Source organism: Pseudoalteromonas sp. OF5H-5, from assembly GCF_021530695.1.
In the GTDB taxonomy this organism is placed as follows: Bacteria; Pseudomonadota; Gammaproteobacteria; order Enterobacterales; family Alteromonadaceae; genus Pseudoalteromonas.
The window spans coordinates 1-209,084 of the sequence record NZ_JAKGBF010000012.1; the positions used below are offsets into that span (position 1 = coordinate 1).

Sequence of the window (209,084 nt, forward strand, 5' to 3'; positions counted from 1 at the left end):
ATGAGTGGTTAGATATTTATAATTATGAGCGACCTCATGATTCACTTGGTGATATGACACCGGTTGGTTACCTTGAGGCTGCATAGAATTCTACGAAATAGCTGTACTAAATTGGGTGGAGTTACAAGCTCATGGACTCTGAAGTTTGCATTCTTAAAACCAAAAGTAAAAACTTATTCAATAAATACAAATTTTTACCGGTTATTTTTCTATTTTCTTGAGTTGTAAACTTATGGTGCTGTGCACTTACAAAGGCTTCATTAACAGCAATCAGGCACAATTCATCAAGACATCAGGTTTTTTGTGTTTGAACTGTTAATGTCAGTGGTTCTTAAATCACCATTAAGGACAAACCATGAAGTCGAATTTAGCTTTACTCACCCTATTATTTTTAAATCTCAGCGGTTGCTCTATGAATCATGCTGAAGATAAAACCAATGTAAAAGAAAGTATGTATTTTGGTGAGCAGCCACCGGGTTTAGTGCCGAAGATCTTTGAGCCTAAAATAGTTTCACCAAACGGGGAGTTTGAAAGCGGTACATTCACGCCAGATATGCAGTCTTTTTACTTCACCAAAGCGATAGGCGAAGACAAAAAGCGAGGCTTTTTTGTCATCCATAAAGAAAATAATCAGTGGGGAAAGGCGTCAGAAACAGATCTACGTTGGCCGCAGTTTTCTTACGATGGCAGCAAAATGTTCATCGGCAAAATGTATCGAGAGCGCGAAGGGGGTGGTTGGTCAGAGCCTAAAAGCCCAGGTGCGTTCATAAAACATATGGCGCATGGCAGGTCGGTGTCTGCGAGCGGCACTTATTACTTTACCGGATATAAAAAGCGAGGTGTTGTCGGCGCTTTGTATTATTCGCGTCTTATTAACGGGCAGTATGAAGAGCCTATAAAACTAAGAGACGATATGAATCAAGGAGAGTACATAGCAGGTTCTATGATAGCGCCTGACGAATCTTACTTGATTTGGAGTGTGCAACGAGCTGAGGGTTTTGGCCAATCTGATCTCTACATTAGTTTTAAAAAGCAAGATGGCACTTGGTCGAAGGTTATAAACATGGGAGTAACGATTAATACAGAAAAACAAGAAAGCTCTCCTCAATTATCGCCGGATGGAAAATACTTCTTTTTTAATCGGGGTGATTGGCGTGTGAATGGAAGCGGCAAACGTATTTATGAAGGAAAACAGCATTGGGTTGATATTCAACTGATAAAAAACTTAAAACTAAAAAGTGAGTTTACTTAATTATCTTATGTTTACAAACAAAGGCGCGTTTGGCGTCTTTTGACTAATATCTATAGGACACGTAACTGTTCAACTAGTATGCTTATTTACGAGTTACATGGTAAGCAACCAAGCTACAAACTGTTTTGCTTCAACAGCATTGCTAAGGCTTACTTTTCTGAAATCAGCATGATCTTTATAAACAACATTTTGTTTGTTTACAGAGATCGATGAAATCGGTGGGGTGGCTTCTATGTCAGGGGCGGAGCATACTTTGATTACTTATAAGCCAAAGAACACCTGTGCCCTAAATTTGTCGTTCCAGCCAGCTGTTTTCAATTTGCTGCGTTGACTCGGTAAGCCGCATTCACACTGCTTGAGCATATTCATTACAAAGCGCCTGAATAGGGCCATATTTTCCACCGCACCATCGAGACAAATTCTTGATGAATCCTCTTTAAAGGGGGTTATAAAGACACCCATAATTATTTGTCATCAAAGCTGCACTATCCATACACAACCTAATACGATTTGCATTGGCTTAACCGAAAAACGAAAATGATTTCTGTCCAGCAAACAATACTGACAGCCACTACTATTTGCTTACCATGGTTATGGCAGTTTCGACTTAGCTTTGTACAAGGTTGTTCATTATTCGTATCAAAAGCGCTTCTAAAATAAGGTAGTTGTTGGTGTTTGCTCATTTTTCGACACTAAAACTAGTGTATCACGCACGACAAGGGCGCTGTAATTTGCACAGCTTGAGGGGGTATCGCTAAAGGCGTTATTTGGTTAAGCCAGCAAACGTGCACAATTTGCTAGATTTGTGCGCCGTCGTTTTTTAAGGGTTCCACAATAAGCTGTGAGTACTTGTTCTCGACCCACCGCGCCGTGGAAAACCCGAGAAAATTGTGTAGTGAGCTTCATCCAGTTATCAGGTTCGATGTTTAGTCGAGACAGAATAGGTTGAGACTCAAAGATGGCACCGCTTTTGTCGGTGCGAATACATTGACCGGTAAGCTCAACTAATTCTATATAAAACTTGAGTTCAAAAGGCAGCCCTTTTGGCATATGTTTTCGGGGGCTTCCTGCAAACCGTAATAGGCTTTTTGGTTGTTTCCCTTGCCTTGCATGGTCGATACGCTTTTTGATACTGGTAAAGTCAGAGGTTTCAGGTGTTGGGGCTAATTTAGCTCGAATAGGGTTTAAGTCAACGTATGCCATACAAGCGGTTAATGCTGCTTCGTCCAACAAGGGCTGAGATTTAAATCGTCCTTCCCAGAACCGGCCTGTACACTCATCCTCTTTATTTGCTCTACGGGCAATATCCTCGTGAGTACCCGCATAAACCAACTAATATCAGCCAGTCTTTGTCTGTATTTGGTAACATATTCACTGAGTATCAACAGAGGAGCAGCACTGACATCCACAGTTATCTGCTCACCATGGTTATGACAGTTTCGACTTAGCATTGCACAAAATTGTTCATTATTCGTATAAAAAGCGCTTCTAAAATAAGGTAGCTGTTGGTGTTTACGTATTTCTCGACACTAAAACTAGTGTATCGCGCACGGCAACGGGGAATACTGCGCCCTAGGCTATTAATGCGGTAATGGTGTCTGCATGTGCTTGTTCAAATTGAATCTTAAACTAACTACGTGGAGTGTTAAAAAATATTTAAACTTGTTTTGTTTTATTTAAATTTGTTATGTGTTAGGTTTGCAATGCCTTAAATTTCAAGGGCTTTTCTAATAAATGAACTTAATAAATGTATAAAGGAATAATATACAATGAAAGTATTGAACAAAGTTTTTGGTGCAACCGTTTTAGCGTTAGGTGTATCTGCAGGGTCGGCTTCTGCTGCTGAAGTAAAAATCACAGAAGTAGATTATGGTAGTGTGATCATCCAAACTGCTGATGTTGTGTTAAACCACAGCCAAGCAGGCACTTTCTCTATGAATGTGAGCGAAAACCATTTAACTGTAAATGCTCAAGACTCTAATGGACGTAAGTTCCGCTGCGTAATGAATGGCACTGTAAGCTACAGCGATCCTACTATTCTTGAAAGAGTAACGAACATCGCAGCGACAATCTCTGAAGGCGACAGAGTACAATTTGAGGTGCAAAAAAATGTATTACCTCAAGTTTGTCATGTTAAAAAAATGCTAAGCTTCTAAGCTTTGCTATTTCGCAATGGAAAGTGTGCGCACCTTCCATTGCTTTAAGTACTTCTATTTAGCTAGCTTGACTACGCAGTGATAAAAGCTTGGGCAAGATCATGGTGACCATCTCTTTCTAAGCAATCGATAACTTGTTGTTCTACTTGAGTAACTAAGTTACTGCGCTTTAGTTCGATAAAGGCATCGGTAAAACTGTCTTTATATTCTTCCCAACCGCCACAATATGCATTGGCTTCACCGAAAATGGACTTAAATTGATAGGTGATAAGAAAATACTCCCCCGATTCTTGCCATTCTGTTGTGGATTCGTTTACTTGCCGATTTGGATACGTTTGATATAAACCAGTTAAATTATGTGCTTACTATCTGTGCTCGCCACTCCAGTATGGCGGCTGCAGGCAGAGAGTTGTTTAATGTGAGCCGCACCAAAAAGTCACAGGTGAATGACTCCACAAGACTGCAAAAATATCTCGCTAAATTTGGTTTAAGTTGGCGTCAAATACATAGTTAACGCTGAGCGCTTCTATCATTGCTTGTGAAGAAGCGCTTAACTTGTTAAAAGTGCAAATTAAAGCGGTTTGATGGCAATAATATCCACCGCTTTTGCCAACCATCCTTGATACAGTGTAAATACCCGTTTGGTGTAAGCTTGCTGGTGATGAAAATCGAACGCGGCTTGATCGATGAAGCGCTCAACTAAGGTAAGCTGGGTGCGGTTTTCACTTTCATAAAGTTCAAAGCGTAAACATCCGACTTCTGCTCGAGTGGCTGGCAAGATCTCTTGGATTGCGGAAATACAATCTTGATAGTGCTCGGTTTTAGGTGTGATATGGGCGATAAAGTTGACGTTATTGTGGCTGTTGGCCATGGTATTTCTCCATAATGCGTTTAGTAACGGCGGTAACTGGGGCTGATAAAACATAGGCGGCGATGAACGAGGCCGGCCAAGCGTTGGCAAAGGCATGCGCCCATCGCGTAGTAAAGTCCGCCACTAATCCCAAATTGATGTACGTAACCCATCCAGACACCATAAAAGACAGACACAATGACAGCAGTAATGTAAAAATGAGTTTTTGCATGTTTCCTCCTCTGGCTGTTGGTATGATTGTAGGGAATTGCCAGCCGATCAGAATGGCAAAAATGGAAAGCTAAGATTGCGGAGATAGCCATGCTAGATGACTTACGACTCTTTGTTGAGGTAAGCCGCCGAGGAAGTTTTGCCAAGGCGGCAGAAGACCTTGGCATAGGCGCGCCGACCTTATCTAAGCGGATGTTAGCGCTGGAGGAGAAACTCGGTTATCCGCTCTTACTGCGTAGCGCCAGAGGACTTACATTAACTAATCATGGTCAGGCGGTGGTGGATAAAATGGCGGAGTCTTTGCTCGCCTTGCAAGCGCAAAGTGAGGCGCTATCAACACTAGAAGCGTCCACTTTCCACCTGTTATGTCCGCAAAACTTAATGATTGGTCCTTTGTATAATGCGCTGCAATCGTTTCAGGCCCAGCATCCTGAGATCCAATTGCATGTGGAGCCTGCCAATAGTGTGGCCTTACTCAGCCAAAAGCGGTTTGATTTAACCGTCCGAGTTGGGGAGCTGGATGATTCAAGCGTCTATCAAAAGCGGCTGGGGCAAATTGCGGTAAGAGCGGTGGTCGCCAAGGAAATTGCGACTACACAAACCCTGTTTTTGCCCTTTAAAGCATCGCAACTGCCTGCAACTGATGCGTGGCGAGCACTGCTGGCACAGTTTAGTCACGTCTCTTATGTGGGTGATATTACCTTAGTGCGTAAATTGGTAGGCTCGGCTAACGGTGCTGGCGTATTGCCGATGACAGAAATTGCAGCGTTGGCAGCGCAACCTCAAACCGCATTTAGCTATATCGGTGACTGCCAATTTATACGCAGCATCTACGCGCTTTGGCCAAATCAACGAACTCCACCGACTTACACCAGAGATTTTATTGAGTTACTGCAAATGCGGTGTCAGGAGCTTGATTATCTGCAAGGGGCAGTGATAGCTCTGTAAAGAACACCGCACAACCGCATTTATCCTAAGCTCAGATTGCGCTCAAAATGCACGATATCGACATCAGGCTTTAGCTTATAGAGCTGTGCTAAACGTCCGCCTGACTTGACCTTTTCATCCAGTGCTTCAAACATGTTTGAGGCTTCGATGCGTCTTACCAAGCTCTTGCGCTGAATGGGTTTGGCGATAATGGCTTCGATGGCGGTTTTGAGTTGCCCAATGGTAAATTGATCAGGCAAACAATAAACCGGGATCATGGAATATAACGCCTTTTGCTGCAGCCTTGCCTTGGCCTTTTCAATAATATGCTTATGGTCAAAAGCCACAGCAAGATCTGGGATCTCGCTAAGATCCACCCATCTCACATCATCTACCGAGTCTATTTGCGTTGCCACTTGCTGAGGTGAAATCAAGGCGTAATAAACCAAGGTGACACTAAAGCCTCGCGGATCACGGTTGATCCCAGAAAAGGCTTGAAGTTGCTCTAGATATTGTGGGGCAACACTGGTTTTCTCTTTGATCTTACGCAGCGCGCTCATATCCGTGTTGTCATCCAGCTCAACATCAACAAACCCTCCAGGTAATCCCCAGCGGCCTTTGAACGGCGCATGGGGGCGTTTGGTGAGGAGGACTTTTAAGCTACCTTGCCAAATTGTAAATAACACACTGTCTACTGAAAAAAGAGGCGGGTGAAACTGGGATAAATTGTGTTCTGAGCTCATTGATTTTTTAGTTAATGTCTTTTGGACACAATAAACGATTGTTTAGGTTAAAGCAAAACAAAGGTTTCAATGTTAATAAGCGGAGTATATTGTCCCTGTGACTCTATCTTGGCGTTTGATCAAAATTTGTGTTGTTGTGAATTTGTGTCTTTATGACACTATTAATTTTGAGTTGCAAAGGTTGCTATTTTGAGCTTGTAAGTAATGTAAAAGTCCTTTTATTTTAAATGGTTATAGTAGCTGGAAGGGATGGAAGCGGATGTTGTTTTATTATGCGATAGTTAAAAGCGGTATCAGTAGAGGTAAGTATGACGTTCCTTAACGAGTAAGGCTGTGGCATAGTAAAGTCACTTAAATTATTAGCTGAAAGATCACCCTGCAACGTGGCTACAAATATCCCTCGTCATGCGGAGGTGCTGTGGTTATAAAGCGGCTTTAAGAATCTCAGCATTAACTCGTTAAATTAATCTCAACAATGTCTGACCAATATACTGTTTTATATGTAGAAGATGACCCAAGTAGTGCTGAGATATTAAATTTATATCTGGCACAAGCGGATATGCAGGTTGTCCATTTCGATAACGCCCCAGATGCCCACCGAGCCCTACAAAACCTAACATTTCAACTCGCTATTTTAGATGTCATGCTACCCGGTGGTGATGGCCGTGAGTTACTTAAAGAAGCCGTTGCACGCAACATTCCTACCATTATGGTGACCGCCAAAGTGTCTGAAACCGACCGTCTTGAGGGGTTTGAGCTAGGTGCGGACGATTATGTGTGTAAGCCTTATAGCCCACGAGAAGTGATCTCACGAGCAAAGGCACTATGTAAGCGTAGCTATCGCGGTCAGCAGAGTGCCGATTTGTTGTTTGATGGCTTAAGTATCAACCTTGAGAGCAAATCGGTGACGGTAATTCAGCAAACGCCAGCGTTAACGGCGGTGGAGTTCGAGTTATTACTGACCATGGCCAAGCAGCCGCAACAAGTATTTAGCCGCGCGCAATTAATTGAACAAGTATGGGGAAGTGATGCGCCTATTACGGATCGGGCAGTCGATACTCATTTGGCTAACTTGCGTAAAAAACTAGGTGACAGTAAGGCTGAGCCCAAGTTTATCGCCACTCGTTACGGGCAAGGCTATCAATTTATCGCGCGTAAGGTGTCTTCATGAAGCTAAAAACCAAATTTACCTTACTCGTGGCGCTTTGTACCTTTGCGCTACTCGGAAGCTTTTATCAACTATCTAAAAACTCAGCCGAGCGCACTTTTTTAGCATTTAATAAGCAAAGTGCGGTAACGTTTGGTCATTCATTGCTTGATGATGACTTAGTGGAAGAAGCATTGGCTGGCAACACCTTTGCGAGCCCAGAAGCGACGTTAACGTTTTTAGCATCAACCTTTCCTGAGCAGCTGTTTATTTGGCGAGATGCTAACTCAACAGCGGATGTAAAGATCCTCAACCCCGATCTCAGCATAGACTATGAGCAGGTCAAATCCGGTCATCAATTTTCAATTCATCACCCCGGTGTTGCGGCGTTTGTGGTGCAATTTAATGAGGCGCAATATGTGTTATCACCACAGGGTGAGTTGTTTTGGTTGCCTGAGGTATTGCTAGATAGGTCGTTTGAAAAGGAAGCGCTGCAGCAAGCGATGTTGGATGATTTTATGCTTACTTTGGTCATCTTATCGATTATTGCTGCATTACTTGCTTGGTTGGGGTCGTGGTACTTTTTGTCGCCACTTAAACAGCTCAAACGTAGCTTCAAGGCGATAGAGTCGGGCGAGTTAGACACCCGCTTAGCGCTAAAACGCCATGATGAAGTAGGTGAAATCATCAATAGTTTTAATAATCTTGCGGCTTGGCTACAAGGTTTGCATCAGCAGTATAAACAAATGAATTCCGACTTATCTCATGAACTTAGAACACCACTTAACGGCATTCGTTCGCGCTTGGAGGCGATGGAAGACGGTATAGTGCCAATGGATAAGGCTCAGTTAGCGGTGATAACCCAAGACCTTCACAACGTTAACCGTATTATCGACGACCTGTGTTTGTTGTCATTAACCGAGTCAAAGCAGCTGACCTTGTCATCAACACGAGTAAATCTCTCTGAGCTGTTAACATCGACCTTAGTGCGTTACCAAGCACAGGCCGAAGCGCGAGGCGTGAAATTGAACGCAGATATTCTAGAAGATGTGACCGTGACGCTTGATGCCGGAAGAGTCAGACAGATAGTGGTGAACTTATTAGATAATGCCTTTAAATATGGCGCTGATGGTGGCGTTGTGACGTTAAAGCTCAGTTATCAAGATAATGAACTGGTGATTACGGTTGCTGACTGCGGCCAAGGTATGTCGCCTAATCAACTCGAACAGGTGTTTGAGCGCTTTTATCGTGCGCAGGGGTCGCGCCACGATACATCCAGTTTAGGACTCGGCTTGCCAATTTGCCGTCAACTTGCCGAGTTGATGGGGGCGACATTGACCGCGACCAGTACTGAAAATCAAGGCGCAAGCTTTTCACTTCGATTTTCTCGACTAACTTGATAATTGCTTGACAATTGCTCGGCATAGTTAGCTCAACAACGACATCAACAGTTTGAGAGCAAGATTATGAGAGCAATTATTTTATCAGCATTAGCATGTACCACCGTTGGCTGTGGGATCACCGCGTCTACCGCGCCACAATCGCTCACTTTACCGATGAAGTACACCGAGAAAGGTCATGCCTATGTGATGGCAACGCTTAACCATACGGTTACCCATCCTATGATTTTAGACAGTGCTGCGAATGTTGGTATTTTACCGGTTAATCTGAAAGCAGCACTTGCCTTGCCTGAAGACAAGCTAAGCAAAATGGACGTGCAAGGCGCAAGTGGCAGCTCTGAGCTAGTATTGGCAACGATAGACCACACCAGCGTCGGTCACTTAGCAGCAGAGTCGCTTCCTTATGTATTTAAAGATATGACCCGCTTAGATGTGGAAGGCATCTTGCCTGGAATTTTGGGGCATGGATACATGTCGCAATATTGTAATGTGTTTGATTTTAAAAATAATGAGCTGAGTTTGTATCAAGGGGCTTGCCCAAGTAGCGTGACACAGGGCTTGGAGAGTGAAAGTTTTAAAATAGATAACAATTTCATCAAGCTAACTGCAAGTTTTAATGGCGAAGAGGTGGACGCCGTGCTTGATACCGGCGCTCCAACCAACTACATCAACTCACACCTGGCCAATAAACTAACATTAACGCTGGGCGAAGAAGACATCAGCCGAGGGTTAAACGACCAAGCGACCAAAAAGGTGGCCATAGAATCACTGCGTTTTAGCTTAGGTGACAAGGAAATCATCAATACCGAAAGTCACTTATCGGATATGCCTGTGTTTGAGGTGCTTGGATATAAAGATGAGCCGTTTATCCTGCTGGGTTTAAGTAATTTCAACGACGATAAGCTCATTATCGACTACGCTGAGAACAAAATTTACTTTTGATCCCAACGCTGCTGGCTTGACGCTCGACCAGTCAGTAGCTAATTAAATTTCATATTAATTTAGACAGTTATGGTGTTTACTATAGCGAATAGTTATTTGAATGATCATTCAAGTAAAGTTAGTCTAGCATCCAATGAGTAGTTAACCTGAGGTTAGTTAGATCTCAGGTTATACCAATACAAAATGCACCAAGAGGAGCAACTGATGACTGACTTTACAATCCATACCGTAGAATCTGCACCGCAAAAAGGTAAACCATTACTTGAGAAGTCCCAGCAAGCGTTTGGACGTATTCCGAACCTTCATGGTGTAATGGCGGAATCACCAGAGCATCTGCATGGCTATCAAGTGTTACATGAGGCTTTTTTAAATAGCTCGTTCAATAACGATGAAAAAACTGTGGTGTGGCAAGCGATTAATGTAGAACATGAATGTCACTATTGTGTGCCAGCTCACTCTGCCATCGCAAAATCAATGAAAGTGAGTGATGAATTGGTCAAAGCACTGCGCGAGCAAGCACCGCTGGGCGATGAGAAGCTAGAAGTGCTGCGTACCACTACACTTGAAATGCTGCGTGAGCGTGGCAAACTGAGTGATGCACAAACGAAAGCGTTTTTTGCAGCAGGTTATACTAAACAAAATTTGCTGGAAATCATCTTAGCACTAAGTCAAAAAGTGATGAGTAACTACGTGAATCATATCGCACATACTCCACTGGATGATGCATTTAAAACGTTTAAATGATCCAGATAAGTTATCACGCGAATATAAGTTATTGATACGAAATGCCCGATAATGGTTATCGGGCATTGGAAACTGAAAAAAGTGTCTTTAGACGTCCTTTAGCATAGCAGATAAAAACGTCAGGCGCATTTTACAAAGAACTGGTCTAATGACTTAAGCAATTCTCGGTACTAGTGGGTTGTTACCCCTTGTAGTATTCCTTGAACCAACTCACAAGCTCGCTTACACCTTCAGCCACCGATACTTTCGGTTTATAGCCTGTGGCTTCAAATAAATCAGCAGTGTCTGCATATGTACGATAGACATCTCCAGGTTGCATGCCACGGAAATTCTTTTTCGCTTCGATACCTAATTCAGATTCAATGGCTTGTACAAATTCCATCAAGTTAATTGGGTGTCCGTGACCAATGTTATAAACAGCGTAAGGCGCTGAGCTGGAAGCTGGTGAGCCTTGCTCTACAGTCCATTCGCTATTCGCAGATGGCAAAACATCGGCAATCCTAACGACCCCTTCGACTATATCATCAACATGGGTAAAGTCTCGCCACATATCACCATGATTGTTAATGTCGATAGTCTCACCTGAGAGAATCTTCTTGGTGAATATATGCGGTGCCATATCCGGTCGACCCCAGGAGCCATAAACAGTAAAAAAGCGTAAACCGGTGGTGGGAATTTGATACAGATGAGAGTAACTATGCGCCATTAACTCGTTAGATTTCTTAGTTGCTGCGTAAAGCGATATGGGATGATCTACTGAGTCTGAGGTCGAAAAAGGCACTTTCTGGTTGAGACCATAAACAGAGCTTGAAGATGCATAGATAAGATGGCCTACATTAGTTGCTCTGCATCCTTCTAAAATGTTTAAGTGGCCCACCAAGTTTGAGTCGGCGTAAGCATGAGGATTTTCAATCGAATAGCGTACACCGGCTTGAGCAGCTAGATGAATAACGCGGTGAAACTGGTGGCTTTCAAAGAGCGCTAATGTTTGCTCACGATCACTAATATCGAGTTTGATAAACTGAAATAATGGGTGTTCTATACGTGCAAGACGCGCTTCTTTAAGACTAACTTCGTAATAGTCATTGAGGTTATCAATGCCAACAACTCGGTGCCCTTGGTTTGTTAGCTTTTTCACCACTGCACTACCGATAAAGCCAGCCGCACCAGTTACTAAATAGTTCATTGTTGTTCTCCTCAATCAGAACCGAATAGATCCCGAGTGTAAATTTTTTCAGCGACGTCCCTGATCTCATCAACAACTCGGTTGGCAACAACAACATCACTATGTGCTTTGAATTCACCTAAATCACGGTAAACCGTTGAACCAAAAAACTCAGCTTCCTCTAGCACCGGTTCGTAAACTATCACTGTGATGCCTTTCGCTTTGAGGCGTTTCATGATGCCCTGAATAGAGGATGCTCGAAAGTTATCAGATCCTGATTTCATGATTAAACGATAGATCCCCACTGTTTTAGGATTTCGACTTAAGATCGCATCAGAAATAAAGTCTTTTCTTGTGGTATTTGCATCAACAATGGCTCGGATAAGGTTGTTTGGTACATCTTTGTAGTTGGCTAATAGCTGCTTAGTGTCTTTCGGTAAACAGTAGCCACCGTAACCAAAGGATGGATTATTGTAATGCGCGCCGATACGAGGATCTAGCCCCACGCCTTCAATGATTTGTCTGGTGTTTAGGCCATGGATTTCAGCATAAGAATCGAGCTCATTGAAATAGGCAACACGCATTGCTAAATAGGTGTTAGAAAATAGCTTGATAGCTTCGGCTTCGGTTGCATCGGTGAAAAGTACTGCAATATCGCGCTTTTCGGCACCGTTTGCTAATAGTTGGGCAAACTTTTCAGCTCGTTCACTGCGCTCACCAACAATAATGCGAGAGGGGTGAAGGTTGTCATAAAGCGCTTTACCCTCTCTTAAAAACTCTGGTGAAAATATAAGATTACTAGTATCTAGCTGCTCTGAAACCCGAGTTGTATAACCCACAGGGACAGTTGATTTTATCACCATGACTGCTGTAGGGTTAATGGCTTTAACCTCGCGAATCACGCTTTCTACCGTCTGAGTATTAAAGTAGTTAGTTTGAGGATCGTAATCCGTGGGAGTGGCGATAATTACGTAGTCTGCATGTTCATAAGCTATTTGCTTATCTGATGTCGCGATTAGACTCAGCTCCCTCTCTTGTAGAAACTGAGTTACGCAATCATCTTCAATTGGTGACTGGCGCTGGTTAAGCATTGATACTTTGTGCTCATCCACATCAAAAGCGATAACATCATTGTGTTGAGCGAGTAACACAGCATTTGAGATACCTACGTATCCTGCCCCTACTACTGTTATTTTCATAATCTATATCTCTACCTTTTGATATGAGACGGTTGTGACTTTGATTGCCTCAAAAATTTATAACTCAGCATTTTTAAAGAGTGCAATATACTTTTTCGCCGCATTATTTACGCTGAATTCCCAACCTCGAGCTTGCAACGCTTGAGTGTCTCGGTTTTGTTGTAGTTCAGCTATGATCCCGTCAGCAAATGCTTGTGGGTTTTGCATAGGTACAAGTGTACCCAATTGACCATCTTTTAGAATTTCCCGAGGACCTGCAACACAGTCACAGGAAACGACAGGTTTACCTATGGCTAGCGACTCTACCATTGCATTTGGTAGTCCTTCCCACAAAGATGACATTACAAACAGATCTGCTTTACGAATAAATTTATATGGGTTGTCAGTAAAGCCATACAAGTCTACTTTATCTGCGATCCCTAGTGCTTCAATATGGGTCTTTAATTGTTCTTCAAGTTCACCATTTCCTAAAATAAGCAGTTTAAAAGGCTTATCGGGATGCTGTTGTGTTAGTAAAGCGAATGCTTGCAACATCGTACCGTAGTCTTTTTGCACATTTAGGCGACCTGCTGCTACTAACACAATGTTATTGGAATCAAAGAATGGGTGTTCTACATGCTCTTGTGCAAGAGTTAAGAGGTTCTCTGAGACCACTGGATTATATATGGTATGAGCCTTTTTTTGCAGCGCGGAGCTTAGATTTGCAACGGTGATACGTACGTCATCTGACACACAAAGAACTTTATCTGCTTGTGGGTAGAATAGTTTGATAGCCAGTGTTCTTATCTTGTTCTTGAGCCAGCTATAGGCAATAAGCTTTACTGGCACTGCTTGAATAACATACCATCTGCAATCTTTAGGTAAACGTGCTCTGTGTTTTAGTGCTTGAATAAACTGCTGACCCATACAACATACGACAATATCTGGATTTAAAGATATCAGCTGTGCACCTAACTCGCTCTTAAGTTGTTTGCCTGACACGCCACCCAAAGTATGATAAGTGACTTGCTTTGGCACCATGGCTTTATTTTCACCTCCAGGTTGATTGACAATGAGGTGAACATTAAGCGCGTTTTCTGTATCGTTATCTTTGATGCCTTGCAATAAGCGCATAGTACGCCTTTGCACGCCACCACCAAATAAATCATCAAGGTAAAAAACTACGTTCATTTATTCTATTCCTAAAATGGTGTTCTTAAGTTGCGTAGTGGCATGAACAGCAGAAAAGTGACTACGTGCGCAAACACTGATTTGTGTCCTAGTGACAGTCGAATCATGATAGTAATTCGCGATAGCGTTTGGTAGTGCTTCTGGCGAATCAATGAAATTGCCTGTTTGCCCTGCAATAATGGCTTCTTTGGCACCGAATCGGTTGTAGCCAATGGACCAACAACCACAACTACTTGCTTCCATAAACACTAAGCCAAGAGACTCTTGCAAGTTTGAGAGTAAAACAAAGATATCGGCTTGATTATATGTTGTGGCCAACTGGCGATGATTTAAGCGACCGAGAAAGTGAACCTGCTCAGATAGCCCAAGCGTTTTGATGTAACTCTCAAGTTCAGCCCTGAATGGGCCATCACCAACGATATTCCAACGAATAGGTATATCCAATATCTCACGTATTTTTACTATTTGTTGAGCGACCTCTATGTACCCTTTTTCTTTTACAATGCGGCTAGCTGTAACGAGCGTTAAAGGACGGACTACCTCAACTTCCGGCTGCAATTGAAAACACTCGGTGTCGATGCCATTGCGTATTACGACAGTATTCTGCGCAACAAGTGTCTTTATTTTCTCATCAGCTATGCTGTCTAATAATTTTTGCTTCATGTAATCAGACACAGCAATAACTTTTTGTGCCTTGATACACATATTTAGAAAGGTATCTCGGTAGCGTGCATCCTGAATAAGAAATTCAGGTTCTGAACCATGTAAATAGATGATGCAGCGGCTACAACAATAGCCGCGAAAAAGCGTTAACCACAGCTTCTTGTAATACAGGTCATTTATAATGATTACATCTGATAGCAAAGCGCGAAAAGCAAAAAAGAAGCCAGCAACGCGAGCAAAAGGGGATGCAAAGTGTGTCGCGGCAACGCTTTTGGTGATGTTCAACCCCAATGCGCGCAACCCCGTAAATATCGTTTGCGCAACGACGCCTGCGCCACCAAGCATTGGTGGCTGTTCGTGGCTGAGTAAATACACCGTTTTAGGTTTACTCACCATGTGCTCCAATCTCGCGAACAATACCTTGTAGCTGCGTTTTGAGCTCTATAATGTCCTTATCTGCGTATAATCCTAAAAAGTTTTCAATCTTTTTAGAGATAACCCATGGTTGTATCGCCGCGCCTTCTATTTTGCCAAGTATGAGGGAGTGCATTCGACCCGAAAAAACGGTATCAATAACCGATAACTCGCGGCGGTACGCTTCTAGTGGTAACACGCCATCAATCAACCTTACGTCAGCGCTCACTGCACTAGCACTTAATCGCTGATATAAGTCACGGTTACACTGCGCATCAGTATGCGTTGTGGAGGCAAGCACAATAGGAGTACCAGGCGTGTGCATTGCTAATACTTTGTCGTACCAGACCGTGAGATATTCTTGGTAGCTTTCTACCTTTGGCGCTGACACTTCATGACGATAACGTTTAAATACTGCGTAATCTGTCATTCCAACCATGAGTCCCTTGCGGGTTTCTTGACCTACAATCGGCTGTAAGCCGAATGCTAAATCAGGACAAAACTCAGCGTTAGCGGTAAAGTAATTATCTAACTTAACGACAGACTCATGCTCTCTCACACAAATTCGGGTGGTTGTTGTTAAGGCTTTGCTGATCAGCCAAGTTTCACTGCGATGAAAATGCTCGCCGCATCCTACACCCAATAAATATAGTGGGATTTTATTTTTTTTCGCATAACGTGCCCAGGCATACAACGCTGGCGGAAATGCAGCGCCAGATAAAATGAGCTGTCCACCACCAATAATTATGCCATCGTAATTACCGCTGCAGCTTTGTTTTATTCTGCCTTTATGTTTTAGCAACCACATCAGCAGATAAAATGGTTTGAATTTAAATAGAGTTTTACGCAACTTTTGGCTTAATGTTGGAGACACGCTTTCATCAGCATTACTACCTTCGGGGGCAGTATGCGTGGTAGAGTAGGGTTCACTGACATAGTTGCAACCCGCCTCACTCAATAGTGCTTTTAAGCCTTCATTGATAGCATGATCGCCAATATTGTCTGAGCCATTCTCATTAACGAGCAGAAACGTTTTCAATCTATAACCCCTATTAATTCTTTTTTGCTTTCTTGAGCATTTGAAGAGTGTGTTTTCCTGCTTCTAGCTTTAGAAGTAAAGCGAGAGCTAGGTACATGGCGACAGCTACACTGCCGAGTAAAATTAGCTCGACCCAAACATTTAAAGCTAAGTATTGTTGCGCCAACCACACTGATATTCCAGTGAATGCCGCGATAAGTAGACTCGGTATGAAGTCTGAAAGTTGTTCTTTAAGTGGATAATCCACGAGTCGATTAGCAAAGATAACACTCGGAAAGTAAACTAAATATTGGCTGGCTAATTGCCCGAATAGGATTGCGGTTACGCCGTGCTCATAGGTAAAAAATAATGCGATTAGACCCAAGGCTGCTTTGCACAGCTCTAAATACAAAAACCAATCGCTACGACCTTTTACTTTCATAATATTTATATTGATCGAAGCTAAAGGCATAGCCATGCTAGTTAGACACATAATCTGCAAATAGGGTACCGCTGGTAACCATTTCTCAGGGAGTAATGCTTGAAAAATAAGGTTAGATAACGCGCAAAGTGTAATCAGAACAGGAAAGACTAAAAAAGTCATGATAGACATCACACGTTGGTAGCCATTTTTAAGCCGCGCACTATCACTTTGAATAGAAGAAAGTGCAGGGAACGTAACCGTTTGAATTGAAGTTATGAGTTGTGAAACCAATAACTCGCGGATCCGATCCGCAAAAAAATACAACCCAGCAACCGACGCGCTTAAGACTTTTGCGACTACCATAACTGTAAAGTTTTTATAAAAGGTATCTAGGAAACTCGAAAGTAGGATTTTATAGCCATAATTATAGATTTCTTTTAAAGATTCCATCGAAACGCTGAGGGTAGGTCGCCAATCACTTTGCCACCAAAGAAATGCTGCAATTAGGATTGCTGTAATCTGGATCTGGATAATTAACGCCCATACACCAAATCCTAGATAGGCGAGAAAAACCGCGCTGATACCAGATATAAAAACTGCTGGAAAGTTCGCTCGTAAAATCCGATTAAACTGCATTTCACGTGATAGCATTGCCATTTGAACGACATGTAGAGAGTTAAAAATCAAAGACAGAGCGCTCACTCTAATCATCAGTGTGAGTTCCGCGCGCTGGTAAAAGTCGGCGACAAAAGGAGCACTGAAAAATAGTATAGCGACGGCTAAAACAGCGATGGCAATGTTGGCAAAAAATGCAGTATTGGTATCTACCTGAGAGAGATTTTCTTTTCGGATCAATGCAGAGCGAAAGCCCGATTCCATCAATGTTTGACCCAAAGTTAAAAACAATGCCATCATGGCAACCAAGCCATATTCATCAGGTGTTAGGAAGTAAGCCAACACTAAGGTGACTAATACCGTGATCCCTCGTCTTGCAAGTTGCTCAATAAAACTATAAATCACGCTAAAAAGCGTCTTTTTCTCTAACATCTAGTTCGTTTACCAATAGTTCGAAACATACATGAGTCTTTCAGATGTATGCGGTATTCCAAGTGAGTAAAGTTGAGCTACTTAACAGTTCATATGAAGAAGGTTTCTTATTAAGACTATAAAGTAAATATTCGAAACCCAATATTTTATAGTATTCAGCCTCATTACTCCAGCTGCAACATGTTGACGTCGCGCGTTATCGAATCACGGGATCTAAGTGTAATATGTTCCTTAAATAGGAGGAATTCATAAAGTGTATAAGTGTGTATCTGTAGAAAGCTTTAAATATCCCTTTTTGCCACTGCTTTATCAGAAACATAAAATCATAAAAGAAATGGCGCTAGTTTGGGGCAGGCAGAACGAAAGTGGGTTTGGCGTAGGCGTAACAAAACCAACTTGAATCGCATTATATGTCTAGAGGAGAATGAGAGGTAGGCCTCTCATTCGTTAATATCACTCGCTTTCTAATCCTTCAAGCTGTAAGCCTATCTGAGTGCTTAAAACCCCCGCTTGTGTACGCAATTGTGCATTCAAGGTTGTGAGATCTGTTTGTGCGTCTGTGTGTCTGTAGATAGCACGACTACCACGAACATAGCTGAGAACTAGGCTATTATCGCGAGCAAAAGAATGTGCATTGACGAGAGGCAAGTGTTCAACAATGATTTCACCCGTTACTGTGTAGATTTCTCCTGTAGAAGGAGATTGTAGTTTCAATCCCTTAACGAGCGTGGTGTTATCTCCCTCAAGAGAAACAAAAGCGTGGTTATTAATACTTATTTCAGCACCGTGTGGCGCCTCAGTTAATTCTATCAACACATTGTCGGTCGCAAGAGCTTGGCCACTAAGTAGTATGACTGATAAAAAGAGTGCTTTCATAATGGTTCTCCTTAGTTATGACCAATAAAACGAATTTGCCAAGAGGTAAGCTGGCCATCTTGCGCATTATTTCTGTGTACAGCACGAATGTCCGGTGCGCCACTTACTGGATCAAAGATAAAGGTTTCGTCCTCACTTTGTGTATCAATTAACCGAATGGTCCATTGGCCTTGCGCAGGTTCGCCATAGAAGTGATGCGATAGCATTTGCATATCATTAAAGCCGTTGCGTCCAGAAATAGTTCCTGTTCTTGGCGTCATTAATACGCTGCGAGTACCTGATGGAGAAATAAGCTCAATTGCAACGTCACGGGTACTGGTATGCTCACCGGTTACACGGATCTGTACGGCTTCTACGGTGACATCGTTGTCAATTTGTACCGAACTTTCTGCGCCAGCAAGGCTACCGTCAGGAATGGTGACATTAGCATTAACTTGCTGCCAAGGGGTGACAGTGAAATTACCTCTATCTTCATTATAGAAACGAGCCATATTTACTGCAGCATCAACATCAATTGCACCAAAGCCGTAGAAGCCATGGTAGTTATAACCTGCAGCATTGCGCTGCCATGCGGGGATCGCATCATATTGTTGTGCTTCTCCAGCCGCATTATTAAAGGTCAATGTAACGCCAGGATTGTCCGCATCAATTTTACGCGCTGTAGAGGCTAAGATATGTCTCACATCGCGCCAAGTTAATGCCGGGTTTGCTGACATGATAAGTGCAATTGCCCCTGTTGTGTTTGGTGCAGCGGAAGAAGTGCCGTTCATCGTTGCATTATAATCACAATTAGGATCCAGTGGATGGCTTCCATGTAAGGTGTTACGCAGATTGGTCGGGTTGCTTCCCCAGTCACAGCCACTGATGTCCGTAGAGATTATAGCGGGAGTGGTTGAGCCGTACTCACCGCCAGGCGCACTGACAAAGACGCTTGAACCAACCGTAGAGTATGACGAGCGTTTACCGTCAGCATTATAAGCAGACACAACCAAATTCCAATAGCTGGTATCAATACGCTCTAAGTTAACATCTTGCATTGGTAAGCCATGGTTACGATTTGCAAACCATAGATACCCAGGCCCTAAACCACTGGCATTAAAGCTTTGAGCTTGGTAACCATTACCTGCAGATTTTACGAAAATTGCACCGCGGCCGCTGTGACTTGTAGTCGTGATCTCTTCTTGAGCATCTTCATAGGTCTGTAGCCATGGAGAGAAGTCGTAGTTAAATGTTTGCGGTGATGAAAGGGTTCGGCCATAGCTTTGGTTAAATACTCTAGGAAAATCAAAAGAAGCTTTGTTGAAACCATCAGAATACATGCCGTGAGACTGTAACCAATTTTCCATACTTCCGTTTTTAAGATAGTTAAAGCCAACGAGCCCGGCTCTAGGTGCGACACCACGACCGCCAATGCCATTAAATGCACTGGCAGCAATGATACCTGCGACACCTGTACCGTGACCATCGCCGCTGTTGGCTGGTTTTAAATCAGCAGAATTCGTAAGGAAATCCCATGAGCCTGGTTTTACATTGTTTATAAGATCAGGGTGAGTAAGCTCAACACCACCGTCGATGACTGCGGTGGTTACGCCTGTTCCCATAATACCAAGCGCATGAGTAAGGCTAAGGTTTAGATCTTCTCCTGCAACACCACCTCGCTCAGAAAAAGCATTTTGCCCTGTATTTTTCAAATGCCATTGTTGGTTGACAAGGGGATCACCTGGAAATAATGGGTATTCTTGTTGGGCACTAACAGTGCCATGAAGTATGCCTAGCAAAGTAGCTAGATAAGTTATTTTTATTTTCATGGTATCTCAGTTTTTATTGTTTCTTTTACAAGAACAAACTATATACCCTAAAAAGGGACTTAATGTAAATAGTGGGTTATATATGTATTTTTGTTGTTTTTATTTTGTTTGTTATAAGTGGGGCTACTTTGTGCTTACAGGAATTATGGACGGACGCGTTAGAATATAGCTGAGCACTCCGGCTTCGGTTATAGCGACAGACCACACCACCCAAACAGGTGCGCCACTAAAGCTCAGTGCCAGTAAGCCAACACTCATGCCAACCGCCGCGCCAATCTTGCCTTTTATGGGGATCACCTGATGTTGTCGCCATGCAAGCAGACTCGGGCCAAATTTGGGGTGGGTAAGCAGCCAGTTTTCTAACTTAGGAGAAGAGCGGGTAAAGCAAGCAAGGGCAAGAATAAAAAAGATGGTGGTAGGCATAACAGGCAGTGCCATGCCGATAAAGCCGAGACCAACAAAGACGATGCCAGCAACATGCAGCCAAAAACAACGATTGAATAAGGGGATTTTTTTACGCATAGGCATCCTCATATTTCGGGAGTGCTGAACTGGCAGCGCATCATGGTGACCTGAGCCAACATTGTTAACCAGAAGCCAATTATTAAAAGCATATCACAGCGGCTGAAATTCGCGAATTTTCAACTAAGCTAAAGCAAAGAGATTATCAGTCGGACGTCAGTGTTTGAAATAGCGAATCTGATCTCAGGTTAAGTACAGGGAAGTGGTGCGACTGAAACGTTGAGGAGCAAAGTATGCAAGTAAATTTAGAACGTCTAAAGTCTACCTTATTTGCGCTCGCGGAGTTCGGCTATAACCATGAAGATAAGGGAATTTATCGCCAAGGTTTTAGCAATGAGGATTTTGCAGCGCGTAAATGGCTGATGGAATGCGCACAAAGCGAAGGATTTGTGAGTCGTATGGATGGCGCTGGCAATGTGATTATTGAAATGACCTGTCCGGATATCGCAGCGAAACCCGCAGTGATCATCGGCTCCCATCTCGACAGTGTACCAGCAGGTGGCATGTTTGATGGTACTTTGGGCGTCATTGCGGGGTTTGAGTGTATTCGTATTTTAAAAGAGCACAATGTGCAATTGGATAGGCCGATTTGGGTCATCGGTACCAGTGAAGAAGAAGGGCGCTTTGGCGGCATGATCGGGGCACAAGCGCTCACCGGGAAGTTAACGCCTCACCAATTACTCACAAGTCATGATGCGGATGGCTGTATGCTTAGTGATGCCATGCGCGCGCAAGGGTTAGACCCTATGGATGCACTGAATGCGAGGCTAGAACCTGAGCAAATAAATAGTTTTTTTGAATTACATATAGAGCAAGGGCCCGTGCTTGATCAAAAAGGCATTCAAATTGGTGTGGTGGAAGGGATTTCGGGGGTATTTAAATGGATGGTGAAATTAATTGGAAAGGCCGACCACGCAGGCACAGCCCCCATGGAGATGCGCAGCGACGCCTTTATGGGGTTGGCTGACTTTGCCTACCAGTTAGACCGTATTATTGCAGAGGACGGCACAGATACCACGAGGATCACCGTCGGTAAGGCAGAATTAAAGCCGGGTTTTGCACATACGATTGCTGGAGAGGTGGATTTCACCATCGTCGCGCGTGATATGGACGAAACGGTGATGGAGAACCTTGAAATTGCCTGTCGTAAAGCGCTTTCAGCCATCGCTCGAAAACACCATTTAATGTTTGAATACGAGCAGGTGAGTTGGTTGTCTCCAATGAAGTGTACACCTGAGATGGTGGAATTTATTAGTCAACAGGCAGAGACCTTGTCGCTGAATTATCAAATCATGCCAAGTGGTGCTGGTCACGATAGCCAGTTTTTTTCAGAAGTGTGTCCCACGGGGCTGATATTTATTCCATCACTCAACGGCGTTAGCCATGCGCCAGACGAATGGAGTCATTGGCATGATGTTGAAGCTGGGAGTAATTTACTGCTGCAATGTGTTCAAAAAAGAGCAATAAAAACAAAAGAATAAATGTAAGGCTGGGGTGAAATTGGGTGAGGCTTTACTAGACAAATTTGATCCTTGGGCTAGTCTTTGTTACTACTAGAATAATGTGGATAGCAAAACTTGCGGCGAATTCGGACTTGGATAACCGCAGTTAGGGATTATGAGGATGTGGATCGCCCGAGTAGTAACCTTGGTCTTACTTGCTGCGAGCTTTAATGGGCTTGCCGCCTCGCTGAGGGTGAGCGATGAGGTCGTGACTGCTGGGTTTATTACGCTACACATTGAGCGTACAGGTCCCCCTCTACAACAACCAACACAGCTATCCATTCAACATCTTTCGGAACCTTACTCCCTCTCCCTTTCGCTTCAGCCGACTCAACAAGCGGTAACCATTAGTGGCTTGGCTGATGGTGATTATCTCGCAACCTTAGGTAGTCCCTCTGCTAACTCGGCACAAACGTCGGTCTCATTTTCAGTCAAACATCATCAGTTAACGCTGGCGCTTGCGCTGTTTGTACTGGGCTTGTGCTTATTTGTGCTACTTGTAGGGATGATTATGGTGGGTAATAAGCAAACGCACGATAAGGAAAGCGTATGATAAATGCTTCATTGGCGCTCGGTCTTGCCCTAGCGTTTGCTTTGCTATGGGTATTTTTTGGCTGGTGGATTGGCAGGCGCGTGCAGTCACATAATGAATTTGCGCTGGCCGGTAGAAATGTTGGGTTGGCCTTTGCTTGTGCCACTGCGATGGCAACTTGGGTCACCAGTAATACCACTTTAGTTGCGCCACAGCTCACTTATCAGTTTGGTATTTGGGGCATGATAGGCTACGCCTGTGCCGCATTCGGATTGTTGCTATTTGCGCCGCTAAGCCAACGCATCAAAACTTTACTACCCCACGGCTACACCAGTGGCGACTTCATGCGGTTGCGGTTTGGGCGTTTCTCTTGGTGGGTCTTTTTGCTGATCTCTTTCGTGTATGCCATGAGCTGGCTCGTTAGTCTAGGCATGGCCGGTGGCATTTTGCTACACACCCTAAGTGGCTTAGATTATCACCTTGGTATGTCGATTATTCTGCTGATGTGTGTGGTCTACACGCTCTTTGGCGGTCTAAAAGCGGTGATCGCCACGGACTTTCTACAGGCCATTATTATTTTGGCAGGTGTCGTCGGAATTGCCATTGTCGTGGCGATGAATGTTGGGCTTGAACCAATTCACCAAAAACTCAGTAGCGACCACCCCAAGCTACTCGACCTGCTTTTTCCTGCCGCTGTGATGTTTTTATTCAACAATATCTTTTTTGGTTTAGGAGAAATTTTTCACAGCAACGTATGGTGGTCAAGGGCGTTTGCATTTAAAGGTGGGGTGGGCAAAAAGGCGTATTTTATCGCAGGACTACTGTGGCTACCGATCCCCATCGTAACTGGGTTTATTGCGCTGGCAGCGCCGAGTTTAGGTTTGTATCCCGCTAGCGCCGATATGGTGGGACCCTTGGTTGCAAGCCAAGTGCTCGGCTATACCGGCTCGATCATTCTGTTCATTGTGGTGTTCTCAGCGCTAGCATCGAGTTTGGACTCTTTGCTCGCCGCAACGTCAGATCTCATCAATCAAGATATTTACCTGCAATACATCAAACCAAAGGCGAGCGATAGCGAACGCTTAAAAAGTGCTAAGTGGATTATTGTCATCTTAGGTGTAGTAACTTGGCTTTTGTGTTTACCAAAAATCGCCACGCTGGGTGCCTTGTTGAACTTCGCTGGTGCCTTCGTCGCCAGCACCATTTGGCCTATCGTATTTGGTTTGTACTTTGCGCGAATGACGGGAAATAGCGCTGGCTGGGCTATGTTGCTTGGCACGCTATCTGGCTTGATTGGGTATTTTTATATTGGCTTTTATGTCGCCGCATTAGTTTCTTGTGCGGTGTCGTTATTAATTTGTGTGATTGCTTGGCGTTTTAGTCAGCAATCATTCCATTGGCAAGCGTTGGGCACACAAAGCAAAGTGGAGGATGTATGATCTCATTGGGCGCATTTTCTAGTTTAATTTGGCTGGCCATAGTGCTCAGTTGTTTATGTCCAGTTGTCCTTGTCGTTATGTTCCTTATTGATTTTAAAAAGAGGCAGTTATGGTAAGTGCGCAGCAAGTAGAGTTTAATCGAGCGCAGCCGGATGTTTACGGGGATGCACATCCCAAAGCATTACTCAGAGCGATACAAGAAGACGGGGACAGGCTGCATTGTTTGGAGAATAAGCACATTATCAGTGTCGACCACCTTGACCGAGACGTGCTGATCCAGCTATTCCGCCTCGCCGCGAAATATGAAAGTAACCCTGCAAGGTTCAGCTCGCCGCTTAGTGGCAAAATTTTGATCAGTGCGTTTTATGAACCCAGCACTCGCACCCGTCTGTCGTTTGAAAGTGCATGGCACCGCTTGGGGGGCGATATTATGTCGATCACTGATCGCTCCTCAACGGGCATTGCGAAAGGGGAGTCGCTGCAAGATGTCGCCGAGATGTTCAATAATTATGGCGATTGTGTCGTTTTACGTGACACTTCTGTGGAGTCTATTGAAGAGATGATCCACAGCCTACGGATCCCAATTATCAACGCAGGTAATGGCATTGATGAGCACCCAACACAAGCGATGTCTGATCTATACACTATCTTCAAATGGCGGCCGTCGTTATTACTCCCTGACAGCGAAGCCTTTAGTCCTATAAAAATTGGTGTGATTGGCGTGCCGAGTCAAATGCGTACGGTGCGTAGCCTGCTGAAAATGTTTACACATTTTCCGCGCATTGTGGACGAAATATTCCTGCTCTACGACGAGAGTGTCGAGGAAGCGGTGTCGAGCGACCAATTAGCCCAGTTAGAGGAAGCGGGGGTCAAAGTGTCTATCGGCCATGACTTGAACGCCGTTTTACCTGAGCTTGATGTGGTGTATATCAATTCCATTGCATGGGTTGGTGAAAGCTTCGAAACCTATGGAAAGTCGTTTAAATTGAGCGCAGATTCCCCCTTTAAGCCCGATGCGATAGTGCTTCACCCTCTGGCTCGAGGTGAAGAGCTGTGCACCAGTTTAGATGCCACGCCACACAATTGGTATTTTAGTCAGGCACGTGGTGCCGTCTTTTTACGCCAAGCCTTATTGACCTGTATGGTGCAGCGCGCCAGTACTGTGATGGATGTGATTTAGGGAGATATTATGTGCGGAATTGCTGGTATTTTTTCAACGCAAGCGCAAACACAAGTAGATAATCAATTATTAGTAAACATGGCAGCCATTCAACATCATCGTGGCCCCGACGGTTTTGGCTATAAACAAATGGCTGGCGTGGGATTTAGTCACGCCAGACTGTCGATAATCGACCTCGACGAGCAGCGAGGGCGGCAGCCCTTTATTAGTTCTGATAAGCGTCTAATGTTGGCTCACAACGGTGAGTTTTACGATTACGCGCGGATCCGAGCTGAGCTGGTAGCAAAAGGGGCAAGGTTCCAAAGTAAAAGCGACTCAGAAATTGCTATGCACTTATATCAGCAGCTTGGTCTCGATGAGATGCTGACGCATCTGCGCGGTGAGTTCGCGTTTGCGTTGTATGACCAGCAAACCGATACGTTGCACTTAGTTAGAGACCGCTTTGGTATTAAACCTTTGTACTACACTCAAGCAGACGACGAAATTGTGTTTGGCTCAGAACTGAAAGTGCTGTTTGCCAATCCTAAAGTTAAGCGTCGATTCTCAAGTGAAGGTCTATTTCATCAACTGATCCAAGTCATGGTGCCCGGCAGCACGGCGTTTGCGAATGTACATCAAATCAAACCTGGGCATGTTGTTAGCATCACCAGAAGCGAACAAGGTTTTAGCATTGAAGATAGACCTTATTGGGATGTTAACTTTCCAACGGCGCAATCGTATTTAAATAGCAAAGATGAAGAATATTACATTGATGGCGTGCGCAAACAGCTGCTAGAGGCGGTGCAGTTGAGACTCACGGCGGACGTTCCGGTAGGTTGTTACTTAAGTGGTGGCATAGACTCGTGCGCTATTTTGGGTTTGTCTTCAGCTGCGGCACAAGCACCAATTAAGGCCTTTACCATAGGCTTTGATAGTGCTGAGTACGACGAAACGCCGATTGCAAAGCAAATGGCGCAAGCCACCAAGGCCGATCATCATATTATGTCGTTAAGCGGTGACGAGCTATATGGCCATTTCGAGCGAACCTTATGGCATACCGAACGAACTATTTATAACACGCTTGGTGTTGCGAAATACCTGATGAGCCAGCAAGTTAACGAGTCTAATTATAAAGTTGTGATGACCGGAGAAGGCTCCGATGAGCTTTTTGCGGGTTATCCAGCATTTAGAAAAGACCTGTTTTTATATGGTTTAGATGAACTTGATGACACCGAAAAAGCCCAGTGGCAAACCATGCTGGAAGACAGCAATAAGTTGTTTAAGGGGGCTATGCTTTCCCGTGAGCAATACGATAGTGCAGCATTAGATGAGGTGGTTGGTTTCACACCAAGTTGTTTGCAGCCTTGGCTGTCATGCAGTCACTTTGCCCATCAACTCGTTGCCGCCGAACACAGAGAAATACTCACGGGTTATGATGCAGGCAAAGCGATTGCCGAGACTTTAGATGATGCCATGTTGGAGTCTCGCCATCCACTCGATAAAGCCCAGTATGTATGGATTAAAACTATGCTTGAAGGGCAAATATTAACTTGGGGTGGAGATAGGGTCGATATGGCCAATTCGATGGAGGCAAGGCCTGCCTTTTTGGATCATCACCTCGCTGAGTTTGCCTTTACCATTCCCCCGCAATATCGCATTAAAGATCGTAAAGAAAAGTATGTGTTACGTGAAGCGATGAAAGGGCTGCTGCCAGAAGTACTGTATGAACGAGAAAAGTTTGCTTTTATGGCACCACCGGCGCACTCGGATGAGAAAAAATGGGCGGCAATGCGCGTGCTGGCCGATAAATACTTATCTAGACAAGCTGTAGAAGCCGCTGGCTTATTAGACTTTGAAGCGGTAAATGCGCTATTTGAGTTACATGAATCGCCAGACGCAGATGATTCACTCAAAGTGCAACTAGATGCCGTGATCAATCACTTGCTTGGTGTGCAAATACTGCACAAACAATTTATCGCCGCAGACTTACCTCAATTTGCCGCCGCTGAAGCGGAACGCCTTGGTTGGAGGGCAGCCACAAACTAACGTTGGTCTTATTGGTATGACAGAAAACAAGGAAATAAAAAGGCGATGCGCCAACTAGTGCATCGCCTTTTTCATTTAATATCTAAAATTAATCCCAAAGATTAAAAGTAATAACCGAAGTTAATGTTGAAGCGACGCTCGCTTTCGTCACTATCGCCTGCGATTGAACCACCAATAAACGGCTGGTTTTTCGCGTGAACTAAATCAACATAGGTGAAGAATGCACCCGCAGCAAGTGACACACCTGTGACATTCATCCAAGTGTCTTCAGTGTTATCGGATTTGTCGTAAATAATACCGAAGTCGTTATAAAATTGCAGATCGGTAATTGGACCGAACTCAACTGGCAGGTTGTACGCTACATTAAAGTTCGACATGGTGGCTTCTGCTGCGATGGAATCATAAAATGCATAAGCACCTACTGCCATACGGTTTACATCATCAATATCGTAATGGTATTCACCGTGTTGTAACTGTAAGTTCCAAGGGCCTATGTTGCTATTTAAATGTAGTGCCCACGCGTTGTAATCACCTGCTCGGTCATTACCATCGTGAAGGCCACCGGCAAGGCCAGAGACGCCGATTTCAGTTGTGCCACCGTTGTGTTCAATATGGTACGCGTAACGACCTACAAAGGTGTTATATTCGCCGATTGGTTGCGTTGGGTCGTCATAAACGCCATCGCCCGCTTTACGGAAACCTACCACGTCATAAGAGTAGCGATCGCTGCGGTCATCCACGTAACCGTCCACACCACCTAGCTCATCGTTTTTGAAAAAACCAAGATCAAGCTGCCAGTTGTCCGCCACTTTACGTTTAAATACCACCCCCATGTCGTGGTCGTCTTCAAGACCAATATAATAGGTAGTGTTAAAGAACCAGTTGTGTGAATTGTAAGGTGAGTTACCAAAAGGTACTTTAGTCATACCAACCTGAGCTTGCCAATGGTCGGCAAAGTCATAGTCTAGGTAAGCGTATTTTACCGCAGTCATATAGTCGAAAAAGCGGATTTCGGCATTTAAGCCAAAGCCACCGACATTGCCAGAGAAGTTCAACCTGAAAATATCGAAGTCAAAATCGCCACCACGGTTCTTGTTGTCATCGTCATAAGACGTATGGCTGTAGTTTGTTCTGATCGCGCCGCCGACTTTGATGGTCGGTTTTGTTTCAGCTGCTGCAACTTGAGTTTTAGTTTCAGCTTTTGCTTCGGCTTTTTCAGCCTTAGCGACTTTTTCCTGTTGTGCTCGCGCCTGCTCTTTTTGTTCTAGCTGCGTGAGTTTCTTCTGAAGTTCAGCCAATTGGCGCTTTAGCGCGTCAATTTCTGAGTTTTCGGCAAGCACTGAATTAGAGCAAAGTGCTAGACCTAATCCGAGTGAGATGGTTGAAAGTTTTAACATAGTTGTCCCGTTGTTAAATGGTTGAGCGCAAAAACCTCTTACAAATTGTAGACCACCAAAGCTATCCTTGCAGAAAGCAAATAAATTTATGGTCCTTGATTGAATTATCCATAGTAACACTGCGGCCTATCTGACCTCAAAGTTACCCAGCATTTAACCATACCTAAGATGAATGTAAGACGAACAAGTGATCACATTTGTATGTAATTCTTGCCCAATAGCCTATCCCTCACTATATTTTTACTATCTGTGAAATGGTGTTTATTCATGAATATATCGCAAAAATTAAAGCTGTCTTTCGCAACGGCAATCGCGCTTCCTTTGTTAATCATCGCGGGGCTTATTATCAGTCAAACTAGGCAGCAGGGAATAGAGACCTTCTCGGAGCTCAGTGATCGAGAGGCGCTACAGGTTGAGAATGGCATACAGATGTTTTTTGATGAAATTGCAAAAAACGTAGACTATTTGGCAACCCATGCACAAGTCTTGAGCGCGCAGCAAGACGTGAAAACTTATATGGATTCAACCAGCACCACTCGACTTAATTCCAAAGTAGGAAGTAAAACAGAGCAAGCAGCATATTCGTTATTTGAGCACTTTGGTAACACGCACCCCGGCATTGCCTATATTTACATGGGGAATCAGCAAGGTGGTTATATTCAATGGCCTCTAGGTGAAGTGAATGCAAACTACGATCCTAGACAGCGTCCTTGGTATCAAACAGGGCAATCGGGAAATGGTGAGACGATCCGCACTAGCGCCTATTATTGGGCGCCGGATGATATGGTGATTGTGTCGACGGTAAAAGCGGTTACTGCCAATGGTCAAACCGTGGGTGTCCAAGGTATGGATGTGTCACTGCAAGGGCTGACCAAAATCATCCGCAATATCAAATTGGGCGAGACTGGCTATTTAATGCTAGTGGAAGACACTGGAAATGTGCTGGTCGATGCCAAGTTCTCCGAACATAGATTTAAAAAGTTGGCAGACATTGCGAACGGCCGCTATCGTGAATTGGCTCAAAATAAAGATGGGCTATTTGAGCTCGAAATTAACGGGCAAGACTACTTTGCCAACATCTATACAGCACCCAAATTAGGCTGGAAGTTTATTGGTTTAGTTGAAAAAAGTGAGGTAATGGCTGCAGCCAATGCGATGACGCTGACGATATTGATTCTAAGTGCTGTCCTGATCACCGTATTTTTGTTGCTAGCAAGTTATATTTCTAAGTTGATTTCAGCGCCCATTGTAGAAGTGAGTGACGGTTTAACTGAAATTTCGCAAGGCGGTGGTGATTTAACGCAGCGTTTAGACATTAAAGCTCAGGATGAAACAGGCAAACTGGCGACGAGCTTTAATTTGTTTTTAAATCTCATTGCTGAGTTGGTGACGCAAATCAATGAGTGTGCACAGCAAGTTAATGAAACCTCACGACAAACCGCTTCACAATCTGATCAGCTCACGGGCGCTACCAGTCAACAACAGCAAGCGCTTGAAATGGCTGCCACCGCAATTAATGAGATGGCGGCAACCGCAAACGAAGTGGCGGCAAGCTGCGCCAATGCGGCTGAGCTGGCAGGGCAAACTCAGCAAGCATCTGAGCTGGGCCAAAGGGTGATCACAGAGTCTGTCGAGAGCGTCACAACGTTATCTGAAGTGATCAATAAGGCAACCGCAGACATCATGCAGCTCGACACCGAAAGCGAAAATATTATGTCGATACTCAGCGTGATCCGAGGCATAGCGGAGCAAACTAATCTTTTGGCATTAAATGCGGCAATTGAGGCGGCACGGGCAGGTGAGCATGGTCGTGGTTTTGCTGTCGTGGCTGATGAAGTACGCGCGTTGTCACAGCGTACCTCTGAATCGACGGAAGAAATTGCCTCTCAGCTTGATAAGCTTAGAAAAATGACGGAAATGGTGTCGGGAGAAATGAAGCGCAGCCTAACGCGTACGGAGCAAACGGTTGAACTGACAAACTCAGCGCAACAACAATTTAGTGAAATTACCCAAGCGATTGTCAATATTAGCGACCTTAACACGCAAATCGCCACCGCAGCTGAAGAGCAGCAACATGTTGCTGAAGACATTAATCGCAACGTGGTGGAAATTAAAAATGCTGCGGATAGCGTGAGTGATATCGCTGTGAATACCAATCAAAATGGCGTGAGATTACATTCATTGTCGAGCACACTCACAGAGCTGGTGGGCAAATTTAAAGTATAGCTTTAGCCCAATCCTCAAGTTCCATAAATCGTGAGAGCAACGCTCTCACGGTGCTACCGCATTGGTATAATTGAATAACTTTCAAATTGGATGGATAACAGTTTACTCGTAGTATTTAAGTGGTAAGGTAGGCATATCATTGAGTTGACGTAGGAATCACCATGGAATTATCACCTTCAGTTTCAATCGAGCGCACTGAGTCCGGACTAGAGTATATTTGGGTCGACAGTGCATTTTGCCAAGCGAAGATCTTTTTACAGGGCGCGCAACTTACCGAGTTTACACCAGCAGGAAAAGGCAGTTTAATTTGGGTTTCTGAGGCGGAAGATTACCTTGAAGGTAAACCAGTACGCGGTGGTATTCCAATCTGTTGGCCTTGGTTTGGCGTACATAGCAAAGCTGATTGGCCAATTCATGGGGTTGCTCGCAAGCTACTTTGGCGTGCGCACAGCGTTGAAGAAAAAAGCGATGAAATTACCGTTAAACTCACACTACCGATGACCTTAGTTGAAGCGCAATACTGGCCACACACGTCACAATTAGAGGTTGAGTTTGTGTTATCAGACAAGCTTGAAGTGCGACTGACCAATATCAATACTGGTGATGCGCCATTTACGTTAACGCAAGCCTTACATACGTATTTCCCAACGCCAGAAGTCAGTAATACCACGGTAGACGGGTTACAAGGCGCGAAATATATCGAGTTTGATGAAGGTCCATTTGAGCAAACCGAAGTGGTTAGCTTTGCCCGCGAAACCGATATGGTATACACCCAAGCAAGCCCAGTGCAAACCATCAACACGCCTGCGGGCATTATTGAAGTAAAACGTGAAAACTCAACTTCTTGTGTGCTTTGGAACCCATGGATTGAAAAGTCACAGCGTTTAAGCAACTTTAATGATGACGAATACCACAAGATGTTGTGCTTAGAAGCTTGTAACGTAATGGACGATGCCGTGCAACTTGCACCAGGTGAAAGCCATACCTTAAGTACAATCATCCGTTGGTTATAATTTTATATTCGCGGAGCACACTATGCTCCGCTGAAACCCTATAACAATAAAAATTCTCCCTATGGAAAAGCCCACAATACTGGTTATCGACGATAACGCCGAAGTACGCCTCAGCGCCGTATTCTTTTTAGAAGATCAAGGTTTCAATGTAATTGAGGCGGCAACCCTTGAACTTGCCAAGCCACTGCTCACCGCTAAGCAAGTGTCATTAGCCTTGCTCGATATGAACTTCTCCCGAGATACCACCTCAGGCAATGAAGGGCTGGACTTTTTGCGCTGGCTACGTGACTCCAATCTTAATGTGCCTGTGATCTGTATCACCGGTTGGGGAAATGTCGCGTTAGCGGTGTCTGCAATGCAGCTTGGTGCGAGCGACTTTATCGAAAAGCCATGGGACAATCAGCAGCTGCTGCAAGCCGTGCAGCAACAACTCAAAATATCATTAAAGCAAGCGAATATCGTAGCAAAACACAGCGAGCGCGGCGCGTTTCAATGGCGCTCTCAGGCGATGCAATCTTTATATAAGCAGCTTGCTAAAGTAGCAAAAACCGACGCTAGGGTACTACTTACCGGCCCAAGTGGCGCGGGGAAAAGTCATTTAGCTCAGTGGTTACACCAACAATCTAATCGTTCAGCAGGACCTTGGGTTGAGGTGAATATGGGCGCGGTGCCAGAATCATTATTCGAAAGTGAGATGTTTGGTCATAGCAAAGGGGCGTTTACAGATGCAAAGCAGCATCGTGTTGGTCGTTTTGCAATGGCAAAGCAGGGCACATTATTTTTGGATGAAGTTGCGACTATTCCACTTCCTTTACAAGCAAAATTACTGCGGGTGCTGGAAAATGGCAGTTATGAAGTTGTGGGTAGCAGTCAGACGCAACAAGCGGATTGTCGACTTATTTGCGCAACCAACACCAATCTTGACGACTTAGTGAAAGCCGGTGAGTTCCGAGAAGACTTGTTATATCGCATCAATACAATTGTGATTGAAGTGCCGAGGCTCGCCGAGCGGTTTGGCGATATCGTGCCGTTGGCTGAGTATTTTGTCGCTAAATTCTGTGCGCAGTATGGTGAGCCAATTCGTGAACTTAGCCCTGCGGTTAAAGCTGTGTTGATTGAACACAATTGGCCCGGCAATGTGCGTGAGTTAAGTCACGTCATGGAGCGTGCCGTGTTAATGGCGGAAGGCTTGCAGATTGAGCTCAGTGATTGCCAACTACGCTTTACCGCCGCACCTAAAGTGATCAGTGATATGCCAAGCAAGACTTTGCAACAAGTGGAGCAAGAAATGGTGGAGCAAGCGATGCAACGCGCTCAAGGCAATGTCGCAGAAGCCGCTAAAATACTTGGACTCACGGCTTCTTCTCTTTATCGGCGTTTGGAAAAATATGGCCTTAAAACATCTGGCTAGCGTTGAGTGGCGGCTTGGGGCCTACTGTACGCTGTTAACCATTAGCTGTACGGTTTTACTGACTTTGCTGCTTCTGCAATTACAGCTAGAGATAACGTGGGTAGCTGCCGTATCGGTGAGTGTGTTGGGGCTGTTGGGCGGGTTACAAAAAATACTGCTGTCTCACCTTAAACGCATTGCCATGCGTGCTAATTGGCAGCTGGAAGCGATTGCACAAAGTGATTTTACTCAAACTATTAAGCCACATTATACAGCGGGCGTGGTAGCCGAATTTGAACAGCGCTTACTGGCCTTAAGTGCACAGCTACACAGTCAAAAGCGCCGCTATCATAGTCAGCAGTTTATCATTTATCAGCTAATAGACAGCCTTAATACGCCTATTATGATGTTTGACGAAAAACTCAAACTTGCCTATGCCAATTGTGCATTTGAGTCACTTTATCATCGCCCTTGGTTAGAGTGTAAGGGAATAAGCGCGGCTCAGTTTGGGCTGGTGCAACAAGATAATCACTGGCATTTTGCAGATACAGCGCAGCAATCTCGGTGGCAACTACAAAGTAGTGAATTCTTTCAAGAGGGTAAGCAGTTTTCTTTACTTGTCGCACTCGATATTACTAAGGCATTACGTAAAAAGGAGCTGGCTGCTTGGCAACACTTAATCCGAGTAATAAGTCATGAGATCCATAACAGTTTGACGCCCGTCAGCTCCCTAGCGCAAACCTTATTAGCAAGAGCAAAGGACGAAAAAGAGCAGCATGCGCTAAGTGTAATAGGTCAGCGTTGCCAGCATTTACAACAATTTGTGAGCCAATATGCCAAAGTTACGCAAACCCCAAGGCTAGATCGGGAGTCAGTCTCTATCATGCTGTTACTGTCTTCTGTTGCTGCGTTATTTGAGGATACCGACATCCAAGTAAATTGCACTGTGAATACGCTCAATCTCGATAAAGCCTTAATTGAGCAAGTGCTGATTAACTTAGTTAAAAATGCCATTGAGGCCAGTGGTGAAAGTGCCAAGTTGACGCTACATGCTTATTATCAGCAGCAACAAGCGGTGATTGATGTGCAAGACAATGGCCCGGGCTTTGCCAACCTAGATAACATGCTTACTCCTTTCTATTCCACCAAAGAAGGTGGGCAGGGAATAGGTTTAACCTTTAGCCGCACCATTGTAGAGTTACACGATGGACAACTGAGTTGTCACAACACAGACTCAGGAGGATTAATAAAAATCACTTTGCCTTGTTGATAATAATTATCATTAGCATATAATTAAAGTTCCTTCAAAACCTTGGCAAGGAGCTACCATGTTAGTCACTTATCTGCTGGCCAGCGGCTTTATCTTTATGGCGTATAGCTACTCCAAATCATTCAAACCACACGCGCACACTAAGGCAAAGTTGGTGGTGTTATTGAGCGCGGGTTTAATCGCCGCGGCAAAATGGCAGGCGGGGTTGAGTTCAACCGTGGTATTTTTTGTGTTTGCAGTGTCTCTTGCGGTACTTAGCTTGTTTATCACCCTTGCACAGCCACAAAATCACTGAAAAATTACGCGCATTTAGAGCAACTCAGATCTTGCTTGCCCCAAAATAGACGTTTTAAGGTGTAACGTGCGCAAGAAATTGTTACTAAAAAGCACACTTTTTCTTTACATCTCTTGTTAAGCTAGCGCCACCGGATTTATTTAGGAAAGGTAATGCGAGCGCTACTGATAATTTTTGTTGCTTTTACGAGCTTTGGTTTACAGGCTAAGTGGCAAACCATCAAAACCGAAAACTTTAATGTGCATTATCCTCAGGCGCTTCAGCAATGGGCGTATTCTGCAGCAAATGAGCTGGAGGTGGTGCGAGATAAAGTGCTGGCACAACAAGGTAGAGCCTTGAGTGAACGCGCAGATGTGATTATTTACGATCCAGAAAATGCGGCCAATGGCTTTGCATTACCCAGCACAGATAAACCAATGATGGCACTGCAAGCGACGCCGCCTCAAGCTGATTCCGTCATCGCAAATAACACCAGTTGGCAGCAGTTGCTCATTTTGCACGAATATATTCATCTCGTTCATCTATCACAGCCTAGCCGTAATCAATGGCGACAACATCTCAGAGATTGGCACGATATTACCGACTTGCTCGATGCGGTATTACCGCGTTGGGTCAGCGAAGGCTATGCTACCTTGCTGGAGTCTAGATTAACGGGACGAGGACGTTTATACGACAACTACAGTGAGAGCATTGTGCGTTATTACGCGCAGCAAGGTGCATTACCGACCTATAGCGCTTTAGATAATGGCGACAAGTCTTACCTTTCCAATTCCATGGCATACTTAGTAGGCGTACGTTTTCTAGCATGGCTTGAGGATAATTATGGCGCACAGACGTTAGATGCAGTGTGGACAAGAGTGCAGGCGGTGGAATCTCGCAGTTTTGAAACTGCATTTAGTGGTGCTTTTGGAGCGCCGGCCAGTCAGTTATATCGTCGCTTTATTGTTGAATATAGCTATCAGGCCATGCAGCAGGAGCTGGCCTTGGTTCCGACACAGAGTGAGCTTTGGCAGCGGTTCTCATATGCTGCTCGAGATATTGCATTCTCTCCAGATGGCAGTCAGTTTTTGGTGGTAGAGCAAAATCGTAAACGCCAAGTTACACTCAATATCTACGAAAACAAAGAAAATGTAGAAGCCATTGAGCAATTTAATAAGCGCAACGAAGCGATATTAAATGCCGATCCTAAAGATATTGTGGATATCGCACCTGAAGTCTTTCCAAAAAAGCGGCTTGCGCAGCTTGATGCTCACAATTTTGCTGGTATCTATTACCCCCAATGGCTGAATGACAGCCATATTTACTTCGTTGCAAAAACGCCAGCTGCAGACGATACCTTTATCAATGATTTGTTTGTCTGGAAAGTTGGTACTGGAAAGCCGAAGAAACTAACCGAAGGCGCGGGTATTCGTCGCTTTAGTATTGTTGATGCCAATACCATTATTGCGGAGGTGTCTCGTTTGGGTTACTCACAGCTAGTGACCATAGAGTTGGACTCAGGCAAGCAAGCGCCGATCACCACAAGCAAGCTTGGGGATGTCCATGACTTTCCTGTGCTCTCTAATAAAAAGACGACATTGGCCTATGTGCATGTTACTCCTAACAGGCGCTGGCAACTTGTTGTTAAAGATCTTAGCCACGATACAACTAAAATTGTTTATTTACCCAAGTCACATCAATACCTTTCGGGGTTAACTTGGTCTCATGATGATGACAAGCTGTACTTTATTTCTGGAGTCGCAGGCCATTTAGCGGTGATGCGTTATGACGTGGCGAGTAAAATACTTGAGACCTTACCTGCAAGTGCTAAACCGCTTGAGCAAATTATTACTCATTCACAGCAGTTACTGGTGAGCTATGCGACCCCTGAAGGGGTCAAGGTTAACAAAATAGTTGCTCCGGCTTGGCGCACCGTGAGTGTGTTGGAGCAAGTGGATGAAGCTGAGCTAAAAGAGCTGCATCCTCATCAATTACCTGCGGCTAAGATAGATCAAACCGCGCTGCCCAGTTCTGATTATTCGGTGTTCGAACAGTCTTATTCTGTTGCCTTATCCGGTGCATTAAATAGCGCCTCTTTTGATAGTTTGGGCGTGGCATTAAAAGGGCAGGATGTGCTGCGCCAACTTGCTTGGCAGCTTGGAGCCGAGAAAAGTATCAATAATGGCGCGTTGATGGCTGCATTCGCCCAATTCGAATATCGTCATGAAAACTGGAAAACAACGTTTGATGCTGGATATCAAGAGCTAGAAGCGGATAAGCAGTCTCACTCGCTACAAGCAAACACCTCGAATGAACGCAGCTTTAAGCAATTTGCTTTGTCATCTAGCTATCGTTTTGGTGAAGCATTGAATTACCTCGCTCCTGAATTGGGGGTTATTCGTGTGCAACATGGTGAAAAGACATGGAGCGGCGGGCGTTACGGCTTTAACGGTCGAGCAATGTGGGATACGCAGCAGCATGGTGTAGCACTGCAAGTCTCAGCAGCTCAGTGGCTAGGTGAATTAGATGGTTTTGATTATCAGCTGAGCTTGTTTGCTAAAGCATGGCAAATTCCATTCTATGCATCGGTCGATAGCCGCTACAGCAGCGAATTGCCTCTATCTGTGGGCGGTGGAGCGCTTACCAGCACTAGTATTAGTAACAGTTTACACGCTGTCAGCGAACCTATGTTGCCGCATCTATTTGCAACGGGAAGCCGCTATTTAGGCTATGAATTTGCAACTTCATGGCAGCAGGGCAAACCTAAGTTATTTTATAAGCAGCATCAGTTAGATGGAGAAGTGATTGGGCAAAATTACGGTATTAAGATGCGCTTACCTTTGTCTCGAGTGATATTAGATAAGGCCGCTGATTTTGCTCCTGCCGGATTAACCGATCTACAGTTTAGTGCTGGAGTTGGTCGTATAGAGGGGCGTAATATGACCAATGAAAACCGTGTTTGGTTTAGTGTTTGGTATGAGTTGTAGGTAATCGTTGCGGACTGCTATCAAACAATGTGCGAGGCTAGCCCCGCACATTGTTTGATGTGTTATAAAGTGCTGAGATTAATTATGGTTCGCTATAATCTGCAAGCCGGAGTAAGCATTATACCCGCGGATCATCACCCAATAACGACCTGCACCTTCATTTAGGGTACAAGATTCGCTGTTACCATAACGGTAAGGGCGACAAGTCCAATTGCTGGTTGTTGGTTCTGCACCTTTAAGTACGTACATATCAGCATCACCAGTGCCACCACTTGTATTGAATGTAACTGTATTCGTGCCTGCAGGGGTATCGTAATAGAAGAAGGTTTCACTGCCGCTAGCACCAGCAAGCCCTGTTTTGGCTACTCCCTTGATAAGCTTTTGCTCTTCACCTGGCAGCGTCACGGTGACTTGTTGTGTTGTTGACGCAGTGTCACCATTACTATCTGTCACGGTGAGTTCTACGGTATAGCTGCCAGAGTTTGTGAAGCTATATGACGTTTGCGCGCCTGAAGCGGATGCGCCATCACCAAACTGCCAGCTGTGCTGTGTAATAGAACCATTTGGTGAACTAGAGCCTGAACCATCGAAGCTGCAGCTTAGGTCATTACAGCTGTAAGTAAATAATGCAACGGGCAATGGATCGGTAGTGCTGTTATCGCCAACAGGAATTTGGCCACCAAAGTGACTAGAAACCTGAGGCCAAATTAAGCTGATTTTAGCGCCTTTATTGGTACAGCCACCTAAGTGGTGTAGCGCAACAACATTATTGGTTGAGGCTGCAAGTACAGGCGAGCCTGACGAGCCGCCAATAGTGTCGCAGTAATAGCCTATATCTGTACCGGTACCTCGACCATTCGCCGTTGCTTGGTTAACAGAGCACAGTCCATTGGTGTCTTGATCAGACTCAATCGACAGCTCTTTAGGATTACCTGAACCATGTTGAGGAATGTAAATACGCTCGCCTTGCGATGGATTACGCACGTCTAAGCCAAAATAACCAAACGGCTGGGCCTTAGCGAAATCATTGATGGTAAACAGCGTATAATCTAGTGTGTAATCTGTTTTAAGGAAGTCTTTACCTGTGACCTTAACCACAGTTTCGCGCTGGCTGCCGTTACAGCTCGTACTTTGATAGTTAAACCATACCTCAGTATTCGCCAGCTCTGATGCTGATCCCACACAGTGATTATTGGTAAACATACGGTTATCTGCACCAACACGCCAACCCGTACATAAACCACTGCCGTTCATGAGCAGTCTGGCGACTGGACGCGAGCGCTCGAATTCCACCGGGTGCGATTGCGCCCAGCACTGCACGTCTTTGCGTTCCATTGCGCCACAAGTTGACATGGGCGTCACATCGGTCAAGCCCTCAACAGTTGCTTGCCCTTCAGTACCATGATAGTAAAAATCGACTTCGGGTGTTTTGCCTGCATTACCTTGGCCTGGAGTATATTCAATGATGACTTTATCAGCAGAGACTGACATAGCAGAAAACTGTTTAACGCCGTCATCGCCGAGGCTTGGATCAACCGTTGCTGCGCGGAGGTTTGCTTGGGTGTATTCATAGCGCTCGCCACTATCCTCCGAGCGAACAACGAGTTTACCGCCGTTTGCAAGGGTGAGGTTTTTAAAGTGTAATTTGATGTAGCTTGCATCTGGGTGTGAAACTGTTTGCACAATAGTTTGTGTAGACGTTGAAGTGCTTGTAGCACTGTTTTGAGTAATAAGTGGAAGGTTTAGATCGTACTTTTTACCAATCATTGCTTTGCTAGCTTTGCTGGTATATTCCATCATCTGAGCTTCCGTTAGTGGCGCTTGTGCCATCGCGATACCTGATGCTAAACCTAATGCTGTGACAAGAATGTGTCGTTTCATTGTTATTCCTTTTGAGTGTGTGATTATCCAACTTGAGATAAAAAGTTGGGCGTCGTTCAATACCGAACCAAGCCTTGGGTGCACTGTAGAGCACGACCAGTTGGTGGTATGTTTTTTGAACATCCACACACCAAAATAGAAACAATAATTCGTTTTGTAAAGTTTTATATATATTGTTTTAACATAAGTTTTACTTTATTAATTCCATGCCGGCTGATAGTTAGATGTTTTCATGCCGCCGCACTTCTAAGCCTTCTAAAGTGTACTTATTTTTATACGGTTGTATTTGAGCCTTGCCAAGGGGTGGGAAATAGATTCTATAGGTTATGTTGTATTTTTATGTTTAGTTCTTAAAATGCGCGCCTTCAAAAATAAAAACCTTAAAAATCATGATTTTACAAAGTGTTTTTAAGGGTTTTACAGCACTTTAACTTAGCAACAATTTAGACATTTGGAGTTGGCATTGAGCGAATATTTACCGATCGTTTCTTCTTTCGTTTTGGTTTTAAGCTTTGTTCCTTTGATTAGGAAGATCCGTAAAAATCGCAGTGTATCAGGTGTCTCACTGTTAATGATGAGTTTTGGTGTTGCACAAAGCTCTTACTTTATTGCCTACAACATTTTCTTTGAACGTTTTTTTATGGTGCTGCCTTTCGTGATTACTGGCTCTTTAAGCGCACTTATTTTATATTATTTTATTCGCTACAACGCAAGTTCGAAGCAGCGTAATCAATTAGCACTCTTACTTGGTTTGTCGACGCTGCCATTTGGGTTTTTATTGGCAAAGAACATTGAAGCTGCTGCGTTGCTAAATGCGTTAACTTACTTAGGGCTAGTGATGAGCTCAATTCGCGTTATGCCGCAGACCTATAAAACAATTAAAAGCGGTGATGTGTCTAACTTAAGCGCTAGGTATTTCTCACTGCAGTTTTTAGCGGGCGGAATTGGATTGGCAGCTGAACTGAGCTTAGCTCATGTGAGTGTCGCTCACGTGTTGATGTTTGTGATGATTTTACTGACTAATGCCGCACAATTAGGCTGTATTCAGTACTATCGCTCTAAACCCGCTTTAGCGTAGTGATATAAACAGACAAAACAAGGGCTAGCAAATTGCTAGCCCTTAACGTTTTCGCTCATTTCACTCGCGTAATACAAAAATTTTCGAGTTACGCTTCTAACGCTTTTGTGATCATACGATCAATATACGCTTTATGTGCCTTAGTTGCCTGATCGGCACCCCAAGCTGTGCTCTTATCCAAAATACTCTGCAGTTGGAATAGTGCAGCGGCTTTTGCCAAATTGTCGTATTTGCTCGCTTTGCTCAATCCTGCAACATTAATTAAGCGAGAAACGTACTCAATTTGTAGGTTCTGGCTTAAGGTAGTTGCATTCTTATCAGCAACGAAAATAGCGGCAGTCAGGTCGTTCATCACCTCGTTTAGGCTGTATTCGTTACCATAGTACGTAGAGTCGCTGATACGTTGTAATACATTCGCGTGTAGTACTTGGTCTAGTACCGACTTTTGCATGCCAAGTACCATCTTATGGACTTTAGGATCTTCGTTCTTACCATAATGGTTAAAGCCACGGCGCTGCGCTTGCATGTAGTTGTAAAGAGGCTGCATATTTTCAAGCACGGTCGGTGCGAAAACCATTTCCTTAAGCGCGGTCATAGCCGCTTTTTGGCGCGCAAGTGGTACTGGTGTAAATGGTTTTGTTTCACCTTCTGTGCCTACTACGCTGCGCTCAACGTATACACCGCCAATTTGGCGTGAAATCACAGTTGCTTGAGCACGGTATTGACTAAACAGCATATTCGCAGAGGTTAATAACTGTTGGTTAGACTGACCTTCAACACGCGCTTTGTCTTTTAGTTCGGTGAATAAATGGTTGACCAGAGTCATGCGGTCAACCCCGTATGTCACCGGATCGGATGATAAGTCGCCAATCATCACGCGAGGATCAATATGACGCCCCGGCGCACGCATATCGTCGGCATCGTTGCCAAAAGCTAAGCCATGTTCGCCAGAACGAGATAAGATCTTTTCAAGGCGCTGTTGCTCTTGGGTGTCATCGTTAAGTGCTGTGCTGTAACCAAATTCTATCGCCCAATCATCATACGGACCTGGTTTGGTTTGGAAGATATCACCTTGGTCAACGCCTAGAGGGGCAATGTTAGCTGGCGCGTAGTCCATCACAGAGCCGGTTACGATACCTTGTGTTTTTGACTTGTCGTGTACTTCTTTAGGACCCCACAAAATAGAAGACTTCATGTTGTGGTTTAGGCCTAAGGTGTGTCCTACTTCATGAAGAACCAACTGTACTAAGCCCTGTCGTAGCATTTCTTTGCGTTCGATGTCAGCACCTGTTGCAAGGCTTGCCGTCATCAATTGACCTTGCATTTCATGTCCAAGCGAACAGTGTAGTGTATCGCTTGATGCCTCTGCACCATGGCTCATTTGACCTTGTGAGTAGAGTGAGTCATACATCCAGCGGTTACGCATAAATACATACTCTAGCATGATGTCGGAACCAAGAATTTGGCCAGTAAGCGGGTTGGCAGTTGCTGGACCATAGCCGCCAAACGGTGGGCGAGGTGAAGAAGTCCAGCGCAGTACATTGTAGTTGATATCACCCGCATCCCAAGTGGCATCGTCAGGTTGTACTTTTACAACAATGGCATTCTTAAAGCCGATTTTCTCAAACGCACTATTCCATCCTAGTACACCATCACGAACCGTGTCACGCCATTCGACTGGTGTGGTGTTTTCAATCCACCACACGATAGGTTCAACAGGTTCAGAAAGCGCCGCGCTTGGATCTTTCTTCACTAAGTTCCAACGCTTAATAACGTCTTTATACGGCGCCCAATCTGGTGAAGTTTGCACGTCAAACTGATTGGTGAAGTAACCGATACGTGCATCATCGTAGCGAGGTTGGTAGTCATTGTCTGGCAGTGCGACAAAACTATGTTGTACTTTTAGCGAGACAAAACGTGAGTCTGTCACTGCATTTGAACCTGCAACTTTTGGGTTTGGGTTACTAAAGACATAATCAACAACGATATCTAAGTTGTTGCTATATGGACGGTGCTTAACGATTCGAGATTTCTTGTCGTCTAATTTGCCAAGGGCAAAGCGCTTGCTTGCGTTCTTGTCATCTGCACGTTTCCAAGGAGATACTTTATGCAGTGACTCACTTAAAAATAGCTTATTTGCTTTGAATAAAATTTTACCGTCTTCAGCTTTTTCAATTTCGATACTGGCGAGTACGGCTTCACTGATGTTGGCATCGCTCGCGTTCGCAATAGCTGAGTTTTCATCAAAGATAAAACGCGGTGTTTTGCTGATAATATCAATGCGGTTAAAGTGTTTTCTAAACTCAATCAGTTTCGTTTCTCGGTAGTTACCTCGAAAATGGCCGACATCGGTAACGCCATCAACAGTATGCGCGAAGTATAAGAACGGAGTATCAAGTTGCATCTCATTGAGTTGCATTAGGTATTCTCCGCTTTCTTTATCCTGATAAAGCGGAAACAGGCCATCAATACTGGTTTTATTTTTGACTAGTGAAGCGATTGTTTTTTCTTCTTCTTTTTTGTCTTTTTTTGCAAAGCTTGGGGCGCTTGCGAAGGTGAGCGCAAGGGCAATGCTTAATGCCGTTTTCTTCATAATGTTGACTCGAAATTGTAAAAATCTGAGTGTACCCAAAACATCAGAGCCTGTCAGAAACTCAAGGTAAAATGAATGTAACAAAAGATAAACGACATATTGGCAAACAAAGTTAAGATCTCTTTCCAATTCCGAAAAGCTGTGTTCGATTTCGAAATATCAGCCGGTTTTGATATCTGGAATTAAGTTAATTTATTGAAATGGTTATTTATTTTTATTTGGCATGGTTCTCGCTATCAGTCGACAGTCAGTGAGGAGGGGAAATGGATCTAGTCAAACCGGCAAATCCAAGAAAAACCAAACATTACATCGTTGCTGTCTGTTTAATGGTGGTGATAATTGTTTATTTACTGTGGCAACAATGGGCGTCTCATTCTAGTGTGATACGCGCAGAGATACTGGTGGCGGAAGTGAAACAAGGTCCGCTTACTTTATCAGTAGATAGCTTTGGGGAGTTACGTAGTGCTGAGCAGTTTTTATTAAACGCGCAAAGTTCGGCTATCGTTAAAACTATCCACCATAAAGCGGGCGCAATTGTGCACAAAGGTGAAGCGATCGCCGAGCTTGTGAGCCCAGATCTGGCGTTACAGGTTCAACAAGCCAAACAAGCTCTGCGCCAGTCGCGGACAATAAAAGAGCAGTTGCTACTCACTCAACAACGGGAGCTGTTAAACGAACAAACACAGCTGATGCAAAAACAAGGCGCGCTTAAAACCTTAGTATTGCGTCACCGTGCGGAGCAAAACCTTGCACAACAAGGCATTATTTCCGCGCTGAACTTTGCCCAAACTGAAACCAGTTTGAGTACCTTGCAGCATGAAATTAGCATGCTAGAACAGCAAGCTAAACAGTTGCAAGCACTACATGGCTCGGCGCTTATTCTTGCTAACGAGGAAATCAATATTCGTGAACAAGAACTCAATAACTTACTAGAAAAACAACAACAACTGGAGATTAAAGCCAGCACTTCAGGGATCATTGAGCGCATGCCTCTGGCGCTTGGGCAACGAGTCAATGTTGGTGACGAATTAGCATTGATTGGCTCTAACCAGTCGTTGATGGCGGTATTGTCTGTGCCACAATCCCAAGTGCGCTGGGTTGAAACTGGGCAAGACGTGATGGTGAACATGCAGGCCAACAAAGTAAAAGGCAAAGTGCTCCGAGTTGACCCCGTGGTGACAAACAATAGCGTGGAAGTAGAGGTGAGTTTACCAAATACCTTACCGAAGCAGGCGCGAGCGCAGCTGAGTATCTCTGCCAGCATCGCCATTAAGCATCTTGCCAATGCCACCTATGTTCAGCGCCCTGCCAATGCCAAAGACAATCAAACGCAGACCTTATTTGCACTGACTAGTGATGACACCGCAAAGCCGCTAGAAATCACCTTTGGTGCTTCAACGGGGAAATATATTGTTATAGATTCTGGCGTTGAAGCCGGGAAACGATTAATCATTTCTGATCTAGCCTATCTTGCCAGTCTAGATGAGACAATCTTATTAAAGTAGGAATATCAAAATGATAGTGCTTAAAAATATCAATAAAGTGTTCGAAACCGAAGAACTACAAACACACGCACTGAGAAATATTTCACTGGAAATAGCAAAAGGCGATTTTATTTCGATCTCTGGCCCATCAGGATGCGGTAAATCTACTTTGCTATCCATCATCGGTTTAATTGACCAAGCAACAAGTGGTAGCTATACGATTGGTGCTCATGATGTGACAACTCTGACGCTTGATCAGGCCGCTGAGCTTCGCAATGAGCATATTGGGTTTGTCTTTCAGGCTTTTAATCTCATTGATGAAATTTCGGTATTCGATAACGTCGCTTTACCCCTAAAGTATCGTCCTGAGAAGTTGAGTAAGGCTGAAGTAAAGCTCCGAGTCGAGTCTTGTTTACAAAAGGTTGGACTGTCGCATCGCGTTCAACATAAGCCAAATCAGTTATCAGGCGGGCAGCAGCAGCGTGTCGCGATTGCTCGTGCTTTGGTGACCGAACCAAGCATTCTACTGGTGGACGAACCGACGGGTAACTTAGATTCGAAAAGTGGTGATCAGGTGATGCAATTAATCGCTGAATTGCATCAGCAAGGCACCACAGTTTGTATGGTGACGCACGATCCACGTTATGCCGATATGGCTCCAAGGCAGGTGAAATTGTTTGATGGTGAGCTGTTAGGCACAGTCGCTTCTGCTCAACCTGTTAGTCAACGAGCATAGAGAGGGCACCATGCAAGTGTTCAACTTAGACCGTGCAAATATTTACCATGTTAGTGTGGTGACTACGCTGAGCTGCGTATTCGTTGTGATGCTGGTCGCAATGGGGATGTTACATAGCCTGTATTTCTCACCTCTACCATACCCGGATTCAGAACGTATTGTTAAACTTGAATACCCGATGTTTGATGAAAATGGCAACGAGAGCAGCGAAGCCTTTAACTACCCATCATTGATGCATTTATACGAGCATAAACCTGCCGCCATGGAGCAACTGGCGATGGTGCATTATGCCGAGCAATTGCTTACCTCAGACGCAGATGCGCCTCAAGTTGAATCAGCTTATGTCTCGCCCGAGTGGTTTAGTATTTTTGATATGCCGCTTGCGATGGGGCGGGTTATTACCGAACCTGTCGATGAGAGCAGCCCTGTGGCAGTGCTTAGCTTTCAAGCTTGGCAAAGCCACTTTAATGGTGACCCTGATATCTTAAATAAAACGCTGCGTTTGGATGAGCAAGAGTTTACGATTGTCGGGGTGGCTGCTGAGCGGTTTTATGAACCTAACTTAAAAAAGCTCACGCACAACACTGCGGTATGGCTACCTTGGCAATACAACCTAACTTCAGAGGAAGCTAAACCTTACTGGTGGAACCGTTATGCGCTTAACTTGATGGTGGGTAAACTGGCTACAGGGATGGAGCATGAACAAGTCAGCCTCTCGCTTTCCAACGAAATGAACACACTTTGGCGCAGCAAAGTGAGCGACAGTGAGTATTTTGCGAAGTGGCATATTGGCATTCGTGCGGTGTCGCTGAAATCAATTATGCTCGGTAAGTCTCCCTTATTGTTATTTGGAATGTTTGTGGTATCGCTTGGTTTACTTGGTATCGCGCTATTAAATATCAGTAACTTATACCTTGCAAGACTCAGTCAGATCCAGCGCCGGCTGGCAATTCAAGCGGTGGTGGGAGCAAAAATAAGAGATATTGCGCTGATGCAGTGGTTACCGCTGCTAGCACTTTGCTTAGTATCACTCGTGGTTGCAATTGGCGTGTCTTATGTTATCTGCCAGTGGCTACAAAAAGAACTAGTGGGACTGTTGCCGCAAGCGCAGCTGATTTCGTTAACCTGGCAAAGTGTGCTTGCACTGGGATTGGTCGCTTTATTGACGAGTTGCTTATTGTTGTTAGCTGGAATGTCAGCAATTCGCTTTCGTCACTTAACGCACATGCTAAAACAAAGTGGTAAGGGGAATGCCGTTGTTGTGAGTGCGCGAGTGCAACGGATCATGGCGGTGAGTCAGTTAAGTATTTCTATTATCTTGACCTTCTTCTGCTTTAATGTCGGTGTTGCTGCCATATCTCATCTCAACAATGCTTATGCGGTAGATCTCAAGAATAAATACGAAGTCACGTTTTATGCTCCTGACACAATGCCGAGAGACGAATACCGAGAAGTCATGCGTCAAGCCAGTGAAGCCCTAGGGAATACCGCAGAAGTAATCGCGGTGAGTCGAAGCCGTTCACCCATCGGGCAAGGCGTTGGCACTTGGTCATTGCAAGAAGTCGAGACGCTCAAACGAGTGCATCCGGTTGGCCGAGTTGTGGATAGTGGTTATCTTGCGTTTTTTTCTTTGCCGTTACTACAAGGTCAGTTTTTCGATAGTGAAGCGGTGCGCCGCGGTGAGCAGCAGTTAATTATCAATAAAACCTTTGCAGAGCAACTAGGTGGAGAGGAAAAGGCGCTAGGCAAGCGCTTGAGTTTTAACATTACAGACGAAGATGCGGCGTTTGAAATTATTGGTGTCGTTGCTGATTTAGCCGTGCCTGGCGAACCCGTACTGCCCCATGTGTATCGAGCAGTACAAGGAAGTAATACGGTGTTAATTAAGACTCAGCAGCCTGTCACTAAATCCCATTTTGCAGCGCTGCTGATGCAAGTTCATCCAGCATTGAAAATCTTTAGTTTTAAATCACTTACTGCGCAGCGTGAGCAATACCTGTTGACTGATACCTTGGTTACCTATGGAGCACTGTTTATCTTCGCGTTGGCGTTGCTGCTCGTGATTATTGGCCTGTTTGGTGTCTTTCGTTATAGCCAATCACTTAAAGCTTCTTATTACGGTACGAAAATGGTGCTGGGTGCTAAGCATAGCGATCTAACTCAAGAGGATCTTATCACCCACTTTAAGCACATAGGTATTGCGTTAATGATTTCCCTGACCGGGTGTTTATTATTGTCGCCATACTTTCAGCAAACATTTAATGTGGCAGAGTTTTCGATTGCGGCTGTGGGGATAGTGTTAGTGTCGAGCTCGTGTTTGTACTTTTCACTACAACAACTACTGCGCAGGCCACTCAATTCATTAATCAACCCATCTGAATTAGTGAAGGGATAAGCATGACATTATGGCGTAAGCTATTGAGGCGATTGAGGTATAGGCTTAGGCTAAGTCTGATGTTAGTCGTGTTATTGAGCGGCGCTTTCGCCGCTATGATGATGAGTATTGGCTTATCATGGCAAGCTTATCAGTCGCTACCTTATCCGCAAAGCGATAAACTCGTTTGGCTGCAAGGGAATATGTTAGATGAACATGACAAGACGATCATGGAAAATGCTATCTCTACGCCTGTTGCGTGGCAGCTTGCTCAAGATCAGCAATTGTTTGATAAAGCCTCCGCAGTATTGTATAGCCACAGCTTATTACGTGGTTCAGTGGTTGAGCCAAGGATTGAGACAACTTACGTCAGTGATGATTTTTTTTTCGCTCTTTAATATTGCTTTAAAAGAAGGGAGGTGGCTTTCCCAAAGTAATGAGCTTGGTACAGCACCTAACGAAGTCGTTGTGACAGCGTGCTTTGTGCAGCAATATTTTCCTGATGAAAATATTATAGAACAGAGCATTCAACTTGATGACCGTCGTTATATCGTGGTGGGAGTGGCCGCGTGCGATGAGTCCGAACCGCAGTTATATCAATCTAACCGGATGAGTGAGGTATTTTTGCCATTCACACTTATGATGGGTGACCGTATTACGGGTATGGACCACTTGGCGGTAAGAAGCGACTTATTTCTTGTGGGTCGCATAAAACAAGAAAATGCGCAGCTGCAATTAACGCTTTTGCAGGCGCAGTTTCAAACTGCATTTGAGCAAGCTCAATTAGAACAAGGGATATCTGGTCGTGCGACGCTCAGATTTTCGTTGTCACCACTTGCTGATAAATTAAAAGGGCAGCTAAGAACAACGACGCAATGGTTAGCATTTGCAGGCGTTGGGCTGCTTGTCATCACCTTAGTGAATGCATTTTCGCTCTACTTGCTAGACTTTAAAGCCAAACAAAACCAGCTGGCACTGGCGATTGTACTCGGTGCTAAGCGCGGCAATCTACAACTCGAACAGTGGCGTTATATTGCCTTGATTTTTTTGTTTGCGTCATTGCTTGCTATAGGGATAGCGAATGCTGGCGTTTGGCTAATGCAGTTTTGGTCGAAGGAGACCCTAGCCCATGCAGTTTGGCTCAAACTACCTTGGTGGAGCTTTTTATTGGTAGGTGCTTTTGCTCAACTCTGTGCACTGGTGTTTGTAAAACTGGCAATGTCTCAGGTGTCATTTAAGGATATTCGTAGTCAACTAAGTGGCTCAGGGAAGGGGCAGGTCAAACAATTGCCTAAGTCAATGAGTCAAGCCTTACTCGGATTGCAAATCGGTGTGGGCATAGTCACAATGAGTTTTGCATTTTGGCTATTGAGCTATTTTGGCGGGCAGTTGAATACCTCAAGTGGTTTTAACTCAAATAATCTTTATTTTGTTGAGTTACAGCAAAGTAACTACGATCGCAGCTCAGATGCTATTCAAGCAAGATATAATCAAGCTATGATAAACTTGTCGGCGCTTAGACAGCACCCAAGCGTCGAGAGTGCTGCTCTGGCTGGCGTATTACCCCACGAGTTTGTATTTCTGGAGCCGCTAAGCTTAGTTGATGATGGCAGCGACTCAGTCGTCGCTTATTTACAGCTCAGCGGGCCAAATTACTTTATCACCTCAGGCCTAAGGTTTATTGCTGGTGGCGGATTCTCTGAGGATGACCTAGCTATCAATAGTTCAGGGAAAAAAGTGGTGCTCAATCAGCTTTTAGCACAGCGCCTTGGCGTAACAGCAGCAGATATCGGCATGACCATCTACGACAGAAATCAGCGCCCCGTTACCCTTGTGGGTATTGTCGAAAATACCTTTAGCCATACGTCTCAAGCACAAGCCTTAGCTTATCTACCTTTTAATTTTATTAGTGGAAATATTCTGGTGCGAGCCAAAGCAGGAGAGAAATTAGACTTGCATACGGTTACCGCCTTGTACAAACAACAAAACCCAAGCCAATCTATTTTAAAGCTCGTCGATATCAAATCGCGGATGCAGCAACTCAATAAAACAGCCATGCTGAGCTTTTTAGCTGGGCTGGTGATCGCACTGATGATGTTAATACAGGTAGTGGCAGGTATGTATGGTTTGCTCGGCTACCTCGCCATATTGAGTACGCCAGTCTTCTATATCAAGCGTTTAGTCGGTGCTAAGGTACGTGATGTTCTTATTGAGCAGTGTTGGAGTCGGGCTTCTCTCGTGTTAGTCGCAGTTGTTATTGCAGTTTTCTTGTCTTTAGTCGTGGCGAGTACGTTTGGTATTTTGAGTCCACTGCTTGGGATCTATCTGTTGTTCGCTATCGTATTGGTAGGCAGTATAGTTCTAGTGCTTGAGCTTCATCATGTCACTAAGCAGATCTAGGGTGAAAAATGTGACAAAAAGCCGAAAAAACTGTTATATAAATCACAAAAATCGTACTTGAAAAGGCCTTTTTAAATCAATGGCTTTGGTACTTGATTGTTTGAAATAACTTTATAATTTTTGCTGTTTTTCGATAGTTATAAAAAGTTGTTCTAAAGGTGTAACAGATTCTTACAAATGTCACATCCGAGAACGCGCTAAACTTGGTACTATACGGTCAGGAAATTATCAATAGGTACTGTCATGCAAGCTAAAACTTTAAAATGGATTCTACCCTTTACCGTGCTTATAGTGGGTGTTGTCGGATTTATGTTCGTCAATGCCGTTGCTAAGAGTGAACCTGAGAAGCAAGAAGTCGATTCTCGTCCTGTTGTTGAAGTTGAAACTCTCGCTGCGCAAGATCACCAAGTTGTGATCCAAAGCTATGGCGAAGTAAAACCGCTAGAAAGTACACAACTTTCTATTCAAGTATCGGGCGAAGTTGAATACTGGCACCCTAACTTTGTTGAAGGCGGTGTGGTACAAAAAGGCGAAGTGTTACTGCGTATTGAGCAAGATAACTACGAAGCCGCGTTACTACAAGCAGAAGCAGAACTTGCCAGAGCTCAGGCGCAGCTTATCGAAGAGCAAGCACAAGCTGATGTAGCTGCTGATGAAGCAAGAAGATTTCCAAATAAAAAGCATACCGACCTATTTTTACGTAAACCGCAGGTCATGAGTGCCAAAGCCTCAGTAAAATCGGCAAAAGCTGCACTGCAGCGTGCAAAGCGAGACCTAGAAAACTGCGAAGTTATCGCGCCTTATAACGCACTAGTGGTGAAAAAAGACGTTGGTCTTGGCCAGTTCGTTTCTATGGGGAGTTCAGTTGGTACTGTCAATAACATCGAAACGGCGGAAGTGATTATTCCTATCGCGGGTTTTGATTCTGTGTTTTTACCTGAGCGAGTGTCAGGGCTTGCCGCTACGGTTTATCAGCGTGGTGTGAATGCCTTCACTCGTGAAGCTGAGATTGATAGAGATTTAGGTACTGTTGACCAACAAACGCGTATGAACAACCTGGTGGTACGTATCAATGACCCGTATGGTCTCACAACGCGCCAGCCAGCGATAAAATACGGCACGTATGTACAAGTTAGCTTTGCGGGTAAAACGTTAAAACAAATCTATCGTCTACCACAAGATATCGTGAATAATCAGTCGGTTTGGTTACTTAATCAAGATAACCAGCTTGAGCCACGAAAAGTGCAAGTTATCCGCGAAGAGGGTGAGTTCTTCTTAATCGGCGATGGCATCACAAGTCGCGATAAAGTGGTCATGACACCACCTGAATATCCACAAAAAGGCATGGAAGTTAAAGTTGCTGGCACGGACTCCTCATCAAAGCCTAGTAGTCAGCCGGAAAAGCTGTAACAGCAAGGAGCGACCATGAGTGATATAGAAAAAACATCGCAGCGCGGTATTATCGCTTATTTTGCGAATAATACGGTAGCGGCGAACTTGTTGATGGTCTTCATACTGATAATGGGTTTTATCAGTTATATGACTATCCAAAGACAAATGTTTCCAAACTTTGAAATCAATTATGTGACGGTGTCAGCTGTGTATCCTGGCGCGTCTCCTCAAGAAATTGAAGAGGGGATTTTGATCAAAATTGAAGAAGCATTAAAAGACGTTACAGAAATCAAAAAAGGGGTTTACCGTGCCGCTAGAGGCAGCGGTAGTGCGCAACTTGAAATCTATAAAGATGAAGACTTAACGGAAGTAGAAGATAAAATTCGCTCGCGTGTGAATAGTATCGCGACCTTCCCAGCATCCATGGAGCCCGTGCAGGTTCAGCTTATAGAATTTCGTCAAGACGTGGTGAACGTCGCACTGGCTGGTAATCTACCGTTGAATGCACTCAAGCCAATCGCCAAAGAGATCGAAGATGAATTACTCGAAATTCCAACGATTTCATTGGTTGACCGTTCAACCCCAAACTATGAGATTGGTATTGAAGTTGATCCAGATGCTCTGCGCCGTTACAACCTAACGATTAGTGATGTAAGTAGCGCAATTAGACGTTATTCAACCAACATTTCAGCAGGTCAAATCAGAACTGAATCAGGCATCATTGCAGTGCGTGTTGAAAACCAAATGTACCGCGGTAATGAGTTTAGAAACATCCCTGTTAAGGTCGGTGATAACGGCGCCAAAATTTATCTTCAAGATATCGCAGAAATTAAAGATGGCCTGACTGAAGGTGAATATTACTTCCGTTTGAATGGTGAAAATGCGGTATTCCTGTCGGTTAAAGCGACCAAAGACCAAAATATGATCCCAATCGCGAAAGCGGTACATAAATATATCGAAGAGAAAAATGCTAAGTTACCCGCAGGCTTAAGATTAGAACCAATCGTTGATATGACGTACTACCTGAACGCTCGACTCGAGATGATGAAGAGCAATATGTTACAGGGTGCGTTACTCGTCGCAATCATGCTGACTATTTTCCTACGCTTCAAATTAGCGCTCTGGGTAATGATTGGCTTGCCGGTGTGTTTCCTTGGTGCATTCCTATTTATGCCAGCTCTTGGGATCAGTATTAATATCGTATCGCTATTTGCCTTTATTATGGTACTTGGGATCGTGGTGGATGACGCCATTGTCATAGGGGAGTCCGCCTACTCCGAAATTGAACGCAAAGGCCACAGCGTTAAGAATGTGGTGATTGGTGCTAAGCGTGTTGCAACACCAGCAACCTTCGGCGTACTAACAACCATTGCTGTGTTTGCACCTATGTTGTTCTCATCTGGTCCTGAAAGTGCATTCTTTAAGTCAATCTCGGGCGTTATTATTCTGTGCTTGGTATTCAGTTTGATTGAATCCAAATGGATTTTGCCAGCGCATATTGCTCATACTAAGATTAAACCACTGCGTCCAAACAGTCGTCGTGCTGCATTTAACAAGAAGTTCTTCGCATTTGTAAACGGACCATACAGACGCTTTATTCAGCGCTGTGTTGATTGGCGCTGGACCGTATTATTAACTTTTGTGGCGATGCTGGTATTTAGCTTTAGCTTAGTGACTTCGAATTTAGTGCGCTTTATTCCATTCCCGAAAGTGCCAGAGGATTATCCAAAGATCGAAATTACCATGAACGACAATGTCTCGGACGAGCAAACCATTGCGGCAATGCAGTCTATTGAGTTAATGGTGCGTAATGTCGATAAAGAGATTGCCCAAGAGTTCGGTCAAGGTATGGTTAAGGATGTATATTCTTGGAACCAAAGCCGCGCTAAGGGCTCAGTGTTATCGACGTTAGTTGACGAAGAGCTAAGACCATTTACGGCTTTTGAACTTGCACGCCGTTGGCGCGAGGCAATGCCAGAGATCACCGCAGTGAAATCAATCATCGTGTATGACAGTGTTGGCGATCAAAGTGGTGGTGAGGGCGAATTTGGCTATCGCTTGCTAGGTTCTGACATCGAGACCCTCAACGCGGCGGGTAGGCAGCTTATTTCAATGTTGCAGCAGCAACCTGGACTATTTGATATCAGCTCAAGTATTGACCCTGCGAGTAAAGAAATGCAGATCGCGCTTAAGCCAGTGGCTTATGAGCTTGGCTTGCAACTTGCTGATGTTGCGATTCAGGTTGGCAATAGCTTCTACGGTGGCGAAGCACAGCGTGTTATTCGTGATGGCGAAGAAATCAAAGTGATGGTGCGTTATCCTGAACTAGATCGTAAAGCTTTGGCTTCACTTAAGCGTACTATCATCACAACGCCAAAAGGTAAAGAAGTGATGCTAGGCGATGTCGTAGAGTTTACCGAGAAGCCGGGTATCAATTATATTCGTCGTGAAGATGGCTTTAGAACGGTATATGTATACGGTAGCATCGATGAAGAGCTGATTGAGCCAGATGCCGTGGTTAAGAATATCGAAGAAAATATCTTACCAGAGCTACTAAAACAGTTCCCAGGCGTCAAAACTAAGCTAGGTGGTAGTGTGGAAGAGCGTCAAGCGCAAACCAGTGAGCAGATCTTATTCTTTGCCGCTGGTATGTTGATGGTTTATATCCTATTGGCTGTACCGCTGAAGAGTTACGCACAACCGCTTATCGTGATGTCGGTAATTCCGTTTAGCTTAGTGGGCGCGCTATGGGGTCACTTAGTGTTTGGCTTAGATATGAGTACTATGTCTATGTTTGGACTAGTAGCCGCTGCAGGGGTTGTGATCAACGACTCCTTGGTAATGACGGACTATATCAACCAAGCACGTGCTGAGGGCGTTAAGCTTAAAGAGGCGGTTATTGAAGCGGGGTGTGCACGCTTTAGGGCAATCACGCTAACCTCAATCACGACGTTTGCTGGTGTAATGCCAATCATCTTTGAAACGAGTCTACAAGCAAGATTTGTTATTCCGATGGCGGTATCACTTGGGTTTGCAGTGCTATTCGCAACGCTTATCACGCTGGTGTTAGTGCCGGCCCTATACATCATCTTAACGGATATGCAGGGTGCGGGTTCACGCTTAAAAGCGAAGATCAGACGCAAGCCTAAATCTGGCGATAACCAACTAGAGAAAGCAGAAGCTTAGAAACTCTCGTTTACACTCAATAATATAAAGGCCGCGCAGTGATGCTCGGCCTTTTTTGTGTATTAAAAACCTAATCCGTTTCCGAAAAAGGGAAATTAATAATTTCTTGCTATACCTGTTTTGGGTAATTTAATATAATTGCAAAAAATTGTTTAATTGAGGGGTTGTTTTGAAAGTATCACTTATTTCAGGCGCTATTACATTTGCTCTGGGGGTCATCAGTGCATCAGCTAAAGTACAAGCAAGTGATGACGTTGAACGTATTGAAGTTAATGGCTGGAAGCACGAGAGAGAATGCGTAATTAATGTACGTAGTATGAGGCAGGCACGATGTTTCTCGGGGGGCTGGGGTGGCACATCAGGTGGGGTTTCTGGTGGAATGGGAGTAGCAGCTAGCGGCGGTGAGTCGAGCGATGCATCAAAAACAGAGTCAGAACTTGATGAAGCTGCGGTAGACTTAACAGTCGCTGCAAAGTAGCTGCTTAATGCGTTAGAAGAGCTAAGGGCAAGAGCTCGTAAAAATAGTATCCTGGTGAGAAAAATAGAAAAGAAGATTGATGCAATTAACTTATTAATTGCAGCAGGTGGGCAAGGCTTACAAGGCATTGCTCATGCTATAAAGGGGGAAAATGGCGAGGCTATATCTGAAGCACTAACACTTGTTGTCGGAGCGGCGGCTGGAACATCTATTGGAAAAGCCGCAATTTTAGTAAAAAGAGCTTCGCACTCAAAAAAGTTTGCTATAAGGATTGCTGAGATCATAGGTAGTTACCATGTGGGAGCTGCTTTTGAAGAGCATATGGATAATCTTCTGCAACAAGAACTCAATATTCCAAACAATTGGAGCAACCCTCCTCAACATTACGAAGGCCCAGAAACCGTTACAGATATAGTTTGTAGCATGATGAGTGTAGTACATAGACCTGATGAGCCACCTTGCCGAGGCTATAGAAGCCTAGATACTTTAGCTGCGTCAGGGCATTTTATAGTACTTGATCTGGCACAGGATGGAGTAGAGTGGTCACTTAATCCAAACACCAACTCCATTACAGTGGGAAGTGCTGATGCATTATTGATCGTTGATGCAAATCAAAACAATCAGTTAGATAGTGCAAGTGAGATATTATTCAGGCCATTTACAGAGACTCAAGACACTATTTCTCTATTAGATTCAAACCAAGATGCAATACTCGACAAACTTGATAATAATTATCATTACCTTAAGGTTTGGCAAGATGCTAATCACAACGGGGTGATTGATGTTGGTGAAGTCATTGCAGCAGCAGACAAGTCTTTAACGATTTACCTTGATGAAATGAGTGCAGGGAATAGAAATCAGCAAGGACGCATGGATGTTGAGGGGACTGAATATGCTATTTCAGTGATACGTATTGGCTTTAAGCATGAGTAGTTAGTAGATCTGTTCGCTCACAATACTTACTAAAAGTAAGTATTGTGAGCTGATAATATTTCTTATCATTTGTTAAGTAATAAATTTTCTGAGGTTTATCCTATGCAGACAAAAATTACGTTTACAAAACGCTCCGTCTTGCTGCCGCTGCGAGTCGGTATTGTCACCTCTTTCTTCGCTGTGATGGCATATTACGCACTTACGATAGAAGGGTTTCATCCAGATGGTTCATCAACCGCTAGTGTTCGTTTTAAAGGAGATGTTACTCTTTTTTTGATTGGCATTGCGCTTTGTTTTATTGTGTACGATATCTTAAAGGCACCTCGCAAACTAGAAATTGACTTAGAGCAAGGGCGCATTTATTTTTATCCAAAATTTTCCAGCCGTGTGCAAATTATTTTGCTAAAACCAGCCTGTGTGTTAGCGATTTATCGTCATCCTAGACATAAAAATCAATTTGGTTTGGAGTTGTATGATTGCCCAAACGACACAGAACCAAAATTAAGCTGTGCGTGTGAGTGGAAAGCCAGTGACGCTGAAGCTGCGTTGTTTTGGCAAATGGCAAAAGAAAAAAAGAGGGCGGTTGAGCCTGCACCTAAGCCATTCTGGTTGCTAATTTAACGTCTTAATATGCGCTATCCCAATAGAGTTGATTATCAGTGATTAGAAAATAAAGGATAGTATGATTCAGTGCGTTACATTAAAAAAAAGCTTTAGACTTCTACCTTTGCGAATTTTGGCATGCACTATATTTTTTGCATTGGGTACTTATTATGCGATAACGGTTGAGGATGTCGTTTCTGGCAATTCATTGACTGTGGATGCTAGTTTGGTAAGACCAGCAATAATAGTGATGCTACTGCTCACTGCAGGTGTCATTGTTTATGCAATCATTAATCTGGAACACACATTAATCCTCAACTTTGAGAATCGTGAAATTCACATTTATAACTGGCGCTCACCACTGCCGAAAGTGTATAGAATGACGAGCAACAATAAGCTTTGTGTTTATCGCCATCCAAATAAGCAGGATCAATTTGGGGTTGAGCTACTTTCTGTAGAAGATGAAGAAGTTTATCTATATTCGAGTTTTGCCTGTAATTGGCTTGTGCCTAAATCACAAGGAGAGCAATTGTGGCAGGTTGCAAAGTCTCAGGGTGTTGCTGTAGAGGAAACACCAGAAAGCTTTTTAGATGGTTGTTAATTCCTAAATTTGCTGTGATACACTGGCGAAAAATAACGAATTTAGGATGACAACTTGGTGATGGAAAAAACTCAACCGCTAGCCAAAAAGCAGCCGAAATCCTTGCTGCACCATAATCATGAACGTATCGACAACTACTACTGGATGCGTGATGACGAGCGTAAAAATGCTGATGTGTTGGCACACCTCAAAGCAGAGAATGATTACTGTGAAGCGCAAATGGCGCCTCATCAAGCGCTGCAAACCCAGCTGTTTGAAGAAATGAAAGGTCGTATCGTAAAAGACGATAGCTCAGTGCCCGCAAAAGATGGCAACTATTGGTATGTGAGTGAAGTGAGTGGTGATGAGGAGTATGCTAGATATTATCGCGCATCACAAGAAGATTTGTCGGATAAAAAACTTCTTTTAGACATTAATCAGTTAGCCGCTGGCAACGAGTTTTATGACATCGGTGATATTACTGTAAGCCCAGATGAGCAACTGCTTGCCTATAGTGAAGATACCGACGGGCGTCGAATTTACACCATCAAGTTTCTTGATTTAAACACCAATACATTACTGCAAGATGTGCTGTATAACACGGAAGGTCAGGTAATTTGGGCGAACGACAATAAAACTGTATTTTATGTCAAAAAAGACGAGCAAACGTTGCTCGGCTTCCAAGTGTATCGTCATGTGTTGGGAACGCCACAAAGTGATGACATTTTGGTGTTTGAAGAGCAAGATCGCCAATTTTATATGGGATTGGGTAAAAGTCGTGACGAAAGCGCTATTTATATCTATCTTGCTGCGACGGAAACGAGCGATCAGTTAATACTGGATGCAAACGATCCTTGCGGTGAGTTTAGCACTCTTATTCCAAGAGAAATTGGCCATGAATATGGTCTTGAAAAAATGGGAGAGTTCTTTTACATCCTTAGTAATAAGAACGCTAAAAACTTCCGTTTAATGCGTGCAACAGGGGCAACCGTTGGTAATGTCGAGCAATGGGAAGAGTTGGTTGCCCATCGCGACCATGTACTGTTAGAAGGCTTGGAGCTGTTCCATAGTCACTTTGTGCTGACTGAGCGTGAACAAGGGCAGATCCGTTTTGTTGTCCATGATTATCAAGGGCAGAGCTATCACCTTGGATTTGATGATGCTTGTTATTTTGCTACGGTAGGAAATAACCCTGAGCCAAGTTCAAGTAATATTCGTATCCACTACTCGAGTATGACAACTCCCAGCTCAGTGTACGATTGTGATTTAACCACTGGTAAGAAGACGCTGAAAAAGCAACAGCAAGTGTTAGGTGATTTTAAACCTGAATATTATCACTCTGAACGTTTGCATATAACCGTAAGAGATGGCGTTAAAGTCCCTGTATCTTTGGTGTATCGAAAAGATAAGTTTAATCAAGACGGTAGCAATCCACTATTGCAGTATGGCTATGGTTCTTATGGTATTACTATCGACCCTAACTTCTCTAGTCAAATTCTAAGCCTGTTAGATAGAGGGTTTGTATACGCGATTGCGCATATTCGAGGTTCTGAGATGCTTGGTCGTGAATGGTATGAGCAAGGCAAAAAAGCGCATAAGCAAAATACCTTTAACGACTTTATTGATGTTACCAAGGCCTTGGTTGAGCAGGGCTACGGCCATAAAGACAAAGTGTTTGCATCAGGCGGGAGTGCAGGCGGCCTGTTAATGGGTGCAATTGCAAACCAAGCTCCAGAGCTGTATTTAGGGTTAGGCTGCCATGTGCCTTTCTTGGATGTGTTAACTACCATGTTGGATGAGTCAATCCCATTGACAACCAATGAGTATGATGAATGGGGTAATCCGAATAATGAAGCGGACTACCAGAATATTTTAGCGTATTCGCCGTATGACAATATTGAAGCCAAAGCCTATCCAAATATTCTAGTCACCACAGGTCTGCACGACTCGCAAGTGCAGTATTGGGAGCCAATGAAGTGGGTTGCTAAGCTTAGAGAATATAAAACGGATGATAACGTGCTGATCTTTAAAACCGACTTGGAAGCAGGTCACGGTGGTGCCTCAGGCCGATTTAAAAGCTTACATGAAAGAGCACTAGAAATGGCATTCTTTATCAGCTTATTGAATGGTAGGTCGTAGCTCTAACTCGACAACAGCGAGATAAAAGATCGCGAGGTAAACTCGCTCCTACCAGAGGAAAACCTAGGTAGGAGCTGGCTCGCTTGTAGGTCGTAGCTTTTAGCTCGACTTGTACACCCTAGCCTTAATCTTAGTTTAAATATGCTTTAAGCATCCACACCAGCTTCTCTTGCTCTTTGATATAGTCGCTCATTAGCGCAGCTGTCCCTTCATCTTCGGCTTCGCCCGCCTGCGCTAGAATCTCACGCTGCATAGAAATAAGCGTTGTGTAGCCATCAAGCAGGGTTTCTAGTGCTTGCGTACCATTGCTGATCCCTTTTGCTTCTTGAATTTTGCTGGTTTCCAAATAATCAGAAAACGCATGCAATGGGTTGCCTTCAATTGTCAAAATACGCTCTGCGATTTCATCGACTTTCTCAAGTAATAGCGTATAAATTTCTTCAAATTTTAGGTGTAGTTCAAAAAACTCACGACCTTTGATGTTCCAGTGAAAACCACGGGCATTCATATATTGAATTTGGTAGCTGCTTAGTAGCGTATTAAGTGACGTTACTAGCGCTTGGCTCTTTGCTTTGTCTAAACCGATAGAATTAATGTTTGTCATGCGATGCTCCTTGTTGATTCACAGTCAGTATGGCGCAACCTTAGGTGATTGCCCAATGATTAAAATCAAAGTGTTTAATCGGAAAAATCAATTAATAAAATAAAAACATATTAAATATTAATACAATATGACGTTGGGATGAGTGCATTAAAAAACAAGATGAAACCCTAAAAAGCGCTCAACAATAACAAGGTGACATGAGTACTCGTTGGGAATAAAGCTTGCCAACTTTTCCCAAAATATAACCAGAGCGCGTAGTTTTTGATCTAAGACAAGCGTTTAATCTCGTTCGTCTTTTGGCGGTTTTAAACTTGATTTAGGTCAAAATATCACCGCATCATAAGCGCATAATCATTTCATCAAGACACAAAAAACGCGGTGTCTACTACTGGAGGAAATGAGTATGAAAGGCAAAACAAAATCAGAACATAAAATGGAACTCGTCGTCGTTGTTATCGCTTTAGTGGCTTTTGTTGTTGGGCTCGTAGGTCACTTAGCTGGCGCAAGCATCGCAAACTCAGATACCTTTGGCTATATTGCAGCGCCAGTGCCGTTATTAGTTGGCTTGATCGCAGTGATTGCTTACAAAGTAGCTGCAAGCGCAGAGCACTAAGGCCTCCCTAACAGCTCGCAGATATAGTCCATTACCGCACGGGAATATATTAAGCTGGTATGGCTGAGATGAAATACTTTGTGCTCGGCCATGCCACTGAGCTTGGTTTCTTCTAACAGCACTGTGCCATCCGACTGGCTACCTTTTTGTAGCAGTGGCATTAGTCCAATGGGTAAGTCACCGGCAATACTGTAAAGCTTGGCGTCGAAAGGCCAATCTTGATTGTTAGATAATAAAAATTCCACACTGTTTTTTAACAGTAGCTCCAGTCCTTTGTCGTGCATATGCTTGGCAATGGCACTGCCTTTATGTGGTGTCCCCAAGGTCACCACTTTTTTTACTTGCTTGCTCGCGGCAGAACCTCGTTCTAAATATGCTCTTGCAACTAAGCCTCCCATGGAGTGGCAAACGAGGGCGGCGGGGCGATCGCCAACAAAAGTATCAATAGCGGCGCAGATCTCATCAATATCTGGCGTTAATGTGTTATAGCTTAAATTGAGAATACGGTAGCCCGATTTACCTAAGCGAGCGCTAAGCGGCCGCATCACAAAGCCAGACATGTACAAGCCGTGTAGCACCACAATGCTCTCGATTTTGGCGCTCGCGGTAATATTGAGTGGAATAGGAGCGTGGTTCATACCGCCTCTTTAAACTTGAATACTTCTAAGCCTTGCGCGAGTGTACCACCCTCACTTGAATACTTGATGTATAAATCAATCCAAATTAGAAATTATTATTCTAACTAATCAAATTGCCACTCTTGCTTGTAATCGTACCTAAAGCCAATGGAGATGGAGTCCATATCGATTTGGTTGTCGAAGGACTTGTTCAAATACTCCAAGTGCACTCTGAGGGGCGGTGTTGGTAGCCACTCAAGTGTAACATTGTAGCCATCGAAGCTTTGATTAAGCGGATCATGACTGCCGTAACCGTCATCAAAATCAAAATATCCGGTTTTGAGTTTATAGTGTTTTGCGAGTTGATAGGCCAACGAAAGATCAAAGGTGTGGCCTTGTCGAGAATCAAGAGCTTCCACGCGTTGATAGTCTTTGTTCTGATATGCCATTGCAGCGTAAAAGCGGGAGGTAAATTGGTAAGCCAGCGCACCAGACCAAAGTTGGTTTTCGCCAATATGTTGCTCGTTATCGTACACATCGTTTTGTTGATAAGTAATCGCCGCGTGTAAACCTGCGTTATCGTAACTTAACCCTGTGTTGAATAAATCCGTTTGATTATCGCCCTTATCACCATTAAATTGGCCTGCGGCGATAAACGTCATTGGCCCCAATTCGTAGCGGTAAGTGACTAAATTATCAACGAAAAAAATACTCTCTGGATCGTAAGCAAATGGGCTACTGGCGTGATTAAAAATATCAACGTATTCGGCAATAAACAGATACTGTGCAGGCCTTTGTTTGCCAATGCCAAATCGACCATACGGTGTGCCTAGTGCAGTATAAGCACGGCGTGACTTGCCAAAATTTCCTTCATTGGCGAGATCGATGCCCCATTCACCATGAAGTTCGGCCTGCCAGCCCGGCATAAATTCATGAGTTACTTTAATCCCTGCGTGGGATAAGGCGTCACGAACATCCCAGTTACTTGCGTCATCTTGATTGATTACGCCAAATGTCGGGCGTATTGTGGCATAGGTTTTGAGCGTGGTTGAGGGCTCGCTAGGTGGTTTTACCGGGTCACTTTGTGGTGTTGATTTTGCCATTGGAGCTGCGGCCTTTAGTTCGCTATTTTGCGTCATAAACCGAGCTTTAAGCTCAGCTAATTGCCGCTCAAGATTTTCAATGTCGGCCATGGTGACAGGTCGATCGGTTGCCAAAGTTGCTGAAGAAGTCAGTAAACAGGCTAGGCCAATCAGTGCGGTTGAGTTGCTCAAAGTAAAATTCATGGTTTTTACATCGCTCAGTTGCCAATAATCGAATTATAGACAACACTTTTGATATTCGAGCACTTTTTATTCAGGCTGTTGAATATGAAGATCCGCACTAAGTTCTCTGTGACTTCTGCCATAGTGATCTTATTGATCATCACGACGACGACGCTTTCTACTTACTGGTTTGTTAGCGATTCGGTGAAAACCAAAACCCATGCCTATGTAACAGATAGCACGCAATTGCTGGCTGTGAGCATAGAGAATTGGCTGGCTGGTAAAGCAACGCAAATTAATGTGATAAAAAGTCAGTTAGAGCAAAACTTTAGCGATGATAACTTTCAACAAGCACTGAATACACCAGTGTTTAAAAAGGAGTTTCTGCTGGCTTTTGGTACTTTGGCTAATGAGGAAGGGCTCAGGTCGAACAACCCCGCTCGCAAAAATCCTCCAGGCGTCGATTTTAGAGAGCGAGCTTGGTATCAGCTTGGTAAAAACCAAAATAAAACCGTTTATACCAGTCCATATACAGACGCGGCGACAGGTGAATTATTGCTGTCGGTGGTGTCTCCCATCATGGTGAACGGTAATTTTAAAGGGGTAATTGGGGGAGATTTAAGCCTAAAAACCATCGCTAATAGTGTCAATCAGGTTAACTTTGATAACACGGGCTATGCCTTTTTGGTCGACAAGTCTGGTAATGTAATTTCTCATCAACATGCCGAATTTAACGGCAAAAAATTGCAACAGGTATATCCAGCTTTACGCTTAGATAGCGTAGATAAGTTGCAAGAAGTGGATACCAAAGAAGGCAAAAGGTTGTTTTACTTACATTCGCTTGATAACACCTTTGGTACGGACTGGTATTTGGCGGTATTAATCGATAAATCAAAAGCCTACAAAACACTGACTGAAATTACAATAAACTCCCTGATCATTGCTATTTTAGCCGTGGCTATTGGAGTATTCTGCGTACGGACGTTAGCAATTCACTTACTCCAACCATTACGGGATTTGGAATCTGCAATCACCGGCATGGCAAGTGGGGGCGGTGACTTAACTCAGCGCTTAAAAATTGTTAACGAAGATGAGTGCGGCACGGTAGCGCGACAATTTAATTTGTTCTTGGGCTTTTTGCATGGGTTAGTAAGTAATGTAAAAGAACGTGCAGACGACGTGCTGATAAGCAGTGATGCCGCCAAAGAGCTGTCGACGCATTCTTCACAGAAACTTGATCAACAAGTTAGCCTAATTGAAAACCTCGCTACCGCGATGAATGAAATGAGTACTACCTCGACCGAAATCGCAGGTAACGCGCAGCAAGCCGCAAGCTCTATCACCTCTGTAAATGAAAAGACCTCCGAAGGGCAAGAAATATTCTTTAAAGCGCGAAGCCAAATTAATGCTTTGGCTGACGATATTACTGCATCGTACGAGTTGAGTACGCAACTTGCAGAATACAGCCAAAATATTGAGAATATTCTTTCGGTCATCAATGGCATTGCAGAACAAACCAATCTACTGGCACTTAATGCTGCAATTGAAGCCGCACGTGCCGGAGAGCAAGGTCGTGGTTTTGCGGTTGTGGCCGATGAAGTGCGTTCTCTAGCATCAAAAACACAGGAATCCACCACCGAAATTAAGTCCATGATCGACCAGATCCAAGCCTCGTCCATTCAAGTTCAGCAATCTATGGGAAGTAGCCGAGATAAAACCCAGCAATGTGTGTCACAAACCGAGCAAGCGACACATATGCTAGAAGAAATCTCAGAGGCAGTAAAAGAGCTTATGGATCGCAATATTCAAATCGCAACGGCCATAGAAGAGCAAAGTGTGGTGATTGAAGAAATCAATAAAAATACAATACATATCAACGATATTAGTGTCGAAGTCGGCAGCTTTTCTGACAAACAATACAGCGCCAGCGAAGAACTCGCTAAAAACGCCCATGAACAAGAAGCGCTACTGTCTAAGTTTACGTTGTGAGTTCTTGAGTTTGAATAATCCACTCAACTTTTGAGTGGATTATTACTTAATTGTGGCGTTGGTATCCCTACTATAAGTCTTTTCCTATCAATCCATCAGTATTCTGTTCTAATTACATTGTAAAGTTAATTAAATGTTAATTGTTTGGGGTGGGGATGGAGCAAAGCTAGATCCAAGTGTTATTTGAGTAATAACTCAAAAAATAAATTATAATTGACATGTGTTAAAAGTATGATAATGTACCTGTATTGGGTTCTTTAGCAGTAAAGTAATTACAAAATGGTGGTATTTAATGCAACTAGGTCTACGCAAGATCGATCATAATTATAAGAACTTTATTTACAGATATGTATCTTCGAGTTTCTGTGTTAGACAATTAAAAAATATACTACCAATGGAGTTGGTTTTACATGATTATTATAGTTATTCATTAAAAAAAATAAAAATTGAAAATATATTGAGATTGAGAGGGAAGTTCTATAAAACTATTGATTTTGGTTTGAGGGGAAGGGAACTTGAGGAAAGTGAAATTTATTTAATTAATAAAAGCCTCAGTTTAGAGCTTCCAGGCTATAGGACTCATAAGTCATGGGTTGGTAGGAGTGAAAATGATAAAATTTATATACCACCTGCACCCAGTAAAATTAAAAGTTTAATTAACGATACGCTAAAAATATTTAACAAGGAAAGAGTTGGAAATAATTTAACTTGTAACCTTTTTTTATATTTTAGAATTGTAGCTATACACCCATTTATTGACGCGAATGGAAGGACCGCTCGCTCTTTATTTCTAAGCTTAGTCGAAGAAAAGTATAGCTTATATTGTCCTAGACTTCATCTTTCAAAGAAAACTGAAGAAATGTACAACGAACTATGTTTTAAATCTCTTTCATCCTATGAGAGTTTTGCTAACTCTCCAGAGTTAAGAACACTATTAGAAATGGGAAAGGAGTTGACCAATTACTTTAACAATGAAAAGGAATCCTTGGTTTTTAATGTGGTGCGAGATTATAGGGTGACGGATGAAGAAAGGTTTTATAAATTATTTAATGTTCTGGTTGATAAAGGGGTTTTTATAGAAAGTGTAGAGGGAGTAAAAGATGATTTTTATATTAACCTTAAGAAAAAAGGTGTTGTTGAAGTCTTACCAATATTTGGAAGAGTCGGTAACGTTATAATTTCAAAGCATATTTTCAATTACCACAATAAGTTACATGAAAAGTTAATAAAAGGAATGAAATGAATATAAAAAAGAGTTTGATCTTTAGTCTGATAGGGGCTGCTTTATTAAATGTTGATATCGATGCTTACGAACTATCAAATAGTAACTCGCTATCAGTCGGCTTTAAAAGTGCATATGCTATTGAGAGGATACAAGTAAATGGCGTTGCTATTCCGAAGAGCCGATTTCGGCATTCTGTTAGTAATTTAAGTCGTACATTTGAAACTTTGGGTGATCGTTATGGGTACGATAACTCTAGCTCTGAGCAAAGAGAAAAAGAAGCAAGAGCATTTGATCGTGAGGTTAGATGGCTCTGTGGTAATTATGCAGATCAAAAACCAGACTCTTGTGATCCATTGTTAAAACCAACAATATCAGTAGATGGTTGTAGCTCAGAAATAGGTTCTATTGATATACTTAATAGCTGGGATGGAGTTTTTAGAGATAGCTGCAACAGCCATGATAAGTGTTATTCTACTCTTGATTCAGGACAAAAGAATTGTGACGATCAATTTCACGCAGATATGGCTGCGACATGTAAAGTAAAATGGGAAAAGTCTGCGAAGGGAAAAAAAGATATAGAGTTTAATTATAGATGTAATAAAACAGCGACGCTTTTTGCTAGAGGAGTAAAGGGTTTTGGGAAGTCCTATTATAACTCGGCCCAAGAAGAATCTGCATGTTATGAATGGCACGATAATTTACAAATTTGCAAGCCTATAATTCACGAATATTTTAAAAGCTAACTCACGGCCCCTATTTTTGGGGCTATCTAGGAACGAGAAAATGAATCACTTATCAAAAAATATTTTTTTAATAGGTTTATTTTTTTCACCATTCTCCTTTTCTTCTAATTGTAATTACTTTTATTTTGATGGGTTTGGTGGAAATGTTGAGAGGCCCTATGTTTATTACGAAAGGGATTGGTTCAACGATATTGATATTGAGTCAGATGAAGTTGAGATCACAAAATCTTTAGTTGTTGATGCTGTGGTAAAGGTAATATCTGGGGAAGCTAGTCACCACAATATTGTAACTGGGTGGGACTTTAATACTCTAGAATTAGCCTTGATTTATGATGTTGGTGATGATTATGTAGAAAGCTTGGCTGCTTTAGGTTATCGAGTTTCAAAATCATCTCTTACTATCTTGCTGGAGAATAAAGGTGATGAAGAATTTATAGATTTATTGAAAAAATACTATGATGGTAATAAACATGAGTTGTTAATATACATTTCAGGGAGACGTTTTTCTTTGACCAATTACTTGTTGTCGAAGAAGAGGTTTGAATTAATAAAAAAGTTGCAAGATGAATTAAATATTGATGCCAGTTCAAATTCCTTGCGAGGGGATATGGTTAACTTGGATGGTTATAGTATAAATGAAAGGTTGGTGATTTCTGATTTTATAGATTTGCGCGTTTATGGCGAGGTTTTTAACAGAAAGGAATTGCAACGAAAAGATAGATTGAAAAAGATCAAGTTAGCTTTTGATAATTATAAGCATTATAACTTTTATAATAGGTGTAGGTATCAAGATGTAGACTTTACAAAGGCAAAGTTTATAGGTGCAGTAGGGTTTGGTGAGCTTAAAGAAAAAATAAAAGGTCTTGACTTAGATGGTTCGTTAAAGTTATTTCAAGGTCAGCCTATTTATCAAGATTATGTAAGTTATCTTTTTTCAATAGATAATATAGATGATAAGCCGTCAGTATTCTTAGATGATTTTAAGAGAGTCCCTTCTGAAGAGTTGTATGGTTATGTTAATGATCAAGAGCATGCATACTATTCAAGGAATGGGATAAGTGTTAATGAGTTCTATTTTCTACATAGAAATGGGTCTTGGAAAGAGCAAAAACAATTGTTTAACATAACTAGAGTTGCTGGTTATTTGTCAGAAAATAAATGGCTTATCTCTCGCTTGTCAAAAAATAAATTAGATTCCCTAAGTGGTTTATATCTTTATGGTAAGAATTTTAGTTTCTATTATTTACAAGGTGAGACTGATGTAGAGGAATTTAAAAAGGCTGTAACCGTTTTCGGTGCTCCAAAGTCTGAGTTTGGTATCAATATTTTGGAGTGGTACTCGGTAAAGTCGATGCAGAATAAAAAGTATGAAAAAATTAAGAACTACGTTAAAAATAATTATAGTTATGTTGTTAGGATTCAAAAAGAAATAAATTTATGAATGATAAATTTAACCATAACAATATATTAACTTTTCTATTTATTTTCGTTAGCTTGCCACTTTTAGAATTTGTCAATTTAGCCTTTAATGGTACGTACTTTTCATTGTCATCTTTTTTGTACTTATTAATGGTGGACCTAGTCGCAAAGTCAACTCCACTTGCTTTTTCCAAATTGATGTTGAGTTTTAAAGGTATAAGGTTGATTCGTGAAATAGTAAGAAACTACTTGTACGGCAGTATTATGCTGATTTTTAGTATGTATGTTTGGATTATATACTTTTCGGAATCAAACTTGGCAGTTCTTATCTTGGTAACACCTTATGTCATTTTAATTACAGTCCCTGCACTTATTATGAGCTGTATACTCACCCGATGTATTAGAAAAAATCAGAGGGCTGAAGGGCAGCCCTAATGGGGAACATACGTTAGCAAAATGATTGGGTGAATATGGATGAGGCGGCTTTGAATCGTCGTACTAACAAAGCCATTAACCCAATCCTGTCAATTTATAGTAGAATAACCAACTTAGTGATGAGGTACTGCGGCTGTATTAAAAGCGTTTAGTACCCTATGTTGTATCCTTTACTTATCTCTTGCTTCGTACGAATGGCGCGATGGTAGGTGTGAGTTTGGCAAGGTATTCAACATATGAGCTTTTAAAGTTAATTAATACAGGTGGTTATAATGGCAATACAGTGGTTCCCAGGGCATATGAATAAAGCGCGCAATGAGATCAAAGAGATCATGCCGCAGATGGATGTCATTATTGAAGTGCTGGATGCTCGTATTCCATACAGTAGCGAAAACCCGATGGTAGGGCAGTTACGTAGTGACAAGCCTGTTATCAAAATCATGAACAAAGCGGACCTTGCCGATCCTGAACTGACCAAGCAGTGGATGGAGTATTTTGAACGTGAGAGCGGTGTAAAAGCGCTGGCGTTTGGTCATGATAAGGCGAATGAAGTACAGCGTATTAATGCGCTTTGCAAAAAGCTTGCACCTCATAAAGTGGGTCAAGATAAGCAGCTAAAAGCCATGATCATGGGTATTCCAAATGTGGGTAAATCGACACTAATCAATACACTTGCTGGCAGAATTGTTGCAAAAACAGGTAATGAACCAGCGGTAACTAAAGCGCAACAGCGTATTAAGCTTGAAGACGGCATTATGCTTTACGATACGCCGGGTATGTTGTGGCCAAAGGTTGAGAACGAAAACTCGGGCTATCGTTTGGCGGCAACGGGTGCTATTCGCGATACGGCTATCAATTATGAAGAAGTGGCGAGTTACACCGCTGAATATCTGCTAGGTGCATATCCAGAGCTTTTAAAAGCACGTTACAAGCTCGACGAATTACCGGACTGTGACTGGACATTTATCGAGATGGCTGGCCGCAAGCGTGGTTGTGTAAAGGGCGGCAATCAGGTCGATACGCATAAGATGTCGGAGATTTTAATCAACGAGCTGCGCGATGCTGTTATCGGGCAGATCACGATGGAAACGCCGGAAATGCGAGAGTCGGAAGAAGAAATGGTTGCTGAGTTACGAGCACAAGCTGAGGCCAAAAAGGCCGCGCGTGAAGACGAAAAACGTCAGCGCCGCGCAAGAGCGCGTAAGAATCGCCGCTAAGCGGCGAATTTGGTTTGATTCCGGCCTTGTTTGGCACGATAGAGCGCGGCATCGGCGCGCTTTATAAAACCATCTTCTGATTCATCAATATGGTATTGTGCAACGCCAATACTGACAGTCACTTTGACCTCACATTCCGCCTGCTCTAGAGCAACATGGATCTTCTCAGCAATCGCAATTCCTTGCTCTAACGTCGCTTTGGGTAGCAATACCATAAACTCTTCGCCTCCCCAGCGGCACAGCAAACCGTTGTTTTCTATCTGGCGTTTACATACGTTGGAGAAGCATTGCAGCACTCTGTCGCCTACCACATGGCCATGTTGATCGTTCACTTGTTTAAAGTGGTCAATGTCCATCATCAACATCACTACTGGGGTTGATTGGGTACGCGCTCTCGCTAAATGGTGCTGAAGCTGTGGCTCAAAGGCTTGACGATTAAAGGTATCGGTGAGTTTGTCGTACTTCGCCATTTTTTCTAAGCGTTTTTGATAGTGATTAAATGTCAACTGCGCCACGGCTAATATTAATAGGGTGACGAGGCTCCCTACCCATAAATTGGTTGTGAGTATGTCGCTTATTCCACTGGATTTATCTATTGTTTGCTCAACAATTAAATACCAGCCTATAGAGTCCAAATAGCGCGAATGGACAAACTCGGCATGCTCGTCGGTTTCCAACCGAAATTGATATTCGGATTGATTGAGCAGCGCCGTTGCTTGGGTTGGAAAACGATCATGAATACTGGTGCCAGATAGAGTCTGATCGTTAAAAAATAAGAGCCTGCCTTTGTGGTCAATAAAGTACAGTTTGCGTGCGTAGCTGGCTTCGTATTGTTCGATTAAATTATGTAAATCAGCCAATAAGATACCAACCCCAACAACGCCAATTACATCGTTGTTTTGCTTTATTTTATGATTGACGTAAACAGTGGCTTCGTTGTTATCTCTTGGGTCTATATCAACATTGAGCGCATAGTCAGTATCGCTATGCAGGCTTTCTCGGTACCAATCGTTTTGTTTGGCGCGAATGTCTAACTGCTGGGTGTTACCATCAAAGTGGTAATAAGTGAGGCTCTTGTCATCCACTAAAAAGCTCGTTTTTGCGTGATGTAATGCTCGAGTATCTTCTAAGTAGGTGAAAATAAGCGTAGGGTCTTGCTTTGAAGACGTTAGCCAACGTTTAATAAAGACGTTATTTGCCATTTGCTGAGAAACAATAATTGGAGCTTGAAGCCGTTTTTGTATGTCTAAATCAATCAGATGGCTGGTGAGTGGCAGAGCATCATCGCTCACCCCTTTATACAACGATTGTTTAGCATGCTCGATACTTATCCAGCTGGTGAAAATAAACCCTACCAGCAGCAGCAGGCTTAACAACATGTTATAACGGTAGCGTCGAGCGTTCATATTATTGTTATTTTTGGAAAAATAGAATGATACGGATTCTAGTAAAAGAAAACGATTACACGACATTACAGCTGAACAAACGCTGATAGAAAATGTAGGTATAAAAAAAGCCCTGAGCAGGGCTTTTTGATTCATATCTACCGTCACCGATATGAGCAATGTAGCAAGTAAAAAGTGGTTGCCAGTGATACACATCAAGGGGCGTTGTAGCACATCACCGACAACACGATTCAGGGTCGAATCAGCAAGAGTATGTCCTCTTGTTGATATTGATTATCAATTAGATTAGCCGTTAGGTCAATACCTTTTTGAAAATAATTCTCATTAATATTTGTGCGACTGTTTTTCGGTAAGTGCTGAAAATAGATATAAATTTTGGGCATAAAAAAAGCCCTGAGTAGGGCTTTTTACGTTCATATCTACCGTCACCGATATGAGCAATGTAGCAAGTAAATTGTGAGAATAAACTTAGTCAGGTTTAGGGGCGACTGAATTAAGCTCATTCAAGCCATTAACGTTGGCCAGCCGTGTTTCAGGGTCGAGAAACAAACTAGAGTACTAATGCCAATCTCAAGGTAGCGAATACATCAGGTAGACAGGGCTTTACAACTATCAACCTTACTAACTGAGTTAGCGAAACAACACGTTGCCGTCTTGTTGATAGTGATTATCAGTTAGATCTAACAATGAGTCAATACTTTTTTGAAAATAATTCTCATTAATATTAATGTGGCTGTTTTTCTAGGAAATACCGAAGTAAAAATAAATTTTGGGCATAAAAAAAGCCCTGAGCAGGGCTTTTTGATTTCATATCTACCGTCACCGATATGAGCAATGTAGCAAGTAAAAAGTGGAGTTAGCGTCTAAATACGAGGAGCAATGCAAGTGCCTGCTAACGTCCTTGGTAGTTGTGGATACCAGCCTTGTTTCGGGTCAAGAAACTATTGTGATAACAAGTTGAGCCGTCACCCTCGTCTTGTTGATAGTGATTATCAATTAGATTTGCATGGCTGTCAACGCTCTTTTTGAAAATAATTCTTATTTAGATCTAAGTGGTTGGAATTACACCAAATTTAAATTTATTGAGTGTATTGTTTTATTAATGTGATGGTTTTTGGTGTGTTGTATGTCTTATTTCTGCTTATTCTAGGGGGCAAAGTATTATTCTATATTGAGCTATGCAGGCTCACCGTTTCCAGAGCTTCAGAGAAAAGCTAGGTTAATTCACCACCCACATCTTAGATATTTTGATTAACGCAGCGGTCATACTTTCGCTTCACTCGTTATTTATTTCCACACTACTTTGGGTTTTGTGCATATTGCTAATGATTTTTATGCACAAAAAGCGCTTTACTCAACTTAATCAACTTATTTCCGCAATCTATGGTTAATTGAGGGTTAACAATAAGCTCGTACTTGATAGCAGGTTGTAGTCGCTAGTCACAATACGTTTAAGACAAATGAGTACAGAGCAATGAGAACAACAATAATGAAGCCAGTTGTAGCAATGTCACTAATTGCAGTAACTGCTTGCCCCGTTTTGGCACAACAAGATGAAGCACTAGCCAGCAAGGTTGCAAAGCTAGAAGCGCAATTAAAGGAATTACAGTCCAATAAATCACTGAACCTTGAGTTTGGCGGGCGTGTACAACTCGATTTTAACCATTTTAGTGGTGCATACAGCGCCGATAATGAGGGTAATGCCGCCAGCGACTTTTTTCCACGTCGGATCCGCACCTATGTAGAGAGTGATCAAGGCGATTGGGAGCATAAGTTGCTACTCGATTTTGCTGAAGGCGATGCCGAGATAGTCACCGTAAGAGTGCGTTATACCGGCTGGAACAACGGCCCGCGCTTTCAGTTTGGTAAATTAAGAGAAGATATCACCCTGAATGCGCTCACTAGCAGCAAACACATCAATACCATAGAGCGCAGTTCCATCGCTGATACGTTTTCCCCTTACTTTCGTTGGGGCGCATCAGCTTATCAATATTTTAAAGATTCCGGTTTTCGCTATGCGTTAGGGGTATATAAAAACGACGCTTTTGGTGCATCTGGGCGTGACCAAGATGACCGTCTGGCACTTGCCTATTCGGGGCGTTTGACTTGGTCGCAACACACTCCTGGTAAAACCCTGCATTTAGGTGGTTGGGGTTCGTACCGTGATATGGGCGGTGCAACGCTGGGTAATCGCCTTGCTCGCGGTGAAGTACGCGAAGCCAAAGTGCGCCTCGTGGATTATGCTGCAGGCGGTGATGTAGTTGCCCTTGATAGCATGTCACAAGCCGGGTTAGAGCTCGCTTATCAACACAACGCCTTTATGCTTGAGGCCGAATATGCCACACGCAACTTAGATACCCTCGACCCTACTTCTGCTTTAGATGGGGGAGATATTTCGGGTTATCACTTGTCTTTGAGCTATTTCTTGACCGGTGAACACAAACAATATTCCGCAGGCTCTGCGGTGTTTAAGCAGCCTAAAGGGGTAAAAAATGCGTGGGAGTTGGTTGCGCGTATTTCCAGTATGGATGCTGAAAACGCCAACCAAGGCACGCAAGTCGACGCCTACACACTGGGCGGTACCTATTACCATTCCAGCAGCTTAAAGTTCATGGCTAACCTTGTCTATGCGGATGTTTCAGGAGCTGGAAGTACCGTGTTGGTTGGTGACGAAGATTCAGGATTTGGTTTTGCTGCACGCTTGCAGTATCTATTTTAACGGGAGCAGGTTATGAAGTTTGCATTAAAGCATCTCAAGTTAGCAATAGCTGGCGTGGCAATGATGTCTACTCAGGTATTAGCGGATACCCACTTTTTAATTCCCGGTGGTCCAGGTGGTGGCTGGGATACCACGGCTCGAGCTGTGGGCGAAGCGTTAGTGAAATCAGGGCTTGAGTCCAATGCGTCGTTTCAGAATATGTCAGGCGGTGGTGGCGGCCGTGCTATTGCTTATTTGATTGAATCGGGCAATAAAAAAGGCGATATGTTGATGGTTAATTCAACGCCAATCGTGCTGCGCGCGTTGTCGGGTAAGATCCCCTATAGTTATCGTGATTTAACGCCCGTTGCCAGCGTAATTGCTGATTATGGTGCATTCGTGGTGCGTGATGATTCGCCTTTTAAGAGCTGGAAGGAGGTGATTGCTCGTTTAGAAGTAAACCCCGGCTCTGTGACCGTTGCGGGTGGTTCTGCTCGCGGCAGTATGGATCATCTCGTTGCAGCACAAGCAGTAAAAGCGGCTGGCGTTGACGGTCGTAAGTTGCGTTACATTCCTTACGATGCCGGTGGCAAAGCTAAGGCCGGTTTATTGTCTGGCGAGGTGAAGATGCTCTCGACCGGATTAAGTGAAGCGCTCGACATGGCAAAAAGTGGTCAGGCGCGCATTCTTGCTGTTACTGCGCCAGAGTCTATCGCGGACTATCCAGAGATCCCAACCCTGAAGTCTTTAGGCTATGACATGGAATTTGTTAACTGGCGTGGTTTTTTTGCGGCTCCGGATCTCCCTCAAGCAAAACTCGACGAATATACCGTGAGATTACAAAAACTGGTGCAAAGCAAAGAGTGGGAAGCGGTACGCGCACGCAACGGTTGGTTGAATCTATTTAAGCCACAGCACGAGTTTATTGAGGCGCTAGAGGCACAAGAAGCACAGCTGAAAGTGGTGATGGAAGAATTGGGTTTCGTTAGACGCTGATTAAATTAAATAGGTGGTTGCAGTGAGGTTACTGCATCACCTAAAAGTGGGTAATTCACTATGTTAAACCGAGAATTGTTAGGCCCAGTGCTGTTTTTAATTCTGTTTTCACTCTATGCGGTATCTGCTTGGCAAATCCCGATTATGCCTTTTGAAGAGTACGAGGCGGTAAACTCAGCAACTTTGCCTAAGGTATACGCGCTGATTGGCATTGTTGTTTGTCTTTTGTCGATTGCCGCAACACTGTTTAAAGGCGTCCCTGCACCTGATACACGTGAAAAAGCAGAGACTACCTCCAAGGCAACCATAGCCCAATGTGCAGCACTGATTGTATTGATGCTTATCTACAGCAGTGTGCTTGAAAAACTCGGGTTTATTGTTTCGACCATTTTGTTTTTAGGCTGTGGCTTTTTAATTATGGGTGAGCGACGTAAGCAAATTTTGTTATTGGCGTCAGTGCCTGTGGTTATCGTGTTTTGGGCCATTATGACGCAGCTACTGGGGATCTATTTGGTTCCCGGTGAGTTTTGGAGTTAAGCCATGTTAGACGGTATTTTAGTTGGCCTGTCCACGGCCTTTATGTGGCAAAACTTACTGTACGTAATTGTTGGCTGCTTTGTCGGTACTTTTATCGGCATGTTGCCCGGCTTAGGGCCAATCACGGCGATTGCGTTGATGATCCCTATCACTTACAACATCGGTGCCGACTCCGGTATGATCTTAATGGCGGGCGTATATTACGGCGCTATTTTTGGTGGCTCGACTTCCTCTATTTTGATTAACGCTCCCGGTGTAGCTGGTACTGTGGCATCGTCATTTGACGGCTATCCAATGGCAAAACAAGGACATGCGGGTAAGGCTTTAGCTGTTGCCGCTTATGCTTCATTTACTGGGGGAACGATTGGTGCGTTGATGCTCATGATAGCCGCACCACTACTTGCAAAAGTGAGCTTAAGCTTTCAGTCTCCAGACTATGTGATGTTGATGTTTTTGGGCTTGACTGCGATTGCTGCTTTTTCTGCAAAAGGGCAATTTTTAAAAGCCATGATGATGACTGTATTTGGCTTGATATTGTCGACGGTGGGAATAGACCCTTCATCTGGAACTGAGCGTTTTACCTTTGGTCAGGCAGACTTGCTAGACGGCGTAAGCTTTTTGTTGGTCGCAATGGCAACCTTTGCATTGTCTGAGGCGCTGATCAACGTGATCCGTCCAGAAAAAGCTAATCAAGGTTCGAATGATGATGACACCCCCGTTATTGGCTCAACAAAATTATCTGGCGCTGAAGTGAAAGAAATGGCGCCAGTTGTGGGGCGCTCTTCGATTTTAGGATTTATCATTGGCGTATTGCCGGGGGCTGGCGCAACGATTGCGAGTTTTATGGCTTATGCGACAGAGCGAAATTTGGCACCAAAAGCCATTCGTGAGCGTTTTGGGCGTGGTGAAATCCGCGGCTTAGCGGCACCTGAGTCGGCAAACAATGCTGCTTGTACTGGGTCGTTTGTACCCTTGTTAACGCTTGGGATCCCGGGGTCTGGCACCACTGCGATTATGTTAGGGGCGCTGATTGCCTATGGTATTCAGCCGGGTCCTACGTTAATGCAGGACAATCCTACGGTGTTTTGGTCGGTAATTGTAAGCATGTATTTTGGCAACATTGTGCTGCTGATTTTAAATTTGCCACTGATCCCTTATTTTGCAAAGGCTTTGACTCTGCCACGCTCAGTTCTCACGGTGATGATTTTATTCTTTAGCTTGATTGGCGTGTATCTGGTGTCATTTAATACCTTTGATTTGTTTATGATGGTAGGTTTTGCCTTGGTGGCGGTGGTGCTGAGATTATTGAGTTTCCCGATGGCACCTTTGCTCCTTGGGTTTATTCTCGGCGATATGATCGAACGCAATTACCGCCGCGCCATGATGATTTCGGATGGCTCTATTAGCTTTATTTGGGAGAGGCCACTAACTTTAGGCATATTTGCGCTTGCCATGTTAGTGTTGTTGATCCCATTAAAAGAGTACTTCCAGCAACGAAAAGTTGCGCAGTAACCCAGCAGTGAGGAAATACGTGTGTCGCAATCACAAAAATTAGCACGCAGACCAAAACGCTTAGAAACGCGACTGATCACTTGGGTTGTGGGCTTGTGTGTGATCCAAGCATGCTTATTTACCGCGCTGGTGTATCAGGTTATTACGCAAAGCTTACACCAGGAAGTGGGAGAAAAAGCCTTGGCTTTGGCTAAGGCGGTGGCGGTTCGTGAAGATGTTATGACGGCACTCATAGCAGATAGGGATAGCTCACAGATCCAACGCCTCAATACTAATGTTGAGCTGCTGCGCCAGGCAACTGGCGCAGATTTTATCGTCATTGGTGACACCGAAACGCGACGTATCGCCCACCCAGATGAGCAAAAAATTGGTCGCACTATGGTCGGAGGGGATAGCCAAGCCGCACTGTCTGGAGAGAGTTATATCTCGACGGCACAGGGCAGTTTAGGTGAGTCTATTCGGGGAAAAGTGCCTGTGTATTCTCCCGCTGGTGAGGTGATTGGTTTAGTCTCGGTAGGCTTTTTAGTGCAATCCGTCGAGTCGTTGGTGTTGCAGCGCAGCATTGCCGTTTTTGTTGGAGCAGCAGCGGTGTTACTGCTCAGTGTCATTGCCGCAATTTGGATTGGTCGACGTGTCCGCCAAGCCATTTTTGGCCTGCAACCAGATGAAATCGGGCGCTTATTTGCAGAGCAAGAGGCCATACTGAATACCGTACGGACGGGGATTATCGCGCTTGACCCTGATGGCAGCGTGCGTCGTTTGAATCAACGTGCGTGCGAAATTCTCGAAAAGCCTCGCGGCTTGAGTAAGCAAGGTTTGCACCTGAGCGATCTGTTGCCAGAGCATAGCGACTTCTTGTTGCATAATCCCAATCGCCCTTTAGTTGGTTTTGAGCTATTTGTTGCTGACAAGCGTTTGGTGTTATCGCGGTTTGCGCTGCAAGTGCAAGGTCAACACGAAGGTATTTTACTGAGTATGCGACCCTCCGATGAACTAGAGTATGTGTCAAAGCAGCTCACTAAAGTACAGGCTTTTGCAGAACTGTTGAGAGTGCAAACGCACGACTATTCAAACAAGTTAAATACCATTGGCGCGCTTATCCAAATGGCACAATATGACAAAGCGATTGAGCTGATAGGTCAAGAAAGCCAAGGCTCACAAGCGCAAATTGAAAACCTCCTCACCTATATACAAGAGCCAGTGATCGCGGGCTTATTACTCGGTAAATACCATAAAGCGCGAGAGCATAATGTGGCACTAGAGGTGAGTTCCGACAGTGCGCTGTGCGCTATCCATCAAAAAGAGATGTTGGAACGAATAGTTTCAATATTAGGTAATCTCATCGATAATGCCATCGAAGCGGCGAGAACGACGGCACAGTTACGGCCTGCCAAAGTGGTCGTAACAGTGGATGAAACAGTTCAGGATATTATCTTTGATGTTGAAGATAGCGGCACTGGACTGATTGGTAATGTCGAAGAGGCGTTTACGCCGCAGTTTAGTACTAAGTCCGGCGACCAACATGGTGTTGGCTTATATCTCGTAAAAACAAATCTTGATTCCTGCCACGGAACCTTAGAGGTTGGGGAGTCTGAATTACTTGGTGCAAGGATCACGGTCTTTATTCCCAAGCAAGTAAAAGAGCAATAACAATGACTTATTCTGTGGTGATCATCGAAGATGAAGTAGCTGTGGCACAATTATTAGCGCAATACCTAGTGACACCAGCAACACCAAGTAGCGCAAGGCAAGGGCAATATCGGGTGGTGGCCAGTAGCGACAATGTTTCTACCGCGACGGTACTGTTGAGTGCGATACAAGCCGACTTAATTTTATTGGATATTTATCTACCCGATGGTAACGGTCTTGAGTTTTTAAAGATGCTACGCGAGCAAGGCTGTAAAAGCGAAGTGATGCTGATCACCGCAGCAAAAGAAGTGGCGACGCTAGAAAAAGCGATCCGTCTGGGAGTCTGTGATTTTTTAGTTAAACCTCTGATCTTGGAACGGCTCGACCTCGCACTCGCTCGCTTTGAGGCGCGTCAGCAGTGTTTGGATGGTGCCGATGAAGTGACGCAATCTATGGTCGACACCTTATTTGGTAGTGAACAGGCGAGCATACAAAGTACAGCTAGACTACCTAAAGGCGTTGACCCACTTACTTTGGAAAAAATTCGTACGGCATTTCAAAGTCAGCCCAAGCAGGTGTTTACAGCAACCCAAATGGGAGAATTGGTGGGGGTGAGCCGCTCAACCGCGCGGCGCTATTTAGAGTTTTTGGTTAGTATAGAAGAAGTAAAAGCCGACCAAAGCTACGGTAGCATTGGCCGACCAGAGAGAAGCTATCATCTAAATTAAGGGTGTGCCTGTAGTGACTGCCATGGGATCACTGGCGCATCATTGCTGCTAGGGCGAGTGAATTCGCTGAGATAAGGTGTGGGTCCCGTGAAGAAACCGGTGTTACGTAAGTAAAAACGGTTTTGCTCCTCACCACCTTGATAATCCAAACGGGACCCTTTTCTGGCGGTGGCGTCATAAGTGAATTTAGCCTGATTTAACTCAACCCAGTTACCTTGGGTGTCACGCAAAAACTGGCGATTATAAAATGCCTTACGCTCAAACTGTCCAGCTTCGGGTAAAAAGTTTTCCAAAAAGCTATGCGGTCTTGCAACATAGGTGTTGGTTTCAGGGCGGCTAAAGGCTGCGATTAGCTTCCATTGGCCGGTTTCCGGCGCATAAAAATAGCCGCGATATTCAGTATGGCCTTCATAAGTCGTACTGGGCTCGATATTGACTAAAAAGCGATATGTCGTATCTGGCTGCCAGTTATAACGTAAATAGCTTTGTCCTCCAGAACCTTCATTGCCAAATTCACCGACGTAAACGCCGTCGCCTTTAGCGAGTAATTTGATTTTAAGATTGTCAGGAATCGTGCTCGGATCATCCGTTTGATATGGGCTCCAAACCGAAAACAGCACGCGGCGCTCGCTGGGTGAGTTTACCTGAATACCAAAGTAACCTTCGCCAAAACCATTCGCCATAAAATACGAACCTTGTGGATCATAGCCAGATGGCACCGTCACTTCGTTGTAAAACCAGTTATAGTCCTTTTTGTCAGGTACGGTATAGGAAAGGTGTACTGAAGGGCCGCGACGACCCCAGTAAAAGTCTTCTTTGACATAGTTAGGTGCAGGGGTCATGGCCTCGCCATCGAGACTGAGCCCGGTAATGGCGGGGAAGGTACTGTTTCGCCCTTTGGCTAATGTGTCACCGGCTATTTGGACCGTTTGATAGCCAACTTGTGTCACAGCAAAGTCACCGACTTTAACCTTAGTCGGGCTTTGTCTATCGAGGTTAAGCGTCACTTGTTTATTGTTATGCGTTACCAGCAATGTACTTGGTGCACTTGGTTTCTCAAGGTGTAAATAGAGGGTATAGGTGCCAACGTTATTGGCATAAAAATAGTGATTAAATCTAAGCTGCTTATCCTGCCATGGGGCAATTCCTGCTTGAGTTATATATTGCTTGCTAGCGTCAATATCGTTGTTGACCCAAGCGTTGCCGTAACTGCTGATATAAGCCTCTTGCGCTGAGGCAAATAGCGAGGCGCACAGCAGTATCGGTGTCATTATTGTATTCTTCATCTTAAGTTCCTTGAATGGGGCGCGTTGCCCCATGTTGATTAGAAAGAAGTGTTAATGCCTAAACTGATACTGCGGCCGTAACGGCTCAAGTGGCTCACTTGCTCTTGGGTTTTAATGTATGACCATTGACGCTCATTGGTGAGGTTGGTCACGTTTAGGTCAATTCGTGTCTTTGCCGTAAGATTATAGCTGGCACTGAAATCAAACTGACCATAATCCGCTGCCCATTCCGGGCCGCCCCATGCATCTGGATACTTCAGATAATCATCTCGCCAGTTGTAAGCGATACGCGCTTGGTAGTCATCCTTTTCATAATAGATAACCGCATTGTAAGAATGCTCAGACATTCCAGCGAACGGTAGCTCATCTTTTTCGGGGTCGTCGTATTTACTATCCGTAAATGTATAGTTGATTTGCATACCTAGACCATCAAAAGGTGCCGGTAGCAATTCCTCAAACGACTGTTGATAAGCAATTTCGAAACCTTTGATCTCTGCCCCCGCTTCCGAACGTGGAGATACTTGGGTAAATTCCGGACCGTCAACTTCAACGCCGTCTTTTATGAATTTACCCACTTTTATCGTACCGACACGCCCCTGAGCGATAACAGATTTAATGTCTTTGTAATAGGTTGCAAAGGTGAGCGCACCATAATCAGAGAAGTACCACTCTAGTCCCAAATCAAGTTGGTCTGCTCTAAGTGGTTTGATCCCAGGGTTGGCAAGATTAAGCTCAAACTTACTGAAATTAATTGAGCTATATGGGGTTAGAAAATCGATGCTAGGTCTGGTGATAACTTTAGCCGCGCTGGTTCTAAATAACAGTGAGTCTGTTATTTCTAACTTAAAGTTCATGCTAGGCAGTACATCAGTGTAGTCATCTTCTACGTAAGAATCGGAGTAATAATCGGCAATATCCCCTTCTATACGATAGATAATATCGCCATCTTCGTCTTCTTCTACGTTGTATACCAGACTTGGGTAATCAAAAACGTAGCCATCAGAGGTGATCTCGGTTTTGATTGCTCTTACGCCTAGGTTTAGGTTGTAAGGCATTTCCGACAGCTCGCCGACTAGGTTGGTCTCTAAATAAAGTGCAAACGTTGACTCAGAAAGCTCGTAGGAATCTTTAGGGCTCTTGGTGGCTCTAATTTTTTCATCTGCGGCTTGGGCATTGATGGATTGATAAAATGCATAGAGTTTGTCGTAGTCAAAGCTTGCCCACGGCGCAGGATGCATGCCCGGCTCACCATCTAGGAAGTTATCAAAGTTGGCGGGTACAAGTACATCTGCGGGTAGTCTAAATAAGTTAAGACCACCGAGCTTTTCTACGCTTGAGTTATCAAAGCTGTCGTAATCTGAGTTTTTAAAATAAGCTCCACCATTACTGAACATTGATGGGTTATTTGATTTGCTCACGTCTCTGCCTTTAGTTTGCTTACCGTAATGAAAGCCAAACTTGATGTCTTTGACAAATTCCCATTCCGGAATAAATGTTCCTTCTAGTCTTAACTCTTCAACATCACTTATTACTTCCGTGCCATAGTTGTAGCTGTAGTGAGCACCAAAGGGTTGATCGGCATTAAGTGCTGGTGACATGGTCACATCTGGCAGGAGATTGTCGCCTGTTTGATCTATGGTGATAGTATCAACAAAGCCACGCGCCACGATGTAGCGGTTGTCGCCATCATTGATCCGCTCGGCACGCGACTTAGACACGTCAAATTCAAGCGTTAGATCGTTGGTAGCATACCACTTGAAGTTAAGACCGGCCTGCCAAGTGTCGGTATTGCGAGGCTCAGAGACATTTAGTAGCTCAGCCATCGCGCCGTCGACTAACTCAATGTAGTTGACGTTGCCATCTTCATTAAATTTTAATTCACCTACCGCTGGGATCCCCGGTGTCCAAGGTTCATCATAGGTGACGAAAGAGATTTGATATTTTTCACCGTCGGTTTTGTAGCTTGAGTATAAGCTATCAAAGGTGACATCAATATCATTCGTTGGACGCCATTGTAAGGCGAGGCTTGCACCAATGCGCTCACGTTTATCTTGCCAGTTCGAGTAGCGTACATATCCTGGGATCATTGATGGGTGTACTTTCTCGCCCTCATCTAGCTCGCCATTTCGGTTACTGTCAACAGGGACTCGCACGTCAGTATTTTCTTCTGGATCGTAAAACCCTTGTCCTTCATAGGAGTCTTCGCGTTGTGTTCGCTCGGAATAAACAGCGGTAAATAGGGCGCCAAAGGTATTGTCAAAAAAGGTATCACTGATTAGAAAGGAGGCTTGAGGGTTGGTATCTCCGGTACGTTCTTCGTAAATGGCTTTGGCACTTCCGGCGAGGGTAAAGCCATCCATATCTAACGGTCGGCGGGTTTTTATATTGATGACCGAACCAATCCCCCCTTCTTGTGTTTGTGCTTGTGGTGACTTGTATACTTCTAATGCTTGAACCATTTCAGGCGCAATTAAATCGAAGTTAAAGTCACGGCTTGTGTGTTCAGATGCCATTCTACGACCATTGATGGTGGTAACGTTAAAGTCCCCGCCAAGGCCCCGCACTGTGACGTTTTGTCCTTCACCTGCGTTACGGGTAATGGCGATACCTGTCATTCGTTGTAGCGCTTCAGCTAGGTTTTGATCTGGGAACTTGCCAATGTCTTCGGCAACGATGGCATCCATTACGCCGACAGCGTTTTTCTTGAGAAAGAGTGACTCTTTGATACTGGAACGTACGCCACGTACTTCAATTTTCTCGACTTGTTGCTTGGCTTTATCTTGCTCGTCAGATCCGCTGTTTTGTTCTGTTTCCTGTGCGTGCGCGTATTGGGACAGGGCACAGCTCACGGCCAATCCCACAGCACACAGTTTTAGAGTGTGTTTCATCTTGTTGTCCTGTTGAGTGTTGTTATTATTGCGCCCGCTTTATGGGCGCTTATTCAGGCATTGTTAGTACTTGCTATAGATAGCCTATTTAACCTCTGGTTAGTTATGTGACAATGCCTAGTGGTGCTGCAGTGCGCCATGTGCCCCTGGTGAAATCCGGGAAGTCCTTGCTATTACTTCTGTCTGCAACTGAGTCCATTGAAAGAGGGAAGACCGCTGACCAAGCAGCTGCGTCGTAAACATCCTGATCTAGCGGCTCGCCATTACGAAGGCAGTAAATAATGCGCCAGAACATTAAGAAATCCATGCCACCATGGCCGCCATTGCGCTCTGCTTCAGCTCCCATTTTTTGCCAAAGTGGATGGTCATATTTACCGTACCAATCATTCATGTCGTAATCCCACTCGTGAAAGCTCTTACTCCCGCCGTTTTCAAGCGCGATGCGGTTGGGGAATCCTGCAAATACGCCGTTAGTACCTTGAATTAAATTATGGCGGGAGTAAGGGCGTGGGGTAGTGGTATCGTGCTGTACCATAATCGAACGACCTTTGATGGTTTTAATGATGCTGGTGTTCATATCTCCAGCAATATAGCTAAGTTGGTTTCGTTCATGATTTGCTGGAAATTCACGTTTAGCATAGGCTGCACGACCAAGCGCTGGTGAACTCATGGAGGAGATATAGTCGAAGCGATCGCCACGGTTGATATTCATATATTGAGAAACCGGGCCTAGACCATGGGTTGGGTAGAGGTTACCGTTACGTTTGGTATGCCAATGTGTGCGCCATGAGCCAGTTTTATGCTCAATTTCTTTCATTTGCCAACGAAGTTCATGGATATAAGCTGCTTCACCGTGCAGTAACTCACCGAATAGCCCTTGGCGAACCATGTTTAATACCATCAGCTCGTCGCGACCATAGCAAACGTTTTCCAACATCATGCAGTTCTTTTGCGTGCGCTCTGCGGTATTTACCAATTGCCACGCTTCTTCTATGGTTACTGCTGCTGGCACTTCGACCAAAGCGTGTTTGCCACTTTCCATTGTGTCTACCGCCATAGGCGTATGCCATTTCCAAGGCGTAGAGATGATCACAATATCAATGTCATCGCGCGCCAACATGCGGCGATAGTCCATATCACTCTTGCCGTAAGTCGCAGGTTTTGGTAAACCCTTGTCGACAACAATTTTAACGGCTCTATCGACGACTGCTTGGTGCGTATCGCAGATGGCCTTGATCTCGACACCGTCAAGATGGCAAAAGTGCTTTACCGCGCCAACACCACGTTGACCTACACCAATAAAGCCCACTCGCACGACATCCAGTTTCGGTACGACTAGACCTTGAACTGAATTTCCTTGTGGCTTTGGTGTAAGCGGCGTCTTATTATTGTTACTCGCGCAGCCAACCACTGCGCTTGTTGCTGCGATAGCAGCCATTGATTGAAGAAATCGCCGGCGGTTTAGATCACCCATAATAACCTCTTAGTTGTTCACTCTTGTTGTTAAAAACGAAATGTTATTTTTTGGTTATTATTACGGCAGTTTTATTTTGAACGCAAGAAAAATATCTTTCATATTCTTTCGGTTTGTTTTCAATGTGTTTCTAATTTAACTTTAAATCCTTATAAAACAGGTGTTTATGTTTGTTTTTGTTTAAAGTTAAAAAAATAAATTGAAAGCAAGTGAAAGCTGTGTAGACTAAATTCAACCAAAACGAAAGGAGGTGTCATGCTGAACACCATCGAAAGACGCCACGAAATCGTTCAACTCGTTGGTCAAACGGAACGAGTAGAAGTATCTGAGCTGGCAGAACAATTTGGTGTATCAACCGTGACGATCAGAAATGATCTCAATGCCCTGCATGAAAAAGGTTTGTTGGTTCGCTCTCATGGTGGTGCCGTTGCGAGTTCTAGGTTAACCAAAGAGCTCACCATAACGGAAAAGCACGATCATCATCACCAAATGAAAGTCGAGCTTGCAAAGTTGGTGGCGGGCCTTATAGGCAATGATGAGTCTATAATTCTGGACTCTGGAACCACCACTGAAGAGGTTGCGAAGCAACTTACCGCGCATCAACAGCTAGTGGTGATGACCAATGGTCTTAACGTGGCGCAAGCGCTCGTTGCAGCCGATGGCGTTGAAGTGTTGATGACTGGAGGCTCACTGCGTAAAAAGTCGCTGTCGTTTTATGGCAGCCATGCAGAAGATCAGCTAAAGCAATATCACTTTGACCGTCTGGTGCTCGGTGTTGATGGGTTCTCCGTTGATGTTGGTGTAACAACACACTTTGAACCGGAAGCTGCGCTTAACCGCGAGATGTGTAAGGTTGCAAAGCAAGTCATAGTGGTGACGGACTCCAGTAAATTCGATCGTAAAGGTGTACACCGTATTATCGCCTGCGAAGAAATTGACGTTTTGGTAACGGACAGTGGTATTCCAGCTGATGTTCATCAGCAATTGGTTGCCGCCGGAATTGAGGTACATTTAATAACGTCTTAAGAGGTGATCATATGCGGCGTTTTCAAGCCCTAATCGAAGCCAATAAATCAGGGAAAAACTCAGGCATTTATGCCATTTGCTCAGCTCACCCTTGGGTGCTAGAAGCGTCGATAAGATATGCCAAGCAGGAAAATACGCTGCTATTATTTGAAGCCACGGCCAATCAGGTTAATCAATTTGGCGGTTACACCGGGATGCGTCCCGCGGATTTTATTGTCAAAGTCGAAGAGATGGCCGACGAGCTTGGTTTTGATAAGCAGTTACTGATTTTTGGCGGTGATCATTTGGGACCAGTCTGTTGGACGAGTGAAAATAGCCAAGCCGCAATGGCCAAAGCGTGTGACTTAGTCGCTGAATACGTGAAGGCTGGTTTTAAGAAAATTCACTTAGATGCCAGCATGCCCTGTGCTGACGATCCTGACGTGTTAAGCGATGATATTGTAGCTAATCGCGCTGCCTTGTTGTGTCAAACAGCGGAAGCAGCCGCGATTGCGACGTTTGGTCGTAGTGATATTGTTTATGTGATTGGTACTGAAGTTCCCCCTCCTGGTGGCGCTGATGAACAGATTGACAGTCTACAACCGACCAGCCAAGTTGCTGCGCAAGAAACCCTAGCTTGCCATCGTGAACTCTTTGCAAATAAAGGATTAGCGGATGCTTGGCAACGCGTGGTTGCAATGGTGGTGCAGCCGGGTGTCGAGTTTGATAACACCCAAGTTTTTGACTACAAATCGAATGAAGCGAGTGCATTAAAAGATTTTATTCGTACCGTTGACCGTATCGCTTTCGAAGCGCATTCGACAGATTATCAAACTGCAGGCGCTTATCAGTCGTTGGTTGCTGACCACTTTGCCATTTTGAAAGTCGGGCCTGAATTGACCTTTGCGCTGCGCGAAGGATTATTCGCGCTTCACCATATTGAAAAGCAATTACTACCCTATGTTCATAGTCAGTTTGTTGAGGTGGTGGACGAGGTCATGCTGGCAGAGCCTACGAGTTGGCAGCGTTTTTATCACGGCGAGTCACAGCAACTCCGTTTCTTGCGTCAATTTAGCTTTAGCGACCGTATTCGCTATTACTGGCATCAAGACGCGGTGCAAAAGGCGTTAGCAACTATGCTCGAAAACCTAGCGCAGCAGACTTTATCATTGCCGCTTATCAGCCAATATTTTCCAGAGCTATATCAACAAGTACGCCGTGGTGAAATAGAAAGGGACGCCAAAGCGTTGGTGATTGCCAAAATTCAGCGTGTTGTGGCTCGCTATTCAAATGCGTGTTTTGCCATGGAGAAAGCGTCATGAACACTTTGCTAGGACACGAAATTGCGCAATTAAAAACACGAAATGCCTATTGGACAGCAAAAGAGATCACCCAGCAGCCACAGATGTGGCAAGAAACCGCTCAATTAGTCGCGAGCATAAAGCCTAGGCTTTTGGTGGAGTTAGCTCCTTTTCTAGATGACCCAGATACTCAGGTTATTTTGACGGGGGCGGGTACATCCGCTTATATCGGTGACGCTATCGCCACTCATCTTAATGCACACATGCGCCAAAGTGTGCGGGCTGTGAGCACAACTGACTTAGTTGCTGCACCACGACAATACCTAGCGACGGATAAACCTTGTTTATTAGTATCTTTTGCTCGCTCTGGCAACAGTCCAGAAAGTGTGGCGGCCGTAGAGTTGGTAACACAGCTGGTTAGTAACAGCCAGCACCTTTTTATCACCTGCAACCGTGATGGAAAGTTGCATCAAGCAGCGCAGCAGGCAAGCAATGCAACAAGTATATTGCTACCAGAGCCTACGCTTGACCAAAGTTTTGCAATGACGAGTAGCTATTCGTCAATGATGGTTGCAGCGCTACAATTTTTTGCGGCGGATGACGGCTCCGTGGATAAGTTGATCAATGCAGCGCAAAGCATGTTAGCTGCGACAGAGCAGCAAAATATCCGTGCATTTGCACAACAACCATTTGAGCGTTTGGTGTATCTAGGCTCAGGTTGCTTACTGGGATTTGCAAAGGAAGCTGCGCTAAAAATGCTTGAGTTATCGGCAGGCCAAGTAATGAGCGTGAGCGAGTCACCGCTTGGGTTCCGTCATGGTCCAAAATCACTTATCAATAGCAAAACTGTCGTGGTATGTTTTATCTCAAGTGATGGTTATACCAGCTTGTACGATCAGGATTTAGTTGCTGAATTGCAGCGTGACGGTACAGCCATGACGGTGCATTCACTTTGTCCTAAAGTGCCACCACTAGAAGATGTGTGGCAAGGATTACTGTATATGTTGTTTGCACAGCAGTTAAGTTTCTATAAAGCGCTGAATCTCGGTATTTCACCGGACAATCCTTGCCCGTCGGGGGAAGTGAATAGAGTCGTGCAGGGCGTAGTCATTCATCCATTTGGGAGTGAAGTATGATTTATGGAGTGGATGTTGGCGGGAGCAAAATTGAAATTGCGGTGTTTGATGAAAAGCTACAACGCTTAGAGTCTTGGCGTGTGGCGACACCAAAGCACAGTTATGAGGCGTTTTTGGCGCAAATCGTCACTTTGGTGCAGCAAGCCGATGACAAATATGGTTGTAAAGGACAGGTTGGTATTGGTATGCCGGGGATAGTAAATGCGCAGCAGCGCGTGCTATCAGCAAATGTCCCTTGCGCCAATGGCAAAGAAGTTAAGGCTGATCTCGTTGCAAAACTGGTACGGCCCATCGCGGTCGAAAATGACTGCCGTTGCTTTGCGTTATCAGAGGCCAGTCTTGGAGCCGGTAAGCAATATCAAAAGGTCTTTGGGGCAATAATAGGCACCGGTGCTGGAGGCGGGTTTTGCATTGATGGTGCGTTGTATAAAAGTGCCCAAGGGATCGCCGGTGAATATGGCCACCATCCGCTTTCTGCGGTGTTACAGCAAAAATATCACCTGCCTATTTTAGCGTGTGGCTGTGGGTTGCAAGGGTGTTTAGAGCGCTATGTCGCAGGTCCAGGGCTTGCCGGTTTGTATCAACATTTCACTACGCGGAAGCGTTCCTCAGAACAAGTTATCACAGCGATGCGGGCTGGAGAAAGTGAAGCAATCCATGCGTTTAATTGCTATATGGATCTGTTGGGCTCGGCGTTTGCAAATTTAATCAAAGCATATGACCCTGAAGTTATCGTGCTTGGCGGTGGCATGTCGCTTATCGATGAACTTGTAGAGGCGCTCCCAAAAGCCATCGAACCTCATGTATTTTCAGCGGTGTCAGTACCAGATATTGTTAGAGCCAAGCATGGTGATGCAAGTGGTGCATTAGGCGCGGCCCTATTAGGGAGCAAAGTGCATGCTTGAACAGCTTCGTTATATTCGGCCTCGTCGTATCTATACCCCTACCAGCGTCCTTGAAGCGCGCGTTGCGGTAATAAAAGGTGAGCGTTTTCACGCGATTATTCCAGCGGCGGAAGCGCCTGATAATACCGAATGTTATTCTAATTTAGATATGTGGCCTGGGTTAATTGATTTGCATATCCATGGCCGAGAGGGGTGCGATGTTATTGATGGCAAACTCTCCAGTATAGAAACTATTAGCACCTCGTTGCTCAAACATGGCGTCACTGGCTTTTTGGCTACCACGGTGACGACTACGTGGCCACAAACTATTGCAGCGATGAAGGTTATTGGAGCCGCCTATAAGCAAAAGATGCCAGGTGCTCAGGTGCTAGGCGGGTATAGTGAGGGCTTGTTTTTTAGCGAGAAACACAAAGGTGCCCATAACGAAGCTTTCTTTAAGCCGCTAGATGAAGCCTTAATTGATGAAATGATTAGCGCGGCTGATGGTGCGCTTAAAGCGGTGGCACTCGCGCCCGAAAAGGCTAATGGCGTTAAGATGACACAGTACCTAAGTAAACATGGGGTGCGAGTGATGTTAGGTCATTGTGATGCGGATTTTGCGCAAACCAATGCCGCTTTGGCACATGGGGCCTGCGGCGGGGTCCACGTGTTTAACGGCATGCGCGGCATTCATCACCGTGAGCCGGGCTGTGCTGGTGCGTTGTTACTTGATAGCCAAGCTTTGGTGGAAGTGATTGCCGATGGTATTCATTTGCACCCTGCGATTTTACAGTTGATCTACCGCCTAAAAGGTCAGCATAAGGTGGCCTTGATCAGTGATTGTATTAATGCTGGTGGCCTTAAAGATGGTGAATATCAATTGGGTGAAATGCCAGTTGTGGTCAAGGATGGCGTGGCGAAAACTCACAGCGGCAGTTTGGCCGGCAGTACACTAACACTTGAAAAAGCAGTGAAGAATTTAGCAGAATTGGCCAATATTCCGCTTCTAGAAGCCATCAATATGGCAAGTTTAGTACCCGCAACTTATTTAAATATGGACAATGAACTTGGTAGCATTGAAGTGGGTAAAATAGCGCATTTTTCTTTGCTAGATGATGCCTTCCAAGTCCAGCATGCCAACTTGTTCGGAAAGCAGATATTTTAAACAAAAACCCAAGCTCACCGCCCTGAAATTGACAAAATACAACGGAATTTTCTTAAATACAGCGGCCTAGCAGTAAGCGATACGGTAAAAATAGGTCACAAAGTTTCGCATTAGAAACTTTTTCGCGAATTGATTGCATTTTAGACGACTTCAAGGATGATGTTCGCTACAAGAGGTGATATACTCCCGCCGAATAATTTTTCTACTTTAAATAGAGTAAAACAATGGCAGATTTATCGAAATACAGAAACATTGGTATTTTCGCGCACGTTGATGCGGGTAAAACTACCACCACTGAGCGTATTCTAAAGCTTACTGGTAAAATCCACAAAACTGGTGAAGTACACGACGGTGAGTCTACTACTGACTTCATGGAGCAGGAAGCTGAGCGTGGTATTACAATCCAATCAGCAGCGGTAACTTGTGAGTGGAAAGGCCACCGTTTAAACGTTATCGATACTCCTGGACACGTTGACTTCACAGTAGAAGTATACCGTTCACTAAAAGTACTTGATGGTGGTATCGGTGTATTCTGTGGTTCTGGTGGTGTTGAACCACAATCAGAAACTAACTGGCGTTATGCGAACGAATCAGAAGTTGCTCGTTGTATCTTCGTAAACAAACTAGACCGTATGGGTGCAGACTTCTACCGCGTAGTTGATCAAGTTGAGAAAGTACTTGGTGCTAACCCACTAGTGATGACGCTTCCAATTGGTATCGAAGACCAATTCTGTGGTGTTGTAGACGTACTTGAGAAGAAAGCATACGTTTGGGATGACACAGGTCTTCCTGAAAACTACGAAGTACAAGACGTTCCTGCAGACATGGTGGACAAAGTTGAAGAATACCATGAAATGCTAGTTGAGTCTGCTGTTGAGCAAGACGACGACCTAATGGAAGCATACATGGAAGGTGAAGTACCTTCTATCGAACAAATCAAAGCGTGTATCCGTAAAGGTACTCGTGATCTTGCGTTCTTCCCAACTTTCTGTGGTTCAGCGTTCAAAAACAAAGGTATGCAACTTGTACTAGACGCTGTTGTAGATTACCTACCTTCTCCTACAGAAGTTGAGCCTCAGCCACTAACAGATCCTGAAACAGGTGAGCCTACTGGTGAAGTAGCAACTGTTGACGCTGATGCGCCACTTAAAGCGCTTGCGTTCAAAATCATGGACGACCGTTTCGGTGCGCTTACGTTCATCCGTATCTACGCTGGTCGCATGAAGAAAGGTGACACTATCCTTAACTCTGCAACTGGTAAAACAGAGCGTATCGGCCGTATGGTTGAGATGCAAGCGGACGAGCGTACTGAACTTACTGAAGCACAAGCGGGTGACATCATCGCTGTTGTTGGTATGAAGAACGTTCAAACAGGTCACACGCTATGTGATCCTAAGCACGAGTGTACACTTGAAGCGATGATCTTCCCTGATCCAGTAATCTCAATCGCTGTTGCACCTAAAGATAAAGGTGGTAACGAGAAGATGGGTATCGCGATCGGTAAGATGGTTGCAGAAGATCCTTCATTCCAAGTTGAGACTGATGAAGATTCAGGTGAAACTATCCTTAAAGGTATGGGTGAGCTTCACCTAGACATTAAGGTAGATATCCTTAAGCGTACATACGGTGTAGACCTAATCGTTGGTCAGCCTCAGGTTGCTTACCGTGAAACTATCACACAAGAAGTTGAAGATAGCTACACGCATAAGAAACAGTCTGGTGGTTCTGGTCAGTTCGGTAAGATTGACTACCGTATCAAGCCTGGTGAAGTTGGTTCTGGCTTTACATTCAAGTCTACAGTTGTTGGTGGTAACGTTCCTAAGGAATTCTGGCCAGCAGTTGAGAAAGGCTTCAAGTCAATGATGGACGAAGGTGTACTAGCGGGCTTCCCAGTACTAGACGTTGAAGTTGAGCTATTCGACGGTGGTTTCCACGCAGTTGACTCGTCAGCAATCGCGTTCGAAATCGCTGCTAAAGGCGCATTCCGTCAGTCTATCCCTAAAGCGGGTGCACAACTTCTTGAGCCAATCATGAAAGTTGACGTGTTCACGCCAGAAGACAACGTAGGTGACGTAATTGGTGACCTTAACCGTCGTCGCGGTATGATCAAAGACCAAGAAGCTGGCGCAATGGGCGTTCGTATCAAGGGTGAAGTACCACTATCTGAAATGTTCGGATACATCGGTCACCTACGTACTATCACGTCTGGTCGTGGTCAGTTCTCAATGGAATTCTCACACTATGCACCATGTCCAGCAAACGTTGCTGACGCGGTAATCGCAGCTGAGAAAGAGAAAAAAGCAGCTAAGTAATTAACTACTTATTTTGCATAAAAAGGTCGCCTTTGGCGGCCTTTTTTATTTTTAAATTCAATGCATTACTGCGTTAATGCCCTATCTAAAAGTCGTCACGATTATTTCATGTTTTATTAATTTTAAAGTTCTTGCTTTAGGAACATTGGCACTTTATCATTAGCTTTTCTTCAATAAATTGGGTCACGTTATTGCGTCGAGGGCTCAAATTTGATTGTGGTTGGGTAAATAAAGGAGATACTCAATGAGAACCCTAGAGTTGGAAATAAACTGGCTTTTCTACGTGCTTACTTTGTCGTTGATCTGGCTTGGTAATGAGCTGTTTTCTATCTTGGCTATTCCCTCATCATTATTGCAAATAGTTACATTAATTTTACTGTTGTTTACTCTAACAACATTGGCACTATCATTAACTGGAAAGCGTTTTCTTCATATAGATAAAGTGGGAGTTAGCTATAACTTTTTTGGTAAGACTCATTATATCCATGCGGAACATATTCAGGCGATTAGGTTACGCTCCTTAGGTGTTTTAAGTATCCCAGAAGTGTATCTTGATGACGGTCGTATTATTCGCTTCTTTAGTTGGAAAATGAATGGTGATGAGCTTTTAAAAGCAGAAAGCTTGATTAGGTAAGTTGAAGCTGTGCAGGTGAAAATTTCACCTGCTCCAAATAATGACGTTTACTTCTCGTTAAGCCAAATAGCAGCTTGCTTTGCAAAGTAAGTCAAAATACCATCTGCACCAGCACGCTTAAATGCTAGGAGAGACTCCAGTACAACAGGCTTCTCAGCCAACCAGCCGTTATCAATTGCAGCCTTATGCATCGCATATTCACCACTGACTTGATAAGCGAATGTTGGTACTCCAAACTCATCTTTAACGCGTCTGACAACATCTAGATATGGCATACCTGGTTTTACCATCACCATATCAGCACCTTCTTGTAAGTCCAAAGCCACTTCACGTAATGCTTCGTCAGAATTAGCAGGATCCATTTGGTAGGTTTTTTTGTCTGCACCTTTAAGGTTGCCCGCAGAGCCAATCGCGTCGCGGAAAGGGCCATAATAACTCGATGCATACTTGGCAGAGTAGGCCATAATACGAGTATGGATAAAGCCGCACTCTTCAAGTGCTTCACGAACAGCGCCAATTCGGCCATCCATCATATCGGAAGGGGCGACGATATCGGCACCTGCCTCTGCATGCGAAAGCGCTTGTTTGACTAGTACTTCCACGGTTTCTTCATTCATGACATAACCATCTTCATCTAAGATACCGTCTTGACCGTGCACTGTGAATGGGTCTAGTGCAACATCAGTGATCACACCGAGCTCGGGACATGCTGCTTTGATTGCACGGATGGCTTTTTGTGCAATTCCTTCTGGATTGTATGCCTCTTCAGCGAGCAATGTTTTTTGCTCTGCTGGTGTTACCGGGAACAAGGCGACAGCAGGAATACCTAGCTCTACTAATTGTTTGGCTTCCTCAACTAATAGATCAATAGATAAACGCTCAATACCTGGCATAGATGGGATCGCTTCACGTTTAGACTCACCATCAAGCACAAACACTGGATAGATTAAATCGTTAACCGTTAGCGTACTTTCGCTCATTAGACGTCTTGAAAAATCATCGCGGCGCATTCTACGCATACGAGTAAGGGGGAAAAGATCGAGTCCTGATTGAGCCACGTTAGTTCTCCTGGTTAGGTTTGAAAGTAACAACGCGATTACGGCCTTGTTGTTTTGCTTGATACAAGGCTTTGTCTGCATTGTCCGTATAAAGTTGTGGGTTATGCGGATCGCAAACCACAGCGCTGTATATACCAGCGCTAGTAGTCATATTTAATGTGTTTTCCCCAAGTTTGATATTGAGCTCTTGGGTTGCGATTCTTAATCGCTCAGCTACTTCACGTGCGCCATCTTCAGCTGTATTTGGGAGAAGTAAAATGAACTCTTCACCGCCATAACGGAACACTTCGTCATGCGGTCGCCGTAAGTGTGACTTAATTAAATTGGCAAATTCGCAAATAGCCTGATCACCAGCCAAGTGGCCATATTTATCGTTAATTTTTTTGAAGTGATCGATATCAAAAATGACGAGGCTCAGTACTGTCTGCTCCCGTCTTGAGCGTCGTACTTCCATTTGTAAGCGCTTATCGAAGTAACGACGATTTTTCACTTTAGTGAGTGGGTCTTCCATGTTCATCCGTTCTAGTTCTCGATTTTTATCTTCGAGTTCTCGTAACGTGACTTGTAGCTCAAAAGTGCGCTCCTCAATATTGGATTCTAAATCATATTGTGCTTGTTCTTGGAGTTTGAGCTTCTCTTTTAATAAGGCATCTTCAGCTTGGGTATGCGCCAATCGTTGTTGTTGCTTAACCAGTTTTTCGTCTCTTTGAAAAATGTAAAGGCGTACTAGTAAATAGCTGAGTAAAGTCGCTTCTATCGCAAAAATACCAAAGTACCCCAAGTGATTTAAAAAGCTTCCAGACTGAACACCGAGTTCAACTGTAAATGGGTAGCTGATCACAATAAAGTGGCAAAGTGCAATCGCAATTAAGATATTGCGGTTTTTATCGCTAAATCGGGTAAGTATGTAGATAAGTATTAGTGCGATAATAAAACTGATACTTTGAGCTAATAAAAGTGACTGAGAAACTGGCAGAAAAGCGGTTATTACGAACAAACTCACTATGACCGCAATGATTCTTTTACGTGTAAGCAGAGGGTGAGCGAGTAACCTTCTTTCTGCGCAATAACTAGCAGTAGGCAACAGTAGTATACTGAGCAGCAAAGTCATGACACCTTGGCCATACTGCTGGAACCACTGCCAAGTAGAATACAAGTAGCGGTAGCCAAAGCCATAAATATGAGCGTTAAATAGCCAGATTATAGCGATGAATAAAGTTGCGCATAGAAAGTAACTTCTTTTGGTAACAAAATAAAGTGTGGCATTAGTTAAAGCGAGTGCTAATACAAAGCCTGCTAAAATCCCAAAAATAAGATTAAATTTACTCTTAAATTGAAGGTATTCGTTAGGCTCCCAGATAGCAATAGGTGCATTGAACACACCATCATCATTGATTTGCAAATATAAATGGCTTTGCGTTTGTGGCTGTAGCTCAAGTGGAATGACTAACGACTCATATTTAAGTGGTCGTCTTATCAGTGGTAGCGCATCACCCATATCAAGAGTAAATATAGGATGGTTTGGTTTAACATGATAAGCAGTCACCGCATCAATGAGGTTATTGTTTATACTGACTAACACCGGTGTGAGAGCGTTATTCGCGTTGTGTATTGTAATCTTTAACCATAAAAATTTCTCAACAGGCCGGAGGCCTTTTGGAACTTGAATGCTTTCATGCCATTCGGCTGGGGCTGCAAGCAATTTAGCTAAAGAGGCGTCTTCACTCAGTGTATAACTTAACTTTATTTGGTGCTCTACCTTAAATGACTCAGAAATAGTCACAGTAGAAAATGCGGCGGAGCTGAATAACAATAAAAGTAAAGATAACACAATGCGCATTATTGGTTTTACCTCACAAACAATTGTTTAAAATTGGTAGTGGTTGTGGATATAACTTCTGAAATGGGACATTGTTTTAAGCGTGCAATTTGCTCAGCTACATAGGATAAGTACATTGGTTCATTGCGGCGAGATTTAGGTTTTGGGCTAATTGTTCTTGGTAGTAGGTACGGCGCGTCTGTTTCCAAAAGTAAACGGTCAAGAGGTATGTATTGAATGAGCTCTTGCAGCGTTGTGCCTCTACGTTCATCGCAAACCCAGCCTGTGATGCCAATCATTAGTCCGTAATCTAAGTAATGGCGCAGTGCGGTACGGTCACCAGTAAAACAGTGTAGTACTCCTTGAACTTTAACTTCTTGCAGTAGCGCAAATAGCGCATCGTGCGCATCTCTTTCATGTAGATACACTGGGTAGTTAATAGCTTCTGCTAGCTGCAGTTGCGTCAAGCACACGTTTTGTTGTATTGGCCTTGGTGAAAAGTCGCGATTAAAGTCCAAGCCACATTCACCAACAGCAATAGCCTTGTTGCTACTTTTTAAAAGAGTGAGGAGGTCATCGTAGAGCGTGTCAGGTGCATCTTTGGCATCGTGTGGGTGGACACCTGCTGTACAATAAAGTTGGTATTGCTCAGCGAGTGAAATACTTTGCTCGCTGCTTGTTAAATCGCAGCCAATTGCTAGCATAGATTCTATGCCTGCTTCTTTGGCTCTAGTAATTACCTCGGCCAAGTCGGATGAAAATTGCGAGCTGGTGAGGTTTACACCAGCATCGATCATCTTGTCCATTAGTTAACTCGTTTAACTCGCGTTGTGCGGTTTGAACCCGCTTTTTTCATCAAAAATGAGCCGAAAGAAGCACGCTCAATAATTAATGTGTCGCCCTCGTTGGCAAAAAAGGTCTCTGATGAAACTTGTCGCCATACTTGGCCATTGTCTAGAGTGAAGACCATTTTATTACGGCCTTGGGTAGAGGTTTTAACTAGTTTAGCCGTAATTTCTTCGATTTCTTCGCTTGCTGCTTTAACTTTATGCTCTAAGCCAAAACCATCTTCTTTCGACTCTATTTTTTCTACGCTTCGCGCTTCACTTACCTTATTTTTACTTGTGATTGCTTTGCCAGACTGCGCTTCAGTGATTGGTTTATTTGCAATCACATTGTCATAGCACATGAGCCGCTTAAAATCATTCTCAATCAGGGTACAAGCTTGTAGAGCCTGTGTATTGATCGGCTTTGCAGCGCAAAGAGAGGTAAAGCCAACTGCAAACAGTATCATGGTTTTTTTCATTCTTCTGACTCCTGTTGTTGTGGTTTAGTGCTATAAAATCTGGCTAGAATGAGCCCCAACTCAAACAAGAGTAGCATAGGTAGTGCCAATAAAGTTTGAGATAGAACATCAGGGGGGGTTAAAAACATTGCGATGACAAAAGCACCAACGACAACATAAGGCCGTTTCTCTTTTAAACTCGCAGGGGTTGTCATACCACTCCAACATATAAGCATGATGGCAACGGGAATTTCAAAGGCGATGCCAAAAGCAAAAAATAGCTTCAGGATAAAGCCAAGATAACTGCTAATATCTGGTGATAATGTCATCATCTCCGGTCCCACACTGGTAAAAAAACCGAGAATGATAGGCATGACAACAAAGTAGCAAAAGGCAATCCCGCCATAAAATAGTAGTACACTAGAAAGTAATATCGGTATAAGCATCCGCTTTTCATGCTTATATAAGCCTGGTGCGATGAAGCCCCACACTTGATGTAAAATAAATGGCACTGCAGCGAATAACGACACGAATAATGTTAGTTTAAAGGGGGCAAAAAACGGTGCTGTAACATCTGTTGCGATCATTGTTGTATTGCTAGGCAAGCTATTTACTAGCGGCGCCGCAACAAACGCATAGATATCATTGGCGAAATACACCAAGGAAACAAAGATAACGAAAACGCTCATTAACGCTCTCATTAAGCGGTTTCTTAACTCAACAAGGTGAGCTATAAATCCACTCTGGGCTGATTCTGTCATGTAACTTGACTCGTACGAATATAATGTCAATTGGATAAGAGAAAAGGTACTGCTGGATGTCTAAATATCCAAAACTAGAACCCATTCTAACTATCTAACTGGTAGATTGATTAGTCTTTATTTTTATTATTTTCGGTTGATTTATAAGAATGTCTGACTGATTCAGCCGCTTCCTGTAATTCTTGAACGGATTGCTTGAGTTCGGGGGCCAAATCTTGCATTCCCTGTTGTTCCGCTTTCTTTAAATTATTATGTAGCTCGTGAACGCGTAACTCTTCACTTACTTCAGCTTTGACTGAATTAGCGACAGACTTTACCGTTTTTATCCATCTCGCTACGGTGCGGATTGCAACGGGAAGACGTTCAGGGCCAAGTACAATTAGACCGACGATAAGAACGACCACTAACTCCCACATACCCATGTTGAATTACACCTTATCTTTTTCTTTCTCTGATACAGGTTGTGCTTGCTCAGTTGTTGTATTTTTTAACTTTTCTGGCTCAGAGTCGGTCGCAGTTTGCTCATCCGATACCGCCTTTTTAAAGCCTTTAACTGCACCGCCTAAATCACTACCAATACCGCGTAGTTTTTTAGTTCCAAATAACAAAACAATGATGGCTAAAATAATAAGTAATTGCCAAATACTGATCCCACCGAATCCCATAATAACTCCATTGATACTTACTGCTTATGAATAATGATTATACGCCTAGCGAGCAAAAAATCACCCTGTTTTACGCCATGCGCCAATAAATACTAGCACGGCAATAATCGCAAGTAGGCTACTTGCGACAGGTTTGTCAAAAATAAAGCTCAATCCCGATATTATTGCAAAACTACTCGCTGCTAAGCCTAACAACAGCGGCTTTGTAGCAGTATCAGCTTTTTGTGTGACAGGTGGAGGTGGGCGGCGCTTGAGATTTTGATAAATCAAATCTGGCAGTTCAGGCATTTTTTCAGCCCAAAATGGTAAGTTTACATATAGCTTTTTCGCCACCGCGAAAGGGCCTACTTGCTCTTGTACCCAATGCTCTAAAAATGGTTTTGCTGTTTTCCACAGATCTAACTGCGGATAAAGCTGACGCCCTAGACCTTCTACATACAGCAGGGTTTTTTGCAATAATACTAATTGTGGTTGCACTTCCATGTTGAAGCGCCTTGCCGTGTTAAACAAATTCACTAGCACATGGCCAAAAGAGATTTCTGCAAGCGGCTTGTTAAAAATAGGTTCGCATACGGTGCGAATGGCAAACTCAAACTCTTCTACGCAGGTATCTGCAGGAACCCAGCCAGAGTCCACATGAAGCTGTGCCACCTGACGATAATCACGATTAAAAAAGGCGATAAAGTTTTCGGCCAAATACCTTTTATCTTCACGGTTTAAGGTGCCGACTATGCCGCAATCTATGCCAATGTACTTAGGGTTATGAGGATTTTCACGAGCGACAAAAATATTGCCAGGATGCATATCTGCATGGAAAAAACTGTCACGGAAGACCTGTGTGAAAAAGACTTCCACGCCGCGCTCGGCCAGCAATTTCATATTGGTGCCTTGCGCTAACAAGGCTTCGGTGTCTGAAACCGGAATACCGTAGATGCGTTCCATCACCAGCACGTTTTTACGTGAATAATCACTATATACCTCAGGGATATACAGTGAATCTGAGTCTTCAAAGTTGCGTCTGAGTTGAATTGCGTTCGCGCCTTCTCGCATCAAGTCTAGCTCGTCGAGTAAGGTTTTTTTGTATTCCCTAACAACTTCCACTGGGCGCAGACGTTTTCCTTCGCTGAGTAAATTGACAACGATTTTAGCGAAACGCTCCATTAAAGAGAGATCGGCATGGATTTGTTTTTCGATATCGGGACGAATAACTTTGATCACGACATCCTTCAGATCTTCTTTGTGTTGTAGCTTGGCAGCATGCACTTGCGCTATCGAGGCTGAAGCCAGCGGTTTTGATTCAAATTCAGCAAAGTATTCATGAATATCGTCGATTTCTAGCGCTTGTTCAATGAGCTGTTGTGCCATCGCGGGGTCAAATGGTTGAACTTGATCCTGCAAAAATGCAAGTTCTTCGGCAATGTCTGGTGGCAGTAAATCTCGACGGGTCGAAAGCATCTGGCCGAACTTGATCCATACCGGCCCCAATGTTTGTAGCGCCAGGCGCAGACGAGTGCCTATTGGTTTGTCTTTATGTTTGTTGCGCAGCCAAAACAAACTCGCTCGAGCGAGTTTACCATACCAAGGCTGCTTATGCGCAGGGACGATTTCGTCTAAACCATAGGTTAAAAATGTTTTGGTGATCTGATGCAAGCGAAGTAAAGACAACCTAATTTCCTTTGTTCTGCTGAAGTAATGCGCTGAGGCGTTGATTTAAGCTTTCGACTTGATTGTTTAATGTTCTCACTTGCTGCTTAAACTGTTGAAACTCGAGCGGGTGAGGCGCAACCTTCAACTCATCTTGAAATAACCCAGTTAGTGTTGCTTTGGCTACCTGTCCATCTTGCTTTGCGCGATGCGCTAACTTATGAAAGGTATCTACGGCAACTTGTGCGGGCCCATCACCAACATATTTGGCGAGGTGTTCCGCCCAATCAATATCAAGTGTTGCTAATGCATTACTATATAGTTGTGCGAGCGCCAAATCCCCTTCAAGATCGAGCTTATCTTGACGGATAAGCGCAGTGAGTTGGCTTGGATCTTTGAGCTCAAGCAAGGTTGGTAAATCGGCACTAATTGAACAATCGGCTTCGCCATCAAAAGGACATAAAACGTGAATGTTAATGCCTGTGTAAGTAATAGCTAAACAAGTATTTTGATCTCGAATATCAACACTGAGCACTTTGTGTTGGCCTTTACTTAGCACATGCTTTAGCTCAGGTGAGAGTTTAAGACCTTTGTTTAAAGCCGTCTCAAGTACGGCGCCAAGTAATGAAGCTAACACAGCAACTCCTAGAATTTAAAGCCGCGATGAAGGGCGACGATGCCTCCGGTCATATTTTGGTAGTCAGTTTGTTCAAAACCGGCTTCATCCATCATGGATTTTAGCGTTTCTTGATCTGGGTGCATGCGAATAGATTCTGCAAGGTAGCGATAAGACTCACTGTCATTTGCAACTAATTTGCCCATTGCAGGTAATAGTGTAAATGAATACATATCATACAGCTTTGCCAGCGCTTCATTATCTGTCTTTGAAAATTCAAGTACCAGTAAGCGTCCACCTGGCTTTAGTACTCTGTACATTGAGCGCAATGCTTTATCTTTATCAGTTACGTTACGTAAACCAAAGGCAATAGTGATGACATCAAAAGTATTATCGTCAAATGGTAGCATTTCTGCGTTCATTTGAACGTATTCAATATTGCCAACAAGTCCCGAATCGCGTAATTTTTCGCGGCCTACTTTAAGCATTGAGTCGTTAATATCACCTAAAACAACTTGTCCTTTATCACCAACTAATTCGCTAAATCTTGCGGTTAAATCACCCGTACCGCCAGCAAGATCAAGTACTTTGTGACCAGCGCGTACACCTGAGCAGGCAATAGTTTGACGCTTCCACAAACGATGGATACCGAATGACATCAGATCATTCATGATGTCGTATTTTGCAGCTACAGAATGAAATACGTCTGCAACCATAGAGGCTTTTTTGTCGGTCTCGACTGTTTTGTATCCAAAGTGGGTAGTATTGTCTTGTGACTCTTTCATGTGGGTTCCATCATTACTCTGCAACTATGCTTGCTAGTGTACTTGATTGGTAGCCGTAGGTGCAATTTCTTATCCGTATTGTATTGTTGAAAATGCAAACAAAAGAGGATATTGCGGATCAGTGACTAATATAACAGTGTTGGCCGAGAGAATGTGCTTTCTGTGCAGCGTAACCTGCGCGTTTTGCCAACATATTAAAGTCTTGCTCTGGTGCAAGTTGGGCTATCCCAAGGGCCAGAGACACATTAGGTAATGGAATTTTCCCTTTCGCGCTGACAAACTTTAATCGCTCAACACCTTTACGCACTTTTTCCGCGATAACACTCGCGGTATCTAAATCTACATCGGCAAGGATAACCGTGAATTCTTTTTTTCCTGTGCGACCAGGTAAGCCGCTTTCAACGACATAACGTTTGATATTATTGGCGATACGATTAAGCACAACTTCACCCACAACATCACCAAACCGTGTTGAAAACTCGTCAAGGTTATCAACTTGTATAGAAAGCGCACAGACGGATTTTTGCTGCGATTGCCATAGGGACACTTTTTGATGAAGATAGTGACGCTTATAAAGACCCGTTTGTGAGTCTAACAAGTGTTGTTTACGTAAGTCGAGTAGTAACTTTTGATTACGTTCATAATCTAAACGCGATTTTATTAACGCTTGTTTAAATTGTTTGTGCTGTTTTAGCAATAGCTCAGTTTGTTTGGTGAGTGTTGATAGTGCGCGCTTACTCTTTTGAATGTTGTGTTCATCTAAATTATGCACACATTGACTGACTTGTTGGGCAAAGCGAATAACCTGCTTTTGAGAGGTTTCTGCATTTTCGTGTAATTCAGTCACCAAAGAATCAACACCTTCAAGCAATTCAGATTGTGTTTTTTGTCCCTGATTTAGAAACTGATAGTAGAGTTGCTCAATGAATACACAGTCTATTTTTGTGTGCGCTTTGATGGCTTTGTTGATGGCACAGTCGAGATCTTTGTTCGTGGCGCTAATATGGGTATAAGCAACCTGATAATTTAAAGGCGTGGGCGGCAAATGATGTTGCTCTAAAAACAGGCACACCTGTGTCATTTTTTCTTGGGCAACAGCCATGGGATCATGGAACATCATTTCATTTACCACAACAATTAATTATCAAACGTTAATGAACTACCACCAACTCCATCGGTGTAACTCTTGTCCTAATTGCACTAGACCTACATTAATCTGTATCGTCCGAATTTAAAAGTAAAAAATTTGTCTTTGAAATAGAAAATTTACATTTTTTTGTTGAATTGCTGATTTTCTCATCAATTTTTACTAGGTTGAGTAAATTGTATTCGATCTGAGATATTCGTGATTCTGTCGAATTAAGTTGCATCTGTTACGGGACTCTCCTACTTTGACTAGCAGAAAGTTCATTTCACCATAACAAAGCTCAGAGCGATGGATAATCATTATTTTTTGGCTATTTTATCGCGAGCTGAGTAACAACAAAGTATCGAGGAAGTCAGCGTGTTATCACCAAAATTAAAGCTGTGGACTAAGCGTTCAAGCGTCGCCGTTTATTTAACCGTCGCCTTATCAGGTTGTGCTATTACCGGAAGTGACAATAACGCTGAGTTTACTCAAATAGCTGGCAGCGTTATGAAATTTAGAAGTGATAACAATGCCTATGGTCGCAGTGATACAAAAGTAGAGTTTCTGCTACCAAACCTCAGTGCAGAAAAGTTGGCGACCACAAATCAGCAGCGTCTACAGTTCTTGGCTCAGCTCGACAATATCGACACTTCAGCGCTAAGTGAGGAAAATCAAATCAATCTCACTATTTTGCGTGCACAAGTGCAGAATAGCGTCGATGAATATCGTTTTCATAGTCACTATATGCCGCTCACCTCAGAATATGGTTTTCATTCCGGTCTGTCTTTTATGATCTCGAGTCATGATTTTAAAAAACGTGCTGGTTACGAGCTATATTTAGCACGTTTGCAGCAAGTTCCTCGTTATTTCAAGCAAAATATCGACTGGATGAAAGAAGGTATGGCGATTGGTCTGACTCAGCCGAAAGCTGTGCTTGAAGGTTATGAAAGTTCTATCGAAGCCTATATCGTTGATGATGTGACAAAATCTGAGTTTTATGGCCCGTTTACACAAAACCAAGCGGGTTTACCTGATGCTGAATTTAAAGCGCTGCAACAGCGTGCCAAAAAGATTATTCAAGGTGATGTGATCGCTGCATATCAAAATTACCTTAATTTCTTTGTCAATGAGTATCGTCCTGCGGCTAGAACTGAAATTGGAATTTCTTCGACACCAAATGGTGAAGCGTTTTATGCGAATCGTGCTAAATACTACACCACCACGAATATGACGCCAAAAGAGATCCACGAGCTTGGTCTTAAAGAAGTGGCTCGGATCCGTGCAGAAATGGAAAAAATCATTAAAAAAGTAGGCTTTAAGGGATCTTTTGCCGACTTTGTGCAGTTCTTAAGAACCGATCCACAGTTTTATGCTAAAACCCCCGAAGCGTTGCTTAAAGAAGCTGCATATATAGCAAAGAAGATGGATGCCCAGCTACCTAAGCTATTCCATACATTACCAAGAAAGCCATACGGTGTCGCTCCAGTGCCTGCGAGCATTGCACCTAAATATACAACCGGGCGTTACTCTGGTGCACGCAGTGATACTGATGCAGGCTACTATTGGGTAAATACCTACGCTCTGGATAAGCGCCCGTTGTATGTATTAGAAGCATTGACTCTACATGAGGCCGTGCCTGGTCACCATTTGCAGATCTCCTTGAATGCCGAGCTTGATTATCTACCGGAATATCGTCGTAACGAATATATTTCTGCTTTTGGTGAGGGATGGGGGCTATATTCTGAGTTTTTGGGTATCGAAGCCGGGTTTTATCAAGATCCTTACAGTGATTTTGGTCGCTTAACCTACGAGATGTGGCGAGCGGCTCGTTTGGTTGTAGACACTGGCATGCATATGTTTGGTTGGAGCCGCGAGCGAGCGATGAACTTTATGAAAGACAACACTGCATTGTCCTTACATAATGTTAAAACGGAGACTGATCGTTATATCTCTTGGCCGGCTCAAGCGCTGTCATACAAAATTGGTGAACTAACCATTAAGCGGCTACGTCGCAAAGCAGAAAAAGCACTGGGCGATCAGTTTGATATCCGTGAGTTCCACCATCAAATCTTACGTCATGGTTCTGTACCATTGTTTGTGCTTGAAGACCAAATCGACAAATATATTGAAACCACGATGAATCAAGCACGTAAGTAATCGAGATTATCCATTTAATAAAAAAGCCCAAAGTAGTAACCTTGGGCTTTTATCATTTTATTAGCCTAAGCTAGTTTAGTTTACAAAACTAATAATTAGCTGATACACATCATCAGTCGTTCGGCATTTATTGGCATTAATGATGAGCTGTTCACCTAAGTGCAGTGCTCGCTGTTGTACCGCTAAGCGTGCATCTTCATCTTCAATCGCATCTATGTCCGCAACATGTGCGAGACCAATGGTGCGGCGGATCAATTCACACCCACAATAACCAACCGCGTCTTGCAATACCTTAGTGAGGAAGTATTCCGCGTAGCCATCTGCTTGCAATGACAGGTCGCGTGTTTGTGTTTTTGCTAGTTCAAGCCAAGTTACATAGAAGTTAGATAGGGTGGTGGCGATACTATCGAGTAAATACACTTGCATATTTCGACGTTTTGGCAGAGCGTTAATGCGAGCATGTTGGGCACAGTAGTTGAGCAATAAATTGCCGATAAATGAGCCTAAATCAAAGCCAATGGGGCCAAAAAAGCCAAACTCTGGATCGATTAGCTTAGTGTGCTTGGCATCGACGAAAATACTACCAGTATGGATATCACCGTGGAGCAAGGCTTCTGGTGCATTGAGAAACTGGGCTTTGAGCTTTGCCACTTCAACTAATAACGTCTTATTGTTTCTTAGCATTTCCACAGACGATTGCAATGCGGCTGGAAAGTTGTTTCTTTCAGCATCGCGGTATGGGTCGTCGAAGAACAAATCTTCAGTGATTGCGCACAGCTCAGGATTAGTAAACTCGGTGACTAGGGCTTTCTTTTCACTCGGTGTTAAGTAAAAACTTGAGTGATAAAAGCTGGTTTTTGCTAGGTAATTTGCGACGTCTTTGCTGAGTCTTGCAAAGGTGTTCGCTTGGTTTAATTCACCGCGCAAAATGCGTAGATGACCAAGATCTTCCAACACAGTTACCGCAAGCTCTGTATTGTGGTGCAGCACTTTTGCTGTGATATCTGGGCAGATCTCACCATGGCGTTGTAACACACTAGCTTCAATTCTGGCTCTGTCTAACGTCAGTGGCCAGCTCTCACCCACACATCGAGCGTAAGGCAAAGCTTGCTTGACGATGATGCTATTTTCTTGCGTATCTTGCACGCGGAAAACCAAATTCAGATTGCCATCACCAAACTCATAACAAGATAAGGTTGCATCTTTATCAAAGAAGCTTCCTAAATTAGTAATGTAATCAATAACTTTCTCTGCATCAAATTCAATGTAGCTCGACATGTTTCTGCACCTTGTGGATATTTGCTATTAGCATTCTATATTTTTGAATGTTTAGATGTCTATACTTCTTTAGATCTTGATGTAAAATATCATTAGTACACTTTGAAAGAGCGGGATGTCATGAAAACCTTAATTGCACGTAGTCTTAGATTCGAATCGGGCGTGGTACAGGTATTGGATCAATACTTACTGCCACATCAACAGGTGTGGCATGAATGCCGCGACGTTGCGACGATGAGCGAGCTAATTCTGACACTTAAGGTTCGCGGCGCTCCGCTTATTGGTTTAGCGGCAAGTTTGTTAATTGGTTATCTTGCCGAACAGGGAGAAGACAAAAACACAATTGCTCGTTCGATAGATGAACTAGAAGCAACGCGTCCTACAGCGGTGAATTTAATGCACTGCATGGCGAGATTGCGTGAAGCGTTACAAGCGAATGATTGGCAACAACAAGTGATCACAACCGCTGAACAGTTATTTGAAGAAGACACTGCGCTATGCGAGCGTATGGCAAACATAGGTGCAGAGCTTGTGAATGCGGGAGACAATATTCTTACCCACTGCAATACTGGCGCGCTGGCAACGGCAGGTGTAGGCACCGCACTTGGCGTAATTCATCATGCTGCAAAACAACATGGTGACATTCATGTTTGGGTTGATGAAACTAGGCCACTGTTACAAGGTGGTAGGCTCACCGCGTTTGAACTAGATGCATGGCAAATCCCATACACGCTAATCTGTGACAATATGGCTGCGAGTTTAATGGCGGCGGGTAAAGTCGATAAAATCTTTGTGGGGGCAGATAGGATTGCGGCAAACGGTGATTTTGCGAATAAAGTCGGCACTTATAATCTAGCAGTGTTAGCCCATTTCCATAATATTCCTTTTTATGTGGTTGCTCCGATCACAACATTAGATAGCAGCTGTCCAAATGGCGCAGCCATTCCAATTGAACAACGTGCCAAAAGCGAAGTAACTGGTGTCAGTGGCAGCTTTGGTGATTGCCAATGGGCACCCAACAATGCTGAGGTATATAACCCTGCATTCGATGTTACACCAGCGAGTTTGATCACTGGGTGGGTGTTGGATACTGGATTATTTACGGCTGAGGATGTTGCCAAGGGAGAATTTTTACAAAGTTAAACATTTGTAAATTATACAACTACCTAAGTTACTAAACTCTTGTTACAATGTACCCATTAAAGTGATGACTATTTTTAATAATAATGGAGAAGTTATAACAGGATGAAAAAGTTACTTATTTTAATTCTTTCCTTGATGGCGACAGCTGTGTTTGCTCAGCAAGACATACCGTTGGAGGCGTTTAGCAAAGGTAGTGAGTTTTCAAGTGTAAAAATATCACCAAACGGTGAATACCTAGGCTTTATCACTAAAGCTGAAGGAAAAAGTATCTTGGGTTTTCTAGAGCTTGATGGATTTAAGGTTATTCATGCCGTGAGATTCAACGGTAATGCCCAAGTTGGTCGTTATGAGTGGGTTAACGACAACCGTGTAGTACTTGAGAAAGAGTATATCCGAGGGTGGCGAGATCACCCTGAGTATCATGGCGAATTATTTGGTGTAAATGTTGACGGTAGCCGAGGGAGATACTTAGTTGGATATCAAGGTGAAATTCAAACCGGATCACGACTGAAAAAAGCGACACCTCTGTATGGCACTTCCTACATCCTTGACCCTTTGGTCAATGATGAAGATAAAATGCTGATCGTGACTTATCCGTGGTCAGGCTCTAAGGAGCCAGTAACTGTGGTATACGAAGTCAACGTTCATTCAGGTGTTAGACGAAAAGTCTCTATATCTCCGCGTAGGATGGGGCGTTTTTTGACAGATCATCAAGGGGAGGTGAGAGCTGTTGCTTCGACTGATGATAATGGTAACACATCTGTATTTATAAAAAATACAAAAGATAGTGACTGGAAAGAGTTAACACTAGCACAAGATCTTGATGACTATTGGCTACATGGTTTTGATGAATCGGGTAAATTGGCGTATCTATCCGCTGCAAAAGCAGGAGAGCCGCGAGGGGTTTATCAACTGACACTGGAAACTGGCAAGCTCAAGCATTTTTTCCAAGACAAATTAGTTGATCCATCTAAAATATGGCGTGATCCGGTTAATCAAACTCCTTTCGCAATTGAGCTCGATCCGGATTATCCGACGTATGCGTTCGTAGATCAAGATTCAATATGGAGCCAACGACTAAAGTCGCTTATAGCTTCAATACCGGGGAATCAGATCCGCATAGTAAGTGGTACTCGAGATGGCAGCAGAGTTATCGTTTTTGCTGGTAGTGATATTAATCCTGGAAATTACTATCTATTTGATAGCAAAAAAAATCAACTTGGGTTATTAGTCGCAAACCGTAGTTGGATTGATCCTAATAGTATGTCAACGATGGAAGCCATCAGTTTTAAAGGACGTGATGGAATTACTATTCACGGGTACCTCACCACACCACAAGGTAAAGAAAAGAAAAACCTTCCTTTGATTGTTATGCCGCATGGTGGACCTCACGGACCAAGAGATTATTGGCAGTTTGACCCTGAAGTGCAAATGCTCGCGAGCAGAGGTATGGCTGTATTACAAATTAACTTTCGAGGGTCAGGTGGTTATGGAGATGCATTTGAAGAACTTGGCTATAGAAAGTGGGGCAAAGAAATTCAATATGACATCATTGATGGAACCCGTGACTTAATCTCTAAAGGTATCGCTGATAAAAATCGGATTTGTATTATGGGAGCGAGCTTCGGTGGTTATTCGGCACTGCAAAGCGCAATATTAGAACCAGACTTATTCCAATGTGCTGTAGGTGTGGTTGGCGTATATGATTTACCACTGATGTTTGAAGAAGGTGATATTGCTCAGCGTAGTTCAGGGGTCGCATATTTAGAACGTGTACTTGGCACCGATGAAAAGCAGTTAAAGGAATTTTCTCCAAGCTATAATGTCGAGAAGCTTAAGGTTCCAGTCCTTATCGTACATGGTGGTGAGGACCAAAGAGCGCCAATTGAACAAGCGGAATCTTTAATTGATGCACTGAAAAAGGCTGATAAGCCTTATCAGTATTACTTACTTGAAGATGAAGGGCATGGTTTCTATAAACCGGAACATCGTCTGAAATACTTTAAGAAAGTGCTGGCATTCTTAGAAAAGCCCATGCAGTTATAGTAATAAAGTACAATAATAGCCAGCAATTGATGCTGGCTATCATATTTCTCAACTAACACCTTCAATACTTATCTTATTCGAACTGAGCAAAGCTTTTTAAATTCAAGAACAGTTCAAAATCACGCCACATGCTAGGTGAAATCACACATAATCGGTTATGCTTTATCCAAAGCTTAGCCATTCATTATGACAGCTTCAAATGCTCACGATGCAGATTAATTTTCTTGTAATAGAGCGCAATAGGCACTACCGATTATATAAATTAATAAGGGAATCGATGTTTTCACAAACCGTTCAGTTGCAGCCAGTAAACATCTTGCAAATAGTTTTTACAGTGGTTTCGGTGTTAGGAGTGATTTTAGTCTGGAAAATGGATAGATATCGAGGCGTCTTATTTCTTTTCATATATTATTCTATCTTAATGATATTTAATTTATATGAAGAAACACGAGGTCAAGATGGGTATATGGTAACTCCCATTTTTACACTAATTAAAGGGCCAATAGTCTACTTTTTAGTTAGATGGATAATTAATGAAAAGCCTATAGCTTCTAAATTAAAGTTTCTGCATGTGGCACCTGCAATTTTAGCATTACCCTTCACGCAACATGTCCAGCTTATTATTTTGATTGCTACATTTAGTCAAATTACCTACTTAATTGCTTCTTTAAAGCTAATAAAGCGATATCACTCCATATCAATGGCCGTCCGCTCTGACGCACTGTCATTAAAGTTAGATTGGGTTAACAAGATAATTTATGTTTTCTTTATCTTTGCTCTAGTAGATCTTTTAAGGTTAAATTTGCAGCCATTTAACGCCATTGAGATAAAGGCTGGTTGGTATTTTATTGATGTATTGGTGGCGCTGCTTTTGATGTGTTTTCTAGTAGTTAAAACTGCTCATCAACCTGAGCTATTTGATGATATGGTTCCCTATGAAGACTTGAAGGTGAAAGTTTTAGAATGTGAACAACAATCTAACTTAAAATTAGCACAACAATTATGTGAAGATATTACAAAAGTAGTATTAGAAAAAGAGCTTTATAAAAAGCCAAGGTTATCACTAATAGAAGTTGCGAATGAAACAGGTTTTAAGTTGAAAGACGTTTCTTGGTCTATAAATTTTGCCACAGGTTATAACTTTTGTGAATTCATTAACAACATGAGAGTCAATGAAGTTAAGAAACAAATTGTTCTGCCACAAGAATCTCACAAAAGTATCTTAGAAATAGCTTTTGATTCTGGTTTTAACTCAAAATCTGTTTTCTATAGTACATTCAAATCTACGGTAGGAATGACTCCTAGTAAATACCGAAGTTCACAAAAACAGTGAGTTAACCGGTCCTATTTAGTCCCAAATCATGATTTGGGAAGACAGAACTAATTAAAAAACGGATAGTGTTGTAAATTCGATTTGACTACCAAGTGCACCAGCCGTCTCCAATGCTAATTGAAGGCTGCTTCAATGCTAGTCGTAAGATAAACACTATTTTGTAGGTTTTATATGTTCAAAACTATAGCCGTTACACTTTCCTTTGCTTTTTACTCCTTGCTTTTCTCACCTCCAGCATTAGCTGATCATTACACTGTTTTTATCACTAAGAACAACCCCAGAATAGCGAAAGTTAAAGCAGTTCTTTTCCCACATGGTCATGTTATTTCCATGAATGAGCAAAATGTTCATGGTTTGAAAAATGGCTGGGGAGGATTTGTAAGAAACCTCACAGTATTAAATTCAGATGGAGAAACTATTGAGATTTCTGAGGTTGAAAATAGTAAATGGGAACTAATTGGATACGAAAATGGAAAGATTACTTTGTCATATGATGTCGTTTTAGGACACGACACAGTAATTCCTAAGATAAAATTTGGTGATAATGGAGCTGCTTATGCAACAGAAGATGGTGTAATGTGGGCTGGACGTGCTCTATTTATTGCAGGGAAGCCAAGTAAAGAAGTAAATATAAAATTTGAGACCCCCAATTCTTGGGCCATTACTACTCCTTGGGAAAGCGTTAATGATAGTACAACTGAATTCTACGTGGAGGGGACGAGTGATCTGCAAAACTCAGCATTCTTTGCGGGTGAGCATACTCAAGGTTCTTTTAAAGTAGGAAATGTACAACTAAGAACGGCTTTTTCAGGTGAATATACTCGTAAAATGGTTGACGATATAAATCAGAAAGTTGACCAATTTTTTCAATATTACGGAGCTCAATATCAATCACCTTTAAAATCTAGAATGGTTCTTATAGTTTCAGATCGTAATGATGGAGGAGGGGAAGTCATGGGCAAAGCAATATCAATATCGGTAGGTCCAGCTGACAAAAAACTTTTAGATAAAAGTAGCAAAATCCCCTTGGGTATTTCACGGCTAGTTGCTCATGAGCTGTTTCACGGTTTCGCATTCAATCAGTTAGAAGTTGATGATAAAGGTGATAAGTCCGCATTATATGAATGGTTTAATGAGGGGTTTGGAGCTGAGTATGCTTCTCAACTTGCACTATTAAGAATAGGTATAAAAAATGAGTATGAATTTTTAGATGGTATTTTATATAGAATGAAAGAATATGAAGCTGAAGCCGATGGAAAGTTAACTCTGATTAGTGCTGGTGCTGATAAGTCTGATAAATCTACCACTGTTTATTGGGGAGGCATGATTGCAGCTCTTACTCTTGATTTCAAAATCCGAGCCAAAAGTGAAGGGAGACGAAATTTAGATGAGCTGTGGAGATATTTACTACAAAACTATCCAAGAGGTGGAAAAGAGATGAATTTGAATGAGCTATATAAATCAGCAAGTAAATTATATGGAGAATCAATAGCCTTAGAGTTTAAGGATTATGTAACAGTTCCTAATGTTATTCCATTTTATGACGCCGCGAAATTAATGGGGCTGAAATATAATGGTAGGAAACTGCTCAGAGATAGCTTAGCTACTAAAAGTCAGAAATTGTTATGGGAAGAATTTGTTTTAGGGAAAGGAAGTAGTTTATAGATCTAACTTTGTTGAATTTATAATTTTTATTCTTAGTGTGGTGTTGAGATAAGTTGATTTTTAAATGTGTTAGTCCTTTTTAAGTGAAGTAGGTGGCTCGTCATGAATTTAAAATTCTGCTTTTGTGTTTGGTTTTATAAAATTAAGTGAGCGATTATATTTTTATGAAAGAAAGATCGATTTTAGATGTGAAAATCCAACATAACGCGCCAAAAGTAAAGGAGTTTATTGATTTACGATGTATCGTAGGTTGGGAAAAACAAGATACAAAGACAGCTTCAAAAGCATTGGCAAACACCTTGTTTCATGTCGTTGCAAGATTAGATTCAAAGCTTATAGGAATGGGAAGAGTGATTGGTGATGGAGCTATGTTTTATTACATTCAAGACGTAATTGTCGACCCTAAATATCAAAGTATGGGAGTTGGAAATTTATTAATGGAAAAAATTGAGGTGTATTTATCAGAAAATGCAAACGCTGGAGCTACAGTAGGACTTTTTTCCGCAAATGGTAAAGAGACATTCTACAAAAAATATGGATATTTAGAAAGAGATGGTAGTCAGTTAGGTTTTGGTATGTGCAAGTTTTTATAATAAAAGTGTTTTTTATTTGGGGCTTTAATGATGGCTTGTGCAATGTTTGAAACTAAAATATTTAATTTTTTTGGTTTTGTTTTTATTAGCTTTTTTGTTTCAAGTTATTTGTTTGCTGCTGAAATATACCCAGCTGTTACTTGGCTTCATTACAAATCTCCAGAACAGGCTGGCTTTACTTCAGAGCGATTAGATAAAATTAAAAAGTTTTACAATAAGAAGTCCTTCTCAGCGCTTTTAGTAGTTAAAGATGGCGCCATTGCTATAGATTGGGGGGAGAATGACCGAAGGTTTCCTATACATTCGATTAGAAAGAGCTTATTGAGTGCACTATATGGGATTCACTCTAGTTCTATCAACTTTCAAGCAAGCCTTGCAGATCTAAACTGCAATGATAACTCATTGCTGACTGATCAAGAACTATCAGCAAAGGTTTTTGATGTTATATCGTCTCGGTCTGGAGTCTACCTTCCTGCAGCCGCCGAAAATAATGAAATGAGATTAAACAAGCCAGCTAGAGGTAGTTATAAGCCAAGCAAGTATTGGTGGTATAACAATTGGGATTTTAATGTTGCAGGTACTCTGTTTTCGAAAATTACTGGAGAGGAAATTCTTGGGTCAATTGCAACTCAATTGGCAGCCCCTTTACAGATGCAAGATTACCGAGTTACAGACGGATATTATGTAAAGGCTGAGTCTGAACATTCAGCTTTTCAGATTAGGATGTCATCCCGCGACTTAGCTAGGTTTGGTTTATTATATGCTAGAGGTGGGGTTTGGAATGGCAAACAGTTGATTCCTCATGAGTGGATTGTTAAAAGCACTAGCGCTATAAGCAACACGAATATGGGTGATAAATACCCTCCTTATTTCGGCCTTATGTGGTGGGTTGAAGAAGATGGTAGTTTTAGTGCCAGAGGGAATGGAGGGCATACTTTAGCTGTTTACCCTTCTCTAGATATGGTGGTGGTTTTACGTACTGATACATATTTGGAACACACGGTTTCTGCCAAGTCAATTCATAAAATGCTCAGCGGCATTATTTCTATTTCGAAGGGTCAACAGCATTCGAAACCGAGTTTGATTACTGAAACACAACAAGAGGCTGATAAAAAACAGATCCCTGAACTATATCGATTTAATAATGCAAGCATTGCTTTAGATAATGGGCTTTTAGTTAGCATCAACTTCAAGAATGAGACTTTATTTGTTGATTGGGGAACGGGAAAATTTGAACTTAGTTACTTGAATAATAATCGCTTTATTATTTCTGATCTCCATGAGCCACTAGAAATTGAAGTAAATGATGTTGGTGAGCTAATTGACATTAAAACACCTAAGTTGTTTTTTATACAAGCAGCAATAGCTGCTAAATATGATGATTTATTAATCGCGGAAAGCTGGGTTGAAAAAGCCATTAAGATGAACCCTAACTCGCCAATACCTTATGTAAACCTGGCCAAAATACAGATTGAAAGAGGTAATAAAGAAGGTGCAAAAGAAAACCTACAAAAAGCCTTATCTATTGAGGTTAATAACAAGAAAGCAAAAGAGCTTTATCAGAAAATCTTATTAAAGCAGTATTTTTTCCCTGGTTTAATGATTTTGATACTATTTGTATTTTATTTAAGGTTGTATAAAGGTAAGGTGTGATTTTAACTTTGTTTTTATATTTTTAGTTGGTGGTGTGTTAATTTTGATTTTTGTGGTTTCGGGTTGGTTCTCAAGAGATAATTGTGTAAGGTTTTTAAATGAAATATATTGTTGTTTTTATAATGTCATTAATTCTGTCTTGTAATGTTGCTATATCAAATGAGGGATTTTCAAATTACGAAGTGGTAAGTGAAAAGTTTAATTACTACTCAGCTTCACATAACGAAAATAGAGTAATACTAGTTAGTTTGCCTAAAAGTTACGCGTTGGATAAAAAAAGGAAGTACCCTGTCTTATATGTTTTAAATGCAGAGAAAAACCATATATTGGCGACAGAGATTGCAAGCTTCCTTGCATCAAAAAATCAAATTCATGAAATGATTGTGGTTGGTCTGCCTAGTAAGGATAATTACTTTAATGAGAACCTTCCTTTTCTAAACTCAGAGTCATATACCATTTCCGAATTAGCAAAAAAGCACGAAAAATTTATAAGAGATGAAGTCACGCAATTTATAAGTGAAAAGTTCAGGATAAACAATACCAAGTTTATAGCTGGGCACTCAATGGCTGGCCTATTTGTATCATACTTGTTTTTGCAAAACCCTACTGGCTACAATGGACACATTGCAATTAGTCCTGCATTTCACCATGCTAAGCAATTTAGTAAGAAGTTAAAGCTGTACTTCACTAATTCAAGAGTTAATGAGGGAGCAATCTATTTCTCTTTAGGAGGGCTAGAGCACTCTCTAATTACAAAAGAATTTAACCACGTCGTTGATATATTCAAAAGTAATGTCTCGGGTAATTTGTATTGGGGAGCTGAAATTTTGAAATATTCTGATCACAATACAACTAGTTTGAGTGGGATGATTCAGGGTTTGAGTTGGTTATATAATGGACTTTCTCTGACTGAAGAATTTATTTCTGGTCGTTCTTTTGAAGATGTTATATTACATTATGAAAATTTATCAAAAAGAATAGGCTACCCTATTATACCAAGAGAAAACTCTCTCCTAGGAATGGCTTCATTCTGTATGTCTAGAACAAAAGATTACAGTATGGCGAATCTACTTTTGAACCTTTCAAATCACTACTACCCTGATTCTGTTTTGAGTAGGAAATCATTTCATATATATGGGAATTGGATGAAAGGAGGATTGTCAGCTATTTCGAGTTCAACATCTAAAGCTGATGATTTAGATGAATCTATCTTAATATCATTAGCTTACGATCGTTTAAATAGTGATGAAGTAGGAGAAGCTGTTGAGCTGTTAAAGTTTGTTGTTGGCTATTTTCCTAATTCGATAAATGGATTTGATAGTTTGGGTGAAGCATATGAAAAAGGAGGAGAGTATGACTTGGCTAAGCTTGCATATAGAAAAGCGTTGGAGTTGTCTATAGAGGGAGATGACCAAGAATTTATAAACATAGAAAAAAGAAATATTGCGAGAGTTAAAAAACTAAGCGCGAAAGTATTACAGCAAAGTAAGCTATGAAATCGAAACTTAATCAAATGGGAAAAGACGTCGTAGGAATATATGCTAGTGTGATTATTTGGAGAAGCTGACCGTGTTCTGCACTTGGTGCTCATGACTATATGATAACAAGACCCTAAAAAGGTGTTAGATCATTCAGTTTAAGGTAATCAATACACAAACCATAATTGACAGTGTAGTTTAAAGGTGCCTGGGCTTGAACTCAGAGTGTGTTCAACGAGCGGAGAGGCCTGAAATGGTATCAATAACGGCTGGACAACTAAAGATAAACATCGTCTTACAATGTTGATTCAACGGTAATAGGGGTTATACATGATTAAAGGTAGTTTTAAAAGAAAGAGTGTGGAAGATAAAGGAAAATCTAAAATTACCTTTTATTTTTTGTTTGCACTTTCAATTGCTACTTTTCTATTTTTTATGATGCCGAACTACAATAATGGTGATAATTTGTTTCCATTAATTGTAGTGTTTATAGCATATTGTGTAGGTGGGGTAGGTATTTACTTTTATTTTTTTATCCTTCTGGAAGTAGGTTGGAAAAGTAAAGTGTATATAAGTGGGTATTTTTTAATTTTTATATTGATTATTTTAAATTTTATTAATAAGAAAGGGTGAAATATTATGAGTGCTAAAAAAGGTGTTATCTTATTGGCTATAGGAGCTACTATTTTCTTCAGCACGGCACTAGCGCATCTTTCTTGTATTTACTTTGGACCTCAGTGTTATTCATCACAGATGGCTCCTCCCGAGATTATCGAGTCTGCAATGAAAGGGACTCTACTAGCCCCAATCGGAACAACTCTAGTGTCTGCGATATTCATGGTGCTTGGGTTGTATGCATTATCTGGTGCAGGGCTATTGCGCAAACTTCCTTTATCGAGGTTTTGTATTTATCTAATTGCGTTTGTATGCATTATCCGAGGCGTTTTACCTATTCAATTGTATTTTCGCCATACTCAACAAACGCAATGGGGGATTGGTGCATTTAGCTGCAAGTCGTTTTCGTTTATGCACTGTTGAGTGGGCGATTTCAGCCAAATAATGACATCGAATACTATTGTACTATGACTCACTTTTAGCTTGTTTCTATCACCCTATAAAACTCATTGCGTAAACAAGCCTTAACTTGGTATCAGCTCTTATCTTCTGGCGATTACAGAGTACCACCAACAAGCAATTGATGCTTTCTCACCCTTTAATCATGATTGATGGATTTATTATCTGAATTCGCGAGCTATTTCCGTACTCCGAAATGGCTTATAGGCTTAATGCTGTAGGTATAAAACGACATATTCACATTGTTATCGTTATCTAACACTTCACTATTTGTTGTTCCAAAGGCTAAAAATAATTTCATTATATTTATAACTGTTTGACTTTAAAGCTAATAAAAATAAATAAATTCATGATGACTCGATAAGCGACTTAAATTTCTTTGGCTTGTAATCTTGTCGCCAACAACGGGGAACGCTGAACGCTTCTAGCTTTGTTCCATACGAGATAAACGCCAAATTATAAAATAAATGTAAGGATTTTTTATGCTTTTAAACAAAGTTGCAATCGCAGTCATAATGGCCGCAACATTGAACGGTTGTAGTCAATTTCAATCTTCTGATGCGTCAAAGTACGCTGGTGCAACATTAGTGGAACAAAAAAACATTGAGGGCGGTGATATTGGGATCGCTTATCAAAAGTTTGAACTCGATAACGGTTTGATAGTTATTCTTCATGAAGATCATTCAGACCCATTAGTTCATGTAGATGTAACTTACCATGTTGGATCTGCACGTGAAGAAATGGGCAAATCAGGATTTGCACATTTATTTGAGCATATGATGTTCCAGGGATCAAAGCATGTAGCTGACGAAGAGCACTTTAAAATAGTGACGGAAGCAGGTGGTAAGTTAAATGCAACAACCAGTACAGACAGAACAAATTACTTCCAAACAGTGCCAGTAAATCAATTGGAGAAGATGCTTTGGTTAGAAGCGGACCGTATGGGATTCTTTGCTCAAGGTATTACTCAAGAAAAGTTTGAGATACAACGCGCCGCGGTAAAAAATGAGCGCATGATGCGATACGACAACGTCCCTTATGGGCAAGCTTTAGAAAAGCTGCACCAAGCGCTATATGACTATGGTCACCCCTATTCATGGATGCCGATTGGCTATATGTCTGATTTAAATCGTGCGAATTCAAATGATTTGAAAGCTTTTTTTAAACGTTGGTATGGGCCTAATAATGCGACGTTGACTATTGGTGGTGCTGTAACTCCAGATGAGGTTTTACCACTTGTACAGAAGTACTTTGGCTCTATTCCAAAAGGGGAGACTGTTTCAGATGCTGCAAAGCAACCCGGTACATTAGTTGAGTCTCGTTACGTTTCTTATGAAGATAATGTATCACTACCGATGCTTAGAAAAGTGTACTCAACGGTTTATATGGGGCATAAAGATGAAGCTGCGTTAGATGCGATTGGTTATTTTGCAGGGCAAGGTGAAAGCTCAGTGTTATATCGCGAATTGGTTGATACACAAAAAGCGGTAGCGGCATTTGCATGGCATCAATGCTTTGAACTATCTTGTCAAATGGCTTTTGGTGCACTTCCTCATCCGGTGAGTGGTGAGACACTGACTAGCTTAGATAAGCGCATTGATGAGTTAGTTGCAGATTATATTCAAAATAAAATTACCCAAGAAGATGTTGATCTTTTTATCACTAAAAGAGAAGCAGAGATTGTGAGAGCGCTGCAGAGCGTGGAGGGTAAAGTTTCTATGCTGGCTAAATTTGAGACTTTCCATGAGAATCCAGGTTTCCTAACTCAACAGCTTAAAAATGTTAAAGCTTTGAAAGTTGGAGATATAAAACGTGTATTTGAGCAATATGTTGCTAATAAGGCGAATGTTGTATTGAGTATTGTACCAAAAGGAAAGCCAGAACTTATCGCGCAGCAAGACAACTATACGCCGAAGTTTTATGAGCCTAAAGCAACTGAGGAAGTACGAGACGAAGTACAACTTCCCTCGATTACTGATAGTTTTGACCGCAGCATTAAACCGCAGGCAGGTGTTGCAAAAGCAATTACATTGCCAGACTTATGGCAAGTTAAAACTGATAATGGCATAGACGTATTAGGAGCGTTTGATACCGAAACGCCAACCACAACATTGCTACTTCAGATCCCTGCTGGTCGTTTATATGACCCTGAAAATAAAGCAGGGGTCGCACTTTTAACGGTGGAAATGTTGGGTCAAGCTACAACACAGAGTACGCCGTCAGAGCTGGCACAGCAATTGGCAAAATTAGGTGCTGAGATCGCATTCGAAGCGAAGTCTGAATATATTGAGGTTAAGCTATCCACATTAAGTAAGAACTTAACCGCGACACTAGATATCTTGTCAGAAAAGTTGTTACAACCAAAGTTTTCGGAGTCGGACTTCGCGCGAGTTAAAAGCATGGTTTCAGAATATAGTAAATCTGAACGCGATAGCGCAAAATTTCTGGCAGATAGCGCATTATCTCAGGTGATGTATCAAGAAGGAAACTACAGTAAACCTTGGTTGCCGTCTCAAGCAGAGCTTGCGACTATTGAACTTGCAGATGTTAAATCATTTTATGCGCAGCAGATACGTCCACAAGGTAGTAAATTATCAATTGTATCCGATGTTGCACAGTCGAAATTGGTGTCGGCATTAACTAGTGCACTATCACAGTGGCAAGGAAAAGGTGAGCTGGACATGGCGCTTCCTAAATTTGCTCCCCTCGATAGTAATATCGTGTATTTGGTACATAAAGAGAATGCACCTCAGGTCCAGATCCGTGTTGCTCGCCATGCCGCTGCGGAAGATTTAGCTGCGGAGCATTTTAAAAGTCAAATCATGAACTTTGCCTTCTCCGGCAGCTTTAACAGTCGAGTGAATCAAAACCTGCGTGAAAGCAAAGGATATACATATGGTATCGGAGGACACTTCTCTGGATATGGTGATGCCGGTCAGTTTGTCCTCGCTTCAGGCATTAATGCAGCAAACGTTGCTGATGCGCTGACAGAAATCCAACAAGAGCTTAGCAAGATTAGTGAGCACGGATTAACTGATGAAGAAATTCAATTCACAAGAAATTCGATCGCGCAAAGAGATGCGCTGAAATACGAAACACCAGCGGCAAAATTAAACTTCTTTGCGATGATGCATGCCCATAATGTTGATGCTGATATTGTTGATGTCCGAGCTAAAACAATTGAAACAGTTGGCAAAAAAGAGCTTAATCAGCTGGCGAGCAAGTACTTTACTCCAGCCGAGATGACTTATGTTGTAGTTGGTGACACCAACACGCTAAGCAAGCAGCTTGAGGGTAAAGGCTTCACTGTAAAGCAACTGACTATTCAGTAGGTTAGTGTAATCGAAAGGATCCCAACCATGGCGAGCTTATAGAGCTCGCCATTTTTCGTTATAAGCCTATCGGTCGGTAAGCTTTACCTGTTTAGCGGTGATATAACTTTATCTCATTGTGGTATCTCGTGAGGTAAGAAATCAGTAACTTGTCAGCATGAGCATCAAGGTAGTAAATGCTAGATTCGGCATTCACGCTGGCTTTGATATCTAAGATGGTTGTTATTTGTTGATTTGCGTCAAGCTTATATACGTATTGCCGATTATAGAGGTAGATTGCACCATTGGAGGCGGTGATCGTTGGTCTTACTTTTACTTCATTGGTGCGGTTTGCAAGCTCGGATCCGGATATCAAAGGGGTCACTTGAGCCGTTTCTATATTCAGTAACGAAATATTCCGATTACTTGATAAGGTTACTAGGTGATGGTCGTCGTACCAATCAATACTCACGATGTCATCAACCGTAATGATTTTGTTATTTTTGTCATTCAGAAAAGTAACCTCAATAATTTTGTCATCAGTTACCTTGTGAGCCCGCAGTTGAGCAACCTTATTTCCGCCAAGCCGAGTACCACCATTCTGTTCGTTATCGGGCAGAGTTATTAGCACATCAAGAGACTTCCAATCTCTCACTTCAGTTTGTTTGTTGGCGACATGTTTGACGAGAATTTGCTGATTGCTTGGATCTGAGTCGATAATGGAGTAGCCCGAACTTAATGCCGCTATGGGTGAATATCGATGGCTTGAGTCTATATGCATGACCCCGTAAGATTCCACATCTTTGAAAATGGAATCATTGTAGGCAAATTCATTATCCCCAAGGTAAGCCATAATTACTTCGTAAATATTCGGTTTGGCAAAGAGGGTTGATTTACCCGTATTAAGATCGATGACATAGCTGTCATGGTCGTAGCCGTAGGTCGTCATGAGCAATTGGTTTTCTGACATTGGCAAAATGTACGAGGTGGGCTCGACCGCAACTTTTACGGCAGGCAGCTCCGTTAAGCTTTGCATGGAATAGCGTTTGATTTCACTGGTGTTGTGATCAAACCACAGCACACTTTTTTGTTTAGTATTCCAGTTCGCAGCCCATAGCAAATGCGGGAACTCTGCCAATTTTAAGGTCTTTTGCCCTGTTGAAGTGGTCACCAGTAGCTCGACTTTATCACCGATATTACGAGTAAAAATTAGCTGGTGTGACTCAGGGATAATTGCTAAAAGCTGATCCCCAAAACCATGGTTATTCGGTGTTGTGATCCTAGTTTCTTGTTGTTTTTCCATATTATAGCTATAAATCGCACCTAGGTTTGGTACGTCTAAATAGCCTCGTCGACTGTATATCAGATGGTCTTTTCCAAAATCAAACAGTGCGTTAATTAGGCCGCCAGAACAGCGAAAGAGTAACTGGTCATGAGCGCCTGTTTTTGGAGATAACTGGTGGCGGCGGTATTCGCAGATAGGGTTTTCCCCTTCAGATCGGTATAAGTAATAAACCCATGTACTGTCAGCCGACCAACCTAAAATGTTGCTGCCATTCGGCAGGCTAAGTGCTCTTTCATGTTGGGTGGTAAGATCCATGAGCCTCACCTCCCCTAACGCCCCAACTTCATTGGTATCAGCTTTAAAATTATAGGCTAGGTAACGTTGATCCGGTGAGTTATACAGTTTGCCATGATGACCTCGATACCAAGATAGTATTTGATTATGGAAAATCTCAGCGGATGGCTGTGGCTGAGGTGCACTTTTTATCTGGAGAGTTTGCTTTGTGACGAAATATAGCACGGTGATCAAAGCGGCGAGCGCAATTAAGGTGCCACAGAGTATTCGCACTCGGTAAGACTTGCTTGCTTCGCTGTTTCCTGTGGTGTCAGATGTCTTACTAGATAGCTCAATCGGTTCAGGTGCCGGTATCGTGAAACTGTAGCCTTTGCGATAGTGGGTTTTGATCGTTGGTTGAGGTTGCAGATCACAAGCCAACTGCTTTCTTAACTCGAAAATGACTCGGTTAATTGTATTGTCGTCGACAAAGTTAAGTTGCCAAACATGTTCAGCCAGTTCCTGCCGCGTAATGATCCGCTCTTGGTTACCAATGAGATACATAAGTGTTTTAAACAGCAGAGGCTCAAGTTCTTTGCGCTCGTGTTTGTTGTTGATGGTTTGTGTTGCCGTATTAAGTTGCCAACATCCTATATCAATATACTTTGATTGTGTTGCTTCAAGAACCATGAAAATACCAAGTTAGTAATCAAAAAGGCGGATATACAAATTTCGATATTATCAAAGATTTCAAAATAATATTCAGCTGTTATTGCTTATATCATTAGAAATTAATAGTTTCCCATTATTGCATGGTCACAAAACCTTCATTTCAGCTTTAGGGACAAGCTGCTTTACTATAGAGAATTTGAAGTAAGGTAAAGTAGCTAATGAAGGGATGGTTCATTATCGGTGTGGTTGTACTGGCCTTATGCAGCTGCCACTCTATTCACTCGCAAAAAACCTACATCCATATAGTTGCAAGTTGCCCCCCTCAGGTGTTTGAACAATTGTTTATTGATGCGACAGATAGCTTAGTTATATCGTCCTCTGAGGCTGAAATTCCTACCGGCATGCACACTAATACTCTGCTTTTTTCACCGCTGACAATGTCGTGGGATCTTGTGGATAAGCTTTTGTTTGAGTTGAACGACGCGGGATTTAAGTTTCAAGCCGATTTCTTCGGTAAATATAATCACGCTTATCGTGATAACCATATAGGCGTGTATTTTGTTGAAGGTTGTGAGTATTTTATGCGCAAGTGAGATAGATATCGAGTTCACGATGTAATGGGTAAACTATCGACCGTAAAGTGTATAGGTCTTAAGCAATTACCGTTATATTTAAAAAACGATGCTGGTTGCTTTATTTTGGTTAGAGTGTTGCATTTGTGAGTTATACCAATTTGTCTTAATACTTGCTCAATCTGAAGGAGCAAACCTGACGCTAACTATGTTAAAAACTTCTGATTGAGAACAACTAAGTAGAAAAATTTTGCCTTGCTTATATGGATGTAGATACCTTGGAGGCAACAGGACGCGGTAGCCGTGTTATCGACAATGTTTTATCACCTCATAATAGGGTACTTAATTAATCAAGTTGGCCTTAAAGTCGGGATAAATAACTTACTTTGATAATTTTTATTGATATAGCGGTAAGTGGCAGCCTAATAAGTTCTATTAAAAATTTTTTATTTATGTCTTATTCAGTAATGTGAAAGTCTAAGTCGTTAAAGTGTTTGTTAATTCAGTGGGTTGTTATATTTAACTCCATGCTTTGAATTGCTTTATAAAAATTTTAATTTCTAAACCCGATAATCAAGTTCTTACCAATTTGTTATTTGCTCATGATTTTTTGTGGTAAGGTGTTGAAACTAAGTGTTATTTTGTTTTTTTTGAAAGTTTTACTTTCTTCTTTATAAGTGTATTTTTGTGATGGCATCTCTCTATTGTTGAAGACCCACTCAATTATTATAGGTATTGGTGTGTCAAGTTTGATGCTTATAACGCCTATAAAAAGTTAGTCAAATACATACAAACCGTAATAAGGAAATAAAGTGAAAATAAAAACGCTTGTATTAAGCTTAGCAGCGCTTCTAGCTACCCAAAATGTCACTGCCGTAGAAAGAATTGACGTGATAGGTCAAAAGACAGAACGAATGCGGACGCTATATCCGTGGGATGGGGGCAACTCTAGTAGTAGCGCTGGTGTTGGGGGTGGTGGTGGTGGTGGCGGTACAAGCACGACATCAAAACAGAAAACCGATGAAGAAAAAAAGAAGAAATGCTTAGCAGGCATCGACTCTAAAGGAACTTGTGTGGCGGACCGTAAATACACTATTAGTCAATTACATCATGCGTGTATTGGTGCTTCTGGAATATTGGGTATTGCTGTTGGCAGTATGTCTTTAGGTGCAGGTGGGGCGTCAGGTATTGTTGCAGCAGCAGCATGCAACATGGCGAAAGAGGCTGATATGCATACTGTAGGCAGTTATTGTTCAAGCAAAATTGCCAATCAGAAAAAAGCGTGTGCTAGAGCATAGCAAAGGTGATGTATAGGAGCACATTTTGCGCCTATACATCGTTGACGATATATATTAATGCAAGGAGCAAAATATTGAGTAAAAAGTCACTTTTAATTGCAAGCGCTACATTGTTAGCACTGCTCTGCCTTTATTGGACATACCTCGCCTTTGACAACATCGAGGAAAATGTAATAACTCGTGAGCCGTTGCAGTCAAATAACATTGGACAATATCAGCATACAAGCTTGGGAAGTGTTGCAACTCAGCCGGAAGAAACGATCAGTGTGATGTGTAATGACTATGCAAGTGATATTGATGATATGGTAAGCTGGCAAGCTCTAGCTGAGCAGCGTATTCAATATATATTTTCTTCTATGCAGCATCAGGGATTAGGCGAAAACCAGCTAGATTATATTTCAAAAGCTGCGGGCCTAGGTATACTTAGAGGTCGAATGCTAAGGCCTGAATCGAAGTATTACCAATCGGTAGATGCAATCCCTCACTACGCTAATGGTATTTTATCTCAGCGACAGGCTGATATGTTCTGGGCCTACCTTAGAAGTCAAGACATCAAAGGGTTAATAACCGCCTATCAGCAAAATAAAATACAAGCCAGCAAGCGTGTTTCTGTCTACGACACACCTGTGAGTCTCATATTGACGCAACTTCAAGGTGACAATTCCAACGTTATTTCAGAGCTTACCTCGAGCGGTATTTTGGTGACATATCAAGACTTGGTTACAGCCACGCAACTAGGTATCGCTCCAACCCTTATGGCCCAGTTACTCGATGCAAGCGGACTAACACCGAGTGAAGTTTGGTATGACTATGAGTTAGAGCATTATACATCACTAACAAATGTTGCTATTGCTGCAATTAACTCTGAATTAACTACGTTTTGGCTTAAAGAAGGAAGTCCAGCAATTGCTGACCCATTTTCGAATAATGCCCTCGATTTACTCTCACCAGCACCTACAGACAAAGCTGATGAAGTAGAGTCTATCATTCTTTTATTACTAGCAAATGGGGTGCGCCCTTCGAACGAACTTAGTAGTAAGAGGCTTCTTCACTGGCTCTCTGATGGTACTCTCGCGCAATATAAGACCCAGCTTCAACACGTAGAAAATGCAATACCGTCAGAATGGCAAGATGAGATTGAATCGGGTGTCGATAAATTATATCGCGCCGTTTTATCAGACATAGTAGCTCCTGAAAAGTTGTCTAAAGCCCATCCCTGCTTTCACTCTGTCGGGCGAGCAAAAATACAGCTAGTATTTAATCGTGAGCACGCATATGAACAGCTAAATAATGAGCAGTTACAGGCCGTTAATGTTAAAGAGATAAAACAGTCAGCTGAGAGTTTGGTTACTACAGTCACTGAACAGAATACTGATCCAAGCATGATAGTCCGTGTTTTAGGGCAAGAACCTGATTTGCTGAACAAAATGGCAGTAGACCATTATCGTTATGAACAATTAAAAGCTTTGCTGGCGAGACACACCGAACAACAAGCGCAGTTAAGCGATGAAGAAAAAGCAAAGCAAGCCAAGTTACAAGAGGCGATCACAGAAGCCTTTACGCTGGCACAAAAAGGTAATTGGCAGCAAGCTGCAGATCATATGACTGAACAAAATGCGGAAATAGAGCAGCAAGAAATGCTAAACGCTTTATTGACCATGGCCATTTCGACAAATGCCAGTATCGATGAAATAACTAGATTACTTGAAAAAGGGGCACGGCTAGGTCCCCAAACAATATTAAATTTAGTGCGAACGCACAACCTTCCACTAATTAAGGCGCTCGTTAAATATGACTTGGATTTACATTTTGTTGACCCACTAGGTCGCAATGCGTTGCTCTATGCCGTTTTATTACGCACTCCAAAAATCATGACATATTTGCTGAGACATAAGGTTTCAGTCAAGCCAGATCCCTATGGGCTAGATGCCTTAGACTTTGCACTAGAGCAGGTTGAAAATGGGGCAAGTGCCATGGAGTTAGCTGCTGGGAATAATATGAGTTTGAATGACAGCTTTTTCTATATCTCTCAGCTGCTCTACGCGGGAGCCCCTATTGAATCAAGTCACAAACAAAGGGTTGCTGCGTATCAAAATAGCAACCCGATACTATACAAAGAAATTATTTCGGCCTTTCCGAGCTTTAAACTATAGTGTCGTCTTATTTAACCTAAACCAAGCAATAAGCGAATCAAACTTTAAAAGGTATTATTATGGAAAAACAAGAATCGAAATCAATAGAATTAGATGAAATTATTAAGCAATTAGAACAAGCAAATAAGGTTGAACGGAAGAAAAAAATTGAAGTCACAGGGTTTGTTTTCTTGTATCTTGCTCTCTCTGTATTTTTAAACTACTTTCCATACATGTATAAATCTGTGTTATTTGGGTATACAGCGATAACGGTGATGTATTTACTTTTGAAACAGCATCAGCAGCAAACATCAATAAACTTACTCATCAGCGCGCTCAAAGAAATTAAATAATTTTGTATTTTAATCAAATGTCGAGCCGATTAGTTGATAAGGAGGCTTTCTTGCAGTTAGGTACAAAAAGTTAACGCGTTTTAGGGAGAGTATGCGCATTTTAAGGACTTAGTTTTGATAAGTGAAAACGTTCATATCAACGGAAATGTAGATTGAAAGTCAGGCCTCTTCAAGAGTTTACCTATTATGTCAGTGCCATGTTGGTTTACTTGCTGTTGTAATACAAATATTGAAATGAGTCATGAGGTAAAATCTGATGATGGAATTTGGTGTGTATTTTGTTGAAGGTTGTGAGCCTAGCATGAGTAAGCAAGTACTCACAGTGCTTCGTTAATACTGTGAGTATTCAGACTTGGATTAATCAAGTAAGGGAAACTGCTTTGCAATGTCAGAGTCCGTGCTTTTTGCAACCCAACCCTCTTGATTATTGAACAGGCGAATGGCGGTAAATTCTGGATCGCTACCCATATCGAACCAATGAGGCGTATTTTCTGGTACTGAGATTAGGTCACCTTGCTGACATAAAACTTGGTAAACCTTATCGTTTAAGTGTAAGCAGAATAGCCCTTGTCCTTTAACAAAAAAACGTACTTCATCTTCACTATGAGTATGCTCAAAAAGAAACTTTTGTCGCAACTCCGAGGCACTAGGGTTGCCCTTTGCAAGTGAAATCACGTCGACAGTTTGATAGCCGCCTTGCGTCTTTAATCTTTCAATATCGCTCAGGTAGGCATTAATAATGTCGTCTTGTGACATTTCAGCGGTGATATCGGTGCTAGTCTGCCATTGTTCAAAGCGTACGCCTTGCTCTGCGAGCAAAGATGCGATGATGTTTGCGTCTTGCTCTTGTTGTAAAGCTTGGCTTGGATTCTGTACCTGGTAGATAGTCAGTTGACTCATGAAAATGCCCCTTCATCAAAATGGTCAAAGCTTGATATAACTGGATGTTCAGGTGATGTTGCTTGTGCATCTCTAAACAGTTGTAATGTTTGCATGCCAGCGGCCTTTGCCGCGTCTAGCTCGGCAACGATATCGCTTAAAAAGAGTATTTGCTCTGCTTCATACGGTAGGGCTGCAATAATGTTCTGATACGACGAGACTTCCTGCTTGGCACCCACTTTAGTATCAAAGTAGTCGCTAAATAGCGGGCGAATATCACCATAGTCTGAGTGCGCAAAAAGTAGCTGCTGCGCTTTCACTGAACCCGAGGAATACACGTAGAGATTGCGACCATCCGCTTTTTGTTGTGTTAAAAACTGGTAGGCATCTTCGTACAAATGTCCGGTAAAATCGCCGTTTGTATAGCCAAACTGCCAAACGAGACCCTGTAGCTGTTTTAATGGCGTGATTTTTTTATCTGCGGCGATCCACTCAAGTAGTGCGGCAATCACGGTATCAATATCAGCGTTGGCAGTATCCAATTCTGCTCTGACGGCACTAATTTGCTCGGCAACGGCGGTGTCATGCTGATGGTCGCGAATAAATTGCGGTAAATGCGCAGCGGCATACGGGAATAGTATCTCTTTAACAAATGAGATACGGGTAATTGTCCCTTCAATATCTGTTAAAATGACTTTGATCATTGGCGCCCCTCCAATTTGATGCGTTCTAATTCGCAGGCAAATAAAAACTCTAAGCCCTCAATATGACGACGAGTTTCTTGCACTGTGCGGCCCACGGCGTATAACCCGTGACCTCGGATCAATACACCGTGTACAACTGGTGTAGTTTGATGAGATTGCGCCACCCGCTGTGCTAGTCGCTCTATATCCTGATCGTTATCAAAAATAGCAATGGATAGGGTTTCTTCATGGGATTGAATGCCAGACAGTGACTTTTGCATTTCATAACCACGGATCTGAAATTGATCGCCTTGAATAAATCGCGACAACACAGTCGCAGCTACGGAATGCGTGTGTAATATACACTGTGCACCCGCACATAAATCATATAATTTTAGGTGCAATGCGGTTTCGGCTGAAGGCTTGCCACTACCGGCAATGATGGTGCCAGTGGCGTCTAATTCCAGAAATTGTTCTGGTGCTAATTTACCTTTATCAAAGCCGCTGGCCGTGACAACAAAGCCAGAGTCTGTTTTGATAGAGAAATTACCACCAGTCGCGGGAACCCAGCCTTGCTGAGCAACCCAAGCTCCTGCGTCGATAAGCGCGAGTTTTGCGGCTTGTGTGTGCATAGTTAACACCTATAAATTAAATGCGTTTGGACGGCTATACATCTATTTTGAGCAATGATAGCATCCACTCACGATTAGCACCATAAGAAAGAGAGTGTTGCAGTGAAAAGTAAGTTACCTCAGGTTGGAATTAGTATATTTAGCCAAATGACGACATTAGCGAACGAGCATGGTGCGATCAACTTATCGCAAGGCTTTCCGGAGTTTGATGCGCCTGATTACCTCAAATCACAACTGAGCCACTATGTTGGTGAAGGTCAAAACCAGTATTCGCCTTCTGCTGGCGTACCGAGCTTGCAAGCACAAGTTGCGGCATTAATTGAGCGTCGTTATCAGGTGAGGGTTTCAGGACAAGAACAGATCACGGTGACCTCCGGTGCAACGGAAGCACTCTTCGTGGCAATTCAGGCAATAGTATCTGAAGGGGACGAAGTTATTGTATTCGATCCGGCTTATGACTCCTATGAGCCTGCAATTGAACTTGCTGGCGGAAAAGCCGTACATATTGCATTGACCGCGCCACATTACCAAATTGATTGGCAACAAGTCGCAGAGAGTATCAACCCAAATACCCGTGCTATTATCATCAATACACCGCATAACCCGTCAGCTAAAACGCTGAAGCCGTCAGATTTAGAGCAACTAAAACAGCTGCTAAATCAGCATGACTTGTTATTGATCAGTGATGAAGTATACGAGCATATTACCTTTGATGGTTTGCCCCATCTGAGCGCATTAACTGATCCTGCATTGTTTGAGCGTGCGTTTGTGATCTCTAGCTTTGGTAAAACCTTTCATAGTACAGGCTGGAAAATGGGTTACTGTGTGGCGCCAAAGCAAATGACTGTTGAGTTTAGAAAAATCCATCAGTATGTAACGTTCTCAAGTTTCACTCCGGCACAACTTGCATTGACAGATATGCTTGCTGAACACCCTGAGCACGTTGATGAACTGAGTGGGTTTTATCAACAAAAACGCGATGTACTGGTTAAGGCGTTAGCGTCAAGCCGATTTACGCTATTACCAAGTGAAGGGACTTATTTTTTGCTTTTGGATTACAGTGAAATTTCTGATCTTGATGATGTTGCCTTTTGTCGCTATCTGGTGGAAGAGGTAGGGGTGGCGGCAGTGCCACTCAGCGTTTTTTACCAACAAGCACCGGAAGACAAGGTCATTCGATTGTGCTTTGCTAAGGAAAACCAGACATTAGAAGAGGCTGCAAAACGCTTATGTCAACTTTAACCGTTACCCTTGTTCAAACGGATATCCAGTGGCTTTCACCTGAGGCCAACTTTACCCATATTGAACGTTTGCTAGAAAATGTCGAGCCAAGCGATTTAATTTTGCTACCAGAAACATTTGCTACCGGCTTCGCCGTAAAAGAGCCGGATGTTGAGCGCTATGCTGATGCAGCCATCGAGTTTTTACAGCAATATGCTCAGCGCTTTGAAGCTGTTGTAGCGGGCAGCATACTGGTTCCGCAAGGAGATAAAAAGGCTAACCGTATGGTGTGGTGCCAGCCGGATGGAAAGATACTTCATTATGACAAAAGACACTTATTCTGTTTGGGTAATGAAGGCGATTTTGTCGTTGCTGGTGAGCACCGTGAAGTGTTCGAATTAAAAGGCATTAGATTCTTACCGCAGATCTGCTATGACTTACGTTTCCCAGTATTTCAGCGCAATCAGACCGATTATGAGGTTATGGTTAATATTGCAAATTGGCCAGCGGCACGCCGAAATCATTGGGATACCTTACTGGCTGCTCGCGCAATCGAGAATCAGTGCTTTGTGCTTGCGGTAAATCGCGTAGGTGAAGATGGGTATGGCACTGCGCATAATGGTGGTACTAAAGCGATTGACTTCAATGGTAATAGTCTTGTGTCGGCAGTAGATAACCAAGCTGAGGTTATTACCGTAAAGCTAAAACTGAGCGATTTGCAGCAGTATAAAGCTAAATTTCCAGCCCACCTCGATGCGGATAAATTTACATTGGCATAATACACATTGGTACAGGCATAACATGCCCAACTAAAAGGCTTAGTTGGGCATGTTCTAATTCGAAACTCAACTGGCCCTAAGATGCATTATATTGATGCACAAGCAATTCACCTTCTCTACCTGTGGCGCTGTAATCATTTTTTGATAAACGGAAATAGCTCAATTGGGAGCGCATTTCATGGGCTTGCTCGGCCATTTGTCTCGCCGCTGCCATCGTTTCTTCGGTAATTGCAGAGTTTTCTTGAATAAGATCTGTTAGCCTTTGCACCACCAAATCCACTTCTTTAATGGCTTGCTGCTGCATTGAAGTCGACTCATTGATTTTAATGATGTTGTTATTTACATCACTCACGGCTCCAACGATCTGTTGCAGCTTTTCACCGGAACTATTGGCAAGCTCAGTCCCTTGCTCTACCTTTTGATTACTGTTTGAGATAATTTCTTTGATTTGCTTTGCAGAAGCGGCGCTACGCCCTGCCAGCTCTCGTACTTCGTTTGCAACGACAGCAAAGCCACGGCCATTTTCTCCCGCTCGTGCCGCTTCAACGGCAGCATTTAGTGCCAGCAGGTTGGTTTGAAACGCAAGTCCATCAATCACCGATACAATCTCATTAATGTCTTTACTGGCTTTGTTCACTTCAATTATTGCAGCTACGGTTTGGGCAGATAAACTGCCTCCTTCTTTGGCTATGTTTTCTGCGTTTGTTGCTAGTCCTACGGCATCACCAGATTGGTTTGAAACCTTAGTGAGTTCATCTAACATATTACCAGTGCTGGCACTGGCTTCTTCTAAGTTTGCTGCTTGCTCTTCTGTGCGTTGACTGATTTCAGTGTTACTCGCCGCTATTTCTCCGGCACTTTGAGCAACATAATTTGCAGCGGCTTGGATCCCTTCGATTACACTGGTGAGTTTTTTAATTGTGGTATTGGTGTCATTTTGCAAAGACTTAAACACACCAAAATATTCACCATTTACTTGATTACTTAAGTCACCCTGAGCAACGTTGGCCAACACGCTGCTCACTTCGGAGATTGCCCCAGAGACCTGTAAGGTCGAGTCATTTACATTCTCTTTAAGCTGTTGCAGCTGACCTTGTAGTGGCAACTCTATTTTTTGACTAAAGTCTCCTTCGGACATTGCGCCCATTACGCTGCCGAGTTCTTCGATGACCTGATTGAGGTTCTCGACTGAACGGTTGATATCACCTTTGAGATTATCAAGCTGGCCAGACATCGCAGATTGAATGGTGCGGTCGAATCGACCATGGCTAATAGCCATCATCACCGTAGAAATTTCCGAGATAGCAACATCAACGGCCGTCACCGAAGCATTAATGTTATCTTTAAGTTGCGCGAGTTGGCCCGTTGCTACCACATCCACTTGTTGTTTAAAGTCGCCGTTGCTGACGCCAGCCATCACAGTGCCTATTTCTTTCATTACTCTGTCTAGGTTTGCCATGCTGGAGTTGATATCTTGTTTTAAGGTATCTAATTGGCCTGCGAGAGGGGCATCGAGTTGCGCAGAAAAGTCGCCTTGGCGTAGTGCAGACATAATCGTGCTGATACCGTCAATCGCACTGCTAAGGCTGCGTACGGAATTATTTACCGAATCTTTAAGTTGCGCTAATTTTCCTTTAGCGGGCACGGTGACTTGTTCCTTAAAGTTACCTTGCTCAATATTGGTCATCACATGAACAATACCGTTCATAGTCGAATTAATCGATGCCAAAGAATCGTTAATATTATTTTTGAGCTTGTCTAAATCGCCAGACATGGGGGCATTAAGTTTGGTATCGAAGCGACCATTTGCCATATCAATGGAAATTTCGTTGAGCTCAGAAATCGCTCGGCTTAACGTATTAGCACAATGGTTAGTGGCTTCTTTTAAGGTTTCTAGCTCGCCCCGACACGGTACTTTGATGCGGTCGTCAAACTTGCCCGAGGCCATTTGATTCATGACGCGATTAGCCTCTGTGATAGAAAGCTGTAGGGCATCCAGTAGAGAATTAAATGCCTGTGCACTATTGCCTATTTCATCATGACTACGAATGGGCGCTCGCAATGAAAAGTTACCTTCCTGTTCAACTGATTTCATGGTTTCTACCAACTCGTGAACAGGTTTGGTAAGCGTTTTTGAGAACCAGTAGGCGACGATCAGCACTAATACTATAGTGACCGCTAAAATAATCATCAGGTATTGAGAGAGCGAGGTGATAGAAGCAAACGCTTCCGCTTCGTCAATTTCGGCAAGCAGTGCCCAGCGCGTATTAAAGACTTCCACTGGTGTATAGGCAGATAACACGGCTTCGCCGTTGTAGTCTTCAATAACCTGTTGTCCAGATTGATTATTTAATGCTTGAGAGACTGCAAGCGTGGCTACCTTGCCGCGTTCAGGGTATCGAAATGAATTCACCACGGAATGATGTTGTGGATCTAAGAATGAGTCTGAACGCATCAGGCCCTCAGGGCCAACTAGGTAGGTTTCACCACTTTCTCCCAAGCCTTCTCGCTCGGTCATAATGGCATTGATGGCATCAATAGATAGCTGTGCAGCTACAATTGCAATGGTTTGGCCATTCACCACGATAGGTTTGGCAATAAAACTAGCGGGTGCATTATAGGAGGGGAGGTATTGTTTGTAGTCTGCGAAAGCGCTGATTGTTGGATCCGTTGAGTCCTTCAGTTCTTGATAAAGAGAAGCTAGATTACTATTGGCATAAGGACCCGTTTCTAGTGACGTAGCAAAATCAACCTCTTTAAATACGGAATAGACAATATTTCCATTACTTGGGTCAATGATAAAGATATCGTAAAACTCATAAATGTCGGCGATGTTAAGCATATATGGATGGTAACTGCGGTGAGCAAGGTCATAACTATCTAAGTGACCGGTTTCAATAAATTTGTATTTTTCACCAACTGGGTAGGGGTTGCTTGCTAAGTAACGTGCTTGCAGCGCAAGCCCAGACTCTGAAATGTTACCAATTAGCCTTGCCGTGCTCGTATCTTCGGGGTTTTCTTGATTGAATTTAGGTACGAACACTTCATCATAAAATCGAGATAATTTGGCATAGTTAATATCGGCCTGAGCGCTAGGAAAGCTGGTAATAAACTCTTGTGCAATCACAGGAAGTAATGGGTTTGCCGTAAAGGCATCGAGTTTATCCTCAACGGTCTTAAAGTAACGATTAACCGCGCTTTTTTTGATCTCACTAACGGCACCAAGTTGTGAATATACTTGCGCTGTCATGGCATTCGATGCGGTATTAAGTGCGATGGAAATAATTACTATCAACGGCACGAGCGCGACGATTAGAAATGCAAAAATCAGCTTTTTAGTTAAATTAAGAGAGTTAAAAAATTGCGAAAACCCAGACATAACCTAATTCCTTGTTGCTATGGAAGTACCTATAACAGCATAGAACAGTATTGATTAAGATCTAGACAAAAAATAAAAAACCCGGCTATCTAGATAGCCGGGCTTGTAAACTTAACGTTTCACGCTTCAATCGTGCTACGTATTAGTGTTTCCAATGATAGGTATGGGCCTTTTCTTCCATATACTCAGCAGTTGCTGGATGCATTTGGGTTTGTGCGCCATTTTCAAAGAAGAAAGGCTGACGTTTATTGTCATAGTTGCCGATTTCATTCATGGTGGCCGCATCGTAGATACGGCCATTGATCACGGTGTAGGCAACTTTCTCTGAATCACGGATGTTAGACAGCACATCACCATCTATGATGGCAAGATCGGCGAGTTTTCCTTGTTCAATCGTACCAAGGTCACGGTCCATACCTAGATATCTTGCACCGTCGATTGTACCGCTGCGAAGCGCCTGCCAAGGTGTAAATCCACCTTGTGCCATAGACCATAATTCCCAATGTGCAGCTAGACCTTCACGCTGGCCGTGAGCACCAATGTGTACAGTCACACCCTTATCGCGAAGCTGTTTTGCGGTTTTGGCGACATTGATATGGTTATAGTGACGTTCAGGTGCTTTGCTTGGACGAATTGATCTTGGCTTTACCACATACTCAGGAACGAAGCTCATTAAGCGCTCGTTTTCCCACACATTAGTGTGTTGATACCAGTATTCTTCGCCAGAGATACCGCCATAGGCAACAACGAAAGTTGGCGTAAAGCCAACGTTTGTTTGTCCCCACATTTGTTCGATATCAGAGTAAATATTCGGGATAGGTAGGGCATGTTCAACACCGGTATGACCATCGACTATCATGTTCATGTTGTGTTGGAATTTTGAACCACCTTCAGGCACAACCATGATTTCCATGTTCTTCGCCGCTTCCAATACTTGCTGACGTGTCTCACGGCGAGGGTGGTTGTAACTCTTCACTGAAATAGCGCCAGCGTCTTTTAGGCGTTTAACGTGGAACTCTGCGTCTTCAAGGTTACTGATTGGTGTTTTATAACCCGGCGCGTGGCCAGCATATAAAATACGTCCAACAGAATAGGTACGTGGCGCGACCGTTAAACCCGTTCTTTGTAGTTCTGCCATAGAAAATACCTCGGCAGAGTTATTTGATGGATCATGGATAGTCGTTACACCAAAGCTAAGATTAGAATACTGATTCCAGTTTTGCTGTGGCTGTAGGTTATAGCTACCGTAACTGCCATGTGCGTGGGCATCGATAAGGCCTGGGATCACGGTTTTACCGCTAATATCCATTACTTTAGCTGTGCTAGGAACGTCTAGCTCACCTTGCTTACCGACTGCAACGATGCGATTCTCTTTGATTAGGATCACACCATTGTCGATGATTTCTTGTTCGTTCTCAGCGTTACGCATAGTCACTACTTTACCGCCGACTAACGCAATCATACCTTCAGGCTTATCTGCTTTTTGCTCAAAACTCAAGTCGATACCTTCAGCGGTTAGCTCGTCGGTGTTGTCAGATGCACCAGCGACGAAAGCGAAAGTGTCAGTCAGTTTGCGCTGATAAAGTGTGGGACCAAATGCCCAAGTTAGCGCGCTGCTGTCCGCTTTCCAATTTAGGAAATCACCAGAGTACTTTGACACTTGCTTAACTGGGAAAGCTTTCTCACCCTTGTTAATGGATAAGGTTTTACCTGTACTGGTAAAAGGTGCAACAAACGTATTGAAATGCTCGATAAATGCAACATATTGGCCATTTGGAGAGACCTTAAAGTCAAAGACGTAATCACCTTTGAAGTGGCTACGTTCTTCTTGACCATTGAGGTTAACACTTTTTAGTTCGCGATGTGTTTCATCACTCATGGTGGAGAAGTAAATGCGCTCAGAGTCGGCTCCAAAGTGCGGATTGTCGCCGTGTTTAATGATGCGTTTTGCTTCACCGCCGTTGGCATTAACTAGATAAATCCCTGGATGCATTGACCAGTCACCGCTTAGCAAGTAGCCACCAGTTACCTTTTTAAATAGCACGTTTTTGCCATTTGGTGAAAAGCTAGGTGAGATATAGTGACCAGGTTCTTGGGTGATCACTTTACCTTTACCACCGTTTGCAGACACAACACGTATTGCGCCTAAGTCTTTATCACTCCAAGTTGTGTAAACGATAGACTTGCCATCGCGAGAGTAGCTTGGGTAGAACTCAAAGTGGTCGGTTTGCTTAGTGAGGCGTTTTACTTTGCCTGACACAATGTCTTTTACGTAAAGGTAGCCAAGCGCTTGGAATAGTGCAGTTTCACCATCAGGAGAAATTTGAGACCAGCGTGCAAGTTTGACTTTAAAAGTGTCAGGCGCGACATCTACCGCAAAGCGTAGCGCCGGTGTGATTTGTTTTTCAGCGACAACGCGAGTAGGGATGACGTTGACCTCGTGCGATGCGATATTGACGCGGTTGAATACCCCTTTCGCCCAAAAAACGAGGGATTTACCATCCGGCGTGTAAGCAAAAGAAGGTGTGTTACCATGTGCGCCATTGGCTTCTTGTAAATCGCGATCAAGGCCGGCATAAACACGAGTTTCGACGCCAGAGTGTAAATCTTTAATATATAAGGAACCGATCATTTCGTTGCCGTTATCTTCGCGTTTAACAAACGCAATAGATTTACCATCAGGACTGACGGTTGGACGAATAGCACCGCCAGCACCACGGATCACTGTCTCTTCTTCACCGGTTGCTAAATCCCAACTACGAATTTCGAATACAGCGTCGAGCGAGTTTTTGTTATATTCCCAGCGCACGCCAGAGGTCGCATCAACTGAGTAATAGATTTTCTTGCCATCGTGAGAAAAAGCGGGCTCTGCAACGTTCTTTTGCGATTTTGCACCATGTAGACGCTCGCGAACCAACACGCCTTTACCGCCGCTGATGTGATACATACGAATAGAGCCACCTGGAATGGTACGCCCCGTTACTTGACCTTGCTTAACTGCAATGTATTGACCATCAGGCGACCATGCAGGGTTGTGAACAATATTATTCACTTCTTTTGATACCTGACGCAGGTTTTTGCCATCTACGTCCATCACCCACAGGTTATCGCCACCTGCGCGATCGGAGATAAATGCGATGTGCTTGCCATCAGGCGAAAACTTAGGTTGAATGTTCCAGCCCATGTCGGATGTTAAGGCTGTTGCTTTACCACCGCCAATTGGCATGATGTAAAGGTCGCCAAGCATATCAAAGACGATGCTTTTACCATCAGGGCTAACATCTAAGTTACTCCATGTGGTTTCGTTGGTATCGATGGTGATGGTTTGCTTTTCACCTGGTGGGTTGAGCACATCCCAGCCTTTGGTTGACTTCTCTTCTTTTTGCGTGGCTGTAACGGCATCATCAGCGCTGGCTGGCTGAGCCAAACCAATCACAGCAGCACCAATAGCAATGGCTAATGGTGATTTAAAAAATGACATAGATGTTCCCTTAATTTTATAGTTATTGCCCAAGGCGAGCAGTTTGCCTCGGTTAAATTAGCGTTAATGTATATGCTTACTAAGCATGAACAAGTTTTATTATGATGTCGAACAACATGCGTTTAATGACGCTTAACCTATCGCCTCTTTACGAACAAAGTGGAGATATGCAGCGAGACTGTCTTGCCATAGCGTCATGGCTTCTGTGAGTTCATCATGGCAGGATTTGCCATCCAATAAGCGGCGCTCTGCTTTTTTCAAATTTGAACCATAGCGGTTAAACCCGAGTTGTAACGCGGTGCTGGCTTGACGATGAAGCTGTCTAATACATTGATCTTCGTCTTGCTCTAATAGCTGCTGAATATGGATGAGTTTATTACGAGCCGACAACACAAACTCGTTGTAAATCGAAGAGACTTCATCTTCACTAAATCCAGACTTTAGGGCATTTACAGCCGTTTCATCGTATAGGATATCGGGCAACTCGACGCTGACATTGGCTTTTTTGGGAGACTGAGACTCGCTAAGCGCTTGGCGTAATTTTTCTTGCTTTATCGGTTTGCCAACAATATCGCGAATGCCGAGTGCCAAGTATTCTTTTACCTCATCTGGACTGAGGCTAGCAGTAAAGGCTAGGAAAGGGGTTCGTTTGTTTTTATGCTCACAATTTTGTAGCTGCTTTAATACTTCTTGCCCGGAAAGATCGGGTAAGTTCATGTCTAACAACACCACATCGAAATGGTGCTGTATTAGCATCTCGATGGCGCTTTTACCATTGGTTGCCAATTTAACCTTATGCTCATCTTCTGCCATAAACTCAATAGCGATTTTTTGGTTGAGATCCAGGTCTTCTACCAACAGTACTTTCAGACCGGTGATACAGTTATCGTGCTGCGGGCGCTGCTCTACTAAGCTCAGTTCACCAATGTTTAGTAGTAAATCAAAACTGAATGTACTGCCTTTGTTAAGCTCGCTTTGAATATCTAGCTGCGAATTCAGACGGTTGAGTAGGCGACTGGTAATGGCAAGCCCCAAGCCCGTACCACCCTTAACTTTACCTGCACTACTTTGTACGTATGGCTCGGTCAGCTTATTAATATCTTCACTATCAATACCTGGCCCTGAGTCCGTGATACTAAAGCGCACTTTATGCTCAATTTGTTGGTCTTTTAAAATCTCAACTTTGAGCTTTACTTCCCCTTTGTCGGTGAACTTAATGGCATTACCAACAAGGTTAATAAGAATTTGCCTCAGCTTTTGTTGGTCAAAGTAATAGCACACCTGATCGGGCAGTTCGTACACCAGTTCAAAGTGTAGTCTCTTTTGCTCTGCAAGCGGGCTGAGCAATAAGCAAAGGTTTTGTAGCCAACTTCTAAGCTCAACATCCTCTTCGTACAAGGCTTCATCACTTTGCTCCAAACTGGCGTAGTCTAGTACTTTATCAATCAGTAAATTTAGCGACTCTGCAGAGTTTACGATAGCCTCACAGTAGGCCTTGTTGCGACTATCTCTGGTGCGTCCCAATACAAGTTGGGCGCTGCCCAAGATACCGTTAAGCGGAGTTCGTATCTCATGACTGATCGTTGATAAAAACATACCGCGCAGCTCAAGGTCTTGTTGTGCCTTTAATGCAAGTTTATTAAGGTTTTGTTCTCTTTGCTCGTTACATAACAGCGCCATGCCGGTGGCATAAAAAATAGGAGCAAGGACGCCATTGAAGAAAATAGTGATGGTAAACCAGTTCTCTTTGAAAAGCGTGAAATGCGTCACTTCTCCCATTAATAGGGTTCTGCCGGTAAATATCACCAATATAATAAGTAGAATGGTGATATAGACTATGCTGCCGTTAGGGTATTTATTTCGTGCAAAGCGGATAAAGAAATAGAGCAGGAGTGTCGCTTCAACTAAGTGTTGTAAGTCTGAGATAAGGATCCTGTCTCTCAGGCTAGGAGAGAAAATACTGCTGTACATCAACAAGATGAAAAGCCCTGCTGTAACGCCGAGAAACACTTTAAAGGATGGGCCTTTAACCCCTAAAAACTGCCTTATCGCCATACAGTGGATGATGGAGGCCGTGAATAGCAAGGTATTAGCAATGGGAATGGTTTCCCAATTGTCAAAATAGCCGTGTAGTGCAAAGGAAGAAATCGCACAAAGCAAAACCAGAGGGTAAAAAATATAGAGCAGCGTTCCGGGAGTGCTTTTATTCGCTCGCCACGTTAAAAAGGTAAGGAGTGCCATCATTGCCGTCATGACGAGGCTGGTTAGGTAGAGGGTTTTTGGGTCGAGCATTTACCTAAAACTGCTTTTTGTTGCGAAAAAACTTAGCATAGAGGTATTCGTTGAGGCAGTAAAGCCCGTATGAAACAGAAGCTTCGATATCACGATGTCAGCGCTGTCTTCCCCCGCCGACTTGCGTCAGCAGGTTAAAGACATATGAAGCTTAGCGAATTTCGTCAGGAATATTCTGCTGAGCCCATGAAAGGAGTTCGATACGGTTACGACATTTGGTCTTACGAAATGCACTGTACAGATGCGTTTTCACCGTATGTGGACTGATATTTAGCTCTTCAGCGATCTCTTTGTTTTTCGCGCCTTTACTCATTAGCGCGATAATTGCTTTTTCTCGCTTAGTGAGCTTAACAGGTTCGATATCACCTTCGGTTAGTTTATGTAATGCATCCTTATTGAATTGCAACATGCGATTTAACACATTACACATCACGTCACGGCGATACCACAGTTGATCTTCAAGCAACAAACGGATCCCTTTCATTAGCACGTCGGCGTTGTCTGTCGTGTAAAATACACCACGAATACCGCTTAGCAGCGCACGATTGGCAAGCTCCGGGTTTTCATCTAAGTTGAATAGCACGATATCGCATTTAACTTTGAGGTTGACTAGTTGTTCTTTTAATTGACCCCAAGAATCGTTCACTGCGGTTTCGATGAAAAGTAATCGAGTGCCTTCAGGCACATCTGAGATATCAGTTCCGATAGTAACATCCAACCCTTGGGTTTTTAACAAAGGTTGTAACACATTGATACCAATGGTGTTAACCGGTTCTTTATCTAATAACAAAAAAGCACTACTGCTCATTTTTGGACACACTCTAATTTTTCCGATTTCTCAATGCTAACATGGGATTCAGACCTTTTGTATTAGAATTTTTAGTACAAGATAGAGAAATCCGCTATATAACAAAGTGAAATAATAAATCGAAATTATGTACAGAATATGTATTTAAATGTAATTTGTTGAAATAAGTAAGCTTTTAACAATTGCTGTTAATAACTTACTTATTTACATTGCTTAACAGAGAATAATCTAAACTGGTACTTTTTTCGTATTTTGATAAGGCGGCCAGCCCATTTCTTTTCCAGCTAATACATGTAGGTGAAGGTGATAGACAGTTTGACCACCATGATCATTACAGTTCATCACCACGCGATATCCATCTTCCGCAAAGCCGTGCTCTTTCGCTAATTTGGCGGCAACAACATATAAATGACCAACAAGGTGAGCATTTTCTTCCGTTACGTCGTTGATGGTCGCAATTGCTGTTTTAGGAATAACTAAGACGTGAAATGGCGCTTGTGGATTAATGTCTCTAAACGCGAGTGCTTGTTCATCTTCGTAAATGATGTCTGCTGGGATCTCTCGATTAATAATTTTGGTAAAAATAGTTTCTGAACTCATGGTCCTTCCTTATCTGGCATATTGAATTGCTCTAGCATAGCTAACTCTCAAGGAGACTCAATAGATTTAATGCGTTATCCCACTGCACATCAATTAAAAGGGTAGAGATATACGCAGGTATGCAGTAATCTCATGAAAGTAATACCAATTGAATTAATTCTTCAATCAATTTGAAGGGTGAAATATCATATTAGCTTCGTTAAAAATTTCTCATTTAGAACAACTAAATAGCAAAATTTTTGCCTTGCTACTAAAGCTATTTCCCCGCTTCAAAATAGCTCATTTACTTAATACAATTGGTATAAAATGATTTGGTACTCACGAAGGAGTGAATAGATGCGCTTAAAATATACGCTTGCGACCGCTGTTTTACTGTTGTCACCGCTTTCACAGGCTGCGTTGCTAAGTTTTCCTGAAGAAATTATTCCCTTGCAAGTTGATGATAAAACCATTGAACACTCATTCTTCTCCAAAGTACGAGAGCTGGACTTAGCAAAAGGGGAGTATGCGGTCAAAATGCGTTATACCGATTTGTATGAAGTGGGCTATGACGACCACGAAACCATAGAGTCGAAGCCATTTTGGGCAAAAATAAGTATCGATCAAGACGGCGAGTATCAGGTTGAATTTAACCGACCTGACAATGTGGTTGCGGCAAAGGCATTTGCAGATCAGCCGTTGATTATGTTGCAAGCACCCAATGAATCGTTAGCGACAACATTGGTGGTGACGCAAGAAAGACCAAGAGTAGCGACAGCGATAGCAAGTGAGCCATCAACACCCACTGCACCACGTTATTCAACGCCAAGCACTGCCACAAGAGCCGTAACGCCAGCGGCGCCTAAGTCAGCACACCCAGATGTGGTTGGCATGTTGGACTATTGGTGGCATCAAGCAACCCCAGAACAAAAACGGTTGTTTTTAGAAAAAATAAAGGGCAATTAAGCCCTTTATCAATGCGTTGTTAGGTTTTGTTTCATCGTTATAATTTTGCTACGGCAAAAGTTCTTATGGTCAAGCAACCATGACGTGGGTGAATCATCTAAGATTACTTCGGGAGTTAATATAACAAACTCTTTGTGGTGGGAGTTTTCTACCATATTAAGAACGGCTTTGCTCTCCCCTTGCAATGCTTCGATATACATACGACTTTTAAACGTTTCTAAGCGTTCGAATTTGGAGAAAAACGCATAAACTGCAGCGCGCGTATCGGAAATGTCATAGTCGATGAGGTCTTGACATATCTTGATGGATTCTTCTGTTATCTTTTTCTCAGTCAATGAGACTTTTTCAGAGAGCCTAATCAGTTCCTCAGTTTTAGAAATGTTTGGATTGGCGATGAGTTGCTTTGCTAATTTATATGTGATTTTGGCGTGATTAGGGCTCATCTGATCCACTGAAGTTATATGGCCTGAATTGAATATGAGCTCTTCTTTGGTTGGCGCTGGGCTTTCCACTTGAGGTTTGCTGTGAGCGGCTGGCGTGATCAAGGCAAACGAAAGTATGAATGTTCTTAGTCCTATCTGCATATTAAATCTCCTTTTTAAATTAGAAGATAAATATAGCTTTGCGGAGCAAGGAAATAAAATTACTGAGGAGCAAAATATGCTCCTCGGCAGTGCGTTACTTTTCGAAAGCACGCTTCATAAAGTTAGGTGTCGTTAATGCCCCCTTATGAATACTTGTGTTGTAGTGATGAAAACAAGAAAAACAAGTGACACCTATCGCTATTAACACCACAGCTGAGGAGATGAAGTAAAAAAGTATGAAAGCACTTCCATTGCAAGTTAGTGTTGGGTGTCAGCGATTTACAAGATTAGGACACAAATCCTGTTTAATTATTTGCTTATACAGAAAAGATAATGCATTTAACGCTGTCGCTTGTGTTTTAGGCGACACATTACGTTTAAGTACAAGGTAGTCGAGATATTCGACAACCTAGGAAAATAAGCGACACCCATCACTATTAACATCAAAGTTGAGGAAGTGAAGTAAAAAAGCATGTAAACACTCCAATAATTTTGGTCAAAAACGTTTATCGATAGGTTATTTTTTAGCGCTCAAGCGTATCTCTACACTAAAACTGGGTTATCGCGCACGACAACGCGCTGCAAATACAACAGTAAGAAATTCTAGAATTGAGAATGTGAGTTTTGCTAAGCCAACAAGCGCTCGCAGTTTGTTAGGTTTGTCCGTCGTCGTTTTTGCAGTGTTTCGCAGTAAGCGGTTATTGTTCGCTCTCGACCAACGGCACCGTGAAATACCCGAGAAAACTGCGTAGTGAGTTTTATCCAGTTCTCAGGCTCTATATTGAGTCGAGTGAGTATGGGTTGTGACTCAAAAATATAGCCTCGTTTGTCGGCGCGAATACATTGGCCTGTGAGTTCAACCAATTCGATATAAGACTTGAGCTCAAAAGGCAGGCCTTTAGGCATACGTTTTCGTGGGCTGCCAGCAAAACGTAGTAGACTTTTTGGTTGATTACCCCGTTTAGCGTGGTCGATGCGCTTTTTGATGCTGGTGTGGTCTGAGGTTTCAGGCGTTGCGGCGATTTTGGCTCTAATGGGGTTTAAGTCTACGTAAGCGAGACAAGCAGCCAGTGCGGCTTCATCCAGTAATGCTTGGGATTTAAATCTTCCTTCCCAAAATCGACCTGCGCAATTATCTTCTTTATTTGCTCGGCGGGCGATATCTTCGTTGAGTACTCGCATAAACCAGCTAATGTCTGCGAGCCTTTCTCTGTATTTGGCGACATGCTCATTGAGTATCAACTGCTCCGACTCATTGAGTGGCTCACCTTCAGTAAACTTTTGGCTTATCCAATTGCCCTTAAACAACTTGTGCCACCGTATTACAATCGCTTTATCCGACAGGCGCTTAGCTTTTTTATCATCAACATATAAAACAATGTGAGTGTGATTACTCATCACCGCATAAGCACAGACATCAATACAAAACACAGACCCCAACATCAATAGCTTTTCTTCAGCCCAATCACGACGGTGTTCGTATGATTTTCCGGTAAATTTATCTTCACCGCACAGAAACGCACGCCTTACGCAACGGGAGATACAGTGGTAGTATTTGGTGTCGGTTAAACTGATTTGTCTTTTACGGGCAGTTGCCATAGTTTGGTTTCCTCAATCCTTTGAGTGCAGAATTAAAGCGTAGGCGGTATATTTGGAAGGTGCAAATTAGTGGTGGGTGTCAGCGATTTACACCTCAGCGATTTACACCAAAACAAGCTAGAAAATTTTGCTCAAAGGGCTAACAACACCGTTTGCGCCTTGCTGTAAAACATGAGTATATATTTGCGTTGTCTTCACATCGGAATGACCAAGTTGAGCTTGCACGGTTCTAATATCTGCACCACTTTGTAGTAAATGAGTAGCTAATGCATGTCGCAAGCGAAAGTTAGCATTAATAAAGTCACAAGAATCACACACAGGTGAAGTTGAGAAGGCGAAGACAGAAAACGTGACGCTGATACAGCATTGGCCTTGCAGCATTGTCGAGCAGGTATCTTGCGGCTAATTGGCGCATTCAAGTTAGATGCAACAACGACCAAAGTAGACCGAACGAGTTAGCAGCTCGATAGCTGCTCAAAATCAATTAGTTAACCTGCTTAATTGTTCAGGCTAGCTGCCTCTGTACGAGTAAAAAATATAATTGCTTATTAAGGCAAATTTAGGTGTAATGAATACATAATAAGCGCTGAGCAATGCAGGGAAAGCTTACATAACACTAGCTAGGAAAGTGAGAGCCTCCAAAAAGCCTATTTTTTCTAAGTAAGCTATAGCATAAACAACACCAACTCTGTCACACCGAGCAGGTAGCGGCTCAGTCCAACAAGTGATTATGCAACACAAACTGCGTGTCGCATAAATACTAAAATGTTAAGGCTAAGTAACTTCGCGTGCGGTTGTTTTAAGGAAGATTTATGATTAATGAAATTAAAAATTGGTGGAGCTCAGTACCAAAAGCCCAGAAAACGGGCCTGATTGTGTTAGCGGCATTTGTTGCGGCAGCTCTTATCATGAGTTTTGGAGTAATTATTGGCTCATCTCTGGGCAAGGCGCTCTAAAGTTGTTGCCTTTGCAAAAAGATATATTTGAGCAGTTATGGCAAAACGAGCTACCAATGTCGTTGTTAGGTCTGGAACATGTGTCATCAAGCGAGCGAAGTAGTCATAACAAGGTCAGGCACAGCGACGGCTTTTCTGTTGCGGCTTCACCTTCACTACAAAGCCGCGCGTGCTGGCGGCGCTAGCCCATAGAAATTTTTATGCGAAAGTCATCTAATACAGCCGGCGACCGAAAACGTTTTTGTCCAAAAACGAGCTAGAGCGAACGTCTGTTGTTCGCTCATAACTTCAGGTCAGGTGAAATATTAACCGAACCATCAAGGCTGTAGGAGCAGATATGAGCTACTACACTTTAACAATTAAGTTTATGTTTTGATTCGGTCTACTTTTCGAAAGCACGCTTCATAAAGTTAGGTGTTGCTAATGCTCCTTTATGAATACCTGTGTTGTAGTACTCAGTATCAAATGTTGCGTTATCAACATCTTGCTCGCGGAATCCGGCAAACTTTTCATCTTTACGCGCCATCGTTGCTGACCACAGACCGCTTGGGTAGATCGGCTGTGGGAAAGGCAGGGTTTGCAGATCAACAAAGCCTACTTCCAACATTGCATCGCGCATTTCTAGTAGCAACGGCATGTGCATCAGTGGTGATTCACTTTGCTGGATCATGATACCACCAGTGCGAAGCGCTGCTAAACAGCTCTTGTAGAATGCGTGGTTGAATAAACCTTCACCAGGGCCTACAGGATCGGTGCCATCAACGATGATAACGTCGATAGACTCTGCTTCGGCTTCACGCATAAATTTGATGCCATCATCAAACATTACAGTTGCGCGAGGATCGTTATTAGACTCACAAAGCTCAGGGAAGTATTTCAAAGACATTTGCGTCACAACTTCGTCGATATCAATCTGAGTTACTTTTTCAACGCCAGGGTGCTTTAATACTTCACGCAATGTGCCACAGTCGCCGCCGCCAATGATCACAACATTTGTAGGTGCTGGGTGCGAGAATAGCGCCGGGTGACTCATCATTTCGTGATAGAAAAAGTTTTCACGCGTGCTCACCATAGTGCAACCGTCAATGATCATCAGGTTACCAAAATCCGTCGTTTCAAACATTTCTACTTTTTGAAAAGGTGATTGGATTTCGTCTAATTTTTTGTTGACTCTAAGTGAAAAAGCGCTGCCATCGCGGTCGCTAATTTCTGTAAACCAACGGTTTGCTTCTAAGTTTGCCATGATTGTGTTCACACTTGATAAAAATTAAGGCAATTCTGCCAGTGCTTGCGCCTTTGCTCAATCAATTTTAGTCAACATTTTGTACTTTGCCTCATATTAGTTCTAATCAACCATGGCCGATTTATAAGGTTTGTAAGCTAATGAAAACGCAACTTTAGGTCGCATTGACTTGCCTCGCGTATTAGAATGAAGCTTTATAAAGAATTAATTGAGAGCAGCAATGACTTGGGGTCTGCAAACAGCACGTTCTATCTATAACGTTACTCACTGGAGTGACGGCTATTTTGATATCAATGAACAGGGCCAGTTAGTGGCGTTTCCTGATGGTGATCGCACTAAGCCACCAATTCTTCTTTCAGAGTTAACTGAGCAATTTAAAGCGCAGGGGCTAACTTTGCCGGTTTTGGTACGTTTTACCGACATTTTAAAACATCGTGTCGATACCTTGACTCAAGCATTTACTGCCGCACGAACTCAACGTGATTACCAAGGCCAGTACACCTGTGTTTACCCAATAAAAGTGAATCAGCAGCGCTCGGTTGTCAGTAAGTTATTGGCTCACCCGAGCGGTCTTGTTGGTCTTGAAGCCGGTTCTAAGCCTGAGTTGATGGCAATTTTGGGTGTGGCACACCAACCTATTACCATTGTCTGTAACGGCTACAAAGACAGTGAGTTCTTGCGCTTAGCTTGCATTGGTCAAGCGATGGGCCATCAAGTAAACATAGTCGTTGAAAAGCTCTCTGAACTGGATACCTTATTACAGGAAATCGACGATTTAGGCATTGAACCGTCGATTGGTATTCGTATTCGTCTTAATTCAGTTGGTAAGGGCAAGTGGCAAAATACCGGTGGTGAAAAAGGCAAGTTTGGTCTTACTGCTAGCCAAGTGCTGCAAGCGGTTGAGCTACTTAAGTCGCATAATCGTTTGCACTTAATGCAGTTGGTACACTTCCATATCGGCTCGCAAGTTGCCAATATTCGCGATATTCAACGTGCGCTTAAAGAGTGTGCGCGTCACTATGCTGAGCTATACCAACTAGGTGTTCCGCTGCGTATCGTTGATGTTGGCGGTGGCCTCGGAGTGGACTACGAAGGCTCAGGTTCTCGTAGTTCATGCTCTATGAATTATACGGTGGCGGAATACGCGAAAAATGTGGTGCATGCTTTTCATGATATTGCGGAGCTTAATAACATTCCGCATCCGGATATTATTACTGAATCTGGCCGAGCATTAACTGCCCATCACGCGATGCTGATCACGGATGTGATTGACGTAGAAAAAGCGCCAAATCAAGTTGAACCGGTGCAACCACTAGATACCAGCCCATTGGTGTTGCAAGAGTTATGGCATTCGTTGTCACAACTAACCCCTCGCATGGCTTTAGAAACTTATCATGACGCTATGCATTTGTTCAGCGACGCACACGACCAATACGTGCATGGTTTGATCAGCATGCAAGAGTGGGCGCAGCTTGAACAGCTATACTTCACGACACTTCATAAAGTGCGTGAGTGCTTAAATGAGAATGCGAGAGCACACCGAGAAGTACTAGACGACCTCAATGAAAAGCTGGCAGATAAACTGTTTGTGAACTTCTCGTTGTTCCAATCACTGCCGGATGTGTGGGGTATTGACCAGCTATTTCCGGTGATGCCTATCGACAAGCTCAATCAGCCGTTGACGCAAAGAGCGATTATTCAGGACATTACCTGTGATTCGGACGGTCAAATCAACAGTTATGTTGAGGGCGCGGGTATCGAGTCAAGTTTACCCATTCCTGAGTATGTGCCGGGAGAGCAATATCACGTTGCGATGTTCTTGGTGGGAGCCTATCAAGAAATATTGGGTGATTTACATAACTTATTTGGTGACACAGACTCAGTACACGTTGAGCTTTGTGATGAGGGTTATAAACTCACTAATGCCATCAAGGGCGACAGTGTTGAAGATGTACTGCGCTTTGTTCATTATGACAAAGCGGTGTTATCTGAGAACTATGCACAGCAAGTCGCGGCGTTGTCGTTGCCAGAGTCAATTAAAGCTCAGTATTTACAAGAGTTAAACGCCGGACTTGAAGGTTATACTTACTTCGAAGATTGATTTCTAGATAGTGAAATGGAATAAATTATAGCCGACCAACTGGTCGGCTTAATTGTGTGTGATTTTCAAGGTATGATACAGCTCTGCCGTAAAACACGATGAGGGAATGAATGTCGTTTATTCGTAAAGTGATCAGCATCTTGCTGTACGCCGTTAACACTATATTTTGGTTTATACCGATCTTTATTTGTGGCTTGATTAAGCTACTGCCCATCCCACCATTGCAAAAAGCCATGAGCTATATTGCTAAAGCGTGCGCAAGTAACTGGGTCGCGTGTAATTCAGTGAGCCAAAACCTCATTGCGCCGTATACGCTCAATGTTAGCGGATTGGATGAGCTTAAACGCAAAGACTGGTACTTGGTTATTGCCAACCACCAAAGTTGGGTGGATATCTTAGTGTTGCAGCGAGTGCTTCATGGCAAAATCCCGTTTTTGAATTTCTTTTTGAAAAAAGAGCTGCTTTACGTACCCGTGCTAGGTCTTGCTTGGTGGGCGCTCGATTTTCCTTTTATGACGAGAACCAGCAAGTCGCAATTAAAGAAAAACCCTAAATTGCGTGGTAAGGACATAGAAACGACGCGAAAAGCATGCGAAAAGTTTAAAACAATGCCAGTGAGTATTGTAAACTTCGTTGAGGGTACGCGTTACACCGAGTCCAAGCATAGTAAGCAGAAAAGCCCATTCACACACCTGCTTAAACCAAAAGCGGGAGGCATCGCGTTTGTGATGCAAGCCATGGGTGAGCAAATCAGCAAAGTGGTGAATGTCACCATCCATTATCCCGGTGGTGTACCAACTTTTGCAGACTTTATCGCTGGTAAAGTGAAGTCAGTAGATGTTCAGGTGGAAGTAATGCCGGTCAGTGCAAACTTGGTCGGCGACTACACGAATGATCCCGAATTTAGAGTGCGTTTCCAATCCGAATTAAACGCCTTGTGGCAAGCCAAAGACGCACAACTTGTGGAGCTTGCCGATAAAAAGTAGTAGAAGGATGTTGTGATGTTAAAACAAATACTACCTAAGTGGTTTCTCGGGCTATCGGCCAGTGTGTGGCTGCTGGTGAATACCTTTGTTTGTGGTTTATTGGTGCTATTGTTTGGCATCATAAAATTGCTTGTGCCAGTTAAGTTTATCTCTACAGCACTGCACTTTTTTTACGGTATGTGGTGTAAAGGCAATTACCTCGGTTTGCGCATCGCGTGCGACAAAATACAAGTGAGCTTGCCAAAAGAATTACACGCTCAAGGGTGGTATTTATTAATTTCCAATCATCTTAGCTGGCTTGATATCGTTGTGCTTAGCGCCATGGAGGTACTACCTGCACCTAAATTTTTCTTAAAAGATGAATTAAAATACGTGCCTTTCATTGGTACTGGTGCATGGGCGATGGGCATGCCATTTATGAAACGTGCGAGTAAAGCGCAGATCGCCAAAAACCCTAAGCTTAAAGGGATGGATGTAGAGCGTACCAAAGCCAGTTGTCGCAATTTTCGTGATCATCCCACAACGGTAATTAATTTTGTGGAAGGTACTCGTCATACTAAAGCCAAACATGCGCATCAAAATAGTCCGTTTAAGCATCTGCTCAAACCAAAGGCGGGTGGTGTAGCGTTTGCCCTAGAAGTGCTATCTGAGCAACTTGACGGCATGCTCAACGCGACTTTGGCTTATGAGTTAGAGGGTGAACATATTTGCCGTGCATTTACGCTTGGACGCTTGGATGCAATTGATGTAAAAATAGACTACATCGCGATGGAGAAAGTGCCACTTGGTAACTATCAAGCCGATAAAGCTTACCGTGTACAGTTTCAGTCTTTTATGAATGAAGTCTGGCAACGCAAAGATTGCCAACTCGAAGCGCATTGGCTGCATTCGACTGAGCCAAATGACACGCTCAATGAGGAGCTAAAACAGCTATGAAGTTTGATCACCTTCATGATGTCGTTCAACCGTGGTTAAAAGAGCTACCGCAGGGCACTGTGATCAGTGCGTTATTCACCAATGGTGTCGCGGTTGTTGGGTTATTGCTTTTATATTGGGTGATCCGCCGTTTAGTGCTACCCAATGTAGAAAACCTCGCGCGCCATATTTCACCGCGTAAAATTGGTCACCTTTCCCCTCAGTTAAGTAAATTTAGCGGCCGCTTTGCCTTTGTATTGTGTTTACTGGTTTTTTCCGCCTACCACGAGCGTCTATTTGTCGCGCCTGCTTGGGTGTTTATCGTGATGGAAACACTAGTGTACGTTATGTTGGTGGTGTCATCTGGGTTTTTATTTAGCAGTTTAGTCAATTTAGGGAATGGCGTTTATAACCTCTTTCCATTCGCCAAAGAAGTGCCGATCCAAGGGATTATTCAAGTAATTAAGCTACTGATATTTATAGTTTGTTCTATATTGGTGGTCAGTATCTTGGTGGATAAATCACCGACCTATATTCTTTCCGGTTTTGGTGCTATCGCTGCAGTTATTATTTTGGTATTTAAAGATACGATTTTGGGGTTAGTTGCGAGTATTCAAATAGCGGCCAACCGATTGGTAACCACTGGCGACTGGATCCAAGTTGACGCATTTGGTGCAGACGGCGAGGTGATAGATCTGGGGTTAAATACCGTTAGGGTACGTAACTGGGATAACACCGTCACCACCATACCAACTTATATGTTGATCTCTGATTCATTTAAAAACTGGCGTGCCATGCAAGAGTCAGCAGGACGCCGCATCAAACGCGCCATCCATATTGATTTTACTAGCATTGAGCCGTTGCCTGAGCAAAAGCGAGCGTCGCTAACCGAGCAATATCCACTACTGGAAAAACTTGAAGATGTACCAAGCGATATCACCAATTTAGGCTTATTTAGACGCTATGCAGAGGCCTACTTGAAGCAGCATGATGCCATCAATCAAGATTGTTTATGTATGGTCAGGGAACTTGCACCCACACAACATGGCTTGCCTCTAGAGTTTTACTGTTTTAGTCGCGATAAACGCTGGGTGTTTTATGAGCATCTACAAGCCGATATTTTGGACTACATGCTAAGCGTAATGCCAGCATTTGGGTTACGTCCATATCAAAGCGTGAGTGATTACTTTGGCGCACACCGCGTGAAAGTGCGCGCCGGTAGCAAACCAGACGCAACTTCAGAATAATCATCAAGGCCACTCAAGCGTGGCCTACACACTTCCTGCGATAACCCCAAACACCATAAAGGCAATAAGCAACTGCCATATCGCGGGCTTTAGCCATTTTAGTGCTGCAAAGCCTAATACCACCGCGGTGATATCGAGCAAACTATGCACCGCAGAAAGCCAAATTGGTTGATAAAACGCAGCGGCTAAAATTCCCACAACACCTGCATTTAAGGCCGCGCTAATACTTGCAAACCGTGGCAATGCAATAAGTGATTGCCACTGTTGGTTAAATGCCCACATTAACAGTAGGCCCGGCAAGAAAATAGCGAGCGTCGCAATCGCTGCGCCCAAAATGGGATGGGTATTGTCGACAACGGCGCCTAAAAAGCTTGCGATGGTAAACATCGGCCCAGGAATGGCTTGCGCGGCAGCATAAGCCGTTAAGAAGGTTTCTTGCGCGACCCCCTCGACACTGGTTTGTAGCAGCGGCAGCACGACGTGACCACCGCCAAAAACCAAAGCACCTGCCTGATAAAACTCGGCAAATAGTTGATTTGGTAGCGCGGCAAAGGTTAACGCAAATAGGCCAATAAATAGCGCAAATACAGACCAGTTGATTTGGCTTTTTGATTGACTCGGTTTACTTGGCACATTGCTGAATGAGTAAAAGCAACCCGCGATGACAAGCGTCATAAGCACACCCAATTGCGCGCTTAAGTTCGGCAGCATCAACAGCGTGAAGGTGGCGAAAAATGCGACGAATTTGAGTGCTGTGGTTTTACAAAAGCTTTTCGCCATACTCAGTACCGCATCGGCAACGATAACAACAGCAAACAACTTCAACCCATCAATGACATTCAACGCAGTGCCCGAAAGCTGCTCAGCGGTTAATGCCAGCATGATCATGAGCAAAAAAGACGGTAGCGTAAACCCTAAAAAGGCGGCGATCCCTCCTAGTATTCCAGCTTTTTCTAAACCAATCGCGAATCCGACTTGGCTGGACCCCGGTCCTGGCAGTATTTGTGACAGGCTGATCATACTGGCATAGCGCTCGTTACTCAGCCATTTTAAGTTATCGACAAAGTGTTTTTTAAAGAACCCAAGGTGGGCTGCAGGTCCCCCAAAGCTCGTACATCCTAATAACAAAAACTGATAAAATATTTTCAGAAACATAGTGTACCTTGTGATATTGTTAACCTTGTATCCTCACATTTTTATATGACATATTTATGACTTTTGGTGCTGGTGCGCCTCAGTTGGATAAGTATTATGCGAATGACTTTTTTATCGCCCTGTTTACTTTTTTTGTTGGCGAACTTCTCTTGTTTTGCTCAGCAAATTAATGTCGCTGTTGATCACGCGCCACCGTATAGCATTATTGAAGACAATGGTGAAGTGCAAGGTTTAATCTTAGATATATTGGCAACGGTGCAGGCTCAGGCTGGTGTTGATTATCAAATAAATGCCGTTCCCTGTCCTTTCTCTCGCTGTATGCGGATGATAGCGCAAGGTGAGGTAGACGTCATGGGTGGCTTGATCCGTACGCCTCAACGAGAAAAGTTAATCGACTTTGTCGAGCCCGCCTACATGGCGCTGACATCTTCGTTTGTATTCTACGCTAAGCAAGACAGCGATATTCGGGTGGAACAATATACGGATCTTTATACCAAGCGGATTGCGGTGATGCGTGGCGGCGTTTTTTATCCTCGCTTTGATGAAGACCGTCAACTCAATAAAGTCCCTGTGTTTAGTGAGCAAGTGGCGTTTGATTTATTGCTTAGAGGACGTGTTGACCTTGTGATCGCAGTTGAAGACACCGCTGAGGTGGCGATGGAAGTGCTTAGTCAGCCCATTGAAAAGTTGAAAAAAGTCTCCTATCACCACGCTCAGCCGATTTATGGTCATATGGCGATGAGCAAACGCTTCAGCGGCACCGAGCTTGCGCAAACCATTCGTTTAACGATGAAGCAATTGGCTAAGAGAAAGCAGCTTGATGCTGTGGTTGCAAAATATAAACTGCCACCAGTTTCTGAGCATATAAGCGACTTAGTCCCTGCTCACCCTTAAAAAACCAACAAGGCTTCAGCCAGAGTTAATTGTTTATTGCAACAATATAGACAATCAAGTTGAAACGAACTCAGGTGGGAAGATGATTGCAAGAAATATGTTAATTGGTGCAGCTGTTGTGGTTGCTTTGTCTGGATGTGAAATGAATAACACAGGTAAAGGTGCGGCGATTGGTGCTGCAACCGGTGCGGTGTTAGGTAAAGCTACAGGTAACCACAAAGATAAGCGTCTTGCCATTGGTGCTGCGGTTGGGGCAATTGCAGGTGCCGCGATTGGTAACTATATGGACAAGCAGGAAGCCGCTTTTAACCAAGAGCTTGCTGGTACGGGTGTTGAGGTTGTTCGTGAAGGCGATCAAATGCGCTTAGTGTTGCCATCAAACATAACCTTTGCGACAGGTAAGTCAGCTATCAGCCCTGGTTTTTACAATACACTTCAAGGCATTGCACGCGTGATGCAGCAGTACGATAAGACATTCTTAACGATTGTCGGACATACAGATTCTACTGGTTCAGCGAGCTTCAATCAGACTTTGTCTGAACAGCGCGCAAATAGCGTAAAGCAGTATTTATTATCACAGCAAGTACTACCTGCGCGTTTGTACGCAGAGGGCATGGGTGAGTCTCAGCCAATCGCGAGCAATAGCACCGAGCAAGGTAAGGCACAAAATCGCCGAGTCGAAATTAAAATTATTCCAAACCGCGCGTAAGAAAAATCAAGGAGTGCTATGTTTGAGCACTCCTTTTTATGGATTTCGGCTGCTATAAGAATAAGGTATTTATCGAATTATCAGATAAATCAGGCCTGCGCCGATAACGCCCCCAACGCTTAGGGATAGGATTGCAGTAAACAAGAATAAATGATAACTCACTGTTTTTTCTTCTTTGTTTTCTTTATTATGGAGCATGTCGGCCAAGTCAATAAGCTTGGATTGGGAGATTTCAAACACCGCACACAAGCTCATTACAGTCTCTTTACTTGCTGTCCTGTCGCTCTCGACGCGTTGAATTGTGCGTAGACTTACTCCAGAGGCATCTGCTAAATGTTGCTGAGTCCAACTCTTTTCGGTTCGCAACAGCTTTACTGTATTATTATTTATTTGCATTATCTCCTCCTTGACGAACTTAAAGTACGGTGCTGCCGTACCAGCGTCCCAAGTAGTACGCGAGAGTAAATATACAAAAACCTGCAACCAGGCCGTAGCCCATAAAAGTGAATATGACCTTGGCTAAGGTCAGTTGATCGTTCAGAGGGGTACTTGACTGGCGACCAAGTATTTTTTTTCCTTTGAGTAGTAGGCACTCAGTTTCAAAAGTAAACCCGTTAATTAAACAAAATCTAGCTTCATAGGCTTGATCTGCATAAGTAAATTTATGGGTACTATCACCGAGTAAGTGGCGTTTTTGAGAAACGCAAACATCGTCGACGAAAACATATTGAGTGCAATTTAATGCATTTGCACAACACGTAATTTGATGATTTCCATCTTGGAAATACACTTTGTAGGTGGCTCTTTCTAGCTTTTTTAAGTCAGACATATTGAACTCCCGTTAAGCTGTTGTCTCCACTGTGCCTGTTTCTCCATTAAAACACGCCGACAAGCTTACGTCAGTGCTCAAACTGTCATATGACAATAGATTTATAAAATTAATTAACTTAATGATTTAAATACTTTTATAGCGAATGTTAAGGTTGGGTAAGAAATGGAAGTCAGAAAAAGCACTGAGCCTAATAAAGTTTTGTGACTCAGTGCCTCAATAAAAAGAAGGTCATAATGTGCTTAAAGCGTGTCACACACCACTTCAGCTTTGCAGGTAATTACGCTGACATTGGTGTAACCGATACGAGTTAGTTGCTCTGCGGCAAAAATAGCACGGCCACCAGCGGCACAGTGTAAATAAATTGGTCTATCTGCGTCTTTTTCCAGCTCTGGAAGCTTAAATTCTAGCAATCCTCTTGGGATATTTACCGTGCCGTTGGCTGCCTTTTGACTGTGTTCAGCCGGCTCTCTCACGTCGATAACCAGACCATTGTTTTGTGCAATCTCTGATTTTGCTTGTACCGCGTCAATGCAGCGTTGATTAGGCTTGACTGTCTTTAATACATCTTGGGCAGATATCAGCATATATAGCTCCTTATTGGGTTATCGGTTTCATTATGACTCACCTTTCCTGAATGCCAAGTTTCTTCAATATAACGATCATAGGGCACCAGTTAGTAAAAGCAGACTGCACTAAATTGACACAAATAAACACACTAAACCAAACCCAATGTGGGTTGACAAAATGGGTGAGCAGTAAAGAAATGGCAAACATAACACCAGCGATTAATCTAAGTAGAGGATGTAAGGTCATAATGAGTGTCACATTTAATATTAGGAATTTCTAATATTAGACATTCCTAATGTTTGTGTCTATACTTTAAGCGCATTTATTTTTTGGGAGTCAACATGGATCTTCAGCAAATGGCGCAAAATGCCGAACAGGCAGAAGCCTTGTTAAAGCTTATGGCGAATAAAAATCGCTTGATGATTTTATGCGCATTGCAAAAGCAAGAGCTCAGTGTTAGCCAGCTTAACGAAATGGTGCCGTTAGCGCAGTCTGCCTTATCACAACATTTAGCCAGCATGAGAAAGGCACAAATCGTGGCGACTAGGCGTGAGGGAGCGACGATTTATTATCAGGTTAAAGATAGCCGAGTCGCTGTACTACTCGAGAGTTTATATCAGCTGTTCTGCGCCTCAAGTGCAGAGTAACTAGGAACGACTGAGATGCAAAAGTTAGATGGTGTCATTCGGTATGCTCTACAAGGCAGCTTGCCAACGATTATCTTCTTGTGCGCTGTGGTACTTGGATTATTTGCATTGCAAATGACACCACGAGAGGAAGAACCACAAATAGTGGTGCCTATGCTGGATATTCATGTGTCGGTACCAAATACTGCCTCACCAGAAGTGGCACGATTGGTCACCACTCCACTTGAAAAGTTACTGCTGCAAATTCCAGGCGTTGAACACGTCTATTCTACGACCCAAACCGGCGGCACGGTTGTTACTTTAAGGTTTCATGTGGGTGAAGACAGAGAGAAAGCCATTCTCAACACCTACACTAAGCTGTATGCCAACCAGCATACTATGCCGGGAATTGTCACTCAGTGGCAGATCCGTCCGGTAGAAGTCGATGACGTTCCGATTCTTATGCTTGGACTGACAAGTTCCAAGCCGCAACTATATGATGACTACGCGCTAACGCGTTTTGCACAAGAGCTAGCTATCCAGTTACAGAGCATTGCAGATACCAGCGAGGTTACGGTTATTACCGGGCGCACGAGAGCACTTAGGATTGAGTTGAACTTAACTGCTCTTGCCGCACATCAAACAACACCAATGGATGTTTTAGGTGCTATCCAAAGTAGTAATCTAGTGACACGAGTCGGGCAAGTGACGGCAGGTAGTAACACAATTGCCTTTGAATCAGGTGATGTCCTTCGTAATAAGTCGGCACTTGAAGGGCTCACGGTGAATGTAATTAATGGTCGTGCCATTGTTTTAAAAGAAGTTGCTCGGGTTATTGATGGTCCTAGTGAGCCCGATAGCTATCAGTGGTTAGCAAGCAGCGACAGCCAGGCTGATGCACCATTAGTGACGATTGGCGTGGCGAAGCAAAAGGGAAGTAATGCGGTAACGGTTGCAGAGCAAAGTTTAGCGCTTGTGACCCAGCTACAACAGGAGCTCCTTCCTGCTGAGGTATCAGTAAAAGTATTAAGAAACTATGGCGAGACGGCCAATGACAAAGTCAATAATCTTACCTCTAGCTTGGCCTTTGCGGTATTTACAGTTGTGGTATTTGTCGGTGTATTTTTAGGTTGGCGGCCTGCCATCGTTGTTGGTCTTGCAGTGCCAATTTGCTATGGCATTACACTTGGGTTGGATTTTGCGTTTGGTTACACCATTAATCGGGTCACCTTGTTTGCGCTTATTTTGTCGCTGGGATTGTTAGTCGATGACCCAATCACTGGGATTGATAATATTAGCCGCTTTATTCATCGCGGCGCGGCAGCTGACACAGATCATAACATTGTCGCTGCTATGGTCGAGATCAAATCTGCGCTTTTGATGTCAACGTTAACTATCATCATGGCGTTTATTCCATTGGCGTTTATTACTGGCATGATGGGCCCATATATGGCACCCATGGCATTTAACGTCCCTGTTAGTGTCATTGCCTCGACGTTAGTGGCTTTTTTAGTAACGCCTTGGCTATCTAAAAAGCTACTCAAAGCGGATTCAAAAACAAGTGAAGTCGCGCCTCAAGACTCGTACTACAGCAAAATCATGCTGCCAATTTTACAAAACACCCGCAAAGCCAAATGGTTATTATGGGGTGTGTTAGGGTTATTTGTTGCGAGTGTGAGCCTTCCTATTTTTAGGGCCGTACCACTGAAATTGCTGCCGTTTGACAATAAAAGTGAAATCCAAGTACTGATAGATATGCCTGAGGGAACCAGCCTTGAGCAAACGGCCGCAATGGCGAGGCAAGTACAGCAAATCGTTTGGTCAGAAGCTGAAGTGACCGACATCGCCGCTTTTGTCGGTAAGCCTTCCAGTATGGATTTTAATGGTATGGTGCGAGGCTATTATCGTCGTAGTGGTACGCATCTTGCCGAACTTAGAGTCTTACTGGTGGATAAGCGTGAACGCGAACATCAATCTCACGCCATCGTCATGCGACTGCGTGAAAAGCTTCAGCCTTTTAACCAAACTTTGACGCAAGTAAAAGTGGTGGAAGTGCCGCCGGGACCTCCGGTATTAAGTACACTCGTTGCTGAGGTTTATGCAGATCCGTTTGTTGCTCGTGAAACGCAAGAGCAAGCAGCCCAGAGGTTAGCACATCGTTTAAGGCAGGAGCCACATGTGGTTGAGGTTGACACCTCAATGGCTTCGCCGACATGGCTAAAGCGGTTTGTGGTTGATAAACAAAAGGCTGCGTTATCAGGTGTGGCCACAGAGGATATTAATCAATCTTTAGTGGTTGCAAGCAGCGGCATGTCAGCAGGCTTTTTATATACTCAAGGTGAGGTCGCAACGGTGCCCATCGAGTTAGGTGTGAGTTACGCGCAGCGTAATCAATGGCAAAACGTATTGGCGATGCAAGTTCGTGGTCGTCAGGAGTTGGCTAAAACCATTCAAGAATACGGCTTAGAGCAGGCTGCGAGACCCCTTGTGGCGATTGCCGAACTGGGCGAATTAACATCTATTCCTACGGCTCCCGTGATCCTTCGAAAAGACCTAAAAGAGGTGATTTATGTGTTTGCGGAGCTAAATGGCCGCACGCCAGCTGAGGTGATTGCCGATGTGGTTGCAGATGAAAACCAACAGATAACACCGAGCAATTGGGCATCTCGCACCTTTTTACACAGTGGCGGAGGAGTCACTTGGTCAATGTTTGAGGGAACCCATTATACCTTTAAAGGCGAAGGTGAGTGGCGCATTACCATAGATGTGTTTAGAGATATGGGGATCGCATTTGCGTTTGCACTGGTGGCGATATTTATCATCCTGCGGGTACAAACGGCATCTAGTAGCTTATCACTTATCATTATGTCGGCTATTCCCCTCACTATGATAGGGATTATGCCGGGTTTTTGGTTACTCAACCAGTTTGGTGAGCGTGTGGTTGCAGGTGCGCCTGAGCCCGTGTTATTTACAGCGACCGCGATGATAGGGATGATAGCGCTGGCTGGAATAGTGGTGAGAAATTCCCTGATTTTGGTGGAGTTTATTAATCAGTCTCGAGCGGCTGGTATGGCACTTATCGATGCATTGATTGCGGCGGGAAGTATAAGAATGCGACCGGTATTACTTACAGCAGGTACGACGTTATTAGGCAATTTAGTGATTATCTTAGATCCCGTTTTTAGTGGCCTCGCCCTTGCTATTATCTTCGGGATCATTGCTTCAACGTTATTTTCACTGTTGGTCGTGCCTATCGTTTACTATTTAGTATTCAAATCATCATCGACACCTAATCAACCCCTTAATGCCTCATCAGTTCAGGAGTCTTCTCATGTCTCGTAATAAAATCTTTATTCCTGTTCTTGCTATTTTTTGCCTATTCTTGATGGTCGTATGGCTTGCTGGTGGATTCCAAAATAAGCTAGCTCCGGGCAATAAGTCCGAACTTCCCGCCTATCAAGGAGCACGTTATACCGTGCAAAAGTCGCTGATTGCGATGATTGAACAAGTTCCCGCGAGTGTGGTCGCAAAAGAAAATACGTTAGTGTCCAGTCGGTTGTTGGCGGAGCTTAAAACGCTTAACGTCAGAGCCGGTGATAAAGTCACTGCGGGACAGCTGATAGCAACACTCGATGATGCAGAGCTTAAAGCAGAGCTGCAAAGAGTGGCAGCGCAGCAAGCGGCAAATTCAGCCAAGCTAGAGCAAGCAACTAAGCAGTTAGTACGCAATAAATCTCTTAATGAAAAAGGGCTTATCGCGATTAACCAAGTGGATGAGTGGCAAGCCACAGTGAACGAGTTACAAGCGCAAGATAAGGCATTGCAAGAAGCGTATCGTAGTGCTGAAGTCGCGCTGGGTTACACGCAAATCACAGCCCCTATTTCGGGTAAAGTGGTGGCGCGCTTACAAGAGCCGGGCAGCATGGTTAGCCCCGGTGGCGCCATTATTTCGTTATTCAACCCATTACAATTGCAGATTGAAGCGCCAATTCGCGAGAGCCAAGTTAAGCATATTCAGCTAGGAAGCGAGATTAAGGTACGCATACCTGCGCTAGATATAAGCCAAACCGCGCGAGTGTCGGAAATGGTGCCAATTGCCGACAGCCAAGCGCGCAGCTTTATTATTAAACTGGATATGTCTTTGCTGCAAAATGTGGTGCCTGGCATGTACGCGCTGGTTGAACTTGTGCTTGGCGAGCAGGCGGTTATCCAAATTCCAACTAATATGATCAGCAAGTATGGTCAATTGGCGATGGTTGAGGTAATAGAAAGTGGCCAGCTTCACAAACGCTACCTCAGGTTGGGCGAAGAGACAGGTAATAAAACGATTGTTATTAGTGGCCTAAACGAAGGTGATCAGCTAGCTGTGCAGCGATAGTTAGCTGATCCGAACTTTTAAATAAAGGAAGCGATTTCGGCGAGTGATTTTTTCACTGTTGCGTGCTCTGGAATAGTTGCATCATCACTTGGATAACCCGCAATCAATAACATATAAGGACGTTCGTTATCTTTATCTCTACCGCACAACTCGCTTAAAAAGCTCATAGGTTTAGGTGTATGGGTCAGTGTGGCAAGTCCTGCATTATGCAGAGCTTGGATAAGAAACCCAGTAGCTATCCCAACCGATTCATGGACATAGTAGTTGGTATTTTTGTCTTCCGCGTGGATCCCACCTTTTTTCTGACTAAAAATAGCGATAAGCCAAGGTGCATGTTCTAAGTAGGGTTTTTGTGCATCTGTGCCCAAAGGCTTTAGCGCGTCCAGCCACTCATCTCCCGCACGGCCTTGGTAAAACGAGCGCTCGAGGTCTTCGGCTGCAGCTCGGATCTGTTTTTTCTTTTCTGCGCTGCCAATCGCCACGAAATGCCATGGCTGGTGATTTGCACCACTAGGGGCAGTGCCCGCCGCTTTGATACAAGTTTCGATGATTTCTTGCGGTACTGGGCGGTCGCTAAAAGCACGGATACTATGACGTCTCTTACTGTTCTCCAAGAATGCTTCCGCACGACTTAGCATTTCCTCGTGAGGGTATTCAATAAAATCCGTCAATGGGTGGTTGGCGTGATCTTGCATGTTAGTTTTCCTTGGGTGTTGTAAACTAAGAATGCTTCTTAGTGTTTCAGTGTTTACTTTTATTTGCAATTGATATGTTTATGTTAATTGTCACTAACCTAGGGAAATGTTATAAAAAGGACAATAATAAAAATCCGGACAGGAAATAAAAATGCTCGAAATCTCAGGACTTTCAAAAACCTATGACAATGGCGTTCATGCTTTGAGAGGTGTAAACCTGACTATTCCAAAGGGAATGTTTGGTTTGCTCGGACCTAATGGCGCTGGTAAATCTTCGTTGATGCGCACGATTGCCACATTACAGTCGGCAGATGCAGGCACTATACAGTTCGATGGTGTAGATGTTTTAAAGGAGCCAAAGGCACTTCGTGCACGTTTAGGCTACCTGCCGCAAGACTTTGGTGTTTACCAACGCGTTAGTGCGTATGATTTATTGGATCATATGGCAATCCTAAAAGGGTTAAATAATAAAAAAGAGCGTAAAGAAGCCGTTGACGGATTGCTCGCACAAACTAACTTATATGATCACCGTAAAAATGCGGTAAGCGGATTTTCCGGAGGTATGCGTCAACGCTTTGGTATTGCACAGGCACTGCTTGGCGACCCTGATTTACTCATTGTGGATGAGCCGACGGCGGGACTAGACCCAGAAGAACGTAATCGTTTCCACAATCTACTCGTTGGCTTAGGTGAGAGTAAAGTAGTCATCTTATCAACGCATATTGTAGAGGATGTGTCTGAGCTATGTCCGAATATGGCTGTATTGGCGAGCGGACAAATTTTACTTGAAGGTAATCCAATTGCGCTCACCGAGCAGCTACAGGGGAAAATCTGGCGTAAGTCGGTCACACTTGCAGAAGCGAAAGAAGTAGAGCAAAACTTACCGGTTATTTCTAAGCGCTTATTCGCGGGCCAGACCTTACTTAATGTATTTGCTGATCAAGCACCTGAAGGCTTTGAAGCGGTACCAGCCGATTTAGAGGACGTCTATTTTTCTACTCTGCATACTCATCGAAATAATCAAGCAGCGTAAGGAGTAGGCAGATGCTATTTAAAATGATGCGTTTTGAGCTGCGGTATTTTGTCCGTCAGCCTTCCTTTTATGTGACTTCTCTGATTCTATTTTTGCTCACCTTTTTTGCCTCAGTTTCGGACTCGGTACAGATTGGTGGTGGCAGTAACGTCAATGTAAACTCGCCCTTTGCCATCTTACAAACCGTTGCCATCATGACCATTTTTTCCATCTTTTTGGTGGTTAACTTTGTTGGTAGTGCGGTAATAAGAGACGATCAAAGTAAGTTCAGTGAGCTTATTTTGAGTAAGCCTTTGCACTTAGCTCAGTACCGATTGGGTCGTTTTCTCGGCGCTTATCTTGTTACTTTACTAGTATTTTCAATGTGTTTAGTGGGGATCTGGGTAGGCTCAGGCATTGGTGGTTTAGTCGGTTGGCTAGATACCGAACTGATTGGGCCTAATAAACTCAACTATTACCTAACGCCACTATTTGTCATCGCGGCCCCTTCACTGTTCTTTATGGCGAGCCTATTTGCGCTGGTGGCGCAAAAATTTAGAACCATGATAGCAATGTACTTAGTTGCTGTGGGTTTGTTTGTGACTTATCTTGTGGCAAATAGTATTTTTTCAGACATTGAATACCGTACCATTGCTGCGTATTTAGACATGTTTGGCCTATCAGCTATTTCGGCGCAATCAGAATATTGGACCATTGCAGATCGCAATACGTCAGTCATTAGCTTAGTTGATGAACTGCTCTATAACCGCTTAATTTGGATGTCAGTTGCACTGCTCAGTTTAGGTGCTTTAGCCTTAAATACTTCTCATTATTTACCGCAAAAACAAAAAACTAAGAGTAAAGCCAAAGAAGATGGTAACCAAGCGTCGGCATTGCTGAATCGTTTTGATTTTAAAGCGAGCGTAGGTAGTAGTTGGGTGCACTTTTGCACCAGAACCACTTTTGAAGTAAAGCAAGTGCTTAAAAGCTACCCATTCTTAGTGTTATTAATTTTGGCGGTGGCAACCTTAATACCTGCACTGGTTGGCTCATTTAATTGGTATGGCACAGAAGTATGGCCAGTGACCTTTAGAATGGTGGAGCTTATCCATGGGAGCTTCTGGCAATTATTGGTCATTGTATTGGTGTATTACAGCGCTGAGCTGGTATGGCATGACCGTGATTCGCGAATGGGAGACATTGTTGACTCTTATCCTGTTGCAAACTGGGTATTTTGGGGCTCTAAATACATAGCCTTAGTTGCGGTGATGACGCTGCTATGTGTATTTGGTAGCTTGATCACCATTAGCTATCAACTATTGTCGGGTGTGACACAGATAGATCTTGCCCAGTATATTGTGCGCTTGGGATATTTATATGTGTTAGGTTTTGCCTTCCAAACCACCTTAGCATTTTTGATACAGGTGATGAGTCCAAGCAAGTATATGGGTATGGGAATATATGTCGTTTATTTCATTATTTCGATAGTCCTGACCAACTTTGGTTTTGAGCACAATATGTACCACTTAGGCGAAACTTCCCCAGTGCCGTACTCAGATATTAATGGTTATGGTCATTTCCTCAGTGCAGCACATTGGTACAATTTGTACTGGTTTGGTTTTAGCATGATATTAGCGACACTAAGCTATGCACTTTGGCCTCGTGGTGCAGGACAAACGCTGAAAGCACGCATTTCACTGATGGGCTATCAGTTAGGTAACGCTGGTAAAGCATTATTGGCTTGTGGTGCTTTAATATTCGTGGGCAGTGGCAGCTACATCTACTACAACACGCAAATGGTCAATGAGTTTATCACGCAGGATGAAGCTGAAGATATCGCAGAGCTATATGAGCAACAATTTGCCCAGTATCGTGATGACCCTGTACCTGTCACGTTAGACGTACAGCTCAATGCTGAGATATTTCCAAAGACACGTCGTATTGAAGCGCAGGTAAAGCTGTTGGTTGAAAACCGCTCAGATAAAGAGATTACTCGCTTTTTGGTCAATAAACCTGATCATACATTAGAGTGGCAAGTTGAAATGGCTGGCGCTACGCTTGCTGAAGAGGATAAAACCTTTAAGCATGCTTGGCTTGAGCTTTCACAACCAATGACACCGAGTGAGCAGCGTGTAATTACGATGTCAGTCGTACGCCAAACGCTTGGCTTTGTAGATAGAGGCTATGATGAAACTTTGGTGAACAATGGTACCTTCATTGATAACGCGACCTTGTTCCCGACATTTGGTTATAACATCTATAAGCAAATTCAAGACAAAAGTGAGCGTCGTCAGCGCAGCCTTGAACCACTAAAACGTGGCAATAAGATTGAAGAAACACACTATCATCATGAGCCATTGTTTGCTGAAAATTTCGTCACATTCGCCGCAACGGTGACGACGGATGAATCGCAAGTTGCGATGGTGCCGGGTTATTTGCAATCAAAATTCAGCAAAGACGGCCGCACGACCTATGTCTATGAAATGGATGCTCCAATGCTGCACTTCTATAACATCTTGTCGATGGATCTTGAGGTGAAACGAGAAGAGTACAAAGGCATTGCGCTCGAGGTTTACTACCATAAAGATCATGCTTGGAACGTCGACACTATGTTGCAGTCGACTAAAGACTCAATTGATTATTTCACTCGAGAGTTTGGGCCTTACCAACATAAGCAAATGCGTATTATTGAGTTTCCTCGTTACCGAGACTTTGCGCAAAGTTTTGCCAATACAGTGCCTTACTCGGAGAATATTGGATTTTTAACGGACACCCGTAATCCTGACAATATCAATGTACCTTACTATGTGACGTCACATGAGCTGGCACACCAGTGGTGGGCGCATCAGGTGATTGGTGCTAATGTGGAGGGGTCAAATATCCTGTCGGAAATGTTGTCGCAATATTCTGCCATTATGGTGATGAAAGAAAAGTACGGCGAGCATAATCTCCGTAAATTCTTGAAGTATGAACTAGACACCTATTTAAGTGGGCGAGGTTCTGATCCGTATGAAGAGCGGGCGCTATCCAGAACAGTCGGTCAGCAGTACATTCACTACAATAAAGGTTCTGTTGTGATGTTAGCGCTGCACGATTTACTTGGAGAAACGCGACTCAATAGCGCATTAAGAAGCTTCTTAAATGACTATCGTTTTAGAACAGATATCTACCCAACGACACTCGACTTTTTGACTTACTTAAAAGCGGGGGCTTCAGAGCAAGAACAAGTATTTATCGAAGATCAGTTCAATGCGATTACGTTGTATGAGCTTAAGCTTGCGGGTGTTGAAGTGCAAGAAGCGACGCAAGCGGGAGAGCTACATACGGTGACCTTAACGGTTGAGGCGGCGAAAAAGCATGCAGATGGTGAAGGTAACGAAGAAGAAATCCCGCTTAATCAAGAGATTGATATAGCCTTATTCTCTGCCGATCCTAACAACATTCAAAGTGACGAAACGCTGTTATATCTACAAAAGCACGTCATCACATCGGGTGAAAATAAGATTGAGTTGAAAGTAACAGAGTTACCGAAATTTGCGGGAGTTGATCCGTTTGTAAAACTGATTGATAAGAAAACCGCCGATAACATCAAGTCACTCTAATGGATATATAGGTAGGAGAGGGCTTTTCGAAAGCCCTCATTCGTTTTTAAAGGAAAGTTATGCCAGATTTATTGCAAGTAATAGGGGTGTCGAAGCAATATGTTTCGGTAAAAGCAGTAGACAATCTAAGTTTTAGCGTTAAACAAGGTGAGATCTTTGCATTACTGGGCCCCAATGGTGCGGGTAAATCATCCCTTGTGAGAATGTTGGTTGGATTTACCTATCCAGATAGCGGCACAATCGCTGTGAATATTGATGGGCAAGCATATCAATCAATCCCTCATCAAAGTTTAGGTTATCTCCCAGAAGATAGAGGGCTTTACGCTGAAAAAACCGTGCAGCAGAATTTGCTCTATTTTGCCAAGCTACGCGGTGTTGAGAAAAACGCAGCGCTAGCACAGATTCAGTCTTGGCTAACACAGTTTGACTTAAGTGATAGAGCGCATGAGCGGTTGAAATCGTTGTCAAAAGGCAATCAGCAAAAAGTACAGTTAATATCGGCAGTATTGCACAAACCCAAGGTTGTATTGCTTGATGAGCCTTTCTCTGGTCTTGACCCCATCAACCAAGAAAAGGTGGTGGTGTTTTTAGAAGCGTTAAAAGCACAAGGCATGACGGTTATTTTAAGCGCACATCAGATGGCGATGGTGGAAAAGCTTGCCGATCGAATGCTGTTAATGAATCACGGGCAAGCCGTGCTTTATGGCACGTTAGCCGAAATAAAACAGGACGTTGGTGTTGGCATCGATATCACAGTGAGCTTCAGTGAGGCAACGAACTACACAGAGCTCAATTTAGGTAACTACAAGGTTGCGTGTACTCAATTAAGTCAGAATAAAATTAAGTTTGAGTTGAGTGACTCCTCAGAGCTTAATTTGCTGCTCGCCGATTTGTCTAAATCAACGACTTTGCAAGGAATAGAAACCAAAACGATGGACTTGCATCAACTCTATCTTAAAGCAATCGAGTCTCATCAAGGCAAAGTGCAATCTCAGGAGAATGCCCATGTCTCATAAACTGCAACAGATACTGCAAGTGACCAAATGGGAGTTTATGTACTTTTTTAAACTCAAGCAGGAGTTGATCGGTAAAGCAATTATGCTGGCGATAGGTTTGCTTATCTATTTTTGGCAAAGCACTTCGTTTTTTGAACCTGAGCAATATGTTATCGCAACACCATCCGCCATGAACTTAACTCAGCTACCTGAGCCTTTGCTTCTAAAGCGAGTTGATGCTTCAAAAGCTGAGCTTCTGACTCAGTTAGAACAAGAGGAAATTGACGGTATTTTGATACTTCAAGCCCAAGCGGGTGAGGCGTTACAGTTTGAACTGATTACCACAGGTAAAATGTCTTGGCAGAATGAAGTTGAGGTAGCGCTTAAGCAGTTTTACAGCAACGAACTCGCACAGAGCTTTAATTTATCTGCCGCTCAGCTCGCCTTGTTACAGCAACCTGTGAGCGTTTCCAATCAATACACCAAGGATGCGGTTAAGGAGGCACACAACCAGTCTTCGATGACAGCATTTGGCGTGATGCTATTGATGCTCATCGGTATTTTTACGTCATTTGGACAGATCTTCGTGTCTATCACCGGAGAAAAGCAGCAGCGTGTTACCGAGCAATTATATTCTTGTATGAATGCGCAAACTTGGATTGACGGCAAAATATTTGGTCAAATGCTCCATTGTCTAAAGGCTATGTTAAGTACGTTATTTTCATTTTTGTTGGCGATGGCTTTTATACAAGTCGTTGTAAAAAACGAAGCCTTGGACTTTACGATGATAGACTTTGCAATGTTGCCTTGGTTTACCCTGTTTGCGATAGTAGGTCTTTATATGGCAACAGCCTTTATGGCAGCAATAGCCGCAGCTATTGACGATCCTAACCATAGTGGCAAGACAGGATTTATGATGATCCCTATATTGCCAATTGTTATCGCGTTTATGATTGTTGATAGTCCTAGCAGCCTTGCCGTGGATATTTTGAGTCTTTTCCCGCTTACCGCATTTGTGGTGATGCCAGTAAAAATGGCGTTAATTGAAGTACCCATTTGGCAAGTGTTATGCGCGTTGGTCAGCGCATTACTTGGTTGCTACCTTATCCGTGTTGCTGCGGGGCGATTGTTTAAAGCGGGCATGGTGATGTATGGCAAGGAACCCTCAATTAAGGATATGGTGCGCTGGGTCTGTAAACCGGAATAATACCGTTTATATGATAACTTGCTAGCTCAACGCTTTGGTTATGGTACGCTCCATAACTAAAGCTTGTGGCCGTACAGAGAGGGTGAAATGTATCAACATATTGATAATGAAAACAATAAAATAAGTCTACCAGCGGGGAAAATCGTTTGTGTTGGTAGAAACTACGTAGCGCACGCCAAAGAGCTAGATAACCCTATTCCAAGCAGTCCGCTGTTGTTTATTAAACCAGCAACGAGTTTAGTTCCATTTAATAATGAAATGAAGTTGGACGCCGCACTTGGCGAACATCATTATGAGGCCGAGCTTGCACTATTGGTAGGCACCAAAATTGATGCAAAAACCCCAGCGCCTCTCAAGCATATCGCTGGAATTGGGCTGGCACTCGATTTGACATTACGAGACTTACAAAGTGAGCTAAAAGCACAAGGGCACCCATGGGAGCGGGCAAAGGCCTATGATAATAGTTGCCCAATGACGCCTTTTGTACCATGCGATGAAAACACCTTTGCTGAGAGTATTGAATATCGTTTTTGGCAAAATGGAGAGCTTAAACAACATGGCGACTCTAGCTTAATGATTTTTCCAATCGCTGAGTTGCTAAAGGACATTGCTCGTTACTTTACGCTTCAGCCAGGAGATATTGTCTTAACAGGAACGCCAAAAGGGGTAGGGAGCCTAGCGCATGGCGATGAACTTACGCTGCAGCTGAAAAGCCATACTCCTTGGCATGGCAAAGTTGCGATAGATTAGCTTCTCGCTTTTATGTACATCGCTGCGTAGTCTGTTACGACTGCGCAGCAACGAGCTCAGCTTCCGGTTGATTGATTGTGCTCGAGCAGCACAGCATGATAGCAACGAGTGAAATTGCGCCTAATATTATCCAGCTGATAGTCAGGCTGACGTAGCCCAACAGTAAAGCGGTTAATGCAGAGCCGAGCAAGCCACCAAAGCGAGTGGTCAGTGACATTATTGACTCCACACTGGCTCGCACGTTATCGCTACTCAGTTGATGTTGTAGTTGCAGTTGTGCTGGTTGCGCTAGTCCCATACAAAGATAAAAGCACAGCAGAGCTACAATCAGTAATGGTAGTGACGTAACCCAAGCAAGTAACAGCACAAAGGCTAATTTGGCGAAATGAGCGAACGCCATGACATACCCTAAGCGTTGGCCAAATAGAGAGCAGATCGGAGCGCTGATAGCTGCAGCGACGCCATTTAATACAAACCCAGCCGCCATCATTGCTGGGAATATCCACGCAATAGAGTCAACTGGTGCACTACTATAGCGCTCTGCTAGAGCAGGCCAAAACTTCTCTATGCTACTGGCAACAGGAATTGCAAAAACAATCACCAACAGCAGCCTTTGCATACCACTTTGCTTACAAGTTGCCAGCATGGCCTTAGCTTGGCTAATCGGTCCTTTCTCAACCACCTCTTGCTGAGGTCTCGTTGACTCTTTCACCACGACAAAAGTACATGCAAATACCACACACAATACCGCTATCGAAACCAAGATTAAGGCTTGATACAAGTGGTTGAGCTGTTGTGTTGGGCTAGTCGCAAACGCCAAAAAGAGGGCGGCAAATAAAGCGGCACTGGCGCCGATAAGATAGCCAATACCATACACTTTACCGAACCCTTTATTCAGTGGTTCGTCTCCTTCAAGCTTTTGATAAGTTTCAACAAACCATGCGTTGAGCGTGCCAGTTAACGATGCCTGACTTAATCCCCAACATGCCATGGCTAAGCAGACGTGCCAAAAGTCTTCACTCAACAATAAAAGTAAGTTGCATACAGCGGCAAACACTAAAGAAACTAAAAATACTTTGCGGCGACCAATGGCATCTGCCGCAATACCACTTGGTACTTCACACACCACGATAGTGATAGCCATGACCACCATAGCTAAGGCCACATCTTGCAATGCTAGACCTAAGTTCAGCATGTAAGGCGTAAAAATAGGGAGCACCAGCATACTGGCAAACATAGTTAACCCAAGGTGGATGCCGTATCGTGTAGCAAATTGTGAACGAGTCATGCGCGTTGCTCCACAGTGGTTGCGGCGCTATTCGTTTGTTGCATTAACGCATTAATGTGTAACGCGATGATGGATAAGTCTTTAGCGTCGGTCATGATTTCATCGTGTGCACTTTCAAGCGCAATATAGTCTGCATTGGCAAGTAAATTTTCAAAACCATTTCTGTCACTCGCAAACGTCCGTTTATACAGCGCAGGTATGTCTTCCACTTGATGGATCAATCTCAGTGCCGGAAGTGGAATGGCCTCATCACTGACATGATCGGCGATAAAGAAGCTCACAGGGAAGGTAAACGCCGTCGCGCTTTGAAAGTATTGAGTAAAGTCTAAAAATGCTCGAGCGATGGGTTTAGCGTCATCGTCTTGCGAGCGAATATACTCTTCTTCAGCGGCCTGACGCGCTGTTGAAGTAAGCCTTGGTAAGACGGGGTCAATCAAAAAGCAATGGACAATTTCTCTACCCATTTCGGCCAAGTAACGCGCCACTTCCAGTGACAATGCCGCACCTTCACAAAAGCCGCCCAAGTAAAGTGGACCAGTTGGCGATATCTCTGTAATACGCTGAGCATAATAGCGCACCATAGTATGCAAGCTGATGTGTTTGCCTGTGAACAGTTTGATATTTTCTAATGCGTGAATGCGCAGGTCGGGCGCGAGTTTTTCACACAGAGGTGCAAAGCTATCTGCGGTTGCTGCTGCGGGCATGAGGTGAAGCAGAAACTCGCCCTGCGGTGCATTAAAAAAACGTGAAGGAGCGAAATGCTCATGGGCAAGCGCAGCGTCAATTGCTTGATCTTCACTCATGGTGGCAAAATCAAGTCGGGTCTGATTATCAATAAATCTTGCCAGTTGCTGCACTGATAGATGTTCAAGGATAAGTTGTGGGGTTAGCTGCCAATTACGCTTGCTTGCTGCACCACAAAAGCTTAATAAACTAATGGAGTCGGCACCTTGCTCAGTCACTGCCGTCACACAACAAAGTGGACTCTGGCCTAAAACATCCTGCCAAATGGCCTGCACTTCCTTCTCTGTGTTGGTTTGTGGCACGACGAGTTGATGCTGCTTTAGCTCAGGTTCTGGCAACTTAGTTTTGTCGAGTTTGCCGTTGAGCGTTAACGGTAACGCCGAAAGGACAGTGAAGCTATGTGGCATCATATAACTAGGAAGTAACTTGGTAAGCTGAGTTTTACAGTGGCTGAGTGCCGCAGCTTGATCGGCCGCTGGTTTGATGACCAAATATGCATGCAGCAAGGTCTGAGCCTGCTGCTTTTTGGCAATAACCGCACAGCTATCTATATCCGCCAGCTGATTAAGGTGATGCTCAATCTCTGCCAACTCAATTCTAAAGCCTCGTACTTTGACTTGTTGGTCGCCACGGTTGATATAACACAGTTGCTGTTGTGCATTCCAATATACTAAGTCGCCCGTGCGATAGTACTTTTGCATTGAGCCAAACAGATTTAGGGATACAAACTTTTCGCTGTTGAGTGTTGGGTGATTGAGGTAACGTGCAGCCACGCCATGTCCACAAACCACTAACTCGCCGGGACAGCCAAGTGGCAGTAATTCGTTATTGCGACCGACTACAGCCACTGCTCGCCCTGGGATTGGCTTGCCGATTGCTATCTCAGACTGCTGTTTAGACATCGTTTGCACTGTGGTAAATGTGGTGCACTCAGTCGGGCCATAACCATTGATAAAGTGTTTTGGACAAGATGTGGACGCCAGCAATTTATTTACCATCGACTCTGTTAATGCTTCACCACCCACGAGTAAATGAGTCAGAGAAGCGAAAATATGCTCGTCTTGCAGCAACAAAGTGTCGAACAGTGAGCGGGTTAGAAACATTGAAGTGATATTCAACGTCTGCAATGTTGCACTGAGCTGCGCTGCAGAATTAAGGCTGTCCTGATAGCCTAAGTGCACCTCTGCACCGTTGAGTAATGCGCTCCATATCTCAAATAGAGTGGCATCAAAAGCTGGGTTTGCGAGTTGAATAAAGCTATCTTGGGGTTGATGCTGGTAACTATGATTATCGAGTGCCAAAGAGCTAATTGCGGCGTGAGAGAGCAATGTGCCTTTAGGGTTTCCTGTCGTACCTGAGGTATAAATAATCGTCGCGACTTCGCTAGGTGCGATGTACATAGGCTCAAAATTCGCCGTGATATCAGTATCTGCCAGACTTGTATCATAGAAAACTTCAGCGATATTGTTGTGGTTGAGTGTTGCCAATGTTTGGCTATGTTCATGCAAGGTGACAATTACATCGACATTACTATCACTCAGTTGATATTGATGACGCGCCACTGGGTCTTTGAGCGATAGTGTTGTGTATGCCGCGCCGATTTTTAGTACCGCCAACATGGCAATCACAAACTCAATGTCGTTTCGCATGTAGAGTGCGACGACTTTGGGTTCAGGGTAGACTGCCAAGATAGCATTGGCAAGTTGCTTGGCTTGGTTATCAAGCTCTTGGTAGCTCAAGGTTTGATGGCGATTACTGATAGCAGCTTTATCTGGATAGCGTGCTACTATTTCAGCAAACTGGTCGGTGATACTTGCCACGCTCGGATAGGCGTGTTGCATTCCACTTAATTGATATTGTTTTTGCTGCGCCGTGTTACTCAATAAAGGTAGGCTATAGAGAGGCTGTTGGGCGTTTTCAGCTGTTAGATATGCCTGTAAAACCGTTTGATATAACTCGAGGATCTGCTGCGCGTATGAACTGGAAAAAAGTGCCGTGGCATAAGTTAACCTCAACTCTGTGGTCTTCCCTGCGCTCAAGTGTAACGTTAAATCAAACTTCGCTTGGCACTGCTGGGTAAGATCAAGGTCAACGCTTTGCCATAAGGTATGATGTTGCTCAGGGGCAAACTGACTACTGCTAAACAACGTTTGAAATATCGGGTGCATGCTAGTGTCGAGCGGCACGTCTAAGCTATTCTTAATGGCCTCAAACGGTAAGGCCTGATGTTGCTTGGCTTGATTAACGACTTGATTAACTTGAGTGAACCAGCGCTCAAGTAACATCGTCATGTCGATATCCGCTTTAATCGGCAATGAGTTAACAAAATATCCAAGTATGTTTTGCTGCAGTGCCGCTGGACGGTTTTCACTCGCAATACCAACAACAAATTGCCGTTGATGGCTGAGCAGCGCAAGGGTGTGATACCAAGCCGCAAGCCCAAGTGTATTAATACTAATGCGGTGCGTTTTCGCTGTTTGTTGTAACTTTAGCGTCGTACTTTCATCTAACACAATGCTCTGTATCGCGCCGCGATGATCAAAGGTAGATGGGCGCGACTGAGTTTGCGCAAGTTTTAATGGTTCGAAATCAGCCAATTGAGTTTGCCAATAACGTTGACTTGTTGCTTGCCGTTCACGTTGGCCGGGTGTTGCCATGTAATAAGCATAATCACTAAATTGTAGACTCAGAGGTCGATTTTCCCCCTCATAGAGTGACGTTAATTCTTGTAAAAAAAGTCCCAAAGACCATCCGTCAAAGGCGATATGATGCCAGACAAAAAACACATGTTGCTGCTCCTTTGAGGTGATGACATAGGCACGAAATGGTCGAGAATGCTGTAAGCTAAACGGCTCGTTAAAGAAATGCTCGCACTGCTCATGCAAGTTTAGATTACCAAGCTCATGATGCGTCACGATAAACGCCTCATTGGCAGGCTGCTGTATCGTCTTTCCTTGGTGATCATAGGCCACAACCATATCTAGCGCACTGTGACGGATCACCAGTTGTTCTATTGCTGCTGTGAGTTTTTCAATATCGCAGTGCTTGGCGATTTTGAGTAGGCATGGAATATGATAAGTACTTGCCGCGTTGCTCACTTCTTGGGTAAACAGTAGTTGTTGCTGCCCAAGCGTAAGCGGAGCGCTTCGCGTTTCCAACGGCAAGATAGACAGTTCATCAAAACGAGCTTTGCTATCTATGCCTTGCCTTGTGAGGTAGCGTAACAATTGTGGCTTATTCTGTTTTAACTGCTCAACAATAGCTTGGCCTTGTAAATTCACGTTGCTAGCAATTTTTAATTTATCCTCTTGCTGCCAAACGCTTATCCCACTTTGTTTTAGTTCATAAATAAATGATTCGATCATGCGTTATAACTCCATTTCAAATTCGCAGTCTTCGCTGCTGGCGAGCGCGTTTAGCTGTTGTTCTACTTGCGTGGCAAATGCGTCAAGTTGTGGGTAAGTCAGTAAGGTCGCGACGGCAATTTCGTTGCCGAGTGCTTGACTACACAGAGCGGTAACTTGTGCTGCCTGTATCGATGAGCCACCTAAAGCAAAAAAGTCGTGTTGTAGGCCAATCTCGGAGACTTCAAGCACTTGCTGCCAAGCATTGGCGAGTTGTTGTTGTAGTTCCGTTGCTGGCGCGATATAGGTAATACTATCTTGCAGCGTTGGAATGATGAGCTGAGCGGTATCAAGTTTGCCATTTACTGTCATTGGAAGTGCGTCAATCTGTGATATCGCAGCAAGCTGCATATAGCTTGGGAGCTGTTGATTCAACCATTGGCGAAGGTCGTTCACATCACACTCAGTGTTAGCGTTAAGTACGACATAACCCAACAGCACTTTGCCTGTTTCACTTAAATGTAAGTGTGCAACGGCGTGGTCAACATCTGGATGCGCTTTGAGTTTATACTCAATTTCGCCTGGCTCAACACGGTGACCATGTAAATCCCACTGTTTGTCAGCTCTGGCAACAAACTCGAATTCACCTTGCTGATTTTTACGCACTAAGTCTCCGCTGCGGTAGAGCTTTTCGTCAGAAAAGTGGTTGTTTTCACAGCGAAGGTGATAGTCAACATAGTGTTTTGCCGTTTGCTTTGGTGCCTGCCAATAGCCCAAACCGACGCAATCACCGGCGATGTATAGCTCACCCAACGCACCGTCCGGTAAAATCCGCATAAAAGGGTCCAACACATAGCATCGAGTGTTACGAATAGGCTTACCAATAGTGATAGGTGTATTGGGGTACACTTCACTAAGTGTTGCGGTGACACTTGTTTCACTTAATCCATATTCATTGAAATGATACTCTGCCAACTTGTGGCTGACTGGGTCTAAACGAGAACCACCGGCATACAATACGGTTAAGTTAATATCCGCTATCCACTTTGGAAACTGATTGATAAATACCGTAGGAATAAATGCGACGTTGACCTGTTTAGCTTTGAGATAGCGGCACAGCTGTTGTGGATCTTTGCGTATTGGCTCTGGAATGATTTCCAGTTTAGCGCCAGCAGCTAGGGCTGGGAATATCTCGCAAATACAGGCATCAAAAACATATTCAGCATATTGGCTAGTGACTACCTGAGTATTTCCCTCTAATTTATGGGTGTTGCGCTTCTCGGTGCAGAGGTTAGCAAGGCCTTGGTAAGACAGCATCGCCCCTTTAGGTTCTCCCGTCGTCCCCGAAGTAAAAATGAGGTAAGCCAGCTTGTCTGTTGCATGATTGTTGGCTGAGAATGGCCGTAGTTGAGCACTTTGCTGTAGTGTCTGTACATCAAAGGTCAGTGTTGGCAATGCATTCCAGCTGAGTGGTGTGCGGCTAAGGAGCAGTTTTGCCTGCGCTTTTGCCATAATCTCTTGGCGACGAGCAACGGGATGATTAGCTGAGAGTGAAACAAAGGGCATGCCCGCTTTTAGCGCCGCTAGCATTGCTATGGGAGCTTCTATACCTTTATCAAAATAAAGTGCAACTGGCGAGCCTTCGTCATTGGTTGCAATCAACTGTGCTGCTAAGTGATCAGAAAACAAGTCTAGCTCGCGATAACTCACGGTTTGCTCAGCGAAGCTTAATGCTGTGCGTGCTGGATACGCTGCTACTGTCTTCGCAAATTGCACTAAAAAAGCGTCATTTGGTTGTGATAATCGTGTTTCTGAGATGACTTGCTGTAAATATTCAGTACTAACCAAAGGGCATTGTAGTAAAGGTTCCTCGTTGTACTGACAGAGATTTTCAAGATAACGGCAAAAAAAGTGCACAAATTGTTGGCAGCGGGAAGACTGGTAACGACTGCGAGCAACAATGAGCTGACCAACCAATTGTTCTGGCATATCTTTAATCACCAAATTCCAGTCAAACTTGGCTGGGTGATACTGGTTTTGCTGGGCGGTGTCGCTGGCGACTTCAAAATGTTGATATTGCGCCGTTGGTAGTGAGAACTGATCAAAGGTAAAAAACACTTGGAACAGTGGCGATACACCCACCTCTCGGATCAATCCAAGTTGTGCGGCAATTGACTCTAACGGCAATTGTTGGTGAGATTTCGCCGCAAGTAACAGCGTTTGGCTTTGTCTTAGGTAGTCAGAAAAACTCTTATTTAAGTCGACACGCAGCGGCATCGGTAAGGTATTAACAAAGTAACCTAGCGTATCTTTAAATGCCGAGTCGCGGTTATCGGTGGGGGAGCCAACGACAATACTTTCACGACTATCCCATGCACATAATGCGAGCTGAAAAGCACACAGTAGTAAGTTGTACATAGATACCTGATGTGATTTTGCCAGCGTCCTTAACTCACATGTTAGTGTTGCCGAGAGGGTAAAGGGGAATGCTTCACCTTGGTGATCAAACAAAGCCTGTCTTGGCTCATCGGTTGGCCATGGGGTGACATCAATATCAATCAAGTGTTGCTGCCAAAATGCGGTGGCATCGTCGTATTGTTGTGTTGATTGCCAATATGCATAGTCGCGAAATTGCAGTGAGGTTGGGGCAAGCGTGTGTCCTGATAGCAGCGTGTTCAGTTCATCCAACAATACTTGTGTCGACCAGCCGTCGAAGGCTATGTGATGAAATACCAGTAACACCCCAAATTCATCATCTTGGTGATACAGTCCGATCCGTAGCGGCGCATCATTCTCAAGGTCAAATGTCTGAGCGATAAATTCACTATGCGGCGTGTTTATGAGGGTTTTGCATGTTGGCACGCCTTGCTCATCTTTATATGCCCAACGACCTTGTTGCTGTTGAGTATAGCGGGTGCGCAAAATAGCATGACGCTCAACCAGCTGATAGATTGCGTGTTGTAACGCTTGCTGTTGTAGCCCACTTTGGCATTTTAGCTGTAAGGGGATATGAAAAGCGCCTGATTGTGTTGCTAATTGCTCGCTGGTGAGCATCGCTTGCTGCTGCGCGGGCACAATGATTTCGTCAAGTGATTGTGATGTTGATGCGACCGCTAAAGGCTCACTGGCGTTGCTAGCTTGCTGTGATACCAGTTGCGCTATCGTTTTGCTTTGCAAAAATTGACTCAAACTGATGTTAACGTTACAGCTAGAGTGCATTTTAGCCACCAATGTCATTGCACTCAGAGAATGGCCGCCTAAGGCAAAAAAGTCATCATCAATGCCTACGAGCTCAACTTCAAGCTGTGCCTGCCATAGAGCACAAAGCTGCTGCTCTAATGGCGTGCGCGGTGCTCGGTATGGTGTCTGTGATACCAGTGCGACGCTTGGTAAGCTGCGGCTGTCCACTTTACCAGAGGCGAGCACAGGCAATTGTTCTAGCCAACAAATGCCATTTGGCAGCATATAATCTGGTAATTGCGGTTGTAGCCACTTCACAATCTCGGTGTGAGAGAGGGTTTGGTCGCCAGTGAAATAAGCAATGAGATGGTTGTTTTGCTGTACTTTGACGCAAGCTTGGTTGATTTGCGAATGCAGGTTAAGTAGGTGCTCTATTTCTTGTAGCTCGATGCGATAGCCACGAATTTTTACCTGCTCATCGGCACGTCCTAAAAATTGGATCTCGCCGTTTGCCAGATACCGCGCCTGATCGCCCGTGCGATACATACGTGTTCCGTGCCAGTTAATAAAGCGCGACGCCGTCTGCTCTGCAAGGTTAACATAGCCTCGTGCGACACTCGCGCCACCAATAAGGATCTCTCCTTGACAAAAGGGTGGCAGCGCTTTGAGGTTGGCATCAACGATCTGAATATCAACATGAGGCAGTGGTGCGCCAATATTATTGAAATAGCATGATTGTAGCGGCTGGTGGTTTGCTGTTGCGGTTACCGTGGTTTCGGTCGGACCATATTCAATATGAAGAAGAGGCGTCCATGCCTCCATGAGATTACGGTCACAAGGCTCGCCACCGGTGATCACACGCTGTAGTGCATGATGCTCGGGCGGCGTACCAATGGCACTTAAAAATGCAGGAACTGTGACTAAGTGACTGATCCTTTGGCTAACGATAGTTTCGCTTATCATAGCTGGCGAGTTTGCACTTGCCTCATTCATGATCACCCAGCAAGCACCGTTGAGCAGTGTTAAAAAGAGTGGCTCTACGGACGCGTCGAAAAAGTACGGAGCCAGACTCAGTGTTTTTTCACTTGAGTTAAAATTGTAAGCCGCAGTTGCGCTTTGAACCAAAGCCTGAACTTGCCGCTGCTCTACCATGACGCCTTTTGGTTTACCGGTGCTTCCAGAAGTATAAATAATATATGCAAGTGATGAATGACACGTTGAGTTCGCTTGATCTATATCGAAAACAGGAGCTGGTTGTTGCGCTAACTCGTCAATGTTTTGCACCTCTGTGATTGCGCTAAAACACATGGCTGTATTCAAGGTTGCTTGATGACAAAGTAGCAGGTTGGCACCACTGTCTTGCAACATAAACTCACTACGTGTTTGGCCTTGCTCTGGATTGAGGGGTAAATATCCAGCACCGGCTCCAAGCGTTGCTAATATGGCGACTATCATCTCTGGACTGCGCTCAAATATCAGCGCGATAACAGGGTTTTGCTCGTGGGTTAACTGTGCTTGGAGTTGCACAGTCAGGTGCTGAACACGCGCAGCGAGTGTTTGGTAAGTAATAACCTCATCGTTGATTTGTAACGCTGGTGCATCTGGAGCTGCTGAGGCGCAGGCTAAAAATTGTTGATATAGCGATAGGGTTGAAGTTTGCTTAACTGTGGTTGCTGATGGCTTTGTGCTTGGGTGAGAAGTTGATAATTGCTCAAGAGCGACGTCGCTGTGCTCTAACTGCTGTACCAATAATTGCTGATAGGTGTGGGCAAATTGCTGTGCAAATGCATCATCAAACTTATTGGGATCAAGACTTATCTGTCCTTGCAGATTTGTATTGCTATCATCAAATGCCAGACGGAAATCACATTTAATCGGGTTATATAAAGACTCGTTAGTAAAAGCATCAACCGCTGAAAATGGTAACGCAAACTCGTCCATAAGCTCGCTGGCAAATCTCTGTACACTAAACATCAGGCTTGGCTGAGGTGAGTGTTTGCCCTCACTCAAACAGGCAACTTGTTGATCATAAGGATAACTTTGGTATTGTTTTGCGGCGCGCACAGTCTCATGAACTTGCTGCACGAGGCTGGCAAAATTTTGGCGGTAATCTAGCTTCACTCTAAGCACTAAGGTGTTGACAAAAAAGCCAATCATTTCTTGCGTTTGCGGGTGATCTCGATTATCCGATGGCGCACCAATCACGATGTCTGTTTCACCGCTATGAAGTGCCAAAATATAACAGTAATGGGCAAGCAACACGCTGTACACCGTGGTATTTAATGATTTTGCTAGGGCACGCAATGCCTGACTTTGCTGTGGTGAAAGTGCAAAATAGTGCGTGAGCGATTCGGTTTCGTGTGTTTGTGTAGCAAACAGCGGTGCAATTTGTGTGGCATGAGCGCCTGCAAGTTGCGTTTGCCAATAACTGTGTGCAGCGCTTTGTTCTTGCCTTTGTTGCCACTTGGCAAAGTCAAAATAGCTTAATGGCTTAATGTTTTCTCCTTGTAGCAAGCTAACTAAGTCGCGCAACATGACTTGCATTGACCAAGCATCAAAGACGATATGATGCCAAAGGAAAAGCATAAAACGCCTTTGCTCAAGCTCGATAATACAGACTCTAAAGGGAGCTTGAGTATGGAGGTCAAACGGCGTGTGGATGTGCTCTTTTACCAGTGTTTGTACATGAGCCAAAGTGGTTGCACGGTGATACTCGACCGCTAGAGGTTGTAAGGTTGCTCGGCAGTTAAAATGCTCAGCATCGGTTTCAATTACACTCGTTAGGATCGGGTGATGGACAAGCAGCTGTGCTAGTGCCGAGGTTATGTCTTGTTGCTGCGCTGGATCATTCAGCTCAACCAGCATTGGAATATGATAAGCACAGGACTTTGGTGCACGTTTGTCTACATACAGCAACCTTGCCTGGGCATTGGAAAGTGGCACTGGCTTTAATAATGGCCAGCTTAAAAAGGCTGTTTCGGAGCAGATCTGGTGGGCGCTTAGTAGCGCCAATAGTTCAGCTTTATGCGCTTTGAGTGCTGTGAGCAAAGTTGGCGCTACGTTACCCTCATATCCCAGTGCCAAGGTATTTTGCTCAGACACCCACACGCGCAACTGCTGCGCGTGAAGGTCGTTCAGTAAAGATGTTAACTCCATGACTATAGCTCCATCACCTGTGAAGAGGTGGTGGCAGGTGCCTCCTGAGATTGGGTGATATCACTCAACTCTATGGTGTTTAGGTGTTGAGCCAGAGCCGCGACTGATGGATTGGCAATAATCGCTGATAACGGGATCGCAATCTGATGCCATTTATGGGCATTGCGTACGAGCTGCACCGCTAAGATGGAGTTACCACCTAGGCGATAGAAGTTATCATGGATACCGACTTGTTCCAGTTCTAATGTGGTTTGCCAAATTTGGCAAAGCGTCTGTTCAAGCGCAGTGCGCGGAGCTGCGTATTGGTTTGATGATAACACCTGCGGCAGCGGTAGTGCTTTGCTATCTAGCTTTCCGTTTACGGTTAGTGGCATCGCCGTGAGTTGGATGATGCTATCCGGTATCATATATGCTGGCAGCTGCGTTCGTAGATAATTAAGTAACAGCTCGGCGTCAAAATAAGCATGGCTTTCCATCACAGCATAGCCACTTAGCGCCGTTTGATTTTGGCGTGTATAGGTGATCACTGCTGCCTCTTTAACACCGCTACAGCTGAGCAATTGGGATTCGACTTCACCAAGCTCGATACGATGCCCCCTGATCTTCACTTGGTTATCCAAACGACCTAGATATTCTAAATGACCGTTTGGCAATAGTCTGGCGTTATCACCGGTTTTGTAAACGCGGGTGAGTTTGCCATTTAGCGTTAGCTCGAAAAAGCGAGTAGCGCTCAGTTCTGGCTGATTCAAATAACCAATCGCCAAACCTGCACCAGAGATAAACAGCTCTCCAGGACAGCCCACAGGTACTGGACGTAACTGACTATCCAGCACCCAAGCCTGCATATCATTGAGCGGCACACCAATGTCAGCAATCTGGGTATTCATGTTAGGGTGCAAAGGTTGGTACGTGACATGTACTGTGGTTTCAGTAATACCGTACATATTGACCAATTGAATACGTTTACCAAAACGTTGCCACCAAGGAGCTAGTTTATCGTAGTTGAGCTGCTCACCACCAAAGATCACAGTGCGAAGGCTATCAAGTGACGCGCCCGCAGAAATGGCAATATCACTAAAATTATAGAATGCACTTGGAGTTTGGTTAAGGACGGTGACAGCAAATTGCTCACACTGTTTTACAAAACCAAAACTGTCTCTTGCTTGTTCGTAGCTTGGAATAAACAACCGACCGCCATGACACAGTGCTCCCCATATTTCCCAAACACTAAAGTCAAAAATCGTATCGTGATAAAGCACCCAAGTATCTTCGCTATTAAAGTGGTAAAGCGGTTGACTGGCAGATAGCAAACGCGCAACATTTTTATGGCTTTGAATAACGCCTTTAGGTTGGCCCGTCGTACCTGAGGTGTAAATTATGTAGGCTGCAGAATCAGGCGACGGTCGGCAAAGTGCAATATCGCAAGGCGCGAATGTATTATCCAAGTTTAACAGTGGCCAATTTGATTGCTCATTTTCGCTCAAGCTTTGCTGACTTATGGTGTTAGTTAATACTAACTTGAGCTGAGCATCGTCAATAATAAAAGCATTGCGGGCAGCTGGCGCTCTTGGCGATAGCGGCACATAAGCGGCGCCAGCTTTCATGATGGCGAGCATTGCAACCACTGTGTCAATGCCGGGCTGCAGGTATAGGCCGATATACTCAAGCGTGCCATACTGCTTAAGAATATGTGCAGCCAGACTGTCTGATCGAGTACTTAGCTCCTGGTAGCTTAACTCCATTTGACTGGTGATAAGTGCAGTTTGCTGGTTGCGAGACTGCGCGTGATGCGTAAATAGTGACAGCAAATCTTGGCTTTGGTGCTGTGTCGCTTGAACATCGCGCTCAGCAAGGTTTTGTAAACTTAACTGCTCAAGTGGTAATTGCCCATCTACACTGATAAGTTGAGCGAGAATATGACTGAAGTTGTCACTCAAGGCATCGATAAACCAAGGATCGTAGCGGTTTAAGTCAAACTCCCATAACATGGTGACCGAATCATCCTGATCTTGCCCCATACGGGTAAGCACCACGATATTAATCTCAAACTTCGCCGCTTGACTGCTGATCGCCTCGAAATACTCAATATCATCTAACCCCGGAAGCGTGAGTTCTGGGAGTGGTGAATCATGGAAGCTAAAACAGATCTGGAATAACGGGTTGACGCCTTTGATGCGCTCAGGGTTTACGTCCGCGACGACTTCAGTAAATGGTAGGGTTTGATTGGCCAGCATGTCGTTACTGACTTCAAAACAATGCTGTACCAGTTGTTCAACAGGCATTTCTGGTGTTTGCTGAACTCGCGCCACTACGGTGCTGACGAGCATACCAATGGTATCATCCACATTGGTGTAGCCTCGGTTTGCAACGCCAGAACCAATACAGATATCCTGATCGCCACTAAAGCGCGAAAGGACAATATTTAATGCCGCAAGGGCGACGGCGAATGGCGTGATCTGATGCGCTTGGCTGTAGGCTTTTAAATTGTTCCATAGCGAACGAGGCAGTTTTACTCGGTGTGCGCGACCACGTTCGGTGGCGGTTTCGCCGAGACGAGAAACAGGCAAGTTAATACGGCTCGGTGCATCTTGTAGTTGTGCTTTCCAAAATTGGCGTTGCAACTCGGCTTGCTCTGTTCCTAACCATTGATGCTGATAGGCTGCGTAATCGGCGTATTGTGTGATTTCAGGCAAAGTACCTTGGCTTGCGCCATGTAAGCGCTGCTTATAACAACTAAAGAGGTGATCAAGGAAGATGTTAGAAGACCAACCATCATGTACTAAGTGATGTTCAATATGAATAAGTACATGTTTATATTCGCTAATTTTTACAATTGCCCAGCGCGCTAGCGGTAATTGGTCAATCGCAAAAATATCATTCATATGACCATTAACGAGTTTATCGACCTCAGCTAATGCTTGTGTTTCTTGATACTCACTAAAATCAAAGTAAGGCACGTCTTGCTGGTAGTGTTTTGCAATATATTGCAGTGGCTCATGTAAGTCGTAGCTAGTACGGAAAATCGCATGGTTATCAACGATATCCTGTAATGCACCTTGTAGTGCTGGTACATTTAAATCACCACTGAAGGTGATTGTACACTTTGCATGATAGGCTTTATCACTTGGATCGGCTTTGGCTAAAAACCAAATCGCGCGTTGTTGCAGTGATAGCGGGGCGACCTCAGCAAAATCAGCATCGCGCTTTGGAATCGCAATGGTTTCAAAGTGTTGAGTTTGCATTGCCTGCCATACTTGTCCAGCACTACGATAGCGATAGATTAGGTGTGTTGGCACGCTTAAGCCGAGCTGCTGAAATAACTGGTTGCTAAGGTTGATTGCAGAAATGGAGTCACCACCTTGTTGGAAAAAATCTTGTTGCCAGCCAAGGCCTGGCAAACAGAAACCTTGAAACTGTGTTAAAAAATCTTGTTGTTCTTGGCTCAGCTGATCTTGCGGTTGGTCTTGTTGGCTACTTAATTCGTAATTAGCGAGCGCGCGGCTATCTACCTTCCCGTTTTCGGTCATGGGTAATGCGTCTAAACATTGATAGTGATCTGGCAGCATGTAGTCTGGCAGTAACTTTTCTGCTAACTGGCTGATGTGTTGTCCAAGGTCTGCTGTGGGTTTACTATGGGGAACGATAAATGCCACCAAGAACTTAGCATTACCTCGTTGTACTACTTGGCAGCTTGCAAGTTTTACCGCCTCATGTTGGGCAACAACTTTTTCTATTTCACCTAACTCAATACGAAATCCGCGTAGCTTAATTTGGTTGTCATTACGACCAACAAAATGATAATTATCACCGTCAAAACTAACTAAGTCGCCAGTTTTATAAAGTCTAGCGAAGTGCGCAGGGTCTACTTCTGCTTGATAATAGGGGTTTGCGATAAATCGAGACTTTGTGAGTTCAGGACGGTTTAAGTATCCTTTTGCCAAACCTGCACCACTAATATAGAGCTCACCGATAGCACCATTGGCTACTTGTTGCAATTGCTCATCTAGCACATAAAGTCTGGTATTCACAAAGGGTTGACCAATATTAAATTCGGAGTCGGCATTGGTATATTCATTGGCGCAGGTGCACACGGTATATTCGGTAGGACCATAACCGTTAAACACTCGCGTGACTTCTGAAAGTCGAGATAGCATTTCTAGATTTGGGGTTTCTCCTGCAACGATTAATTTGCGCATCGAGCGCAAATCTCGGGGATCCATCAAAGCCAGCAATGCAGGAGGGATAGCGCCAAATTGAATCGCATTTTTTGAGATCAATTGGCTCAGCGCTTTGGCATCTCGTCGCTCGGTTTCTGTCGTTACAAATACAGTTTGACCCAACATGATATGCACGAGCAGCTCAAACACGCTAGCATCGAAAATATAAGAAGCAAACATCATAACGCGGTCTAATCGGTCTAGCTCAAAACGGTTAATTTGTGATTCGGCTAAATAAAGTAAGGTTTGGTAAGGTACTTCTACGCCTTTTGGCGTGCCAGTGGTGCCCGAGGTGTAGATCACATAAGCAATATCACTCATTTTATAATCAGGAGTAACAAAGGCTTGCGTTGCAGGAGAGTCGATCAGCACTTGAGGTGTGTGGCCAAATTGTGGCAGTGCTTGATAATGTCCATGGGTGACGATAAGCGCTGGTTGGCTATCTTCAAGAATAAACTCGCAGCGAGCTTTTGGTGCCTCCGTGGAAATAGGGATATAACCCAGTCCTGATTTGATTGCCGCTAAGATCCCCACGACCATATCAATGCCACGCTCGAGATATAGTGCCACATAAGGCGATTGAGATTGGCTCAGACTCACCTGTTGCTGAATATTCGTGGCGACCCGTGTTACCAGCTCTTCAAGTGCTTGATAGGTGACTTGCGTACCGTTAAATACCAGTGCGATTTTATTGGCGTATTGGTTGAGTGCGCGCGTTAATAAGATCTGCGGCTGAGTGCTGTAATCAATAGGAGACTGGGCAGTCATTGAAGTAATCCTTTAAATATAAAAATGCTCTTTGTGTACGATATGTAAAGAATGTGTTTGAAATGTGTATTTTGTGATTTCGAGTTGAATTGCCGTCTTCTCAGCTTTTGCATATGACAAAAAGTCGCTACCATGGGGTATCAAACCAACCAAGGAATCATCATGAAAATCAAACCTCTGGGCACGCCTTTTTCGGCAACTGCTTGCAAAATATTACTCTGCGGTGGCGGTGAGTTAGGGAAGGAAGTCGTTATCGAGTTTAAGCGCTTAGGTGCAGAAGTGATTGTCTTAGATCGCTACGACAATGCGCCAGCGATGCAAGTGGCAGATCGCAGCTATACCTTGTCTATGTTGGATGGTGAAAAGCTCAAAGCGATTATTGAACAAGAGCAACCTGATTATATCGTGCCGGAAATCGAAGCCATTGCGACGGATAAGCTGGTGGAATTAGAGGCTGAAGGTTACACGGTTGTGCCAACCGCCAAAGCGACTCAACTGACCATGAACCGAGAAGGGATCCGCCGTCTTGCCGCTGAAACGCTTGGGCTTGCTACTTCCCCCTATCAGTTTGTTGACACCTTGGCAGACTTTAATGCTGCTGTCGCGCATATCGGCATACCTTGTGTGGTTAAGCCTATCATGAGCTCGTCAGGTAAAGGGCAAAGTGTGATTAAAAGTGTCGCGGATATCGAAGCGGCTTGGCACTACGCTCAAGAGGGGGGGCGTGCAGGTCAGGGCAGAGTGATTGTGGAAGGTTTTGTTGATTTTGATTACGAAATTACGCTTTTGACGGTACGCCACATTGATGGCACGAGTTTTTGTGAGCCAATTGGACATGTGCAACAAGATGGTGATTATCAGCAAAGTTGGCAGCCGCAGCAGATGTCAGTACTCGCGCTAGAGCGCAGTAAAGCGATGGCTGAAAAAGTCACGGCAGCACTGGGCGGTCGGGGTCTGTTTGGCGTTGAGCTCTTTATTAAGGATGATGAAGTTTACTTCAGCGAAGTCTCACCAAGGCCACATGATACCGGCATGGTCACGCTTATCTCGCAAGACTTAAGTGAGTTTGCGCTGCATGCTCGGGCAATTTTAGGTTTGCCTATCCCCACTATTCACTTTAATGGGCCATCGGCATCTAGCGTGATCCTTGTCGAAGGGGAATCAACACAGCTACAGTTCAACAATCTTGCACAAGCGCTTGCAGAGCCACTAACGGATATTCGTTTGTTTGGTAAACCCGAGGTGAGTGGCAAGCGTAGAATGGGTGTGGCGTTAGCGCGCTCAGATTCGGCTGAAAGTGCTGTCGAAAAAGCCAAGCAAGTGGCTGCAACAGTAGGAATTACGTTATGAACTCAAACACCCGCGTACTTGACCCATTAGTATTGGGGTTTTGGCGGCTATTAGATTGGCAAATTACGCCGCAAGAAAATTTACGCTTTTTAAAGCAAGCGATTGAGCTTGGAATACGCGATACTGATCATGCTGATATTTACGGTGAGTATCAGTGTGAGGCGGAGTTTGGCAAAGCCTTAGCGCTTGAGCCTAGCATTCGAGAGCACATTCGGATCATCACTAAATGTGGCATTAAGCCCGCATTTCCAAGCTTGGGACTAGCGGGAAAGGCGAACCACTATGATTCGAGTAAGGCGCATATCATTGCCCAAGCGCAGCAGTCACTAAAGCATTTCGGCACGGATAGGTTAGATGTGTTGTTGATCCATCGCCCGGATTATCTGATGGATGCTGATGAAGTTGCCGATGCGTTTAATACCCTCAAACAAAACGGCGATGTGCTGCATTTTGGGGTCTCGAACTTTACACCGAGCCAGCTTGCCTTATTGCAATCGAGACTCGATTTCGCTTTAGTGACTAACCAAATTGAGTTTTCACCTTATGAGATGAAAGCGCTTGACGATGGCACGCTTGATCAGTGCCAACAACTAGGCATGAATCCTATGCTGTGGTCGCCGCTGGCAGGGGGGAGAATATTCTCCAGCGAAGATGAAAAAGCCGAACGACTGCGTGCGGTGCTACAGCAAGTGGGTGAAGAGATTGGTAGCACTGAAATTGATCAAGTGATCTACGCATGGCTTGCCATGCATCCATCGAAACCTGCCACTGTGCTTGGAACGGGAAATATCACTCGAGTTGCCAGCGCGTTTGCTTCACAGTCACTTAGCATGAGTCGCGAGCAGTGGTATCGCATTTGGACGGCGTCCACCGGGCATAGCGTACCATAACCGATTAGTTTGCCCTGAAGTTATTTGGGGCAAACCACGGCAATAAATTTGAGCCAGTTATAATATCAGTTGCATTCAAACCCCAGGTATCGTAGTTTGTTAAAAATTTATCAATTAGAACAAATGAATAGCGAAGTTTTTCCTAGTAAACATAGATAGCTTCGCAGTAGCTGAGAGCACGACTTTTGAACTTTAATACTTATCTCAAACTACTTGTATATTGTCTCTTCTTTTGATTATTTTGTACTTTCATTTCTAAAAAGGAGTTAAATAAATGAAATGTATAATCTCAGCGGTGCTATTCTTGATGTGCATATTGGCCACCAGACCTGTATTTGCGAATTCGAGTGCGTCTGATTATCGAGGCCAGTTTTGCAGCTTATGTACATCTGAAAGTAAAGCTCAGCAAATGGCTAAAACTTATGCACCACAAAAAAGCTGCTATCCATTAAAACCTAGCGCGCCTATGACCCCTGAAAACATGCAGTGTACTTCTGCAAAAAAACAGGTTTTTCTTGTACACCCTTCAAGTGGAACGACTTACGGTTTTTGGGTTACGCATGAAGATTTTTTACCCTATGATGTCAAAGTGACTGCCTTTTCGTTAACGGAAGTACAAAAAAAGGTCTTTGCAGAGGCGGCCAGTTTTTATGAAGAGATGAAGCACGTACTAGCAACTACCTCAAGTCAGAATGTGAGTCGTTATGGTTTGTCAAACGTGCGTAGTCAGGCTCAGCAGCCAGAACAATCGTGCCCATCAAATTCTGCGCTAGCAACTTTGCTCGACCCCTCAAAAATGATGGCACTGGAGGAGCTTGCGTTGGCTGAGATTACAGTTGGGATGGGTGACGGTATTGATGTTAATAAGAGAATTTATCAAGGCGCGCGTTTCACTGGAGGTTCCGTGAGTCTATCTCATTTTGGAGCGAGTGTGTCAGTCAGTATACCTGAACATGAGCAACCGCTAGTTTATGCTAAGACGTTTTATGAAAATGAAGAGTCTAGCTCATTTCGTGATGTGCTAGCGTTGAGCATAGATCATATCGGTTGGGATGCTGAAAATGTACCTTTACTGGGTATTAAGTTGAATAAAGCTCATTCGCGAGTTGCTGGGGGGAAAAGAATTACGACGCTATTGCAAGCACTTCATGGGCCGCAAGAAATTACTAATGAGTGTGTTTTATACCAGCTAGAAAAATTAAGTCAGTTCGGACAGTTGAAACTTAAGGATGGTTCGGCGACTCGGTTTGGTAATCCAGGTGGAATTCCGCTAGAGTCTGGAGACAGCAGTAAGGTAACAGGTTGCACAATTCATTTTTACAATTCTCGCAATGAATTACAGTACGTTTTTAATGTTCCAAACTCAGAATGTTGAAGAATTAAAAAAAGGGCCTTTCGGCCCTACGTGTTGCAGCAAGTAAAAAATAAGGTGATGCGGCTGTCACAGGACCGCTCACCTTTGGTCATCACAGATTAAAATCTAATCCATAACTTACGTATGCTTTAATATCGTCACTACTGTCTAGGTCGGTTTTTACTAATCCGAAGGTAAAACCTTGCGTAGATAAACTCACCCCGTAATCCATATAAGCGTCGTCTTCTCCTGTCCACTCAAGCACTGTATCTCCGCTGGAGCGACCAATATGTAGAGTTAATTCACTGTCTTTAAAAATGGGGAAGCTGGCCGACACTTCGGCATATAGCATGTCTTCTTCTGTGGTTGAGTCGCTTTGCGCTGTGGCTAGGTGGCTGAGTTTAAACGTAAAGTATTGCCAGCCAAGCGCGGCGTAAATCTCGCCAAAATCAATATCTCCACTGGCATCGGGATAGGCGTAGTGGATATAACCGAAATCAAAACTCATGCCCTTGATTTCGCCAGCGTAACCCGCGTACAGATCCATTTCGTAACTGGCGGAGTCGCCAAAGTCGATGTTAGAGACCCAAGTGCCTGCATAAAACCCTGACTCATTGCTATAATCCAAGCCGCCAGACACCGCTGCACCGTCATCAGTCTGGGTGATACCACGCCAGTAATAATTTGAGCTTGCCGCAATATTCGCGGTCACTTCCGCCTGAGCAGAGACACAAAAGCACGCAGTCAGGCCGCCGAGTAGCATAAGCAAAGGTTTGTTTTTCATTCTGTTTTCCCCATTGAACGCAGAGTTATTATTCGGTTGTTGTCATTGCATTTTCTGCAAAGAGTAAGTGCAAGGGGGAGGCCAATGTCGGAAAATAACGGAGAATTTATTCTATGTTATTAAAAATATTAGCATTTAATTTCTGAGTTTCGAAAGTAGGACAGAGTGATTTGCATAAATGTTGCACATGGCTGGTGCAAAGTACCATAGCTTGCACGATATTAATGCAAGCTATGGATTGCGCTAGCCGTTATTGAAGTTTAGGTTAGTTATCCAAAGATGGTGCGCATTAGGCTGATGGTTTCATCAACACTGCGGCCTTTTTCCACTTCAGCGACTATCGAGTCACGTTTGGTGCGAATATGCTCTGGAATAGACTCATCCGCGAGCGCGCGGTCGACTAACACTTCTGCTGACTCTTTACCGCGGCGTACTGTTTTTTTGCCACCACTGGTGCCGTTGCGCTGAGGTTTATGCAGCAGCTTAAAGTAATTGGAGTTAGTGGCGGTGTCTTTATCCGCGTAATAAAACAGGCATGGTAGCAGCGCTTTAATTTCAGCAAGTTGCGTTTCAAACTCATCCACAGGAGCGGCCATCGTATACCATGGCATTGCTTTAATGGTGCTGACGACATCGGTCCAGTAACGCTCAAAATCGCGATTGTTAAGTTTAGCAACACCAAGCGCTTGGCACAAAGCGTCAAGCTTGCTCGAGGTTATTGGAGTGAACACATCAGGGCGACGCATTGCTAATAGGCGAGTAGCTGGTGCAAGCGTTGGCTTTTCCTCGCTGCCAGCAAAAGCGCTTAAATACCCCACCATAAATGACTGGTAATGTTCGAGCGTCACGTCACCTTCTGCCGGGATTGCGGCTAGCGCTTCATCAAAAGCACCCGGAAGGTCGTCTAATAATTGGTGAAAGCCTTTTGCACTTTTGGTGGAGGCAAACCACTCCACGTCAAACTGATACACGCTGGTATCTAAATTTGCAGCATGCTTACCGCTAAAGGCGAGGCGATCTTCTTTGATCATGTCTTTAAGTGGAGTGCTGCGCATTGGTTTAAGGTACTCAATCAGTTTTAATTGCTCATCTAGTGCAATCACTTCTTTGTGACTAGCAATAAATGCAGCCACCATAGGCCAAGGCGCAATGCGTAACGTTTTGAGTTGTAAAAAGCTAATCGCTGCGATGAGCAGATCTTGTAGCTTTTTCACTGTAGGTAATTGATGGTCATCCAGTAAATCAAAATTGATACGATTTTTCGCCACATCAAGCAGTTCATAACACCAACCAAGAAAATCTTCAGGGTGATTTTCCACTTTAACCGCCATCAGATTAAGGCTGATCTCCGTGGCCTGTTTGAGGATATTTTGATAAATCTGACTTTCTTGTTCGCCCAAGGCCATGTTTGACGGTGATATGAGCAGTTTCTTCATGCGGGTTAGATACTCCAAGTTTGATTAATAAACCAACCAGTAAAATATAGCTAATGATGCTAAAAACTGGCAAGGGCGAGGATCATACCGATTAGTCAAAAGGTTGCAATCGCTCAGTACAAATTATTTGCCTTTATTCATGGTATATTCGACTACAGCCGTTATCATAAAGAGAACCAAGCCTTACGAAGGAAAAGCAATGAACCGGCTAGTTAAAATCGTAGGCGCCATTGTCGCGCTTATTATTATTCTTGTTATCGCAGCCCCGTTTTTAATCCCCAAACAGGCAATTATTGACCAAGTCACGTCACAGGTTGAGTCAGTGACAGGTAGAAAACTGTCGATCGATGGCGACTCTGACATCGGTATTTTCCCAACGCTGCACATTGAGCTAAACCAAGTGCGATTTGCCAACATGGCAACGGGCAGTCGCCCAGATATGTTCGCCATGGAGCAACTTGCCGTACATATTCCGTGGTTAAGTGCGCTGTCAGGCGAAGCTAAGCTTGAGCGCTTTGTGATAAATAATCCTAAAATTATTCTAGAAACCGACAAACAAGGTAATGCTAACTGGCAGTTGCTACCCACCAGTGCAGAAAACACGCCCACGGCGCAAACCAGCTCAAAAGGTAATATGCAGTTACCGGAAGGCTTAGATGTTAGCCTTGGCGAAGTGGCGATTTATGGTGGCTCGGTGACTTATCTTGACGGTGTGACAGGCGCTGAATATCAGGTAACTGATTTAGACATTAGCGTGATGTTATCGTCACTGTACCAACCATTAGAAGTCGACGGTAAGCTGACTTTTCAAGGTCAAACTTTTAACCTAGTTACTACACTCGATAATCCAGCAAAGGCGATCGAAGGTGAAACCTTTAATGTTGAACAACAAGTAAAATCAGCGCTGTTCAACCTTGACTATAAAGGTGAAATTGCAGAGCAAGGTAAAACCATTCGCGGTCAATTAGCCTTGTCTGGCGACTCGGTAAAAGCGCTAGCTAAGTGGCAGGGCGTTGATCTAAAAGCCAAAGAAAATGCGTTCAACGACTTTGGCCTAAACGCCAAAATGACGATGCAAGGGCAAGTCTTTACTCTCAATGCCTTAGAGGCAACCTTGGACGAATTGGTAATAAAAGGTCAAAGTAAAGTCACCCTCTCAGGTAAGCCTGATATTACCGCGAGTGTTGACCTTGGCATGTTAGATCTTAACCCTTATTTGCCAGAACCTGTGGAAAAATCACAAACGCAACCTGAGTCAGAAGGCGCACCAGCACAGCCTATCGTGTGGGATGACACTGCAATTGATTTGTCAGCACTTAATAGCCTCAATGCGAATGTGAAGATCACCTCTACAGGGCTACGTGCGAGAGAAATTAAGCTTGGCGAAAACCAAATCAGTCTAGTACTTAACTCAGGTAAGGCAACACTGAGCCTAGATAAATTCCAAGCCTATGAAGGTCAGGGTAAAGGTAAGGTCGTTGTAAATGCAGCAGCAAAACCTTATGCCATCAGTACTGACTTTGCGTTAACGGCAATTAATGCCGAGCCACTACTGACTGATGCCATTGGCTTTGACAAAGTATTGGGTAAAGGTAGTCTTAATTGGGCGTTAAACACACAAGGTGTCAGTCAAAAGCAATTTGTGAATGCCCTTGGTGGTAAATTAGGTTTTGAGTTCAAAGATGGTGGCGTAAAAGGCGCAAACCTTGCTGAGATGATCCGTAAGGGCAAAGAGATGCTCAAAGGCGATTTCTCTTCGGTATCGCAAGGACTCAATGCTAATTTCGACCCAGATCAAAAAACCGACTTCTCAGCCATGACTGGCACCTTTGTCTTTACCAAAGGTGTAGGTCAAAACGATGACTTCTCGTTGGCAAGCCCGTTACTACGAGTGACAGGCAAGGGCACCGTTGATTTACCACAAACTTTAGTTGATTATCGTGTGGTGACTGGAATTGTTGATACCATTGAAGGGCAAGCCAGCAGCGATGACAGTACCGGTTTTAAAATTCCGGTGCGGATCAAAGGTCCATTCCACAAAGTTGAAACTAGCTTAGACCTAAAAGAAGCGGCAAAAGACAAAGCCAAAGACAAGGTTAAGGATAAGGTAAAAGACAAACTTAAAGGTTTGTTTGGTGGATAGATCTTTATGACGCTTCAATAAACAGCTCATCTGTTTGTTTTAAATCAATTTCAGCTAAACAAGGGCTTGCCGATGGTAGCCCTTGTTCTATATTTATCGCGAGTGAATTATCTATATGCAGTTATAGTGAGCTTATGATGACTTATGCCTATAAGTTGTAACCAGCTGTAATAGAATTACTGCTATTCATGTGCTTAGATAGATGCGAATAGCTCTATAAACAAACGAAGGATAAAAGAATGAGTACACCTACTTTACTCGAATACACGGTGACCCCAAAAGCTGAGGGTAACTGGATATTTTCAAATGACGATAAACCAGTTGAACTTAAATTAGCTCAGGGTGAAAGCGCTGTTCTAACTTATAAGCTCGTTACTGATGAAGCCGGCTGGAGCTTTGCTGAAAACGGTACTTTTTTTACCGAAGCGCAAGACAATTTCAATTATAACCTTACAAGCACATTAAAAGATGAGTCAACGGTTGAGGTGAAGATTGAAGCATTGAATGTTGCGAATACGCTAAGTGAAAATGATATCAAAGCGCTTTCAGCTAACCCTGATGCGAGGGTTGTTACACTCGTAGACAATAACAACTCGAATATTGAGTTCAGACTTGTTGCTCAATATGACTCCGCAAATGGTGCTGTGCGTTATTTCTCTCAAGATCCAAGGGTGATAATTGACAACCCAGATGGTCCAGGTTAATTCGTAATTTGCATTTGGCACAGATAGGTAAAATGTTCTGTGCCAATTCTTAATTCAAGTGATGGCGAGTGACATAGTGTCCTGAACCATGACAGGCGATAAAAAGACGGGCTCCAGCCTAAATCAATGCTTTTTTTCAGTGAAGCCATCGCGGAATACTTTTCTTCTATCAGGGTTTGAATTAACGATTTTACGTAAAAAGCTTCAGCTGAATCGGGATACTCAGCCAAATATTCATCAATTGCTATTAATGCCTCTTGGTGCTTACCTAGGTGTGCTAAAGCTTGGATGCGCACGACTTCAACTTGGCTTGCTGGATCACTGGCTAAAATTTGCAGATACACTTCACTGGCTTTCGCCTTCTCACCCATTAGTGAGTAAATGTCTGCGTAGTTAAGTAAGATTTCTACATTGCTGGGCGCCAACTGAGAGGCTCGTTCAGCAAACTCTAGTGCCCGCTCTAAATCACCTAATAGCATCAATACAATGGCATAATTATTAAAGGTAGCCGTACTTGTATATGAGCGCTTAACTAGAGCCTGATAAGATTTTTCTGCGTCATGGAGCTTACCAAGTAGAAGAGAGATATCGGCAATGGCCTTCAGTGTTTTCAGGTTATCAGGGCCGTAATGGCTGGCTGCCCGTAAGTAAGGTAAGGCTTCTTCATACTGGCCAAGCTTCATGTTGAACAGAGCTGCATTGCGGATGACTTTTAAGGTCGGTCTAAGTTCATAGGCAAGCTCAGTGTGATGAAGTGCCGAAGCGTAATCGTTTATTAAATGATAGTAGATGCTGATAAGTGCATGCTTTTGATACTCGTCCTTGGCTGAATTCTGAATGGCTAAAAAGGTTCCTTTGGCACGGATTTTGTCTTTTGCAAACGCATAAAAATCGAGATAGGAACCTTGAATAATTGTACTTGCTTTTAATCTCTTGGGGGCTTGCTGTAATACTTGTTCCCAGTTTAGAAGTATTTGATCATTTGAACTATCTTCATACAACTGAGTCGCGAGTTCAGAGTAAAGTGAATACAGCGGCAGGAAGTCCGGCGCAGTATCAATCAGCGTTGTTAACTCTTTTAATATCGTAGCGCGGTCCGCATCTTTTACTAAACTAGCATTATGCAGTGTGGCGTAGTTATTCAGTAATGTTTTATTGCTAGTGGCTAAATCAGTTGAGCCTCCGGTTAATGAAGTGAGGGCCGAGGCTGTAATAGCAAAAACACGACTGTAGTTTTCACTCGATGTCATCGTTCGCGCACTACTAATTAAGGCTCCATTAGACGCATCAACTAAGTCGATAACGATGTCACAGCTTTGAATATTACAGTCTAGTTTTATCGTAATGAGCTCATTACTATTTAACGCTCGCCCCAATGCCTTTAATGGTGCTTCAACACCAATAAACTTTTGTGTTTGCTCTACTTCACTGTCTGAAATGAAGACGTAATCATTATTACTTAAAAAATGTTGTTTAAGTGCGTCGTTAATTGCTAACTCGATGTTTTGTTGATGCGCTTCAAGTAGTTGAAAAGAGTTTGTGAATTTTATCGGTAGCGCTGCAATATAAACCTTGGGTTTGGTTTCCTGCCAATACCAATACCCACCAACGGCTAAGCACACTAAAAAGGTGAAAAGTACTGCAATACCTAGTTGCTTTTTACGTGCTTTGGCTTTCTCTCTGGCTCTATCTCGTAGCTCTATTTGTTCAAGTGACACTGTCGCTTCGCTGTTATCGTAGCTAAAGGCGTGTAAAATTTGCTTTAGCTGCTGACTGACTTCATTCGCGCTACTTGGGCGAGCGTTTTTGTCGTATTGCAATAAGCGATCAATGAGCTGTGCCAGTGCAGGGGGAATATCTAAAATACGTTTAGCACTGGCTTTTAATGGCTGGAACTTGATCTGTTCAGCAATAGACTTGTCACTACCATCGTCAGCTTGTTCGAAATAAGGATGATGTCCTGCTAACAATTGATAAGCTATTAGCCCAAATGAGAATAAGTCACTGCGACTGTCTAGCGTTTCATCACGAAGTTGCTCTGGTGACATTGCTGTGAGACTACCGTAACTGGTATGTGGACGAGAGGCTTGGTTGTCTTCTAATTGTGAAATACCAAAGTCGGCAATTTTGGCTATGCTCTGTTCATTAACCAGTATATTGCCAGGTTTTAAGTCTAAATGAAGAATGTTCTGGCCATGAGCTGAGGCTAGGCCATCGGCAATATGGCTTAGTAGCTCGACTTTTTGCTCGGTAGTTAATACGTGTGTTTTTGTGTAGTGCTGTAAAGTTGCACCTTGCACATATTCCATTTCCAAAGCCATTAGCCCATCGCTTTCAAATACATCATAAATTTGTACTATATTTGGATGGTTAAAACGCGCTAACAGGCGGGCTTCGTTGAGTGCATCTGATTGCGTGTGCTGAGTTAGTGATATCACCTTTACCGCCACTCGGCGGCCTAATTTTTTGTCGGTAGCAAGGTACACTTTGCTCATTCCGCCTTCGGCGAGCAAGATCACGTCCTGATAGTATTCTTCTAACTTCAACACAGCGCTGTCTTTCTCTTTTATTATTGGGGTTAGTGTATCGCTAAAAATACTAAATTAGTACCATTTGCGTTGGGCTTAGTCGCAAATAACAAGTTGAAAATTTAACACTTTGTCATACTCACAGCCGCATGTAGGTTATAAGGATAAATAACAATAAGGACAAACAAATGGCAAAGTTATCTTCTAATTTAGTTTCTCACTTCAGTTTGGCCGCCATGATGGCAAGCGCTCTGCTCGTGAATACGTCTAGTATAGCGGCAGATAACAAACAAACCTTTAGTTACCCCAATAACGCTCGTAACGCAATAAGCCTTACGTTTGATGATGCAAGACCAAGTCAAGTTGATGTGGGAGTGCCGCAACTCAATCGCCACAAGGTGAAAGGCACATTTTATGTTATGCCACCACAGGTGAAGGAAAAGCTCGCATTGTGGCAAGCCGCTGTGAAGCAGGGGCATGAAATAGGTAATCACACCAGTGAACACTTATGTACGGGCAACTTTGCCTGGCTAAGGGAAAAGGACAAAGGACTCGAACAGGTTGATTTGGCCTACATAGAACGGGATGTAGTAAGCACCACAAAATATATTGAAAAGCATTTGGGCGTAACACCTAGAAGCTTTGCATACCCTTGTGGTAATACCTTTGTTGGTCGCGGCGCTGAAGTAAAAAGTTATGTGCCTGTGATTGCGAAGCATTTTGACAGTGGCCGCACGTGGTTAGATGAAACCGCTAACCACCCAACTTATACTGACTTTGCGCAACTCACCGGAATCAGGATGGACGGTGTTAGCTTTGAAGAACTAAAAGGGCTACTGGAGCATCTTAGGGCGAATAACAGTTGGATAATTCTTGCTGGACATGAGGTGGGCGAAAAAGGCATGTACACCGTCGACACCAAAATGTTAGACCAGCTTATTCCTTACTTACAGGACCCTAAAAACGGTTATTGGTTAGACACCGTAAGCAATGTGGGCGATTACATCAAAAGTAAAAGAGAGCCGTAGGTCGAGATTTATCTCGACTTCTCACAGGACCCTAAAAACGGTTATTAGTTAGACACCGTAAGCAATGTGGGTGATTACATCAAAAGTAAAAGAGAGTCGTAGGTCGAGATTTATCTCGACTTCTCACAGAACCCTAAAAACGGTTATTGGTTAGACACCGTAAGCAATGTGGGTGATTACATCAAAAGTAAAAGAGAGCCGTAGGTCGAGATTTATCTCGACTTGACGATTTCTAAAATTCTCTCGTCGCTCCATATAGCTGTTTGCTCAAAGCTTGAGCTTGTTTGTGAGAAAAGGATGAGAAATTCTTGTTCACAGCCTACTAAGCGATATGCCTAAACAATAATCGAAATAAAATTTTCGCTGTAAACTTTGTTTAATATTTGCGCAAGTGGTTGAATTCTCGATTGCTTGCCGCCATATCCTCAAACTGTAATCGGTACGTCATGTTAACGCGTTAAATTAATTAAAAATTGAACTATCTTTGATGCGACATTGCTGATACAATTGCCCGCCCTTGAAAGACATAATCACAGTTTTTTGAGTGGAATTTAACCTAAATGCCTTGATTTTGAACGAAATCTAGGCGAGTTGTAACTACACCGGAGGTCATTAAGATGATCCAAATGCAAACTCAGCTGGACGTTGCTGATAACAGCGGCGCTCGCAAAGTGCAGTGTATAAAAGTCCTTGGTGGTTCGCACCGTCGCTACGCAGCGGTTGGCGACATCATTAAAGTTTCTGTTAAAGAAGCGATTCCTCGCGGCAAAGTGAAGAAAGGTGATGTTAAAAACGCAGTAGTAGTGCGTACTAAAAAAGGCGTACGTCGTCCAGACGGCTCTTTAATCCGTTTCGATAGCAATGCGGCTGTTATCTTAAATGATAACTTACAGCCTATTGGTACTCGTATCTTCGGCCCTGTGACTCGTGAACTTCGTACTGAAAAGTTCATGAAGATCGTTTCACTAGCACCAGAAGTACTATAAGGAGTCGATCATGGCAGCAAAAATCCGTCGTGATGACGAAGTAATCGTACTAGCCGGTAAAGACAAAGGTAAGCGCGGTAAAGTGCTTTCAGTTGTTACTGAAACTGGCCGAGTATTTGTTGAAGGCGTTAACATCATCAAGAAACACCAGAAGCCTGTACCACAACTACAGCAAGCTGGCGGTGTTGTTGAGAAAGAAGCGTCAGTCGACGTATCAAACGTAGCGATTTTCAATGCCGAAACTGGCAAAGCGGATCGTGTAGGTTTTAGATTTGAAGACGGTAAAAAAGTCCGTTTCTTCAAGTCTACCGGTAAAACTATTTAATAGTTGGAGTAGACGATGGCGAAACTGCATGAAGTGTACAAAGACAAAGTGGTAAAAGAGCTTCAAGAGAAGTTCGGTTACAGCTCTGTCATGCAAGTCCCTCAGATCGAAAAGATCACACTTAACATGGGTGTGGGCGAAGCCCTAGCTGACAAGAAAATTCTAGAAAACGCAGTAGCAGACCTAGAATCAATCTCTGGTCAGAAGCCTCTAGTGACGAAAGCACGCAAATCAGTTGCTGGCTTTAAGATCCGTGAAGGTTACCCAATTGGCTGTAAAGTAACCCTACGCGGCGAGCGTATGTGGGATTTCCTAGAGCGTTTAGTCTCTATCGCGATGCCACGTATTCGTGACTTCCGCGGTGTTAGCGCAAAGTCTTTTGACGGTCGCGGTAACTACTCTATGGGCGTACGTGAACAAATCATCTTCCCAGAAATCGATTATGATAAAGTAGACCGCGTTCGCGGTATGGATATCACAATCACTACTTCTGCGAAAACAGATGACGAAGGCCGTGCGTTGTTAGAAGCGTTCAACTTCCCATTCAAAAAGTAAGGGTAGGGTTATGGCAAAGAATTCAATGAAAGCACGTGACGTAAAACGTGCTAAATTAGTTACTCAGTATGCTGAAAAGCGTGCTGCGTTAAAAGCTATCATCAGCGATGTTAATGCATCTGATGATGAGCGTTGGGATGCAGTGTTAAAGCTACAGTCTTTACCACGCGATTCTAGCCCTTCACGTCAACGTAATCGTTGTAACATCACGGGCCGCCCTCATGGTTACCTTCGCAAGTTCGGCTTAAGCCGTATTAAAGTTCGCGAAGCAGCGATGCGCGGTGAAATTCCTGGCCTTAAAAAGGCTAGTTGGTAATAGAATCACGGGAGTAAGACATGAGCTTGCAAGATCCAATTGCGGATTTGTTCACACGTATCCGTAACGGTCAGTCTGCGAAGAAGGTATCTGTTTCAATGCCAACTTCAAAGCTGAAAGTAGCTGTAGCTAAGGTACTTAAAGACGAAGGTTATATCACTGACTTCGCAGTATCTGGTGACGTAAAAGCAGAATTGACTATCGAACTTAAGTACTTCGAAGGCAAAGCTGTAATCGAAAACATCCAGCGTGTTAGCCGCCCTGGTCTACGTATCTATAAGAGACGTGACGAATTACCTAAGGTAATGGGTGGTCTAGGTATCGCTATCGTATCAACTTCTAAAGGCCTGATGACAGACCGCGCTGCGCGTACCGCTGGCGTTGGTGGTGAAATCATTGGCTTTGTAGCTTAATCGGAGGGGAACTATGTCTCGTATAGCGAAGGCTCCAATCAATGTTCCTGCCGGTGTTGAAGTTACAATTAACGGCCAGGACATCAAAGTTAAAGGCAAGAACGGTGAATTAACTCGCACAATCAACGATGCGGTTGAAGTTTCACTAAACGACAACGTTATCACTACAGCTCCTCGTGAAGTTGCTAATGCTTGGGCTCAAGCTGGTACTGCACGCGCGCTAATCAACAACATGATTGTTGGTGTTAACGATGGTTATGAGAAGAAACTACAGCTAGTAGGTGTTGGTTACCGTGCGGCAGTTAAGGGTAATACATTAGATTTAACCCTTGGCTTTTCTCACCCAGTGAACTTCGAGATCCCAACAGGTATCACTATCGAAGCTCCAAGCCAGACTGAAATTGTTGTTAAAGGCGCAGACAAGCAGTTAGTTGGTCAAACAGCTGCTAACATCCGCTCATACCGTGAACCAGAGCCTTATAAAGGTAAAGGTGTACGTTACGCTGATGAGCACGTGCGTCGTAAAGAGGCTAAGAAGAAGTAAGGTAAGACGATGGATAAGAAAACAGCTCGTCTACGTCGTGCTAAGCGCACTCGTAGAAATATTATCGAACAAGGCACAACACGTCTTGTTATCCACCGCACGCCACGTCACATTTACGCTCAAGTAATCAATGCTGAGGGTAATGTACTGGCTGCTGCTTCTACTGTTGAAAAAGCAATTGTTGAAACAGTTAAAGGCACAGGCAACATCGAAGCGGCTCAAGCAGTTGGTAAAGCAATCGCTGAGCGCGTAGCTGACAAAGGCGTTGAAAAAATCGCTTTTGATCGCAGTGGCTTTAAATATCACGGCCGTGTGAAGGCGCTAGCTGATGCTGCGCGCGAAGCCGGTCTGCAATTCTAGGAGTAGACAATGGCTAACGTAGAAGCAAAAGCACAACAGCCTGAATTGGCTGAAAAGCTAATCGCGGTAAACCGTGTGTCTAAAGTGGTTAAAGGTGGTCGTATCTTTAGCTTCACTGCACTAACAGTAGTTGGTGATGGCGCTGGTAAAGTAGGTTTTGGTTATGGTAAAGCACGTGAAGTTCCTGCTGCTATTCAAAAAGCAATGGAAAAAGCACGTCGTAACATGATCACTGTTGAACTAAAAGGTAACACGCTACAGCACCCAATCAAGGGTCGCCACGCGGGTTCTAAAGTATACATGCAGCCAGCATCTGAAGGTACAGGTATCATCGCAGGTGGTGCGATGCGTGCAGTACTAGAAGTAACTGGTGTACAGAACGTACTATCTAAAGCATACGGTTCAACTAACCCGATCAACATCGTTCGCGCAACTATCGCAGCGCTAGAGAATATGAATTCTCCAGAAGGTATTGCTGCGAAGCGTGGTCTTAGCGTTGACGAAATCTTGGGGTAAGACACCATGGCAAACACAGTAAAAGTAACTCAAGTACGTAGCTCAATCGGTCGTTTACCGAAGCATAAAGCTACATTACGTGGCCTTGGTTTACGTCGTATCAATCACACTGTTGAGCTAGAAGATACGCCAGCAGTTCGCGGTATGATCAACCAAGTTTCTTACATGGTTAAGGTTGAGGGGTAATTCGATGAACTTGAATACACTTTCACCTGCTGCAGGTTCAAAAACAGCTGGTAAGCGTGTTGGCCGTGGTATCGGTTCTGGTCTTGGTAAGACTGGTGGTCGTGGTCACAAAGGTCAAAAGTCACGCTCTGGCGGTAAAGTACGCGTTGGTTTCGAAGGCGGTCAAATGCCTATGCAACGTCGTCTACCTAAGTTTGGTTTCACTTCACGCAAGTCTCTTGTGTCTAAAGAAGTGAATCTATTCGAAATCGCTAAAGTTGAAGGCGATGTGGTAGATCTAAACGCGTTACAGGCAGCTGGTATCGTTAAAAAGAACATCCAGTTCGTAAAAGTTGTAAAATCTGGCGAAGTTTCACGCGCTGTTACTGTTAAAGGCATGAAAGTGTCTAAAGGTGCACGCGAAGCTATCGAAGCTGCCGGAGGCAAGGTAGAAGACTAAGGAAGTACGCTATGGCTAAACCAGGTCAAGATATGCAAAGTGCACAAAGTGGGCTTGCGGAACTGAAGCGCCGATTACTATTCGTATTGGGTGCTATCATTATTTACCGTCTGGGCTCTTTTGTGCCAATCCCTGGGATTGACGCCGCTGTACTTGCCGAATTCTTCGAGCAACAAAAGGGCACCATTGTTGAGATGTTCAACATGTTCAGCGGTGGTGCGCTTGAGCGTGCATCGGTATTGGCGCTAGGTATTATGCCGTACATCTCGGCTTCGATTATTATGCAGCTATTAACGCACATACATCCTGCGATGATAGAGCTTAAGAAAGAAGGTGAGCAAGGGCGTAAGAAAATCAGCCAGTATACGCGTTATGGCACGCTTGTGCTTGCTACATTCCAATCGATAGGTATCGCTACTGGTCTACCTAACATGATGGAAGGCCTAGTTGTGAATCCAGGCTTCGGCTTTTATTTCACAGCTGTAGTGAGCTTAGTCACAGGAACTATGTTCCTTATGTGGTTGGGCGAACAAATCACTGAGCGTGGTATCGGTAACGGTATCTCAGTTCTAATATTTGTTGGTATTGTAGCTAACCTGCCGTCTGCAATTGGTTCGACAGCAGAAATGGCGCGCCAAGGTGATCTGCATATTTTAGCATTGTTATTGATTGCGGTAATCGTATTCGCTGTAACTTACCTAGTTGTGTTCTTCGAACGTGGTCAACGTCGTATCGTTGTAAACTATGCGAAGCGTCAACAAGGTCGTCAGGTATTTGCTGCTCAAAGCACGCACTTACCACTAAAAGTTAACATGGCGGGTGTTATTCCACCAATCTTTGCTAGCAGTATCATTTTGTTCCCTGGTACAATAGCAAGCTGGTTTGGCCAAGGTGAAGGTCCGGTCGCTGATGTGCTACAAGCTATCTCAGCAGTATTGACTCCAGGTCAACCACTGTATGCGATGGTATTAGCTGCGGCTATTATCTTCTTCTGCTTCTTCTACACTGCGTTGGTGTTTAACCCGCGTGAGACAGCAGATAACCTGAAAAAATCTGGCGCTTTTATTCCAGGCATTCGTCCAGGTGAGCAGACATCTAAATACATTGATAAAGTGATGACACGCCTGACATTGGCAGGTGCTTTGTATATAACCTTTATCTGTCTGGTGCCCGAGTTTATGACTATGGCATGGCAAACGCCATTCTACTTCGGCGGTACATCGATTCTGATTATCGTTGTTGTCATCATGGACTTTATGGCACAAGTACAGACTCATATGATGTCACATCAATATGATTCTGTGCTGAAAAAAGCGAACCTTAAAGGCTACGGCCGTTAAGGTCAGTTTACGGAGTTGAGTAATGAAAGTACGTGCTTCCGTTAAGAAAATTTGCCGTAACTGCAAAGTAATCAAGCGTGCAGGTGTTGTACGTGTGATCTGCAGTGAGCCAAAGCACAAGCAAAGGCAAGGCTAAGCAAATTAAGTCGTGCAGGCTGAGTAACTTTACTTAGCCTGTTTCTTTGGTAAAACTTGAATGTCGGTTGGGTATCCTATACGGGCTTTCCAGCAAGATGATAATCAAGTTTATTTATAGGAGATATGTTAGTGGCCCGTATCGCAGGCATTAACGTTCCTGATCATAAGCATGCTGTTATCGGTTTAACAAGCATCTATGGTGTAGGTAAAACTCGCGCTAAGGCGATCTTAGCTGCGACAGGTATCGCTGAAACTACTAAAATCGGCGAGTTAAATGACGAAACACTTGACATCCTTCGTGAAGAAGTTGGCAAGTACACTGTTGAAGGTGATCTTCGTCGTGAAGTTACACTAAACATCAAGCGTCTTATGGACCTTGGTTGTTTCCGTGGCTTACGTCACCGTCGTTCGCTACCACTACGTGGTCAGCGTACTAAGACTAACGCGCGTACTCGTAAGGGTCCTCGCAAGCCTATCAAGAAATAAGGTGGGGTAAGTTATGGCAAAAGCACCAATTCGTCGTAAAAAGGTCAAAAAGCAGGTTGTTGACGGCATGGCTCACGTTCATGCATCTTTCAACAACACGATTGTGACCATCACTGACCGTCAAGGTAATGCTCTTTCTTGGGCGACTGCGGGTGGTTCAGGTTTCCGTGGTTCTCGTAAGTCTACTCCATTCGCTGCACAGGTTGCTGCGGAGCGTGCAGGTGTTGCTGCACAAGAGTACGGTCTTAAGAACCTAGAAGTATTCATCAAAGGTCCAGGTCCAGGCCGTGAGTCTGCTGTTCGTGCATTGAATGCTGCTGGTTACCGTATCACTAACATCACTGACGTGACGCCAATTCCACACAATGGTTGTCGTCCACCGAAGAAACGTCGCGTATAACAATAGGTTAGGAGAAAGAACATGGCAAGATATTTGGGCCCTAAGCTCAAGCTGAGTCGTCGTGAAGGTACTGACCTGTTCCTTAAAAGCGGCGTAAGAGCAATTGACTCTAAGTGTAAACTAGAAACAGCACCTGGTCAGCACGGCGCACGTAAAGGTCGTCTATCTGATTACGGTTTACAGCTACGTGAAAAGCAAAAAGTTCGTCGTATCTACGGTGTACTAGAAAAGCAATTCCGTAACTACTACAAAGAAGCTGCTCGCCTTAAAGGTAACACAGGTGAAAACTTGTTACAGCTTCTAGAGCAACGTCTAGACAATGTTGTATATCGCATGGGTTTTGCAAGCACACGTGCTGAAGCACGTCAGCTAGTAAGCCACAAAGCGATTATGGTTAATGGTCGTGTTGTTAATATCCCTTCTTTCGTAGTTACTCCTGAAGATGTAGTAGTAATTCGCGAGAAGTCTAAAAAGCAAGCGCGTATCATCGCTGCTCTAGAGTTGGCTGAGCAACGTGAAAAGCCAACTTGGATTGAAGTTGACGGTAAGAAAATGGAAGGCACTTTCAAGCGTCTACCAGAGCGTTCTGATCTGTCTGCGGACATTAACGAACAACTAATCGTCGAACTTTACTCGAAGTAAAGTTAAGAGTTAAGAGAGGATAAAATGCAGGGTTCTGTAACCGAATTCCTAAAACCAAGATTAGTCGATATCGACGCTGTAAGCTCAACGCGTTCTAAAGTAGTTTTAGAGCCTCTAGAGCGTGGTTTTGGCCACACACTAGGTAATGCTCTACGTCGTATACTTCTTTCATCTATGCCTGGTTGTGCTGTGACAGAAGTTGAAATTGACGGCGTATTGCACGAGTACAGCGCGAAAGAAGGCGTACAAGAAGACATCATTGAAATTCTGTTAAACCTTAAAGGTCTAGCGGTATCTCTAGAAGGTAAAGATGAAGTTTTCCTTACCCTGACTAAGTCTGGTGTAGGCCCTGTGACTGCGGCTGATATCCAGCACGACGGAGATGTGACTATCGCCAACCCTGAGCATGTCATTTGTCACTTAACTGCTGACAATAGCGAAATCAGCATGCGCATTCGTGTTGAGCGTGGTCGCGGTTATGTACCGGCGTCTAGTCGTTTATCCTCTGATGACGATGAGCGTCCAATCGGCCGTTTGTTGCTAGATGCATCATTCAGCCCGGTTGAGCGTATTGCGTACTCGGTTGAGTCAGCTCGTGTTGAGCAGCGTACAGACTTAGATAAACTAATCATCGATATGGAAACGAACGGCACTTTAGATCCTGAAGAAGCGATCCGCCGTGCGTCAACTATCCTTGCTGAGCAGTTAGATGCATTCGTAGACCTACGTGATGTTTCTGAGCCAGAAGAGAAAGAAGAGAAACCGGAGTTCGATCCGATTCTACTTCGTCCAGTTGATGACTTAGAACTAACTGTACGTTCTGCAAACTGTCTGAAAGCCGAGCAAATTCAATATATCGGTGACTTAGTACAGCGTACTGAAGTTGAGCTTCTGAAAACACCAAACCTTGGTAAGAAGTCTCTAACTGAAATTAAAGACGTGCTAGCTTCACGTGGTCTATCTCTGGGTATGCGCCTAGAAAACTGGCCACCTGCAAGTCTAGCTGAGTAATCTAAGTTACTATATTAGTTTAGTTAGAAGGATAGGGTCATGCGCCATCGTAAGAGTGGTCGTCAATTAAACCGTAACAGCAGCCATCGCAAAGCGATGTTTAGCAACATGGCTGGTTCTTTGGTGAAGCACGAAATCATCAAAACTACTTTGCCTAAAGCAAAAGAGCTGCGCCGTGTAATTGAACCTTTAATCACACTGGCTAAGACTGACAGCGTAGCAAACCGTCGTTTAGCGTTTGCTCGCACGCGTGATAAAGAAGTAGTTGGTAAATTGTTCTCTGAGATCGGTCCACGTTTCGCGGATCGTCCAGGTGGTTACACTCGTATTCTTAAGTGTGGCTTCCGTACAGGTGACAATGCGCCAATGGCTTATATTGAACTACTAGATCGCCCAGCGACAGAAGAAGTTCAAGAAGACGCGCAGTCTGCAGAGTAATTAGTCTTTTTAAAGACACAAAAAAGCCGAGCATAGCTCGGCTTTTTCTTTTTATATCCCTTAAGACTTTTGCGTCTGTTTATAATAACTAAACGCTCTCTCATATCTTTTGGTCACTATTCTTATTAGCTTCATTTATAAAGTTAGCAATTGAAGAACCTGCAACTGCTAACTCATACATTACCGACAATGTATTCTGCTCTAATCAACATAAAAATTGAACTTGGTCCAGTTGATAAAATAAAAGAGGGCTTACAGCTATTCATCTTCTACAACAGTAGTTTTTAGGAGTTATCTCAATTCCCTCAGCCTAAACTGAATAGATTCAGTTTAGGCCGGTTTGTTTTATAGATAGTGTTCACCAAGTCCATACTAAAAAGTGCTATCTATAGTAGACACACCTCTCTTACATATTTGTAGATTCGAAAATTGTGTTAATTAAACTAGAAAAGTCGCCTTTAGAAAGCCTAATATGCCTTATTAACGTGTTAAAAATGAACGTTTCGGCTTTTTTTTGCTCGAGCGATCTATTTTTTGCAATTTTCTTTAAAAAAAGGGTTGCACTAAAATCGGATCGCCCTATAATGCGACCCCACTGACACGGGGCGCTACGCTGAAAAGCAAAGCAGCAACGAGTTAGCGTCAAGTAAAACTTAAGTTCGAAACTTCTTCTCAAGAAATTCAAAATTAAGTGTTGACAAAAAAATGGGAATGCTTAGAATGCACATCCCTCGAAA

At 43.6% G+C, this 209,084-nt stretch carries 166 protein-coding genes and 5 pseudogenes; 108 read left to right on the forward strand and 63 right to left on the reverse strand.

Annotated elements, in window-relative coordinates:
- Positions 1–86, forward strand: an 86-nt coding sequence (locus L1271_RS24960; RefSeq protein ID WP_442960406.1) for an integrase core domain-containing protein, incomplete at its 5' end; no start/stop codon positions are given.
- A gap of 269 nt (positions 87–355) precedes the next feature.
- Positions 356–1,252: a hypothetical protein gene (locus L1271_RS16815; protein WP_235368325.1), complete on the forward strand. Its 897-nt coding sequence runs from the start codon at positions 356–358 to the stop codon at positions 1,250–1,252.
- A gap of 261 nt (positions 1,253–1,513) precedes the next feature.
- Here L1271_RS16815 and L1271_RS16820 read toward each other — a convergent pair.
- Positions 1,514–1,693 (reverse strand): annotated as a pseudogene (locus L1271_RS16820) (transposase); the annotation flags it as partial.
- Between the two features lie 330 nt (positions 1,694–2,023).
- Positions 2,024–2,619, reverse strand: a pseudogene (locus L1271_RS16825) (transposase); the annotation flags it as partial.
- A gap of 402 nt (positions 2,620–3,021) precedes the next feature.
- On the opposite strand from L1271_RS16825, the gene L1271_RS16830 reads away from it, so the two are divergent.
- Positions 3,022–3,408 carry a hypothetical protein gene (locus L1271_RS16830; protein WP_010606954.1) on the forward strand — a complete coding sequence of 129 codons (387 nt, stop codon included), beginning with the start codon at positions 3,022–3,024 and terminating at the stop codon, positions 3,406–3,408.
- Positions 3,409–3,979: 571 nt separating this feature from the next.
- Here the strand turns inward: L1271_RS16830 and L1271_RS16835 are convergent.
- Both L1271_RS16835 and L1271_RS16840 read right to left on the reverse strand, forming a co-directional pair.
- The gene (locus L1271_RS16835) at positions 3,980–4,279 is read right to left on the reverse strand and encodes a putative quinol monooxygenase (protein WP_211858869.1); all 300 of its coding nucleotides are present in this window, start codon (positions 4,277–4,279) and stop codon (positions 3,980–3,982) included.
- Positions 4,260–4,490, reverse strand: a complete 231-nt coding sequence (locus L1271_RS16840) for a DUF2798 domain-containing protein (RefSeq protein ID WP_010606951.1) — start codon at positions 4,488–4,490, stop codon at positions 4,260–4,262. Before L1271_RS16840 ends, L1271_RS16835 begins: the two co-directional genes overlap by 20 nt.
- 89 nt (positions 4,491–4,579) lie before the next feature.
- Between L1271_RS16840 and L1271_RS16845 the strand changes: the two genes are divergently transcribed.
- Positions 4,580–5,437: a LysR family transcriptional regulator gene (locus tag L1271_RS16845; RefSeq protein ID WP_211858868.1), complete on the forward strand. Its 858-nt coding sequence runs from the start codon at positions 4,580–4,582 to the stop codon at positions 5,435–5,437.
- Between the two features lie 20 nt (positions 5,438–5,457).
- On the opposite strand, the gene L1271_RS16850 is transcribed toward L1271_RS16845, so the two are convergent.
- Positions 5,458–6,102 (reverse strand): NUDIX hydrolase, encoded by a 645-nt coding sequence (locus tag L1271_RS16850; protein ID WP_235368326.1) that lies wholly within the window; start codon positions 6,100–6,102, stop codon positions 5,458–5,460.
- 532 nt (positions 6,103–6,634) lie between these two features.
- Between L1271_RS16850 and L1271_RS16855 the strand changes: the two genes are divergently transcribed.
- From L1271_RS16855 to L1271_RS16870, 4 genes are all read left to right on the forward strand, one after another.
- Positions 6,635–7,330, forward strand: coding sequence for a response regulator transcription factor (locus L1271_RS16855; RefSeq protein ID WP_235368327.1), 696 nt, complete (start codon positions 6,635–6,637; stop codon positions 7,328–7,330).
- On the forward strand, positions 7,327–8,706 hold the full coding sequence (locus L1271_RS16860; RefSeq protein ID WP_235368328.1) for a sensor histidine kinase: 1,380 nt from the start codon (positions 7,327–7,329) through the stop codon (positions 8,704–8,706). Before L1271_RS16855 ends, L1271_RS16860 begins: the two co-directional genes overlap by 4 nt.
- Positions 8,707–8,772: 66 nt before the next feature.
- Positions 8,773–9,648 (forward strand): retropepsin-like aspartic protease, encoded by an 876-nt coding sequence (locus tag L1271_RS16865; RefSeq protein WP_235368329.1) that lies wholly within the window; start codon positions 8,773–8,775, stop codon positions 9,646–9,648.
- Between the two features lie 204 nt (positions 9,649–9,852).
- Positions 9,853–10,392 carry a carboxymuconolactone decarboxylase family protein gene (locus L1271_RS16870; RefSeq protein ID WP_235368330.1) on the forward strand — a complete coding sequence of 180 codons (540 nt, stop codon included), beginning with the start codon at positions 9,853–9,855 and terminating at the stop codon, positions 10,390–10,392.
- 181 nt (positions 10,393–10,573) lie between these two features.
- On the opposite strand, the gene L1271_RS16875 is transcribed toward L1271_RS16870, so the two are convergent.
- The 9 genes from L1271_RS16875 to L1271_RS16915 all read right to left on the reverse strand — a co-directional run bounded on the left by L1271_RS16875 (position 10,574) and on the right by L1271_RS16915 (position 20,698).
- On the reverse strand, positions 10,574–11,578 hold the full coding sequence (locus L1271_RS16875) for an NAD-dependent epimerase (RefSeq protein WP_010606944.1): 1,005 nt from the start codon (positions 11,576–11,578) through the stop codon (positions 10,574–10,576).
- 11 nt (positions 11,579–11,589) lie between these two features.
- Positions 11,590–12,756, reverse strand: coding sequence for a nucleotide sugar dehydrogenase (locus tag L1271_RS16880; RefSeq protein WP_235368331.1), 1,167 nt, complete (start codon positions 12,754–12,756; stop codon positions 11,590–11,592).
- Positions 12,757–12,813: 57 nt separating this feature from the next.
- A complete protein-coding gene (locus L1271_RS16885; protein WP_235368332.1) occupies positions 12,814–13,926 on the reverse strand; it encodes a glycosyltransferase in 1,113 nt (370 codons plus the stop codon).
- Positions 13,927–14,982, reverse strand: a complete 1,056-nt coding sequence (locus tag L1271_RS24860; RefSeq protein ID WP_235368333.1) for a glycosyltransferase family 4 protein — start codon at positions 14,980–14,982, stop codon at positions 13,927–13,929.
- Positions 14,975–16,042, reverse strand: coding sequence for a polysaccharide pyruvyl transferase family protein (locus L1271_RS16895; protein WP_010606940.1), 1,068 nt, complete (start codon positions 16,040–16,042; stop codon positions 14,975–14,977). The genes L1271_RS24860 and L1271_RS16895 overlap by 8 nt, the downstream gene beginning before the upstream one ends.
- 13 nt (positions 16,043–16,055) lie before the next feature.
- Positions 16,056–17,492 carry a lipopolysaccharide biosynthesis protein gene (locus tag L1271_RS16900; RefSeq protein ID WP_010606939.1) on the reverse strand — a complete coding sequence of 479 codons (1,437 nt, stop codon included), beginning with the start codon at positions 17,490–17,492 and terminating at the stop codon, positions 16,056–16,058.
- 453 nt (positions 17,493–17,945) lie between these two features.
- Positions 17,946–18,368: a hypothetical protein gene (locus tag L1271_RS16905; RefSeq protein WP_010606938.1), complete on the reverse strand. Its 423-nt coding sequence runs from the start codon at positions 18,366–18,368 to the stop codon at positions 17,946–17,948.
- Positions 18,369–18,379: 11 nt separating this feature from the next.
- Positions 18,380–20,176, reverse strand: coding sequence for a S8 family serine peptidase (locus tag L1271_RS16910; RefSeq protein WP_235368334.1), 1,797 nt, complete (start codon positions 20,174–20,176; stop codon positions 18,380–18,382).
- A gap of 123 nt (positions 20,177–20,299) precedes the next feature.
- On the reverse strand, positions 20,300–20,698 hold the full coding sequence (locus L1271_RS16915) for a YbaN family protein (RefSeq protein ID WP_010606936.1): 399 nt from the start codon (positions 20,696–20,698) through the stop codon (positions 20,300–20,302).
- A gap of 233 nt (positions 20,699–20,931) precedes the next feature.
- Here L1271_RS16915 and L1271_RS16920 point away from each other — a divergent pair, with 233 nt between their 5' ends.
- From L1271_RS16920 to asnB, 5 genes are all read left to right on the forward strand, one after another.
- A complete protein-coding gene (locus L1271_RS16920; RefSeq protein ID WP_235368335.1) occupies positions 20,932–22,179 on the forward strand; it encodes a Zn-dependent hydrolase in 1,248 nt (415 codons plus the stop codon).
- 142 nt (positions 22,180–22,321) lie between these two features.
- Positions 22,322–22,753 carry a hypothetical protein gene (locus tag L1271_RS16925; RefSeq protein ID WP_174170203.1) on the forward strand — a complete coding sequence of 144 codons (432 nt, stop codon included), beginning with the start codon at positions 22,322–22,324 and terminating at the stop codon, positions 22,751–22,753.
- Complete coding sequence (locus L1271_RS16930; protein ID WP_174170204.1) at positions 22,750–24,171, forward strand: sodium:solute symporter family protein; 1,422 nt, start codon at positions 22,750–22,752, stop codon at positions 24,169–24,171. Before L1271_RS16925 ends, L1271_RS16930 begins: the two co-directional genes overlap by 4 nt.
- 109 nt (positions 24,172–24,280) lie before the next feature.
- Positions 24,281–25,351 (forward strand): aspartate/ornithine carbamoyltransferase family protein, encoded by a 1,071-nt coding sequence (locus L1271_RS16935; protein ID WP_010606932.1) that lies wholly within the window; start codon positions 24,281–24,283, stop codon positions 25,349–25,351.
- Between the two features lie 9 nt (positions 25,352–25,360).
- Entirely contained in the window at positions 25,361–27,376 is a 2,016-nt protein-coding gene (gene asnB, locus L1271_RS16940; RefSeq protein WP_235368336.1) for an asparagine synthase (glutamine-hydrolyzing), read from the forward strand.
- 101 nt (positions 27,377–27,477) lie between these two features.
- On the opposite strand, the gene L1271_RS16945 is transcribed toward asnB, so the two are convergent.
- Positions 27,478–28,773, reverse strand: coding sequence for a porin (locus L1271_RS16945; RefSeq protein WP_102057764.1), 1,296 nt, complete (start codon positions 28,771–28,773; stop codon positions 27,478–27,480).
- 267 nt (positions 28,774–29,040) lie between these two features.
- Here L1271_RS16945 and L1271_RS16950 point away from each other — a divergent pair, with 267 nt between their 5' ends.
- The 6 genes from L1271_RS16950 (at position 29,041) to L1271_RS16975 (ending at position 37,933) form a co-directional block, all read left to right on the forward strand.
- On the forward strand, positions 29,041–30,999 hold the full coding sequence (locus L1271_RS16950) for a methyl-accepting chemotaxis protein (RefSeq protein ID WP_174170207.1): 1,959 nt from the start codon (positions 29,041–29,043) through the stop codon (positions 30,997–30,999).
- A gap of 161 nt (positions 31,000–31,160) precedes the next feature.
- Positions 31,161–32,012, forward strand: coding sequence for a D-hexose-6-phosphate mutarotase (locus L1271_RS16955; RefSeq protein WP_235368337.1), 852 nt, complete (start codon positions 31,161–31,163; stop codon positions 32,010–32,012).
- A 61-nt stretch (positions 32,013–32,073) separates the two neighbouring features.
- Complete coding sequence (locus L1271_RS16960; protein ID WP_010606927.1) at positions 32,074–33,423, forward strand: sigma-54-dependent transcriptional regulator; 1,350 nt, start codon at positions 32,074–32,076, stop codon at positions 33,421–33,423.
- A complete protein-coding gene (locus tag L1271_RS16965; RefSeq protein ID WP_102057762.1) occupies positions 33,401–34,672 on the forward strand; it encodes a sensor histidine kinase in 1,272 nt (423 codons plus the stop codon). The genes L1271_RS16960 and L1271_RS16965 overlap by 23 nt, the downstream gene beginning before the upstream one ends.
- A 58-nt stretch (positions 34,673–34,730) precedes the next feature.
- A complete protein-coding gene (locus tag L1271_RS16970) occupies positions 34,731–34,967 on the forward strand; it encodes a hypothetical protein (RefSeq protein ID WP_235368338.1) in 237 nt (78 codons plus the stop codon).
- Between the two features lie 152 nt (positions 34,968–35,119).
- A complete protein-coding gene (locus tag L1271_RS16975; RefSeq protein ID WP_235368339.1) occupies positions 35,120–37,933 on the forward strand; it encodes a hypothetical protein in 2,814 nt (937 codons plus the stop codon).
- 78 nt (positions 37,934–38,011) lie between these two features.
- On the opposite strand, the gene L1271_RS16980 is transcribed toward L1271_RS16975, so the two are convergent.
- The gene (locus L1271_RS16980) at positions 38,012–39,814 is read right to left on the reverse strand and encodes a PKD domain-containing protein (protein WP_235368340.1); all 1,803 of its coding nucleotides are present in this window, start codon (positions 39,812–39,814) and stop codon (positions 38,012–38,014) included.
- Between the two features lie 463 nt (positions 39,815–40,277).
- On the opposite strand from L1271_RS16980, the gene L1271_RS16985 reads away from it, so the two are divergent.
- Positions 40,278–40,892 carry a PQ-loop repeat-containing protein gene (locus L1271_RS16985; protein WP_029215886.1) on the forward strand — a complete coding sequence of 205 codons (615 nt, stop codon included), beginning with the start codon at positions 40,278–40,280 and terminating at the stop codon, positions 40,890–40,892.
- An 88-nt stretch (positions 40,893–40,980) separates the two neighbouring features.
- On the opposite strand, the gene L1271_RS16990 is transcribed toward L1271_RS16985, so the two are convergent.
- Positions 40,981–43,485, reverse strand: a complete 2,505-nt coding sequence (locus tag L1271_RS16990; RefSeq protein WP_235368341.1) for a zinc-dependent metalloprotease — start codon at positions 43,483–43,485, stop codon at positions 40,981–40,983.
- Between the two features lie 263 nt (positions 43,486–43,748).
- On the opposite strand from L1271_RS16990, the gene L1271_RS16995 reads away from it, so the two are divergent.
- The 12 genes from L1271_RS16995 (at position 43,749) to L1271_RS17050 (ending at position 59,790) form a co-directional block, all read left to right on the forward strand.
- Positions 43,749–44,990 carry an efflux RND transporter periplasmic adaptor subunit gene (locus L1271_RS16995; protein ID WP_235368342.1) on the forward strand — a complete coding sequence of 414 codons (1,242 nt, stop codon included), beginning with the start codon at positions 43,749–43,751 and terminating at the stop codon, positions 44,988–44,990.
- A gap of 10 nt (positions 44,991–45,000) precedes the next feature.
- Positions 45,001–45,705 carry an ABC transporter ATP-binding protein gene (locus tag L1271_RS17000; RefSeq protein WP_010606919.1) on the forward strand — a complete coding sequence of 235 codons (705 nt, stop codon included), beginning with the start codon at positions 45,001–45,003 and terminating at the stop codon, positions 45,703–45,705.
- A gap of 10 nt (positions 45,706–45,715) precedes the next feature.
- Positions 45,716–48,100, forward strand: coding sequence for an ABC transporter permease (locus L1271_RS17005; RefSeq protein WP_235368343.1), 2,385 nt, complete (start codon positions 45,716–45,718; stop codon positions 48,098–48,100).
- A gap of 2 nt (positions 48,101–48,102) precedes the next feature.
- The gene (locus tag L1271_RS17010) at positions 48,103–48,477 is read left to right on the forward strand and encodes a hypothetical protein (protein WP_235368344.1); all 375 of its coding nucleotides are present in this window, start codon (positions 48,103–48,105) and stop codon (positions 48,475–48,477) included.
- A complete protein-coding gene (locus tag L1271_RS17015) occupies positions 48,455–50,479 on the forward strand; it encodes an ABC transporter permease (protein WP_235368409.1) in 2,025 nt (674 codons plus the stop codon). Before L1271_RS17010 ends, L1271_RS17015 begins: the two co-directional genes overlap by 23 nt.
- A gap of 243 nt (positions 50,480–50,722) precedes the next feature.
- A complete protein-coding gene (locus L1271_RS17020) occupies positions 50,723–51,889 on the forward strand; it encodes an efflux RND transporter periplasmic adaptor subunit (RefSeq protein WP_010606916.1) in 1,167 nt (388 codons plus the stop codon).
- A gap of 15 nt (positions 51,890–51,904) precedes the next feature.
- Positions 51,905–55,057, forward strand: a complete 3,153-nt coding sequence (locus L1271_RS17025; protein WP_102057751.1) for an efflux RND transporter permease subunit — start codon at positions 51,905–51,907, stop codon at positions 55,055–55,057.
- Between the two features lie 169 nt (positions 55,058–55,226).
- Positions 55,227–55,535: a hypothetical protein gene (locus tag L1271_RS17030; protein ID WP_102057750.1), complete on the forward strand. Its 309-nt coding sequence runs from the start codon at positions 55,227–55,229 to the stop codon at positions 55,533–55,535.
- A gap of 54 nt (positions 55,536–55,589) precedes the next feature.
- A complete protein-coding gene (locus L1271_RS17035; protein ID WP_102057749.1) occupies positions 55,590–56,468 on the forward strand; it encodes a hypothetical protein in 879 nt (292 codons plus the stop codon).
- A 102-nt stretch (positions 56,469–56,570) separates the two neighbouring features.
- Positions 56,571–57,089, forward strand: coding sequence for a hypothetical protein (locus tag L1271_RS17040; RefSeq protein WP_010606912.1), 519 nt, complete (start codon positions 56,571–56,573; stop codon positions 57,087–57,089).
- A 61-nt stretch (positions 57,090–57,150) separates the two neighbouring features.
- Positions 57,151–57,672 carry a hypothetical protein gene (locus tag L1271_RS17045; protein ID WP_235368345.1) on the forward strand — a complete coding sequence of 174 codons (522 nt, stop codon included), beginning with the start codon at positions 57,151–57,153 and terminating at the stop codon, positions 57,670–57,672.
- Positions 57,673–57,732: 60 nt separating this feature from the next.
- Positions 57,733–59,790 (forward strand): S9 family peptidase, encoded by a 2,058-nt coding sequence (locus L1271_RS17050; protein ID WP_235368346.1) that lies wholly within the window; start codon positions 57,733–57,735, stop codon positions 59,788–59,790.
- Positions 59,791–59,920: 130 nt separating this feature from the next.
- On the opposite strand, the gene L1271_RS17055 is transcribed toward L1271_RS17050, so the two are convergent.
- Complete coding sequence (locus L1271_RS17055; RefSeq protein ID WP_010376518.1) at positions 59,921–60,394, reverse strand: Dps family protein; 474 nt, start codon at positions 60,392–60,394, stop codon at positions 59,921–59,923.
- A gap of 403 nt (positions 60,395–60,797) precedes the next feature.
- On the opposite strand from L1271_RS17055, the gene L1271_RS17060 reads away from it, so the two are divergent.
- The gene (locus L1271_RS17060; RefSeq protein ID WP_010376516.1) at positions 60,798–61,007 is read left to right on the forward strand and encodes a hypothetical protein; all 210 of its coding nucleotides are present in this window, start codon (positions 60,798–60,800) and stop codon (positions 61,005–61,007) included.
- On the opposite strand, the gene L1271_RS17065 is transcribed toward L1271_RS17060, so the two are convergent.
- Complete coding sequence (locus L1271_RS17065) at positions 61,004–61,645, reverse strand: alpha/beta fold hydrolase (RefSeq protein WP_010606909.1); 642 nt, start codon at positions 61,643–61,645, stop codon at positions 61,004–61,006. The two genes, L1271_RS17060 and L1271_RS17065, sit on opposite strands and share 4 nt — an antisense overlap.
- A 104-nt stretch (positions 61,646–61,749) precedes the next feature.
- A complete protein-coding gene (locus tag L1271_RS17070) occupies positions 61,750–62,910 on the reverse strand; it encodes a porin (protein WP_235368347.1) in 1,161 nt (386 codons plus the stop codon).
- A gap of 84 nt (positions 62,911–62,994) precedes the next feature.
- Between L1271_RS17070 and L1271_RS17075 the strand changes: the two genes are divergently transcribed.
- From L1271_RS17075 to ylqF, 5 genes are all read left to right on the forward strand, one after another.
- On the forward strand, positions 62,995–64,878 hold the full coding sequence (locus L1271_RS17075) for a methyl-accepting chemotaxis protein (protein ID WP_235368348.1): 1,884 nt from the start codon (positions 62,995–62,997) through the stop codon (positions 64,876–64,878).
- Positions 64,879–65,170: 292 nt separating this feature from the next.
- Entirely contained in the window at positions 65,171–66,121 is a 951-nt protein-coding gene (locus L1271_RS17080; RefSeq protein ID WP_235368349.1) for a Fic family protein, read from the forward strand.
- Entirely contained in the window at positions 66,118–66,846 is a 729-nt protein-coding gene (locus tag L1271_RS17085; protein ID WP_235368350.1) for a hypothetical protein, read from the forward strand. The genes L1271_RS17080 and L1271_RS17085 overlap by 4 nt, the downstream gene beginning before the upstream one ends.
- 40 nt (positions 66,847–66,886) lie before the next feature.
- Positions 66,887–68,287, forward strand: a complete 1,401-nt coding sequence (locus L1271_RS17090) for a hypothetical protein (RefSeq protein WP_235368351.1) — start codon at positions 66,887–66,889, stop codon at positions 68,285–68,287.
- Between the two features lie 685 nt (positions 68,288–68,972).
- On the forward strand, positions 68,973–69,917 hold the full coding sequence (ylqF, locus tag L1271_RS17095) for a ribosome biogenesis GTPase YlqF (RefSeq protein ID WP_235368352.1): 945 nt from the start codon (positions 68,973–68,975) through the stop codon (positions 69,915–69,917).
- On the opposite strand, the gene L1271_RS17100 is transcribed toward ylqF, so the two are convergent.
- Positions 69,914–71,323, reverse strand: coding sequence for a sensor domain-containing diguanylate cyclase (locus L1271_RS17100; RefSeq protein ID WP_235368353.1), 1,410 nt, complete (start codon positions 71,321–71,323; stop codon positions 69,914–69,916). The two genes, ylqF and L1271_RS17100, sit on opposite strands and share 4 nt — an antisense overlap.
- A gap of 1,489 nt (positions 71,324–72,812) precedes the next feature.
- Here L1271_RS17100 and L1271_RS17105 point away from each other — a divergent pair.
- From L1271_RS17105 to L1271_RS17130, 6 genes are read left to right on the forward strand one after another with little or no spacing between them, the layout of a single operon-like run.
- Positions 72,813–74,042, forward strand: a complete 1,230-nt coding sequence (locus tag L1271_RS17105; protein WP_235368354.1) for an OprO/OprP family phosphate-selective porin — start codon at positions 72,813–72,815, stop codon at positions 74,040–74,042.
- A gap of 12 nt (positions 74,043–74,054) precedes the next feature.
- A complete protein-coding gene (locus L1271_RS17110) occupies positions 74,055–75,017 on the forward strand; it encodes a Bug family tripartite tricarboxylate transporter substrate binding protein (RefSeq protein ID WP_235368355.1) in 963 nt (320 codons plus the stop codon).
- Between the two features lie 60 nt (positions 75,018–75,077).
- Positions 75,078–75,554 carry a tripartite tricarboxylate transporter TctB family protein gene (locus L1271_RS17115; RefSeq protein ID WP_102057741.1) on the forward strand — a complete coding sequence of 159 codons (477 nt, stop codon included), beginning with the start codon at positions 75,078–75,080 and terminating at the stop codon, positions 75,552–75,554.
- A 3-nt stretch (positions 75,555–75,557) separates the two neighbouring features.
- Positions 75,558–77,066, forward strand: a complete 1,509-nt coding sequence (locus tag L1271_RS17120) for a tripartite tricarboxylate transporter permease (protein ID WP_102057740.1) — start codon at positions 75,558–75,560, stop codon at positions 77,064–77,066.
- A 21-nt stretch (positions 77,067–77,087) separates the two neighbouring features.
- Complete coding sequence (locus tag L1271_RS17125; RefSeq protein WP_174170231.1) at positions 77,088–78,716, forward strand: sensor histidine kinase; 1,629 nt, start codon at positions 77,088–77,090, stop codon at positions 78,714–78,716.
- A 2-nt stretch (positions 78,717–78,718) separates the two neighbouring features.
- Positions 78,719–79,423, forward strand: coding sequence for a response regulator (locus L1271_RS17130; RefSeq protein ID WP_102057738.1), 705 nt, complete (start codon positions 78,719–78,721; stop codon positions 79,421–79,423).
- Here the strand turns inward: L1271_RS17130 and L1271_RS17135 are convergent.
- From L1271_RS17135 to L1271_RS17145, 3 genes are all read right to left on the reverse strand, one after another.
- A complete protein-coding gene (locus L1271_RS17135; RefSeq protein ID WP_227386728.1) occupies positions 79,420–80,709 on the reverse strand; it encodes a DUF3472 domain-containing protein in 1,290 nt (429 codons plus the stop codon). The genes L1271_RS17130 and L1271_RS17135 overlap by 4 nt on opposite strands.
- 38 nt (positions 80,710–80,747) lie before the next feature.
- Entirely contained in the window at positions 80,748–83,597 is a 2,850-nt protein-coding gene (locus L1271_RS17140) for a TonB-dependent receptor (RefSeq protein WP_235368356.1), read from the reverse strand.
- A 103-nt stretch (positions 83,598–83,700) separates the two neighbouring features.
- Complete coding sequence (locus L1271_RS17145) at positions 83,701–85,071, reverse strand: Gfo/Idh/MocA family oxidoreductase (protein ID WP_174170234.1); 1,371 nt, start codon at positions 85,069–85,071, stop codon at positions 83,701–83,703.
- A gap of 255 nt (positions 85,072–85,326) precedes the next feature.
- Here L1271_RS17145 and agaR point away from each other — a divergent pair, with 255 nt between their 5' ends.
- The 7 genes from agaR (at position 85,327) to L1271_RS17180 (ending at position 93,508) form a co-directional block, all read left to right on the forward strand.
- On the forward strand, positions 85,327–86,097 hold the full coding sequence (gene agaR, locus L1271_RS17150; RefSeq protein ID WP_235368357.1) for a transcriptional repressor AgaR: 771 nt from the start codon (positions 85,327–85,329) through the stop codon (positions 86,095–86,097).
- A gap of 11 nt (positions 86,098–86,108) precedes the next feature.
- Positions 86,109–87,398, forward strand: coding sequence for a D-tagatose-bisphosphate aldolase, class II, non-catalytic subunit (locus L1271_RS17155; RefSeq protein WP_235368358.1), 1,290 nt, complete (start codon positions 86,109–86,111; stop codon positions 87,396–87,398).
- The gene (locus L1271_RS17160) at positions 87,395–88,513 is read left to right on the forward strand and encodes an SIS domain-containing protein (RefSeq protein ID WP_045987836.1); all 1,119 of its coding nucleotides are present in this window, start codon (positions 87,395–87,397) and stop codon (positions 88,511–88,513) included. Before L1271_RS17155 ends, L1271_RS17160 begins: the two co-directional genes overlap by 4 nt.
- Positions 88,510–89,418: an ROK family protein gene (locus tag L1271_RS17165; RefSeq protein ID WP_235368359.1), complete on the forward strand. Its 909-nt coding sequence runs from the start codon at positions 88,510–88,512 to the stop codon at positions 89,416–89,418. Before L1271_RS17160 ends, L1271_RS17165 begins: the two co-directional genes overlap by 4 nt.
- Entirely contained in the window at positions 89,411–90,562 is a 1,152-nt protein-coding gene (nagA, locus tag L1271_RS17170) for an N-acetylglucosamine-6-phosphate deacetylase (protein ID WP_235368360.1), read from the forward strand. The genes L1271_RS17165 and nagA overlap by 8 nt, the downstream gene beginning before the upstream one ends.
- A gap of 224 nt (positions 90,563–90,786) precedes the next feature.
- Positions 90,787–92,874: an elongation factor G gene (fusA, locus tag L1271_RS17175; protein WP_095728810.1), complete on the forward strand. Its 2,088-nt coding sequence runs from the start codon at positions 90,787–90,789 to the stop codon at positions 92,872–92,874.
- 244 nt (positions 92,875–93,118) lie between these two features.
- Positions 93,119–93,508, forward strand: coding sequence for a hypothetical protein (locus tag L1271_RS17180; protein WP_235368361.1), 390 nt, complete (start codon positions 93,119–93,121; stop codon positions 93,506–93,508).
- A 47-nt stretch (positions 93,509–93,555) separates the two neighbouring features.
- On the opposite strand, the gene hemB is transcribed toward L1271_RS17180, so the two are convergent.
- The 11 genes from hemB to L1271_RS17235 form a co-directional block, all read right to left on the reverse strand.
- Complete coding sequence (gene hemB, locus L1271_RS17185) at positions 93,556–94,566, reverse strand: porphobilinogen synthase (protein ID WP_235368362.1); 1,011 nt, start codon at positions 94,564–94,566, stop codon at positions 93,556–93,558.
- A 1-nt stretch (position 94,567) separates the two neighbouring features.
- On the reverse strand, positions 94,568–96,406 hold the full coding sequence (locus L1271_RS17190; protein WP_235368363.1) for a sensor domain-containing diguanylate cyclase: 1,839 nt from the start codon (positions 96,404–96,406) through the stop codon (positions 94,568–94,570).
- Positions 96,407–96,414: 8 nt separating this feature from the next.
- Positions 96,415–97,191: a TatD family hydrolase gene (locus L1271_RS17195; RefSeq protein ID WP_235368364.1), complete on the reverse strand. Its 777-nt coding sequence runs from the start codon at positions 97,189–97,191 to the stop codon at positions 96,415–96,417.
- Complete coding sequence (locus L1271_RS17200) at positions 97,191–97,691, reverse strand: hypothetical protein (protein ID WP_010606881.1); 501 nt, start codon at positions 97,689–97,691, stop codon at positions 97,191–97,193. Before L1271_RS17200 ends, L1271_RS17195 begins: the two co-directional genes overlap by 1 nt.
- The gene (gene tatC, locus L1271_RS17205; protein WP_010606880.1) at positions 97,688–98,431 is read right to left on the reverse strand and encodes a twin-arginine translocase subunit TatC; all 744 of its coding nucleotides are present in this window, start codon (positions 98,429–98,431) and stop codon (positions 97,688–97,690) included. Before tatC ends, L1271_RS17200 begins: the two co-directional genes overlap by 4 nt.
- Positions 98,432–98,541: 110 nt before the next feature.
- A complete protein-coding gene (gene tatB, locus L1271_RS17210) occupies positions 98,542–98,853 on the reverse strand; it encodes a Sec-independent protein translocase protein TatB (RefSeq protein ID WP_010606879.1) in 312 nt (103 codons plus the stop codon).
- 6 nt (positions 98,854–98,859) lie between these two features.
- Complete coding sequence (gene tatA, locus L1271_RS17215) at positions 98,860–99,096, reverse strand: Sec-independent protein translocase subunit TatA (protein ID WP_010376470.1); 237 nt, start codon at positions 99,094–99,096, stop codon at positions 98,860–98,862.
- A 60-nt stretch (positions 99,097–99,156) separates the two neighbouring features.
- Complete coding sequence (gene ubiB, locus L1271_RS17220; RefSeq protein WP_235368365.1) at positions 99,157–100,761, reverse strand: ubiquinone biosynthesis regulatory protein kinase UbiB; 1,605 nt, start codon at positions 100,759–100,761, stop codon at positions 99,157–99,159.
- A gap of 1 nt (position 100,762) precedes the next feature.
- Complete coding sequence (locus L1271_RS17225) at positions 100,763–101,377, reverse strand: ubiquinone biosynthesis accessory factor UbiJ (protein ID WP_211867284.1); 615 nt, start codon at positions 101,375–101,377, stop codon at positions 100,763–100,765.
- 8 nt (positions 101,378–101,385) lie between these two features.
- A complete protein-coding gene (ubiE, locus tag L1271_RS17230) occupies positions 101,386–102,141 on the reverse strand; it encodes a bifunctional demethylmenaquinone methyltransferase/2-methoxy-6-polyprenyl-1,4-benzoquinol methylase UbiE (protein WP_010376465.1) in 756 nt (251 codons plus the stop codon).
- A gap of 118 nt (positions 102,142–102,259) precedes the next feature.
- Positions 102,260–103,261 (reverse strand): GGDEF domain-containing protein, encoded by a 1,002-nt coding sequence (locus L1271_RS17235; protein WP_235368366.1) that lies wholly within the window; start codon positions 103,259–103,261, stop codon positions 102,260–102,262.
- Between the two features lie 384 nt (positions 103,262–103,645).
- On the opposite strand from L1271_RS17235, the gene L1271_RS17240 reads away from it, so the two are divergent.
- Positions 103,646–105,427 carry a DUF885 domain-containing protein gene (locus tag L1271_RS17240; protein WP_010606875.1) on the forward strand — a complete coding sequence of 594 codons (1,782 nt, stop codon included), beginning with the start codon at positions 103,646–103,648 and terminating at the stop codon, positions 105,425–105,427.
- A 75-nt stretch (positions 105,428–105,502) separates the two neighbouring features.
- On the opposite strand, the gene mtnK is transcribed toward L1271_RS17240, so the two are convergent.
- Positions 105,503–106,705 carry an S-methyl-5-thioribose kinase gene (mtnK, locus tag L1271_RS17245; protein ID WP_235368367.1) on the reverse strand — a complete coding sequence of 401 codons (1,203 nt, stop codon included), beginning with the start codon at positions 106,703–106,705 and terminating at the stop codon, positions 105,503–105,505.
- 120 nt (positions 106,706–106,825) lie between these two features.
- Between mtnK and mtnA the strand changes: the two genes are divergently transcribed.
- The 10 genes from mtnA to L1271_RS17295 all read left to right on the forward strand — a co-directional run bounded on the left by mtnA (position 106,826) and on the right by L1271_RS17295 (position 121,022).
- The gene (gene mtnA / locus L1271_RS17250; RefSeq protein WP_235368368.1) at positions 106,826–107,848 is read left to right on the forward strand and encodes an S-methyl-5-thioribose-1-phosphate isomerase; all 1,023 of its coding nucleotides are present in this window, start codon (positions 106,826–106,828) and stop codon (positions 107,846–107,848) included.
- A 102-nt stretch (positions 107,849–107,950) separates the two neighbouring features.
- On the forward strand, positions 107,951–109,894 hold the full coding sequence (locus L1271_RS17255) for an alpha/beta hydrolase family protein (protein ID WP_010606872.1): 1,944 nt from the start codon (positions 107,951–107,953) through the stop codon (positions 109,892–109,894).
- A 277-nt stretch (positions 109,895–110,171) separates the two neighbouring features.
- Entirely contained in the window at positions 110,172–111,227 is a 1,056-nt protein-coding gene (locus tag L1271_RS17260) for a helix-turn-helix transcriptional regulator (protein ID WP_235368369.1), read from the forward strand.
- Positions 111,228–111,398: 171 nt separating this feature from the next.
- Positions 111,399–112,892, forward strand: a complete 1,494-nt coding sequence (locus L1271_RS17265) for a M61 family metallopeptidase (protein WP_235368370.1) — start codon at positions 111,399–111,401, stop codon at positions 112,890–112,892.
- A 164-nt stretch (positions 112,893–113,056) separates the two neighbouring features.
- Positions 113,057–113,485 (forward strand): GNAT family N-acetyltransferase, encoded by a 429-nt coding sequence (locus L1271_RS17270; RefSeq protein WP_010606869.1) that lies wholly within the window; start codon positions 113,057–113,059, stop codon positions 113,483–113,485.
- Positions 113,486–113,527: 42 nt separating this feature from the next.
- Positions 113,528–115,138, forward strand: a complete 1,611-nt coding sequence (locus tag L1271_RS17275) for a serine hydrolase (RefSeq protein ID WP_235368371.1) — start codon at positions 113,528–113,530, stop codon at positions 115,136–115,138.
- Positions 115,139–115,236: 98 nt separating this feature from the next.
- Positions 115,237–116,634: an alpha/beta hydrolase-fold protein gene (locus L1271_RS17280; RefSeq protein WP_235368372.1), complete on the forward strand. Its 1,398-nt coding sequence runs from the start codon at positions 115,237–115,239 to the stop codon at positions 116,632–116,634.
- A 312-nt stretch (positions 116,635–116,946) separates the two neighbouring features.
- On the forward strand, positions 116,947–117,249 hold the full coding sequence (locus L1271_RS17285; RefSeq protein WP_235368373.1) for a hypothetical protein: 303 nt from the start codon (positions 116,947–116,949) through the stop codon (positions 117,247–117,249).
- Between the two features lie 6 nt (positions 117,250–117,255).
- Positions 117,256–117,654 (forward strand): hypothetical protein, encoded by a 399-nt coding sequence (locus L1271_RS17290; RefSeq protein WP_235368374.1) that lies wholly within the window; start codon positions 117,256–117,258, stop codon positions 117,652–117,654.
- A 518-nt stretch (positions 117,655–118,172) separates the two neighbouring features.
- Positions 118,173–121,022 (forward strand): M16 family metallopeptidase, encoded by a 2,850-nt coding sequence (locus tag L1271_RS17295; RefSeq protein WP_235368375.1) that lies wholly within the window; start codon positions 118,173–118,175, stop codon positions 121,020–121,022.
- Between the two features lie 91 nt (positions 121,023–121,113).
- Here L1271_RS17295 and L1271_RS17300 read toward each other — a convergent pair whose 3' ends face one another.
- Positions 121,114–123,249, reverse strand: coding sequence for a winged helix-turn-helix domain-containing protein (locus tag L1271_RS17300; RefSeq protein WP_235368376.1), 2,136 nt, complete (start codon positions 123,247–123,249; stop codon positions 121,114–121,116).
- A 200-nt stretch (positions 123,250–123,449) separates the two neighbouring features.
- On the opposite strand from L1271_RS17300, the gene L1271_RS17305 reads away from it, so the two are divergent.
- The 4 genes from L1271_RS17305 (at position 123,450) to L1271_RS17320 (ending at position 127,586) form a co-directional block, all read left to right on the forward strand.
- Complete coding sequence (locus tag L1271_RS17305; RefSeq protein WP_235368377.1) at positions 123,450–123,824, forward strand: hypothetical protein; 375 nt, start codon at positions 123,450–123,452, stop codon at positions 123,822–123,824.
- Positions 123,825–124,615: 791 nt separating this feature from the next.
- Entirely contained in the window at positions 124,616–125,101 is a 486-nt protein-coding gene (locus tag L1271_RS17310; RefSeq protein ID WP_235368378.1) for a hypothetical protein, read from the forward strand.
- Between the two features lie 74 nt (positions 125,102–125,175).
- The gene (locus L1271_RS17315; RefSeq protein ID WP_235368379.1) at positions 125,176–127,254 is read left to right on the forward strand and encodes an ankyrin repeat domain-containing protein; all 2,079 of its coding nucleotides are present in this window, start codon (positions 125,176–125,178) and stop codon (positions 127,252–127,254) included.
- A 59-nt stretch (positions 127,255–127,313) separates the two neighbouring features.
- Positions 127,314–127,586, forward strand: coding sequence for a hypothetical protein (locus tag L1271_RS17320; protein WP_010606859.1), 273 nt, complete (start codon positions 127,314–127,316; stop codon positions 127,584–127,586).
- Positions 127,587–127,943: 357 nt separating this feature from the next.
- Here L1271_RS17320 and L1271_RS17325 read toward each other — a convergent pair whose 3' ends face one another.
- Genes L1271_RS17325 through L1271_RS17335 form a run of 3 tightly spaced genes read right to left on the reverse strand, consistent with a single transcriptional unit; the run spans position 127,944 to position 129,780 of the window.
- Positions 127,944–128,486, reverse strand: a complete 543-nt coding sequence (locus L1271_RS17325; RefSeq protein ID WP_102057708.1) for a 1,2-dihydroxy-3-keto-5-methylthiopentene dioxygenase — start codon at positions 128,484–128,486, stop codon at positions 127,944–127,946.
- Positions 128,483–129,169: an acireductone synthase gene (mtnC, locus tag L1271_RS17330; RefSeq protein WP_235368380.1), complete on the reverse strand. Its 687-nt coding sequence runs from the start codon at positions 129,167–129,169 to the stop codon at positions 128,483–128,485. The genes L1271_RS17325 and mtnC overlap by 4 nt, the downstream gene beginning before the upstream one ends.
- A complete protein-coding gene (locus L1271_RS17335) occupies positions 129,166–129,780 on the reverse strand; it encodes a methylthioribulose 1-phosphate dehydratase (protein WP_235368381.1) in 615 nt (204 codons plus the stop codon). The genes mtnC and L1271_RS17335 overlap by 4 nt, the downstream gene beginning before the upstream one ends.
- Before the next feature lie 102 nt (positions 129,781–129,882).
- Between L1271_RS17335 and L1271_RS17340 the strand changes: the two genes are divergently transcribed.
- Entirely contained in the window at positions 129,883–131,022 is a 1,140-nt protein-coding gene (locus L1271_RS17340; protein ID WP_328265972.1) for a methionine aminotransferase, read from the forward strand.
- Positions 131,010–131,780: an amidohydrolase gene (locus L1271_RS17345; RefSeq protein WP_235368382.1), complete on the forward strand. Its 771-nt coding sequence runs from the start codon at positions 131,010–131,012 to the stop codon at positions 131,778–131,780. The genes L1271_RS17340 and L1271_RS17345 overlap by 13 nt, the downstream gene beginning before the upstream one ends.
- A 76-nt stretch (positions 131,781–131,856) precedes the next feature.
- Here L1271_RS17345 and L1271_RS17350 read toward each other — a convergent pair whose 3' ends face one another.
- From L1271_RS17350 to L1271_RS17370, 5 genes are all read right to left on the reverse strand, one after another.
- Positions 131,857–135,159 carry a methyl-accepting chemotaxis protein gene (locus L1271_RS17350; protein ID WP_235368383.1) on the reverse strand — a complete coding sequence of 1,101 codons (3,303 nt, stop codon included), beginning with the start codon at positions 135,157–135,159 and terminating at the stop codon, positions 131,857–131,859.
- A 142-nt stretch (positions 135,160–135,301) separates the two neighbouring features.
- Positions 135,302–138,640 carry an amidohydrolase family protein gene (locus L1271_RS17355; protein ID WP_235368384.1) on the reverse strand — a complete coding sequence of 1,113 codons (3,339 nt, stop codon included), beginning with the start codon at positions 138,638–138,640 and terminating at the stop codon, positions 135,302–135,304.
- 132 nt (positions 138,641–138,772) lie between these two features.
- A complete protein-coding gene (locus tag L1271_RS17360; RefSeq protein ID WP_010606851.1) occupies positions 138,773–140,932 on the reverse strand; it encodes an ATP-binding protein in 2,160 nt (719 codons plus the stop codon).
- Between the two features lie 151 nt (positions 140,933–141,083).
- Complete coding sequence (locus L1271_RS17365) at positions 141,084–141,740, reverse strand: helix-turn-helix transcriptional regulator (protein WP_010606850.1); 657 nt, start codon at positions 141,738–141,740, stop codon at positions 141,084–141,086.
- Between the two features lie 228 nt (positions 141,741–141,968).
- Positions 141,969–142,340, reverse strand: coding sequence for a histidine triad nucleotide-binding protein (locus L1271_RS17370; RefSeq protein WP_174170266.1), 372 nt, complete (start codon positions 142,338–142,340; stop codon positions 141,969–141,971).
- A 336-nt stretch (positions 142,341–142,676) separates the two neighbouring features.
- Here L1271_RS17370 and L1271_RS17375 point away from each other — a divergent pair, with 336 nt between their 5' ends.
- On the forward strand, positions 142,677–143,285 hold the full coding sequence (locus tag L1271_RS17375) for a DUF2057 domain-containing protein (RefSeq protein WP_102057700.1): 609 nt from the start codon (positions 142,677–142,679) through the stop codon (positions 143,283–143,285).
- An 8-nt stretch (positions 143,286–143,293) separates the two neighbouring features.
- On the opposite strand, the gene L1271_RS17380 is transcribed toward L1271_RS17375, so the two are convergent.
- The 4 genes and pseudogenes from L1271_RS17380 to L1271_RS17395 form a co-directional block, all read right to left on the reverse strand.
- Positions 143,294–143,869 carry a hypothetical protein gene (locus L1271_RS17380; protein ID WP_235368385.1) on the reverse strand — a complete coding sequence of 192 codons (576 nt, stop codon included), beginning with the start codon at positions 143,867–143,869 and terminating at the stop codon, positions 143,294–143,296.
- 271 nt (positions 143,870–144,140) lie between these two features.
- Positions 144,141–144,266: pseudogene (locus L1271_RS17385) on the reverse strand (phage integrase N-terminal SAM-like domain-containing protein); the annotation flags it as partial.
- A gap of 230 nt (positions 144,267–144,496) precedes the next feature.
- Entirely contained in the window at positions 144,497–145,468 is a 972-nt protein-coding gene (locus tag L1271_RS17390; protein ID WP_102057698.1) for a transposase, read from the reverse strand.
- 117 nt (positions 145,469–145,585) lie between these two features.
- Positions 145,586–145,747, reverse strand: a pseudogene (locus L1271_RS17395) (tyrosine-type recombinase/integrase); the annotation flags it as partial.
- On the opposite strand from L1271_RS17395, the pseudogene L1271_RS24965 reads away from it, so the two are divergent.
- Positions 145,728–145,927: pseudogene (locus L1271_RS24965) on the forward strand (IS91 family transposase); the annotation flags it as partial. The pseudogenes L1271_RS17395 and L1271_RS24965 overlap by 20 nt on opposite strands.
- Positions 145,928–146,280: 353 nt before the next feature.
- Positions 146,281–146,424: a hypothetical protein gene (locus L1271_RS17400; RefSeq protein WP_158299133.1), complete on the forward strand. Its 144-nt coding sequence runs from the start codon at positions 146,281–146,283 to the stop codon at positions 146,422–146,424.
- Between the two features lie 382 nt (positions 146,425–146,806).
- On the opposite strand, the gene speE is transcribed toward L1271_RS17400, so the two are convergent.
- A complete protein-coding gene (speE, locus tag L1271_RS17405; RefSeq protein WP_102057696.1) occupies positions 146,807–147,667 on the reverse strand; it encodes a polyamine aminopropyltransferase in 861 nt (286 codons plus the stop codon).
- A gap of 220 nt (positions 147,668–147,887) precedes the next feature.
- Between speE and speA the strand changes: the two genes are divergently transcribed.
- From speA to L1271_RS17425, 4 genes are all read left to right on the forward strand, one after another.
- Positions 147,888–149,768, forward strand: a complete 1,881-nt coding sequence (gene speA, locus L1271_RS17410) for a biosynthetic arginine decarboxylase (protein ID WP_045964779.1) — start codon at positions 147,888–147,890, stop codon at positions 149,766–149,768.
- A 110-nt stretch (positions 149,769–149,878) separates the two neighbouring features.
- On the forward strand, positions 149,879–150,754 hold the full coding sequence (locus tag L1271_RS17415; RefSeq protein ID WP_010378193.1) for an acyltransferase: 876 nt from the start codon (positions 149,879–149,881) through the stop codon (positions 150,752–150,754).
- Positions 150,755–150,769: 15 nt separating this feature from the next.
- A complete protein-coding gene (locus L1271_RS17420; protein ID WP_017218365.1) occupies positions 150,770–151,690 on the forward strand; it encodes an acetyltransferase in 921 nt (306 codons plus the stop codon).
- Positions 151,687–152,916 (forward strand): mechanosensitive ion channel family protein, encoded by a 1,230-nt coding sequence (locus tag L1271_RS17425; protein WP_235368386.1) that lies wholly within the window; start codon positions 151,687–151,689, stop codon positions 152,914–152,916. The genes L1271_RS17420 and L1271_RS17425 overlap by 4 nt, the downstream gene beginning before the upstream one ends.
- A 24-nt stretch (positions 152,917–152,940) precedes the next feature.
- Here the strand turns inward: L1271_RS17425 and chrA are convergent, their stop codons facing one another.
- The gene (chrA, locus tag L1271_RS17430) at positions 152,941–154,071 is read right to left on the reverse strand and encodes a chromate efflux transporter (RefSeq protein WP_235368387.1); all 1,131 of its coding nucleotides are present in this window, start codon (positions 154,069–154,071) and stop codon (positions 152,941–152,943) included.
- Positions 154,072–154,173: 102 nt separating this feature from the next.
- Between chrA and L1271_RS17435 the strand changes: the two genes are divergently transcribed.
- Both L1271_RS17435 and L1271_RS17440 read left to right on the forward strand, forming a co-directional pair.
- Complete coding sequence (locus tag L1271_RS17435) at positions 154,174–154,965, forward strand: substrate-binding periplasmic protein (protein ID WP_235368388.1); 792 nt, start codon at positions 154,174–154,176, stop codon at positions 154,963–154,965.
- Between the two features lie 82 nt (positions 154,966–155,047).
- Positions 155,048–155,674 (forward strand): OmpA family protein, encoded by a 627-nt coding sequence (locus tag L1271_RS17440; protein WP_010378204.1) that lies wholly within the window; start codon positions 155,048–155,050, stop codon positions 155,672–155,674.
- Between the two features lie 69 nt (positions 155,675–155,743).
- Here the strand turns inward: L1271_RS17440 and L1271_RS17445 are convergent, their stop codons facing one another.
- The 4 genes from L1271_RS17445 to L1271_RS17460 all read right to left on the reverse strand — a co-directional run bounded on the left by L1271_RS17445 (position 155,744) and on the right by L1271_RS17460 (position 157,319).
- Positions 155,744–156,070 (reverse strand): helix-turn-helix transcriptional regulator, encoded by a 327-nt coding sequence (locus L1271_RS17445; protein WP_235368389.1) that lies wholly within the window; start codon positions 156,068–156,070, stop codon positions 155,744–155,746.
- Between the two features lie 19 nt (positions 156,071–156,089).
- Complete coding sequence (locus tag L1271_RS17450) at positions 156,090–156,503, reverse strand: hypothetical protein (RefSeq protein WP_235368390.1); 414 nt, start codon at positions 156,501–156,503, stop codon at positions 156,090–156,092.
- A 242-nt stretch (positions 156,504–156,745) separates the two neighbouring features.
- Positions 156,746–157,090 carry a rhodanese-like domain-containing protein gene (locus L1271_RS17455; protein ID WP_010606829.1) on the reverse strand — a complete coding sequence of 115 codons (345 nt, stop codon included), beginning with the start codon at positions 157,088–157,090 and terminating at the stop codon, positions 156,746–156,748.
- A gap of 37 nt (positions 157,091–157,127) precedes the next feature.
- Complete coding sequence (locus L1271_RS17460; protein WP_045987806.1) at positions 157,128–157,319, reverse strand: YgaP family membrane protein; 192 nt, start codon at positions 157,317–157,319, stop codon at positions 157,128–157,130.
- A 95-nt stretch (positions 157,320–157,414) separates the two neighbouring features.
- Here L1271_RS17460 and L1271_RS17465 point away from each other — a divergent pair, with 95 nt between their 5' ends.
- Genes L1271_RS17465 through L1271_RS17475 form a run of 3 tightly spaced genes read left to right on the forward strand, consistent with a single transcriptional unit; the run spans position 157,415 to position 162,077 of the window.
- Positions 157,415–157,720, forward strand: a complete 306-nt coding sequence (locus L1271_RS17465) for an ArsR/SmtB family transcription factor (RefSeq protein ID WP_010606827.1) — start codon at positions 157,415–157,417, stop codon at positions 157,718–157,720.
- A gap of 15 nt (positions 157,721–157,735) precedes the next feature.
- Positions 157,736–161,041 carry an efflux RND transporter permease subunit gene (locus tag L1271_RS17470; RefSeq protein WP_235368391.1) on the forward strand — a complete coding sequence of 1,102 codons (3,306 nt, stop codon included), beginning with the start codon at positions 157,736–157,738 and terminating at the stop codon, positions 161,039–161,041.
- Complete coding sequence (locus L1271_RS17475) at positions 161,031–162,077, forward strand: efflux RND transporter periplasmic adaptor subunit (protein WP_235368392.1); 1,047 nt, start codon at positions 161,031–161,033, stop codon at positions 162,075–162,077. The genes L1271_RS17470 and L1271_RS17475 overlap by 11 nt, the downstream gene beginning before the upstream one ends.
- Before the next feature lie 17 nt (positions 162,078–162,094).
- Here L1271_RS17475 and L1271_RS17480 read toward each other — a convergent pair whose 3' ends face one another.
- Positions 162,095–162,772 (reverse strand): nitroreductase family protein, encoded by a 678-nt coding sequence (locus tag L1271_RS17480; RefSeq protein ID WP_010606824.1) that lies wholly within the window; start codon positions 162,770–162,772, stop codon positions 162,095–162,097.
- Between the two features lie 151 nt (positions 162,773–162,923).
- On the opposite strand from L1271_RS17480, the gene L1271_RS17485 reads away from it, so the two are divergent.
- The 5 genes from L1271_RS17485 to L1271_RS17505 all read left to right on the forward strand — a co-directional run bounded on the left by L1271_RS17485 (position 162,924) and on the right by L1271_RS17505 (position 170,338).
- Positions 162,924–163,805: an ABC transporter ATP-binding protein gene (locus L1271_RS17485; RefSeq protein WP_010606823.1), complete on the forward strand. Its 882-nt coding sequence runs from the start codon at positions 162,924–162,926 to the stop codon at positions 163,803–163,805.
- Between the two features lie 11 nt (positions 163,806–163,816).
- Positions 163,817–167,386, forward strand: coding sequence for an ABC transporter permease/M1 family aminopeptidase (locus L1271_RS17490; RefSeq protein WP_235368393.1), 3,570 nt, complete (start codon positions 163,817–163,819; stop codon positions 167,384–167,386).
- A 59-nt stretch (positions 167,387–167,445) separates the two neighbouring features.
- On the forward strand, positions 167,446–168,402 hold the full coding sequence (locus tag L1271_RS17495; protein ID WP_235368394.1) for an ABC transporter ATP-binding protein: 957 nt from the start codon (positions 167,446–167,448) through the stop codon (positions 168,400–168,402).
- A complete protein-coding gene (locus L1271_RS17500; protein ID WP_235368395.1) occupies positions 168,392–169,588 on the forward strand; it encodes an ABC transporter permease in 1,197 nt (398 codons plus the stop codon). Before L1271_RS17495 ends, L1271_RS17500 begins: the two co-directional genes overlap by 11 nt.
- An 87-nt stretch (positions 169,589–169,675) precedes the next feature.
- Positions 169,676–170,338, forward strand: coding sequence for a fumarylacetoacetate hydrolase family protein (locus tag L1271_RS17505; RefSeq protein ID WP_235368396.1), 663 nt, complete (start codon positions 169,676–169,678; stop codon positions 170,336–170,338).
- 34 nt (positions 170,339–170,372) lie between these two features.
- Here the strand turns inward: L1271_RS17505 and L1271_RS17510 are convergent, their stop codons facing one another.
- From L1271_RS17510 to L1271_RS17525, 4 genes are read right to left on the reverse strand one after another with little or no spacing between them, the layout of a single operon-like run.
- Positions 170,373–171,626, reverse strand: a complete 1,254-nt coding sequence (locus tag L1271_RS17510; protein WP_235368397.1) for an MFS transporter — start codon at positions 171,624–171,626, stop codon at positions 170,373–170,375.
- Positions 171,623–175,735, reverse strand: a complete 4,113-nt coding sequence (locus L1271_RS17515; RefSeq protein WP_235368398.1) for a non-ribosomal peptide synthetase — start codon at positions 175,733–175,735, stop codon at positions 171,623–171,625. Before L1271_RS17515 ends, L1271_RS17510 begins: the two co-directional genes overlap by 4 nt.
- A gap of 3 nt (positions 175,736–175,738) precedes the next feature.
- Positions 175,739–182,050: a non-ribosomal peptide synthetase gene (locus tag L1271_RS17520; RefSeq protein ID WP_235368399.1), complete on the reverse strand. Its 6,312-nt coding sequence runs from the start codon at positions 182,048–182,050 to the stop codon at positions 175,739–175,741.
- A 2-nt stretch (positions 182,051–182,052) separates the two neighbouring features.
- Positions 182,053–187,035: a non-ribosomal peptide synthetase gene (locus L1271_RS17525; protein ID WP_235368400.1), complete on the reverse strand. Its 4,983-nt coding sequence runs from the start codon at positions 187,033–187,035 to the stop codon at positions 182,053–182,055.
- A 162-nt stretch (positions 187,036–187,197) separates the two neighbouring features.
- On the opposite strand from L1271_RS17525, the gene purT reads away from it, so the two are divergent.
- From purT to L1271_RS17540, 3 genes are all read left to right on the forward strand, one after another.
- Entirely contained in the window at positions 187,198–188,385 is a 1,188-nt protein-coding gene (gene purT / locus L1271_RS17530; RefSeq protein WP_235368401.1) for a formate-dependent phosphoribosylglycinamide formyltransferase, read from the forward strand.
- Positions 188,382–189,275: an aldo/keto reductase gene (locus L1271_RS17535; protein ID WP_235368402.1), complete on the forward strand. Its 894-nt coding sequence runs from the start codon at positions 188,382–188,384 to the stop codon at positions 189,273–189,275. The genes purT and L1271_RS17535 overlap by 4 nt, the downstream gene beginning before the upstream one ends.
- 274 nt (positions 189,276–189,549) lie before the next feature.
- On the forward strand, positions 189,550–190,650 hold the full coding sequence (locus tag L1271_RS17540; protein ID WP_235368403.1) for a hypothetical protein: 1,101 nt from the start codon (positions 189,550–189,552) through the stop codon (positions 190,648–190,650).
- 91 nt (positions 190,651–190,741) lie between these two features.
- Here L1271_RS17540 and L1271_RS17545 read toward each other — a convergent pair whose 3' ends face one another.
- Positions 190,742–191,413, reverse strand: coding sequence for a TorF family putative porin (locus L1271_RS17545; RefSeq protein WP_010378243.1), 672 nt, complete (start codon positions 191,411–191,413; stop codon positions 190,742–190,744).
- Between the two features lie 269 nt (positions 191,414–191,682).
- On the reverse strand, positions 191,683–192,849 hold the full coding sequence (locus L1271_RS17550) for a hypothetical protein (RefSeq protein WP_235368404.1): 1,167 nt from the start codon (positions 192,847–192,849) through the stop codon (positions 191,683–191,685).
- A 199-nt stretch (positions 192,850–193,048) separates the two neighbouring features.
- Between L1271_RS17550 and L1271_RS17555 the strand changes: the two genes are divergently transcribed.
- Both L1271_RS17555 and L1271_RS17560 read left to right on the forward strand, forming a co-directional pair.
- Complete coding sequence (locus tag L1271_RS17555; protein WP_235368405.1) at positions 193,049–194,992, forward strand: AsmA family protein; 1,944 nt, start codon at positions 193,049–193,051, stop codon at positions 194,990–194,992.
- A gap of 239 nt (positions 194,993–195,231) precedes the next feature.
- Positions 195,232–195,696 carry a DP-EP family protein gene (locus L1271_RS17560; RefSeq protein WP_235368406.1) on the forward strand — a complete coding sequence of 155 codons (465 nt, stop codon included), beginning with the start codon at positions 195,232–195,234 and terminating at the stop codon, positions 195,694–195,696.
- On the opposite strand, the gene L1271_RS17565 is transcribed toward L1271_RS17560, so the two are convergent.
- Complete coding sequence (locus tag L1271_RS17565; protein WP_235368407.1) at positions 195,693–198,245, reverse strand: protein kinase domain-containing protein; 2,553 nt, start codon at positions 198,243–198,245, stop codon at positions 195,693–195,695. The genes L1271_RS17560 and L1271_RS17565 overlap by 4 nt on opposite strands.
- A gap of 167 nt (positions 198,246–198,412) precedes the next feature.
- On the opposite strand from L1271_RS17565, the gene L1271_RS17570 reads away from it, so the two are divergent.
- The 18 genes from L1271_RS17570 to rplQ all read left to right on the forward strand — a co-directional run bounded on the left by L1271_RS17570 (position 198,413) and on the right by rplQ (position 208,347).
- Positions 198,413–199,252 carry a polysaccharide deacetylase family protein gene (locus L1271_RS17570; protein ID WP_235368408.1) on the forward strand — a complete coding sequence of 280 codons (840 nt, stop codon included), beginning with the start codon at positions 198,413–198,415 and terminating at the stop codon, positions 199,250–199,252.
- A gap of 617 nt (positions 199,253–199,869) precedes the next feature.
- Positions 199,870–200,238, forward strand: coding sequence for a 50S ribosomal protein L14 (rplN, locus tag L1271_RS17575; RefSeq protein ID WP_010378257.1), 369 nt, complete (start codon positions 199,870–199,872; stop codon positions 200,236–200,238).
- A gap of 10 nt (positions 200,239–200,248) precedes the next feature.
- Entirely contained in the window at positions 200,249–200,563 is a 315-nt protein-coding gene (rplX, locus tag L1271_RS17580) for a 50S ribosomal protein L24 (protein WP_010378260.1), read from the forward strand.
- A gap of 15 nt (positions 200,564–200,578) precedes the next feature.
- Positions 200,579–201,118 carry a 50S ribosomal protein L5 gene (gene rplE, locus L1271_RS17585; RefSeq protein WP_010378262.1) on the forward strand — a complete coding sequence of 180 codons (540 nt, stop codon included), beginning with the start codon at positions 200,579–200,581 and terminating at the stop codon, positions 201,116–201,118.
- 10 nt (positions 201,119–201,128) lie between these two features.
- Complete coding sequence (gene rpsN / locus L1271_RS17590) at positions 201,129–201,434, forward strand: 30S ribosomal protein S14 (protein ID WP_010378264.1); 306 nt, start codon at positions 201,129–201,131, stop codon at positions 201,432–201,434.
- A 20-nt stretch (positions 201,435–201,454) separates the two neighbouring features.
- Positions 201,455–201,847, forward strand: coding sequence for a 30S ribosomal protein S8 (rpsH, locus tag L1271_RS17595; protein WP_010378266.1), 393 nt, complete (start codon positions 201,455–201,457; stop codon positions 201,845–201,847).
- Between the two features lie 13 nt (positions 201,848–201,860).
- The gene (rplF, locus tag L1271_RS17600) at positions 201,861–202,391 is read left to right on the forward strand and encodes a 50S ribosomal protein L6 (RefSeq protein WP_102057674.1); all 531 of its coding nucleotides are present in this window, start codon (positions 201,861–201,863) and stop codon (positions 202,389–202,391) included.
- 9 nt (positions 202,392–202,400) lie between these two features.
- Complete coding sequence (gene rplR / locus L1271_RS17605) at positions 202,401–202,751, forward strand: 50S ribosomal protein L18 (protein WP_010378271.1); 351 nt, start codon at positions 202,401–202,403, stop codon at positions 202,749–202,751.
- 9 nt (positions 202,752–202,760) lie between these two features.
- Positions 202,761–203,267, forward strand: coding sequence for a 30S ribosomal protein S5 (gene rpsE / locus L1271_RS17610; RefSeq protein ID WP_010606806.1), 507 nt, complete (start codon positions 202,761–202,763; stop codon positions 203,265–203,267).
- A 6-nt stretch (positions 203,268–203,273) separates the two neighbouring features.
- Positions 203,274–203,453: a 50S ribosomal protein L30 gene (gene rpmD / locus L1271_RS17615; RefSeq protein ID WP_010378276.1), complete on the forward strand. Its 180-nt coding sequence runs from the start codon at positions 203,274–203,276 to the stop codon at positions 203,451–203,453.
- 4 nt (positions 203,454–203,457) lie between these two features.
- On the forward strand, positions 203,458–203,892 hold the full coding sequence (gene rplO, locus L1271_RS17620) for a 50S ribosomal protein L15 (protein ID WP_095728863.1): 435 nt from the start codon (positions 203,458–203,460) through the stop codon (positions 203,890–203,892).
- A gap of 11 nt (positions 203,893–203,903) precedes the next feature.
- Entirely contained in the window at positions 203,904–205,232 is a 1,329-nt protein-coding gene (secY, locus tag L1271_RS17625) for a preprotein translocase subunit SecY (protein ID WP_010606805.1), read from the forward strand.
- A 22-nt stretch (positions 205,233–205,254) separates the two neighbouring features.
- Positions 205,255–205,368 carry a 50S ribosomal protein L36 gene (rpmJ, locus tag L1271_RS17630; RefSeq protein WP_002959476.1) on the forward strand — a complete coding sequence of 38 codons (114 nt, stop codon included), beginning with the start codon at positions 205,255–205,257 and terminating at the stop codon, positions 205,366–205,368.
- A 131-nt stretch (positions 205,369–205,499) separates the two neighbouring features.
- A complete protein-coding gene (gene rpsM, locus L1271_RS17635; RefSeq protein WP_010378282.1) occupies positions 205,500–205,856 on the forward strand; it encodes a 30S ribosomal protein S13 in 357 nt (118 codons plus the stop codon).
- Positions 205,857–205,869: 13 nt separating this feature from the next.
- Positions 205,870–206,256, forward strand: coding sequence for a 30S ribosomal protein S11 (gene rpsK / locus L1271_RS17640; RefSeq protein ID WP_010378285.1), 387 nt, complete (start codon positions 205,870–205,872; stop codon positions 206,254–206,256).
- Positions 206,257–206,277: 21 nt separating this feature from the next.
- Positions 206,278–206,898, forward strand: a complete 621-nt coding sequence (gene rpsD / locus L1271_RS17645) for a 30S ribosomal protein S4 (RefSeq protein ID WP_017218390.1) — start codon at positions 206,278–206,280, stop codon at positions 206,896–206,898.
- Between the two features lie 24 nt (positions 206,899–206,922).
- On the forward strand, positions 206,923–207,909 hold the full coding sequence (locus L1271_RS17650) for a DNA-directed RNA polymerase subunit alpha (protein ID WP_010378288.1): 987 nt from the start codon (positions 206,923–206,925) through the stop codon (positions 207,907–207,909).
- A 39-nt stretch (positions 207,910–207,948) separates the two neighbouring features.
- The gene (rplQ, locus tag L1271_RS17655) at positions 207,949–208,347 is read left to right on the forward strand and encodes a 50S ribosomal protein L17 (RefSeq protein WP_010606804.1); all 399 of its coding nucleotides are present in this window, start codon (positions 207,949–207,951) and stop codon (positions 208,345–208,347) included.
- Positions 208,348–209,084: the final 737 nt, after the last annotated feature.

What these genes read in the sequence shown, in the direction of transcription:
- L1271_RS17100 (WP_235368353.1), bottom strand. Translation starts at nt 71,323, where the DNA reads ATGAACGCTCGACGCTACCGTTATAACATGTTGTTAAGCCTGCTGCTG.
- rpsK (WP_010378285.1), top strand. Translation starts at nt 205,870, where the DNA reads ATGGCAAAAGCACCAATTCGTCGTAAAAAGGTCAAAAAGCAGGTTGTT.
- L1271_RS17280 (WP_235368372.1), top strand. Translation starts at nt 115,237, where the DNA reads ATGAAATATATTGTTGTTTTTATAATGTCATTAATTCTGTCTTGTAAT.
- rpmJ (WP_002959476.1), top strand. Translation starts at nt 205,255, where the DNA reads ATGAAAGTACGTGCTTCCGTTAAGAAAATTTGCCGTAACTGCAAAGTA.
- L1271_RS17135 (WP_227386728.1), bottom strand. Translation starts at nt 80,709, where the DNA reads ATGAAGAATACAATAATGACACCGATACTGCTGTGCGCCTCGCTATTT.
- L1271_RS16970 (WP_235368338.1), top strand. Translation starts at nt 34,731, where the DNA reads ATGTTAGTCACTTATCTGCTGGCCAGCGGCTTTATCTTTATGGCGTAT.
- L1271_RS17425 (WP_235368386.1), top strand. Translation starts at nt 151,687, where the DNA reads ATGAAGTTTGATCACCTTCATGATGTCGTTCAACCGTGGTTAAAAGAG.
- L1271_RS17335 (WP_235368381.1), bottom strand. Translation starts at nt 129,780, where the DNA reads ATGCACACACAAGCCGCAAAACTCGCGCTTATCGACGCAGGAGCTTGG.
- mtnC (WP_235368380.1), bottom strand. Translation starts at nt 129,169, where the DNA reads ATGATCAAAGTCATTTTAACAGATATTGAAGGGACAATTACCCGTATC.
- L1271_RS17140 (WP_235368356.1), bottom strand. Translation starts at nt 83,597, where the DNA reads ATGAAACACACTCTAAAACTGTGTGCTGTGGGATTGGCCGTGAGCTGT.
- L1271_RS17445 (WP_235368389.1), bottom strand. Translation starts at nt 156,070, where the DNA reads ATGCAAATAAATAATAATACAGTAAAGCTGTTGCGAACCGAAAAGAGT.
- L1271_RS16925 (WP_174170203.1), top strand. Translation starts at nt 22,322, where the DNA reads ATGTGGATCGCCCGAGTAGTAACCTTGGTCTTACTTGCTGCGAGCTTT.
- L1271_RS16840 (WP_010606951.1), bottom strand. Translation starts at nt 4,490, where the DNA reads ATGCAAAAACTCATTTTTACATTACTGCTGTCATTGTGTCTGTCTTTT.
- L1271_RS17505 (WP_235368396.1), top strand. Translation starts at nt 169,676, where the DNA reads ATGTATCAACATATTGATAATGAAAACAATAAAATAAGTCTACCAGCG.
- speE (WP_102057696.1), bottom strand. Translation starts at nt 147,667, where the DNA reads ATGGCAAACTTAGAAGCAAACCGTTGGTTTACAGAAATTAGCGACCGC.
- L1271_RS16990 (WP_235368341.1), bottom strand. Translation starts at nt 43,485, where the DNA reads ATGAAGAAAACGGCATTAAGCATTGCCCTTGCGCTCACCTTCGCAAGC.
- rpmD (WP_010378276.1), top strand. Translation starts at nt 203,274, where the DNA reads ATGGCAAACACAGTAAAAGTAACTCAAGTACGTAGCTCAATCGGTCGT.
- L1271_RS17040 (WP_010606912.1), top strand. Translation starts at nt 56,571, where the DNA reads ATGCAGACAAAAATTACGTTTACAAAACGCTCCGTCTTGCTGCCGCTG.
- L1271_RS17080 (WP_235368349.1), top strand. Translation starts at nt 65,171, where the DNA reads ATGCAACTAGGTCTACGCAAGATCGATCATAATTATAAGAACTTTATT.
- L1271_RS17110 (WP_235368355.1), top strand. Translation starts at nt 74,055, where the DNA reads ATGAAGTTTGCATTAAAGCATCTCAAGTTAGCAATAGCTGGCGTGGCA.
- rplO (WP_095728863.1), top strand. Translation starts at nt 203,458, where the DNA reads ATGAACTTGAATACACTTTCACCTGCTGCAGGTTCAAAAACAGCTGGT.
- L1271_RS16855 (WP_235368327.1), top strand. Translation starts at nt 6,635, where the DNA reads ATGTCTGACCAATATACTGTTTTATATGTAGAAGATGACCCAAGTAGT.
- L1271_RS17535 (WP_235368402.1), top strand. Translation starts at nt 188,382, where the DNA reads ATGAACTCAAACACCCGCGTACTTGACCCATTAGTATTGGGGTTTTGG.
- L1271_RS17075 (WP_235368348.1), top strand. Translation starts at nt 62,995, where the DNA reads ATGAAGATCCGCACTAAGTTCTCTGTGACTTCTGCCATAGTGATCTTA.
- L1271_RS17255 (WP_010606872.1), top strand. Translation starts at nt 107,951, where the DNA reads ATGAAAAAGTTACTTATTTTAATTCTTTCCTTGATGGCGACAGCTGTG.
- L1271_RS17045 (WP_235368345.1), top strand. Translation starts at nt 57,151, where the DNA reads ATGATTCAGTGCGTTACATTAAAAAAAAGCTTTAGACTTCTACCTTTG.
- L1271_RS17415 (WP_010378193.1), top strand. Translation starts at nt 149,879, where the DNA reads ATGTCGTTTATTCGTAAAGTGATCAGCATCTTGCTGTACGCCGTTAAC.
- L1271_RS17510 (WP_235368397.1), bottom strand. Translation starts at nt 171,626, where the DNA reads ATGACTCGTTCACAATTTGCTACACGATACGGCATCCACCTTGGGTTA.
- L1271_RS17325 (WP_102057708.1), bottom strand. Translation starts at nt 128,486, where the DNA reads ATGAGTCAACTGACTATCTACCAGGTACAGAATCCAAGCCAAGCTTTA.
- L1271_RS17050 (WP_235368346.1), top strand. Translation starts at nt 57,733, where the DNA reads ATGGAAAAAACTCAACCGCTAGCCAAAAAGCAGCCGAAATCCTTGCTG.
- L1271_RS16830 (WP_010606954.1), top strand. Translation starts at nt 3,022, where the DNA reads ATGAAAGTATTGAACAAAGTTTTTGGTGCAACCGTTTTAGCGTTAGGT.
- L1271_RS16900 (WP_010606939.1), bottom strand. Translation starts at nt 17,492, where the DNA reads ATGTTAGAGAAAAAGACGCTTTTTAGCGTGATTTATAGTTTTATTGAG.
- L1271_RS17545 (WP_010378243.1), bottom strand. Translation starts at nt 191,413, where the DNA reads ATGAAAAACAAACCTTTGCTTATGCTACTCGGCGGCCTGACTGCGTGC.
- secY (WP_010606805.1), top strand. Translation starts at nt 203,904, where the DNA reads ATGGCTAAACCAGGTCAAGATATGCAAAGTGCACAAAGTGGGCTTGCG.
- rpsH (WP_010378266.1), top strand. Translation starts at nt 201,455, where the DNA reads ATGAGCTTGCAAGATCCAATTGCGGATTTGTTCACACGTATCCGTAAC.
- L1271_RS17475 (WP_235368392.1), top strand. Translation starts at nt 161,031, where the DNA reads ATGTCTCGTAATAAAATCTTTATTCCTGTTCTTGCTATTTTTTGCCTA.
- rplX (WP_010378260.1), top strand. Translation starts at nt 200,249, where the DNA reads ATGGCAGCAAAAATCCGTCGTGATGACGAAGTAATCGTACTAGCCGGT.
- L1271_RS17495 (WP_235368394.1), top strand. Translation starts at nt 167,446, where the DNA reads ATGCCAGATTTATTGCAAGTAATAGGGGTGTCGAAGCAATATGTTTCG.
- L1271_RS17560 (WP_235368406.1), top strand. Translation starts at nt 195,232, where the DNA reads ATGAGTACACCTACTTTACTCGAATACACGGTGACCCCAAAAGCTGAG.
- L1271_RS17025 (WP_102057751.1), top strand. Translation starts at nt 51,905, where the DNA reads ATGAGTGATATAGAAAAAACATCGCAGCGCGGTATTATCGCTTATTTT.
- L1271_RS17370 (WP_174170266.1), bottom strand. Translation starts at nt 142,340, where the DNA reads ATGAGTTCAGAAACTATTTTTACCAAAATTATTAATCGAGAGATCCCA.
- L1271_RS17200 (WP_010606881.1), bottom strand. Translation starts at nt 97,691, where the DNA reads ATGAAAAAAACCATGATACTGTTTGCAGTTGGCTTTACCTCTCTTTGC.
- L1271_RS16965 (WP_102057762.1), top strand. Translation starts at nt 33,401, where the DNA reads ATGGCCTTAAAACATCTGGCTAGCGTTGAGTGGCGGCTTGGGGCCTAC.
- L1271_RS17365 (WP_010606850.1), bottom strand. Translation starts at nt 141,740, where the DNA reads ATGAGCAGTAGTGCTTTTTTGTTATTAGATAAAGAACCGGTTAACACC.
- L1271_RS16920 (WP_235368335.1), top strand. Translation starts at nt 20,932, where the DNA reads ATGCAAGTAAATTTAGAACGTCTAAAGTCTACCTTATTTGCGCTCGCG.
- L1271_RS17160 (WP_045987836.1), top strand. Translation starts at nt 87,395, where the DNA reads ATGAACACTTTGCTAGGACACGAAATTGCGCAATTAAAAACACGAAAT.
- L1271_RS17320 (WP_010606859.1), top strand. Translation starts at nt 127,314, where the DNA reads ATGGAAAAACAAGAATCGAAATCAATAGAATTAGATGAAATTATTAAG.
- L1271_RS17000 (WP_010606919.1), top strand. Translation starts at nt 45,001, where the DNA reads ATGATAGTGCTTAAAAATATCAATAAAGTGTTCGAAACCGAAGAACTA.
- L1271_RS17435 (WP_235368388.1), top strand. Translation starts at nt 154,174, where the DNA reads ATGACTTTTTTATCGCCCTGTTTACTTTTTTTGTTGGCGAACTTCTCT.
- L1271_RS16945 (WP_102057764.1), bottom strand. Translation starts at nt 28,773, where the DNA reads ATGTTAAAACTTTCAACCATCTCACTCGGATTAGGTCTAGCACTTTGC.
- L1271_RS17190 (WP_235368363.1), bottom strand. Translation starts at nt 96,406, where the DNA reads ATGCGCATTGTGTTATCTTTACTTTTATTGTTATTCAGCTCCGCCGCA.
- L1271_RS17300 (WP_235368376.1), bottom strand. Translation starts at nt 123,249, where the DNA reads ATGGTTCTTGAAGCAACACAATCAAAGTATATTGATATAGGATGTTGG.
- L1271_RS17105 (WP_235368354.1), top strand. Translation starts at nt 72,813, where the DNA reads ATGAAGCCAGTTGTAGCAATGTCACTAATTGCAGTAACTGCTTGCCCC.
- L1271_RS16915 (WP_010606936.1), bottom strand. Translation starts at nt 20,698, where the DNA reads ATGCGTAAAAAAATCCCCTTATTCAATCGTTGTTTTTGGCTGCATGTT.
- L1271_RS17235 (WP_235368366.1), bottom strand. Translation starts at nt 103,261, where the DNA reads ATGATGTTCCATGATCCCATGGCTGTTGCCCAAGAAAAAATGACACAG.
- L1271_RS16885 (WP_235368332.1), bottom strand. Translation starts at nt 13,926, where the DNA reads ATGAACGTAGTTTTTTACCTTGATGATTTATTTGGTGGTGGCGTGCAA.
- rplN (WP_010378257.1), top strand. Translation starts at nt 199,870, where the DNA reads ATGATCCAAATGCAAACTCAGCTGGACGTTGCTGATAACAGCGGCGCT.
- L1271_RS17265 (WP_235368370.1), top strand. Translation starts at nt 111,399, where the DNA reads ATGTTCAAAACTATAGCCGTTACACTTTCCTTTGCTTTTTACTCCTTG.
- mtnK (WP_235368367.1), bottom strand. Translation starts at nt 106,705, where the DNA reads ATGTCGAGCTACATTGAATTTGATGCAGAGAAAGTTATTGATTACATT.
- L1271_RS17295 (WP_235368375.1), top strand. Translation starts at nt 118,173, where the DNA reads ATGCTTTTAAACAAAGTTGCAATCGCAGTCATAATGGCCGCAACATTG.
- L1271_RS17285 (WP_235368373.1), top strand. Translation starts at nt 116,947, where the DNA reads ATGATTAAAGGTAGTTTTAAAAGAAAGAGTGTGGAAGATAAAGGAAAA.
- purT (WP_235368401.1), top strand. Translation starts at nt 187,198, where the DNA reads ATGAAAATCAAACCTCTGGGCACGCCTTTTTCGGCAACTGCTTGCAAA.
- ylqF (WP_235368352.1), top strand. Translation starts at nt 68,973, where the DNA reads ATGGCAATACAGTGGTTCCCAGGGCATATGAATAAAGCGCGCAATGAG.
- L1271_RS16860 (WP_235368328.1), top strand. Translation starts at nt 7,327, where the DNA reads ATGAAGCTAAAAACCAAATTTACCTTACTCGTGGCGCTTTGTACCTTT.
- L1271_RS17010 (WP_235368344.1), top strand. Translation starts at nt 48,103, where the DNA reads ATGACATTATGGCGTAAGCTATTGAGGCGATTGAGGTATAGGCTTAGG.
- tatB (WP_010606879.1), bottom strand. Translation starts at nt 98,853, where the DNA reads ATGGGTATGTGGGAGTTAGTGGTCGTTCTTATCGTCGGTCTAATTGTA.
- L1271_RS16950 (WP_174170207.1), top strand. Translation starts at nt 29,041, where the DNA reads ATGAATATATCGCAAAAATTAAAGCTGTCTTTCGCAACGGCAATCGCG.
- L1271_RS17500 (WP_235368395.1), top strand. Translation starts at nt 168,392, where the DNA reads ATGTCTCATAAACTGCAACAGATACTGCAAGTGACCAAATGGGAGTTT.
- L1271_RS16845 (WP_211858868.1), top strand. Translation starts at nt 4,580, where the DNA reads ATGCTAGATGACTTACGACTCTTTGTTGAGGTAAGCCGCCGAGGAAGT.
- L1271_RS17400 (WP_158299133.1), top strand. Translation starts at nt 146,281, where the DNA reads ATGATTAATGAAATTAAAAATTGGTGGAGCTCAGTACCAAAAGCCCAG.
- L1271_RS17065 (WP_010606909.1), bottom strand. Translation starts at nt 61,645, where the DNA reads ATGAACCACGCTCCTATTCCACTCAATATTACCGCGAGCGCCAAAATC.
- rpsE (WP_010606806.1), top strand. Translation starts at nt 202,761, where the DNA reads ATGGCTAACGTAGAAGCAAAAGCACAACAGCCTGAATTGGCTGAAAAG.
- L1271_RS17120 (WP_102057740.1), top strand. Translation starts at nt 75,558, where the DNA reads ATGTTAGACGGTATTTTAGTTGGCCTGTCCACGGCCTTTATGTGGCAA.
- L1271_RS17130 (WP_102057738.1), top strand. Translation starts at nt 78,719, where the DNA reads ATGACTTATTCTGTGGTGATCATCGAAGATGAAGTAGCTGTGGCACAA.
- L1271_RS17195 (WP_235368364.1), bottom strand. Translation starts at nt 97,191, where the DNA reads ATGGACAAGATGATCGATGCTGGTGTAAACCTCACCAGCTCGCAATTT.
- L1271_RS17070 (WP_235368347.1), bottom strand. Translation starts at nt 62,910, where the DNA reads ATGAATTTTACTTTGAGCAACTCAACCGCACTGATTGGCCTAGCCTGT.
- L1271_RS17115 (WP_102057741.1), top strand. Translation starts at nt 75,078, where the DNA reads ATGTTAAACCGAGAATTGTTAGGCCCAGTGCTGTTTTTAATTCTGTTT.
- L1271_RS17360 (WP_010606851.1), bottom strand. Translation starts at nt 140,932, where the DNA reads ATGCTCGACCCAAAAACCCTCTACCTAACCAGCCTCGTCATGACGGCA.
- L1271_RS17485 (WP_010606823.1), top strand. Translation starts at nt 162,924, where the DNA reads ATGCTCGAAATCTCAGGACTTTCAAAAACCTATGACAATGGCGTTCAT.
- L1271_RS16865 (WP_235368329.1), top strand. Translation starts at nt 8,773, where the DNA reads ATGAGAGCAATTATTTTATCAGCATTAGCATGTACCACCGTTGGCTGT.
- fusA (WP_095728810.1), top strand. Translation starts at nt 90,787, where the DNA reads ATGGCAGATTTATCGAAATACAGAAACATTGGTATTTTCGCGCACGTT.
- L1271_RS17090 (WP_235368351.1), top strand. Translation starts at nt 66,887, where the DNA reads ATGAATCACTTATCAAAAAATATTTTTTTAATAGGTTTATTTTTTTCA.
- L1271_RS17540 (WP_235368403.1), top strand. Translation starts at nt 189,550, where the DNA reads ATGAAATGTATAATCTCAGCGGTGCTATTCTTGATGTGCATATTGGCC.
- L1271_RS16955 (WP_235368337.1), top strand. Translation starts at nt 31,161, where the DNA reads ATGGAATTATCACCTTCAGTTTCAATCGAGCGCACTGAGTCCGGACTA.
- L1271_RS17555 (WP_235368405.1), top strand. Translation starts at nt 193,049, where the DNA reads ATGAACCGGCTAGTTAAAATCGTAGGCGCCATTGTCGCGCTTATTATT.
- L1271_RS16880 (WP_235368331.1), bottom strand. Translation starts at nt 12,756, where the DNA reads ATGAAAATAACAGTAGTAGGGGCAGGATACGTAGGTATCTCAAATGCT.
- rplF (WP_102057674.1), top strand. Translation starts at nt 201,861, where the DNA reads ATGTCTCGTATAGCGAAGGCTCCAATCAATGTTCCTGCCGGTGTTGAA.
- L1271_RS17520 (WP_235368399.1), bottom strand. Translation starts at nt 182,050, where the DNA reads ATGGAGTTAACATCTTTACTGAACGACCTTCACGCGCAGCAGTTGCGC.
- L1271_RS17515 (WP_235368398.1), bottom strand. Translation starts at nt 175,735, where the DNA reads ATGATCGAATCATTTATTTATGAACTAAAACAAAGTGGGATAAGCGTT.
- L1271_RS17005 (WP_235368343.1), top strand. Translation starts at nt 45,716, where the DNA reads ATGCAAGTGTTCAACTTAGACCGTGCAAATATTTACCATGTTAGTGTG.
- L1271_RS17420 (WP_017218365.1), top strand. Translation starts at nt 150,770, where the DNA reads ATGTTAAAACAAATACTACCTAAGTGGTTTCTCGGGCTATCGGCCAGT.
- tatA (WP_010376470.1), bottom strand. Translation starts at nt 99,096, where the DNA reads ATGGGATTCGGTGGGATCAGTATTTGGCAATTACTTATTATTTTAGCC.
- L1271_RS17015 (WP_235368409.1), top strand. Translation starts at nt 48,455, where the DNA reads ATGATTTTTTTTTCGCTCTTTAATATTGCTTTAAAAGAAGGGAGGTGG.
- asnB (WP_235368336.1), top strand. Translation starts at nt 25,361, where the DNA reads ATGTGCGGAATTGCTGGTATTTTTTCAACGCAAGCGCAAACACAAGTA.
- L1271_RS17275 (WP_235368371.1), top strand. Translation starts at nt 113,528, where the DNA reads ATGTTTGAAACTAAAATATTTAATTTTTTTGGTTTTGTTTTTATTAGC.
- L1271_RS16930 (WP_174170204.1), top strand. Translation starts at nt 22,750, where the DNA reads ATGATAAATGCTTCATTGGCGCTCGGTCTTGCCCTAGCGTTTGCTTTG.
- L1271_RS17550 (WP_235368404.1), bottom strand. Translation starts at nt 192,849, where the DNA reads ATGAAGAAACTGCTCATATCACCGTCAAACATGGCCTTGGGCGAACAA.
- L1271_RS17450 (WP_235368390.1), bottom strand. Translation starts at nt 156,503, where the DNA reads ATGTCTGACTTAAAAAAGCTAGAAAGAGCCACCTACAAAGTGTATTTC.
- L1271_RS16905 (WP_010606938.1), bottom strand. Translation starts at nt 18,368, where the DNA reads ATGAAAGCACTCTTTTTATCAGTCATACTACTTAGTGGCCAAGCTCTT.
- L1271_RS17380 (WP_235368385.1), bottom strand. Translation starts at nt 143,869, where the DNA reads ATGCAGATAGGACTAAGAACATTCATACTTTCGTTTGCCTTGATCACG.
- mtnA (WP_235368368.1), top strand. Translation starts at nt 106,826, where the DNA reads ATGAAAACCTTAATTGCACGTAGTCTTAGATTCGAATCGGGCGTGGTA.
- L1271_RS16960 (WP_010606927.1), top strand. Translation starts at nt 32,074, where the DNA reads ATGGAAAAGCCCACAATACTGGTTATCGACGATAACGCCGAAGTACGC.
- L1271_RS16875 (WP_010606944.1), bottom strand. Translation starts at nt 11,578, where the DNA reads ATGAACTATTTAGTAACTGGTGCGGCTGGCTTTATCGGTAGTGCAGTG.
- L1271_RS16835 (WP_211858869.1), bottom strand. Translation starts at nt 4,279, where the DNA reads ATGGCCAACAGCCACAATAACGTCAACTTTATCGCCCATATCACACCT.
- nagA (WP_235368360.1), top strand. Translation starts at nt 89,411, where the DNA reads ATGCTTGAACAGCTTCGTTATATTCGGCCTCGTCGTATCTATACCCCT.
- L1271_RS17305 (WP_235368377.1), top strand. Translation starts at nt 123,450, where the DNA reads ATGAAGGGATGGTTCATTATCGGTGTGGTTGTACTGGCCTTATGCAGC.
- L1271_RS16980 (WP_235368340.1), bottom strand. Translation starts at nt 39,814, where the DNA reads ATGAAACGACACATTCTTGTCACAGCATTAGGTTTAGCATCAGGTATC.
- L1271_RS17440 (WP_010378204.1), top strand. Translation starts at nt 155,048, where the DNA reads ATGATTGCAAGAAATATGTTAATTGGTGCAGCTGTTGTGGTTGCTTTG.
- tatC (WP_010606880.1), bottom strand. Translation starts at nt 98,431, where the DNA reads ATGACAGAATCAGCCCAGAGTGGATTTATAGCTCACCTTGTTGAGTTA.
- L1271_RS16815 (WP_235368325.1), top strand. Translation starts at nt 356, where the DNA reads ATGAAGTCGAATTTAGCTTTACTCACCCTATTATTTTTAAATCTCAGC.
- rplE (WP_010378262.1), top strand. Translation starts at nt 200,579, where the DNA reads ATGGCGAAACTGCATGAAGTGTACAAAGACAAAGTGGTAAAAGAGCTT.
- L1271_RS17650 (WP_010378288.1), top strand. Translation starts at nt 206,923, where the DNA reads ATGCAGGGTTCTGTAACCGAATTCCTAAAACCAAGATTAGTCGATATC.
- L1271_RS16870 (WP_235368330.1), top strand. Translation starts at nt 9,853, where the DNA reads ATGACTGACTTTACAATCCATACCGTAGAATCTGCACCGCAAAAAGGT.
- L1271_RS16935 (WP_010606932.1), top strand. Translation starts at nt 24,281, where the DNA reads ATGGTAAGTGCGCAGCAAGTAGAGTTTAATCGAGCGCAGCCGGATGTT.
- L1271_RS17345 (WP_235368382.1), top strand. Translation starts at nt 131,010, where the DNA reads ATGTCAACTTTAACCGTTACCCTTGTTCAAACGGATATCCAGTGGCTT.
- L1271_RS17260 (WP_235368369.1), top strand. Translation starts at nt 110,172, where the DNA reads ATGTTTTCACAAACCGTTCAGTTGCAGCCAGTAAACATCTTGCAAATA.
- L1271_RS17350 (WP_235368383.1), bottom strand. Translation starts at nt 135,159, where the DNA reads ATGTCTGGGTTTTCGCAATTTTTTAACTCTCTTAATTTAACTAAAAAG.
- L1271_RS17060 (WP_010376516.1), top strand. Translation starts at nt 60,798, where the DNA reads ATGAAAGGCAAAACAAAATCAGAACATAAAATGGAACTCGTCGTCGTT.
- L1271_RS17180 (WP_235368361.1), top strand. Translation starts at nt 93,119, where the DNA reads ATGAGAACCCTAGAGTTGGAAATAAACTGGCTTTTCTACGTGCTTACT.
- rpsD (WP_017218390.1), top strand. Translation starts at nt 206,278, where the DNA reads ATGGCAAGATATTTGGGCCCTAAGCTCAAGCTGAGTCGTCGTGAAGGT.
- L1271_RS17145 (WP_174170234.1), bottom strand. Translation starts at nt 85,071, where the DNA reads ATGGGTGATCTAAACCGCCGGCGATTTCTTCAATCAATGGCTGCTATC.
- L1271_RS17375 (WP_102057700.1), top strand. Translation starts at nt 142,677, where the DNA reads ATGCGCTTAAAATATACGCTTGCGACCGCTGTTTTACTGTTGTCACCG.
- L1271_RS17455 (WP_010606829.1), bottom strand. Translation starts at nt 157,090, where the DNA reads ATGCTGATATCTGCCCAAGATGTATTAAAGACAGTCAAGCCTAATCAA.
- L1271_RS16995 (WP_235368342.1), top strand. Translation starts at nt 43,749, where the DNA reads ATGGATCTAGTCAAACCGGCAAATCCAAGAAAAACCAAACATTACATC.
- chrA (WP_235368387.1), bottom strand. Translation starts at nt 154,071, where the DNA reads ATGTTTCTGAAAATATTTTATCAGTTTTTGTTATTAGGATGTACGAGC.
- L1271_RS17480 (WP_010606824.1), bottom strand. Translation starts at nt 162,772, where the DNA reads ATGCAAGATCACGCCAACCACCCATTGACGGATTTTATTGAATACCCT.
- L1271_RS17085 (WP_235368350.1), top strand. Translation starts at nt 66,118, where the DNA reads ATGAATATAAAAAAGAGTTTGATCTTTAGTCTGATAGGGGCTGCTTTA.
- L1271_RS17270 (WP_010606869.1), top strand. Translation starts at nt 113,057, where the DNA reads ATGAAAGAAAGATCGATTTTAGATGTGAAAATCCAACATAACGCGCCA.
- L1271_RS17390 (WP_102057698.1), bottom strand. Translation starts at nt 145,468, where the DNA reads ATGGCAACTGCCCGTAAAAGACAAATCAGTTTAACCGACACCAAATAC.
- L1271_RS17525 (WP_235368400.1), bottom strand. Translation starts at nt 187,035, where the DNA reads ATGACTGCCCAGTCTCCTATTGATTACAGCACTCAGCCGCAGATCTTA.
- L1271_RS17570 (WP_235368408.1), top strand. Translation starts at nt 198,413, where the DNA reads ATGGCAAAGTTATCTTCTAATTTAGTTTCTCACTTCAGTTTGGCCGCC.
- L1271_RS17460 (WP_045987806.1), bottom strand. Translation starts at nt 157,319, where the DNA reads ATGACCTTACATCCTCTACTTAGATTAATCGCTGGTGTTATGTTTGCC.
- speA (WP_045964779.1), top strand. Translation starts at nt 147,888, where the DNA reads ATGACTTGGGGTCTGCAAACAGCACGTTCTATCTATAACGTTACTCAC.
- L1271_RS17355 (WP_235368384.1), bottom strand. Translation starts at nt 138,640, where the DNA reads ATGTCATTTTTTAAATCACCATTAGCCATTGCTATTGGTGCTGCTGTG.
- L1271_RS17490 (WP_235368393.1), top strand. Translation starts at nt 163,817, where the DNA reads ATGCTATTTAAAATGATGCGTTTTGAGCTGCGGTATTTTGTCCGTCAG.
- agaR (WP_235368357.1), top strand. Translation starts at nt 85,327, where the DNA reads ATGCTGAACACCATCGAAAGACGCCACGAAATCGTTCAACTCGTTGGT.
- L1271_RS16975 (WP_235368339.1), top strand. Translation starts at nt 35,120, where the DNA reads ATGCGAGCGCTACTGATAATTTTTGTTGCTTTTACGAGCTTTGGTTTA.
- L1271_RS17055 (WP_010376518.1), bottom strand. Translation starts at nt 60,394, where the DNA reads ATGACAAACATTAATTCTATCGGTTTAGACAAAGCAAAGAGCCAAGCG.
- L1271_RS17290 (WP_235368374.1), top strand. Translation starts at nt 117,256, where the DNA reads ATGAGTGCTAAAAAAGGTGTTATCTTATTGGCTATAGGAGCTACTATT.
- L1271_RS16910 (WP_235368334.1), bottom strand. Translation starts at nt 20,176, where the DNA reads ATGAAAATAAAAATAACTTATCTAGCTACTTTGCTAGGCATACTTCAT.
- L1271_RS17020 (WP_010606916.1), top strand. Translation starts at nt 50,723, where the DNA reads ATGCAAGCTAAAACTTTAAAATGGATTCTACCCTTTACCGTGCTTATA.
- L1271_RS17470 (WP_235368391.1), top strand. Translation starts at nt 157,736, where the DNA reads ATGCAAAAGTTAGATGGTGTCATTCGGTATGCTCTACAAGGCAGCTTG.
- ubiE (WP_010376465.1), bottom strand. Translation starts at nt 102,141, where the DNA reads ATGAAAGAGTCACAAGACAATACTACCCACTTTGGATACAAAACAGTC.
- L1271_RS17165 (WP_235368359.1), top strand. Translation starts at nt 88,510, where the DNA reads ATGATTTATGGAGTGGATGTTGGCGGGAGCAAAATTGAAATTGCGGTG.
- rplR (WP_010378271.1), top strand. Translation starts at nt 202,401, where the DNA reads ATGGATAAGAAAACAGCTCGTCTACGTCGTGCTAAGCGCACTCGTAGA.
- L1271_RS17155 (WP_235368358.1), top strand. Translation starts at nt 86,109, where the DNA reads ATGCGGCGTTTTCAAGCCCTAATCGAAGCCAATAAATCAGGGAAAAAC.
- rplQ (WP_010606804.1), top strand. Translation starts at nt 207,949, where the DNA reads ATGCGCCATCGTAAGAGTGGTCGTCAATTAAACCGTAACAGCAGCCAT.
- L1271_RS17465 (WP_010606827.1), top strand. Translation starts at nt 157,415, where the DNA reads ATGGATCTTCAGCAAATGGCGCAAAATGCCGAACAGGCAGAAGCCTTG.
- rpsN (WP_010378264.1), top strand. Translation starts at nt 201,129, where the DNA reads ATGGCAAAGAATTCAATGAAAGCACGTGACGTAAAACGTGCTAAATTA.